General features: G+C 63.4%; 163 protein-coding genes, 2 rRNA genes, 1 other RNA gene and 2 pseudogenes (2 of these 168 cut by a window edge). 97 read left to right on the top strand and 71 right to left on the bottom strand.

The window, feature by feature from the left end; translation table 11 throughout:
* The 8 genes from M1D87_RS22595 to M1D87_RS22560 form a co-directional block, all read left to right on the top strand.
* Positions 1–1,749 (top strand): 23S ribosomal RNA (locus tag M1D87_RS22595) (it extends 1,143 nt beyond the left edge of the window).
* A gap of 131 nt (positions 1,750–1,880) precedes the next feature.
* Positions 1,881–1,996 (top strand): 5S ribosomal RNA (gene rrf, locus M1D87_RS22590).
* A gap of 303 nt (positions 1,997–2,299) precedes the next feature.
* Positions 2,300–5,782: an exodeoxyribonuclease V subunit gamma gene (gene recC, locus M1D87_RS22585; protein ID WP_421091592.1), complete on the top strand. Its 3,483-nt coding sequence runs from the start codon at positions 2,300–2,302 to the stop codon at positions 5,780–5,782.
* A complete protein-coding gene (gene recB / locus M1D87_RS22580; RefSeq protein ID WP_123085734.1) occupies positions 5,779–9,456 on the top strand; it encodes an exodeoxyribonuclease V subunit beta in 3,678 nt (1,225 codons plus the stop codon). The genes recC and recB overlap by 4 nt, the downstream gene beginning before the upstream one ends.
* On the top strand, positions 9,453–11,528 hold the full coding sequence (gene recD, locus M1D87_RS22575) for an exodeoxyribonuclease V subunit alpha (protein WP_123085735.1): 2,076 nt from the start codon (positions 9,453–9,455) through the stop codon (positions 11,526–11,528). The genes recB and recD overlap by 4 nt, the downstream gene beginning before the upstream one ends.
* Before the next feature lie 206 nt (positions 11,529–11,734).
* Positions 11,735–12,301 carry a YfiR family protein gene (locus M1D87_RS22570; RefSeq protein WP_123085736.1) on the top strand — a complete coding sequence of 189 codons (567 nt, stop codon included), beginning with the start codon at positions 11,735–11,737 and terminating at the stop codon, positions 12,299–12,301.
* Positions 12,298–13,569 carry a diguanylate cyclase domain-containing protein gene (locus M1D87_RS22565; protein WP_123085737.1) on the top strand — a complete coding sequence of 424 codons (1,272 nt, stop codon included), beginning with the start codon at positions 12,298–12,300 and terminating at the stop codon, positions 13,567–13,569. Before M1D87_RS22570 ends, M1D87_RS22565 begins: the two co-directional genes overlap by 4 nt.
* 4 nt (positions 13,570–13,573) lie before the next feature.
* Entirely contained in the window at positions 13,574–14,065 is a 492-nt protein-coding gene (locus M1D87_RS22560) for an OmpA family protein (protein ID WP_023661427.1), read from the top strand.
* Positions 14,066–14,343: 278 nt separating this feature from the next.
* Here the strand turns inward: M1D87_RS22560 and M1D87_RS22555 are convergent, their stop codons facing one another.
* Positions 14,344–15,294, bottom strand: coding sequence for a LysR family transcriptional regulator (locus M1D87_RS22555; RefSeq protein ID WP_039613063.1), 951 nt, complete (start codon positions 15,292–15,294; stop codon positions 14,344–14,346).
* A 132-nt stretch (positions 15,295–15,426) separates the two neighbouring features.
* Between M1D87_RS22555 and M1D87_RS22550 the strand changes: the two genes are divergently transcribed.
* Positions 15,427–16,953 (top strand): CoA-acylating methylmalonate-semialdehyde dehydrogenase, encoded by a 1,527-nt coding sequence (locus tag M1D87_RS22550; RefSeq protein WP_013974245.1) that lies wholly within the window; start codon positions 15,427–15,429, stop codon positions 16,951–16,953.
* Between the two features lie 10 nt (positions 16,954–16,963).
* Entirely contained in the window at positions 16,964–17,851 is an 888-nt protein-coding gene (gene mmsB, locus M1D87_RS22545) for a 3-hydroxyisobutyrate dehydrogenase (RefSeq protein ID WP_039613062.1), read from the top strand.
* Between the two features lie 227 nt (positions 17,852–18,078).
* On the opposite strand, the gene M1D87_RS22540 is transcribed toward mmsB, so the two are convergent.
* Positions 18,079–18,423 carry a cupin domain-containing protein gene (locus tag M1D87_RS22540; RefSeq protein WP_003258412.1) on the bottom strand — a complete coding sequence of 115 codons (345 nt, stop codon included), beginning with the start codon at positions 18,421–18,423 and terminating at the stop codon, positions 18,079–18,081.
* A 96-nt stretch (positions 18,424–18,519) separates the two neighbouring features.
* Positions 18,520–19,467, bottom strand: coding sequence for a CDF family Co(II)/Ni(II) efflux transporter DmeF (gene dmeF / locus M1D87_RS22535; RefSeq protein ID WP_123085738.1), 948 nt, complete (start codon positions 19,465–19,467; stop codon positions 18,520–18,522).
* Positions 19,468–19,537: 70 nt separating this feature from the next.
* Here dmeF and M1D87_RS22530 point away from each other — a divergent pair, with 70 nt between their 5' ends.
* The 3 genes and pseudogenes from M1D87_RS22530 (at position 19,538) to M1D87_RS22520 (ending at position 20,640) form a co-directional block, all read left to right on the top strand.
* The gene (locus tag M1D87_RS22530; RefSeq protein WP_003258414.1) at positions 19,538–19,813 is read left to right on the top strand and encodes a metal/formaldehyde-sensitive transcriptional repressor; all 276 of its coding nucleotides are present in this window, start codon (positions 19,538–19,540) and stop codon (positions 19,811–19,813) included.
* Between the two features lie 196 nt (positions 19,814–20,009).
* Positions 20,010–20,236, top strand: a pseudogene (locus M1D87_RS22525) (type II toxin-antitoxin system HicA family toxin).
* Positions 20,233–20,640 carry a type II toxin-antitoxin system HicB family antitoxin gene (locus tag M1D87_RS22520; RefSeq protein WP_003258416.1) on the top strand — a complete coding sequence of 136 codons (408 nt, stop codon included), beginning with the start codon at positions 20,233–20,235 and terminating at the stop codon, positions 20,638–20,640. Before M1D87_RS22525 ends, M1D87_RS22520 begins: the two are co-directional and overlap by 4 nt.
* An 18-nt stretch (positions 20,641–20,658) precedes the next feature.
* Here M1D87_RS22520 and M1D87_RS22515 read toward each other — a convergent pair whose 3' ends face one another.
* The 7 genes from M1D87_RS22515 to M1D87_RS22485 all read right to left on the bottom strand — a co-directional run bounded on the left by M1D87_RS22515 (position 20,659) and on the right by M1D87_RS22485 (position 27,539).
* Entirely contained in the window at positions 20,659–21,591 is a 933-nt protein-coding gene (locus M1D87_RS22515) for a phosphatidate cytidylyltransferase (protein ID WP_123085739.1), read from the bottom strand.
* A 1-nt stretch (position 21,592) separates the two neighbouring features.
* Positions 21,593–22,216 (bottom strand): lysophospholipid acyltransferase family protein, encoded by a 624-nt coding sequence (locus M1D87_RS22510; RefSeq protein WP_013974237.1) that lies wholly within the window; start codon positions 22,214–22,216, stop codon positions 21,593–21,595.
* Between the two features lie 10 nt (positions 22,217–22,226).
* Complete coding sequence (locus M1D87_RS22505; protein WP_123085740.1) at positions 22,227–22,658, bottom strand: hypothetical protein; 432 nt, start codon at positions 22,656–22,658, stop codon at positions 22,227–22,229.
* A complete protein-coding gene (locus M1D87_RS22500) occupies positions 22,655–23,986 on the bottom strand; it encodes a phosphatase PAP2/dual specificity phosphatase family protein (protein WP_123085741.1) in 1,332 nt (443 codons plus the stop codon). Before M1D87_RS22500 ends, M1D87_RS22505 begins: the two co-directional genes overlap by 4 nt.
* A complete protein-coding gene (locus M1D87_RS22495; protein ID WP_123085742.1) occupies positions 23,987–25,741 on the bottom strand; it encodes a bifunctional alpha/beta hydrolase/class I SAM-dependent methyltransferase in 1,755 nt (584 codons plus the stop codon).
* A gap of 30 nt (positions 25,742–25,771) precedes the next feature.
* Positions 25,772–26,377, bottom strand: a complete 606-nt coding sequence (locus tag M1D87_RS22490; RefSeq protein ID WP_123085743.1) for a CDP-alcohol phosphatidyltransferase family protein — start codon at positions 26,375–26,377, stop codon at positions 25,772–25,774.
* A 280-nt stretch (positions 26,378–26,657) separates the two neighbouring features.
* Positions 26,658–27,539, bottom strand: coding sequence for a LysR family transcriptional regulator (locus M1D87_RS22485; protein ID WP_039613055.1), 882 nt, complete (start codon positions 27,537–27,539; stop codon positions 26,658–26,660).
* Positions 27,540–27,616: 77 nt separating this feature from the next.
* Here M1D87_RS22485 and M1D87_RS22480 point away from each other — a divergent pair, with 77 nt between their 5' ends.
* Positions 27,617–28,381, top strand: coding sequence for a sulfite exporter TauE/SafE family protein (locus M1D87_RS22480; protein WP_123085744.1), 765 nt, complete (start codon positions 27,617–27,619; stop codon positions 28,379–28,381).
* Here M1D87_RS22480 and M1D87_RS22475 read toward each other — a convergent pair.
* A complete protein-coding gene (locus tag M1D87_RS22475; RefSeq protein ID WP_003258316.1) occupies positions 28,371–28,685 on the bottom strand; it encodes a putative quinol monooxygenase in 315 nt (104 codons plus the stop codon). The genes M1D87_RS22480 and M1D87_RS22475 overlap by 11 nt on opposite strands.
* Before the next feature lie 156 nt (positions 28,686–28,841).
* Between M1D87_RS22475 and M1D87_RS22470 the strand changes: the two genes are divergently transcribed.
* From M1D87_RS22470 to ggt, 3 genes are all read left to right on the top strand, one after another.
* Positions 28,842–29,432, top strand: coding sequence for an NADPH:quinone oxidoreductase MdaB (locus M1D87_RS22470; RefSeq protein ID WP_039613053.1), 591 nt, complete (start codon positions 28,842–28,844; stop codon positions 29,430–29,432).
* 182 nt (positions 29,433–29,614) lie between these two features.
* Positions 29,615–30,511 (top strand): LysR family transcriptional regulator, encoded by an 897-nt coding sequence (locus tag M1D87_RS22465; protein WP_421091591.1) that lies wholly within the window; start codon positions 29,615–29,617, stop codon positions 30,509–30,511.
* 117 nt (positions 30,512–30,628) lie between these two features.
* Positions 30,629–32,296, top strand: a complete 1,668-nt coding sequence (gene ggt, locus M1D87_RS22460) for a gamma-glutamyltransferase (protein ID WP_123085745.1) — start codon at positions 30,629–30,631, stop codon at positions 32,294–32,296.
* Between the two features lie 130 nt (positions 32,297–32,426).
* Here ggt and M1D87_RS22455 read toward each other — a convergent pair whose 3' ends face one another.
* The 3 genes and pseudogenes from M1D87_RS22455 to ypfJ form a co-directional block, all read right to left on the bottom strand.
* Positions 32,427–33,131, bottom strand: a complete 705-nt coding sequence (locus M1D87_RS22455; RefSeq protein WP_430456386.1) for a methyl-accepting chemotaxis protein — start codon at positions 33,129–33,131, stop codon at positions 32,427–32,429.
* A 198-nt stretch (positions 33,132–33,329) separates the two neighbouring features.
* Positions 33,330–34,211: pseudogene (locus tag M1D87_RS22450) on the bottom strand (methyl-accepting chemotaxis protein); the annotation flags it as partial.
* 382 nt (positions 34,212–34,593) lie between these two features.
* Positions 34,594–35,481, bottom strand: a complete 888-nt coding sequence (gene ypfJ, locus M1D87_RS22445) for a KPN_02809 family neutral zinc metallopeptidase (protein ID WP_015271806.1) — start codon at positions 35,479–35,481, stop codon at positions 34,594–34,596.
* 227 nt (positions 35,482–35,708) lie between these two features.
* On the opposite strand from ypfJ, the gene pcaH reads away from it, so the two are divergent.
* Both pcaH and pcaG read left to right on the top strand, forming a co-directional pair.
* Positions 35,709–36,428: a protocatechuate 3,4-dioxygenase subunit beta gene (pcaH, locus tag M1D87_RS22440; RefSeq protein ID WP_003251597.1), complete on the top strand. Its 720-nt coding sequence runs from the start codon at positions 35,709–35,711 to the stop codon at positions 36,426–36,428.
* A 10-nt stretch (positions 36,429–36,438) separates the two neighbouring features.
* The gene (pcaG, locus tag M1D87_RS22435; protein ID WP_015271805.1) at positions 36,439–37,044 is read left to right on the top strand and encodes a protocatechuate 3,4-dioxygenase subunit alpha; all 606 of its coding nucleotides are present in this window, start codon (positions 36,439–36,441) and stop codon (positions 37,042–37,044) included.
* 127 nt (positions 37,045–37,171) lie between these two features.
* Here the strand turns inward: pcaG and trmA are convergent, their stop codons facing one another.
* The 3 genes from trmA to M1D87_RS22420 form a co-directional block, all read right to left on the bottom strand.
* Positions 37,172–38,257 carry a tRNA (uridine(54)-C5)-methyltransferase TrmA gene (gene trmA, locus M1D87_RS22430; RefSeq protein WP_061552488.1) on the bottom strand — a complete coding sequence of 362 codons (1,086 nt, stop codon included), beginning with the start codon at positions 38,255–38,257 and terminating at the stop codon, positions 37,172–37,174.
* The gene (locus tag M1D87_RS22425) at positions 38,254–39,549 is read right to left on the bottom strand and encodes an NCS2 family permease (RefSeq protein WP_015271803.1); all 1,296 of its coding nucleotides are present in this window, start codon (positions 39,547–39,549) and stop codon (positions 38,254–38,256) included. Before M1D87_RS22425 ends, trmA begins: the two co-directional genes overlap by 4 nt.
* 280 nt (positions 39,550–39,829) lie before the next feature.
* The gene (locus tag M1D87_RS22420) at positions 39,830–41,050 is read right to left on the bottom strand and encodes an MFS transporter (protein WP_013974221.1); all 1,221 of its coding nucleotides are present in this window, start codon (positions 41,048–41,050) and stop codon (positions 39,830–39,832) included.
* A gap of 344 nt (positions 41,051–41,394) precedes the next feature.
* On the opposite strand from M1D87_RS22420, the gene M1D87_RS22415 reads away from it, so the two are divergent.
* The 3 genes from M1D87_RS22415 to M1D87_RS22405 are packed head-to-tail and all read left to right on the top strand — an operon-like array spanning position 41,395 to position 44,007.
* Entirely contained in the window at positions 41,395–42,831 is a 1,437-nt protein-coding gene (locus M1D87_RS22415) for a cytochrome ubiquinol oxidase subunit I (protein ID WP_123085750.1), read from the top strand.
* 3 nt (positions 42,832–42,834) lie between these two features.
* A complete protein-coding gene (gene cydB, locus M1D87_RS22410; protein ID WP_013974219.1) occupies positions 42,835–43,842 on the top strand; it encodes a cytochrome d ubiquinol oxidase subunit II in 1,008 nt (335 codons plus the stop codon).
* 9 nt (positions 43,843–43,851) lie between these two features.
* The gene (locus tag M1D87_RS22405) at positions 43,852–44,007 is read left to right on the top strand and encodes a DUF2474 domain-containing protein (protein WP_013974218.1); all 156 of its coding nucleotides are present in this window, start codon (positions 43,852–43,854) and stop codon (positions 44,005–44,007) included.
* Positions 44,008–44,138: 131 nt separating this feature from the next.
* Here the strand turns inward: M1D87_RS22405 and M1D87_RS22400 are convergent, their stop codons facing one another.
* Entirely contained in the window at positions 44,139–45,263 is a 1,125-nt protein-coding gene (locus M1D87_RS22400) for a methyltransferase (RefSeq protein WP_123085749.1), read from the bottom strand.
* Positions 45,264–45,359: 96 nt separating this feature from the next.
* Entirely contained in the window at positions 45,360–46,067 is a 708-nt protein-coding gene (locus tag M1D87_RS22395) for an autoinducer binding domain-containing protein (protein WP_039613046.1), read from the bottom strand.
* 211 nt (positions 46,068–46,278) lie between these two features.
* Here M1D87_RS22395 and M1D87_RS22390 point away from each other — a divergent pair, with 211 nt between their 5' ends.
* Positions 46,279–47,055, top strand: a complete 777-nt coding sequence (locus M1D87_RS22390) for a ferredoxin--NADP reductase (protein WP_023661108.1) — start codon at positions 46,279–46,281, stop codon at positions 47,053–47,055.
* Positions 47,056–47,089: 34 nt separating this feature from the next.
* Here M1D87_RS22390 and mscL read toward each other — a convergent pair whose 3' ends face one another.
* Entirely contained in the window at positions 47,090–47,509 is a 420-nt protein-coding gene (gene mscL, locus M1D87_RS22385; RefSeq protein WP_003258332.1) for a large-conductance mechanosensitive channel protein MscL, read from the bottom strand.
* Positions 47,510–47,685: 176 nt separating this feature from the next.
* On the opposite strand from mscL, the gene radA reads away from it, so the two are divergent.
* On the top strand, positions 47,686–49,056 hold the full coding sequence (gene radA, locus M1D87_RS22380; protein ID WP_003251626.1) for a DNA repair protein RadA: 1,371 nt from the start codon (positions 47,686–47,688) through the stop codon (positions 49,054–49,056).
* A gap of 176 nt (positions 49,057–49,232) precedes the next feature.
* Here the strand turns inward: radA and M1D87_RS22375 are convergent, their stop codons facing one another.
* Together M1D87_RS22375 and M1D87_RS22370 are read right to left on the bottom strand one after the other, a co-directional pair.
* Entirely contained in the window at positions 49,233–50,750 is a 1,518-nt protein-coding gene (locus M1D87_RS22375) for a nucleobase:cation symporter-2 family protein (protein WP_013974213.1), read from the bottom strand.
* 263 nt (positions 50,751–51,013) lie between these two features.
* Positions 51,014–51,376 (bottom strand): PilZ domain-containing protein, encoded by a 363-nt coding sequence (locus M1D87_RS22370; protein WP_003258337.1) that lies wholly within the window; start codon positions 51,374–51,376, stop codon positions 51,014–51,016.
* A gap of 178 nt (positions 51,377–51,554) precedes the next feature.
* Here M1D87_RS22370 and M1D87_RS22365 point away from each other — a divergent pair, with 178 nt between their 5' ends.
* The 3 genes from M1D87_RS22365 to yjiA all read left to right on the top strand — a co-directional run bounded on the left by M1D87_RS22365 (position 51,555) and on the right by yjiA (position 55,010).
* Positions 51,555–53,621 (top strand): carbon starvation CstA family protein, encoded by a 2,067-nt coding sequence (locus M1D87_RS22365; RefSeq protein WP_024087740.1) that lies wholly within the window; start codon positions 51,555–51,557, stop codon positions 53,619–53,621.
* A gap of 13 nt (positions 53,622–53,634) precedes the next feature.
* Positions 53,635–53,832 carry a YbdD/YjiX family protein gene (locus M1D87_RS22360; RefSeq protein ID WP_013974210.1) on the top strand — a complete coding sequence of 66 codons (198 nt, stop codon included), beginning with the start codon at positions 53,635–53,637 and terminating at the stop codon, positions 53,830–53,832.
* 200 nt (positions 53,833–54,032) lie between these two features.
* A complete protein-coding gene (gene yjiA / locus M1D87_RS22355) occupies positions 54,033–55,010 on the top strand; it encodes a GTPase (protein ID WP_015271793.1) in 978 nt (325 codons plus the stop codon).
* Here the strand turns inward: yjiA and M1D87_RS22350 are convergent.
* Positions 54,970–56,457: a methylenetetrahydrofolate reductase C-terminal domain-containing protein gene (locus tag M1D87_RS22350; RefSeq protein WP_047933793.1), complete on the bottom strand. Its 1,488-nt coding sequence runs from the start codon at positions 56,455–56,457 to the stop codon at positions 54,970–54,972. The genes yjiA and M1D87_RS22350 overlap by 41 nt on opposite strands.
* Before the next feature lie 315 nt (positions 56,458–56,772).
* Between M1D87_RS22350 and metE the strand changes: the two genes are divergently transcribed.
* The gene (gene metE, locus M1D87_RS22345; protein ID WP_232881451.1) at positions 56,773–59,064 is read left to right on the top strand and encodes a 5-methyltetrahydropteroyltriglutamate--homocysteine S-methyltransferase; all 2,292 of its coding nucleotides are present in this window, start codon (positions 56,773–56,775) and stop codon (positions 59,062–59,064) included.
* A 136-nt stretch (positions 59,065–59,200) separates the two neighbouring features.
* Here the strand turns inward: metE and M1D87_RS22340 are convergent, their stop codons facing one another.
* The gene (locus M1D87_RS22340; protein ID WP_003260713.1) at positions 59,201–60,379 is read right to left on the bottom strand and encodes an acetyl-CoA C-acetyltransferase; all 1,179 of its coding nucleotides are present in this window, start codon (positions 60,377–60,379) and stop codon (positions 59,201–59,203) included.
* Positions 60,380–60,555: 176 nt separating this feature from the next.
* Here M1D87_RS22340 and M1D87_RS22335 point away from each other — a divergent pair, with 176 nt between their 5' ends.
* Together M1D87_RS22335 and M1D87_RS22330 are read left to right on the top strand one after the other, a co-directional pair.
* Entirely contained in the window at positions 60,556–60,822 is a 267-nt protein-coding gene (locus M1D87_RS22335; RefSeq protein ID WP_003260712.1) for a PepSY domain-containing protein, read from the top strand.
* Positions 60,819–61,352: a cytochrome b/b6 domain-containing protein gene (locus M1D87_RS22330; RefSeq protein WP_023661197.1), complete on the top strand. Its 534-nt coding sequence runs from the start codon at positions 60,819–60,821 to the stop codon at positions 61,350–61,352. The genes M1D87_RS22335 and M1D87_RS22330 overlap by 4 nt, the downstream gene beginning before the upstream one ends.
* A gap of 115 nt (positions 61,353–61,467) precedes the next feature.
* Here M1D87_RS22330 and M1D87_RS22325 read toward each other — a convergent pair whose 3' ends face one another.
* The 4 genes from M1D87_RS22325 to M1D87_RS22310 are packed head-to-tail and all read right to left on the bottom strand — an operon-like array spanning position 61,468 to position 65,602.
* On the bottom strand, positions 61,468–62,577 hold the full coding sequence (locus M1D87_RS22325; RefSeq protein WP_123084208.1) for an agmatine deiminase family protein: 1,110 nt from the start codon (positions 62,575–62,577) through the stop codon (positions 61,468–61,470).
* Between the two features lie 3 nt (positions 62,578–62,580).
* Positions 62,581–63,666, bottom strand: a complete 1,086-nt coding sequence (locus M1D87_RS22320) for an extracellular solute-binding protein (protein WP_123084209.1) — start codon at positions 63,664–63,666, stop codon at positions 62,581–62,583.
* A gap of 2 nt (positions 63,667–63,668) precedes the next feature.
* On the bottom strand, positions 63,669–64,565 hold the full coding sequence (aguB, locus tag M1D87_RS22315) for an N-carbamoylputrescine amidase (protein WP_123084210.1): 897 nt from the start codon (positions 64,563–64,565) through the stop codon (positions 63,669–63,671).
* Positions 64,562–65,602, bottom strand: coding sequence for an agmatine deiminase family protein (locus M1D87_RS22310; protein WP_123084211.1), 1,041 nt, complete (start codon positions 65,600–65,602; stop codon positions 64,562–64,564). The genes aguB and M1D87_RS22310 overlap by 4 nt, the downstream gene beginning before the upstream one ends.
* Before the next feature lie 135 nt (positions 65,603–65,737).
* Here M1D87_RS22310 and M1D87_RS22305 point away from each other — a divergent pair, with 135 nt between their 5' ends.
* The 3 genes from M1D87_RS22305 (at position 65,738) to M1D87_RS22295 (ending at position 69,137) form a co-directional block, all read left to right on the top strand.
* Complete coding sequence (locus tag M1D87_RS22305; protein ID WP_075046364.1) at positions 65,738–66,598, top strand: LysR substrate-binding domain-containing protein; 861 nt, start codon at positions 65,738–65,740, stop codon at positions 66,596–66,598.
* 251 nt (positions 66,599–66,849) lie between these two features.
* On the top strand, positions 66,850–68,061 hold the full coding sequence (gene fabV, locus M1D87_RS22300; RefSeq protein ID WP_023661196.1) for an enoyl-ACP reductase FabV: 1,212 nt from the start codon (positions 66,850–66,852) through the stop codon (positions 68,059–68,061).
* Positions 68,062–68,228: 167 nt separating this feature from the next.
* Positions 68,229–69,137 (top strand): alpha/beta hydrolase family protein, encoded by a 909-nt coding sequence (locus M1D87_RS22295; RefSeq protein ID WP_123084212.1) that lies wholly within the window; start codon positions 68,229–68,231, stop codon positions 69,135–69,137.
* Positions 69,138–69,181: 44 nt separating this feature from the next.
* Here the strand turns inward: M1D87_RS22295 and M1D87_RS22290 are convergent, their stop codons facing one another.
* The 4 genes from M1D87_RS22290 to M1D87_RS22275 are packed head-to-tail and all read right to left on the bottom strand — an operon-like array spanning position 69,182 to position 71,153.
* Positions 69,182–69,523 carry a HopJ type III effector protein gene (locus M1D87_RS22290; protein ID WP_003260709.1) on the bottom strand — a complete coding sequence of 114 codons (342 nt, stop codon included), beginning with the start codon at positions 69,521–69,523 and terminating at the stop codon, positions 69,182–69,184.
* Positions 69,516–69,812 carry a DUF1244 domain-containing protein gene (locus M1D87_RS22285; RefSeq protein WP_003260708.1) on the bottom strand — a complete coding sequence of 99 codons (297 nt, stop codon included), beginning with the start codon at positions 69,810–69,812 and terminating at the stop codon, positions 69,516–69,518. The genes M1D87_RS22290 and M1D87_RS22285 overlap by 8 nt, the downstream gene beginning before the upstream one ends.
* Before the next feature lie 9 nt (positions 69,813–69,821).
* Complete coding sequence (gene folM, locus M1D87_RS22280; protein ID WP_052261039.1) at positions 69,822–70,559, bottom strand: dihydromonapterin reductase; 738 nt, start codon at positions 70,557–70,559, stop codon at positions 69,822–69,824.
* 33 nt (positions 70,560–70,592) lie between these two features.
* A complete protein-coding gene (locus M1D87_RS22275; RefSeq protein ID WP_015271784.1) occupies positions 70,593–71,153 on the bottom strand; it encodes a hypothetical protein in 561 nt (186 codons plus the stop codon).
* 219 nt (positions 71,154–71,372) lie between these two features.
* Here M1D87_RS22275 and M1D87_RS22270 point away from each other — a divergent pair, with 219 nt between their 5' ends.
* On the top strand, positions 71,373–72,305 hold the full coding sequence (locus M1D87_RS22270) for a MerR family transcriptional regulator (protein ID WP_123084214.1): 933 nt from the start codon (positions 71,373–71,375) through the stop codon (positions 72,303–72,305).
* Here the strand turns inward: M1D87_RS22270 and M1D87_RS22265 are convergent.
* Both M1D87_RS22265 and M1D87_RS22260 read right to left on the bottom strand, forming a co-directional pair.
* On the bottom strand, positions 72,290–72,907 hold the full coding sequence (locus M1D87_RS22265) for a hypothetical protein (protein ID WP_024087734.1): 618 nt from the start codon (positions 72,905–72,907) through the stop codon (positions 72,290–72,292). The two genes, M1D87_RS22270 and M1D87_RS22265, sit on opposite strands and share 16 nt — an antisense overlap.
* 56 nt (positions 72,908–72,963) lie before the next feature.
* On the bottom strand, positions 72,964–73,392 hold the full coding sequence (locus tag M1D87_RS22260; RefSeq protein ID WP_123084215.1) for a PAS domain S-box protein: 429 nt from the start codon (positions 73,390–73,392) through the stop codon (positions 72,964–72,966).
* Positions 73,393–73,520: 128 nt separating this feature from the next.
* Between M1D87_RS22260 and M1D87_RS22255 the strand changes: the two genes are divergently transcribed.
* A complete protein-coding gene (locus M1D87_RS22255; RefSeq protein ID WP_013974195.1) occupies positions 73,521–73,976 on the top strand; it encodes a flavodoxin in 456 nt (151 codons plus the stop codon).
* Positions 73,977–74,103: 127 nt separating this feature from the next.
* Here the strand turns inward: M1D87_RS22255 and M1D87_RS22250 are convergent, their stop codons facing one another.
* The gene (locus tag M1D87_RS22250) at positions 74,104–75,000 is read right to left on the bottom strand and encodes a LysR family transcriptional regulator (RefSeq protein WP_123084216.1); all 897 of its coding nucleotides are present in this window, start codon (positions 74,998–75,000) and stop codon (positions 74,104–74,106) included.
* A 96-nt stretch (positions 75,001–75,096) separates the two neighbouring features.
* Between M1D87_RS22250 and M1D87_RS22245 the strand changes: the two genes are divergently transcribed.
* The 4 genes from M1D87_RS22245 to M1D87_RS22230 all read left to right on the top strand — a co-directional run bounded on the left by M1D87_RS22245 (position 75,097) and on the right by M1D87_RS22230 (position 78,376).
* A complete protein-coding gene (locus tag M1D87_RS22245; protein WP_013974193.1) occupies positions 75,097–75,483 on the top strand; it encodes a CidA/LrgA family protein in 387 nt (128 codons plus the stop codon).
* On the top strand, positions 75,473–76,159 hold the full coding sequence (locus M1D87_RS22240; protein ID WP_123084217.1) for an LrgB family protein: 687 nt from the start codon (positions 75,473–75,475) through the stop codon (positions 76,157–76,159). The genes M1D87_RS22245 and M1D87_RS22240 overlap by 11 nt, the downstream gene beginning before the upstream one ends.
* A 176-nt stretch (positions 76,160–76,335) precedes the next feature.
* Positions 76,336–77,241 (top strand): alpha/beta fold hydrolase, encoded by a 906-nt coding sequence (locus M1D87_RS22235; RefSeq protein WP_061552475.1) that lies wholly within the window; start codon positions 76,336–76,338, stop codon positions 77,239–77,241.
* A 220-nt stretch (positions 77,242–77,461) separates the two neighbouring features.
* Positions 77,462–78,376, top strand: coding sequence for an SDR family oxidoreductase (locus tag M1D87_RS22230; protein WP_015271775.1), 915 nt, complete (start codon positions 77,462–77,464; stop codon positions 78,374–78,376).
* Between the two features lie 351 nt (positions 78,377–78,727).
* Here the strand turns inward: M1D87_RS22230 and M1D87_RS22225 are convergent, their stop codons facing one another.
* Positions 78,728–79,510 (bottom strand): IclR family transcriptional regulator, encoded by a 783-nt coding sequence (locus M1D87_RS22225; RefSeq protein ID WP_023661854.1) that lies wholly within the window; start codon positions 79,508–79,510, stop codon positions 78,728–78,730.
* Between the two features lie 174 nt (positions 79,511–79,684).
* Between M1D87_RS22225 and hmgA the strand changes: the two genes are divergently transcribed.
* From hmgA to maiA, 3 genes are read left to right on the top strand one after another with little or no spacing between them, the layout of a single operon-like run.
* On the top strand, positions 79,685–80,986 hold the full coding sequence (gene hmgA / locus M1D87_RS22220; protein WP_123084218.1) for a homogentisate 1,2-dioxygenase: 1,302 nt from the start codon (positions 79,685–79,687) through the stop codon (positions 80,984–80,986).
* Between the two features lie 3 nt (positions 80,987–80,989).
* On the top strand, positions 80,990–82,282 hold the full coding sequence (fahA, locus tag M1D87_RS22215) for a fumarylacetoacetase (protein WP_123084219.1): 1,293 nt from the start codon (positions 80,990–80,992) through the stop codon (positions 82,280–82,282).
* 12 nt (positions 82,283–82,294) lie between these two features.
* Positions 82,295–82,927 (top strand): maleylacetoacetate isomerase, encoded by a 633-nt coding sequence (gene maiA, locus M1D87_RS22210; protein WP_123084220.1) that lies wholly within the window; start codon positions 82,295–82,297, stop codon positions 82,925–82,927.
* Here maiA and M1D87_RS22205 read toward each other — a convergent pair.
* Positions 82,921–83,727, bottom strand: coding sequence for a SirB1 family protein (locus M1D87_RS22205; protein WP_013974185.1), 807 nt, complete (start codon positions 83,725–83,727; stop codon positions 82,921–82,923). The two genes, maiA and M1D87_RS22205, sit on opposite strands and share 7 nt — an antisense overlap.
* A gap of 124 nt (positions 83,728–83,851) precedes the next feature.
* Here M1D87_RS22205 and M1D87_RS22200 point away from each other — a divergent pair, with 124 nt between their 5' ends.
* A complete protein-coding gene (locus tag M1D87_RS22200) occupies positions 83,852–84,871 on the top strand; it encodes a Leu/Phe/Val dehydrogenase (protein WP_015271770.1) in 1,020 nt (339 codons plus the stop codon).
* Between the two features lie 239 nt (positions 84,872–85,110).
* Here the strand turns inward: M1D87_RS22200 and M1D87_RS22195 are convergent, their stop codons facing one another.
* A complete protein-coding gene (locus tag M1D87_RS22195) occupies positions 85,111–85,374 on the bottom strand; it encodes a YebG family protein (protein ID WP_003260692.1) in 264 nt (87 codons plus the stop codon).
* Between the two features lie 500 nt (positions 85,375–85,874).
* On the opposite strand from M1D87_RS22195, the gene M1D87_RS22190 reads away from it, so the two are divergent.
* Positions 85,875–86,345 carry a phosphate-starvation-inducible protein PsiE gene (locus M1D87_RS22190; protein WP_013974183.1) on the top strand — a complete coding sequence of 157 codons (471 nt, stop codon included), beginning with the start codon at positions 85,875–85,877 and terminating at the stop codon, positions 86,343–86,345.
* Between the two features lie 3 nt (positions 86,346–86,348).
* On the opposite strand, the gene M1D87_RS22185 is transcribed toward M1D87_RS22190, so the two are convergent.
* Both M1D87_RS22185 and M1D87_RS22180 read right to left on the bottom strand, forming a co-directional pair.
* Positions 86,349–86,639: a DUF3509 domain-containing protein gene (locus M1D87_RS22185; RefSeq protein ID WP_123084250.1), complete on the bottom strand. Its 291-nt coding sequence runs from the start codon at positions 86,637–86,639 to the stop codon at positions 86,349–86,351.
* Between the two features lie 121 nt (positions 86,640–86,760).
* Complete coding sequence (locus M1D87_RS22180) at positions 86,761–87,108, bottom strand: HPF/RaiA family ribosome-associated protein (protein WP_003260689.1); 348 nt, start codon at positions 87,106–87,108, stop codon at positions 86,761–86,763.
* Between the two features lie 232 nt (positions 87,109–87,340).
* Between M1D87_RS22180 and M1D87_RS22175 the strand changes: the two genes are divergently transcribed.
* The 6 genes from M1D87_RS22175 (at position 87,341) to M1D87_RS22150 (ending at position 93,715) form a co-directional block, all read left to right on the top strand.
* Positions 87,341–87,646 (top strand): DUF3649 domain-containing protein, encoded by a 306-nt coding sequence (locus M1D87_RS22175; protein ID WP_013974181.1) that lies wholly within the window; start codon positions 87,341–87,343, stop codon positions 87,644–87,646.
* On the top strand, positions 87,643–89,220 hold the full coding sequence (locus tag M1D87_RS22170; RefSeq protein WP_123084221.1) for a PepSY-associated TM helix domain-containing protein: 1,578 nt from the start codon (positions 87,643–87,645) through the stop codon (positions 89,218–89,220). Before M1D87_RS22175 ends, M1D87_RS22170 begins: the two co-directional genes overlap by 4 nt.
* On the top strand, positions 89,220–89,546 hold the full coding sequence (locus M1D87_RS22165; RefSeq protein ID WP_123084222.1) for a DUF3325 domain-containing protein: 327 nt from the start codon (positions 89,220–89,222) through the stop codon (positions 89,544–89,546). Before M1D87_RS22170 ends, M1D87_RS22165 begins: the two co-directional genes overlap by 1 nt.
* A gap of 22 nt (positions 89,547–89,568) precedes the next feature.
* Entirely contained in the window at positions 89,569–90,126 is a 558-nt protein-coding gene (locus M1D87_RS22160; RefSeq protein ID WP_015271766.1) for an RNA polymerase sigma factor, read from the top strand.
* Positions 90,123–91,106, top strand: a complete 984-nt coding sequence (locus tag M1D87_RS22155) for a FecR family protein (protein WP_123084223.1) — start codon at positions 90,123–90,125, stop codon at positions 91,104–91,106. The genes M1D87_RS22160 and M1D87_RS22155 overlap by 4 nt, the downstream gene beginning before the upstream one ends.
* Before the next feature lie 218 nt (positions 91,107–91,324).
* A complete protein-coding gene (locus M1D87_RS22150; protein ID WP_421091590.1) occupies positions 91,325–93,715 on the top strand; it encodes a TonB-dependent siderophore receptor in 2,391 nt (796 codons plus the stop codon).
* Between the two features lie 90 nt (positions 93,716–93,805).
* Here M1D87_RS22150 and M1D87_RS22145 read toward each other — a convergent pair whose 3' ends face one another.
* Complete coding sequence (locus tag M1D87_RS22145) at positions 93,806–94,681, bottom strand: helix-turn-helix transcriptional regulator (protein WP_123084225.1); 876 nt, start codon at positions 94,679–94,681, stop codon at positions 93,806–93,808.
* Between the two features lie 264 nt (positions 94,682–94,945).
* Here M1D87_RS22145 and M1D87_RS22140 point away from each other — a divergent pair, with 264 nt between their 5' ends.
* A complete protein-coding gene (locus M1D87_RS22140) occupies positions 94,946–95,848 on the top strand; it encodes a DMT family transporter (RefSeq protein ID WP_123084226.1) in 903 nt (300 codons plus the stop codon).
* Positions 95,849–95,981: 133 nt separating this feature from the next.
* Here the strand turns inward: M1D87_RS22140 and M1D87_RS22135 are convergent, their stop codons facing one another.
* Both M1D87_RS22135 and M1D87_RS22130 read right to left on the bottom strand, forming a co-directional pair.
* A complete protein-coding gene (locus tag M1D87_RS22135) occupies positions 95,982–96,956 on the bottom strand; it encodes a 2-hydroxyacid dehydrogenase (protein WP_123084227.1) in 975 nt (324 codons plus the stop codon).
* A 215-nt stretch (positions 96,957–97,171) separates the two neighbouring features.
* Positions 97,172–98,119 (bottom strand): LysR family transcriptional regulator, encoded by a 948-nt coding sequence (locus M1D87_RS22130; protein WP_013974172.1) that lies wholly within the window; start codon positions 98,117–98,119, stop codon positions 97,172–97,174.
* Positions 98,120–98,310: 191 nt separating this feature from the next.
* On the opposite strand from M1D87_RS22130, the gene M1D87_RS22125 reads away from it, so the two are divergent.
* The 4 genes from M1D87_RS22125 to M1D87_RS22110 are packed head-to-tail and all read left to right on the top strand — an operon-like array spanning position 98,311 to position 103,090.
* On the top strand, positions 98,311–99,840 hold the full coding sequence (locus tag M1D87_RS22125; RefSeq protein WP_039613028.1) for an efflux transporter outer membrane subunit: 1,530 nt from the start codon (positions 98,311–98,313) through the stop codon (positions 99,838–99,840).
* Positions 99,837–102,014: an FUSC family protein gene (locus M1D87_RS22120; RefSeq protein WP_123084228.1), complete on the top strand. Its 2,178-nt coding sequence runs from the start codon at positions 99,837–99,839 to the stop codon at positions 102,012–102,014. Before M1D87_RS22125 ends, M1D87_RS22120 begins: the two co-directional genes overlap by 4 nt.
* A gap of 4 nt (positions 102,015–102,018) precedes the next feature.
* Positions 102,019–102,219 (top strand): DUF1656 domain-containing protein, encoded by a 201-nt coding sequence (locus tag M1D87_RS22115; protein ID WP_003257154.1) that lies wholly within the window; start codon positions 102,019–102,021, stop codon positions 102,217–102,219.
* Positions 102,220–102,229: 10 nt separating this feature from the next.
* Positions 102,230–103,090, top strand: coding sequence for an efflux RND transporter periplasmic adaptor subunit (locus M1D87_RS22110; protein WP_013974168.1), 861 nt, complete (start codon positions 102,230–102,232; stop codon positions 103,088–103,090).
* Between the two features lie 103 nt (positions 103,091–103,193).
* On the opposite strand, the gene M1D87_RS22105 is transcribed toward M1D87_RS22110, so the two are convergent.
* The gene (locus tag M1D87_RS22105) at positions 103,194–103,643 is read right to left on the bottom strand and encodes a universal stress protein (RefSeq protein WP_123084229.1); all 450 of its coding nucleotides are present in this window, start codon (positions 103,641–103,643) and stop codon (positions 103,194–103,196) included.
* A gap of 271 nt (positions 103,644–103,914) precedes the next feature.
* On the opposite strand from M1D87_RS22105, the gene M1D87_RS22100 reads away from it, so the two are divergent.
* From M1D87_RS22100 to M1D87_RS22080, 5 genes are all read left to right on the top strand, one after another.
* Positions 103,915–104,823 (top strand): LysR family transcriptional regulator, encoded by a 909-nt coding sequence (locus M1D87_RS22100; RefSeq protein WP_024087722.1) that lies wholly within the window; start codon positions 103,915–103,917, stop codon positions 104,821–104,823.
* 218 nt (positions 104,824–105,041) lie between these two features.
* Positions 105,042–106,583, top strand: coding sequence for an MFS transporter (locus M1D87_RS22095; protein ID WP_421091589.1), 1,542 nt, complete (start codon positions 105,042–105,044; stop codon positions 106,581–106,583).
* Positions 106,584–106,611: 28 nt separating this feature from the next.
* Positions 106,612–107,673 (top strand): HlyD family secretion protein, encoded by a 1,062-nt coding sequence (locus tag M1D87_RS22090; protein WP_123084231.1) that lies wholly within the window; start codon positions 106,612–106,614, stop codon positions 107,671–107,673.
* The gene (locus M1D87_RS22085) at positions 107,670–109,121 is read left to right on the top strand and encodes an efflux transporter outer membrane subunit (RefSeq protein WP_123084232.1); all 1,452 of its coding nucleotides are present in this window, start codon (positions 107,670–107,672) and stop codon (positions 109,119–109,121) included. Before M1D87_RS22090 ends, M1D87_RS22085 begins: the two co-directional genes overlap by 4 nt.
* Positions 109,122–109,260: 139 nt before the next feature.
* Positions 109,261–110,055, top strand: a complete 795-nt coding sequence (locus M1D87_RS22080; RefSeq protein ID WP_085721086.1) for an SDR family NAD(P)-dependent oxidoreductase — start codon at positions 109,261–109,263, stop codon at positions 110,053–110,055.
* A gap of 130 nt (positions 110,056–110,185) precedes the next feature.
* Here M1D87_RS22080 and M1D87_RS22075 read toward each other — a convergent pair whose 3' ends face one another.
* The 15 genes from M1D87_RS22075 to yaaA all read right to left on the bottom strand — a co-directional run bounded on the left by M1D87_RS22075 (position 110,186) and on the right by yaaA (position 129,449).
* Complete coding sequence (locus tag M1D87_RS22075; RefSeq protein WP_025340589.1) at positions 110,186–110,998, bottom strand: SDR family oxidoreductase; 813 nt, start codon at positions 110,996–110,998, stop codon at positions 110,186–110,188.
* A gap of 149 nt (positions 110,999–111,147) precedes the next feature.
* Positions 111,148–111,612 carry a hypothetical protein gene (locus tag M1D87_RS22070; RefSeq protein WP_023660659.1) on the bottom strand — a complete coding sequence of 155 codons (465 nt, stop codon included), beginning with the start codon at positions 111,610–111,612 and terminating at the stop codon, positions 111,148–111,150.
* Positions 111,613–111,709: 97 nt separating this feature from the next.
* Complete coding sequence (locus M1D87_RS22065) at positions 111,710–113,164, bottom strand: mannose-1-phosphate guanylyltransferase/mannose-6-phosphate isomerase (RefSeq protein ID WP_123084233.1); 1,455 nt, start codon at positions 113,162–113,164, stop codon at positions 111,710–111,712.
* A 35-nt stretch (positions 113,165–113,199) separates the two neighbouring features.
* A complete protein-coding gene (locus M1D87_RS22060; protein ID WP_013974158.1) occupies positions 113,200–113,847 on the bottom strand; it encodes an alginate O-acetyltransferase AlgF in 648 nt (215 codons plus the stop codon).
* A 16-nt stretch (positions 113,848–113,863) separates the two neighbouring features.
* Positions 113,864–115,021: an alginate O-acetyltransferase gene (locus tag M1D87_RS22055; protein ID WP_123084234.1), complete on the bottom strand. Its 1,158-nt coding sequence runs from the start codon at positions 115,019–115,021 to the stop codon at positions 113,864–113,866.
* A gap of 10 nt (positions 115,022–115,031) precedes the next feature.
* Positions 115,032–116,489 carry an MBOAT family O-acyltransferase gene (locus M1D87_RS22050; protein WP_061552457.1) on the bottom strand — a complete coding sequence of 486 codons (1,458 nt, stop codon included), beginning with the start codon at positions 116,487–116,489 and terminating at the stop codon, positions 115,032–115,034.
* Positions 116,490–116,671: 182 nt separating this feature from the next.
* Positions 116,672–117,775, bottom strand: coding sequence for a mannuronate-specific alginate lyase (locus M1D87_RS22045; protein WP_061303675.1), 1,104 nt, complete (start codon positions 117,773–117,775; stop codon positions 116,672–116,674).
* A gap of 7 nt (positions 117,776–117,782) precedes the next feature.
* Entirely contained in the window at positions 117,783–119,225 is a 1,443-nt protein-coding gene (locus M1D87_RS22040) for an alginate O-acetyltransferase (protein WP_123084235.1), read from the bottom strand.
* A 13-nt stretch (positions 119,226–119,238) separates the two neighbouring features.
* Positions 119,239–120,798, bottom strand: coding sequence for a mannuronan 5-epimerase AlgG (gene algG, locus M1D87_RS22035; RefSeq protein WP_039613017.1), 1,560 nt, complete (start codon positions 120,796–120,798; stop codon positions 119,239–119,241).
* Positions 120,799–120,813: 15 nt separating this feature from the next.
* Positions 120,814–122,292, bottom strand: coding sequence for an alginate export family protein (locus tag M1D87_RS22030; RefSeq protein ID WP_003257139.1), 1,479 nt, complete (start codon positions 122,290–122,292; stop codon positions 120,814–120,816).
* Entirely contained in the window at positions 122,289–123,716 is a 1,428-nt protein-coding gene (algK, locus tag M1D87_RS22025; protein WP_123084236.1) for an alginate biosynthesis TPR repeat lipoprotein AlgK, read from the bottom strand. The genes M1D87_RS22030 and algK overlap by 4 nt, the downstream gene beginning before the upstream one ends.
* Before the next feature lie 12 nt (positions 123,717–123,728).
* On the bottom strand, positions 123,729–124,895 hold the full coding sequence (locus tag M1D87_RS22020) for an alginate biosynthesis protein Alg44 (RefSeq protein WP_013974151.1): 1,167 nt from the start codon (positions 124,893–124,895) through the stop codon (positions 123,729–123,731).
* Between the two features lie 36 nt (positions 124,896–124,931).
* Positions 124,932–126,413, bottom strand: a complete 1,482-nt coding sequence (locus tag M1D87_RS22015) for a glycosyltransferase family 2 protein (RefSeq protein WP_031324250.1) — start codon at positions 126,411–126,413, stop codon at positions 124,932–124,934.
* Positions 126,414–126,486: 73 nt separating this feature from the next.
* Entirely contained in the window at positions 126,487–127,803 is a 1,317-nt protein-coding gene (locus M1D87_RS22010) for a nucleotide sugar dehydrogenase (protein ID WP_003257136.1), read from the bottom strand.
* An 866-nt stretch (positions 127,804–128,669) separates the two neighbouring features.
* On the bottom strand, positions 128,670–129,449 hold the full coding sequence (yaaA, locus tag M1D87_RS22005; protein WP_061552453.1) for a peroxide stress protein YaaA: 780 nt from the start codon (positions 129,447–129,449) through the stop codon (positions 128,670–128,672).
* A 137-nt stretch (positions 129,450–129,586) separates the two neighbouring features.
* Between yaaA and M1D87_RS22000 the strand changes: the two genes are divergently transcribed.
* From M1D87_RS22000 to moaE, 5 genes are all read left to right on the top strand, one after another.
* Positions 129,587–130,714, top strand: coding sequence for a polysaccharide deacetylase family protein (locus M1D87_RS22000; RefSeq protein WP_123084238.1), 1,128 nt, complete (start codon positions 129,587–129,589; stop codon positions 130,712–130,714).
* 365 nt (positions 130,715–131,079) lie between these two features.
* Positions 131,080–132,474, top strand: coding sequence for a PhoH family protein (locus tag M1D87_RS21995; protein ID WP_013974146.1), 1,395 nt, complete (start codon positions 131,080–131,082; stop codon positions 132,472–132,474).
* Between the two features lie 116 nt (positions 132,475–132,590).
* Complete coding sequence (moaC, locus tag M1D87_RS21990; RefSeq protein WP_013974145.1) at positions 132,591–133,061, top strand: cyclic pyranopterin monophosphate synthase MoaC; 471 nt, start codon at positions 132,591–132,593, stop codon at positions 133,059–133,061.
* Entirely contained in the window at positions 133,061–133,306 is a 246-nt protein-coding gene (gene moaD / locus M1D87_RS21985; RefSeq protein WP_003251777.1) for a molybdopterin converting factor subunit 1, read from the top strand. Before moaC ends, moaD begins: the two co-directional genes overlap by 1 nt.
* Before the next feature lie 2 nt (positions 133,307–133,308).
* Positions 133,309–133,755, top strand: coding sequence for a molybdopterin synthase catalytic subunit MoaE (moaE, locus tag M1D87_RS21980; protein WP_013974144.1), 447 nt, complete (start codon positions 133,309–133,311; stop codon positions 133,753–133,755).
* A gap of 128 nt (positions 133,756–133,883) precedes the next feature.
* Here moaE and rhlB read toward each other — a convergent pair whose 3' ends face one another.
* Positions 133,884–135,347: an ATP-dependent RNA helicase RhlB gene (rhlB, locus tag M1D87_RS21975; RefSeq protein WP_123084239.1), complete on the bottom strand. Its 1,464-nt coding sequence runs from the start codon at positions 135,345–135,347 to the stop codon at positions 133,884–133,886.
* A gap of 101 nt (positions 135,348–135,448) precedes the next feature.
* Positions 135,449–136,105, bottom strand: coding sequence for an alpha/beta hydrolase (locus M1D87_RS21970; protein WP_123084240.1), 657 nt, complete (start codon positions 136,103–136,105; stop codon positions 135,449–135,451).
* 331 nt (positions 136,106–136,436) lie between these two features.
* On the opposite strand from M1D87_RS21970, the gene M1D87_RS21965 reads away from it, so the two are divergent.
* The 4 genes from M1D87_RS21965 (at position 136,437) to M1D87_RS21950 (ending at position 140,594) form a co-directional block, all read left to right on the top strand.
* Complete coding sequence (locus tag M1D87_RS21965; RefSeq protein ID WP_013974141.1) at positions 136,437–137,465, top strand: amino acid ABC transporter substrate-binding protein; 1,029 nt, start codon at positions 136,437–136,439, stop codon at positions 137,463–137,465.
* 67 nt (positions 137,466–137,532) lie between these two features.
* The gene (locus tag M1D87_RS21960) at positions 137,533–138,711 is read left to right on the top strand and encodes an amino acid ABC transporter permease (RefSeq protein ID WP_023661812.1); all 1,179 of its coding nucleotides are present in this window, start codon (positions 137,533–137,535) and stop codon (positions 138,709–138,711) included.
* A gap of 10 nt (positions 138,712–138,721) precedes the next feature.
* Positions 138,722–139,819, top strand: a complete 1,098-nt coding sequence (locus M1D87_RS21955) for an amino acid ABC transporter permease (protein ID WP_013974139.1) — start codon at positions 138,722–138,724, stop codon at positions 139,817–139,819.
* Between the two features lie 10 nt (positions 139,820–139,829).
* On the top strand, positions 139,830–140,594 hold the full coding sequence (locus tag M1D87_RS21950) for an amino acid ABC transporter ATP-binding protein (protein WP_003251792.1): 765 nt from the start codon (positions 139,830–139,832) through the stop codon (positions 140,592–140,594).
* Positions 140,595–140,727: 133 nt separating this feature from the next.
* Here the strand turns inward: M1D87_RS21950 and algW are convergent, their stop codons facing one another.
* Positions 140,728–141,888, bottom strand: coding sequence for a Do family serine endopeptidase AlgW (algW, locus tag M1D87_RS21945; protein WP_015271734.1), 1,161 nt, complete (start codon positions 141,886–141,888; stop codon positions 140,728–140,730).
* A gap of 167 nt (positions 141,889–142,055) precedes the next feature.
* Here algW and M1D87_RS21940 point away from each other — a divergent pair, with 167 nt between their 5' ends.
* The 4 genes from M1D87_RS21940 (at position 142,056) to M1D87_RS21925 (ending at position 146,564) form a co-directional block, all read left to right on the top strand.
* Positions 142,056–142,814, top strand: coding sequence for a Nif3-like dinuclear metal center hexameric protein (locus M1D87_RS21940; protein ID WP_123084242.1), 759 nt, complete (start codon positions 142,056–142,058; stop codon positions 142,812–142,814).
* A gap of 313 nt (positions 142,815–143,127) precedes the next feature.
* Positions 143,128–144,045 (top strand): sulfate adenylyltransferase subunit CysD, encoded by a 918-nt coding sequence (cysD, locus tag M1D87_RS21935; RefSeq protein ID WP_013974136.1) that lies wholly within the window; start codon positions 143,128–143,130, stop codon positions 144,043–144,045.
* 16 nt (positions 144,046–144,061) lie between these two features.
* Positions 144,062–145,963, top strand: coding sequence for a sulfate adenylyltransferase subunit CysN (gene cysN / locus M1D87_RS21930; protein WP_054573306.1), 1,902 nt, complete (start codon positions 144,062–144,064; stop codon positions 145,961–145,963).
* A 226-nt stretch (positions 145,964–146,189) separates the two neighbouring features.
* Entirely contained in the window at positions 146,190–146,564 is a 375-nt protein-coding gene (locus M1D87_RS21925) for a tail fiber domain-containing protein (RefSeq protein ID WP_061303686.1), read from the top strand.
* Between the two features lie 70 nt (positions 146,565–146,634).
* Here the strand turns inward: M1D87_RS21925 and M1D87_RS21920 are convergent, their stop codons facing one another.
* A complete protein-coding gene (locus M1D87_RS21920; protein ID WP_013974134.1) occupies positions 146,635–147,114 on the bottom strand; it encodes an Lrp/AsnC family transcriptional regulator in 480 nt (159 codons plus the stop codon).
* Between the two features lie 127 nt (positions 147,115–147,241).
* On the opposite strand from M1D87_RS21920, the gene M1D87_RS21915 reads away from it, so the two are divergent.
* Complete coding sequence (locus tag M1D87_RS21915) at positions 147,242–148,438, top strand: methionine gamma-lyase (RefSeq protein ID WP_123084244.1); 1,197 nt, start codon at positions 147,242–147,244, stop codon at positions 148,436–148,438.
* A gap of 162 nt (positions 148,439–148,600) precedes the next feature.
* On the opposite strand, the gene M1D87_RS21910 is transcribed toward M1D87_RS21915, so the two are convergent.
* Positions 148,601–149,035 (bottom strand): Z-ring associated ZapG family protein, encoded by a 435-nt coding sequence (locus tag M1D87_RS21910; RefSeq protein ID WP_003257164.1) that lies wholly within the window; start codon positions 149,033–149,035, stop codon positions 148,601–148,603.
* A gap of 135 nt (positions 149,036–149,170) precedes the next feature.
* Here M1D87_RS21910 and M1D87_RS21905 point away from each other — a divergent pair, with 135 nt between their 5' ends.
* From M1D87_RS21905 to zapE, 3 genes are all read left to right on the top strand, one after another.
* Positions 149,171–149,806, top strand: a complete 636-nt coding sequence (locus M1D87_RS21905) for an alpha/beta hydrolase (protein WP_123084245.1) — start codon at positions 149,171–149,173, stop codon at positions 149,804–149,806.
* A 25-nt stretch (positions 149,807–149,831) separates the two neighbouring features.
* The gene (locus M1D87_RS21900) at positions 149,832–151,181 is read left to right on the top strand and encodes a tryptophan--tRNA ligase (RefSeq protein ID WP_003257163.1); all 1,350 of its coding nucleotides are present in this window, start codon (positions 149,832–149,834) and stop codon (positions 151,179–151,181) included.
* Between the two features lie 164 nt (positions 151,182–151,345).
* Entirely contained in the window at positions 151,346–152,440 is a 1,095-nt protein-coding gene (gene zapE / locus M1D87_RS21895; protein WP_013974130.1) for a cell division protein ZapE, read from the top strand.
* Positions 152,441–152,557: 117 nt separating this feature from the next.
* On the opposite strand, the gene M1D87_RS21890 is transcribed toward zapE, so the two are convergent.
* Together M1D87_RS21890 and M1D87_RS21885 are read right to left on the bottom strand one after the other, a co-directional pair.
* Entirely contained in the window at positions 152,558–153,478 is a 921-nt protein-coding gene (locus tag M1D87_RS21890; RefSeq protein ID WP_169774643.1) for a GlxA family transcriptional regulator, read from the bottom strand.
* A 309-nt stretch (positions 153,479–153,787) separates the two neighbouring features.
* Positions 153,788–154,828 carry an NADP(H)-dependent aldo-keto reductase gene (locus M1D87_RS21885; RefSeq protein ID WP_123084246.1) on the bottom strand — a complete coding sequence of 347 codons (1,041 nt, stop codon included), beginning with the start codon at positions 154,826–154,828 and terminating at the stop codon, positions 153,788–153,790.
* A 257-nt stretch (positions 154,829–155,085) separates the two neighbouring features.
* Between M1D87_RS21885 and rplM the strand changes: the two genes are divergently transcribed.
* From rplM to M1D87_RS21850, 7 genes are all read left to right on the top strand, one after another.
* Positions 155,086–155,514: a 50S ribosomal protein L13 gene (gene rplM, locus M1D87_RS21880; protein WP_003260798.1), complete on the top strand. Its 429-nt coding sequence runs from the start codon at positions 155,086–155,088 to the stop codon at positions 155,512–155,514.
* A 14-nt stretch (positions 155,515–155,528) separates the two neighbouring features.
* A complete protein-coding gene (gene rpsI / locus M1D87_RS21875; RefSeq protein ID WP_003260797.1) occupies positions 155,529–155,921 on the top strand; it encodes a 30S ribosomal protein S9 in 393 nt (130 codons plus the stop codon).
* A 263-nt stretch (positions 155,922–156,184) separates the two neighbouring features.
* A complete protein-coding gene (petA, locus tag M1D87_RS21870; RefSeq protein ID WP_015271723.1) occupies positions 156,185–156,778 on the top strand; it encodes a ubiquinol-cytochrome c reductase iron-sulfur subunit in 594 nt (197 codons plus the stop codon).
* Complete coding sequence (locus M1D87_RS21865) at positions 156,778–157,989, top strand: cytochrome b (RefSeq protein WP_003260795.1); 1,212 nt, start codon at positions 156,778–156,780, stop codon at positions 157,987–157,989. The genes petA and M1D87_RS21865 overlap by 1 nt, the downstream gene beginning before the upstream one ends.
* Complete coding sequence (locus M1D87_RS21860) at positions 157,989–158,768, top strand: cytochrome c1 (RefSeq protein WP_013974125.1); 780 nt, start codon at positions 157,989–157,991, stop codon at positions 158,766–158,768. Before M1D87_RS21865 ends, M1D87_RS21860 begins: the two co-directional genes overlap by 1 nt.
* 117 nt (positions 158,769–158,885) lie before the next feature.
* Positions 158,886–159,509 (top strand): glutathione S-transferase N-terminal domain-containing protein, encoded by a 624-nt coding sequence (locus M1D87_RS21855; protein WP_015271722.1) that lies wholly within the window; start codon positions 158,886–158,888, stop codon positions 159,507–159,509.
* A 10-nt stretch (positions 159,510–159,519) separates the two neighbouring features.
* Positions 159,520–159,951, top strand: a complete 432-nt coding sequence (locus tag M1D87_RS21850; RefSeq protein WP_039613003.1) for a ClpXP protease specificity-enhancing factor — start codon at positions 159,520–159,522, stop codon at positions 159,949–159,951.
* A 51-nt stretch (positions 159,952–160,002) separates the two neighbouring features.
* On the opposite strand, the gene M1D87_RS21845 is transcribed toward M1D87_RS21850, so the two are convergent.
* From M1D87_RS21845 to M1D87_RS21825, 5 genes are all read right to left on the bottom strand, one after another.
* On the bottom strand, positions 160,003–160,221 hold the full coding sequence (locus tag M1D87_RS21845) for a YgdI/YgdR family lipoprotein (protein WP_003260792.1): 219 nt from the start codon (positions 160,219–160,221) through the stop codon (positions 160,003–160,005).
* Between the two features lie 143 nt (positions 160,222–160,364).
* On the bottom strand, positions 160,365–160,943 hold the full coding sequence (locus M1D87_RS21840) for a BON domain-containing protein (protein ID WP_015271720.1): 579 nt from the start codon (positions 160,941–160,943) through the stop codon (positions 160,365–160,367).
* On the bottom strand, positions 160,940–161,533 hold the full coding sequence (locus M1D87_RS21835) for a phosphoheptose isomerase (protein WP_012274070.1): 594 nt from the start codon (positions 161,531–161,533) through the stop codon (positions 160,940–160,942). The genes M1D87_RS21840 and M1D87_RS21835 overlap by 4 nt, the downstream gene beginning before the upstream one ends.
* Before the next feature lie 86 nt (positions 161,534–161,619).
* Entirely contained in the window at positions 161,620–161,991 is a 372-nt protein-coding gene (locus M1D87_RS21830; RefSeq protein ID WP_039613002.1) for a YraN family protein, read from the bottom strand.
* Entirely contained in the window at positions 161,991–163,808 is a 1,818-nt protein-coding gene (locus M1D87_RS21825) for a penicillin-binding protein activator (protein ID WP_123084247.1), read from the bottom strand. Before M1D87_RS21825 ends, M1D87_RS21830 begins: the two co-directional genes overlap by 1 nt.
* 267 nt (positions 163,809–164,075) lie before the next feature.
* Here M1D87_RS21825 and rsmI point away from each other — a divergent pair, with 267 nt between their 5' ends.
* From rsmI to murC, 13 genes are all read left to right on the top strand, one after another.
* Positions 164,076–164,870, top strand: a complete 795-nt coding sequence (gene rsmI, locus M1D87_RS21820) for a 16S rRNA (cytidine(1402)-2'-O)-methyltransferase (protein WP_232881267.1) — start codon at positions 164,076–164,078, stop codon at positions 164,868–164,870.
* A gap of 67 nt (positions 164,871–164,937) precedes the next feature.
* Positions 164,938–165,297: RNase P RNA component class A (gene rnpB, locus M1D87_RS21815), an RNA gene on the top strand.
* A gap of 308 nt (positions 165,298–165,605) precedes the next feature.
* Entirely contained in the window at positions 165,606–166,061 is a 456-nt protein-coding gene (mraZ, locus tag M1D87_RS21810; protein WP_004575120.1) for a division/cell wall cluster transcriptional repressor MraZ, read from the top strand.
* Positions 166,058–167,005, top strand: a complete 948-nt coding sequence (gene rsmH / locus M1D87_RS21805) for a 16S rRNA (cytosine(1402)-N(4))-methyltransferase RsmH (protein ID WP_013974118.1) — start codon at positions 166,058–166,060, stop codon at positions 167,003–167,005. Before mraZ ends, rsmH begins: the two co-directional genes overlap by 4 nt.
* Positions 167,002–167,295, top strand: coding sequence for a cell division protein FtsL (ftsL, locus tag M1D87_RS21800; RefSeq protein WP_003260787.1), 294 nt, complete (start codon positions 167,002–167,004; stop codon positions 167,293–167,295). The genes rsmH and ftsL overlap by 4 nt, the downstream gene beginning before the upstream one ends.
* The gene (locus tag M1D87_RS21795) at positions 167,295–169,037 is read left to right on the top strand and encodes a peptidoglycan D,D-transpeptidase FtsI family protein (protein WP_161551483.1); all 1,743 of its coding nucleotides are present in this window, start codon (positions 167,295–167,297) and stop codon (positions 169,035–169,037) included. Before ftsL ends, M1D87_RS21795 begins: the two co-directional genes overlap by 1 nt.
* Complete coding sequence (locus M1D87_RS21790; RefSeq protein WP_183596558.1) at positions 169,034–170,524, top strand: UDP-N-acetylmuramoyl-L-alanyl-D-glutamate--2,6-diaminopimelate ligase; 1,491 nt, start codon at positions 169,034–169,036, stop codon at positions 170,522–170,524. The genes M1D87_RS21795 and M1D87_RS21790 overlap by 4 nt, the downstream gene beginning before the upstream one ends.
* Positions 170,517–171,884, top strand: a complete 1,368-nt coding sequence (locus M1D87_RS21785) for a UDP-N-acetylmuramoyl-tripeptide--D-alanyl-D-alanine ligase (protein ID WP_123084248.1) — start codon at positions 170,517–170,519, stop codon at positions 171,882–171,884. Before M1D87_RS21790 ends, M1D87_RS21785 begins: the two co-directional genes overlap by 8 nt.
* A complete protein-coding gene (gene mraY / locus M1D87_RS21780; RefSeq protein ID WP_023661969.1) occupies positions 171,884–172,966 on the top strand; it encodes a phospho-N-acetylmuramoyl-pentapeptide-transferase in 1,083 nt (360 codons plus the stop codon). The genes M1D87_RS21785 and mraY overlap by 1 nt, the downstream gene beginning before the upstream one ends.
* A 6-nt stretch (positions 172,967–172,972) precedes the next feature.
* Positions 172,973–174,319, top strand: coding sequence for a UDP-N-acetylmuramoyl-L-alanine--D-glutamate ligase (murD, locus tag M1D87_RS21775; protein ID WP_039613069.1), 1,347 nt, complete (start codon positions 172,973–172,975; stop codon positions 174,317–174,319).
* The gene (gene ftsW / locus M1D87_RS21770; RefSeq protein WP_061552443.1) at positions 174,316–175,530 is read left to right on the top strand and encodes a putative lipid II flippase FtsW; all 1,215 of its coding nucleotides are present in this window, start codon (positions 174,316–174,318) and stop codon (positions 175,528–175,530) included. Before murD ends, ftsW begins: the two co-directional genes overlap by 4 nt.
* On the top strand, positions 175,520–176,599 hold the full coding sequence (gene murG, locus M1D87_RS21765; RefSeq protein WP_015271708.1) for an undecaprenyldiphospho-muramoylpentapeptide beta-N-acetylglucosaminyltransferase: 1,080 nt from the start codon (positions 175,520–175,522) through the stop codon (positions 176,597–176,599). The genes ftsW and murG overlap by 11 nt, the downstream gene beginning before the upstream one ends.
* Positions 176,592–176,741, top strand: the 5' portion of a protein-coding gene (murC, locus tag M1D87_RS21760) for a UDP-N-acetylmuramate--L-alanine ligase (protein WP_003260781.1). It continues 1,299 nt past the right edge of the window; 150 of the gene's 1,449 nt are visible here — the first part of the coding sequence; it begins with the start codon at positions 176,592–176,594; its stop codon lies beyond the right edge, outside the window. Before murG ends, murC begins: the two co-directional genes overlap by 8 nt.

Genomic DNA, 176,741 nt, shown 5'->3' with positions numbered 1-176,741 from the left:
CCGAAGCTACGGGTGTCATCTTTGATGACGCGGTAGAGGAGCGTTCTGTAAGCCTGTGAAGGTGAGTTGAGAAGCTTGCTGGAGGTATCAGAAGTGCGAATGCTGACATGAGTAACGACAATGCGAGTGAAAAACTCGCACGCCGAAAGACCAAGGTTTCCTGCGCAACGTTAATCGACGCAGGGTTAGTCGGTCCCTAAGGCGAGGCTGAAAAGCGTAGTCGATGGAAAACAGGTTAATATTCCTGTACTTCCAGTTATTGCGATGGAGGGACGGAGAAGGTTAGGCCAGCCTGGCGTTGGTTGTCCAGGTTTAAGGTGGTAGGCTGAAATCTTAGGCAAATCCGGGATTTCAAGGCCGAGAGCTGATGACGAGTTGCCTTCAGGCGACGAAGTGGTTGATACCATGCTTCCAAGAAAAGCTCCTAAGCTTCAGATAACTGGGAACCGTACCCCAAACCGACACAGGTGGTTAGGTAGAGAATACCAAGGCGCTTGAGAGAACTCGGGTGAAGGAACTAGGCAAAATGGCACCGTAACTTCGGGAGAAGGTGCGCCGGCGAGGGTGAAGGACTTGCTCCGTAAGCCCATGCCGGTCGAAGATACCAGGCCGCTGCGACTGTTTATTAAAAACACAGCACTCTGCAAACACGAAAGTGGACGTATAGGGTGTGACGCCTGCCCGGTGCCGGAAGGTTAATTGATGGGGTTAGCGCAAGCGAAGCTCTTGATCGAAGCCCCGGTAAACGGCGGCCGTAACTATAACGGTCCTAAGGTAGCGAAATTCCTTGTCGGGTAAGTTCCGACCTGCACGAATGGCGTAACGATGGCGGCGCTGTCTCCACCCGAGACTCAGTGAAATTGAAATCGCTGTGAAGATGCAGTGTATCCGCGGCTAGACGGAAAGACCCCGTGAACCTTTACTATAGCTTTGCACTGGACTTTGAATTTGCTTGTGTAGGATAGGTGGGAGGCTTTGAAGTGGGGACGCCAGTTCTCATGGAGCCATCCTTGAAATACCACCCTGGCAACTTTGAGGTTCTAACTCAGGTCCGTTATCCGGATCGAGGACAGTGTATGGTGGGTAGTTTGACTGGGGCGGTCTCCTCCCAAAGAGTAACGGAGGAGTACGAAGGTGCGCTCAGACCGGTCGGAAATCGGTCGTAGAGTATAAAGGCAAAAGCGCGCTTGACTGCGAGACAAACACGTCGAGCAGGTACGAAAGTAGGTCTTAGTGATCCGGTGGTTCTGTATGGAAGGGCCATCGCTCAACGGATAAAAGGTACTCCGGGGATAACAGGCTGATACCGCCCAAGAGTTCATATCGACGGCGGTGTTTGGCACCTCGATGTCGGCTCATCACATCCTGGGGCTGAAGCCGGTCCCAAGGGTATGGCTGTTCGCCATTTAAAGTGGTACGCGAGCTGGGTTTAGAACGTCGTGAGACAGTTCGGTCCCTATCTGCCGTGGACGTTTGAGATTTGAGAGGGGCTGCTCCTAGTACGAGAGGACCGGAGTGGACGAACCTCTGGTGTTCCGGTTGTCACGCCAGTGGCATTGCCGGGTAGCTATGTTCGGAAGAGATAACCGCTGAAAGCATCTAAGCGGGAAACTTGCCTCAAGATGAGATCTCACTGGGATCTTGAATCCCCTGAAGGGCCGTCGAAGACTACGACGTTGATAGGTTGGGTGTGTAAGCGCTGTGAGGCGTTGAGCTAACCAATACTAATTGCCCGTGAGGCTTGACCATATAACACCCAAGCAATTTGCTAGCGCAGATTGCGGTGGTGAAGACGAAACAACCGAAAGTTCGCAACATCACAAATATCGCATATCCGAATTCGCTGGGCTGTCCATCTGGACATTCTGGCAACAGAATTTCTTGACGACCATAGAGCATTGGAACCACCTGATCCCATCCCGAACTCAGCAGTGAAACGATGCATCGCCGATGGTAGTGTGGGGTTTCCCCATGTGAGAGTAGGTCATCGTCAAGATTCATTTCGCAAAACCCCTATCTGCACATGCAGGTAGGGGTTTTGTCTTTGTGGCGCAAAAATTCCCGGGCATACGCAGTCCCTGTGGGAGCGGGTTCACCCGCGAACACCGGCATAGCCGGTGCCATCCACCACGTCGCCCGCTTCGCGGCTAAAGCCGCTCCCACAGGGACGGCGCAAGGCCGCTAACAGGGTTCCACCGATGCCTTGTCAATCGGCTAATGGCACTGCGCCATACTCTCCGTATCGTACCTACGTGATATCGTGCCCCCTCAGCCCCCAGCGCCAGCCAGAGACCTCCCGATGCCCAACACCACCCACCTTCACCCAGGCTTCATGATCGTCCACGGCAACCGCCTCGACGACCTGCGCAGCTTGGTGGTGAGCTGGATGCGTCGCTATCCCTTGGCACCTCTGGAAAACGAAATCGCCCTGGTGCAGAGCAATGGCATCGCCCAATGGCTCAAACTGGCGCTTGCCGAAGACCCTCAGGACGATGACCAGGGCGGCTGCGGCATCGCCGCCGCCATCGACGTGCAACTACCAGGCAGCTTCATGTGGCAGCTGTACCGCAGCGTGCTGGGCCGTGACGAAATTCCCGAAGTCTCCCTGCTCGACAAGGCACCGCTGACCTGGCGTCTGATGCGTCTGCTCCCGGCTTTGATCGAACGTCCTCACTTCGAACCGCTGCGACGCTTCCTCACCGACGACAGCGACCTGCGCAAGCGCTATCAGCTCGCCGAGCGCCTGGCCGACCTGTTCGACCAGTATCAGGTCTACCGCGCCGACTGGCTCAAGGACTGGGCCGCTGGCGAGCACATCCTCAACACCGCCCGCGGTGAACGCAAGGCGCTGCCCCCGGGCAACCGCTGGCAGGCCGAGTTGTGGCGTGCATTGCTGGAGGATGTTGGTGAGCAGGGCATGGCGCAGAGCCGTGCCGGCGTACATCAACGCTTCATTGAACGGATCAACAGCCTGGAGCAGGCACCTGCCGGTCTGCCGGCCCGGGTGATCGTATTCGGTATCTCATCGCTGCCAGCCCAGGCCCTTGAGGCACTGGCCGGCCTGGCACGCTTCAGCCAGGTGCTACTGTGCGTGCACAACCCCTGCCGCTACCACTGGGCCGATATCGTTGCCGACAAGGACCTGCTGCGCCACCAGTACAAGCGCCAGCAACGCAAGCAGGGCATGCCCTTGCAACTGGACGACCAGTCGCTGCACCAGCATGCCCACCCTTTGCTGGCCGCCTGGGGCAAACAAGGCCGCGATTACATCAACCTGCTCGACAGCTACGATGACCCCAGCAGTTACCAGGGCGTGTTCAGCGACGGTCGCATCGACCTATTCAGTGAGGGCTCGCCCACCACGCTGCTCAACCAGTTGCAGGACGACATCCTTGAACTGCGTCCGCTCGCCGAAACTCGTGAGCAGTGGCATCCAGTCGACCCAGCGAAGGACCGCTCGATCCGCTTCCACATCGCCCATAGCCCGCAACGCGAAGTGGAGATCCTTCACGATCAGCTACTGGCCCGGTTCAGCGCAGACCCAACCCTGCGCCCGCGTGATGTGATCGTCATGCTGCCGGCCATCGATACCTACGCGCCGCATATTCGCGCCGTATTCGGCCAGTTGCAGCGCAATGATCCGCGCTACATCCCGTTCACCCTGACCGACCAGGGCCAACGTGGCCGCGAACCCTTGCTGATTGCCCTCGAACACCTGCTCAAGCTGCCGGACAGCCGCTTCGCGGTCAGCGAAGTACTCGACCTGCTGGATGTGCCGGCAGTCCGCGCCCGTTTCGGCATACGCGAAAACGACCTGCCCACGCTGCACCGCTGGATCGAGGGGGCTGGCATCCGCTGGGGCCTCAATGCCGAGCAGCGGGCCAGCCTGGGCTTGCCCGCTGGGCTGGAACAGAACAGCTGGCGGTTCGGCCTGCGCCGCATGCTGCTGGGTTATGCCGTCGGCGTGGGTGAGGCCTGTGACGGCATCGAACCCTACGATGAAATCGGTGGCCTGGATGCGGCGCTGATCGGCCCGCTGGTCGCCTTGCTCGACGCCCTCGAAGTAGCCAGCAAGGCCTTGTCCGAGCCTGCCACTGTCAGCCAGTGGGGGGAACGCCTGCATGCCTTGCTGCAAGTGTTTTTCCTGGCCGAGGGCGAGCGCGACGAGTTCCTGCTGATGCAGTTGCAGGATCTGCGTGATAGCTGGCTTGAGGTGTGCGAGGCCGTCGGCCTGCAAGACCCATTGCCGCTGACCGTAGTGCGCGAAGCCTGGCTGTCGGGCCTCGACCAGGGCAAGTTGTCCCAGCGCTTCCTCGCCGGCTCGGTGAACTTCTGTACCCTCATGCCGATGCGCGCCATCCCGTTCCGGGTGGTCTGCCTGCTGGGCATGAACGATGGCGATTATCCCCGCGCCCAGCAGCCGCTGGACTTCGACCTGATGGCCAGCGACTACCGCCCCGGTGACCGCTCGCGCCGTGAGGATGACCGCTACCTGCTGCTCGAAGCATTGTTGTCGGCCCGCGACCAGCTGTATGTCAGCTGGGTCGGGCGCAGCATTCGCGACAACAGCGAACGCCCGGCCTCGGTGCTCATCGGCCAGTTGCGCGATCACCTTGCAGCCGGCTGGCAGCTGGCAGGCGCGGAGCAGGGGCAGCCGGCAGAACCGGGCGAGCAACTGCTGCACGCACTGACCCAGGAGCACCCGCTGCAACCGTTCAGTTCACGCTACTTCCAGAAGGGCAGCCCGCTGTTCAGCTTTGCCCACGAATGGCAGGTGTTGCACCAGCAGGGCCAGGAGGACCAGCAGGCTGACCACGTCCTGCCGCCATACCATGACGAGGAGGCCTTGAGCCTGACCCAGCTGAATGACTTCCTGCGCCACCCGGTGCGGCATTTCTTCAGCCAGCGTCTGAAGGTGTACTTCGAAGCGCTGGAAGCACCGACCCCGGACGAGGAACCCTTCGTCCTCGATACCCTGCAACGATACGGCGCCAGTGAAAGCCTGTTGGGTGCAGCGTTGGCCGAGCCGGACAATGCCGAACAGGCCCTGCAGGCACAAGCCCGGCGCTTGCAGGCCTGTGGCGTGCTGCCACTGGCCGGCTTCGGCGAACTGCTTCAGCGCGAGCTGATCGAGCCCCTGCCAGACTTGCTGCAACGCCACCGCCAGCTATTGCAACGCTGGCCGCAGCTGGTCGAGGGGGCATTGCCCGTGCATTTCGAGCACGGCCCGCACCGCCTCGAAGGGTGGCTTGGGCGGGTATTCCAGGCAGATGACCAGAGCCTGCTCAGCATCACCACCGTACCCAACACTATCAGTGCCGGGCGTAACGCCCTCAAGTGGCACCGCCTGATCGCGCCCTGGGTCACGCACCTGGCGGCCTGCGCGGCGGGCTACCCCTATAACAGCGCGCTGGTGGCCAGCGACTTGACCCTGCTGCTTGAGCCACTGCCGCAAGCGCAGGCGGCGCAATTGCTGGGCGACCTGCTGGTAGCCCGTCAGGCGGCGATGAATGCGCCGTTGCCGGTCGCGGCCAAGACCGCGTTCGCCTGGCTGGCCCAGGACGATAGCGACAAAGCCCTGGCTGCTGCCGCCCGCGCCTACGAAGGCGATGAGCGCACCAGCTTCGGCGAGCGCAGTGAAAGCATCGCCCTGGCCCGGCAGTTCCGCGACTTTGCCGCACTCACCGCTGATGAAACCTTCGAAGGCTGGTGCGAAGCCTTGTACCGCCCATTGTTCAACGCCCCGTGGCAGACCCTGGGCAACCCGGAGAAAGGCGCATGACCCAGGACCGTCCCCTGGCACTGAGTTTCCCCCTGCATGGCAGCCAGCTGATCGAGGCCAGCGCCGGCACGGGCAAGACCTTCACCATTTCGGCGCTGTACCTGCGTCTGATCCTCGGTCACGGTGGCGAGCAGGGCTTCAACCGCGAGCTGCTACCACCGCAGATCCTCGTGGTGACCTTCACCGACGCCGCCACCAAAGAGCTGCGCGAACGTATCCGCGCCCGCCTGGCCGAAGCTGCGCGGTTCTTCCGTGGCGAGCTGGAGGCGGCCGACCCGCTGCTGCATCAGCTGCGTGACGATTACCCGGAAGAAACCTGGCCACGCTGTGCCGGGCGCCTGGAAATCGCCGTGCAGTGGATGGACGAGGCAGCGGTATCGACCATCCACGGCTGGTGCCAGCGCATGCTGCGCGAACATGCCTTCGACAGCGGCAGCCTGTTCACCCAGACCCTGGAAACAGACCACAGCGAACTGCTGGGTCAGGTCATGCGCGACTACTGGCGGCGCTTCTGCTACGGCATGCAAGGCGACGCGCTGGCCTGGGTGCGTGGCCACTGGGGCAGCCCCGACGCCTTGCTGCCGCGGATCCGCCCGCTGTTCGGTCGCGTGCGCGTCCAGCACGATGGGCCCGAGCCGGCGGCACTGATCCAGGCATCGCTGCAGCAGCGTGGCGAGCAGTTGGCCCGGCTCAAGGCGCCTTGGGCGCAATGGGCCGAGGAGTTGCGCCAGATCTGCCGTGATGCACTGGCCGCCAAACAGGTCGATGGCCGCAAGATGCAGGCCCGTTACTTCGAGCCCTGGTTCGACAAACTCTGCGCCTGGGCCGCAGACGAACAACTGGTGGAACTTGACCTGGGCACCGGCTTTACCCGCCTGACCCCAGCGGGCATGGCCGAAGCCTGGAAGGGCGAGCCACCCGAGCACCCGGCGCTCAATGCCATGCAGAGCTTGCAGCAACAGTTACAGGCCCTGGACAGCCCGGATGCCCCGTTGCTCGAGCATGCCGCCAACTGGGTAGCGGCACGCTTCGAAGTGGAGAAGCGTCGGCGCGCGGAAATGGGGTTCGACGACATGCTCCTGCGCCTGCAGCACGCCCTGGCCAGCGAGGCTGGCGAGCGCTTGGCCAGCCTGATCCGCGAACAGTTCCCGGTGGCGTTGATCGACGAGTTCCAGGACACCGACCCGGTGCAGTACGGCATCTTCGAGCGCATCTACCAGATCAGCGAAAATCGCGCCGAAACCGGCCTGTTCATGATCGGCGACCCCAAGCAGGCGATCTATGCCTTCCGTGGCGCCGACATCTACACCTACCTTGCTGCCCGCCGTGCCACCAGTGGTCGCCTGCACAGCCTGGACACCAACTACCGCTCCAGCAAGGCCATGGTCGCGGCGGTCAACCAGGTGTTCCTGCAGGCCGAGGCGCGTGAGGCAGGGCGTGGCGCATTCCTGTTCCGCGAGGCTGATGACAACCCGCTGCCGTTCATCGAGGTCCGCGCCAAAGGCCGTGGCGAGCAGCTGTTGATCGACGGTGAAGCCTGCGCAGCCCTGCAATGCTGGCATCTGGAAAGCGAAGAGCCGGTCTCCGGCAGCGTTTACCGGCAGCAGCTGGCAGCCAGTTGCGCCAGCCATATCGTCGCCTTGCTCAATGGCGGCCAGCAAGGCACGGCTGGTTTCCAGAATGCCGAGGGCGAACTACGCCCGTGCCTGCCATCGGACATCGCCATCCTGGTGCGCGATGGCCATGAAGCGCAGATGGTCCGCGCCGAGCTTGCCGCGCGCGAGGTGCGTAGTGTGTACCTGTCCGACAAGGACTCGGTATTCGCCGCCCAGGAAGCCCACGACCTGTTGGCCTGGCTAAAGGCCTGTGCCGAACCCGACTCTGAGCGCCTGCTCAAGGCCGCCCTGGCCAGCCTTACCCTCGACCTGTCGCTGGCTGCGCTGGACCGCCTGAACCAGGACGAGCGGGTCTGGGAAGGCTGGGTCATGCGTTTTCGTCGTTACCGCGACACCTGGCAGCGTCAGGGCGTGTTGCCGATGCTGCGGCACCTGCTGCATGACTTCCAGCTGCCGCGCACGCTGATCCGCCGCAGCGATGGCGAGCGGGTGCTGACCAACCTGCTGCACCTGGCCGAGCTGCTGCAACAGGCCGCCGGCGAATTGGACGGCGAACAGGCGCTGATCCGCCACCTGGCCGAGCACTTGGCCAATTCCGGCCAGGCTGGTGAAGAGCAGATCCTGCGCCTGGAGAGTGACGAGCAGTTGGTGAAAGTGGTGACCATCCACAAATCCAAGGGCCTGGAATACCCCTTGGTCTACCTGCCGTTCATCTGCACCAGCAAACCAGTGGACGGCAGCCGCCTGCCGCTGGCCTGGCATGATAGCCAGGGCAACGCCCATCTCACCCTCACACCAGACCAGGAACAGATCGACCGCGCCGACGACGAGCGCCTGGCCGAAGACCTGCGCCTGCTCTATGTGGCCCTGACCCGTGCCCAGCATGCCTGCTGGCTGGGTGTCGCCGACCTCAAGCGGGGCAACCAGAAGAGCTCGCAACTGCACCGCTCGGCGTTCGGCTATCTGCTGGGAGGCGGCCTCGCCCTGCCGGGCTCGCAACAACTGACAGACTGGTTGCAGGCCTTGGCTGCAACTTGCCCGCACATCAGCTGCCCGGGCCTACCGCCGGCAGATGAGCAGGTATATCGCATGCCGCACGCCGAGCATGAGCTGCTGCCTGCCCGCAAGCCGCGCCGCGCGGCGGGCGCCGAGCATTGGTGGATTGCCTCGTACAGTGCCCTGCGCGTCGGCGACCAGACCCTCGGTGCCGACAGCTCCCAGGCCCAGCAGTTACTGGATGATGAAGTGGTCGATACCCAGGTGCTGCGCGAGGTCCCGGCCGACAGTGGCGATATTCACCGCTTCCCGCGCGGGCCCAACCCCGGCACCTTCCTGCATGGCTTGCTGGAGTGGGTTGGCCGCGAGGGCTTCAGCCAGGTCAGCGGCAATGCACGGTTGATCGAGCGAACCGTTGGCCAGCGCTGCAACCGTCGTGACTGGACCGGCTGGATCCCCACCCTGACGCATTGGCTGCAGCGCCTGCTGGGCGAAGCGCTGCCGTTGCCGGGCAACGACCTCGGTGTGACGCTTGGGCAGCTGCGCCACTACCAGATCGAAATGGAGTTCTGGTTCGCCAGCCACCAGGTCGATGCCGAACAGCTCGACCGCCTGGTGGCACGCCACACCCACCCCGGCCTGGCACGCCCGGCGGCGCAGCCGACCGTGCTCAATGGCATGTTCAAAGGTTTCATCGACCTGGCTTTCGAGCTGGACGGGCGTTACTACGTAACTGACTACAAGTCCAACTGGCTGGGCCCGGACATTCAGGCCTACGATGCCCCGGCCATGGAAAAGGCCATCCTCGAACATCGCTACGACCTGCAGTACGTGCTGTACCTGCTGGCCCTGCATCGGCAGTTGCGCGCCCGCCTGCCTGACTACGACTACGACCGCCATGTCGGCGGCGCCCTGTTCATCTTCCTGCGAGGTGCCAGCAGCAGCGGCCACGGCGTTTACCACGCCAAGCCACCGCGTGAGCTGATCGAAAGCCTCGATGCGCTGTTCCGTGGTGAGCACCCGCCCGTGCAGCAGGACCTGTTTGCCGGAGCCGTGATATGAGCCGAAGCCTAGTCGACCTATTGCCCACCCCGCTGCACGCCGAGCACCTGCTTGCATTGGCGCCGCAGCATGACAGCGGTGATCTGCTGCAACTGCTCGACCGCTGGGTAGAGCGCGGCTGGCTGCGTGCCCTGGACCGAGCGTTCGTATCGTTCCTGGAGGAGCGAGCCCCCGGTAGCGACCCACTGCTGTTGCTGGCCGCCGCCCTGGCCAGCCACCAACTGGGCCACGGCCATGTCTGCCTGGACCTGCAGCAGACCCTGGCCGAGCCCGATTTCGCCCTGTCCTTGCCGCCTGAAGGCGACGCCTTGACCGGCCCCTTGCTGCTGCCTTCGCAGTTGCTCGCCAACCTCGACCTGCACGCCTGGCGCCAGCGCATTGCCGCCAGTCCGCTAGTGGCCGCCGGCGATACTTCGGGCCAGCAAGCGCGGCCTCTGGTGCTAAGCGGCGAGCGTTTGTACTTGCGCCGTTACTGGAGTTACGAGCGGCGCATCGACCATACACTTCGCCAGCGCCTGACCCAGTCCGAGGCGCCCCCGGCCGACTTGCGTGGCCGCCTGGCGCAGCTGTTTGACGGTGGTACGCCGGCTGGCCAGGTGGACTGGCAGAAACTCGCCTGCGCCCTTGCCACCCGCGCAGGCTTCAGCATCATCACCGGCGGCCCCGGCACGGGCAAGACAACCACCGTGGTACGCCTTTTGGCCTTGCTGCAGGCGCCGGCGGTGGAGCAGGGCAGGCCATTGCGCATTCGCCTGGCCGCGCCGACCGGCAAGGCGGCCGCGCGCCTGACCGAATCCATTGGCCAGCAGGTCGAGCGCCTGCAGGTCAGCGCCGAGGTGCGCGGGCAGATCCCCACCGAGGTCAGCACCGTGCACCGCCTGCTCGGCAGCCGGCCCGGTTCCCGGCACTTCCGCCACCATGCCGGCAACCCGCTGCCGTTGGACGTGCTGGTGGTCGACGAAGCGTCGATGATCGACCTGGAAATGATGGCCAACCTGCTCGATGCGCTGCCGCCACGGGCACGTCTGGTACTGCTGGGCGACAAGGACCAGCTGGCCTCGGTCGAAGCCGGTGCGGTACTGGGTGACCTGTGCCGGGATGCCGAGGAGGGCTGTTACTCGTCGGCGACCGAGGCATGGCTGGAGCAGATCGGTGGCGAGTCGCTGGCGGGCAGCGGCCTCAAGGCCGGCGATGAGCAACGCAACCCGTTGGCCCAGCAGGTGGTGATGCTGCGCTTCTCGCGGCGTTTTGGCGAAGGCAGCGGCATTGGCCAACTGGCCCGGCTGGTCAATCGCCAGGACTCCCACGCGGCCCGCAATCTGCTGGCCACGCCGCCGCCCGATGTGCATAGCCTGGCCCTGAAGCACGAACAGGACCGCGCCTTCGACCGCCTGCTGCTCGACGGCCTGAACCGCGGCAGCGACGGCCCGCAGGGTTATCGCAGCTACCTGCGTACCCTTGGCCGCTTCCGCCCGGCACTCGATACCGCCGTTGACGATCCCGCGTGGGAGCAATGGGCGGGCAAGGTGCTGCACAGCTTCGAAGACTTCCAGCTGCTGTGTGCGGTACGCCGCGGCGCCTGGGGTGTCGAAGGCCTCAACGAGCGGGTGGCACGGGTGCTGCACAATGCCGGGCTGATCGACAGCCAGCAGCCCTGGTACGAAGGGCGCCCGGTGCTGGTAACCCGCAACGATTACGGCCTGGGCCTGATGAACGGTGACATCGGCATCGCCCTGCGTCTGCCGGATGAGCGCGGCGAACCGTTGCTGCGCGTGGCCTTCCCGCGTAACGACGGCAGTGGGGGCGTGCGCTTCGTCCTGCCCAGCCGACTGAACGAAGTGGAAACGGTATTCGCCATGACCGTGCACAAGTCCCAAGGCTCGGAGTTCAGCCACACCGCGCTGGTGCTGCCGGATGCGCTCAACCCGGTGCTGACCAAGGAGCTGGTATACACCGGCATCACCCGCGCCAAGCATTGCTTCAGCCTGGTCGAGCCTCGCCAGGGTATTTTCGAAGAGGCGGTGGCGCGCAAAGTACGGCGTATTTCCGGGTTGATGCTGGAACAGGTCTAACCCTGTAGTGAGCCAATAGGAGATCCCCCTGTGGGAGCGGGCGTGCCCGCGAACACGGGCGCAGCCCGTGCCAGCCACCGTGGTGCCTGCTTCGCGGGCACGCCCGCTCCCACAGGGATCGCATTAGATCCGCGCCGTTCCTACAAGCATGCGGCCATGTGCTATCGTTGCGCCGATATCGGAAAGGGCCTTAAGAGATTTCCCACATGAACGTGGCCGCAAGGCGAGTGACGAGCTGTGTGCTTTCGCTATTGCTGGCCGCCCTGTTCCTTTCCGCAGGCCCGGCCCAGGCAGACTCCGCCATGACTGCCGCCCAGGTGCAGCAACGTGCCAAGGCGGTCACCCAAGTGGTGCTGGGCATCTTCAGCTACGCCCGCTGGCCCGTCGAACCTTCGCCCTTGCGCCTGTGCCTGGTCGGCCCGACCGAATACGCCGATGACCTGATCAAAGGCCATGTGCAGGAGTCTGGCCGACCGCTGCAGGTGCGGCGGCTGCTGGCAGACGATAGCCAGGTCGCCCAGGCCTGCGACGCCATCTACATTGGCAAACTCGACCAGGGCCAGCGCGACCGGCTGTTCGAGCGCGTCAGTGGCCACCCGGTGCTGAGCATCAGCGAGGCAGACGACCCGTGCACGGTCGGTAGCCTGTTCTGCTTGCGGGTCAGCGACCAGCAGGTAGCCTTTGAAGTCAACCTGGACTCGGTGGCACGCTCCGGCGTGCACATTCATCCCAGCGTGCTGCAATTGTCGCGGCGCCGGGCGGTGCAACCATGAAACCAACGCGCAAGCGCGGCGTGCGCCCGACCCTGCGCTCGGTGCTGGGCCGTGGGCACCTCAGCGTCGCCTTGCTCGCCGTGGGCCTGGCCGGCATATCCCTGACCCTGCTGGGCGTGCTCGCCCTGCGTGTCTACGCCAACGACAACCTGCACCTGATCGCCCGCTCGATCAGCTACACCGTGGAAGCGGCGGTGGTGTTTGACGACAGCGCTGCGGCCAATGAGTCGCTGGCGCTGATTGCCAGTACCGAGGAAGTGGCCGAAGCCAGGGTCTTCAACAACGAAGGCGAGCAGCTGGCGCATTGGCAGCGCAGTGATACCGGCGTGCTCGCGCGGCTGGAGGCACAGGTGGCCACCGCCTTGCTGGATGAGCCGATCAACCTGCCGATCACGCACCAGCAACAGCAGGTCGGGCGCATCGAGCTGGTTGGCCAGGGGCGAAGCCTGTTGCTGTTCTTGTTCAGCGGGCTGGCCGGCATCCTGTTCTGCACGGTGCTCAGCGCCCTGGCTGCCCAGTACCTGTCGCGGCGTCTGCTAAGCGATATCGTCCGCCCGCTGCGCGGCCTGGCCAGTGTTGCCCACGCCGCCCGCCGCGAGCGCAGTTTCGACCGGCGCGTGCCGGAGGCGCCGATTGCCGAGCTCAACGAACTGGGCAATGACTTCAACGCGCTGCTGGATGAGCTGGAGGTATGGCACAGCCACCTGCAGAACGAAAACCAGACCCTGGCCCACCAGGCCAGCCACGACAGCCTGACCGGCTTGCCCAACCGTGCCTTCTTCGAAGGGCGCCTGAGCCGCAGCGTGCGCAATGCCGAACGGCAGCAGGATCACCTGGCGCTGCTGTTCCTCGACAGTGACCACTTCAAGCAGATCAACGACACCCTCGGCCATGCGGTGGGCGACGAAGTGCTGATAAGCGTGGCCGACCGCGTTCGCGCCCAGCTTCGCGAGCACGACCTGGTAGCGCGCCTGGGTGGCGACGAGTTCGCCGTGCTGCTGACGCCTTTGCATTCGCGCCAGGACGCCGAGCACATTGCCGAGAAGATCGTTGCCAGCATGAAGTTGCCGGTACAGCTGGACAGTGGCCGCAGTATCGCCACCTCGTTGAGTGTCGGTATTGCCTATTACCCGGATGACGGCGCCGACCCCGTCAGTCTTCTGAATGCCGCCGATGCGGCGATGTACCAGGCCAAGCGCAAACGCCGTGGCCATTGGCAGGTGGCGCAGACGGAACGGTCCGCCAGCGAAATCAAGAACAGGAGTTGAACCCGTGATACAGGCTTTGCGTTTCCCCCTTTGGGCCTTGTTGCTCGCCGTGCTGGCGCTGACCGGCTGCCAGAGCGCTCCGCCCAAAGGCCTGTCCGCCGAGCAGATTGCCGTGCTCAAGCGTGAAGGCTTTACCCCGACCGACGAAGGCTGGGCCTACGATTTGTCCGGCAAGGTGCTGTTCGGCAGCGACCTGGACAGCCTCAACAGCCAGAGCCAGGCGATTGTCGAACGCATTGGCAAGGCGCTGCTCGGCGTTGGCATCCAGGGGGTGCGGGTGGATGGGCATGCCGACTCGTCCGGCAAGGCGGCATATAACCAGCAGCTGTCCGAGCGCCGCGCACAGAGCGTTGCCAAGGCGCTGGTCGGGGTAGGCATGCCGGCGCAGAACATCCAGTCCCGCGGGCTGGGCAGCAGCCAGCCGGTGGCGAACAACCGCACCAGCGCCGGGCGCACCGAGAACCGGCGGGTATCCATTGTGGTGGCTTCCTACTGACCACAGCCTACGTGCTATCAGATATCCCTGTGGAGCGGGTTCACCCGCGAACACCGGCGAAGCCGGTGCCATGCACCGAGTTGTCTGCTTCGCGGGTAAACCCGCTCCCACATTATCTGTGTTACCCCCGGGGTTTTAGCGCAGATGCACAAATTGCCGGGGCTGCTCTGCAGCCCTTTCGCGACACAAGGCCGCTCCCACAGGTACAGCGACAACCTCTAGATCAACGCTGCATCTGTGGGAGCTGGCTTGCCGGCGATGAGCTGCAACGCAGCCCCTTATTCCTGAGCAAACCGCATCTCCCGGGTCTCCCCCATCAACAACGGCGCATTCGCCTCGGTCACCCCCCGGATGTAGTCCCACAACAGCGTAATCCGCTTCAACTTCCTCAAATCCTCCCGGCAATACATCCAGAACTGCCGCGTCACCTCGATCTCCTCCGGCAACACCGTCACCAGCCGCGGGTCCTGCGCCGCCAGGAAGCACGGCAAGATCGCCAGCCCACGCCCCTGCAACGCTGCCGTGTACTGCGCAATCACGCTGGTACTGCGCAAATGCGCGCTGGCGCTGGGGATCAGGTTGGCCAGGTACAGCAGCTCCGAACTGAATGCCAGGTCGTCTACGTAGCTGATGAACGGGTGCCTGGCCAGGTCCGCGATCTGGTTGATCGGTGCATGGCGGTCCAGGTAGTCCTGGGTCGCGTACAGCCGCAAGCGGTAGTCGCACAGCTTGCAGCACACATAAGGCCCATGCTCCGGCCGCTCCAGGGCGATGACGATGTCCGCCTCGCGCTTGGACAGACTGATGAAGTGCGGCAGCGGCAGGATATCCACCGAAATCGCTGGGTAGGCATCGACGAAGTGGCTTAGCTGCGGGGTGACGAAGAAGCTGCCGAAGCCTTCGGTGCAGCCCATGCGCACATGCCCCGACAACGCCACGCCCGACCCGGATACCTGCTCGCAGGCCATGTGCAGCGTGCTCTCGATCGACTCGGCATAGCCCAGCAAGCGCTGGCCCTCGGCGGTGAGGACAAAGCCGTTGGTCCGGGATTTCTCGAACAGCAAGGTGCCCAGCGCCCCCTCCAGCGAGCTGATGCGCCGCGACACAGTGGTGTAGTCCACGCTCAGGCGTTTGGCGGCGCTGCTGGCCTTGCGCGTACGCGCCACTTCAAGGAAGAACTTCAGGTCGTCCCAGTTGAGCGCGCTCAGGGATGTAAGGTCTTTTTGCATGATGATCCGGTTTTTTTGTGCGTTCTTGTTGGATGTTTGCACATCTATACTCGAAACAAGCCTCAGGACGCCACCTCGCGTTTGCACGGCGCTGGCGATCTCGTCCCGACAATAATTCCAAGGAGAACGCAGATGAACGCACCGCAATCCCCTAACCAGACCAAAATCGAGCAGGTCAAGCTGCTGATCGACGGCCAATGGGTCGAGTCCAAGACCACCGAATGGCGCGACATCGTCAACCCGGCCACCCAAGAAGTGCTGGCGCGCGTACCGTTCGCCACCGTCGAAGAAGTCGACGCAGCCGTCGCCGCTGCCCACCGTGCCTTTCAGACCTGGCGTAACACGCCGATCGGCGCGCGCATGCGCATCATGCTCAAGCTGCAGGCGCTGATCCGCGAAAACACCAAACGCATCGCCCAAGTCCTCAGTGCCGAGCAGGGCAAGACCCTGGCCGACGCCGAAGGCGATATCTTCCGCGGCCTGGAAGTGGTCGAGCACGCCGCCTCCATCGGCACCCTGCAGATGGGCGAATTCGCCGAGAACGTTGCCGGCGGCGTCGATACCTACACCCTGCGCCAGCCGATCGGCGTATGCGCTGGCATCACCCCGTTCAACTTCCCGGCGATGATCCCGCTGTGGATGTTCCCCATGGCCATCGTCTGCGGCAACACCTTCGTGCTCAAGCCGTCCGAGCAGGACCCGCTGTCGACCATGCTGCTGGTCGAACTGGCGCTGGAAGCCGGCATACCGGCTGGCGTGCTCAACGTGGTGCACGGCGGCAAGCAAGTGGTGGATGCCATTTGCACCCACCAGGACATCAAGGCGATTTCCTTCGTCGGCTCCACTGAAGTGGGCACCCACGTGTACAACCTGGGCAGCCAGCACGGCAAGCGCGTGCAGTCGATGATGGGCGCCAAGAACCACGCGGTGGTGCTGCCTGATGCCAACCGCACGCAAACCGTCAACGCGCTGGTCGGTGCCGCCTTCGGTGCAGCAGGCCAGCGCTGCATGGCCACCTCGGTGGCTGTGTTGGTGGGCAAGGCCCGTGAATGGCTGCCGGATATCAAGGAAGCGGCCAGCAAGCTCAAGGTCAATGCCGGCTGCGAGCCAGGCACCGATGTCGGCCCTGTGGTCTCCAAACGCGCCAAGGAGCGTGTGCTGGGTCTGATCGAAAGTGGCATCAAGGAAGGCGCCAAGCTGGAACTCGACGGCCGTGACGTCACGGTACCGGGCTACGAGCAAGGCAACTTCATTGGCCCGACCCTGTTTTCGGGCGTGAAGACCGACATGCAGGTCTACACCCAGGAAATCTTCGGCCCAGTGCTGGTGACCCTGGAGGTCGATACCCTTGACGAGGCCATCGCCCTGGTCAACGCCAACCCGTTCGGTAACGGTACCGGCCTGTTTACCCAGAGTGGCGCGGCAGCGCGCAAATTCCAGAGCGAAATCGACGTCGGCCAGGTCGGCATCAACATCCCGATCCCGGTCCCGGTACCGTTCTTCAGCTTCACCGGCTCGCGTGGCTCCAAGCTCGGCGACCTCGGCCCGTACGGCAAGCAAGTGGTGCAGTTCTACACTCAGACCAAGACCGTCACCGCCCGCTGGTTCGATGATGACAGCGTCAACGACGGTGTGAACACCACCATCAGCCTGCGCTAAGGAGAGAGTCATGCGTATCGCATTCATTGGCCTGGGCAACATGGGCGCACCCATGGCCCGCAACCTGATCAAGGCCGGGCACCAACTGAACCTGTTCGACCTGAACAAGGCCGTGCTGGCCGAGCTGGCAGAACTGGGCGGGCAGATCAGCCCTTCGCCCAAGGACGCGGCGGCCAACAGCGAGCTGGTGATCACCATGCTGCCGGCTGCTGCCCATGTGCGCAGCGTGTACCTGAACGAAGACGGCGTGCTGGCCGGCATTCGCCCCGGCACGCCGACCGTGGATTGCAGCACCATCGACCCGCAGACTGCGCGTGATGTGTCCAAGGCCGCAGCGGCCAAGGGCGTGGACATGGGCGATGCGCCGGTGTCCGGTGGCACCGGCGGTGCGGCGGCAGGCACCCTGACCTTCATGGTCGGTGCCAGCGCCGAGCTGTTCGCCACCCTCAAGCCGGTACTGGAGCAGATGGGCCGCAACATCGTGCATTGCGGTGAAGTCGGCACCGGGCAGATCGCCAAGATCTGCAACAACCTGCTGCTGGGCATCTCGATGATCGGCGTGTCCGAGGCCATGGCCCTGGGCAACGCGCTGGGCATCGACACCAAGGTGCTGGCCGGCATCATCAACAGTTCGACCGGGCGTTGCTGGAGCTCGGACACCTACAACCCGTGGCCGGGCATCATCGAAACCGCGCCGGCATCGCGTGGCTATACCGGTGGCTTTGGCGCCGAGCTGATGCTCAAGGACCTGGGGCTGGCCACCGAGGCTGCACGCCAGGCGCATCAACCGGTGATCCTGGGGGCCGTGGCCCAGCAGCTGTATCAGGCCATGAGCCTGCGCGGCGAGGGTGGCAAGGACTTCTCGGCGATCGTCGAGGGTTACCGCAAGAAGGATTGACGAGCGAGGACTTCATCGCGGGCCAGGCGGCCTTCCCTCTGTAACTGCGCACCAGAGGGAAGGGCGTCTGATCCGCGATTTTTTTGCCCGAGTGCCAGGCCTGGATCAGTTTGTAGGAGCAGCCTTGTGCTGCGAAGAGGCCAGTCACGGCAACACAAGTGCTGAGCCGGGGCAGGCCTCTTCGCAGCACAAGGCTGCTCCTACAGGGCTATGTGTGGTTTGTGGAATCAGGCAAAGACAAAGTACTTGCGCACGGTCTCGACCACTTCCCAGGTGCCTTTCATCCCCGGTTCGATCACGAACACATCACCCGCTTTCAGGTGCTTCGGCTCTTCGCCTTCCGGGGTGATGATGCAGTAGCCATCGAGGAAATGGCAGAACTCCCACTTCTCGTAGTTGACCTCGAACTTGCCCGGAGTGCAGATCCAGGTGCCCATGATCTTGCTGCCGTCGGCCGAAAGGTAGGCGTTGAGGTTGACGGTGTGCGGATCGCCGCCGATGCGCTTCCACTTGGTGGCGTCCACGACCGGCGTCGGGCAGGTTTCGCGCAGGACGGTGATGAAATCGGACATGGCACAACTCCTGGTGACTGGCTGAATGACTCGTCACCATAGGGCCATCGGCCGAGCCGCAGTTGCCTGGGCTCGACGTCCAGCTGTCTGGTCGCGCTATGCCAGGCGGTTGACCTCGACGGTGATGTGCGCCAGTTCTTCGTGCACGCCCAGGGACTGGCGCACACTGTCGGCGCTGAGTTCGGCCCAGGCGGCCAGGCCGAGAATGCAGGCGTACTGGTCTTTGCCCACGCGCCACACGTGCAGGTCGGTGATGCTGGCCGGCACCGGCAGCTGCGCGACCACCGCGCGGATTTCTTCCACTACCGGCGCGTCCATCTCCGCATCCAGCAGCACCCGCCCGGTATCGCGCAGCAGCCCGCGGGCCCACAGCGCCACCAGCAGCGCACCGACCAGGCCCATGACCGGGTCGAGCCACCCGGCGCCCCAGTACTTGCCGGCCAGCAGGGCGACGATAGCCAGCACCGAGGTGGCGGCGTCGGCCATCACGTGCAGGTAGGCCGAGCGCAGGTTCAGGTCGTGGTGATGGTGGCCATGGCCATGGTCATGGTGATGGTGGTGGCCATGGTGGTGATGATCGTGATGGTGATGGTCGTCACGCAGCAGCCAGGCGCAGATCAGGTTGACGGCCAGGCCCACGGCGGCGATGAAGATCGCCTCGTCATAGTGGATCGGCCCCGGTGCCAGCAGGCGCTGCACCGACTGGAATGCCATCAGCCCGGCCACGCCCAGCAACAGCAGGGCGCTGGAGTAGCCGCCGAGAATCTCGATCTTCCAGGTGCCGAAGGCAAAGCGCCGGTCGCCGGCATAACGCCGCGCGGCGGCATAGGCCAGCAGCGACAGGCCCAGGGCCAGGGCGTGGGAGCTCATGTGCCAGCCGTCGGCCAGCAACGCCATGGAATTGAAGAACCAGCCCCCGGTAATTTCCGCCACCATCATCACCGCGGTCAGCCACACGGCCAGGCGCGTCTTGCGCTCGGCGCTCAGGTTGCTGGTATGGAACTGGTGGCTGTGCTGCCAGCGGTCTGAGGTTTGTGTCGCCATGGTTTATCATGCTCCCGGAACGTCGACAAATATACTATACCCCAGTATACCTAGCATGGTGTGAAACCCAATGGCACATACCCTGAAGAGCAAGAAGCAGCTGCTGACCCGGGTGCGCAAGATCAAAGGCCAGGCCGCCGCCCTGGAGACAGCGCTGGAGCAGGACAAGGACTGCCTGGCGATACTGCAGCAGATCGCCGCCGTGCGCGGTGCGGTGAACGGGCTGATGGCCGAAGTGATGGAAGGGCATATCCGCGAACACCTGGTGGCGGACGGGCTGAGTGCCGAGGAGCGGCAGGACGAGGCGGACAAGGTGGCGACGTTGCTGCGGTCGTACCTCAAGTAGCAGACCGGCGGCACCGATACCCTAGGGAGGTATTGGTACCCGATGGTACTTGCTGATTTCCGACGTGTCAGAAGGCATGTTCCTACTTTGCCATCCAATCTGTCCGCTGGTCGCGACACGTGTGCATAGTGTGTAGTGCGCTTTGTTCTGGTCAATTCGGTGTGTATGATACACATCGACTGCCGAGGAAGAATGAATGCGCAGTCGTGAAGTTATCCAGCTTATTGAAGCCGATGGCTGGTACCAGGTTGATGTGAAAGGTAGTCATTACCAGTTCAGGCATCCGACAAAAAGGGGCGAGTCACGGTTCCTCATCCCAAGAGTGAGCTCCCCAAGGGCACAGTACGCAGCATCTTGAAGCAGGCTGGCTTGATACAAGCCAACGGCACTGCCAGCACGAGCATCAACGGAGGTAGTCAATGAAATTCCCGGTCGTATTGCACAAAGACGCCGACTCGGACTACGGCGTGACCGTACCTGATGTGCCCGGTTGCTTCAGCGCCGGTGCCACTGTTGCAAAAGCACTGGAGAATGTTCAGGAAGCGCTGGCACTACATTTTGAAGGGTTGGTCGCAGATAACGAGGCATTGCCGCAGGCACAGGAAGTCGACGTCCATGTGGCAAACCCTGACTATGAAGGCGGGGTCTGGGCCGTTGTGGATTTTGATGTCACCCCGTACCTGGGTAAGGCGGTTCGCTTCAATGCAACGCTGCCGGAAAACCTGCTTCAACGAATCGACGAAAAAGTGAAGCGTGATCATCGCTATGCGTCCCGCTCCGGTTTTCTGGCTTCGGCTGCACTGCGAGAGTTGGCCCTTTCGCACTAATCGGTAGGCTCACTTTCGCTACGCCCACCAATACCGCACAAAGTGGAAGAACACCGGCGCGGCAAAGCACACCGAATCCATGCGGTCGAGCATGCCGCCGTGGCCTTCGATCATGTGCCCCCAGTCCTTCACCCCACGGTCGCGCTTGATCGCCGACATCACCAGCCCGCCGAAGAAGCCCATGGCGTTCACCGCCAACGCCATCAGCGCGGCCTGCCAGAAGCTGAACGGGGTGATCCAGCACAGCATGGCGCCGATCAGGGTGGCCAGCGCCACGCCGCCGGCCAGGCCTTCGACGGTCTTGGATGGTGACAGGTTGGGCGCTACCTTGTGCTTGCCGAACAGCTTGCCACACACGTACTGCAGCACGTCGCTGATCTGCACCACCAGGATCAGCCAAGCAATCAGCAGCAGGTTGCGGCCCTCGTAACCCGGGATGTCCAGGGTCATCAATGCCGGCACCGACGACACGCAGTACACCGCGATCATCAGCCCCCACTGCACCTTCGAGGCGCGCTCGAGAAAGCGCGTGGTGTCGCCGCCGAAGCTGGCCAGGATCGGCAGCAACAGGAACAGGTACACCGGGATGAAGATGCTGAACAACCCGTACCAGTCCATGGCGATCAGCACGTATTGCACCGGCAGCGCCACATAGAACGCCGCCACCAGTGCCGGGTAGTCGCTGCGCCGGGTCGGGGTGAGCGTCATGAACTCGCGCAAGGCATAGAACGATACGCCGTAGAACAGCACGATCACGCCATACTTGCCGAACAGGAAGGCAATGCCGATCACCAGTACCATCACCCACCAGGCGTTGATGCGGGCGTTGAGGTTGTCGATCACCGTGTGCGGTGCCGGGCCGGCGCGCCATTTGAGCAGGCGGCCGATCACGCTGGCGAGCAGCAGCAGGGCGCCGATGCCGGCAAACAGGGAAAGGGTGTTGTCGTCCATCTCAGGCATCCTTGGGGGCCAGGTTCAGCAAGGCCCGGCTGGCCCGCTCGAGAAAGGCTTGCTTGCTTTCATCCGCCTGCAGGTGCAGCGGCTCGCCAAAGCTCAATGTGCACAACAACGGCAATGGCAAGGCACGACCCTTGGGCATCACCCGGTTGAGGTTGGCGATCCATACCGGCACCAGTTCGACTTCGGGGTTGGCTGCTGCCAGGTGGTACAGCCCGCTCCTGAACGGCATCAGCGGCTCGTCGCCGAGATTGCGAGTGCCCTCCGGAAAGAAGATCAGCGAGTCGCCCTGGGCCACTGCTTCGAGGATCGGCTGCAACGGGCTGCCCTGGCCGGCGCTGTGTTGCCGGTTGATCAGCACACCGTTGAAGACCTTGCGGATAAGAAAATCGCGAATGCCCGGCTTGGCCCAGTAATCGGCACCGGCTACCGGACGGGTACGCTTGCGCAGCGGCTGCGGCAGCGAGGCCCACAGCAGCACGAAATCACCATGGCTGCTGTGGTTGGCGAAATACAGGCGCTGCACCGGCAGCGGCGTGCAGCCCAGCCACAGGGCGCGGGCACCGGTGATCAGGCGGGCGGCGGAAGTGATGAGGTAGGCGGTCAGGTTGGCGAGCATGGATCGGTAGTCATCCCTTCAAAGGCAGTGTCAGCAGGGTAGCCAAGGCCAGCGACAGCTGCAGGCCCAGGCACACTGCCTGGCGGCGTAACAGGGCCAGCGCGGCCCGGCTACGGGCAGGCCATGCTCGGGTGTCGGCGGCCTGCGGTTTGAGTTTCAGTTCGAACAGTGCGTGGTCCAGGGCCTGGGTGTCCGCCGCCAGGTCGCGGCTGGCGGCGAGGCGGGCGAACAATTGGGCATCGATGGCCACACGGATGGCCCAGTACTTGTGCAGCACGCCTAGTACCAGCAGCGCAATGCACAGCAGGCTGGCCAGCGGTTGCAATCGGGCACCCAGCAAGGGCGCCAAACCGTAGGCCAGGGCCAGCAGGGTGAGGCCGTCCGACAGGCGTTCCAGTTGTTTACCTCGGCCCAGCAGGCTGGCCACCACGTACAGCGTCATGGTTGTGTCCCTAGCTGTTGCAAGGCCTGGCGGTGTGCGCTGTGCAGCACCACGCCAGGGCGGGCCTTGCGGATCAGCGCTTCGGCCTGGCGAGCATCACTGCAGCGGCCCGTGAGCACCAGCCAGGCTGCCACGGCGCTGGCGCTGCGCGAATAGCCCAGGGCGCAGCAGACCAGCACCGGGCCTTGCGAGCGCAGGCGTTCGATGGTGACGGCGGCTTGGTGCAGCAATGGGCTTTCCGGGGCGATCAGGTCCAGGGTAGGAAAACATGCGTAGCCAACGGCGGACGCGGCCTGTGTAGGAGCGCTGTGCTGAACATGACACGGTAGCTCCGCGCACAAATCGACCACCGCAGCGAACTGCTCGCCGCGCCCTGGAATTCGCCCGAGGTATACGCCATCACATACTTCATCCGCCTGCGGATGCCGCCATGTCCACAGCCGCGAGTTGACCCACGCCCCCGCCAGATAAGGCGCCAGCAGCCAGTTGGCGGCATTCGACAAGCGACCATCGGCGCATTTCTGAAACCCGCCTGCACCGAGCACGGCATAGTTCAGCGCCACCAGGGCCAGCGACACGGCCGGCCAGGTCAACCATAGCCAGACACCGCCGAACGCAACGGCTGGCACCGCGCACAGCAGTCCACCCACGGTATAAAACAACGCCAAGCGCCAACGCTTGGCATCCCGCGCAAGCCGCACCTGCTGCCAGGGCAACTGCCCTCGATGTGGCCACAACCAGACGCAGGCAAACCCGGCCAATGCCCCCGTGGGAACGTCGACGAAATGGTGCTGCCAGGTGGTCAGCACCGACACCCCGATCAGTGCCATCCAGCCATGCATCAGCCAACGCCAGGGCTGGCGCTGCACGTGCCGGGCAAACATCGTCCAGATGATCACCAGCAGGGCAATATGCAGCGAAGGCGCCTGGTTGAACGGCTTGTCGAAGCCCATCAGCACATCGAACATCCAGCCGAACACCCCGCCCAGTTCCGGCCGCTCGAAGGTGAAGCGCAGCGGCCAGAGCAGGAAGCAGCTGACGCTGATCAGCTGCGCGGTGAGCAGCGCCAGCGCGTGCCGGTCCATTTCCTGGCGCGTGCGTGGCAGCAGGAAGGACAAACCGTAGAGCAGGTCGATCGACCAGTACGGGATGATCGTCCACGGCCACAACGGCATGCGGCTTTCCCAGCCGAACACCAGGCTGCCGACATCACTGCGCCCGGCGGTATGGTTGTTCGCCAGCCCGTAACTGAGGAAAAACAGCGGCCCCAGCAACAGGAGCCAGAACACGCCTCGGCGGATCAGCCGGGGCTCGCGTGATGGGCTCATTCAGCGCACCCGTTGTGCCAGGCTGACGCTGAAAATGCCCCATTCATCGATGCGCTGGGCCAGCTTGCGGAACCCCGCCGCCTCTACCAGTTGGTCCATTTCGGCCTGGCTGCGGCGGCGCATCACCCAGGCCTCGCCGCCGCGGTGGCTGGTGAGGGCGCGGGCGATCATTTCCAGTTGCGGGTGCCACGGCTGGCCGGTGTAGACCAAATAGCCGCCATCTTCCAGCGCATCCGCCAGGCCGGCCAGCGAGTTGCCTACCAACTGGTTGCTGGCGAACAGTTCGTACAGGCCGGAGACCACGGCCAGGGTCGGTGGTTGTTCCAGGGTGGCCAGGCTCTGGCGGTCGAAGGCATCGCCCTGGACGAAGCGGGCGATGTCGGCCAGGCCCTTTTCTGCAATCAATGCGCTGCCTTGCTGCACGTTCAGTTCGCTGTAGTCACGCAGCAGGATCGAATCCGGCAGCTGTTCGAGCTCCTGCAGGGCCTCGAGAATGTAGCGGCCATGGCCGGCGGCGATATCGACGATGTGCACCGGCCGCTGCTGTTCGCGCAGGCGGACGACGGCCAGGCGCAGCAGTTCCTCGACGTGCAGCTTGCGCTGGCGGATGCCGCGCCAGCCGATGGCGTCGAGGTAGTTCTGGTCGATCAGGCGGCCGAGCCTGCCTTTGCCGGTCGGCTGGTTGCGGTACACGTAGTCCAGGGTACTGCCCGAGTCGAAACCGGTATCGAAACCCAGTTTCACACCTTCGGACAGCCCCTTGCCCAGACGCAGCCCGGCACGGGTAGCACGCCAGTAAAGGTCGCTGGGCGAGTTGCGCGGCAGCGGTGCGGCCAGGCTTTCGGCTTCGGCGCAGCTGGCGCCGGTCTTGTCGGCATCGAGCAGTGACGGCAGGGCGGCGGGGCTGGCGAAGCAATGTTCGACAAACCGCTCGATGCGCCGCAAGGCATGGGCCCTGTCACGCTCGCCAAGGGTATCGTGGAAAAAGCCTGGCAGGATGTGCATTTCCTTGCGCGCACTGCCCAGGCGTTCGAAGAAGCGTTCCTGCGGTTGGCGTTCGACCACGAAGTCGGCACCGGACACCAGCAGCTGGGTTGGCAACTGAATGGCCTGGGCATCCGCCACCACCCGGTCGGCGGCTTCGTACAGGCCCAGCAGCATGGTTACCGAAATCGGCCGGCTGATCAGCGGGTCGGCCACGTACGACATGACCCGTTCGGGGTCGTGGGTGAGCAGGCGGGGCTTGACGTAGCTGTTTACGAAGAAGTTGCCGCGCAAGGCTTTCAGCAGTTTCAGGCCGGTGCGGGCGAACGGCACATACAGTTTGACCTTGAACGCTGGCGAGGCCAGCACCAGGCAGCGCACCTTGGGCGCGTAGTCGTGGGCCCAGGTGGCCACGAGCACGGCCCCTACGCTCTGCGCCAGCACCACCAGGTCCTGTTCGGCGATGCCATGGCTGGCCTGGATGTGCTCGATGAAGGTCTGCACATCGCGCACGCTGGTGGCGAAGCCCGGGCTGTCGCCACGCGCGCCCGGCGAATGGCCGTGGCCGCGGGCATCCCAGGCGAAGAAATCGTAGCCCGGCATGTCCAGCTCGTCGGCCAGGTGTGCCATGCGCCCGCCGTGTTCGTGGCCGCGATGGAACATCACCACGGCCCGGCGTGGCTGGTGTTGGTTACGGGTGGCAGGCCAGTGACGGTAGTGCAGCTCGACGCCGTCATGGGTGGAGAAGTGCAGCGCTTGCGCTTGGCGCATGGTCGACATCCTTTTGCGACGGCAGTGGGCTCAGCGGGTTTCGGCCAGCCCCTGGCGAACCCGGTTGTAGAGGGTATAGAGCGAGAGTGCGAGGATGACCAGCAACAAGCCGTTGAGCCAGGTGCCGTTCAGCAAGCCGAAGGCGACACCGGTACCCAGCACGCCGAAGGCGAACGCCCGGTCGCTCTTGCCCATGGGGCCATCGTAGCGCCGTGAGGCGCCGGCCAGCGGGCCCATGACACCGGCGTATTCGCTGAAGGTGGCGCTGAGCACCACGAGTACGACCAAGGTTGGCGATACCCCGGCCAGCAGGGCGAAGGGCAGGTACAGCGCGGCATCGGCGATCACGTCGCACAGTTCGTTGAGGTAGGCACCGAGGGTGGATTGCTGGCCGAACTCCCGGGCGAGCATGCCGTCGACGGCGTTGAATGCCATGCGCAGCAGCATCCAGACTGGCACCAGGATGAACAGCCAGGTGAGATGGGGCAGGGCAGCCAGCAGCAGGCCCAGCAGGATCGACAGCAGGGCGGCGGCGACAGTGACCTGGTTGGCGGTGACGCCGCGGTCGTAGAGGCGCTGGACAGCAGGGCGGAGCATGGCCTGGAAGTGCGGTTTGAGCTGGTAGATCGATGCCACTGGAAAGTCCTTTTCGGTGGGGCGTTATGGCGCCATTGTGTGTGAGCCTTCTTCGCGGGTAAACCCGCTCCCACAGGTATAGCGTTCATCCGAGAGCTACCACATATCCTGTGGGAGCGGGTTCACCCGCGAACACGGGCGAAGCCCGTGCCATCAATCGCGGTGCCTGCTTCGCTGGCTCGCCCGCTCCCCAGGTATAGCGTTCATCCGAGAGCTACCACATATCCTGTGGGAGCGGGTTCACCCGCGAACACGGGCGAGGCCCGTGCCATCCACTTCGTCAGCGGGTGAGGGTGGTTACCAACCCTGCGGCATACCCCGGCAATGCCGCAAAATCGCGTGCACACACCAGCAACCGGCGATTGGCCCATGGTTCCGTCATCGCCACCCAGTGCAACGGCAACACCCCTTGCCAGCGCTTCACCGCAGCCAGCGGCACAATCCCTACTCCGGCTCCGCCCGCAACCATGCGGATCACGCCATCGAACCCTTCGGCACGCACCCGAACCCGCATGCGCCGGCCCTCGCGCAGTGCCTGCTCTTCCAGGTACAACGCCAGTGCACTGCCGACACCCAGGCCGACATAGCCATGGGCCAGGCTATCGATGAAGCTCGGCGCTTCCTCGCTGGCCAGTGGATGGCGCTGCGGCGTTACAAGCACCAGTGGGTCTTCGCGAAACGGCCGGGTCTGCAGGTGCTCGCTGGGGGCGGCGGTTGAAACTATGCCCAGGTCCGCCATGCCCTGGGTAATCAACTGCACGATGCGCAGGCTCGGCAACTCCTGCACATCCACACTGACGCCTGGGTTTTCAGCCAGGTAGCCGGCCAGCAGCTCCGGCAGGTATTCCGTGAGTGCAGCCGTGTTGCACAGCAGGCGCACCTGGCCCTGCTGCCCTTGAACGTACTGGCCCAGGTCGAACTGCAGGCGCTCGACCTGCTGCGATATCAGCCGGGCATGCTGCAGCAGTGCCTGGCCGGCCAGAGTTGCTTGCACGCCACGGCGGTTGCGTTCCAGCAAAGGGATGCCCAGCGAAGCCTCCATGGCGCGGATCCGCGCACTGGCCGCTGCCAGCGAAAGATGGCTGCGGCTGGCACCGGCGGTGATGTTGCCGCACTCCAGGGTGTGCTGGAACAGCCTGAGGTCGATCAGGTCGAAATGCATGTGGCTCTGTCCTGGCAAGAGTCTGGCTGAGTATATGGCAGATTTTCAGCCCGGCCGAAGCACGCCATCATCGGCCCATGAATACCTTGCTCGCTTTCTACCAGAACATTGGTCCAGCGCTGTCGCTGCTGGTGGTACTGACCTTCCTGCTGGCCGGCGCGGTGAAGGGAGTGATCGGCCTCGGCCTGCCGACCATCGCCATGGGCTTGCTGGGCCTGGCTATGTCACCGGCGCAGGCTGCGGCATTGCTGATTGTGCCGTCGACCCTCACCAACCTCTGGCAGCTGGCCAGTGGGGGGCACCTGCGGAGGTTGCTGGCACGCCTGTGGCCGATGCTGGCGATGATCTTCGTCGGTACCTTGCTGGGCAGCGCCTGGCTGGGGATCAACAGCGCCCCTTGGGCCGCACATGCACTGGGCGCGGCCTTGATGATGTATGCGCTGTACGGGCTGGTCGGTCCGGGCCTGCGCCTGGCACCGGGGCGGGAGCCTTGGCTGGCGCCGCTTTGCGGGCTGGTCACGGGCGTGGTCACGGCGGCGACCGGGGTGTTCGTGATACCGGCTGTACCCTACCTGCAGAGCCTGGGTTTGAATCGGGATCAGATGGTCCAGGCCCTGGGCCTTTCGTTCACGGTTTCGACCCTGGCCCTGGCCGTTGGCCTGGCCGGGCAGCATGCCCTGGGTGGCCAGGCGCTGGGTGCTTCGCTGCTGATGCTGGCGCCGGCCTTCGTCGGCATGCTGGCCGGCCAGTGGCTGCGTCAGCGCATCAGTACGCCGCTGTTCAAACGGTGCTTCTTCATCGGCCTGGCCGCCCTCGGCGGCCATTTGCTGATCAGCGGTTAGCGCTTGATGCGCTGAGCATGTCGATCATCTGGATGTCGAAATCGCGTTCCAGGTAGTCCATGCGTTTTTCGAAGAACGCGGTCATGTGCGGCAGTGCCGAATGCACATCCAGCGCGGCCTTGTCGGCCCAGACCTCGAAGAACACGAACAGGCTCGGGTCCTGCTTGTCGCGCAGCATGTGGTACTCGATGCAGCCCGGCTCCTGGCGGCTTGGCTCGACGTAAGCGCGGAACAGGGTTTCGAACGCTTCAGCCATTTCCGGGCGGGTCTTGGCTTTGAGGATGAAGGCGTACTGCTCACTCATGGGTCGCTACTCGGTGATGGGAGGTGATGAGATTCTAAGGCAATAATGCATTATTGATTTGTGACTTCAGGTCAATTGTATTTTGCCGCTGCATTACTGTATCCCGCGCCCGCGAGCCCCTAACCTGCCGGCCTGAATTTTTTCCGCGAGGCCCGCATGAAGAAGATCCTTTTGCTCAACGGTGGTAAACAGTTCGCCCACTCCGACGGTCGTCTGAACACGACCTTGCACGAAGCGGCCATCGCTCACCTGGACCGGGCCGGTTTCGATGTACGCCAGACCTTCATCGACGGTGGCTATGATGCCCAGGAAGAGGTGGAGAAGTTCCTCTGGGCCGATGTGGTCATCTACCAGATGCCCGGCTGGTGGATGGGCGCGCCATGGACCGTTAAAAAGTACATCGACGAGGTGTTCACTGCCGGCCACGGTAGCTTGTATGCCAACGACGGCCGTACCCGTTCGGACCACTCGCAGAAGTACGGCAGTGGTGGCCTGGTGCACGGCAAGCAGTACATGCTTTCGCTGACCTGGAATGCACCGCAGCAGGCATTCGACGACCCTAGCGATTTCTTCGAGGGCAAGGGGGTGGACGCGGTGTACTTCCCATTCCACAAGGCCAACCAGTTCCTCGGCATGACCGGGTTGCCAACTTTCCTGGCGGTGGATGTGATGAAGCGGCCGGATGTGCCGGCTGCTTTGGCGGCCTATGAGGCGCATCTGGACAAGGTGTTCGGCAAGGCACAGTAAGGTTTTTCCTGTGCTGGGCTCTTCGCGGGTAAACCCGCTCCCACAGGTCCCCCACAGTCTTTGAGAACCGTGCAGCACTTGTGGGAGCGGGTTTACCCGCGAAGAGGCCAACACAGGCACCGCTGGACTTGGCCTCGACAAGCGGCTATCTATCCCGGCAGAGACCAACCACAGGCGCAGATGTGAAAACCCGATCCGAAGAACTCCAGGTATTCGTCACCGTCATCGACTGCGGCTCGATTTCCGCTGCTGCCGAGCAGATGGGCCAGACTCCGTCCGCCGTCAGCCGTACCCTGTCGCGCCTTGAGGGCAAGCTGGGTACCACGCTGGTCAACCGCACCACCCGGCGCATGGACCTGACCGAGGAGGGCCGCTTCTTCCTCGAGCGCGCGCGGTTGATCCTGGAACAGATGGACGACATGGAAGAGCGCCTGTCGATGAACCGCCAGACCCCCACCGGGCGCCTGCGCATCAACGCCGCCGCGCCGTTCATGCTGCATGCCATCCTGCCGTGGATCGGCGAGTTTCGCCGCCAATACCCTGGCATCGAACTGGAACTCAATACCGACGACCTGATCATCGACCTGCTGGAGCAGAGCACCGATGTGGCAATCCGCATCGGTGAACTGGCCGACTCCAGCCTGCACGCGCGCAGCCTGGGATGCAGCCCGGTACAGGTGCTGGCCAGCCCGGCCTACCTCGAGCAGCACGGCACGCCGCAGCGGGTCGAGGACCTGGCCAACCACTGCCTGCTTGGCTTCAGCCAGCCCGAATCGCTCAACCACTGGCCACTGCGCCATGCCCAGGGTGACCGCTGGAGCATCCGCCCGGCGCTGATCGCCTCCAGCGGCGAGACCTTGCGCCAACTGGCGCTGGCCGGCGAGGGCATCGTCAGCCTGTCGCACTTCATGACCCACGAGGACATCCGCACCGGGCGCCTGCAAGTGCTGCTGAGCGAAGCCAACAACGGCTACCGCCAGCCGATCCATGCGGTTTACTACCGCAACACCCAGCTGGCGTTGCGTATCCAGTGCTTCCTCGACTTCATCCAGCGCAAGTTGGCGATGTACGCCAGCTGAGTTGCCTGAACGCGACAGGTCCTGTCCACGGGCGGCGAAACTTCCTGCGATTGATTGCACAGTCGAAGCGCTTCGGCCTTACTGACTGCTCAACAAAAACAACACCAAGGAAGTGTCATGCGTATTGCTCCGTTCCAGTACCTGGCTCTCGCAGCCGCGATCCTGAGCTGTTCCTCGGTCCATGCCGCCAACCTTGAGGGCGGCGCGGTGGCCGCGCCCGATCAATATGGTGCACAGGTGGCCGCCGATATCCTCAAGAAAGGCGGCAACGCGGTGGATGCGGCAGTGGCCACGGCTTTCACCCTGGCGGTGACTTATCCCGAGGCTGGCAACATCGGCGGTGGCGGGTTCATGACCCTGTTCGTAGACGGCAAACCCTACTTCCTCGATTACCGCGAAGTCGCGCCCAAGGACGCCACGCGCAACATGTACCTGGACGAAAAGGGTGAGGTCATCGAGAACCTGAGCCTGGTCGGGGCACGTGCTGCTGGCGTTCCGGGCACGGTGATGGGGTTGTGGGAGGCGCATCAGAAGTTCGGCAAGCTGCCCTGGAGCGAACTGCTGACCCCGGCCATCGGCTATGCGAAAAACGGCTTCAAGGTTGCGGCCAAGCAGTACCAGTACCGCAACGACGCCCAGGGCATGTTCAAGACCGCGACCAATTTCAACGACTACTTCGGCAACATGAAGGTCGGCGAGCTGTTCAAGCAACCGGAAATGGCCCAGACCCTGGAGCGCATCGCCGACAAGGGCGTGAGCGAGTTCTACCAGGGCAAGACCGCCGACCTGCTGGTGGCGCAGATGCAGTCTGACAAGGGCCTGATCACCAAACAGGACCTCAAGGACTACAAGGCCGTATGGCGTGAGCCGATGGCCGTGAGCTGGCGTGGCAACGTGGTGTATACCGCGCCACCGCCAAGCTCCGGTGGTGTCGCCCTGGCCCAGCTGCTGGGTATCAAGGAAAACCGGGCGGCGGACTTCAAGGGGGTGGCGCACAACTCGGCGCAGTACATACACCTGTTGGCCGAGATCGAGAAGCGCGTGTTCGCCGACCGCGCCGACTACCTTGGCGACCCGGCCTTCACCAAAGTGCCGGTGGGTCAGCTGGTGGCCAAGGACTACCTGGCCAAGCGCGCCGCGCAGGTCAACCCGAAGGCCATTTCCGATACCGACAAGGTCAAGCCGGGCCTGGAACCTCACCAGACCACGCACTTCTCGATCGTCGACAAGCAGGGCAATGCGGTCAGCAACACCTACACCCTCAACCTCGACTACGGCAGTGGTGTGGTGGTGAAAGGCGCCGGCTTCCTGCTCAACGACGAGATGGACGATTTCAGCGCCAAGCCGGGGGCGGCGAACGCCTTTGGTGTGGTAGGTGGCGATGCCAATGCCATCGCCCCGGGCAAGCGCATGCTGTCGTCCATGAGCCCCAGCCTGATGACCCGCGATGGCAAGGTCGAGCTGGTCATCGGCACCCCGGGTGGCTCGCGGATCTTCACCTCGATCTTCCAGGTGATGAACAACCTGTACGACTACGGCATGCCACTGGACAAGGCGGTGGCGGCGCAACGCGTGCACCATCAGTTGCTGCCCAAGGACACCATCTACTTCGACAGCTATGCGCCGCTGACCGGGCAGGTGGCTGATGAACTGAAGAAGATGGGCTATGTGCTGGAGGACCAGGGCTGGGAGATGGGGGATATCCAGGCGATCCGGGTTGATGGGACGAAGCTGGAGACCGCTTCGGATCCGCGTGGGCGCGGGGTAGGGATGATCGTCAAGTAATACCTGTTCCATCGCTGGGAGGGCTTTGCCCTCCTTTCGCGACACAAGGCCGCTCCTACAGGAGATCGCGGTCCCTTGTAGGAGCGGCCTTGTGTCGCGATGGGCCGCAAAGCGGCCCCAGATTCCAGGATCAGACGCGGAACTGGCTGACCAACGTCTGCAACTGCCCACCCAACCGCGCCAACTCCACGCTGGACGCCGCCGTCTCGTCACTGGCCGCCGCCGTCTGCTCCGACACATCGCGCACATTCAGGATGCTGCGGCTGATCTCCTCCGCCACCGCACTCTGTTGTTCCGCCGCTGCGGCAATCTGCTGGTTCATAGACTGGATGCTCGACACGGTACTGGTGATGCTCTCCAGCGAAGCCCCGGCCTTGCGCGCCAGCTCGACGCTGCTGTCGGTCAGGGTGCGGCTGCCGTGCATGGCCGTAGCCACTTGCTGGGTACCATGCTGCAGGCTGGCGATCAGTTCTTCGATCTCTTCGGTGGATTTCTGCGTGCGCTGGGCCAGGCCGCGCACTTCATCGGCAACCACGGCAAAACCACGGCCAGCCTCGCCGGCACGCGCCGCCTCAATCGCAGCGTTAAGTGCAAGCAGGTTGGTCTGTTCGGCCACCGACTTGATCACGTCCATAACGCTGCCGATCTTCTGGCTTTCCTGCTGCAACAGGTTCATGGCTTCGGTGGAGCGGTGCATGTCCTCGGCCAGGCGTTCGATCTGGCCAATTGCTTCGCCTACCACGCGGTCGCCGGCACGGGCTTCGTCATCGGCACCGGTGGCAGCATGCGAGGCCTGCTCGGCATTGCGTGCCACTTCCTGAACGGTAGCGGCCATTTCGTGCATTGCGGTGGCCACCTGGTCGGTCTCGACCTTCTGGCTGTTGGCGCCGGCGCTGGTCTGCTCGGTCACTGCCGACAATTCCTCGGCAGCGCTGGCGATCTGGGTGACGCCATCGCGGATGCCGCTGATCAGCTCGCGCAAAGTGGTGCCCATGCGGGCGATGCCTTGTTGCAGCACGCCCAGTTCGTCGCGGCGGGTGACGCGCAGGTGTTGGGTGAGGTCGCCGCTGGCGATCTTTTCAACTGCCACCATGGTGTCGCGCAGTGGGCGGGTGATCTGCCGGGTGATCAGCACTGCCGCCAGCACGCCGACCAACAGCGCCAGCAGCGTGGCGATGGCCTGCAGGCTGCGGGCCTGGGTACTTTCCATGTCGCGGCGCTGCAACTGGATCTGGTACAGAGCGTCGCTGCGCTTGACGATGTCGGCACCCTGAACGGTCATCTCGGCGCGCGCAGTGGTGATGTTGGCGACCGCATCGCGGAATTGACGCACGGCTTCACGGTAGGCCAGCACCGAGCCTTCGAACTGTCGCAGGCGCGTGTCTTCGGCCGGCAGCTGGCGCTTGAGGTTGTCGATTTCGGCCAGGGCGGTGTCCAGCTGGCGCAGGGCTGCCTGCTCGTTGGCAGCGCTGTTTTCGGCAATGTAGCCGCGTACGTCGATGCGCACCTGCAGCAGTTGCTGGCGGGCCTTGCTGATCAGCTGGTACTGGGCCAGGCGCACGCTGTCGGCTTCGGGGCGCGCCATGACTTCCTGGCTGAGGGCGTCCATGGCCTGGTCGGCACGGCTGGCCGAGCCGTCCATGGCCGTGCGCGCGGTGCGGGTGGCATCGTAGCCCTGGCGCATCTTGTTCAGCGACACCTTGTAGGCGCTGATGGTCTCGCCCAGTTCACCCAGCAGCTTGATGTTTTCCGGGCTCTTGAAGGTGCTGGCCAGGTAGGCCTGTTGCTTGCTGAAGGCGTCAAGCTTGGTCTGGGTGTTGGCGGCGGCAGCATCGTCACCGTTGGCGATCATGTACTGCAGGCGCGCAATGCGCAGGTCGGTCAGGTCCTTGTTGAGCTGGCCGATATCGCCCATCCAGTTGCTGCGGTCAATCAGGCTGCCCAGGCTGGTCCAGCCGGTCAGGGCCAGCAGGCCGGTGAGGATCAGTACCAGGCCGAAGCCCAGGCCGAGTTTGAGGTTGACGCTGATGTTGGCGAACCAGCTGTTCATGCACGCTCTCCAGAAGTTGTTTTTCGCTCGCTTGATCTCCGATCGCCAGGCGTTGTTGTTCTGGATGCCCGCTGATTCGTGCAGGGGTTATCGGCAGTGATGGAGGAAGCTGAAACGCTTTTTCAGCAGATTTGTAACTGGCTTGATTGGGGCTGCCTTGCAGCCCTTCGCGGTGGATGGCACCGGCTTTGCCGATGTTCGCGGCTAAAGCCGCTCCTACAGGGATCGCTTCGGTTTTGGAAGCTATTCAAAGGTTACGCGCGCTGAAGGTATCGCAGCGGTTCACCTCACCCTCGGCAAACCCGGTCTTGAACCAGCGCACCCGTTGCGCTGAGGTGCCGTGGGTGAATGAGTCTGGTACCACGCGCCCGCGGCCTTGCTGCTGCAAGCGGTCATCGCCGATGGCATTGGCCGCGTTCAGGGCCTCTTCGACATCGCCCGGCTCCAGCCAGTTCAGGCGCTTCTGCGCCTGGTAGGCCCATACACCGGCCAGGCAGTCGGCCTGCAGTTCCTGACGCACCAGCAGGCCATTGTCGCCTTCCATGCGCTGGCCGCTGCGGCGCGCGGCATCGACCTTGGCCGACACGCCCAGCAGGGTCTGCACGTGATGGCCGATTTCGTGGGCGATCACGTAGGCCTGGGCAAAGTCGCCGGCGGCGGCGAAGCGGGTTTCCATTTCGCGGAAGAACGACATGTCCAGGTAGACCCGTTGGTCTGCCGGGCAGTAGAACGGCCCCACCGCCGCCGAGGCAAAGCCACAGGCCGAATTGACCTGGCCGCTGAACAGCACCAGCTTGGGGTCGCGGTACTGCTTGCCGCCCTCGGCGAACAGGGCTTTCCAGGTGTCTTCGGTGTCGCCCAGGATCGAGGCGACGAACTCGGCCTGCTGATCGTTGGCCGGCGGCGCCTTGCCGCCCGCGCTGCTCGGTGCCTGCTGTTGTTGTTGCTCCATCTGGCCGGCGAGCTGACCAAGAATCTGTAACGGGTCCTGGCCGGTGAGCCAGCCGATACCGACAATCAGCAGCACCGCACCAAGCCCCAGCCCCTTGCCGCCGCCGAAACGCATGCCGCCGCCACCACCTTCGCCTCGGGCATCGACCACATTGTCGCTGCGTCGGCCTTTTCGCCAATCCATGAATGCTCTCCGAAGCGTGAAACAAGAAGACAAAGATTAGTCCACGACAGCGGCGAGTGTCAGGCCAAGGTGCTTATGCATAACCAAATGGTTATGTTTGATGTGGCTGATTTCAATATTCATTGCGCGCTACCTGCCTGAAACTGCATGTGGGAGCGGGCTTGCCCGCGACAGGGTTTCAAATAATCCCCCCGCGCATTTCCATAATTCCAAGAGAGGAAACCGGCATGCCCGCCCAGGACAACAGCCGCTTCGTGATCCGTGATCGCAACTGGCACCCGAAAGCCCTTACGCCTGACTACAAGACGTCCATTGCCCGTTCGCCACGGCAGGCACTGGTCAGCATCCCGCAGTCGATCAGCGAAACCACCGGCCCGGACTTTTCCCACCTGGGTTTCGGCGCCCATGACCATGACCTGCTGCTGAACTTCAACAACGGCGGCTTGCCGATTGGCGAGCGCATCATCGTTGCCGGCCGTGTCGTCGACCAGTACGGCAAGCCTGTGCCGAACACCCTGGTGGAAATGTGGCAAGCCAACGCCGGCGGCCGCTACCGTCACAAGAACGACCGCTACCTGGCGCCGCTGGACCCGAACTTCGGTGGCGTCGGCCGCTGCCTGACCGACCGTGATGGCTACTACAGCTTCCGCACCATCAAGCCGGGCCCGTACCCATGGCGCAACGGCCCGAACGACTGGCGCCCGGCGCACATCCACTTCGCCATCAGCGGCCCGTCGATCGCCACCAAGCTGATTACCCAGCTGTACTTCGAGGGTGACCCGCTGATCCCGATGTGCCCGATCGTCAAGTCGATCGCCAACCCGCAAGCCGTGCAGCAGTTGATCGCCAAGCTCGACATGAGCAACGCCAACCCGATGGACTGCCTGGCCTACCGCTTCGACATCGTGCTGCGCGGCCAGCGCAAGACCCACTTCGAAAACTGCTGAGGACCCCGCCATGCCAATCGAACTGCTGCCGGAAACCCCTTCGCAGACTGCCGGCCCCTACGTACACATCGGCCTGGCCCTGGAAGCGGCCGGCAACCCGACCCGCGACCAGGAAATCTGGAACCGCCTGGCCAAGCCGGACGCGCCGGGCGAGCACATCCTGCTGATCGGCCAGGTGTATGACGGTAACGGTCACCTGGTGCGCGATTCGTTCCTGGAAGTGTGGCAAGCCGATGCCAACGGCGAATACCAGGATGCCTACAACCTGGAAAACGCCTTCAACAGCTTTGGCCGCACTGCCACCACCTTCGATGCAGGTGAATGGACCCTGCACACGGTCAAGCCGGGTGTGGTGAACAACGCTGCGGGCGTGCCGATGGCGCCGCACATCAACATCAGCCTGTTTGCCCGGGGGATCAACATCCACCTGCACACGCGGCTGTATTTCGATGACGAGGCCGAGGCCAATGCCAAGTGCCCGGTGCTCAACCTGATCGAGCAGCCGCAGCGGCGCGAGACCCTGGTGGCCAAGCGTTGCGAGGTGGACGGGAAGACGGCGTATCGCTTCGATATCCGTATTCAGGGGGAAGGGGAGACGGTGTTCTTCGACTTCTGAGTCGGACCTCGGGGGCCGCTTTGCGGCCCACCGCGACACAAGGCCGCTCCTACAGGGAATCGCGTTCCTCCTGTAGGAGCGGCCTTGTGTCGCGATGGGCTGCAAAGCAGCCCCGGCGATCTGAAGGTCAGCGCCGAACCAGCAAAACCCCACTCTCCATATGGTGGGTATACGGGAACTGGTCAAACAACGCACACCGCTCGATGCGGTGAGTGTCCTGCAACTGGGCAATGTTCGCCGCCAGCGTCTCCGGGTTGCACGAGATGTACAGGATCCGCTCGAAACGCCGGGTCAGCTCGCAGGTGTCCGGATCCATCCCCGCCCGTGGCGGGTCGACGAACACCGTACCGAACTCGTAGCTCTTGAGGTCGATGCCTTCCAGCCGGCGGAACGGCCGCACCTCATTCAGCGCCTGGGTCAGCTCTTCTGCCGACAGGCGCACCAGCCGCACGTTATCCACAGCGTTCTCGTCAAGGTTGCTCAGCGCGGCATTGACCGAGGTCTTGCTGATTTCGGTGGCCAGCACCTGGCGCACGCGGGTGGCCAGCGGCAGGGTGAAGTTGCCGTTGCCGCAGTACAGCTCCAGCAGGTCATCGTCGCGCTCGCCGATAGCCTCGAAGGCCCAGCTCAGCATCTTCTGGTTCACCGCGCCGTTGGGCTGGGTGAACGCGCCTTCCGGCTGGCGGTAGCTGAACACACGGCCAGCGACTTCGAGGTTTTCCACCGCGTAGTCACGGCCGATGACCAGGCGCTTGCCCTTGGAGCGGCCGATAATACTGACGCCCAGGTCTTCGGCCAGCTGCCGTGCGGCCGTTTCCCATGCTTCGTCCAGCGGGCGGTGGTAGCACAGGGTGACCATGGCATCGCCAGCCAGGGTGGTAAGGAACTCCACCTGGAACAGGCGGTTGCCCAATTCCTCGCTGGCCTGCCAGGCCGCCTTCAGGCGCGGCATCAGTGCATTGATGCGCTGGCTGGCGATAGGGAAGTCATCGATCAGGATCGCCTTGTGCTTCTCGCCCGGGGCGAACATGGCGTAGTGGCGCTGGCCATCCTCGCGCCACAGGCGGAATTCGGCGCGCAAGCGGTAATGCTCGCGCGGCGAGTCGAAAACAGCCGGCTCCGGCGCGCCGAACGGCGCCAGCAGCTCGCGCAGCCGGGCCACCTTGGCGTCCAGCTGGGTGGTGTAGGAGGAGGGGTCGAAAGCAGCACTCATGCGTTGAACCAGCCCAGCTTGATGACGAACAGGATGGAAAGGATCACCAGGGCCGGGTTCAGGTCGCGGTGGCGGCCGGAGATCAGCTTGACGGCGGTCCAGGAAATGAAGCCGAAGGCGATGCCGTTGGCGATCGAGTAGGTCAGCGGCATGGCCAGGGCGGTCACCACCACCGGTGCGGCTTCGGTGACGTCGTCCCAGTTTATTTCTGCCAGGCCCGAGGCCATCAGCACCGCGACGAACAGCAGCGCCGGGGCGGTGGCGAAGGCCGGCACGCTACCGGCCAGCGGGGCGAAGAACAGCGCCAGCAGGAACAGCACGGCGACCACGATGGCGGTCAGGCCGGTGCGGCCACCGGCGCTCACGCCCGCGGCGGATTCGATGTAGCTGGTAGTGGTCGAGGTGCCCAGCAGGGAACCGGCCATGGCGGCGGTACTGTCGGCGATCAGGGCACGGCCCATTTTCGGCATGTGGCCGTCCTTGCCCATCAGCCCGGCGCGCTTGGCCACACCGATCAGGGTGCCGGAGTTGTCGAACAAGTCGACGAACAGGAAGGCGAAGATCACGCTGACCAGGCCCACGTCCAGCGCGCCGGCGATGTCCAGCTGCAGGAAGGTCGGGGCCAGCGAAGGCGGCATGGAGACCACGCCGCCGAAGGGCGTCACGCCCATCAGGATCGAGGCGATGGTTACGGCGAGAATGCCGATCAGCACGGCGCCGCGCACTTTCAGCGACTCAAGGCCGACGATCAGGAAGAAGCCCAGGGTGGCGAGGATCGGTGCCGGCTGCTTGAGGTCGCCCAGGCCCACCAGGGTGGCTGGGTTATCGACGACGATGCCTGCGTTATGCAGGGCGATCAGCGCCAGGAACAGGCCGATACCCGCGGCAATGGCCGAACGCAGCGGCAGTGGGATGCTGTTCACGATCCATTCGCGGATGCGGAAGATCGACAGCAGGAAGAACATCACCGCCGACAGGAACACCGCACCCAGTGCCACCTGCCAGGTGTGGCCCATGTGCAGGACCACGGTGTAGGTGAAGAACGCGTTCAGGCCCATGCCCGGCGCCAGGGCGATCGGGTAGTTGGCGATCAGGCCCATGGTCACCGAGCCGATGGCCGCGGCCAGGCAGGTGGCGACGAAGATCGCGCCCTTGTCCATGCCGGTCTCGCCGAGGATGCTCGGGTTGACGAACAGGATGTAGGCCATGGCCAGGAAGGTGGTGACGCCCGCGAGAATCTCGGTGCGCACATTGGTGTTGTGTGCTTTTAGTTGAAACAGCCTTTCCAGCATGCCCGCTCCCCAAGGCGCCCCCGGCGCCATGAATATATCGACCCCATCAGCAAAGCACAGACCGTACCGGTTGCCGTGGTTTTGTGTGGGGCGGAAAAAAGCCGCGCATCATACCAGCATGCTCGGCGGGGGCCTATGGCCGTTGGGGAATGGTCATTTTTTCCCTGTGCCGGCCTCTTCGCGGGTGAACCCGCTCCCACAGGTACTCCACCAGGGCTGAAGGCGGCGCGGTCCTTGTGGGAGCGGGTTTACCCGCGAAAGGGCCGGTACAGGCTACAGATCAACCATTATGCAACCGGTCCCGCTTGGCCAGTGTCGGGAACAGCTTTATCCACACCCCGGTCACCACCAACGTACCCACCCCACCCAGCACCACAGCCGGCACTGTGCCAAACCAGTGCGCGGTCACCCCAGATTCGAACTCGCCGAGCTGATTCGAGGCACCAATGAACAAACCGTTCACCGCACTCACCCGCCCGCGCATTTCATCCGGCGTCTCCAACTGCACGAAAGCGCCGCGGATGACCATGCTGATCATGTCCGCCGCGCCCAGCACCACCAGTACTGCCAGCGAGAACCAGAACGAGGTCGACAGGCCGAAGGCAATGGTCGCCACGCCGAACACGCCCACTGCCGTGAACATGGTCCGCCCCACATTGCGCTCGAACGGGAAGCGCGCCAGCCACAGCGACATCAGCAACGCCCCCACCGCTGGCGCCGAGCGCAGCAGGCCGAGGCCCAGCGGGCCAGTGAGCAGGATGTCCTTGGCGAACACCGGCAGCAGCGCGGTGGCCCCACCCAGCAGTACGGCGAACAGGTCCAGCGAGATGGCGCCGAGGATGTCGGGCCGGCTGCGGATGAAGCGGATGCCGGCCAGCAACGATTCGATGCTGGCGCGCCCGCGCTGGGCCACCTGGCCGCGTGCCTGCAGGCTCAGGGTCAGCACGCAGGCGATGGCGTAAAGGGCCACGGTGGGGCCGTATACCCAGATGCTGCCGAAGGCATACAGGAAGCCGCCTACCGCCGGCGCCACGATGGTTGCCGATTGGGTGGCCGATGCCGAAGCCGCCACCGCGCGTGGGAAGAGCCCGGCTGGTACCACGTTGGGCAGCAGCGCCTGGGTCGCCGGCATTTCGAACGAACGCGTGGCACCGAGCAGGAAGGCAAGAGCGAAGATCAGCTCGCGGGTAACGTTGTCGGTGGCACTGCCCAGCGCCAATGCCAGGGCTATCAGTCCCTGCAGGCTCTGGCACAGCGCAGCGACCTTGCGCCGGTCATAGCGGTCGGCGACATGCCCGGTATGCAGCATGAACAGCACCCGTGGGGCGAACTCGACCAGGCCGACCAAGCCCAGGTCCAGCACATTGCCGGTCAGCTGGTAGAGGTGCCAGCCAATTGCCACGGTGAGCATCTGGAAGCCGCTGGCGGTGAACACGCGGGCCAGCCAGAAGGCCAGGAAAGGGCGGTGGTGACGCAACAACTGCGGTTCGGAATCGGACATCGGAAACCAGGGGCCTCGGCGCAGTAGAGGGGGGCGCAGCGTATCATCTGTTTGTAACAAACGGTTACTGTTTGCTGGGGTCGGCACTTTTTCATGCGGCGTGGAAGGGGGTGGGGCAACCGGTCACGCGGCAATCAACCACACGGCCCGGCGGGCCATTCAGGACTATGCTTCCTAGCAATCGTTGATCTGGGTCAATCGTTCCAGATGTAACGATCGGGCCCTTGGGCCGAAATCCCTGCGATCGAACAGAACAATTCCAACGCGCCGCACTCGACTACCGTGGGGGCAGTGGGCGACGGGGCCAGCGGCCCGGACGCCGGATTATCTGAAGAGGAAGCACCATGTTCGGAATAGAGGCCTTAGAGCTCGCCCGAATGCAGTTTGCCTTTACCGTGTCGTTCCATATCCTGTTCCCGGCCATCACCATTGGCCTGGCGAGCTACCTGGCAGTCCTCGAAGGCCTCTGGCTGCGGACCAACAACCAGGTCTACCGTGACCTCTATCACTTCTGGTCGAAAATCTTCGCCGTCAACTTCGGCATGGGGGTGGTCTCCGGCCTGGTCATGGCCTACCAGTTCGGTACCAACTGGAGTCGTTTCTCAGACTTCGCCGGCGCTATCACCGGCCCGCTGCTCACCTACGAGGTATTGACCGCGTTCTTCCTCGAGGCTGGCTTCCTGGGGGTCATGCTGTTTGGCTGGAACCGTGTCGGCCGTGGCCTGCACTTCTTCTCCACGGTGATGGTGGCGCTCGGCACCTTGGTCTCGACCTTCTGGATCCTCGCCTCCAACAGTTGGATGCAGACCCCGCAAGGTCACGAGATCATCGATGGCCGGGTTGTGCCGGTGGACTGGCTGGCAGTGGTATTCAACCCCTCGTTCCCCTACCGCCTGATGCACATGGCCACTGCCGCATTCGTTTCCACCGCGTTCTTCGTCGGTGCCTCGGCGGCCTGGCACCTGCTGCGCGGGCGTGACAACCCGGCCGTGCGCAAGATGCTGTCGATGGCCATGTGGATGGCGCTGATCGTCGCCCCGATCCAGGCGGTGATCGGTGACTTCCATGGCCTGAACACCCTCAAGCACCAGCCGGTGAAAATTGCCGCGATCGAAGGCCACTGGGAGAACGTGCCCGGCGAGCCGACCCCGCTGATCTTGTTCGGCATCCCCGACATGCAGGCCGAAACTACCCGCTTCAAGCTCGAGATCCCGGCACTCGGCAGCCTGATCCTGACCCACAGCCTGGACAAGCAGGTGCCGGCAATGAAGGAGTTTCCCCCCGAAGACCGGCCCAACTCGACCATCGTCTTCTGGTCGTTCCGGATCATGGTCGGGCTGGGTTTCCTGATGATCTTCGTCGGCCTGTGGAGCCTCTGGCTGCGCAAGCGCGGCACGCTCTACACCTCGCGGCCGTTCCTGTACATGGCCCTGTGGATGGGCCCTTCCGGGCTGATCGCGCTGCTGGCCGGCTGGTTCACCACCGAAATCGGCCGCCAGCCCTGGGTGGTGTATGGCCTGATGCGCACGGCAGACGGTGTGTCCAACCACAGTTACGCCCAGCTCGGCTTCACCTTGGTGGCCTTCGTGGTGGTGTACTTCGCCCTGTTCGGCACCGGCCTTGGCTACATGATGCGCCTGGTGCGCAAAGGGCCGCGGACCGGTGAGGGTGACGAGCACAACCCTGGTGGCCCTGGCACCAAACGCACGCCGGCGCGACCGCTGTCCGCCGCCGATGATGGCCGAGAGGCCAACTCCGCCAGCCTGAGCAAGGGGAACTGAGCCATGGGTATCGACCTTCCGCTGATCTGGGCCGTGATCATCATCTTCGGCGTCATGATGTACGTGGTGATGGATGGTTTCGACCTGGGGATCGGCATGCTCTTCCCGTTCGTCAAGGGCGAGCATGACCGTGATGTGATGATGAACACCGTCGCCCCCGTTTGGGACGGTAACGAGACCTGGCTGGTGCTGGGCGGTGCCGGGCTGTTCGGGGCGTTCCCGATGGCTTACTCGGTAGTGCTGGAGGCCCTGTACCTGCCATTGATCCTGATGCTGATCGGTCTGATCTTCCGCGGCGTGGCCTTCGAGTTCCGCTTCAAGGCCAAGGCCGACAAGCGCCACATCTGGGACAAGGCGTTCATCTGGGGCTCGTTGATCGCCACCTTCTTCCAGGGCGTGGCGCTGGGTGCGTTCCTCGAAGGTTTCAAGGTGGTCGACCGGCATTTCGCCGGTGGCACCCTTGACTGGCTGACCCCGTTCAGCCTGTTCTGCGGCCTGGGGCTGATCGTTGCCTATACCCTGCTGGGCTGCACCTGGCTGATCATGAAGACCGAAGGGTCGCTGCAGCAGAAGATGCACGACATTGCCCGGCCGCTGGCGCTGGTGCTGCTGGTGGTGATCGGCATCGTCAGCCTGTGGACACCGATCGCCTACCCGCAGATCGCCGAGCGCTGGTTCAGCATGCCTAACCTGGTCTGGTTCATGCCGGTGCCGATCCTGGTGCTGGTAACATTCTACGGGTTGCTCAAGGCGGTGGCGCGCAATGCGCACTACACGCCGTTTTTGCTGACGCTGGTGCTGATCTTCCTCGGCTACAGCGGCCTGGGCATCAGCCTGTGGCCGAACATCATCCCGCCGTCGATCTCGATCTGGGATGCCGCGGCGCCACCGCAGAGCCAGGGCTTCATGCTGGTGGGCACACTGTTCATCCTGCCGTTCATCCTCATGTATACCTTCTGGAGCTACTACGTGTTCCGCGGCAAGGTGACCCATGAAGACGGCTATCACTAGGAGGGCTGCATGATGACCGGCAAGCCTGGCTTGGAGGAGAAGAAACCCCTGTGGCAGCGGTTGGGCTGGCTGCTGCTGATCTGGGCGATGAGTGTGGCGGCCCTGGGCGTGGCGGCCTACGTGATGCGTTTGTTCATGGGGGCGGCGGGGCTGACCACCCATTGAACCAGTTGGGGCGCTTTGCGCCCCTTTCGCGACACAAGGCCGCTCCTACAGGGACCGCGATCATTCGGATTGTCGCGTCTCGCTGTAGGAGCGGCCTTGTGTCGCGATGGGCTGCAAAGCAGCCCCAATGCCTATTTACGAGCTTTAAGGATGACGAACTTGGGCGTTGCCGCCACCTGCTCCACCCCCCGGAACAACCGCGCCAGCTTGCTGTGATAGCCCAGGTGCCGGTTACCCACGATATACATCGCCCCACCCACCACCAACGCTTCACGCGCCTGCTGGAACATGCGCCAGGCGAGGAAATCGCCCACCACCTGCTGCTGGTGGAACGGCGGGTTGCACAGCACCACGTCCAGCGACTGCTTCTCTACCCCCGCCAACCCATCGGCTGCCTCGAACACCGCCGGGCGCTCGCCCAGCGCGGCCTGCCAGTTCTCCCGCGCCGATTGCACCGCCATGTACGACTCGTCGACCAGGGTGTATTGGGCATCCGGGTTGGCCAGGGCGCTGGCTATCGCCAGCACGCCGTTGCCGCAGCCCAGGTCCGCCACTCGCGCGCGGCCTAGTTCGCGGGGCAGGTGCGGCAGGAACGCCCGCGTGCCGATATCCAGCCCCTCCCGGCAAAACACGTTGGCGTGGTTGAGCAGCTCCAGCGCCGGCGCGTCGAGGCGGTAGCGGCTAGGGTAGGGCGAGCGGGCGACCGGCCGTTCGGCCACCGTCGCGGTCAGCAAACGGGCCTTTTTCTGCGCCAGCGAGGCCTGCACCGGGCCGATGTACTTCTCCATCAGGTCTCCGGCCGCCCGTGGCAGGTGTTTTATCATCGCCCCGGCAATCACCTGCGCACCGGGTGCCAGGTGGCCCTGCAGGCGGATCAGCTGTTCTTCGAGCAGGGCCAGGGTCTTGGGCACGCGCACCAGTACCCGGTCGAACGGGCCTTGCCAATGTTCGCTGGCCGGCACGAACGGCACGCTGTCGAACGGCAGGCCATTGCGTGCCAGGTTCTTTTCCAGGGCCAGGTGCGCCAGGTGCGAATCGCCACTGCTGACCACCTGCAGCTTGCCTGCCAGGCTGGCGGCCAGGGCGCCGAAGCTGTCATTGAGCACCAGCACCCGGCAGTTGGCCTCGGGTGCCTGCTCGTGCAGCTGCGCAAGCAGGTACTCGTCGGCGGCATCGAAAGCCTGCAGCGGGTCGTTGGCCTGTTCCGGCTGGCGGATCAGGTCGAGTTCGGCGTATGGGGTGGTCAACAGGGGCATGGCGTCTGGCTCGGGTATGAAACTGCCCGTTGCGGTTCGCCCCGGGCTTTGCCGGGCGATTCTACAGGGCTTTGCCCAAGGTCGCAGGTTTCGAGCTCAGAGCCAGCCACGCAGGGCGGCGATGGCGATGGCGCCGGCCTTGTTGGCGGCGTTGGTCTTGGTGATAACGCTACGAATATGGAAGTTCACCGTGCTTTGCGACAGTGAAAGGATGCAGGCAACGTCTGCGGCGGTCTTGCCGGCGGCGGACCATTTCAGCACTTCCAGCTCCCGCTCGCTCATTTTCGGCTGTGGCGGGCACAGTGCTTTGAGGTGATGTTCGCCAAGCACCGCATGCAGCGTATGGCACAGCCACTGCACATTGCCGGCCTTGCTGTAGAGTTCGACCGTATCGATGGCCCCGGCGGGCCTGGCCACACTGATCTGGCTTTCGTTGTGCCGCTGGTCGTGCAATGACTGTGTCCAACCATAGCGCAGACCGCTCCGGCAGGCCGCTTCACGAAACTGCGGAGCCTCGTGATACAGGTCATCAGTCCACAGCACCGGCATGGTCGAGCTGTGGCTCACATTGGCGGCCGCGTCCTGCTTGTAGAACTCATCGCGCTGGTAGCGCTCGATCCATTCGCGGGGGTAATTGCTGTACAGGAACAGGTGGGGTGTTTGCGTCGCGATCTGGATGCGAATGTTCAGTCCCAGGTACTCCATGTCCAGGTCCTGCGCCAGATGCACGGCGATGTCGAACAACTTCTTTGGACAGCGTTCGTCGATGAACAAATGAAGATGCTCGGGTTTCCAGTTAAGCATCTGAAATACTCCTTGCCTCAGGATCCAGTCCGTTTGGGTACCCGCATGATTGTAGGAAAGGACCTACCGATTCGCTGAGAATTTTTTGTTATAGCAGTCAGGATTTGCTGCGAGTAAGACAGGATCGTCGCAGATGAGGCCCTACAAAGCAGTGGTTTTTATCCGCGTCACTTTGCGCGACACTGTGCGCACGCCAAACCTGGAGCCCGATATGACCGCTAGCGCTGAAAAGTTCACCCGCCAGACCCTGCTCGATGTTCAGCCACTCACGCCGAACCTCTTCAGCCTGCGGGTTACGCGCGATGCGGGGTTCCGCTTCCGTTCCGGCCAGTTTGCCCGTCTTGGCGTGACCAAGGCCGATGGTAGTGTGGTGTGGCGCGCCTATTCCATGGTCAGCGCGCCCCATGACGAGCACCTCGATTTTTTCTCCATCGTGGTGCCAGGCGGGGAGTTCACCAGCGAACTGAGCCGGCTGGGGGCAGGCGATACCCTGCTGATCGATCGCCAGGCCTTCGGCTTCCTTACCCTCGACCGCTTCGTTGGTGGCCGTGACCTGTGGTTGCTGGCGACCGGTACTGGCATTGCGCCGTTCATGTCGATCCTGCAGGACTTCGAGGCCTGGGAGCGTTTCGACAACATCAAGCTTGTGTACTCGGTGCGCGAAGCGAAAGAGCTGGCCTATGTGGACGACATTGCCGGGCTGGAGCAGCGCGATTACCTGGCTGAATTCGCCGGCAAGTTGCAGTTCATTCCGGTGGTGACCCGTGAACAGCACCCAGGGGCGTTGAACCAGCGGATTACCACGCTGATCGAGAATGGCGAGCTTGAGAAGGCGGCGGGGCTGGAACTGTCGCCGGAACATTCGCGGGTGATGCTGTGTGGCAACCCGGAGATGATTGATGAGACGCGCAAGGTACTGAAGGCGCGCGACCTGCAATTGAGCCTGAGCAAGCGGCCGGGGCAGGTGGCGGTAGAGAATTACTGGTAAGGCTAATGGGGCCGCAAAGCGGCCCCCCGCAAATTCAAGGCAAGCGGTTCTGGTTCTGCGCCTTGAGCAGGTCGCGAATCTCGGTCAGCAAGGTCTCTTCTGCAGTCGGTACAGGCGGTGTAGTCGGCGCCACCGCCTCTTCACGCTTGAGCTGGTTGATCGCCTTGACTCCCATGAAGATGGCAAAGGCCACGATGACGAAGTCGATCACGGTCTGGATGAACTTGCCATACGCCAGCACCACCGCCGGAACGTCACCTTCGGCAGCCTTCAGGGTAATTGCCAGGTCGCTGAAGTCCACACCACCGATCAACAGGCCCAGTGGCGGCATGACCACGTCACCGACGAAAGACGAGACGATCTTGCCGAAGGCCGCGCCGATGATGATACCAACCGCCATGTCGACGACATTGCCTTTGACCGCGAAGGCCTTGAACTCACTGATCATGCCCATGTTTGGTTCCTTGTAACAAAAGGTGAGGTTTACGCAGTGTAAGCCACTTAAACGCTTCATGCGTTGTGTTCAGGGCCACAGACCGCTGTTAGAACGAATAGTTTTGTCGCATCCCGAGGCGTTCGAGGCACGTCCAGCTCGGCTATCATGGCGGTTTTTTCCAGGAGACCCCAGCCATGGCCAAGGCCAAGCGCTTGTATGGCTGCACCGAGTGCGGTGCGACCTTCCCCAAATGGGCCGGCCAGTGTGGCGAATGCGGGGCCTGGAACACCCTGGTCGAGACCATGATCGAAAGCGGTGGTGCCGCTGCGCCCAGTAGCGGCCGTGCTGGCTGGACCGGGCAGCAGGCGCAGATCAAGACCCTGGCCGAAGTCAGCGTCGAGGAGATCCCGCGCTTCACCACCAGCAGCACCGAACTGGACCGCGTGTTGGGCGGTGGCCTGGTGGATGGCTCGGTGGTGTTGATCGGTGGTGACCCCGGCATCGGCAAATCGACCATCCTGCTGCAGACCTTGTGCAACATTGCGGTGGGCATGCCGGCGCTGTATGTCACCGGCGAGGAGTCGCAGCAGCAGGTGGCCATGCGCTCCCGGCGCCTGGGCCTGCCCCAGGACCAGCTCAAGGTGATGACCGAAACCTGCATCGAGACCATCATCGCCACGGCCCGCGTCGAAAAACCGCGGGTCATGGTGATCGACTCGATCCAGACCATTTTCACCGAGCAGCTGCAATCGGCACCCGGCGGTGTGGCCCAGGTGCGCGAAAGTACGGCGTTGCTGGTGCGCTACGCCAAGCAGAGCGGCACGGCGATCTTCCTGGTCGGCCACGTGACCAAGGAAGGCTCGCTGGCCGGCCCGCGGGTACTCGAGCACATGGTCGATACCGTGTTGTATTTCGAGGGCGAGTCCGATGGCCGCCTGCGCCTGCTGCGGGCAGTCAAGAACCGCTTTGGCGCGGTCAACGAGCTGGGTGTGTTCGGCATGACCGACCGGGGCCTGAAGGAAGTGTCCAACCCCTCGGCGATCTTCCTCAACCGCACCCAGGAGGAAGTACCGGGCAGCGTGGTGATGGCCACCTGGGAAGGCACCCGGCCAATGCTGGTGGAGGTGCAGGCACTGGTCGACGACAGCCACCTGGCCAACCCGCGCCGCGTGACCTTGGGCCTTGACCAGAACCGCCTGGCCATGTTGCTGGCGGTGCTGCACCGCCACGGCGGTATTCCCACCCATGACCAGGACGTGTTCCTCAACGTGGTGGGCGGGGTGAAGGTGCTGGAAACCGCTTCTGACCTGGCGTTGCTGGCGGCGGTGATGTCCAGCCTGCGCAACCGGCCTCTGGCCCATGGCCTGCTGGTGTTTGGCGAGATCGGCCTGTCTGGCGAGGTACGGCCGGTGCCCAGTGGTCAGGAGCGTTTGAAGGAGGCCGCCAAGCATGGTTTCAAGCGGGCCATCGTGCCCAAGGGCAATGCGCCGAAAGAGGCTCCGGCCGGGTTGCAGGTGATTGCCGTTACCCGGCTGGAGCAGGCTCTGGATGCGCTGTTCGAATAGTTTGTCGCCTGTACCGGCCTCTTCGCGGGTAAACCCGCTCCTACAGGTACCGCATCAGCTTCAGGATTGCGCAAACCCTGTGGGAGCGGGTTTACCCGCGAAAGGGCCGGCACAGGCAAAACGAAAAAGGGGCCGACGATGCGCATCGGCCCCCCACCTCACCGCTCAGTCAGCGGTCAATGCTCGGCAACCGCACTGCGCCTGACCGTTTCATTGCCATGCTCGTCCAGTTCCAGCATCGGCACCTCATTACCCTCGGCATCGAACAGCTTGCCATCCTTGAAGTAGTCGCCATCACGCAGCGCTGAAATGTCCGAGTACTGGATGGTGCGCTCGTACGCGGCGGCAAACACCGACTGCTGGTCCGAGTTGCCGGCGGTGAAGTGGTTGAAGATCAGGTTCAGCAGGATGGCCATGATCGCCGCCGAGCTGATGCCCGAGTGGAAGATGGTCTCGAACCAGTTCGGGAAGTGGTGGTAGAAGGTCGGTGCGGCAATCGGGATCATGCCGAAGCCCAGCGAGGCAGCGACGATGATCAGGTTGACGTTGTTCTTGTAGCTGACCTTGGACAAGGTGCGGATACCGCTGGCTGCCACGGTGCCGAATAGCACGATGCCCGCGCCACCCAGTACCGGAGTAGGGACTGCGGCAATCACCCGGCCCATGATCGGCAGCAGGCCGAGCACCACCAGGATCAAGCCACCGGTGGCCACCACGTAGCGGCTCTTGACCCCGGTCACGGCTACCAGGCCGACGTTCTGGGCGAACGCGCTCTGGGTGAACGAGCCGAAGATTGGCGCCAGGATGCTCGATGCCATGTCGGCGCGCAGGCCATTGCCCAGGCGTTTGGAGTCGACCTTGGTGTCGATGATCTCACCCACGGCGAGGATGTCGGCCGAGGTTTCCACCAAGGTCACCATGATCACGATGCACATCGACAGGATCGCGGCGATGTGGAATTCCGGCATGCCGAAATGGAACGGCGTGGGGAAGGCGAACATCGGGCCCTCGGTCACTTTGCTGAAGTCGGCCATGCCCAGCGCCCAGGCGATCAGGGTGCCGACCACCATGGCCAGCAGGATCGACAGGCGCGAAATCGCCGCGCTGCCCAGCTTGCTCAGCAGCAGCACGATGGCGAAGGTCAGGGCCGCCAGGCCGATGTTGGCCACGCTGCCGAATTCCGGCGAGGCGCTGTTGCCACCCATCACCCAGCGAGCGGCCACGGGCATCAGGGTCAGGCCGATGGTGGTGATGACGATGCCGGTCACCAGCGGCGGGAAGAACTTGGTGATGCGCGAGAACACCGGGGTGATCAGAAAGCCGATCAGCGATGCTGCCATGACCGCACCGAGCACGCCCGGCAGGCCACCGCCGCCCTCGCTGCTGAGGATTGCACCCATGGTTGCCACACCGGCGAACGAAACACCCTGCACCAGCGGCAACTGGCAGCCGAAGAACGGCAGACCGAGGGTTTGCAGCAGGGTGGCCAGGCCACCGGCAAACAACGAAGCGGCGATCAGCATGCCGATTTCGGCACCGTTCAGGCCCGCGGCCTGCCCCAGGATCAGGGGTACCGCGACGATCCCCCCGTACATGGTCAGCACATGCTGCAGACCATAGGCCAGGTTGGCACCAAGGCCGAGGTTTTCATCCTCGGGGCGCTTGGCGGGAGACGTGCTAGGGGACGTAGTCATGGAGCAGGCTCTCTGTTTATTGTTGTGGTGCTACTGTAGACACTTCCTACAAATGATTGCCACAAGAATTGTATACAATATTTTGATCGGAGCGCGCACAAGAGCGCCCGCAAGGTGTGCGAGAGCTCAATGCAGAAGGCATACCAACTTGTCAGAGGCTGTGCTAGAGGGGTGTGTACAAAACGCTGCTACCCAGGCTTAAAGCTGTCTGGGTAGACAGGAAACAAAAGGAGGGGAAGCGATTAGCTAGCTAAGAGATTTCATTATTCGATCAGTTCGCGCAGTTCACGCATCATTTCGGTGCTGTCGGCCACGTTCAATTCCACAAGACGGTGCAGATGAGTCATCGACTCGACGTCGATGTACAGGCAGATGAAACCCAGGCGGTCTGGTTCCTCATGGCGCAGTTCAACCTGCATCTGCACGCGTGCATCGGGGCCCAGGTGAATGATGGCATCGAAGTCCTGGGTCAGGTCGGCATCCCAGTTGGCCGGGCGTTCGATCAGCAAACCTTTGAGTGAAAGGTCCAGCAGCTTGGCAGGCCAGCGTTGCACGCCCTGGCGCAGTTCGGTTGGGGCGTCGAAGTCGATGCGCTGGAAACGGCGGCGTTCGTCGTGATCGCTCATGGGGTAGATCCTCGCATAGGTCCTCAGGTGACATCCTGACTATAGTTAGAGTGGTATGTACATCAGGTACCGCAATCTGGCCGCAGAGGCTCTAGACCAAAGCAAGTGTGGCAATGCGCGATGACTCGCCCTAGACTCGATGGGCGGTCTTTTCCAATCCACCAGCTGGAAGCAAACCATGAACAACAATAATAGCCTGCTACGCCACATTCCGTGGCTGGCGCTGGCAGTCATAGGAGCCTGTGCGCTGGGCGTGGTTGCCCTGCGTCGCGGCGAGGCGATCAATGCCTTGTGGATCGTGGTCGCGGCAGTGGCCATCTACCTGGTCGCCTATCGTTACTACAGCCTGTTCATCGCCACCAAGGTGATGCAGCTCGACCCTCGCCGTGCCACCCCGGCGGTGCTCAACAACGACGGCCTGGACTACGTCCCGACCAACAAACACATCCTCTTCGGTCACCATTTCGCCGCCATCGCTGGCGCAGGCCCCTTGGTCGGCCCGGTACTCGCCGCGCAGATGGGCTACCTGCCCGGCACGCTGTGGCTGATCGCCGGCGTGGTGCTGGCCGGTGCGGTGCAGGACTTCATGGTCCTGTTCCTGTCCACCCGCCGCAACGGCCGCTCGCTGGGCGACATGGTGCGCGAGGAGATGGGCCGTATTCCAGGCACCATCGCGCTGTTCGGTTGCTTCCTGATCATGATCATCATCCTTGCGGTGCTGGCATTGATCGTGGTCAAGGCCCTGGCCGAAAGCCCTTGGGGCATGTTCACGGTGATGGCGACCATCCCGATCGCGATGTTCATGGGCATCTACATGCGCTACATCCGTCCGGGCCATATCGGTGAGATATCGGTCATCGGCGTGGTGCTGCTGCTGGCTTCGATCTGGCTGGGGGGCCAGATTGCCGCAGACCCGACCTGGGGCCCGGCGTTTACCTTTACCGGTGTGCAGATCACCTGGATGCTGGTGGGCTACGGTTTCGTCGCCGCGGTACTGCCTGTATGGCTGGTACTTGCGCCACGTGACTACCTTTCGACCTTCCTCAAGATCGGCACCATCGTCGGCCTGGCCATCGGTATCCTGATCATCGCGCCCGAGCTGAAGATGCCGGCGCTGACCCAGTTCACCGACGGCACTGGCCCGGTGTGGAAGGGCACCCTGTTCCCGTTCCTGTTCATCACCATTGCCTGTGGTGCGGTGTCCGGCTTCCACGCGTTGATCTCCTCGGGGACCACGCCGAAGCTGCTGGACAACGAAACCAACGCTCGCTACATCGGCTACGGCGGCATGCTGATGGAGTCGTTCGTTGCCATCATGGCCATGGTCGCCGCCTCGGTGATCGAACCAGGCGTGTACTTCGCCATGAACAGCCCGGCCGCAGTGGTCGGTGCCGATGTGGCGTCGGTGGCGCAGACGGTCAGCAGCTGGGGCTTCCTGATCACCCCTGAGCAACTCGAGGCCACTGCCCGCGACATTGGCGAGCACACCGTGCTGGCTCGTGCCGGTGGTGCGCCGACCCTGGCTGTGGGTATCGCGCAGATCCTGCACCAGGTGCTGCCGGGTGAAAACACCATGGCGTTCTGGTACCACTTCGCGATCCTGTTCGAGGCGCTGTTCATCCTCACCGCAGTGGACGCCGGCACCCGTGCCGGGCGCTTCATGCTGCAGGACCTGCTGGGCAGCTTCGTGCCGGCGCTCAAGCGCACCGAGTCGTGGACTGCCAACCTGATCGGTACTGCCGGCTGCGTGGCCCTGTGGGGCTACCTGCTGTACCAGGGCGTGATCGACCCGCTGGGTGGCATCAACACCCTGTGGCCGCTGTTCGGTATCTCCAACCAGATGCTGGCCGGTATCGCCCTGATGCTCGGCACCGTGGTGCTGATCAAGATGAAGCGTCAGCGCTACGTCTGGGTCACCCTGCTGCCGGCCGTATGGCTGCTGATCTGCACCACCACCGCCGGCCTGATCAAGCTGTTCGATCCGAACCCGGCAGTCGGCTTCCTGGCCCTGGCCAAGAAGTACAGCACCGCGCTGGACGCCGGCCAGGTACTGGCCCCGGCCAAGGACATCGGGCAGATGCAGCACGTGATCTTCAATGCCTACACCAACGCCGGCCTGACCGTGCTGTTCCTGGTGGTGGTGTTCAGCGTGCTGTTCTTCGCTGTCAAGGTCGGTTTCGCCGCCCTCGGCCGCAAGGAGCGCACCGACAAGGAAACCCCGTTCCAGGCCCTGCCTGACGCTTGAGAGGACTGCTGCGATGTTCAACGACCTGGGTCGACTGGGTAAATACCTGGGGCAGGCAGCCCGCCTGATGGTCGGCATGCCCGACTACGACAACTACGTCGAGCACATGCAGACCAAGCACCCGGACAAGCCGGTCATGACGTACGAGGAGTTCTTCCGCGAACGCCAGGAAGCGCGTTACGGCGGCAAGTCCGGGCCCAAGTGCTGCTAACGGACCGCGCTAGCCTGATCGGCTAGCGCGGTTTTTGTGGGAGCGGCCTTGTGTCGCGATAGGGCCGCAACGCGGCCCCACATTTTCAGCTTCGCCGCAGATATTGCCGGGGCCGCTTTGCGGCCCTATCGCGACACAAGGCCGCTCCCACAAGGGCTGCGGCACACCCTCCAAATTCCACTGCACAGGAGATGTTCTGCGTGCAGACGCCTATCCCCGTAACCGTACTCACTGGTTTCCTCGGTGCCGGCAAGACCACCTTGCTAAAGCACATGCTCAAGGCCGAGCATGGCCTGAAGATCGCCGTGATCGAAAACGAATTCAGCGAGGCCGGTATCGACAGCCAGCTGCTGGGCGACGAGCCGGTGCAGGTGATGACCCTGGCCAATGGCTGCGTGTGCTGCAGCATCCACGGCGACCTGACCCGTGCCTTGTACCTGCTGCTCGAACGCCTGGATGCCGGCGAGATCGCCTTCGACCGCCTGGTAATCGAATGCACCGGCCTGGCCGACCCGGCGCCGGTGGCCCAAACCTTCTTCATCGACGAAGAACTGCGTGAGCGCTACATCCTCGATGGCATCATCACCCTGGTCGATGCCGCCCACGCCGAGCTGCACCTGACCCAGACCATCGCCCAGGCCCAGGTCGGCTTTGCCGATCGCCTGCTGCTGAGCAAGACCGACCTGGTCGAGCCCGCTGCGGTCGAGGCCCTGCGCGAGCGCCTGGCCCGCATCAATGGCCGGGCGGCGATCCGCGTGGTCGAGCATGGTCGCATCGACCTGGCCGAGCTGCTGGATGTGCGTGGTTTCAACCTCAACCCCGATCTGGGCGCGAACCTCAAGCCAGCGCTACGCCCGCTGCTCAAGCCCGCTACCCCGGACCGGATCTCCACCTTGGTGCTGCGCACGGAAAGCGCGCTGGACATCGACCGCCTCAGCGACTTCATGAACGAACTGCTGGAAACCCACGGCAAGCAGCTGCTGCGCTACAAGGGCGTGCTGAACATTGCCGGTGAAGCGCGCAAGCTGGTGTTCCAGGGTGTGCTCAAGCTCTATGGCTTCGACTGGGACGCCGAGTGGGCCGAGGGTGAAACTCGCGAGAGCGTGATGGTGTTCATCGCTGACGAATTGCCCGAAGCTACGATTCGGGCTGGGTTCGAGGCGCTGGCTGCGGGCTGAGCTGACGCGGCGTCTGGGCCTGGAACCACTGCGGCCATGAGCTGCGGTGGCGTGTCTCGAGCTCGATGCACGGGATCAGGCGCTCGGTCAGCAGCGCCGTCTGCCGCACCGCCTTGGCGGTGCGGTACTTGACGCTGTGGATGCATTCGCGGTCGCCGAACTCGCAGCGGTTCAGCGCGGTGCCGCCGCAGGGGCCGTTGGCCAGGCCCTTGGGGCAGGTTTCCGGGCAGATGTACAGGGTGTCTTCCAGGCGGCAGCGGCCACAGGTATCGCAGCCTACCAGCGGGTGCTTCACCGCGTGTTCCACCTTGTGCAGCACCTGTGCGCCAAGGCGGGTAGCCCACATCGGTTGGCGTACGGCCCAGCCAAATGCCTTGCTCAGGCTATTGCGGCGGCTGAACAGCAGCGAATGCATGCCGTGCATCAGGTGATAGCGCGCTTTCTCCTTGAACGAGGCATCGACTCGTGACTCGCCCTGGCGCCAGCTGGCCTGCGGCGGATGGAAGCTGACTGCCGGCAGGCCGGGCATCTGCCAGCTGGCCTGCCAGGCCGGCGCCCATTGTTCCAGTGTGTGGATTTGCGCCTGCCAGTGCTCGATGCGTGCCTCCAGGGCCAGCAGTTGCTTGAGTTCATGAACCCCCGACAGATGCACGCCGGCGTAGCCCATCAGCTTCACGCCGATGATCTGCAAGGCCAGGCGGTCGACGCTGCGCGCCTGGGCAAAGGCCTTGGACTGCGCCGCTTCCGCTTCCAGCATGTCGCGCATGGACGGCGTGACGGTCACGCCAGCCACGTGCTCGAGCATCGTCGCACGCCCGTGGGTGAGGCTCATCAGGCAGGCCAGCATCGGCCTGGGCGTGGCCTGGCGGCTCATCCAGTGCATGGCTTCCTGGTGTTTTCCGGCATCGAAACCCAGTTGCAGGGTGAGAAAGTCGGCTCCCGCCGCCAGTTTTTTCTCGGCCTTGAAGTATTGGGCGCCGCCTTCTTCCTCGCAGTACTTGAACGGGTTGAGCGCCGCGCCAAGCAGCCAGTGCGGGCAGGCCTGGCGGGCGATCTGCAGGGCTGCGACCGATTCCAGGTAGCGTACCGGGCGCTGGCCGGGCTGGTGGCCGGGCAGGCGGTCGCCGGTAAGCAGCAACAGTTGGTCGAGGCCGGCGGCATCCATGCGTTGCAGTTGGGCGAGCAGGTGGTGGCGTTCGCGGTCCTTGCCGGAGAAGTGCGGCAGGGCGGGTACCGGGTTGCTGAACGAGGCGAGGGCGTCCAGTGGCGACATGTCCAGCGGGCTGCCGACGCGGTCGCCGATTGCCACGGTCATCGGCCAGCCGCACAGGTGCGCACGGGCCAGGATCGCGTCCATGGCGGCAAAGCGTTCTGTGGAAGGCTTGGGGACGAACTCCATGACGCAGACGAAGGTGTTTTCGCGCAGCGCGGTTTTCAGCAGGCTCATGGGGCCGGGTACCTGGTTTGGTCAGGCTGGCATTGTGCGGCAGAAGGCGGGTGCGGTCATGTCCGGATGCGCAGGGTGGTGCTCTGAATGAGACATCCGGGTTTGCCTGTGCCGGCCCTTTCGCGGCTAAAGCCGCTCCCACAGGGTGGCGCGGTACCTGTAGGAGCGGCTTTAGCCGCGAAAGGGCCAGTACAGGCAGTACAAATTCACAAACATGAGAAAATCTTGAGTTCATCTCAAATTTAATGAGTTTGTCTCAATATGCCGGCGCCGGGAAAATCCCCTCATTCATTTATGCATGCTGAGGGACAAGACATGGCACTGGCACACAACCTGGGCTTTCCACGTATCGGCCGCGACCGCGAGCTGAAAAAGGCCCAGGAAGCCTTCTGGAAGGGCGAACTCGACGAAGCCGGCCTGCGCGCCGTCGGCCGCGAGCTGCGTGCCCGCCACTGGCAGGTGCAGAAAGACGCCGGCATCGAACTGCTGCCGGTTGGCGACTTCGCCTGGTACGACCAGGTGCTCACCCACTCGCTGACCTTCGGCGTGATCCCGCAGCGCTTCCGCAGCCACGACGCTGCCAGGCCCACCCTGCAGACCCTGTTCGCCATGGCCCGTGGCGCTGTGGGTGACAGCTGCTGCGGCGGCGCGCACGCCCAGGAAATGACCAAGTGGTTCGACACCAACTACCACTACCTGGTCCCCGAATTCACCGCCGACCAGCAGTTCGCCCTGAGCTGGGAGCAACTGTTCGAAGAAGTGGCAGAAGCCCAGGCCCTGGGCCATGCGGTCAAACCGGTGGTAATCGGCCCGCTGACCTACCTGTGGCTGGGCAAGGCCAAAGGTGGCGATTTCGACAAGCTGGAGCTGCTCGACCGCCTGCTGCCGCTGTATGACCAGATCCTCAACCGCCTGGCTGCCCAAGGCGTGGAGTGGGTGCAGATCGATGAGCCGATCCTGGCCCTGGACCTGCCTCAGGACTGGAAGAATGCCTACGAGCGCGTCTACAACATCCTTCAGCGGGCGCCACTGAAGAAGCTGATCGCCACCTACTTCGGCGGCCTGGAAGACAACCTGGGCCTGGCCGCCAACCTTCCAGTCGATGGCCTGCACATCGACCTGGTGCGGGCGCCCGAGCAGTACCCGACCATCCTCGACCGCCTGCCGGCCTACAAGGTGCTGTCGCTGGGCCTGGTCAACGGCCGCAACGTCTGGCGCTGCGACCTGGAAAAGGCGCTGGAGGTACTGCGCCATGCCCATGAGCGCCTGGGTGAGCGGCTGTGGGTGGCGCCGTCCTGCTCGCTGCTGCACAGCCCGGTGGACCTGGACCGTGAAGACCAGCTCGATGCCGAACTGCACAGCTGGCTGGCCTTCGCCGTGCAGAAGTGCCAGGAAGTGGCGCTGCTGGCCAAGGCCATCAATGCCCCGCACGCCGCCGACGTGGCCGCCGCATTGGCCCAGAGCCAGGCCGTGCAGGCCAGCCGAGCCGCTTCGCCGCGTATTCACAAGCCTGGCGTGCAGGCCCGCCTGGCAGCCATCAAGCCCGCTGACAGCCAGCGAAAATCAGCCTTTGCCCAACGTATCGTCAAGCAACGTGCGGGGCTCGACCTGCCGGCGTTCCCGACCACCACCATCGGTTCGTTCCCGCAAACCTCGGCGATTCGCCTGGCACGCCAGGCCTACAGGCAGGGCAAGCTGACCGAGGCCGATTACGTCGACGCCATGCACAGCGAGATCCGCCATGCGGTGAAAATCCAGGAGGACCTGGGCCTGGATGTGCTGGTGCACGGCGAGGCCGAGCGCAACGACATGGTCGAGTACTTCGCCGAGCAGATCGATGGCTATGTATTCACCCGCTTCGGTTGGGTGCAGAGCTATGGTTCGCGATGTGTGAAGCCTGCGGTGATCGTTGGCGACCTGAGCCGGCCGAAGGCCATGACCGTGGAGTGGATCACTTATGCCCAAGGCCTGACCAGCAAGGTGATGAAGGGCATGCTGACCGGCCCGGTGACCATGCTGATGTGGTCGTTCCCGCGTGAAGACGTGAGCCGCGAAGTGCAGGCGCGCCAGCTGGCGCTGGCGATCCGCGACGAAGTGGTCGACCTGGAAGCGGCGGGTATCAGGATCGTGCAGATCGACGAAGCGGCGTTCCGTGAAGGCTTGCCGCTACGCCACGGCGCCTGGGCCCATTATCTGGAGTGGGCCACCGAGGCCTTCCGCCTGTGTGCTTCGGGGGTGCGTGACGAAACCCAGATTCACACCCACATGTGCTACAGCGAGTTCAACGACGTGATTGAGTCGATCGCGGCGATGGATGCCGACGTCATCACCATCGAGACCTCGCGGTCCGACATGGAGCTGCTGGCGGCTTTCGAACGGTTCGCCTACCCCAACGAGATCGGCCCGGGTGTGTATGACATTCACTCGCCACGGGTGCCGACCCGTGAGGAAATGGTCAAGCTGTTGCACAAGGCTGCCCAGCGTATCCCGGCCGAGCGCCTGTGGGTCAACCCGGATTGCGGGCTGAAGACCCGCGGCTGGCCGGAGACCGAGGCAGCGCTGGTGAACATGGTCGCAGCTGCCCGCGAGCTGCGTGCCACTGCCTGATTTTTCGCTGGCTGTACCGGCCCTTTCGCGGGTAAACCCGCTCCCACAGGGTCCCCACTGGATTCAGCTTCAGTGGGGTTCCTGTGGGAGCGGGTTTACCCGCGAAAGGGCCAGGCCTGTTCAATTCAATCTGTGATCACCGCTCGATTGCCAGGGCCACGCCTTGCCCGCCACCAATGCACAGGGTTGCCAGGCCTTTCCTGGCGTCCCGCTTGATCATCTCGTGCAGCAGGGTCACCAGCACCCGGCACCCGGACGCACCAATCGGGTGGCCAAGGGCAATCGCCCCGCCATTCACGTTGACCCGCGTGGCATCCCATTCCAGCGCCTTGCCCACGGCCAGCGCCTGCGCGGCAAAGGCTTCATTGGCTTCGATCAGGTCCAGCTCGGCCAGTTGCCAGCCGGCCTTGTCCAGGCAGCGCTGGGTGGCCGACACCGGGCCGATGCCCATGATCGCCGGATCTACACCGGCACTGGCGTAAGCCGCGATCCTGGCCAGCACCGGCAGGCCCAGGGCCTTTGCCTTGGCGGCGCTCATCAGCAGTACGGCGGCGGCACCGTCATTCAGGCTCGAGGCGTTGCCAGCGGTGACGCTGCCGTCCTTCTTGAACGCCGGGCGAAGTTTGCCCAGGGATTCAGCGGTGGTATCCGGGCGTGGCTGTTCGTCCCGCGCGAACACCTTGGGTTCTCCCTTCTTCTGCGGCAGCACGATCGGGGTGATTTCATCATCGAAGCGGCCGGCTTCCATCGCCGCCACCGCCTTGCGCTGCGACTCGGCGGCGAAGGCATCCTGCTGCTCACGGCTGAGGCCGTACTGGTCCACCAGGTTTTCGGCGGTGATACCCATGTGGTAGTCGTTGAAGGCATCCCACAGGCCGTCGCTGATCATGCTGTCGATCAGCTGGCCATGGCCCATGCGCTGGCCGGTGCGGGCTGAAGGCATCACATAAGGGGCAAGGCTCATGTTCTCCTGGCCGCCGGCGATGACCACCTCGGCGTCACCGCAGCGGATGGCCTGAGCGGCCAGGTGCAGTGCCTTCAGGCCCGAGCCGCAAACCTTGTTCAGGGTCATTGCCGGTACGCTGAAGGGCAGGCCGGCCTTGATCGCGGCCTGGCGTGCCGGGTTCTGCCCGGCACCGGCGGTAAGCACCTGGCCGAGGATGACTTCATCGACCTGCGCCGGGGCCAACCCGGTCTGTTCCAGCAGGCGCTTGATCACGGCGGCACCGAGGTCTACTGCAGGCACAGTGGCCAAGGCGCCCTGGAAGCTGCCGATGGCGGTACGGGTTGCGGCGACGATGACCACGTCGTTCATGTTGTTGTTCTCCGTGCGATGGGCGTAATGCCTCAAGCATCGGTGGCTTTGGCTCATTTGTTAAGTTTGTTTTTCTTTGCGATTGATGTGTAAAGCAAATGAATGAGCGCGAAGCGACCTGCGGAACTATGCTCAGGGATGCGCTATTACACTCATCTGGATGGGAGCACATGCCCATGCGTACATTGATCGCCATGACCCTCCTGATCGGCAGCAGCGCTGCATTCGCCGCCACCGAATGCACCACCGCTGACAAAAGCACCTGGCAGGATCAGGAAAAATTCCAGGCGCAGCTCAAGGAGCAGGGCTACAAGATCAACAAGTTCAAGGTCACCAAGGGTAACTGCTACGAGATCTACGGTTTCGACAAGGATGGCAAGAAGGTCGAGATCTACCATGACCCAGTGACGGGCAAGGCAGTCAAGACCGAGTACCACGATTGAACAGCGACGGCACGGTACAGCTGTGGGACCCCCTGCTGCGGCTCTGCCACTGGTCGATCGCCGTGGTGTTCTTCGCCAACTACTTCTTCAACGAAGAGGGTGAAGACTGGCACCAGTGGCTGGGCTACTACGCACTAGCCGTTGTGGTGGTGCGTGTGGTCTGGGGCTTTGTCGGGCCACGCAGCGCGCGCTGGGCCGATTTCTGGCCATCCCCGGCAAGCCTGGTCGGACATGCCCGTGCGCTGCTGCATGGGGGGCTTGACCATCATATGGGGCATTCGCCGATTGGCGCCCTGGTGATGGTGCTGATGCTGACTTGCATCGCCGGCCTGGGCCTTACCGGGTGGGCGTCGCAGGAGGTGGACGCACTGTTTGGTGTCGACTGGCCGATGGACCTGCACAGCTGGCTGGCCAACGCGCTGCTGGTGCTGGTTTGCGTCCATGTGCTGGCGGCCATCTACGAGAGCGTGCGCATGCGGGAAAACCTGCCGTGGTCGATGATCACGGGGCGCCGTCGGCACCGCGATTGACTGTGGCGGCCCCTTCGCGGGCTTGCCCGCTCCCACAGGAACTGCACAGATCTTGAGTCTTGTGGAGTGCCTGTGGGCGGGCAAGCCCGCGAAGAGGCCAGCACAGGCAACTCTGCTACACAGCCGGGCACTGATGGGTTACACAGTGAATCCCCCCGCCCCCCGCTGCAATGGCATCGATATCCAACTGCACGATATCCCGCCCCGGATACAACGCCGCCAGCAGCCCCCGCGCTTTCTCGTCCGCCGCCCCATCGCCAAACTGTGGCGCAATGATCGCGCCATTGATCACGAAGTAGTTGATGTACCCAGCGGCAAAGTCGTCATTACCTTTGCTGAACCTGTTGCGCCGCCCGTGCAGCGGCGGCGACACGACATGCACCTGCAACCTGCGGCCATCGGCATCGGTGGCCCGCTTGAGGATATCCAGGTGCTTGCGCGTCACGGCGTAGTCATACGAGTCCGGGTCGTTATCCAGGTTGGCAATCACCACCCCCGGCCTGACGAAGCGGGCATAGAAGTCCACATGCCCGTCGGTGATGTCCTGGCCGGCGATGCCCGGTAGCCAGATGATCTTGCTCAGCCCCAGCCTTTCCTTGAGCTCCGCCTCGATCTCGGCCTTGCTCCAGCCTTTGTTACGGTTGGCGTTGACCCAGCTGCTCTCGGTCATGATGCCCGTGCCGTGGCCGTCCACCTCTATGGCGCCGCCTTCACCCACCAGGTCGCTGCGCTGGTAGCGGGCACCGGCCAGCGTGGTCACGTGTCTGGCCAGTTGGGCATCGTTGCGGTGACGTTGCTTGTTGCCCCAGCCATTGAAGTTGAAGTCCACCGCCGCCAGAGCTCCGTCATCATCGACGACGAAGTTGGCGCCGATGTCGCGCATCCAGATGTCGTCCAGCTCGCACTCGACGAAACTTGTGCGCTGGCTGGCACAGTGCTGCTCGGCCGCCTCGCGCTCGCTGGCCCGGCAGAACACCGTCACTGGCTGATAGCGCGCGATGGCCTGGGCGATGCGACCGAGGGCGGCCTGCACATCGGCGGTGAAGTCCTCCCAGATCGCATCCTGGGCGCCAAAGGCGATGAATGCGCGTTGCTGCGGCTCGCCTTCGTCCGGCATGAACCAGCGCCCCGGTTCTTCGGCGCGGGCCAGGCCCAGCGGCAGGCCGAGGCTGGCACCGAGGCCGGCGGCCAGCGATAGTTGCAGGAAGGTTCTACGGCTTGGCATGGCTCAGTCCTGTGCAGTCTTGAAGCGGGTCCACACGCGCATGCGTGCACGCATGTCGGCCTGTGGGATATCGCGGCCCGGGATCAGCCGGGCATAGGTGGCTTGGTCGAGGTAGATATCGGGGTTGTCGCGCATGCGCGGATCCACTGCCTGGCGTGCCTTGGCGCTGGCGGTAGGGTAACCGGTGAAGTTGCTGATGGCCGCCATGTTCGCCGGGCGCATGACGAAATTGATGAAACGATAGGCGTATTCCGGGTGCTTGGCATCGGCCGGGATGGCCATGGTATCCATCCACACCGTGGTGCCTTGGCGCGGCACGCGGTACTGGAAGTCGAGATGCTTGCCCGCGGCTTCGGCGGTACGCTGCGCCTGGATCACGTCGCCACTGTAGCCCAGTGACAGGCACAGGTTCTCGTTGACCAGTTCGGTCACTGGTTGCGACTGGAACTTGCGCACGTACGGGCGAATCGCCTTGAGCAGTTCGCTGGCTGCGGCCAGGTCCTCGCGCTTGGCACTGCGTGGCTCGCGGCCCAGGTAGTTGAGGACCACTGCCAGCACTTCGTCGGGTGAATCGATGACTGAAATACCGCAGTCGGCGAATTTAGCTGCCAGCGCCGGCTTGAACAGCAGGTCGAGGTTGTCCAGCGGTGCATCGGGCATGCGCTGGCGGACTTTGTCGGCATTCATCGTCAGGCCGATGGTGCCCCAGGTGTAGGGCACGGTCGCCTGGCTGGCCTTGGGGTACCGGGCGTGCAGCTGACGCAGCCCGGGCTCGATGTCGTCCAGGGCCTGCAGGCGGCTGTGGTCCAGTGGCTGTAGGCTGCCGGCGTGCATCAGGCGCTCGGCGACGGTATCACCGGGGAAGACCAGGTCGTAGCCACTGCGCCCGGACATCAGCTTGGCCTCGAGCACTTCGCTGCCATCCATCACGTCGTAGATCACCTGGATGCCGGTTTCGGCCGTGAACTGCTTGAGGGTGTCCTCGGCAAAATAGTCGGCCCAGTTGTACAGGCGCAGCACGGGCTGCTCGGCCTGAGCCTGGCAGGCGCAGACGGCCAGCGCCAAGGCGGCCAGAACGTGGCGTTTCATGCTCATGCCCTCAGGGTGTGTGGGTGAGTGCCGTCCAGGGTCAGCAGCGGTGTGTACATCTCCGGGCGGCGATCGCGGTAGATGCCCCAGCTCAGGCGGTCTTCCCGCATGCCGGCCAGATCCAGGTCGTGCAGCCAGATGCCACTGCTGTCGCGGTCGGCTTCGGTGAGCATGGCGCCCTTGTGGTCGCAGATGAACGACGAGCCATAGAAGCGCATGGCCAACGATGCGTCGCTGGCTGCGACTTCTTCGCCCACGCGATTGGCCGCCACCACCGGCAACAGGTTGGCGGCGGCGTGGCCGCGCATGGCTACCTGCCAGTGGTCGCGCGAGTCCAGTTCGGCACAGCCGGGCTCGGAGCCGATGGCGGTGGGGAACAGCAGCACTTCGGCGCCCATCAGTGCCAGGCAGCGGGCGGTCTCGGGGAACCACTGGTCCCAGCAGATGCCGATGCCCAGGCGGCCGAAGGCGGTGTCCCAAACCTTGAAGCCGGTATCGCCGGGGCTGAAGTATTCCTTCTCCTGGTAGCCGATGGCGTTGGGGATGTGGGTCTTGCGGTAGACGCCAAGCAGGCGGCCATCGGCATCGGCCACGGTTAACGAGTTGAAGAAGGCATTGCCGGCGCGCTCGTACCAGCTCAGCGGCAGCACCACGCCCAGCTCGCCGGCCAGTGCGGCGAAGCGCTGCAGGATCGGGCTGGCAGGGTAGGGCTGGGCGAGTGCCTGATGCTGGTGGTCCTGTTCGATGCAGAAGTACGGGGTGGCGAACAGCTCCTGCAGCAGGATCACCTGGGCCCCCTTGGCGGCAGCCTGGCGAACCAGTTGTTCGGCGCGCTCGAGGTTGCCAGGCAGGTCCCAGCTGCACGGCATCTGGGTGGTGGCGATGCGCAGCAGGCTCATGGCTGCACCTCGGGTTGTTGTTGGGTGATGCAATGAATGCCGCCACCGCCATGGGCGATGTGGTCGATGCGCACCGGTACGATCTCCCGGCCCGGGAACGCGTGGGCCAGTTGCGAGGCGGCTTCCTGGTCGGCGGCGATGCCATAGGCCGGCATGATGATCGCGCCGTTGGCGATGTAGAAGTTGGTGTACGAGGCGCAGAATACCTCGGCGTCCTGGTCGACGGCGGCGCTGGCTTCGTACAGGTCGAGCAGCTCGAAGTGCCGGCCTTGCGCGTCGGTGGCCAGTTCCAGGGCGCGGCGGTTTTCCCGCACGACTTCGGCGTACACCGAATGCTGGTCATGGGTGGCATCGACCAGCAGCACGCCGGGGCGGGCGAAGGCGCATATACCGTCGACGTGGCCGTCGGTCATGTCGCCGGTGATGTATTGTGGGTCGCCCGGTAGCCAGATGGTCTTGCGGATGCCCAGGTAGCGGGCGAAGCAGGCCTCGAACTCAGCCTTGCTCACGCCAGGGTTGCGGTTGGGGTTGAGCAGCACCGACTCGGTGGTGATCAAGGTGCCTTCGCCGTCCACATGAATCGCCCCGCCTTCGTTGCACAGCGCCGTGCTGAAACCGTCCAGGCCCAGGTGGTCGAGGATGCGCCGGCTGAGGCTGCGGTCCTGGCCGTGCTGCGACTTGCCACCCCAGGCGTTGAAGCGCCAGCTCAGGCCGGCCAGGCCATGCTGTGGGTGGCAGACGAAGCTTGGGCCGCTGTCCCGGCACCAGCTGTCGTCCACGGCCATTTCGACCAGTTCGATATTGGCGCCGCAGAGGGCACGTGCGCTTTGCCAGGCCGAAGGGTCGACCGCCATCTTCACCGGCTCGAAACGGGCGATGGCTGCCGCGACCCGGGCGTAGTCCTGCTGTACGTCGGCCAGGCGCACGTGCCAGCCGCTTTCCCACAGGGCCTGGTTGTGTGGCCAGACCATCCAGGTGGCAGTGTGGCGGGCCCATTCGGCGGGCATGCGCCAGCCGCTGTCGAGGGACAGGTGCATAGAGAACTCCGGTCAATTAAGGATTTTTATCAACGAAGCCCGCCGTCGCGGGTGTTGATGTCCATGCTATGGCTAGGTTTGGCCTGCGACAAACGATAGATTTAGCGCACATCTGATCAGCAGGGCTTATCAATCATGCTCAAACACTGGCCACCCCTGAATGCCCTGCGCGGCTTCGAAGCCGCTGCGCGGCTGGGCAGCTTCCACAAGGCCGCTGAAGCGCTGAACCTGACCCAGTCGGCCATCAGCCAGCAGATTCGCAGCCTGGAAACCTACCTGGAGCAGCCGCTGTTCCACCGCAGTGGCCGCAGCGTGAGCCTGACCGACGCCGGGCACGACCTGCTCAGCACAACACAGTCGCTGCTGCAGCACCTGGCGGTGGGCATTCGCCGGCTCGACCAGTACCGCAAGCCCAATCAACTGGTGGTCAACACCAGCCCGGCCTTTGCCAGGCACTGGCTGCTGCCGCGGCTGGCCGACTTTCACCAGCGCTGCCCGGATGTCGACTTGTGGCTGTTCACCAGTTTCGAAGTGCCGGACATGGCGACCGAGACCATTGACCTGGCCATCCGCGATGACCTCAGTGCCCAGGCTGAGTGCAGCTTCAACGTGCTGCACCAGGACCAGCTGTACCCGGCCTGCCACCCGGCGTTGCTGCAAACGCCGATGTCGCGGCGCACCACCTTGCATGGCGAGCGCGAAATGGACTGGAGCCACTGGCAGCTGGAGGGTGGCGAGGATGTGGGGCAGCAGGGCAAGGGGCTGAACTTTTCCGACCCCGGGCTGCTGCTGGATGCGGCGAGCGAGGGGTTGGGGGTGGCCCTGGTCAGCCAGTTGCTGGCGCGGCGGGCGGTGGAGGAGGGGCGTTTGCAGGCTTTGTCGGCGCAGCGCGTGCGTGGGCCGGCGTGGGCGTGCCTGGTGCATCGGGATAGCCAGGATGATCCGCTGGCCCGGCAGTTCCTGGAATGGCTGAAAGAGGCTCTCTTGTCAGATTGATGTTGCCTGCACAGGCCCTATCGCCGGCAAGCCAGGTCCCACAGGTCCCTCACAGGGCTCAAGTTTTGCGCCGTCTTTGTGGAAGCTGGCTTGCCGCCGATAGGGCCGGTACAGGTAATCCACCGTTTTGCATCCCCAAGATCACCCCGTAATATGTGTCGGATAACCTGCGGGGGTAGTCTCACCCTCTGATCAACCGGAATCGCCCATGGCGGCGCTTCCCCCGGCATAAACCTGACGAGGTACAGACATTGGCCATCATTCATCCTAAGGTCCGCGGTTTCATCTGCACCACGACTCACCCGAAGGGCTGCGAGCTCAACGTCCGTGACCAGATCGAAGCCACCCGCAAGCTGGGCGTGCGCGAGGATGGCCCGAAGAAGGTCCTGGTCATCGGTGCTTCCAGCGGCTACGGCCTGGCAGCCCGCATCACCGCGGCGTTCGGCTTCAAGGCCGACACCCTGGGCGTGTTCTTCGAAAAACCAGGCACCGAGACCAAGGCCGGCACCGCTGGCTGGTACAACGCTGCAGCCTTCGACAAGTTCGCCAAGGCCGAGGGCCTGTACAGCAAGTCGATCAATGGTGACGCCTTCTCCGACGAAGCTCGTGCCAAGGTCATCGAGCTGATCAAGAACGAAATGGGCGGCAAGGTCGACCTGGTCATCTACTCGCTGGCCTCGCCAGTGCGCAAGCTGCCGCAGACCGGTGAACTGGTGCGTTCGGCCCTGAAGCCGATCGGCCAGCCGTACAAGTCGACCGCCATCGACACCAACAAGGACACCATCATCGAGGCCAGCATCGAGCCGGCTACCGAGCAGGAAATCGCCGACACCGTCACCGTCATGGGTGGCCAGGACTGGCAGTTGTGGATCGACGCCCTGGCTGGTGCCAACGTGCTGGCCGAAGGCGCCCGCACCGTGGCCTTCAGCTACATCGGCAGCGACATCACCTGGCCGATCTACTGGCACGGTGCGCTGGGCCAGGCCAAGCAGGACCTGGACGAAACCGCCCTGCGCCTGGACAAGAAGCTGGCCGATGAAGTGAAGGGCGGCGCCAACGTGGCGGTGCTGAAGTCGGTGGTTACCCAGGCCAGCTCGGCCATCCCGGTGATGCCGCTGTACCTGTCGATGGTGTTCAAGATCATGCAGGAGAAGGGTGTTCACGAAGGCACCCAGGACCAGCTGGACCGCATGTACCGCGACCGCATGTACCGTGCCGACGGCGCGCCGGCCGAGGTCGACGAGAAGGGCCGCCTGCGCCTGGACGACTGGGAACTGCGTGATGACGTGCAGGACGCTTGCAAGGCGCTGTGGCCACAGGTGACCACCGAGAACCTGTTCGAGCTGACCGACTATGCCGGTTACAAGAAGCAGTTCCTCAACCTGTTCGGCTTCGAGCGCGCTGACGTCAACTACGACGAAGACGTGGCTACCGATGTGAAGTTCGACTGCATCGAGCTGTAATCGCTGTCGGCCTGTACCGGCCCTTTCGCGGGTAAACCCGCTGCCACAGGGATCACTTCTAACTTGAGGGGAATGGAGTACCTGTAGGAGCGGGTTTACCCGCGAAGAGGCCGGTACAGGCTATAAAATCTTTGCTAGCTTTGGCGCACAACGACAGGGAATGTGCCATGAGCAGCCTCACCCAACCCGCCACTGCCTTTCGCCATACCGCAGCCGACGGCTACAGCCTCGGCGGTTTTCGCTGGCGCCACGCCCGACCTGACCGCCAGCGCCCGCTGGTGATCATCAATGCTGCCACCTCGGTACGCTGCCGTTACTACTCGCGTTTCGCCGACCACCTGTTTGCCCAGGGGTGCGATGTGCTGACCTACGATTACCGTGGCATTGGCGAATCCCGCCCGACCTCGCTGCGTGGCTTTCAGGCATCCTGGAGCGACTGGGGCCGGCTGGATTTCGAAGCCATGCTGGTGCATGCAGCAGAACATTTCCCCGGTCAGCCGGTGGACGTGGTGGGGCACAGTTTTGGCGGGTGCGCAGTGGGGCTGGCACCGTCGGCGAGCAAGGTTCGCCGGGTGGTGATGGTTGGCGCGCAATTCGCCTACTGGCGTGATTATGCGGCTGACCAGCGTTGGCAGCTGTTCTGCAAGTGGCATGTGGTAATGCCGCTGCTCACCCGCGTGTTCGGTTACTTTCCCGGCAAGCGTCTGGGTTGGCTGGAGGACACGCCATCCGGCGTGGTGCACGATTGGACCACCCGTACCCCGCGCTATGAGCACCGACCCAGCGGGCGTGCACTGGAGGCACTACCGTTCGCCCAGGTGCGGGCGGCGACGCTGGCCATCAGCCTGACCGATGATCCCTTTGGTACCGTGGCGGCGACCGAGCGTTTGCTGGGTTATCTGCAGGGCGCCGAGCGCCAGCACCTGCGTATTGCGCCTGTGGATATCTCGGTCGATGAAATTGGCCATTTCGCGTTCTTCCATGACCGCTTTCGCGAAAGTTTGTGGCCGGTGGCCTTGCAGTGGTTGCAGCAGGGTGGGTTGGCGGGTGAGGTCCCAGGAAGGATCATGGGTTGATGCTGTCTGCGCCGGCGAAAGGGCCGCGGAGCGGCCCCAAAATCTCAAGCCTTGCGCGCAAGCGGCAGCTCGGCGAACTTGACGCCCGCCAGCCCATGCTTGATCAGCGCACGGATATTGCCATGGTCGCTGCCCTCGGGCGTGGCCACCACGTCACGGTAGTGCTCGCCAAAGGCCAGCAGCGCTTCCTGGTCGCTCAGCCCTTCCAGCAGCGCCAGGCCCAGGGTCTTGCACGAACCTTCGTTCTGCCCGGCCGCATTTGCCACGCCGCCATTGTCGAAGGCCTGTGGCTGGTAGCTGTAGTTGTCGGCAATGAACGCCAGGGTGTCGGCAAACACGTGTTGGCCGCTGGCCAGGCTGGCGCGCAGGGTGTTCAGGTCAGTCACGGGGTTTTCCTTTTTCGAACGCCGCTTGTTGGTCGGCGCTGGCTTCTTTCTGGTATTGGGCTTTCCACTCGGCGTAAGGCATGCCGTACACCGCTTCGCGGGCATCATCCAGGCTCAGGTCGAGCTGGCGCTCGTCAGCCGCGGCCTTGTACCACTTGGACAGGCAGTTGCGGCAGAAACCGGACAGGTTCATCAGGTCGATGTTCTGCACGTCGGTGCGCTTCTGCAGGTGTTCGACCAGGCGCCGGAACGCGGCGGCCTCGAGTTCGAGCTGTTGCTGTGGGGTCATGGGCTTCTCTCAGGTCATGCGGTTCTTCAGGTGGCGGCCACCGTTGATGACCACCTGGCTGCCGGTGCTGTACTGGCTGGCGAGCAGGTACCTGACCGTCTCGATCAGCGGGCCGGCGCCGGGTTCGAACTCCAGCAGGGCCTTCTTCAGGGTCTGCTGGCGGTAGGTTTCGTCACCCCCTTCCTTGAGGATCAGCAGCCCGGGCAGGATACCGTTCACACGCACCTTGGGCGCATATTTTTCGGCGAAAGACAGCACCATGTTCTGCAACGCGGCCTTGGTCGCGGCGTAGCCGATGTGGCTTTTGCTGCCGCGCGAAGAGGTTTCGTCGCAAATGTGGATGATGTCGGCCTTTTCCACCTTGGCCAGCAGGTCGCCCAAGGCCAGGTTGAGGTGGTAGGGCGCTTCGACGTGAAGGCGGAACATGGTCTCGAGGTTGTCGAGGCCATCGTCGAGCCACAACGAGGCGTTGTGGATGATCGCGCGCAGGCCGTCGTAATGGTTGTGCAAGTAGTCGATCAGGGCCTGACGATCGGCCAGCTGGCACAGGTCGGCCTGGAACTGCACGATGTTCGGGTGGGCCGCCTGTGGCTGGATGCTGCGGCTGGCACTGACCACCGTATGGCCGGCCTGCGCCAGTTCAAGGGCCAGGGCCAGCCCGACGCGCTGGCTGGCTCCGGTAACGAGAATGGGGCTGTTCATGTTCGGGGCGGTCAACTTGTCTGTCCTTTGGTTGCCGCCCAGCATACCCGAACTGTCTACCGCGTGTACGGCCTGGCCTCAGCGGCTGCGCAGGGCGCCGGCAGGGGCGGGGGACGCATGCAGCCAGCCGGCCAGCAAACGGGTGGACAGGGGGATGAACAGGTAGACCATCACCGGCGTCAGGCCCAGGGTGCTGAGCAGTACCCGTGGTACCAGGTCCAGCGCAGCGAGCCAGTGGCCGAACACCAGGTTGAACACCAGCGAGACCGGGAAGAAGGCCAGCCAGATGGCCACAGCCTGCTTCCAACGTGGTGGTTTTTGCACCATGTTGGTGCCAAACCAGTCGTCGATGCCGCTCACGCGCGCTTCCTTGGGGCGTTCGAAGAGGCCGTTGCCGCGTTGCAACCAGGCCCGACGCGAGGCGGAATGTTCCCAGGCATGCAGAGTCGGCTCGTCGCTGAAACGGAAGATGATCTGGAATTCGTCGCTGTCGCGGGGGGGCGCGAGGATGCCCGAGCCAAGGTAGCCGGGGAAGTCGGTGGCTAGCTGCTCGCCTTCATGCAACCAGGCCAGCAGGTCCTGGTAGCGGCCATGGGCGGCGCGGCGCGACACCATCAAGGTGACGGGTGGGGTAGACATCGTGTATCTCCTGGCAACGGGGCTGGCGGGTAGCCGGCCCCTTTGGCTGAGTGGCCCGGGGTGGTGGGCGACACAGGCATGCATGCAAGAATCGGGCGCGGATTATCGCCCATCTGCGATCTTCGGCAACTGTAAGCCGGCAAACGGTTGCGCCCCAGCGTCTGGTATTGCCGTAGTAGACTAGGTGTTCAACTTGGACACACAGGGAACCCCGTGCAGATGAACGAACAGGGACTGAATCCGGTAATCGATGCGGGCCTCGCGCAGGACCTGTTTCCGATCCGTGAGGTTTCCCGCCTGACCGGCGTCAATGCCGTGACCTTGCGCGCCTGGGAGCGCCGCCACGGTCTGATCCAGCCAACCCGCACCGAAAGCGGCCACCGCCTGTATTCCCAGGCCGACATCGATGACATCCGCCGCATCCTTGGCTGGCTGGAGCGCGGCGTGGCGGTAAGCAAGGTTGCCAGCATCCTCGCGCGCGACCATGCCCGTGCCGGGCAGGCAGGTGGCGTGACGGGCGCCTGGGGGCGCTGGCAGCAGCAGATTCGCCAGGCGTTACAACGTTTTGACCTTGTCGGCCTGGACCGCCTGTTCGACGAGGTATTTGCCGCCTGCACCCTGGACCAGGTATTCAGTGAAGTGTTCATGCCGGTGTGGCATGACCTGGCGGCCGGTCAGGGCGGCTACGGGCAGGCCAGCGAGTGGCTGTTCCTCGATCAGTTCCTGCGTGGCCGGGTGTATACCCGCTTGCAACTCGCCCGTGCGCCGCGCAGCCGCATGGTGCTGCTGGCGCCATTGCCGGGGCAGTGCCACGAGTTGGATTTGCTGGTGACCAGCCTGACCTTGGGCAGCGATGAAGTTGGCGTGACGCCACTGGCGAGCGGGCAGCCGCTGGCAGAACTGGCGCTGGTCTGCGAACGCCTGAAACCGGATGCCCTGGTGCTGTTTTCCCATCAGCCGCCCACGGCGGAGCTCACACGGCGGCTGACGCGCCTGGTGGCAGGGCTGGAATGCCCGTTGTTACTGGCGGGTGAAGCGGCGGAACTGGCACAGGACAGCCTGGCTGGCAGCCCGATCGCTTGCCTGGGTGCGCAGGGTAGCGTGATGCGCCAGCGTTTGCGGCAGTTTCTGGCCGGTCAGTTCGATACCTGAGTGTGTAGCTCGGGGTGGGCCCGGCGATGGGCCTGGAGGATGTAGTCGCGCAGGCGTTCGATCTCTTCGGCCGGGCTTTGGCTGAGGTCGTAGGCTGCCAGGTCCGGGCCGATGCGCCGGCCCAGCACGCCATGCAGTTCGATGGGGGGGATGCCATCAGGGGCGAAGCGCAATTCGAAGTGGGCTGGTGCCGCTGGCAGGCCACGGACTTCCAGCAATGTACCCTTGAACGAGATCTCGCGAACCCACAGGCCAGTTTCCTGCCCATGGGCATCGAGCAGTGCGCTCGGCTTCTCCATCGACAGGCGCCAGGGGCGCAGCATGGGGCCGTCCTCGTAGATTTCCGGTGAGCCCAGTTGCAGGTGCAGGGCGTGGAACTCGTCTTCCACCAGTTGCAGCGGGAAGCTGATTTGCTGGTTGTTGAACTGGGCCTGCAGGGTTACCTGCTCGTTGGCCACCAAGCGGGTGAGCAAGCTCTGGATGCGGTGGTCGCCATTGACCAGCAGGCTCGACATGGGGTCGGCCAGGTTCAACTGCGGCGAATGCTGCATGTTCTGTATGAAATCCAGCTCGTCCTGGGTCAGGAGCGCTTCTGCTTGCATGATCGAACTCGATGGCGATTTCTTCAACGGGATTGACCGTGCGTGGCGAACTTGGTTCAGGTGCGTTCGTCGGGTTTCTGACGAACGCGCAGTTTTGCCAGTTCCCGCTCCAGTTCGACCTGGCGAGTGACGTCTTTCTGAATGCCGATGAAGTAAGTGCGCTGTTCGGCATCGTGCCTTACCGGGGTGATCGACAGTTCGTTCCAGAAAGGGCTGCCATCCTTGCGGTAGTTGCGCAGCACTTCGCGGCACGGGCGGCCTTCGGCCAGGGCCTTGCGGATGCGGGCGCGGCCAAGCTGGTCGCGGTCGTCGGCCTGCAGGAAGCGGCAATCCTGATAGAGGATTTCGTCACGGCTGTAGCCGGTCAGGCGTTCGAAGGCCGCGTTCACGTAGATGAGGATGGTGTCGTCGCCTTCCTGTTCGGCGACCACGATGCCGTCGTTGGACGCATCGACCATGGATTGCAGTAGTTGCGCATTGATCATGTTCGGGCCATTGAGTGAACAAAGGTGCGAAGCAGGGTTGAGGATGGTGACTTTGGTAGAGGCGGCCTTTTGCCAGCGCCGGATGCTAGTATCCTACGTTTTCACTCAGTTTCGGAATCCTCTACCCGATGAAAGTCGCCATTATTTCCGGATCGGTCTACGGCACCGCCGAAGAAGTCGCCCGTCACGCTGAATCGCTGCTCAAGGCTGCTGGCCTGGAGGCCTGGCATGCGGCGCGCGCCACCTTGCAGGACCTTGAAGGTTTCGCCCCCGACGCCTTGCTGGCCGTGACCTCGACCACTGGCATGGGCGAACTGCCGGACAACCTCATGCCGTTGTATTGCAGCATTCGCGATACCCTGCCTGCGGCCTGGCGTGGCCTGCCGGGTGCGGTGATTGCGCTGGGTGACAGCAGTTATGGCGATACCTATTGCGGTGGTGGCGAGCAGATGCGCGAACTGTTTGCCGAACTGGGCGTGCGCGAAGTGCAGCCGATGCTGCGCCTGGATGCCAGCGAGACGGTGACTCCGGAGGCGGATGCAGAGCCTTGGTTGGCTGAGTTGGTGAGTACACTTAAAGCCTGACGGGTATTTTTCGCCTGTACCGGCCTCTTCGCGGGTGAACCCGCTCCCACAGGTACTGCACAGATTTCAGAGGCTGTGGTGTTCCTGTGAGAGCGGGTTTACCCGCGAAGAGGCCGGCAAGGGCAACTCATCCCTTGCTGCCGAGCACCGGCCACTCGCTCACCAGTGCCAACCACGCCTGCGCCGCCCGTGACAGATACGCCTCGCGCCGCCAGATGAACGCGATATCCCAACGCAAATCCGCCGGCGAGCGCAGCGGCAAGCGCACCACACCGGGGCGCTCCAGCGCTTTCGCCACCACACGGGGCAGCAGCACCACGCCCTGGCCCGCTGCCGCCAGCGCCGCAAGGAAGTCCGCCTGGCCACTGCGCCCGCCTTCCTTGGGGGTAAAGCCCTGCTGCTGGCACGCCTTCAGCAGCCGGTCATTGAGCACGAAGCTGCGTTGGTAAAGCAGGAACGGCGTATCGGCCAGCTGCCGCAGATCTACCACTTCCTGGCCTGCCAGCTCGTGCCCGGCAGGCAACAGTGCATCCATTGGCTCGTTGCAGAACGGCTGGTAGTCGAACGCCTCGTCACTGGGCGTCAGGCTGCCCCCCAGTTCCAGTTCGCCACTCCTGACCGCCTGTTCGATGCTGCGACTGCCACCTTCGAGCAAGTGGATCGCAATGTTCGGGTGACGCCGCCGATATTCGGCGAACAACCCGGCGAACAGCGCGTCGCTGCCCAGCATCGGCAGGCCCAGCCGCAGTTCGCCGCGGCCCATCTGGCTGAGGTCGTCCAGTTCGCCGAGCAATGCCTGACGCTGGCGCAACAAGGCTTCGCCGCGCTCCAGGACGATGCGCCCGGCAGCGGTCAGGTGCAACTGCGAGGCCTGGCGCTCCAGCAGCGGCTGGCCCACATCTTGCTCCAGCTGGGCCACCTGTTTGCTCACCGCCGACTGGCTGATGTGCAGGGTTTGCGCCGCCTGGGTAAAACCGCCGCGGTGGACCACTTCGATAAAGCTGCGCAGCTGTTTGAATTCCATGATCACAATTCCATTCTGGAATGGTGTTCAGTCTAACAATTCGCTTCTGGCCTAGGCAGCCAAATCTTAAAATGAGGGCCTGTAGAGGAACCCCCCATGAAACCCGCGTTGTTGAAAAAAGCCCTGCGCCTGCTCGTCGAGCTGGCGATCCTCTGTGCACTGTTCCTGCTCGGTGGCCAGCTTGCCACTTGGTTGGGCTGGCCGATTCCTGGCGGCGTGATGGGCCTGGCATTGCTGCTGTTGCTGTTTGCCTCAGGTGTGCTCAAGCCAGCCATGCTGCAACTGGGCGCAGGCTGGCTGATGGCTGAGATGCTGCTGTTCTTCATTCCGGCGCTGATGAGCCTGCTCGATTACGGCGCCCTGATCCGTGACGAGGGCTGGCGCATCCTGCTGGTGATCGCCGTGAGCACCCTGATGGTAATGGTGGTGACCGCGTTGACCGTGGAACTGGTGTGCCGCTGGAGGTTGCGCCATGAGCCTTGAACCCATGCCGCTGTTCTGGCTGGCCCTGACCTTGCTGGCGTACCTGGGCAGCCGCTGGTTGTACCGGCGCAGCGGGCGCTACCTGCTGTCGCCGCTGATCCTGGTGCCGGTACTGTTGCTGGCGGTGGCCGTGCCGCTGCACACCGCCTATGCCGAGTACGCCCGCAACACCCACTGGCTGATGAGTGTGCTTGGCCCGGTGACCGTAGCATTCGCGGTGCCGATCTGGCAGCAACGGGCCATGCTGGCGCGCCACTGGCCGGCACTGATGGTGGGCATGGTCGCCGGCAGCAGCGCTTCGATCGCCAGTTCCTGGGGGTTGGCTCATATGTTGGCGCTGGACAGCGCGACCAGCCTGTCGCTGGTGCCGCGTTCGATCACCACGCCCTTTGCCATGCCATTGGCCCATGACCTGGGTGGCGTACCGGAGCTCACGGCGGTGTTCGTGATGTTCACCGGCGTACTGGGCGCCATGTTCGGCGGCGTACTGCTGCGCTGGTTGCCATTGCGCACACCACTGGCGCGGGGCGCGCTGTTCGGCGTGGGCGCCCATGGTGCCGGTGTCAGCCGGGCACAGGAGGTAGGCCGCGAGGAGGGCTCGGTGGCCGGCCTGGTCATGGTCCTGACCGGGCTGTTGAACCTGTTCGCGGCACCGCTGCTGGCTGTGCTCCTCTGACCGTTCGTGCCACTGACTCGCCAAGTCATCAAGCTGGCTGGCAACGCAAGTTCCAGCCGATGGGCTGCTGGCTAGACTCAGCCTCGACATAGAGAGCACATGTAAGTGCCGAGGTGACATGCAATGACCGCAGCCTTGCTCTATTCCACCAACACCACTTCACCGGGACCGTTCTGATGCCCATGGCCGAAATTCCATTGTGCGTCTGGCGTACCCGGGGACAGAGTTTCAGCTTCCGGGGCCAGAGCATCCGCTACTGGACCGCAGGGCAAGGAGAGCCCCTGCTTCTGTTGCACGGTTTCCCCACCGCCAGCTGGGATTGGCACTACCTTTGGGGGCCTTTGGCCCAGCGCTTCCGGGTTATCGCCTGTGACATGCTCGGCTTTGGCGATTCGGCCAAACCGGTCGATCACGTGTATAGCCTGATGGAGCAGGCCGACCTGCAGCAGGCTTTGCTCGCCGAGCTGAAGGTCGACCAGCCGGTGCATCTGCTGGCCCATGACTACGGCGGCAGTGTGGCCCAGGAAATGCTGGCGCGGCATCATGAACAGCGCGCCAGCATTGCCAGCTGCGTGTTCCTGAACAGCGGGCTGTTCCCCGAAAGCTGCCGCATGCTGCTGGTACAGAAGCTGTTGCTCAGCCGCCTGGGCTGGCTGGTAGGGCGCTCGTTCGGTCGCGACGACCTGGTGCGCAACGTGACCCAGGTCTACGGCCCTTGCACCCACCCCAGTGAAAGTGCGCTGGATGACTTCTGGAGCCTGATAGCCGCCAACCGTGGCACGCGCATCCTGCACAAGCTGGTGGGTTACATGCCAGAGCGCAGGTTGCACCGGGACCGCTGGGTTGGCGCGATGCAGCACGAAGGCGTGCCGCTGCGTTTCATCAATGGCGTGGTCGACCCGCTTTCCGGCGCACATATGGTGGAGCGCTACCGGCAACTGGTGCCGGAGCCGGACACCGTGCAGTTGCAGGGCATCGGCCATTACCCGCATACCGAAGCGCCGGTGCAGGTGCTGCGCCATTACCTGGCCTTTCGAGAACAACCGCTGAGCTGTTTCCAGCAGAAAGTGGCGTGGTCCTGACAGGTCCTCATCGCCGGCAAGCCGGTTCCCACAGGTACAGCGCAGGCCTGGAGGCCGGCGCGGTTGGTGTGGGAGCGGGCTTGCCGGCGATGGGCCGCACAGCGGCCCCATAACCATCGTGCTGCGTTATTGCCAGGCATTCAGCCTGCGTGAGCTTGATTGTCCACCCGCTGCTGGCGGCGGACACTCGGCCTACCTGAACCTGCCTGGAGCCATGAGCATGAGCGAGCCTGTCTGTCTGCAAGATCGCGTGGTGATAGTCACCGGAGCCGGGGGCGGCCTGGGCCGTGCCCATGCGCTGCTGTTCGCTGCCCGTGGTGCGCGGGTGGTGGTCAACGACCTCGGCGGCTCCACCCACGGTGAAGGTGCCAGCGCCTCCGCCGCCGACCGGGTAGTAGAGGAGATCCGCGCTGCCGGGGGCAGTGCCATTGCCAACCATGATTCGGTCAGCCACGGCGCGCGTATTGTCGAGCAGGCCCTGGACAGCTTCGGTCGGGTCGATGTGCTGGTGAACAATGCCGGCATCCTGCGTGACAAGACCTTCCACAAGATGGAAGACAGCGACTGGGAGCAGGTGTATCAGGTGCATGTCGAGGGGGCTTACAAGGTCACCCGCGCCGCCTGGCCGCACCTGCGCGAGCAGAACTGGGGGCGGGTGATCTTCACCGCTTCCACATCCGGCATCTACGGCAACTTCGGCCAGGCCAACTACGGCATGGCCAAGCTGGGCCTGTATGGGCTGACACGTACCCTGGCGATCGAAGGGCGCAAGCATGGCATCCTGGTCAACGCCATCGCCCCCACGGGTGGCACCCGCATGACCGAAGGGTTGATCCCGCCCCAGGTGTTCGAGCGGCTCAAACCTGAGCTGGTCAGCCCGCTGGTTGTGTACCTGGGCAGCGAGCAGTGCCAGGGCAGTGGCGAGTTGTTCGAAGTGGGTGGCGGTTGGGTGGGCAAGGTGCGTTGGGAGCGCAGCCTGGGGGTAGGCTTCGATCCGCGTGAAGGCTTTACTCCGGAGCAGGTGGCCGAGAACTGGGCACGGATTGGCGACTTCGACGGGGCAGTGCACCCACAGGACAGCTTGCAGGCGTTGCAGCAGATGATGGCCAACTTGCAGAAGTATCCGCTGGGCTGAAACTTGTATGCCTGTGCTGACCTCTTCGCGGGTAAACCCGCTCCCACAGGTACACCACAAGCCCCTGGGGTAGTGATATCTCTGTGGGAGCGGGTTTACCCGCGAAGAGGCCAGCACAGGCGGAGAAATTTTCAGGGCAAATAAAAAAGGCCGCTGCAAGCCGCAGCGGCCAATCGAGACGTCAGATCAAGGAGCTTCAAAATCTACGTCGGTGAACCTCGCAGGCCTGAAAGGCGGGGGGGAGAGCCCTTCATGCCGGCCAGTGAGGTAAGAATAAGCGCCTGATCCTGCAGGAAAAATAGCCGCTTATGACATTCACCTTTACGTATCGGGCAATAGTGCCGAAGGCGCTCAGTTGGCGGGCGAATAGCCCATGCGCCAGCTGGTTTCCCGTGCTGCTGCCAGCAACCGTTGCGCCGCCGGACCATGCTCGTCGGCATGGAAGATCGAGGTCGGCCCGACCACCGTCATCACCGCGGCGATCTGCCCCATGGCATTGAACACCGGGGCCGACAGCGCATCCACGCCCGGCATCAACAGCCCGTGCACATGGTGCAGGCCACGTTCACGAATGCCCGCCAGTACTGCCTGGTAGTCGGCGGCGCTGTGCTGCAGGGCGGCCAGTTCCCGGTCACGCAACTCCACGGTCTCGCGCTCGGGAAGATAGGCGGCGAACACCAGCCCGGTGGACGAAGTGAGCAGCGGCAGTACCGAGCCGATCTGCGTTACCACGGTGACCGCGCGTACTGCCGGCTCGATGCTGACCACTGTCGCGCCCTGGTTGCCCCACACGGCAACGAAGCAGCTCTCGTTCAGTTCATCGCGCAGTTGAGACAACGGCAGCGCGGCAATCTTAAGCACATCGATACTGCCCAGCGCCGCCAGCCCCACCCGCAGTGCCTCGCGCCCCAGGCCGTAATGGTTGGTGGCCGCATCCTGTTCGGCAAAACCGCTGGCGATCAACGCCTGCAGGTAACGGTGCACCTTGCTCGCCGGCATCTGCACATGTTCCGCGAGGCGTGACAGGGAGGTGGACGGGGAGAGCTCGGCGAGGGCCTTGAGGATGTCGGTGCCGACCTCCGCCGAGCGGACTTTCTGCTTGCCGTTGTCGGCGGGGGAGCTGGCTTTGGCCATGGACATCTTCTTCCGGATTCGTCGAGTCGCGCCTTTATAGCTTGACGCATTGCCCGTAGCAAATTACGTTATTCGTAATCTGATTACGATAAAAACAATGCAGACGCGCTGCCACCCCGCCCCGGGCCAGCAGCCAGCTGCCAGCAACGGCTCGGCCAGAGCCCGGAGGCATCGATGAATCACGATACGTCACCCGACCTTCACTACCTCAGCGGCTTCGGCAACGAGTTTGCCAGCGAAGCGCTGCCAGGGGCCTTGCCGGTCGGGCAGAACTCGCCGCAGAAGGCGCCCTATGGGCTGTATGCCGAGCTGCTCTCGGGCACGGCGTTCACCATGACCCGCAGCGAGCTGCGCCGCACCTGGCTGTATCGTATTCGTCCGTCTGCCTTGCACCCGCGTTTCGAACGCCTGGCGCGTCAGCCGCTGACCGGCCCGCTGGGGCCCATCACTCCCAACCGCCTGCGCTGGAACCCCCAGCCGATCCCCGTCGAACCGACCGATTTCATCGAGGGCTGGCTGCCCATGGTGGCCAACGCCGCTGCGGAAAAACCGGCCGGCGTGAGCATCTACATCTACCGCGCCAACCGGTCGATGGAGCGGGTGTTCTTCAACGCCGACGGTGAACTGCTGCTGGTGCCGCAACAGGGCCGCCTGCGCATTGCCACCGAACTGGGGGTGATGGAAGTCGAGCCGCTGGAAATCGCGGTCATCCCGCGTGGCATGAAGTTCCGCGTCGAACTGCTCGACGGCGAGGCCCGCGGCTACATCGCCGAAAACCACGGCGCGCCGCTGCGCATCCCGGACCTGGGCCCGATTGGCAGCAACGGCCTGGCCAACCCGCGCGACTTCCTCACCCCGGTGGCGCACTACGAAGAGGCCGATGGCCCGGTGCAGCTGGTGCAGAAGTTCCTGGGCGAACATTGGGCCTGCGAACTGCAGCACTCGCCACTGGACGTGGTCGCCTGGCACGGCAGCAACGTGCCGTACAAGTACGACCTGCGTCGCTTCAACACCATCGGCACGGTCAGCTTCGACCACCCGGACCCGTCGATCTTCACTGTGCTGACCTCGCCGACCAGCGTGCATGGCATGGCCAACATGGACTTCGTGATCTTCCCGCCACGCTGGATGGTGGCCGAGAACACCTTCCGTCCACCATGGTTCCACCGCAACCTGATGAACGAGTTCATGGGCCTGATCAATGGTGCCTACGACGCCAAGGCCGAGGGCTTCCTGCCGGGTGGCGCCTCGCTGCACGGGGTTATGAGCGCCCATGGCCCCGACGCCGAAACCTGCGAAAAGGCTATTGCTGCCGACCTGGCACCGCACAAGATCGACAACACCATGGCCTTCATGTTCGAGACCAGCCAGGTGCTGCGCCCGAGCCTGCAAGCCCTTGAATGCCCGCAGTTGCAGGCCGACTACGATAGTTGCTGGGCCACCTTGCCGAGCACCTTCAACCCGAACCGGAGATAACCCATGAATCAGACCGCCATTGCCCGTAGCTGGGTCGAGCACGCCAACGGGCACAGCGACTTCCCGCTGCAGAACCTGCCGTTGGGCATCTTCAGCCGGCCGGGTGAAGCCAAGCGCTGTGGCGTGGCCATCGGCGACGCGATCCTCGACCTGGAGGCGGTGCTGGCCGCCGGCCTGTTCGATGGTGCCGCCAAGGCCGCTGTCGAGGCCACCCGTGGTGGGGTCTTGAACGCATTCTTCGCCCTCGGCCGCAATGCCCGCGTTGCCCTGCGCGAGCGCCTGCTGGTGCTGCTGGGCGAGCACAGCGAACACCAGGCGGCGCTGCAGGCCGCCCTGTACCCGGCAAGCGCCTGCCAGCTGCATGTACCGGCGCAGATCGGTGACTACACCGACTTCTACGTGGGCATCGAGCACGCCAAGAACGTGGGCAAGCTGTTCCGCCCCGACAACCCGCTGCTGCCCAACTACAAGTACGTGCCGATCGGTTATCACGGCCGCGCCTCGACCATCCGCCCATCCGGCACCGATGTGCGCCGGCCCAAGGGCCAGACTCTGCCGGCCGGGCACACCGAGCCAAGCTTCGGCCCCTGCGCGCGCCTGGACTACGAGCTGGAGCTGGGTATCTGGATCGGCCAGGGCAACGACATTGGCCAGGCGATCCCGGTAGGCGATGCCGCCGAGCACGTGGCTGGCCTGTGCCTGCTCAACGACTGGTCGGCGCGCGATATCCAGGCCTGGGAATACCAGCCGCTGGGGCCGTTCCTGTCCAAGAGCTTCATCACCACCATCTCGCCTTGGGTAGTTACCGCCGAAGCGCTTGAGCCGTTCCGCTGTGCCCAGCCGTCACGCCCGGAAGGCGACCCGCAGCCACTGTCGTACCTGCTGGACAAGCGCGACCAGGCCGCTGGTGCATTCGATATCGAGCTCGAGGTACTGCTGCTGACCGAGCGCATGCGCGAGCAGGGCCTCGCCCCGCACCGCCTGACCCTGAGCAACACCCGCAGCATGTACTGGACCGTGGCGCAGCTGGTCGCGCACCACAGCGTCAACGGCTGCCAGCTGCAACCGGGCGACCTGTTCGGTTCGGGCACGCTGTCGGGCGCCACGCCAGGTTCGTTCGGCAGCCTGCTGGAGATCACCGAAGGCGGCAAGCACCCGGTGGAACTGGCCAGTGGCGAGGTGCGCAAGTTCCTCGAAGACGGCGACGAGATCATCCTGCGTGCCCGCTGCGTGCGTGATGGCGTGGCCAGCATCGGTTTCGGCGAATGCCGCGGCAAGGTCGTCGCGGCCAACTGAGGAGGCAGGGGCATGGAGCTGTACACCTATTACCGTTCCACCTCGTCCTACCGGGTACGCATTGCTTTGGCACTGAAGGGGCTGGGTTACCAGTCCCTTCCGGTCAACCTGCTGCAGGGCGAACAGCGCGGCGCGGGTTATGTCGCGGTCAACCCGCAGGGGCGCGTTCCGGCGTTGCGTACCGATGGCGGTGAGCTGCTGGTGCAGTCGCCGGCGATCATCGAGTACCTGGAAGAGGTTTATCCACAACCTGCGCTGTTACCGGCCACGGCCGAGGCGCGTGCCAAGGTGCGGGGCGTGGCGGCGATCATCGGCTGCGACATCCACCCGCTGCACAACGTCAGCGTGCTCAACCGACTGCGCCAGGCCGGCCAGGACGAAAGCCAGGTCAACCAGTGGATTGGTCACTGGATCAGCCAAGGGTTGGCGGCAGTTGAGCAACTGATAGGCGATCATGGCTTCTGCTTCGGCGATGAGCCGGGCCTGGCGGATGTCTATCTGATCCCGCAGTTGTACGCGGCCGAACGTTTCAACATCGACCTCGACAGCTTCCCGCGCATCCTGCGGGTTGCCGCCCTGGCGGCGGGGCACCCGGCGTTTGCCCAGGCCCACCCAGCGCAGCAGCCGGACAGCCCGGCTCAGTGAATGGAACGGTTCGCCGCCGGAAGCTTGCCGATACGTTCGGAAAGCTTCAGGCGCTGGACCGGGTCCTCTGTCAGCAATAACGCATGCTCCAGATCAAAGCGCTCGGCCTGCGGGCAATCCAGATGCTGGTATAGCGAAGCGCGAGTCACATAGTCGCTGACCTGCACCGGGCCCAGTTGCATGACCCGCTCTGCATCGATCAGTGCCGCCAGGTGGTTGTCGTTGCTTATATGCAACTGGCGCAGGTTGCGTGACAGGCGTTGCAGCATCTGCAGCGGGCTGGCACTGCGCATGTGCTCGGCAGTCAGCGCTACATGCGGGCCGAACTGGCGAGCCAGCAGCTCACGGCAGTCGTTGGGGTAGAGACGCCGGCCGCCACAGGGGTCAAGCAGGTGATCGGCACCCGGCACGCGCAGCAGGAAATGGCCAGGGAAGCCTACGCCCTCAAGGGGTATGGACAGACGCCGGGCTAGTTCCAGGGCGAGGATGGCAAGTGTCAGTGGTTGGCCACGGCGGCGTTGCAGCACCTTGTCCATCATCGCGGCATGCGGGCGCAGCGGGTGATATTCATCCTGCTGGAAGCCCAGGGCATTGAGTTGGCGCAGCAGTGGCTGTGCCAGTTCGCACAGCGGCAGCATCGGCAGATTGGTGCTTATTTCACGCTGCAGGTCATGCAGCTTGGCAAGGCTGGCCGCGGGCTCGACGCTTCGGTCGTGCTCGGCAGCAATCCATAATGCGGCTTCCAGCAGGGCGACGGGCTCGCGTTCCAGGCAGGCCAGGCAGGCTTGACGTGGCTTCATGGGGCTTCTCCACACACGCTTGAGTATTAGCCGTGGCGCGCGGTTTCGTCCAGTGGTCCGGCGGCGCTACCAGCCCAAGGGCCGTGCCTATACTGGAAAGAGCACCTCGTAGGGGAGCCTGTCGATGTTCGCGCTGATGCAAAGCACCCGTACCCAGTCGCTGCACTTGTTCACCGATCCGCCTACCGGCCTGAAGGCTGTGGTGGTGATCCACAGCGAGCAGTTGGGCCCCGCCATGGGCGGTTGCCGCTACCTGCCTTATGCCGATGATGAAAGCGCCATGACAGACGCCATTCGCCTTGCCCAGGGTATGAGCTACAAGGCGGCGCTGGCTGGCCTGCCATTGGGGGGCGGCAAGGCGGTGATCATGCGCAACCCGCATGTGGAAAACCGTGCCGCGCTGTTCGAGGCCTTCGGCCGCTTCATCGACACCTTGCAAGGGCGCTTCATCATCGCCGTGGACAGCGGCACCTCGACCCTGGACATGGACTGCATTGCCCAGAGCACACCGCATGTGACCAGCACCACGGCCTCGGGTGATCCCTCACCGCATGCGGCGATGGGGGTTTTTGCCGGCATTCGTGCCACCACTTCGTTCCGCCTTGGCAGTGATGACCTGCAAGGGCTTCGGGTTGCGGTGCAAGGGCTGGGCAATGTCGGTTATGCGCTGGCGGAGCAACTGCATGCGGCAGGGGCGGACCTGCTGGTGAGCGATCTGGACCCTGGACGAGTGCGGCTGGCGGTGGAGCAGTTCAATGCCCATCCGGTGACCAACGATGCGTTGATCAGTACCCCTTGCGACATCTTTGCCCCTTGCGGTGTGGGGCCGGTGTTGAACGGGCAGAGCGTGATGCAGTTGCGTTGTGCGGCCGTGGCGGGGGCGGCGAACAACCAGCTGACCACCTTGCAGGTAGCCGACCAGTTGGAGTCGCGCGGGATACTGTATGCGCCCGATTACGTGATCAATGCCGGTGGGTTGATCTACGTGGCACTTACCCATCGTGGCGAAGACCTGGGCACCATCACCGCGCACCTGGCGCGGATACCTTCACGGCTGACCGAAGTGTTTGGCCATGCGCAGGCAGAGAAGCGCTCGCCGGCGCGGGTGGCGCAGATGCTGGCGGAGCGGTTGCTCTACGGCTGATGTAATTTGTGTTCTTGCACTGGCCCTCTCGCCGGCAAGCCAGCGCCCACCCCTGGCGCGCCGACTTGTAGGAGCAGCCTTGCGCTGCGAAGAGGCCATTACTGCCGAAGAATATCTGTTGCTCAACTACCCTCTTCGCAGCACAAGGCTGCTCCTACAGGGTAATGAGGTGACCTGAGCAATGGAGCAAGCCATGTACCCCCCGTGGAGCTTGCTGGCGATGAGGCCAGTGCAGGCAATTACTCGGCCGCTGGCGCTTCGAGCAACTCGGCCAGCGCATCCGGCTGGCTCTTGAACGCCCGGGCGAATACATCGCGGTTCTTGGCCATGTAGATACCGGCTTCCTCGACTTGTTTCTCGCTCAGCGAGGGCACTGCCTTGTGCAGTACTTCGGCCAGGCGCTCGGCCAGTTCGAGCATCTTGTCGTGACGGTCTGCTTCGGCCTTATCCATGAACAAGCGCTCCGGGTCGCGGCTGCTGCGGTACACCACTTCGACGGCCATTCATCACCTCTATGCCTTTTGCTGGTTGCGTTTCGATTTACTGTATCTATATACAGTAATGGCAATGTTGATTGCTTCGCAAGCAGAAATTGTAGCGTGGTGCAGAGGGCTTACTGCTTCATGCCCAACTCAGCATCATCCATCAGCGCCTTGGCCATCCGGGCCCTTTCGCGGGTGAACCCGCTCCCACAGGTACGGCATCTACCTCAAGGCCTGTGGAGATCCTGTGAGAGCGGGTTTACCCGCGAAGAGGCCAGCCCAGACAACGCAACACTCAAATCTCAGTGCAAAGTCCGAGGCCCAGCGGGCATCTGCACCTGAACCAGTGCCGACTCAAGCAAAGCCCGCAACGTCTCCAGCTCATGCAACTTGCCACGCCTCAAGGTGCCTTGCGGCAATCGGTCGCCTTCCAAGGCAGGGGCCTGGCCCTTTAACTGCATGGCACAAGCGTCACACCGGTGACGCATCATCCTTCAAGACGTATCGGGGAATGGAACATCGTGAACATCAAATGGGCAGAAAAGCTGCGAAAGGGTCTGCACGGCTCGGCCGACTCGCTGGGAAACCTGTGCGTCGAGGCATTCCATTACCTGGCGCTTTTCGGCATTGGCGCGATCACGGCCTATGCGGCGGTGATGACGTTCCTCGACATGCTCGGCAAGGGCGGGGTCAGTGTCGATGACATCCTGCTGCTGTTCATCTACCTGGAGCTGGGGGCGATGGTCGGTATCTACTTCAAGACCAACCACATGCCGATCCGCTTCCTGCTGTACGTGGCCATCACCGCGCTGACCCGCCTGCTGATCGGCGACGTCTCGCACCACAAGGCGCCGGACGTAGGGCTGTTGTACCTGTGCGGTGGCATCCTGTTGCTGGCGTTCGCGATCCTGGTGGTGCGCTACGCCTCGTACCGCTACCCCTCGACCAAGGTACTGGATGCCAGCGGCAAGGAAGTGGAGGAGGGCAAGTAGCCCTCAGTTGGCGATGAAATGGCGCGGCTCGTGGCGGGCGTCACGGGTCAGCGCGGCCAGCACCTGAAGGGGGTTCTGGTTGTGCTCGATGGCCAGGCCCAGGCGGATGCTGTCGATCACCCGCTGCAGGCGTATCGGGTCATTGCGCTGGGCCTGGGTGATGAGGCGCTTGGCGACCACGCCAGCGTCGTCGGACAGGGTCAGCATGATGCTGCCGTCGAGGTTTGCAATGCTCAGGTTGACCCGGTATTCGGGGGCGAATGCAGCACTGATTCGTTCGAATGGGTTGTTCATGGTCATGCTTCTGCGCTGAATGAATGCAGAAGTTGACCGGGGAAATTACCTGTTGGTTCAGCGCCATCGATCGATACAAACGAAAACGCCCGGCATCAGGCCGGGCGTCTTGAGTTGCCGATCAGGCGTCTGGGTCACTCAGTTCCAGGGCGCCGCGCTTGCTGCGCAGTTTGCCGTAGAAGTGTTCCAGCGCGTGGTTGAGCTTGGTGGCGGCACCATCGACCGCCTGGTCCAGCGAAGTGGCGGTGTGGGTCACGGAAATCGGTTGATGGCCTTTGGGGCGAGCCTCCATCTGGCAGCGTTTGTCATGCGGTCCGGGCTTGGCGCCGTTCTCGTCGCGCAGGTGAACCTCGATGCGGGTGAGGTCGTCTTCGTAACGTTCCAGCGAGTTCTGCAGTGTGCTGCGGACCCACTGGTCGAGCCGGGCGTTGCCTTCGAAATGGTTGCTGCTGTTGACCTGGATTTGCATGATTCAATCCTTATTCAGCTTGCTCGCATGGAGACGCGCCTAGGCCTCTGAGACCCTTGGTATTTCTGCGTCTCTTGACTCTAAGGTCAGGCAACGGCGAAACGAATTCAAGCCCTTTTTGAAAATAAATTTCTTGTTGCATTCAAGGCAGCAGGCGGCTCATCGCATGGCCTTTGCTTATGAGAATTGAAATCATTATTATTGCAGCCCCGAAAACGCCCGGACCATCGCCATGACGCGCAAAACCGCCGGTCTCTCGCTCAGCTATCGCCTGGCCGTGACGTCACGCAGCCTTGCCGCGCTGCTGGGTGGCTACCTGCTGGCGTCCGTGGCCAGCGTCTGCATTTCACTGGTAGCGCCGCTGCCACGGGTCGATGCCACGCTCACCGGCCTGCTGCTGTCATTCGTTTTCTACTTGCTGGCGTTCATCTGGTGCTTTGCCTGCCGCAGCGCTTTGCGCGCCTGGCTGGGCGTACTGGCGCCAAGCGTGCTGCTGGGGGTGATCAGCGGGTTGGCTTACTGGATGAAAACCCCATGAAAGAAGGCTTCCGCCAGGCCATGGCCTGGCTGCACACCTGGACCGGCCTGATCTTCGGCTGGCTTTTGTTCGCCATCTTCCTCACTGGCACGCTGTCGTATTTCAAGGAAGAAATCACGCACTGGACGCAACCAGAAGTACGAAGCCATGCGCTGGACCCGAGCCATAGCCTGGAGGTGGCCCAGCGTTATCTGCAGGACAATGCAGGGCATTCGGGCACCTGGCTGATTCGTATGCCCAACGCACGCGAGGCCGCCTTGAGCGTGGGTTATCGCGACCCAAATGGCGGGCCACGCGGTTTCGTCACCAAGACCCTTGATACCCAGACCGGGCAGCCGGTGGCGGCACGCGACAGTCGCGGTGGCGAGTTCTTCTACCGCTTCCACTTCCAGTTGCAGATGCCACACCCTTTCGGCCGATGGCTATCGACGTTGTGCGCCTTCATCATGCTGTTGGGGCTGGTCACCGGCATCATCACCCATAAGAAAATCTTCAAGGAGTTCTTCACTTTCCGCCCAGGCAAGGGCCAGCGCTCCTGGCTGGACGGGCACAACGCCATTGGCGTGCTGGTGCTGCCGTTCCACCTGATGATCAGCTACAGCAGCCTGGTGCTGTTCATGTACATGGTGATGCCGGCAGGCATCATGGCCAGCTACGGCAATGACACCGGCAAGTACTTCAACGACCTGTTCGGCCGTAACGATGCGCCCAAGGCGGCCCATGTGGCCGCGCCGCTGGTACCGTTGCCGAGCCTGTACGCCAAGGTGCAGGACCTGCAACCGGGCGCGCGTATCGGCCGTATCCAGGTGGAAAATGCCGGCGACAGCAATGCCCGCGTTACCTTCACGCAATCGGCTGCCGACCACGTGGCTTACCGGCGTAGCGCCAACTGGACCTTCGACGGCGCCAGCGGTGTGCTGTTGAGCCAGGGCAAGCCGGAGAGCGGGGCAATGATGACCGCCTTCAGCTTTGCCGGCCTGCACATGGGCAATTTCGCCGGGCCCTGGCTGCGCTGGCTGTACTTCTTCTTTGGCGTGGCCGGTACCGCGGTAATCGGCACCGGGCTGGTGATGTGGCTGGGCAAGCGTCAGCTCAAGCATGCCAGGAGCGAACGCCTGCCGGGCGAACTGCGCCTGGTCGAGGTGCTCAATATCGCCAGCATGAGCGGCCTGTTGCTGGCCGTGGCGGGCTTCTTCTGGGCCAACCGCCTGATCCCGATGGGCGTCGAAGGCCGGGCCGACTGGGAGGTCAACGCCTTCTTCACCGTCTGGGGCCTGTCGCTGGTGCATGCGGTGTTGCGCAGTGGGCGACGGGCATGGGGCGAGCAACTGGCACTGGGCGCGCTGGCCTTCGCCTTGCTGCCACTGCTTAACGGCCTGACCACCGGCCAGGGCCTGAACCATTCGCTACATGCGGGTGACTGGGCCATGGCTGGTTTCGACCTGACAGCGCTGTGCACCGGCCTGTTCCTGGCCTGGTTGGCCGGCAAGATGTTGCACAGCCCGAAGGCTGTGGCCATGCGGGCCCCTCGTGCGGCAAGGAAGCCAAGCACTGAGACGGCGGAGGCGAGCTGATGCTGGGTAATGCACTGATCGCTTACGCCGGCTTCGTTGCCCTGTGCCTGGCCATGGAGAAGCACTTCGTCGACCTGCTCGGGCGCAAGCCGCGCCCCGGGCAGTTGCGCCTGTTGCGCTGTGCCGGTTGGCTGTTGCTGGTGCTTTCGCTGGTGCTCAGCGTGCACCTGCGGGGCTGGGCCCATGGCTTGGTGGAATGGACCGCAGTGATGATGGCCGGGGTGACCCTGTGGGTGTTCGGCCTGCCATACCAGCCCCGCCTGTTGCTGGGCCTGGCCGCCGCCAGCGTGGTGCTGGGGCCGTTGCTGGCCGTGTTCGTCGAGTGACCAGGTGAGCGAGCCGGGCGACATGATCGAGGCGGATGCCGAAAGCGGCGGTGGGCGTGCGCGCTTCGTCCAGGTGTTCCAGGCCCAGCGGGCACGCATGGAGGCCCTGGTGAGCCGTCGGGTCGGCTGCCGGGCGACGGCATCGGACCTGGTTCAGGAGCTGTTCCTGCGCTTCTGGCGTCGCCCTGAGGTCAAGGTCGAGGCGCTGGATACCTACCTGCTGCGTTGCGCCGGGAACCTCGCCATCGACCACCTGCGCAGCGAAGGCAGCCGCGAGCGCGCAGCCGAAGCTGTGTTGCCGCTGGATGAAGCGGCCATGGCCCAGGCCCCGGAACAGGCCGTGGAGGTCGATCACGACTTGCAGCGCATCGACGCTGCCTTGCGCGCCTTGCCCGAGCGCACCCGGCAGATCTTCCTGCTCAACCGTATCCACGGCTGCAAGTACGGCGAGATCGCCAAGGCCATGCAACTGTCCCAGAGTGCTGTGGAAAAGCATATGATGCGCGCCCTCGAAGCGTGCAAGGCGAGTGTTGCCGAGCCCGCGTCCACCCCACGCCGGCCAGGGAGTGCCCGTCGATGAGCCGTTTACCGCCGATCACCGAGGCGCAGTCCCGGGCTGCACTTCAATGGCTCAGCCGCATCAACGAGCAGCCTGCGCAAGCCGAGGGCGCGGCGTTCAAGCGCTGGCTGCTGGCCGAACCTGGGCACCGTGAGGCCTACGCCCAGGCCCAGGCGCTGTGGCAGAACAGCGCCGCCCCGGCGGCGCGCCTGGCCGCTGAAGAACAGGCAAGCCTGCAACGTTACCTGGATGCGATTGCCACGCCACCGGCCAGGCACCCCTGGCGGCAGCGGGCCGCGGCGCTGGCGGTGGCTGCGTGCCTGGTACTGGCCGTGGGCGTTGCCGGTGGTTGGCACCCGGCCCTGTGGCTGCAGGACCTGCAGGCCGACTACAGCAGTGCTGGTCAAGTTCGCCAGGTGACCTTGGCCGACCAGTCGCAGGTGACGCTGGATGCGGGGAGCGCGATTGCAGTCGATTTTGTGCAGGGCGAGCGTCGCGTGCGGTTGTTGCATGGCGCGGCGTTTTTCCAGGTCACGCATACCGGCACGCCGTTCGTAGTGGAAGCTGCCGGTGGCGAGGTGCGCGTGCTTGGCACCCAGTTCGAAGTGCGCGAGCAGGACGAGGGAGCCCAGGTCACTGTGAGCAGCGGGCGGGTGGCGGTGAGCCCGGCGCCGGGCGCAGCAGCGCGTGAACTGACGGCCAACCAGCAGGTGGCCTATGCTGCCGGCCAAGTCGGCGACACCCTGGCAGTGGATAGTGACAACCGCCTGGCCTGGCGCCAGGGCTGGCTGAATTACTACCAGGTGCCGCTGGCGCAGGTGGTCGAAGACCTGGGGCGCTATTACCCGGGGCGCATCCTGTTGCTCGATGATGAGTTGGGGCAGCGCAAGGTCAGTGGCAGTTTCCCCGTGGCCGAGCCGTTGCTGGCGCTGGATTCGCTGGGCAAGGTGATGGGCTTTTCGCGGCAGACTTTGCTGGGGCGGTTGACCCTGATCCGGTAGTCGCCTGTGCGGGCCTCTTCGCGGGTGAACCCGCTCCCACAGGAAGGGCGCAAGTTTCAAATCCTGTGCAGTACCTGTGGGAGCGGGTTCACCCGCGAAGAGGCCCGCACAGGCAAAAAAATTTTCAGATAGCGGGTGAGGTAACAGGACGTGGCATCCGTGTAATGAGTGGAAGTGCGATTCATTCGCAGTCATATCCCTCTCACAGGTCAGCGTCCATGAAGTTCACCCCGCGTTGCGTCCCTCTCTGGCTCGGCCTTTCCGCGCTCCCGGCATTCGCTGTCGCCCCCCTGGCCTGTGCCGCCGAGCAGCAGCAGGCGTATACCTTCGCGCAGCCGGCGCAACCCCTTGCCCAGGCACTCAGCGCCTTCAGCCGCACCACCGGCCAGAGCGTGGTCTACACCCTGGAACTGCCAGGTGTGCAGGCGCCGGCATTGAACGGCAGGTTCAGCGCCGAACAGGCCCTGCAACAGCTGCTGGGCACTACCGGGCTGGCCTGGCGCCGCGTCGATTCGCGCACCCTCACCCTCGAAGCGGTGGACACTTCCGGCGCCCTCAACCTGCAGGCCATCACCGTGACCTCGCAACTGGACGACTACAGCTATCAGCCCCCCGCTACCGCCTCGATCATGCGCGGGCAGGGCCCGAGCCAGGACATCCCCCAGGCCATCAATGTGGTACCGGCCCAAGTCATCCGTGACCAGGCCCCACGCAACCTTGATGACGCTCTGGCCAATGTCAGCGGCATCACCCAGGGCAACAATTTCGGTGGCACCTCCGATACCGTGATGAAGCGCGGCTTCGGCGACAACCGCGACGGCTCGATCATGCGCGATGGCATGCCCATCGTGCAGGGCCGCAGCCTCAACGCCAGCACCGAGCGGGTCGAAGTGCTCAAGGGCCCGGCCTCGCTGCTGTACGGCATCCAGGACCCGGGCGGGGTCATCAACGTGGTCAGCAAGCGCCCGCAACTCGAGCAGTACAACGCCCTGACCGTGCGCGGTTCTACCTACGGCAGCGGCAAGAACGGCAGCGGTGGCGGGTTCGACAGTACCGGCGCACTGGGCGACAGCAACTTCGCCTATCGGCTGATCGTCGACCACGAAGATGAGGACTACTGGCGCAACTACGGCGTGCACCGTGAGTCGCTGGTAGCGCCATCGCTGGCCTGGCTGGGCGAGGATACCCAGGTGGTGCTGGCCTACGAGCATCGCGAGTTTCTCTACCCCTTCGACCGTGGCACGGCGTTCGGCAACAACGGCCACCCGCTGGACATCCCAGCCACGCGGCGCCTGGACGAGCCCTTCAACGACATGGAAGGGCGCTCCGACCTTTACCGTCTGGAAGTCGACCACCAGCTGGCCGATGACTGGAAGCTGCACTTCGGCTACAGCTTCAACCGCGAAACCTATGATGCCAGCCAGGTGCGGGTGACCGGCGTGAATGAAAAAAGTGGCACGCTGTCGCGCAGCATCGACGGCACCCACAACGCCATGAGCCGTGACCAGTTCGCCACCTTGAGCCTGGCCGGTAATGTGCAACTGGCCGGGATGCAGAACGACCTGCTGTTCGGCATCGATCACGAGGACCGCAAGATTTTCCGCGGTGACATGATCCGGCAGACCGCCCAATCCACCTTCAGCTATATGAACCCGGTCTACGGGCAGGAAGTGGAGGGCACCACTGTCAAAGCCAGTGACAGCGACCAGACCGACAAGCTGCGCACCGACGCGTTGTTCGTGCAGGACGCGCTGCACCTGGATGATCACTGGATCCTGGTGGCTGGTGCGCGCTTCCAGCAGTTCGACCAGTACGCTGGCCGTGGCCGCCCTTTCAAGGCCAACACCGACATCAATGGCCAGGCGTGGGGGCCGCATGCAGGTATCGTCTACAAGGTCGATGACCAACTGTCGTTTTATGGCAGCTATAGCGAGTCGTTCAAGCCCAACTCGACTATCGCGCCGCTGGTCGGCAATGTAGTGCTCGACTCGTCGGTGGCGCCGGAGGAGGGCAAATCGTGGGAACTGGGCGCCAAGCTCGACATGCCGGGCCGCCTGACAGGCACTCTGGCGTTGTTCGATATCACCAAGCGCAACGTACTGGTTTCCAACTTTGATACCAGTACTCGTGAAACGGTGTACAGCAATGCCGGGGAGGTCGGTTCACGGGGCGTTGAGCTGGACCTGACTGGCCAGCTGAGTGAGCGATGGAGCCTGATTGGCAGCTATGCCTACACCGATGCCAAGGTGACCAAGGACCCGGCCCTGCAGGGCAACCGCCTGCAGAACGTGGCCCGGCACAGTGGTTCGCTGTCGGCGGTGTATGACTATGGCAGCCTGTTCGGTGGCGACCGCTTGCGTCTCGGTGCCGGTGCAAGGTATGTCGGCGAGCGCGCGGGTAACTCGACCAACACCTTCGACCTGCCGTCCTATACCGTGGCCGATGCCTTTGCCAGCTACGAGACCAGGCTCGACGAGCACAAGGTGCTGCTGCAGCTGAACGTGAAGAACCTGTTCGACAAGGTTTACTACAGCTCGGCGGTGAACCAGTACTTTGTGGCCATTGGTGATGCGCGGCAGGTGAGCTTGTCCAGTACCTTCGAGTTCTAGGCCAGCCTGAACCGGCCTCTTCGCGGCTAAAGCCGCTCCCACAGGTACTGCACTGCCCTTGAGGGTGGCGCGATCCCTGTGGGAGCGGCTTTAGCCGCGAATGGCCGTACGGTATTCGCCTGGCGTTGCACCGACCGCCTGGCGGAACCGGTTGCTGAAATGGCTGGCACTGGCAAACCCGCACAACAGGGCAATCTCCCCCAGCGGCATCACCCCCAGCCGCAACAGCTGGCAGGCCCGATGCAGCCGTCGAGCCAGCAGGTACTGGTGCGGCGGCAGCCCGAAACTGGCGCGGAACATACGGGCAAAGTGGTATTCAGACAGGTTGCAGCGCAAGGCCAGTTCACCCAGGGTAATGGGCTGGTCCAGGTGCGCTTCGATGTAGTCGACCAGTTGCCGGCGCAGGCTCGGTGCCAGCCCGCCTTTCAGGCGCAGGCCCTGGCGCAGCCCGACCTGGTTGAGCAGCGCATGGTCGACGATCTCGTGCGCCAGGCTACTGGCCAGCAAGCGTTCGCCAGGTTCATCCCAGTCCAGGGTTATCAGCTGGCGAAAGCGCTTGGCTTGCTGCGGGTCGTCGAGAAAGGTCGCTTCCCGCAGTTGCAGCTCACGCGGTTCACGGTCGAGCAGGCGCACGCAGCCCAGGGCGAATTGCGTTTCGCTGACATACAGGTGCGCCAGGCGTATCGCGCCATTGACCACCCAGTTCGATTCCTGCCCGGCCGGCATCACGCACAGCTTGTCGGGCGCCCCTTTGTCGCCGGGGCGCTGGCGGCGAAAGGTGCCGGTGCCGTCGGCGATGTAGCACGACAGGGTGTGATGGCTCGGTGCCTGGTAGTCGCGGGCATCGTCGCGGTTGCTCCACAACGCCGCCGCCAGCCCGTCGCCCAGGTGCGCGCTCAGCTCCAGCCGGGCGTGGGGCGAGGCGTGCATGGCGTTGAACACTTGCAACTGGGTGAGTGGCGTCATGGGCGGTTCCTCTTGCCAGCCATCCTACTGCGCCTTGGCCAGGCTTACAGCTACCCGCGGGACAAATGCGCAAGTTTGTGCAAGCGCGTGGGTGTTCGACAGGAGAACACTGAAATGCCTCGGCAAGGGCTGCGCCCTCGATTCGCGGGTGAACCCGCTCCTACAGGGACCGCGCCAGCCTCGAGAGCAGCGCGGTCCTTGTGGGAGCGGCTTTAGCCGCGAAGCGCCGGGCACCGATCTTGAAAGGCCCAAGGAACCGTCGCCATGAACCTGTCACTCTACCTGCTAACCGTCCTGATCTGGGGCACCACCTGGATCGCCCTGAAACTCCAACTGGGTGTGGTCGCCATTCCGGTCTCGATCGTCTACCGCTTCGCCCTGGCCGGGCTGATCCTGTTCGCCTTCCTGCTGCTCACCCGCCGCCTGCAGCCAATGAACCGGCGTGGCCACCAGATCTGTCTGGCCCAGGGCCTGTGCCTGTTCTGCGTCAACTTCATCTGCTTCCTCAGCGCCAGCCAGTGGATTGCCAGCGGCCTGATCGCCGTGGTGTTCTCCACGGCCACCCTGTGGAATGCGCTCAACGCGCGGATCTTCTTCGGCCAGAAGATCGCCAGCAACGTGCTCGGCGGCGGCGCCCTGGGGCTACTTGGCCTGGGCCTGCTGTTCTGGCCCGAGCTGTCCCACCACGCGGCCAGCCGCGAAACCCTGTACGGCCTTGGCCTGGCCCTGCTCGGCACGCTGTGCTTCTCGGCCGGCAACATGCTGTCGAGCATGCAGCAGAAGGCCGGGCTCAAACCCATGACCACCAACGCCTGGGGCATGGTCTACGGGGCCGCGATGCTGGCGGTGTTCTGCGTGGTCAGCGGCGTGCCGTTCAGCATGGAGTGGAACGTGCGCTACATCGGCTCGTTGCTGTACCTGGTGGTGCCGGGCTCGGTGATCGCCTTTACCGCCTACTTGACCCTGGTCGGGCGCATGGGGCCGGAGCGGGCAGCGTACTGCACGGTGCTGTTCCCGTTGGTGGCGTTGAACGTGTCGGCGGTGGCCGAGGGGTATCAGTGGACAGCGCCGGCCTTGTTGGGGCTGGTGGCGGTGATGGCGGGGAATGTGCTGGTGTTTCGCAAGCCCAAGGCTAGGGTGGCTGAGGGTGTTGTGGTGGCCAAATAGGTGATGGGTTGCCTGCACTGGCCCTATCGCCGGCAAGCCAGCTCCCACAGGTACTGCACAAGGCTCAGGCCTGTGGGTTACCTGTGGGAGCTGGCTTGCCGGCGATAGAGCCGGTGCAGGCAGTAGAGGCCAATCAGCCCTTCCACACCTGCGGATTTACCAGATCCCGCGGCCGCTCACCCAGCAGCGCCGCACGCAGGTTGTCGATTGCCCGGTTGGCCATGGCCTCGCGGGTTTCGGCAGTGGCCGAGCCAACGTGTGGCAAGGTCAGGGCATTGGGCAGCTTGAACAGCGGCGAGTCGCTCAGCGGCTCTTTTTCGTACACATCCAGGCCCGCACCGCGAATGGTGCCGTTCTGCAGTGCCTCGATCAGCGCCGCCTCGTCCACCACCGGCCCGCGGGCGATGTTGATCAGGAACGCGCTCGGCTTCATCTGTTGCAACTCACGCGCACCGATCAACTTGCGGGTGGCATCGGACAACGGCACAACGATGCAGACGAAGTCGGCTTCGGCCAGCAGTTGCTCCAGGCTGCGGAACTGCGCGCCCAGCTCTTGCTCCAGCGCGGTCTTGCGGCTGTTGCCGGAATAGATGACCGGCATGTTGAAACCGAACCGGCCGCGACGGGCAATGGCAGCACCGATGTTGCCCATGCCGACGATACCCAGGGTCTTGCCGTGCACATCGCTGCCGAAGTGGGCCGGGCCTACGGTAGCTTGCCAGTTGCCGGCCTTGGTCCAGGCATCCAGCTCGGCGGTGCGGCGGGCGCAGCCCATGATCAGCGAGAAGCCCAGGTCGGCGGTGCTTTCGGTCAGCACGTCTGGGGTGTTGGTCAGGGCGATGCCGCGTTCGTTGAAGTAGTCCAGGTCGTAGTTGTCGTAACCGACCGACACGCTGGATACCACCTCCAGCCTGGCCGCCCCTTCGAGTTGCGCCCGGCCGAGCTTGCGGCCAACGCCGATCAGGCCATGGGCCTCGGGCAGGGCTTCATTGAACTGGGCATTGATGTCGCCGAGCTTGGGGGTCGGCACGATCACGTTGAAGTCTTGCTGCAGGCGTTCGGCCATGGCCGGGGTGATACGGCTGAAGGCCAGGACGGTCTTTTTCATCGGCAACTTCTTCTCTGCAAGGCTAGGGAAATACCGGGCAGTTGACCGCGATGCGGTCATTCGCAGCACAAGGCTGCTCCTACAAGGACAGGCGCTGGGCCTTCTGTAGGAGCAGCCTTGTGCTGCGAATGGAGGGCGGAGCCCTCCCAGGGGCCTGGCGCTGGAAACAATGGTTAGCAACCTACCATTGTCCGCCCCCGCAATGCAGCAGCTTTTTAGTTGGCAATCATCACCTGATGGGTTTTCAGGTCTGCCTCATGGGCTGCCAGAATCTCCGGCAGCGAGTTGCGCAGGTACTCCACCCAGGTCTTGATCTTGGCATCCAGGTACTGCCGCGACGGGTAGATGGCGTACAGGTTCAGCTCCTGCAGCCGGTACTCGGGCAGCACCCGTACCAGGCTGCCATCGCGCAGGCCGTCGATGGCCGAATAGATTGGCAGCACGCCCACGCCCATGCCGCTGCGGATGGCGGTCTTCATGGCATCGGCAGTATTGACCATGAACGGCGAGCTGGTGATGTTGACCATCTCCTGGCCTTCCGGCCCGTCGAACAGCCATTTCTCCAACGGGATCACCGGGCTGACCATGCGCAGGCAGGCGTGCTTGAGTAGGTCGGCAGGCTTGTGCGCAACGCCGTGGCGGGCGATGTAGGCGGGCGAGGCGCAGACGATGCTGTAGGTAATGCCCAGGCGCTGGGACACGAACCCCGAGTCGGGCAGTTCGGTGGCCAGCACGATGGACACGTCATAGCCCTCGTCGAGCAGGTCGGGCACGCGGTTGGCCATGGTCAGGTCGAAGGTCACGTCCGGGTGCGATTCGCGGTAGCGGGCGATGGCGTCGACCACGAAGTGCTGACCGACCCCGGTCATCGAGTGCACCTTCAACTGCCCGGCCGGGCGGGCATGGGCGTCGCTGGCCTCGGCTTCGGCTTCTTCGACATAGGTAAGAATCTGTTCGCAACGCATCAGGTAGCGCTTGCCGGCTTCGGTCAGCGCAATGCGGCGGGTTGTACGGTTGAGCAGCCTTGTTTGCAGATGGGCTTCCAGGTTGGATACCGCCCGCGACACGTTCGCGGTGGTTGTATCCAGTTGCCCGGCGGCAGCGGTAAAGCTGCCGAGTTGGGCTACGCAACTGAAAGCACGCATGTTTTGCAGGGTGTCCATGGGTCACTCTCGATGTAGAGGACAAAATTGTGTCACGAAGTAACGTAAAAGAGATGAAAAGTTGCCTTCGACCAAAGGCGGATTATCGCTGTTTTGGTAACAAAGATTCGCAGGAATCCACGCTTATCGCCAGTGCTGGAGCCCCCTAGAATTGCCCGGCCCCTTCACCTCTTCCTCGGGAAATCGCAGCTGTGCCGCGTCGCATCATCAGAACGCTCAATGCGTTCAGTGCCTGTGCCCTTGCCCTCACCTTGAGCGGCTGTATCGGAACCTGGGGCATTGCCCCGCAAAGCAAGACGCTGCAAGCCAATACCCTGACCACCGACGCGGCCATACGCGAAGCCGCGACCGACGCCCACTGGCCCGACCAGCAGTGGTGGCACGCCTATGGCGACCCACAGCTGGACCGCTGGGTTGCCCTGGCCGTGGCCGGCAGCCCGAGCTTGGCCATGGCTGCTGCGCGGGTACGCGAAGCCAAGGCCATGGCCGGCGTGGTCGAATCGGCGGAAAAGCTCCAGGCCAACGGCCAGGCCACGCTCAAGCGCCACAACTGGCCTGAAGACCAGTTCTATGGCCCGGGCGCGCTATCCGGCGCCAATACCTGGGACAACAACGCCGCCATTGGCTTCAGCTATGCACTCGACCTGTGGGGCCGCGAACGCAACGCCAGCGAGCAGGCCGTGGACCAGGCGCACATGAGCGTGGCCGAAGCCCGCCAGGCGCAGCTGGAGCTGCAGAACAACGTGGTGCGCGCCTACATCCAGCTGAGCCTGCACTTCGCCCAGCGCGATATCGTCAAGGCTGAGCTGGAACAGCAGGAGCAGATCCTGGCCCTGGCCAAGCGCCGCCTGGATGCCGGCATCGGCACTCACTTCGAAGTCAGCCAGGCCGAAGCGCCGTTGCCGGAAACCCACCGCCAGCTCGACAGCCTGGACGAAGAAATTGCCCTGGCCCGCAACCAGCTGGCCGCCCTGGCCGGCAAGGGCCCTGGGGAGGGCGCGCAGTTGCAGCGCCCGAGCCTGGCCCTGGCCGCGCCGCTGAAGCTGCCGTCGAACCTGCCGGCCGAACTGGTCGGCCAGCGCCCCGACGTGGTCGCCAGCCGTTGGCAGGTGGCCGCCCAGGCGCGGGGCATCGATGTCGCCCACGCCGGCTTCTTCCCCAACGTCGACCTGGTCGGCAGCCTTGGCTTCATGGCAACCGGTGGTGGCCCGCTGGAATTCCTCACCGGGCGCAAGTTCAACTACAACGTCGGCCCGGCCATCAGCCTGCCGATCTTCGACGGTGGCCGCCTGCGCTCGCAGCTGGGCGTGGCCTCGGCGGGCTATGACGTGGCCGTGGCGCGCTACAACCAGACCGTGGTCGGTGCGCTGAAGAACATCTCCGACCAGCTGATTCGCCGTGAGTCGATGAAGGAGCAGTCGCACTTCGCCGCCGAGTCGGTCGCGGCCGCGCAGAAAACCTACGACATCGCCATGGTCGCCTTCCAGCGTGGCCTTACCGACTACCTCAACGTGCTCAACGCCCAGACCTTGCTGTTCCGCCAGCAGCAGGTGCAACAGCAGGTGCAGGCTGCCCGCCTGATTGCCCATGCCGAGCTGGTCACCGCCCTGGGCGGTGGCTTGCAGGCTGGTCAGGATGTGCCGAAAGAGGAGCGCCAGGCCGCACCGAAAACCCCGGCCACCCTGGCCATTCTCGACAAGAAGCCGGATAACGCCGAATGAGCACTTCCAGTTTGCCCGTGCGCTGGCTGCAGAGCCTGGAATGGCGCCGGGGCTTCTTTGCCTGGGCGCGCACCGACGGGGTGACCTGGGTGTACATCTTCAAGGTGCTGGCCGCTGCGTTCATCACCCTGTGGCTGGCCATGCGCCTGGAGTTGCCACAACCGCGCACGGCGATGATCACCGTGTTCATCGTCATGCAGCCGCAAAGCGGGCATGTGTTCGCCAAGAGCTTCTACCGGGTGCTCGGCACCCTGGCCGGCTCGGCGATGATGGTGGCGCTGATCGCCATATTCCCGCAGAACACCGAGCTGTTCCTGCCCAGCCTGGCCCTGTGGGTAGGCCTGTGCTCGGCCGGTGCCATGCGCTACCGCACGTTCCGCGCCTATGGCTTCGTGCTGGCCGGTTACACCGCGGCGATGATCGGCCTGCCGGTGCTGGAACACCCTGACCAGGCGTTCATGGCGGCGGTATGGCGGGTGCTGGAAATCGCCCTGGGCATTCTGGTGTCGACCTTCGTCAGCGCCGCGATCCTGCCGCAGTCGGCCAGTGCCGCCATGCGCAACGCCCTGTACCAGCGCTTTGGCGTTTTCGCGGGAGTGGTGGTCGAGGCCCTGCGCGGCGAAAGCCAGCGGGACCGCTTCGAGAGCAGCAACGTGCGCTTCGTCGCTGAAGCAGTGGGCCTCGAGAGCCTGCGCAACGTCACCGCCTTCGAAGACCCGCACATGCGCCGGCGCTCTGGTCGCCTGGTGCGCATGAACAGCGAGTTCATGGCCATCACCACGCGCTTCAATGCCCTGCACCGATTGCTGGAACGCCTTCGCGCCCGCGGCCCGCTGCAGATCGTCGGCGCCATCGAGCCAGGCCTGAACACCCTGGTGGAGCTGTTGCAGCCTTACGTGGGCCGGGCGCTGACCGACGCCGATGCGCTGCGCCTGACCCTGGAGCTGGCCGCCTACAAGGAAGGCTTGCAGGCACAGGTGCGCGGCTTGCGCGCCGAGTACCTGGCAACCGAGCCGAGCGAGTCCGACCTGCTCGACTTCCATACTGCCTTCGAGCTGCTCTACCGCTTCGTCGACGAGATGTACAGTTATGCCGAAACCCATGCCTCGCTGGCAGCGCACCGGCACGAACGCGAGCAGTGGGATGAGCCCTACGTGGCGCAGACCAGCTGGCTGGTATCGTTGGCCGCCGGTGTGCGCGCCTCGGCGGTGCTGTTGTTGCTGGGCAGCTACTGGCTGTTCAGCGACTGGCCCAGCGGCGCCATGATGACCCTGATCGCCACCGTCACCGTGGGCCTGTCGGCGGCCTCGCCGAACCCCAAGCGCATGTCGTTCCAGATGGCCTGCGGCACGGCGATTGGTGCCTTCGTCGGCTTCTTCGAAACCTTCTTCGTGTTCCCCTGGATCGACGGTTTCCCACTGCTTTGCATGGTCCTGGCGCCGGTGTTCGTGCTGGGCGCGTTCCTTTCGTCTCGGCCGGCGTATGCCGGCTACGGCATCGGCCTGCTGGTGTTCTTCGCCATCGGCTCGGTGCCGAACAACCTCACCGTGTATGACCCGTACACCTTCATCAACGACTACATCGGCATGGTCATCGGCATGTTCGTCTGTGCCGCTGCCGGGGCGATCATCCTGCCGCCCAACAGCCGCTGGCTGTGGAGCCGCCTGGAGCAGGAACTGCGCGAGCAGGTGCTGTTCGCCATCAGCGGGCGCCTGCGCGGCCTGGGTTCAGCCTTCGAAAGCCGCACCCGTGACCTGCTGCACCAGGCCTATGGCCTGGCAGCCGGCAAGCCGCAGGTACAGAGCCAGTTGATGGGCTGGATGTTCACCGTGCTGGAAATCGGCCATGCCATCATCGAGCTGCGCAAGGAGCAGGCCCGCGCGCCGGTGCACCCGGCCTACGCCGAGTCGCAGCCCTGGCGCCAGGCGATCCGCGTGATGGGCCGTGCCCTGGCCCGGCTGTTCCTGCAGCCCAGCGCCAGCAACCACGAACGCGCGCTGGTGGCGGTGGACCACGCCATCGCCCGCGTGCAGGCCACCGACGAGCCCTTCGCCCGCCACTTCGACACTTCGGTGCTGCGCCGCGCGCAAAGCTACCTGCACTTCATCCGATCTTCCCTGCTCGACCCACAGTCGCCGTTGGCACCGGCGAAAGGACTGCACGATGCTCCGTGAAACCATGCCCCGTGAAATCGCCTTCCATGGCGTGTACATGCCCACCATGACCTTGATGTTCCTGTTCGCCCTGGGCCTGGCCTGGGGCCTGGACCGGTACATCGCCAGCCATGATGGCTACCGCTTCTTCTGGCACCCGGCGCTGCTGCGCCTGAGCCTGTTCGTCTGCCTGTTCGGCGCCCTGGCGCTGTCGCTCTACTGGTGAGAATCCTTCGATGAAAAAGTTCTTCAGCCTGATCGCCACCCTGTTGGTGCTTGCCGCTGCCGTGGTGATCGGTCGCCAGTTGTGGCTGCATTACATGACCACGCCTTGGACTCGCGACGGCCGTGTGCGTGCCGACATCATCAACGTCGCTGCCGACGTGCCTGGCTATGTGGTGGACGTGCCGGTCAAGGACAACCAGCGGGTGAAGAAGGGCGACCTGCTGATCCAGATCGACCCTGAGCACTACCAGCTGGCGGTCGATCAGGCCAAGGCGCAGGTTGCATCGCGCAAGGCCACCTGGGAGATGCGCAAGGTCAACGCCAAGCGCCGTGCCGACATGGACAACCTGGTGATCTCCAAGGAAAACCGCGACGACGCCAGCAACATCGCCAACTCCGCCCAGGCGGACTACCAGCAGGCACTTGCCGAGCTGGCTGCCGCCGAACTGAACCTCAAGCGCACCCATATCGTGGCCACGGTGGACGGCTACGTGACCAACCTGAATATCCACAAGGGTGACTATGCGCGTACCGGTGAAGCGGTGATGGCGGTGGTCGACGAGAACTCGTTCTGGGTATACGGGTTCTTCGAGGAGACCAAGCTGCCGCATGTGAAGGTGGGTGACCAGGCCGAGCTGCAGATGATGAGCGGCGAGCGCATCAAGGGCCACGTGGAGAGCATCGCCCGCGGCATCTACGACCGCGACAACCCACAAAGCCGCGAGTTGATCGCCGATGTGAACCCGACCTTCAACTGGGTGCGGCTGGCGCAGCGGGTGCCGGTGCGCATTCATATCGATGAAGTGCCGGACGGGTTTTTGCTGGCGGCGGGGACGACTTGTACGGTGGTGGTGAAGCCGAGCGAGGGCTGAGCCGGGGTGAGGTGGTGCAGCTACTGGCCTCTTCGCGGGCTTGCCCGCTCCCACAAGTGGCGCGCTGCTCTTGGGGCTGGCGCAAATCCTGTGGGAGCGGCGCTTAGCTCGCTGCCCCTACCAATACTGGTACCCTCACCCGATCAATCACCTTCGCGCTGATCGACGGGTCCAGCATCCGCCCCAGCCGCGACAGGTGTCGGTGGCCCATGATGATCAGTTCACAATTCAGTTCCTGCGCCTTGGCCACGATCGCCTCGACCGGCTGCCCGGCCACCATGCAGCCCCGGCTGGCGAAGCCGGCTTGCTGCAACTCGCGCACCGCCTCGGCCACGGCCTGGTCGGCCTGGTGCTGCTCTTCGCAGGCGGCGGGGTATTCTTCCAGTTCTTCTGCGGTGTAAGGCGCGGGTTGGTCGTGGACGGCGAAGGTCGAGTCGATGGCCAGCAGCACGTGCAGTTCGTGGTCGTCGGGGCGGCAGTAGCGGCGGGCGAGGGTGAGCAGGGCTGTGGATGCAGGGGAGGCGTCGATGGCGATCAGGACGGGGCTGGGCATGTGGAATCCTTGTTTCAGGCTGGCTAAGGGGTTGTCTGTTCTGGCCTCTTCGCGGGTAAACCCGCTCCCACAGGTGCGCCACGGTATTCAAAGCCTGTGCAGTCACTGTGGGAGCGGGTTCACCCGCGAAGAGGCCGAACCTGCCATTCCTCATTCTTGGCTCAATCCACCCTCAGGATAAATGCCCCACCACGCATGAGCGCATTGCGTCTGGTGCAATCCAGCAACCTGCTACCATCGCCATTCCCCACAGCTGTAACGGAAAACGGCCATGCAACTCCCGGACATGAACCTGCTCGTCGCCCTCGATGCCCTGCTCGACGAAGGTAGCGTGGTCGGCGCGGCGCAGCGCATGAACCTCAGCCCGGCGGCGATGAGCCGGACCCTGGGGCGTATCCGCGATGCGTTGGGTGACCCGATCCTGGTGCGCGCCGGTCGCGGCTTGGTGCCGACGCCGCGGGCGCTGGCCCTGCGCGAGCAGGTGGCGGCGTTGGTGGAGCAGGCCGGCGAGGTGTTCCGCAGTGGCGACGAGGTCGACCTGCCCAAGCTTGACCGGGCCTTCAACATCCGCACCAACGACCTGTTCATCGCCCTGTACGGTGCCCAGTTGCTGCGGCGCATGCACGAACAGGCACCTCGCACGGTGCTGCGCTTCGTGCCGGAAAGCCCTGGCGGCGATGACGACAGCGTGCTGCGCGACGGGCGTACCGACCTGATCATCAGCTCGACCGTGGATCTGGGGCCGGAGATCAAGGTACAGAGCCTGTTCCAGACCTACTATGTGGGCCTGGCGCGGCGCGACCACCCGATCTTCGAGCAGCCGATCACGGCGCACAGTTTTGCCAGTTATCCACAGATCAGCGTGTCCCGCCGTGGACGGGCCAATGGGCCGATCGATGTGGAGCTGGCCAACTTCAAGGTGCAGCGGCGGGTGGCGCTGATTACCCCGAGTTTTCACTCGGCGCTTTTCTCGCTGCCGGATTCCGACCTGATCCTGCCGATGCCGGCCAACATCCTCAACAGCGTGCACAAGCTAGGGTTGCCGCTGCGCTCGTTCGAGATCCCGGTGCCGCTAGAGCGGGTCAACGTGCTGCAGGCATGGCACCCACGGTTTCACAATGACCCCGCGCATCGGTGGTTGCGGCAGACCCTGAAGGCTTGCTGCAGTGTCGACCCTTGAGTGATGTTCTGCCTGGGCCGGCCTTTTCGCGGGTACAACACACCTCTCAAAGCTCGTGATGTCCCTGTGGGAGCGGGTTCACCCGCGAAGCAGGCGACTGGGTTTTGAAGTGGATTGCGCCTGACGCAACATAAACCTACCGATAAGTCAGTTTTCGTCAGCATTCGACCTTCTTAGACTTGCTCCAGTCGCAAATTTGTTGCTGGAGATGTCTGCCCATGAGTTCCCTGTCCGCCCCGTCTGCCGTGATTGCCACCGCCCCCGCGCCGGCCGCGCCTGCGCAGACTGCGTTCGGCCTGCAGGTAGTGGTCGGGCTGTTCGGTGTGCTGCTGGCCGTGTTGTGCGCGGGCCTCAACGAGTCGGTAACCAAGATCTCCCTGGCCGATATCCGTGGGGCCATGGGCATCGGTGCCGACGAAGGCGCCTGGCTGCTGGCGGTCTACAGCGCCGCCTCGGTTTCGGCCATGGCCTTCGCGCCATGGCTGGCCACCACGTTCTCGCTGCGGCGCTTCACCATGAGCGCCATCGGCCTGTTCGCCGTGCTCGGCCTGCTGCAACCGTTCGCCCCCAACCTGCACAGCCTGATGCTGCTGCGTGTGCTCCAGGGCTTTGCCTCTGGCGCCTTGCCGCCGATGTTGATGAGCGTGGCCCTGCGCTTCCTGCCACCGGGCATCAAGGTCTATGGCCTGGCCTGCTATGCCCTCACCGCCACCTTCGGCCCCAACCTCGGCACGCCGCTGGCAGGGCTGTGGACCGAATACGTCGGTTGGCAGTGGGCGTTCTGGCAGATCATCCTGCCCTCGCTGCTGGCCATGTTCTGCGTCGGTTGGGGCCTGCCGCAGGACCCGCTGCGCCTGGAGCGCTTCAAGCAGTTCGACTGGCGCGGCGTGCTGCTCGGCCTGCCCGCCATCAGCTGCATCGTGCTGGGCCTGTCGCTGGGTGACCGCTGGGGCTGGTTCGATTCGCCGCTGATCTGCTGGCTGCTCGGCGGTGGCCTGCTGTTGCTGGTGCTGTTCATGTACAACGAATGGTCCGAGCCGTTGCCATTCTTCCAGTTGCGCATGCTGTCGCGGCGCAACCTGAGTTTCGCTCTGGTGACCCTGGCCGGTGTGCTGATCGTGCTCTCGGGCGTTGGCAGCATTCCGTCGGCCTATCTGGCGCAGATTCAGGGCTACCGCCCGGCGCAGACCAGCCCGCTGATGATGCTGGTGGCCATGCCGCAGCTGGTCGCCCTGCCGTTGACGGCGGCGCTGTGCAATATCCGCGCAGTGGACTGCCGCTGGGTGCTGGGGATCGGCCTGGCGATGCTGGCGGTGTCCTGTGTCGGCAGCAGCCTGCTGACCAGCGAGTGGATCCGAGGCGATTTCTACCCGTTCTACCTGCTGCAGGTGTTCGGCCAGCCAATGGCAGTGCTGCCGCTGCTGATGCTGTCCACCAACGGCATGACCCCGCAGGAAGGCCCGTTCGCCTCCAGCTGGTTCAACACCGTCAAGGGCCTGGCCGCGGTGATCGCCGGTGGCCTGCTGGACGCCCTTGGCACCCTGCGCCGGCACTTCCATTCCAACCACCTAGTGGACAGCCTGGGCAACGCCCCGCTGGTCGACGGTAACGCAGCCGGCCTGGCCAGGCGCATCCACGACCAGGCGCTGGTGCTGACCTCCGCCGACCTCTACCTGGTCATGGCCTGCATTGCCGTGGCCCTGATCTGCCTGATTCCTTTCGTGCCTACCCGGGTCTATCCGCCGCGCGCGGTGGCCTGAACCCTGGATGAAGTCGAGAACCACTTAAATGACCAACAACCGCAAAACCCTGTTCATCGGCTCGGTGCTTGCCGTGGCCGTCCTGGCTGCCATCGTCGGCCCGTGGATGTTTGGCAGCGACCACCGCCAGAGCACCAATGACGCGTATGTTGTCGCCGACTACACCGTAGTCGCGCCCAAGATCGCCGGCTTCATCAAGGACGTGCTGGTGGAGGACAACCAGCAGGTCAAGGCCGGCCAGTTGCTGGCGACCATCGATGCCCGTGACTACCAGGCCGCGCTGGATGCCGCGCAGGCGCAGTTGCTGGTGGCCCAGGCGCAAAGCGCCGATGCCCGTGCCACGCTCGAGCGCCAGGCGTCGCTGATTGCCCAGGCTGAGGCTGCAGTGAAAGCGGCCCAGGCCGAAGCTGCGTTCGCCGACCATGAGGTCAACCGCTACAGCCGCCTGGCCGAGCAAGGTGCCGGCACCGTGCAGAACGCCCAGCAGGCACGCAGCGGGGTCGACCAGGCCCGTGCGCGCCTGGCCAATGCCCAGGCGGCACTGGTCGCGGCGCGCAAGCAGGTGGATATCCTTACCGCGCAGGTGGCCAGTGCCGACGGCCAGCTTAAGCGGGCCGACGCAGGGCTGGAAAAGGCCCAGCTCGATCTGTCCTACACCCGCATCACCGCACCGGTGGACGGCATGGTCGGCGAGCGTGCCTTGCGTGTCGGTGCCTACGTCAACCCGGGCGCCCGCCTGCTGTCGGTGGTGCCGTTGCAGCAGGCCTACGTGGTCGGCAACTTCCAGGAAACCCAGCTGACCCACGTACAGCCTGGCCAGGCCGTGAGCATCAGCGTCGACACCTTTGCCGGTGAGAAGCTGCAAGGCCATGTGGAAAGCATCGCCCCGGCCACCGGCGTGACCTTCGCCGCGGTCAAGCCGGACAACGCTACCGGCAACTTCACCAAGGTGGTGCAGCGCATCCCGGTGAAGATCGTTTTCGATGACGGCCAGCCGCTGCTTGCCCGCCTGCGCGTGGGCATGTCGGTGGAAGCGACCATCGACACCCGTGGTGACAAGCTGGACGGCAAAGAGGTAAGTGCACGATGAAAGCGGCATTACGCTTGAGCCCGTTGCTGCTGGCCGTATTGATGGCTGGCTGCACCTTGGGCCCTGACTTCCAGCGCCCTGACAGCCAGGCCCCGCAACAGTGGGCGCCGCTGCAAGGCGAGGCGGCGGCCAGCCAGCCGCAGGCCGAACCGCTGGAACTGCGCTGGTGGGAGAGCTTCCACGACGCCCGCCTGAGTGCCTTGATCCAACGCGTTGCCGAGCGCAATCTCGACCTGCAGATGGCCAGCGCCCGCCTGCTGCAAAGCCGCGCCCTGCGCAGCACCGTAGCTGCCGACGAAGTACCGTCAGTGGACGTGAACGCCGGCTACAGCCGCTCGCGCAACAGTGCCGAAGGCCTGAGTGACCCGTCCGGCAAGGCGGGCAAGGAAGCCTTCAACCTCTGGCAGGGCGACCTGGTGGCCGGTTGGGAGCTGGACCTGTGGGGCCGTGTGCGGCGCCAGGTCGAGGCTGCCGATGCCGCGGTCGAAGTGGCCGAGAACGACCGCCGCGGCGTGCTGCTGGCATTGCTTTCGGAAACCGCCGGCAACTATATCCAGCTGCGCGCTGTGCAGCACACCATCGATGTGACCCGCGACAACCTCAAGGTCGCCCAGCACAGCCTGAAGTTGTCCGAAAACCGCCAGGCCGAAGGTGTCGCCACGCGCCTGGACGTGGCTCAGGCCAGTGCCCAGGTCGCCTCGATCGAGTCGCGCCTGCCTAGCCTGGAAGCGCGGCGCGACGACTTGATCAACGCCCTCAGCCTGCTTGCCGCCGAACCACCGCGCAGCCTGCAGGCCGAGTTGCTGCAGGGCGGCGAACTGCCTGCGCCACAGCAGAAGTTCGCCATTGGCCTGCCGTCCGAACTGGCCGAACGCCGCCCGGACATTCGCCAGGCCGAGGCTCGTTTGCATGCTGCCACCGCCAGCATTGGCGTGGCCAAGGCCGACTTCTACCCCAGCATCCGGCTGTCGGGCAGTGTCGGGTTCCAGGCCATGCAGCTGTCCGATTTCGGCGCCTGGGATTCACGCCGCTTCGCCTTCGGGCCGCAGCTGTCGCTGCCGATCTTCGAGGGTGGCCGGCTCAAGGGCACCTTGGAGCTGCGCGAGGCGCAGCAGCAGGAAGCGGCGCTGAACTACCGCAAGGTGGTGCTGGGTGCCTGGCATGAAATCGACGATGTGCTACGCCTGTACAACGCCAGCCAGCTGCGCCGCGACCACTTGGCCGAGGCGGTGCGGCAGAACCGCATCGCCCTGGAAACTGCCCAGCGCCAGTATGTGGAAGGGGCGGTGGACTTTCTCAATGTGCTGACGGTGCAGGGGGCTTTGCTGGCAAGCGAGGAGCAGTGGATCGACAGTTCTGCGGCGGTGTCGCAGGCGCTGGTGGGGCTGTACAAGGCCCTGGGTGGTGGCTGGCAGGCGTTTGATGAGCAGCCTGTGAAGAAAGTGTGATTATTTGGGGCCGCTTTGCGGCCCATCGCGACACAAGGCCGCTCCTACATGCGGACGCGATCTCCTGTAGGAGCGGCCTTGTGTCGCGATGGGCTGCAAAGCAGCCCCGGCAATTGTCCTGATTACCGAGGAGGCACAGATGCACATTTCCCTGAACGGCAAGCGCGCCATCGTCAGCGGCTCCACCGCCGGCATCGGCCTGGCCATCGCCATCGGCCTGGCCGAGGCGGGGGCCGAAGTGGTCCTCAACGGTCGCACCCAGGCCCGGGTCGACGAAGCCCTCAAAGTTGTGCGCGAGCGCCTGCCGCAGTCGCGCATCATCGGCATCGCTGCCGACCTGGGCACCCAGGCCGGTGCGCAGACGCTTTTCAAGCAGGTGCCGCACACCGACATCCTGGTCAACAACCTGGGCATCTTCGAGCCCAAGCCGTTCTTCGAGATCGAGGATGAGGACTGGCAGCGTTTCTTCGACGTCAATGTGCTCAGTGCCGTTCGCCTGTCGCGCCACTATGCCCCGGGCATGGCCGAGCGCAAATGGGGGCGAGTGGTGTTCCTGTCCAGTGAGTCTGCACTGCAGATCCCGACCGAGATGGTTCATTACGGCATGACCAAGACCGCATTGCTGGCGGTGTCGCGCGGGCTGGCCGAGACCCTGGCTGGCACTGGGGTGACGGTGAACTCGGTGTTGCCGGGGCCTACGCGTTCGGAAGGCGTGGGCGATTTCTTTGCCAGGCTGGCCGAGGAGCAGGGGGTGTCGACTGAAGAGCTGGAAGCCAACTTCCTGGCCGAGCACCGGCCGACCTCGCTGATCAAGCGGCTGGCGACGGTGGAGGAGGTGGCGAACATGGTGGTGTACCTGGCGTCGATGCAGGCCAGTGCCACTACCGGGGCTGCCTTGCGGGTGGATGGCGGGGTGCTGCGTTCCATTGCCTGATCTGTATTGCCTGTGCTGGCCTCTTCGCGGGTAAACCCGCTCCCACAGGTATCGCACAGGGCTCAAATTCTGTGGGGTACCTGTGGGAGCGGGTTTACCCGCGAAGAGGCCAGCACAGACAACCAATCAATCAGAGCGGGCGCAGCAGGCCAAACCGCTTGCGCAACGCCCAATCCAGCACCCGCCGCGGCAGTAACCGGGCCATCAATGGCAACGCCGTACTGCCGTTCCCCAACCGCACCACCGCCGGCACCGGCGACTTCCCGACCGCTGCCAACACGCCCTGGGCAAACACCGCCGCCGAGGTGGGCTTGTCCTGCGAAGCCCGCGCCCGTGCCTGCACATGCTCGCGCAACGGCCACCACGCCGAATCCGCCGCCAGCACCTGCTCGGCCTGGCGCTGGGCATTGCTGGCGAACTGCGAGGCAATCGCCCCTGGCTGCACTTCCATAACCTGCACACCAAAAGGCGCCAGTTCCAGGCGCAAGGCATCGCTCAGGGCATGCACGGCGGCTTTCGAGGCGCAGTAGGCGCCGGCGAATGGCGTGACCAGCACGCCTGATACGCTGCCGATGTTCACCACCAGGCCCCGTGAGCGGCGTAGCTGGGGGAACAATGCGCGGGTAACGCCGACCACGGCGAATACATTGGTTTCGAACTGCTGGCGCAGGGCATCCACACCACCATCGAGCAGCGGGCCCATGGCGCCGTAGCCGGCGTTGTTGATCAAGATATCGAGGTTTACCAGTTCCTCGGCCAGGCGGGCCAGCGCCTCGCTGTCGTTCACATCAAGTTGCCGGGCGGTGAAGCCGGCGGCGTTCAGTTGCTCGACATCCTCAGGTTTGCGGGCGGTAGCCCAGACATGGTGGCCGGCATCGCGGAAGGCGTCGGCCAAGGCGCGGCCGATGCCGCTGGAACAACCGGTGATCAGGACGGTGGGCATGGTTGGGGCCTGTTGTCAGTGAGGATTGGTTTTTCCTGTGCCGGCCTCTTCGCGGGTAAACCCGCTCCCAGGTACCCCACAGAATTTGAGACCTGTGTAGTCCGTGTGGGAGCGGGTTTACCCGCGAAGAGGCCGGCACAGGCGATACATTAGTTGGCAAACGTACCTTGCAGATGCTCTGCACGAAACTCCAGGGTCTGCGGCCGGTACCCGGAGCGCAGTGGCGGCAGCGGCAGGCAGTCTTTCCACTCGGCCCCTGGCTGAAGCTCACCCGGCCCACGGTAGCGCGGGGCGTTGTAGGTGTTCTCCGCCAGGTTCACGGTATCGCCCGGTGCATACGCCGCCACCCGCCAGCGCAACTCGGTCAGCGGCACGTCGTTACCGTTCTTCATGCGCACCTGCAGGGCGCGGTCGGCGGGGCAGTGTTCGGGGGCGTAGGTCAGGCGCAGGTCCAGGCGGGCCAATTGCGAGGTTTCGCGGGTGTCCTGCCAGACGACGAACAGGGCCACCAGGCCCAGGCCACAAACGGCTGCCATCGAGATCGGCAGGGCCTTGGCCGGGTAGCGCAACAGCAGCACCAGCCAGGTGAGGATGAGGAAGGCACCGATGATCATGGGACGTGCAGACCTTGATTGCGCGGGGTCTGACCATCCTAGCCCGAAATGGAGAGTGGCTCAAAAAGCGGGGCCGCAAAGCGGCCCCAGGGTTGCATTACTGCGCGATGGTCTTCACCGAAACACCCCGTTCGATCGGAGTGGAGGTACGCCCGTAAACATCCTCGAAGCGCTCGATGTCATCCTCGCCGAGGTAGCTGCCGGACTGCACTTCGATAATCTCCAGCGGGATCTTGCCCGGGTTGCGCAGGCGGTGCACCGATGCGATCGGGATGTAGGTCGACTGGTTCTCGGTCAGCAGGAACACGTTCTCGTCACAGGTCACCTCGGCGGTGCCGGATACCACGATCCAGTGCTCGGCTCGGTGGTGGTGCATCTGCAGCGACAGGCTGGCGCCCGGCTTGACGGTGATGTGCTTGACCTGGAAGCGGCCGCCCATGTCCACCGAGTCGTACGAGCCCCACGGGCGATACACTTCCAGGTGGTTCTGGGTTTCGCTGCGGCCCTGCTCGTCGAGGGTCTTGACCATCTGCTTGACGCCCTGGACCTTGTCCTTGTGGGCAATCATCATGGCGTCCTTGGTCTCGACCACCACGATGTTCTCCAGGCCGATCACCGACACCAGCTTGCCGTTGCCGTGGATCATGCAGTTGTGGCTGTCCTGCACCACCACATCGCCCTTGGTGACGTTGCCGTTGTCGTCCTTCTCGTGCACTTCCCACAGCGACGACCAGCAGCCCACGTCGCTCCAGCCAGCCGACATCGGCACCACGCAGGCGCGCTGGGTCTTCTCCATCACCGCGTAGTCGATGGAGTTGTCCGGGCAGCAGGCGAAGGTGGCTTCGTCGATGCTCAGCACATCACTGTCTTCCTGGCTGCGCTCCAGGGCCAGCACGCAGGTGTCGTAGATGTCGCCGTCGTGCTTTTTCAGCTCTTCGAGGAAGCGGCTGGCACGGAACAGGAACATGCCGCTGTTCCAGAAGTAGCCGCCGGCCTGGACGAACTCGGCGGCGCGTTTTTCGTCGGGCTTCTCGACGAACTGCGCCACGCGCGCCACGCCTTCAGGCAGCAGGGCATCCTGGCTGGAACGGATGTAGCCGTAGCCGGTTTCCGGCTTGGTCGCCGGCACGCCGAACAGCACCATCTCGCCACGCTCGGCGGCCACGGTGGCCAGGGCCAGGGCGCGTTGCAGGGCCTTCTGGTCATCGATCACGTGGTCGGCGGGCAGCACCAGCATCAGCTCGTCGCGGCCTTCGTTGACCAGTTTCATGGCAGCCATGGCCACGGCCGGCGCGGTATTGCGGCCGAACGGTTCCATCAGGATGCCTTGGGTTTCCAGCTTCAGCGCGGCCAGTTGCTCCTGGACGATGAACTTGTGGTCCTTGTTACAGACCACGATCGGCGTGTCCATGCCTTCGAACACCAGGCGCTCGAGGGTTTGCTGGAACAGTGTGTGTTCACCGGTCAGGGCCAGGAACTGCTTGGGGAACTGCTTTCGCGACAGAGGCCACAGACGGGAACCGCTACCACCAGAAAGAATTACCGGGATCATCATGTTTCTCCAATAGTCGTTGAGAGGCAGGGGAATCAGTTGCTAGCCACGGGGCGAGTTACCCACACCGGCGACAAGGCGTTGCCGGAACCCGTTACGTACAGCACTGCGGCTTCGCCGCGCTCCAGGGCGACGGGTTTGACGTCACCCACTTTCTTGTCTCCTTGGAACAGCGCCAGGTTGACCTTGACCGGGTTGATTTCGCGTTCGCCGCGGCCGTTGGCGGCCACCGGCTTGACCACTTCGGTCTTGCCGTCGGCGGTCTTCAGGGTCAGTTGCTGGTCACTCAGGTTCTGCACGCGAACCAGGGCTTTCTGCTTGTTCTTGAACGGCGGCTCTTCGATCAGCTGCGGGTTGCCGCTGGCGCTGTTGACCAGGGTGTAGTACTTGTCCGCAGCCAGCTTGACCGGCACGCTCTTGCCACCGACCTGAGCGGTGTAGTCACCCCCTGGCAGGAAGCTGAAGTCACTGCTGCCCTGTGCACCAACCTGTTTGATCTGGGTGTTGCCGACCGAAGCTGCCGCCGGTGCGCTGGAAGCGTTGTAAAGGCGCACGAAGGTCGAGCCTTTCGGCGCGCTCGGGCCATACAGCGCGGCGTCGGCTCCGGCGAAGGCCTGCATGGAGGCCAGGGACAGGCCGGCAGCGAGGGTGAGGGCTTTGGCAATGGAAGTCTTGGTAGTCATATGTATGTTCCTCTGATTAGTGGTTAGTCCGGGTGGACGACAAAGCCAGGTTTTCTTCGGATTTACGGGTGTTCTTCAGCTGGGCGATCCACTGTGGATCGAAGCTGCTGAGGTCGTTCTTCATTGGCAGATAACGTTCGGGGAATTCCCACACCACCACTTGGGGTGCGGCGTTCTTGAAGGCATCGCTTTGCAGGTACTTGAGCATCGGCAGCAGCGGGCCATGGCCGTCTTCGGCGTAGTTGGCCACATCGCTGCGCAGGGCCTGCTGCAGCGCGCCGAGGAAGTTCCAGTGCGGGTTGGCGCTGTAGCTGGTGCCCACCAGCGCAACCGGGATCTGCGTGTCGGCGAACAGTGCGTCACCGGCTTCACCTTCGGCCTCGACCGGGCGAGTGGTGCGTTGCTGCAGGTTGTCCGGGGCCGGCAGAAGGTTGCTGAACAGCGGGTCCAGTGGCAGGAAGTTGGTCAGGTCGCCCTTGTATGGCGCGGTGCCGCCGGCTTCGGTGATGAACGCCTGCGGGTCGCCGTTGAGCAGGCTCTGGCGGCTGACCGCTTCGGCCAGTGCCTGCGCAGCCACTTCGGCGCCCATCGGCGTCCAGTGGGTGTCGGTGCGCAGGAAAACCTGGCCGCGCGCCTTGGCCTGCTCCATGGGTGCCATCAGGTCCGGGGCGAACACGTTGGCCTGGCGTGCCTGGGCATGGAACTGGTTGTACAGATCGTCATGCAGACTGGTCGGCAGTTCGTTGCCCAGGTATTCGGCGTACACCCGCGCCTTGGCTGGCACGATCGCCAATACAAGCTGGCTGCCGTGCTGCTGCAGGGTGTCGCGCACGCCACGGATCAGCGCCAGGTTTTCCTGCATCAGCTGCTCGGCACCGGCGGTGGGCTTGAACTCTTCGTCACTGAACAGCCACTGGTCGCGGCCCAGCACCACGCCAGGGCGGCCTTCGTTGAACAGCTTGAAGTCCATCGCCGCCCACAGGTTGGTGCCCAGGCGCTTGATCGGGAACTGCTCGTCGTAGTGGGTCTCGGCGGCCTTGGCCAGCTTGCCGTTGAGCAGGGTCATCTGCTCGGTACGCTGGAAGCTTTGCAGGCCACCGGTGGACCAGACGCCCATGCCCACCAGCAGGCCGAGGAACGACAGCGAATAGGTAATGCGTAATGTCCGGGTCATGTCATCAACCTCAGAACTGGAAGTAAAGGAACGGCGAGTAGCTCTGCGCCGAAAGCTTGAGGATCGAGGCTACGAACAGCAGCAGCACCAGGGCGCGGGTCATCACCCGGGTCCAGTCCAGGCCGATCGAACCGTCGCTGTTGACCTGCACCGGGGTGGCCTTGGGCGTTGGCCGGGCGTTGCGGTAGAAGTCGCGCAGGCCGAAGAACGCCAGGGTGATGTAGGCGACCACCAGGGTGGCTACCTGCAGGCCGGTGAGCTGGGCACGGTTGAGTTCCGACAGCTGCCAGTCGCCGAAGCTGAACATGGCGCCGTACATGCGACCGGCCACTTCCAGGTTCTCGGCACGGAAGATCACCCAGCCGACCACCACCAGCAGGAAGGTGAATGCCCACTTCACCGGGTTGAAACGCTGGGGGTTGGTGTCGATGCCCAGCGCGCGCTCGATGGCCAGCCACATCCCGTGCCAGGCGCCCCAGATGATGTAGGTGAAGTTGGCGCCATGCCACAGGCCACCCAGCAGCATGGTCAGGAACAGGTTGCGGTAGGTGTTGAAGGTGCCTTTGCGGTTACCGCCCAGGGTGATGTACAGGTAGTCGCGTAGCCAGGTCGACAGGCTGATGTGCCAGCGCCGCCAGAACTCGGTGATCGACTGGCTGATGTACGGCTGCTTGAAGTTCTCCATGAAGCGGAAGCCCATCATCAGGCCCAGGCCGATGGCCATGTCGCTGTAGCCGCTGAAGTCGAAGTACAACTGCGCGGTGTAGGCCAGGGCGCCGAGCCAGGCATCCCCGGTGGTCGGGTTCTGCAGGGCGAAGCAGTGGTCGGCCACTACCGCCAGGGTGTCGGCGATGAACACTTTCTTGATGAAGCCCTGCATGAAGCGGGTGCAGCCTTCGGAGAACTTGTCCAGGGTGTGGGTGCGGTTGTTGAACTGGTCGACCAGGTCCTTGAAGCGCAGCACGGGGCCGGCGATCAGGTGCGGGAAGATCGCCACGAACGCCGCGAAGTCGATCAGGTTGCGGGTGGCCGGGGTGTCGCCGCGGTACACGTCGATGATGTAGCTGATCGACTCGAAGATGTAGAACGAGATACCGATCGGCAGCAGCACGTGGGTGAGGATGAACGGCTCCAGGCCGAACGAGGAGATGATCGCGTTGAGGCTGTCGACGCCGAAGTTGGCGTACTTGAAGTAGCCGAGAATCGCCAGGTCCACACCGACGCCGAGCAGCAGCCAGCGCTGCGCGGGCTTGGTGCGCACACCGGCGGCGCCGACTTTCAGGCCGATCCAGTAGTTCCACAGGGTCACGCCGGCGAACAGGGCGAGGAAGTCGACCCGCCACCAGGCGTAGAAGATGTAGCTGGCGATCAGCAGCAGCAGGTTGCGATAGCGTTGCCCGCTCAAGTAGTACAGGCCGAGGAAGATCGGCAAGAACAGGAACAGGAACACGTTGGACGAGAAGACCATCCCGGTTCTCCTTTTTGTTCACAGCATCCGGGGCAAAGCGCCCCCCAAACCCCCCACATGTTCGTGGCGGGCTACCTAGATTCCTGTGGGAGCGGGTTTACCCGCGAAGAGGCCGGCACAGGCACCGCACATGGCAGGTCTGGCCTTTTCGCGGGTAAACCCGCTCCCACAGGGGTTTTACGTTACTTTTTCGATTCCGCGCTCGGGTCATAGACCCGGGTCAGGTCGCCGCCCAGCCGGAAGCTGTTGAACGGCTGCATACCGCGCTTGCGCTGCAGGGTGTCGCCACTGCACGCATACAGGCTGCAATAGGGCTCCATCCACGAGTACTTGCTGTCGATCTTCAGGTCTTTCATGTCCTGTTTCTCGCCATTGCGGGCCTTGAACGCGCTGGGGTCCTTCGACCCGTTCAGCACCCGCTGCGCCAGGCGCTGCAGGGCGTTGTTGTTCTCGCCGCGCACGTCCACGCCATTGACCTGGGCGAAGCTGGCGATCATCGTCAACGGCGGCAGGGCGTAGTTGTGGTAGGCCAGGGCGCGTTGCTTGCGCTTCAGTTCGTTGGGCAGGAAGCCCTGCTCGTCTACCTGGTTGGCGCCAACCCTGTATTCCTTCACGGCCCAGTCGAACAGGTCGCGACGGTCGGTGGCCACGGCGGTGGCCATTACCGCCCAGGCAGCCCAGTAGCTGTGGTTGTTGATCTTCTCCAGTGGCAGGTCGCTCCAGTCGCGCACGGTCTGCTCGGCCAGGCGGGCGAACCATTTTTCGATCAGCTCGGCCTCGGCCTGGTGCGCGGCCAACGGCTGCGAATTGGAGAACTTCAGGCGCAGCCACGAACCACTCATGCTGCCCAGCGCCCATTTGCGCATAGACTTGCCGGTGTGGTTGTAGTCGGTGGACATCAGCGCATCGGCGCGGGCCCAGCTGCCCAGCCAGGCCAGGGTGCAGTCGAGTTGCGCCGGGCGGCCGTCACGCATGTACTGGCCGATCATCTTGCTCACGCCTTTCTCAAGGGTGGTGATGTCTTCGGTGGACTTGCGAAAGGCCTTTTCCGAGGCGGCGTTGAGTGTTGCCCGCGCCTTGTCCGAGCCTTCGTACTTGCTGCGGAACTGCAGGGCACCGGTATACGGTTTGGGGGCAGCTTCGCAGCGGAAGTTGCCGTCGCCGGTCTTGAGCTTTTCGATCCCCTCGTAGTAACCCTGGGGCGGTACCAGCGCGGCGTGCGCGGCACCGCCGCACAACGCCAGGGCAAGCAGGGCGGGGCGGGAAATTCGCTTGAACGGGATCATGGTCGCCTCACTGGCCGGCCTGCGCGGTCTGCGCAGGCACGGCGAAGTTGTTGCGTTTGCAGAGCTTGGCTTCGACCTTCTGGGTACCGCTTTCCGGCCCCTGCACCTCGAACGCCAGCAGGCTCTGGCTGGCCCAGTCCTCGTCTTCGCGCATCTGGAAGACGAAGCGGCCGTCGGTGTCGGAGGTTTCCGGTTTTTCCAGCTTGATGTCCTCGTGGCGGCCGTTGAGGTACCAGAGGGTCGCCTGCAGCACCTTCACCGACGGGTCTTCGAACTTGATGTCCATCTGCATGTTGCGGTTGATCAGGTCTTTGATCACGCCGCCCTTGCCATTGACCATCAGCTCGTTCTTGCCGGGCTTGAGGGTGGCGCTGGCGCTCATCAGGGCCGGGCGGTCATCGCAGCCGTCGTCGAGCAGGCCAAGGATTTGCCGCCAGATGGTTTCCTGGTCCAGGCGATACAGCGGGGAGAATTCCCAGATCAGGATCTTCGGCGGGTTCTTCTGGAACTCCTCGCTGCCCAGGTACTGGATCATCGAACCTTCCAGGCCACCACCAGGGAAGGCCACGTTGAGCACGTCGGCGCCAATGTACTGCTCGAGGAAGCCGGAGAAGTTGTAGTTCTTGCCACTGTGGCTGGTGCCGACCAGGGTGATCTGCGCGTTGCCGCCGTCACCGAACAGCTCGTCGCCGCCACCGGTGGAACCTTTCGGCTCGGTGGCGAACTGGTCCATGTACTGGACGGCATAGCTGGTGCCGCACAGCTGGCCGGCCACGTTATGCAGGGTGCCGGTCTTGCCCATGCGCCCGGACTTTTTCGTTTCGAATTCCTTGCGCGGGATGCCTTCGAAGGCCGGCATCTTGTGCACGGTATCGGCCACGATCCTGGCCGCGCGCTCGGCGCCATAAGGCGTCCAGTGCTGGTCGCCACGGAAGTAGAAGTCCTTGCCCTGGTCGGCAGCGGCCAGCTGTTCGTTGGTCAGCGGCGACAGGTCGGGCACGTTGTAGCCCATGCTGGCAAAGCGCTTGAGCATGGCCTGGTAGTTGCCCAGGGCCTTCTGGTAGTCGAAGGCCGCCTTTTCCGCCGGGTTGAGCATGTTGCGGTTCACCAGGCCACGGGTCGGCTGGTACACCACCACCAGTTCCACGCCGCGCTTCTTGAATGCGTCGTGCACTTGCTGCAGGCGCTTGTAGCCTGCCGGGGTGGTATTGAACTCGGTGCGCAGGTCTTCGCGGGTACGGAACAGCCAGTCGCCCTGGGCCTGCACCAGCGTGGTGAAGTTCTGCTGGTAACGGGTGGTGTAGCGGCTTGGGTCATGCGCTTCAGGGCACAGTTGGCAGCAAGGCTCGGCGCTGAAGGTGGGGGCCTTGACGTCTTCGGCGCGCACGCCCTGGCTGATCGCCAGAAGGGCGGCGGACAGGCCCAGCAGTTTCATCAGATGTGGAGTCATGGTCTGGGCTTCCTTAATCGATCATTTCGGTCTGGCGTTCGACCGGGTCGATCAGCACAGCCTTTTGCTGGCGTACCAGCAGGTCGAGGATTTCGTCCTGGCGTTCGCCGAGGATGCCGTTGAGGCTGATGCCGTTGGCCTTGCGCGGGGCGAGCATGGATACCTTGTAAAGCTCGACCGACAGCGGCGAGTCGATCGACAGCGGGCCCGAGCCGTTGGCCGCCAGTTCGCCACCGACCAGGATCAGCGACACCTTGGTGTCGAACGGGTCGAGGGCGATGTCGCGGTCGGTGTTGGACAGGTCCTTGATGTGGCCGTACACGCCGACCAGGCCGTTGGCCATTGCGACGTTTTCGTACAGGCGGATGTTCACGCTGTTACGCACACGGATGCCGTGGCGGCGGTTGTTGATCAGCTTGTTGCCCCAGATCAGGTTGTCGCCACTTTCGTACAGGGTGATGCCGTCGGTGTGGTTGCGGTAGATCTCGTTGTAGGCAATCAGGTTGTTGACGCTGTTACGGTCGATCACCACGCCCGAGAGCTTGTTGTCGAAGCTCTTGTTGTTGATGATCCAGCTGTCGTTGACCTCACGCGAGACGATGATGCCGTGCTTTTTCTTGGTGCCGTACACCGTGTTGCCGGCGATGATCAGCCGGTGCGAGCGGTCGTGCGGGTCGATGCCGTAGACGATGTTGTCGCGGTAGGTGCTGTCCTTGACCACGAAGTCCTGGGTTTCGTAGCAGTAGAAGCCGTACCACATGTCGCTGAACTCGGAGCCGATGATCCAGCCGGTGGGTTCCGGGCGGCCCATGCGCTTGGCCATGTTCGGCGTGTACTGCGAGATGCTCACGCCGTACGACTTGGACTTGGCGTAGCCGAAGCTGGCCATCTTGGTGTTGACGATGTAGGTCTCGGTGCCGCCCCATGACAGCAGGAACGGGCGGAATTCCTTGGGCGAACGGAAGGTCGCCGGGCCGTTTTCCTTTTCCCGCCAGCCGGTCACCTGGGTGTCGGTGACGAACAGCTTGCCGTCGTTGACCAGGAACGAACCGCCTTCCTGGGACAGGCGCAGTTGCTTGACCTTGCCGTCGATCTCGAGGATGCCCTTCTGCCCGACCACGATCGGCAGGCGCGCCAGGTACACACCCGGCTCGACTTCGCTGAGGTACTGCTTGGGTACCTTCTTGCTCAGCTCGACCAGGTCGACATGGCCGTCATCGACGAAGATCGCCTGTGGAATGCCATGCTGGCGCTGGACCCACTCGGCCGCCTTGTTGTCGCCGCCAACGAATTCCTTGAGGGTGTCCTCCTGGAACATGCGGCGCAGGCTGACCTTGCCTTTGTGGCGACGGTCGATTTTCTTCTGCACCGCCTCGGCGGTGTAGCCGGTCAGGTCAGGCAGCTTCGGCGGGTCCATGTGCAGCGGCTCGACCGGTGCACTGGAGACCGTGTAGGTCTTGGCCTGCTGCAGTTCCTTGGCGATCACCTGGGGCTCTGCGGCAGCGACCAGGCCACTGGCCAGCAGCAGGGCGCTGGCCAGGAGGCTGTGACGTAAGTGCGGGTGAAGGTTCATCAGGGTCTCCCGGCCTCAGAAGCGCCAGATCACGTCGACGAAGGCGCGGTGCATGTACGAGTCCGCTTCCTTGCCGTAGGCGTCACCCGGCTTGAACACACCGGCGCGCAGGCGCACCAGGGCAGATGGCTCGTCGATGGCCTGGCTCATCGAAGCCGGCAGCAGGCCTTGCTTGAAGTACTTGGTCACGACCACGTCCATTTCCTGGCCAAGGTCTTTTTCGCCATCGACCAGCGGGCGGTTCACACCGTTGTCGTTGACCACCGCATTGATGCCGCTGGAACCGATGTTCTGGTTGCCATCGACACGCCAGAACTTGTGGTAGATGAAGCTGGCGTCGTAGTCGTCGCGCAGCTGCCAGGAGGCGAACAGGGTGGCCGCCTGCAGGTTGCCAAGCTCGCCACGGAAGGCTTCACCGAAGCGGTGCACGCGCGAACGGGTGCCGGTGTAGTTGGAGCGGTTGCTCTCGAGGCCGGTCTGCTCGTAGTTGCTCGAACCGTCGTCGCCACCGCCGCCGCTGCCACGGGCATAGGCCGCACCGACTTGCCATTGCGGGTCGAGGCGCAGGCGGATGCCGAGGTCGGTGGCCCAGGCGTTGACGTCACCGCTCTGCTTGCCGGTGGCCACGGTTTCGTCACCGACGACCTGGCTGCTGAGGGTGTCGCGGTCACCGGTCAGCCAGGTGACGCTGCCCCAGTAGTTGACGGTGTGGTCGTTGCGCCAGTTGTAGGCGTCGCTGTTCGCTTCCAGGCCCAGCCAGGTGAGGTCGCCGGTGCGGGTCTTGTCCAGCGCATCGACGGTTTCGCCCGGGTTCTTCAGGCTGCCGCCGTCGTGGGTGTGGTGGGCGCGAACGCCGACCCAGTGGCCAGGGGTCCACTGCGTGGCGACGTTGCCGTAGAGGTGTGTGCGGTCCTTGTCTTCCGGGGCGAGCTCGGTGAGGTCGGTGCGGTATTCGCTGAAGCGCTGGGCCACGCCCAGGTCTGCCTTGAGCAGGGTGGTGTCGAAGGTCCAGTTCAGCGCCTCGATATTGGTGTCACGCCACATGCCATCGTCGCTGCGCAGGCGCTGGCGGCCGAAACGCAGCTGCTCGCCGGGGTAGGCGGTCAGGCCGCTGTAGCCGACCCAGAATTCGCGCATGGCCAGGTAGCTCTTGTCCTGTTCACGGCCGTCGGCGGCGGTGTCGGTGGTGGTGCCGTCGTCGTTCTGGCGCAGGGTGTCGGTTTCGATGGTGTCGGTGGCGGTGACTGCCTGGCCCATGGCATAGGCGCTCCAGTTGCCACGCTCGCCATATACCCAGGGGCGCAGATCAAGACCGAGGCCGTTGACGTCGCCGCCGGAGCGGGTGCCCAGGTCACGGTCGTCTTCCGACTGGCCGGTGATCTTCACATCCAGGCCGAAGTTTTTTTCAGCGGTCATTTCCGCCAGGGTCGGGCAGGACCACAGCAGGGCGAAGCTCAGGCCGATGCCAGCTTTCACGAAGGGATTGAGCGTCATAGCGAGTCCTCACCGGTTACTTCTTTTTCGTCGTCTTGCAGGGCTTCGATGGCCAGGGTGCTGTTGGCGCCCTGGCTCATGCTGCCGCGCGCCTGCTTTTCTTGTGCCAGCAGTTGCTGGGCCTGGCTGCGCTGGTCAGGGGTAAGTTGCTGGTCGAGCTGCTGCAGCAGTTCAGCGGATTGCGGCGACGGGTTGGCCTGGGCGAGCTGGGCGAATACCCAGGCGTTGCCCGGCTGCGGGCGAATGCCGTGGCCTTCGCTGAACAGCTGGGCCAAGGCGTAGTCGGCGCTGTTCTGTCCGCCACGGGCGGCGGCCAGCAGGTGGTCGACGGCCTTCTGCGGCTCGACATTGCCCAGGTAGCCGCGGCGGTACAGCTGGCCCAGGTAGTAATGGGCGCTGACTTCGCCGGCGTCGGCGGCAGCCTGCAGGTGTTCTTCGGCTTTGGCCGCGTCCGCAGGCACGGTCTTGCCTTCGTAGTACAGGCGGCCCAGCAACAGTTCGGCGCGTGGCTGTTCGGCTTCGCGGCCCTTGTCGATGTAGGCCATCAGCTGGTCGGTATCGCCCAGCTCGGGGAAGTCGTACACCAGTTGCGCCAGGCTGACCCAGGACGCCGGGTTGGCCGGGGCCACCTGTTCGAGCAGGTCCTTGGCGGTTTTTTCGTCGGTCTGGCCGAGGCTGCGGTCAGCCAGTACCCGGGCAACGCTGTCGACCCGGGTGGCCGGCACTGCGCCACGGGCGTAGGCAGCCTTGAGCTGGCCGAGCAGGGCAGCCTGCTGGTCGGCCTGGCCACGTTTCTGGTACACGGTGGCCAGCTCGACGTAGCAGATGTCGGTGGTATTCAGGGCGGCCTTGCAGATTTTCTCCACTTCGCCCAGGTGCTGGTCGTAGGTGCCCTGGGTGCGGTACAGCAGCACCTGGGCCAGGCCCGCTTCCGGGTTACCGGCGGCGCGCCACTGGTCGATCTGCTGCTGCGCGTTGACCTTGGGGAAGCTCTGCGGGTAGGTCAGGTAGAGCATCGCCAGCGGGATCAGGGTGTTGCTTTCGCCCTGCTTGGCGGCTTGCTTGAGAAGGGTTTCGGCTTCTTCGCGCTCGGCCTGGGTGCTGTCGGGCTTGGCCACCAGCAGGCGGCCAAGGCGCGCCTGGGCACGCGGCGAGATGGCGGCCGCGGCGCGGTAGGTGGCCTCGGCTTCCTTGATTTTCGCCGGGTCGCGGGTGGCGACCTTGATGTCGGCCAGGCCCACTTGCGCTTCGCTGTAGCCCAGGTCGGCCAGCGCCTTGTAGTTGCGCTCGGCCAGTGCCGTGTCACCGCGCTTCATGGCTTCGTTGGCCAGGCGCTGGTCGGGCAGGCCTGCACAGCCGGCCAGGGTGATGGCTGCAGCCAGGGCACACAGGCCCAGGCTGGCGCTTTTCTTGTGGGGAATCATGTTGTGGTCCTCTTACAGCCCACGGGCCATGGCTTTGTCGATCAGCCAGTTCAGCGATGGGCCACGGTCGCTGTTGACCGAAGCCGGGCGACCGGCGAGTTCGGCGGGCAGTGCGCTGTCAGGCTTGATCTGCACGCGGATGTCGGCGGCCAGGTCTTCGCTGTTGAGGCTGGCGCTGCTGACGATCTGGCCGGTACGCACTTCGTCTTCGCCGGCTACCTGGAAGTTGACGCGGGTGCCTGGCTTGACCTCGTCGAACTGGCGGTAGGTGAAGCGCGCCTCGACCATCGGGTTGGTGGTGCGCGGGATCAGCTGGAAGATCGGCTGGCCCTTGGCGGCGTACTGGCCGTTGTCCACCAGCTGGCGGGCAACCACGCAATCACACGGGCTGGTGAGGGTGCCGGACAGCTGCTTGCCGAACAGTTCCTCGATCTTCGCCGGCTCCAGCTGTGCGTCTTCCAGGTTGCCCTTGAGCATGTCCAACATGCTGGTGGTGAAACTGGCCAGTGGCGCGCCCTTGGCGATCTGCCCACCGCTTTCGACCAGGCTGTTCACGGTGCCGTCGCGCGGCATGGTGACGTTGGTGGTGGGCACTGCGACCACGCCGGCTTCGGCATGGCTGACGAAGTACATGCCGTACAGCGACTTGGCGATGAAGCCGAAGGCGGCGACACCGACCACGAACACGCCGAGGGTGACGGTGACCGCCTTGAGACGGCCGAACGCGCTCAGGCCGGCACCGCCGTCCTTCTGCTTGCGCGCCTTGGTGAAGTTGTCGCGCTGCAGGGTGCTGAGCACATCGCCGGCAGTGATCAGCTCACCCGACAGGTGCGAGGTGATGATGTGGCGCAGCGTGGCGATGTCGCGGAGCTCGAGGTTCTGGAACTGCGCGCCGGTACGGCCACTGCCCGGATTGTAGGAGCGCACCTGGAACTCGATGTCCATCGACAGGCCGAGGTTGTCGACCGTGAACTGCAGCCGCCCGCGGAGCACGTCGCCAACCGACAGTTGTTGCTTGGTGTGGAAACTCAGGCCACCGGCGGAGAGGTCGTCGACCTTCACATCGTGGGCCTGGCGCTGAGGGTCGAGGAACCGCAGCTTGGCGGGGATGCGTACCCGGGCATGCTGGCGCTGGGCTTCGGACTCATGCACGACGTTGACGTTCACGGCGGTATTCATGTGGTTTGTTCCTGTTAGTTCCGATCCGGGTTGGGCTCACACGACCATGAACAGCACAGCAACGAAGATGCTGGCAGCCGAGAAGGTCATGGTCCGCGAGGACCAGGTGTTGAACCATTGTTGAAAGCTGGCGAGGTCACGCTTGAGGGCAGTGGGCTGACGCGTCCAGGACTGCTTGTCGAGGCGGAAGAACACGTAGATCTTCATCAGCGCGCCGATGATCTGGTTGTAATAGAGAATCAGCGGGTAGGCCGGGCCTACGTTGTGGCCGGAGCACAGCAGCATTATGGTGAGGATCAGGCGGGTGATGCCGATCCACAGCAGATACACCAGCAGGAAGCCCAGGCCGAACTTGAGGCTGGCGATCACCGCCACGGTCAGGCCCAGCAGGCTGGTCCACATCGACACGCGCTGGTCGAACAGCACGATGCTGGTGAACAGCCCCAGGCGGCGCAGGCCCAGGCCAAGCGCGCGGGAGTTCTGCCGCAGGTTGTTGCCGTACCAGCGGTACATCAGCTTGCGGCTGGCCTTGAGGAAGCTCTTCTCCGGCGGGTGCTCGACCGTGTTGATGGCGGCGTCCGGCACGTAGAAGGTGTCGTAGCCCAGGCGCATCAGGCTGAACCAGCTGGACTTGTCGTCACCGGTGAGGAACTTGAAGCGGCCCAGGCGCCAGTGCATCAGCGAGTCGCTTTCGACGTCGGCGATGAATTCGGGGTTGGTCACCACGCTGGCGCGGAACATCGACATGCGTCCAGTCATGGTCAGCACGCGCTTGGACAAGGCCATCGAGCACATGTTGATGTGGCGCTGGGCGAAGCGCAGCTTGTGCCACTCGCTCATGATGTAGCCGCCACGCACTTCGCAGAACTCGTTGGTGGTCAGGCCGCCGACGTTGGGGAACAGCTTGAACCACGGCACGGTCTTGCGTACCACGCCATCGCCCAGCACGGTGTCACCGTCGATTACTGCCACCACGGCGTTCTCGTCCGGCAGCATGCGCGAGATCGCACGGAAACCGTAGGCCAGGCCGTCACGCTTGCCGGTACCGGCGATGCGCACGATGTCCAGCTTCACGTGGGCTGGCGGGTTGTATTTGGCCCACAGGCTTTTCACCAGCAGTTCGTCCGACATCTCCACCAGCGAACAGACCACGGTGGTGGGGAAGCCACAGTTGATCGCCTCGCGGATCACCGAGCTGTACACCTGGGCGGTGGTGAGTGCTTCGATGCGGAAGCTGGTCACCATCAGGTACACGTGAGACGGGTCGGCGTCCTTGCCCATTTTCTGAACCTTGCGGCGCAGGTACGGGTATACGCCGTAGAGGAAGATCATGCCGCGGATGAAATGGGTGGCGCCCATGGAATAGCGCCAGATGCCGACTGCGCCGACCAGGAAGATGAAGTGCTTCGACTGCGAGTCGAAGATATCGGCTGGCAGGGCCAGGGCGATCAGCATGAGCAGACTCACGTAGAGCAGCCAACCGGCGCACTGCAACAGCACTGTCTGGATCCTTTGCATGTTCAGCATCCGTCGAGAATTCGGGAAAAGGTGGGCAGCGGGGGTGGGGAGGCCCCCGCTGCCCGGCCAGCACTTACCAGCAGATGCCTTCGGTACGGCTGGTGGCGCAGGTCGGTTTGCTCATGAAGCCGACCAGGTCGATCACGTGCTTGCCGGCCGGCGCTTGCTGGGCCAGTGCACGGAACTGCTCGTCACGGTTGCCCAGGACGATGATGTCGGCGTTGTCGATCACCTTCTGGAAGTCGGCGTTGAGCAGCGACGACACGTGTGGGATCTTCGACTCGATGTAGTCCTTGTTGGCGCCGTGTACGCGGGCGTACTGGACGTTCTCGTCGTAGATATCCAGCTGGTAGCCCTTGCCGATCAGGCGTTCGGCCAGTTCCACCAGCGGGCTTTCACGAAGGTCGTCGGTGCCGGCCTTGAAGCTCAGACCGAGCAGGGCGACCTTGCGCTTGTCGTGGGCTTCGATCAGCTCGAAGGCGTTCTGCACCTGCGATTCGTTGCTGCGCATCAGCGAGTCGAGCAGCGGTGCGCGTACATCGAGGCTGGCGGCGCGATAGGTGAGGGCGCGCACATCCTTGGGCAGGCACGAGCCGCCGAAGGCGAAGCCAGGGCGCATGTAGTACTGGGACAGGTTCAGCACTTTGTCCTGGCAGACCACGTCCATCACGTCACGGCCATCCACGCCTACGGCCTTGGCGATGTTGCCGATCTCGTTGGCGAAGGTGACCTTGGTGGCGTGCCACACGTTGCAGGTGTACTTGATCATCTCGGCCACTTCGATCGGCTTGCGGATGATCGGTGCGTCGAGCTCTTCGTACAGGGCCTGCAAGATGTCGCCGCTGGCGCTGTCCAGTTCGCCGATGACGGTCATCGGTGGCTGGTCGTAGTCCTTGATCGCGGTGCTTTCACGCAGGAATTCCGGGTTGACCGCAACGCCGAAGTCGACGCCGGCTTTCTTGCCCGAGCAGTCTTCGAGGATCGGGATCACCACGTTCTTCACGGTGCCCGGCAGCACGGTGCTGCGTACCACGATGGTGTGGCGGCGCTCGCTGTCACGCAGCACGTAGCCGATTTCGCGGCACACCGATTCGATGTACTCAAGGCCCAGGTCGCCGTTCTTCTTGCTTGGGGTACCCACGCAGATCATCGATACGTCGCTGGCACGGATGGCTTCGGCGAAATCGGTAGTACCGCGCAGGCGGCCGTTGGCGATGCCCTGTTGCAGCAGTGCTTCCAGGCCAGGTTCGACGATGGGCGACTTGCCCTGATTGATCAGGTCGATCTTGGTGCTGGACACGTCCACACCGATCACTTCATGGCCTCGCGCCGTCAGGCAGCCTGCACAGACCGCACCTACATAACCCAAACCAAAGATGCTGATACGCATCGCTATCACCTCATGTGTTTATCACGTCGGCACCTCCGGAGAGAGCCGGACTGGGTTGATTAACAACAGTTTTCGGGCGCACGGATCCATGGCGAAATGCACACTTCGCCGAGCGCAGGCAAAATAAATCCGGAGCGCAAAAAGTTATGCACTCAAATGTGGCAGTAAAAAGCCATTAATTAAAAAACGTGCCCTGGAATGCAGCCGTCTTTATTGCAAGGCGCTACGTGGCGCTTTGCTGTGCTTGTTTTTTCAAGTGGAAAAATCCTTTGAAATCAACCACTAGGACGAATTGAAAGGGACGCGTCTCTCCTGCATGGACAGGGTTTTCGGGGATTCCCGTCATACCTGTCGAAGTTGTTGGGGCGGGTAGTGGATACCTGCCGTTGTCATCTGTAAGTCATCTCTCACAGCCCGAGGGCAGGAAAATCGTTACGGCACTATGAGCGATTCGTCGTAGCAGAAGTTCCGGGGTGGGTTCGGCGCGGATGAAAGATTTCTAAATATTTTTTCAGTGGCGGACAATTTCAATCTGATAGCACTCGGGGGTTTTGCCCCGATATATAAAGGGCGAAACTGTTGCGAGATATTTTTATGCCAGCATCGAAAAATATTTTGAAAAATTCGTCAAAAAAGCTACGAACGGTCTTATGGCGCTTGGCTATAAGTTGCGGTGTGTCGTTTTTTTGGCGTCGGATTTGTGGCGTGATGGCGATATGAAGCGTGCCCTGTTGCGGGGCAGGGGAGGTGTGTAATGGCTGCTGGCCTCTTCGCGGCTAAAGCCGCTCCCACAGGTTTTGCACTGATCTTGAGTTCAGTGAAGTACATGTGGGAGCGGCTTTAGCCGCGAAGGGGGCGTGACAGGATCACTCGGAAGGATGATCGCGCAGAAACACCAGGTGGTCCGGCTTCGACTGTTCGGCACTGTAGTAGTACCCCTGCACATCGAACTGCTTGAGCTGCTCCGGGTCGCTGATGCGCTGCTGGATCACGAAGCGGCTCATCATGCCGCGGGCTTTCTTGGCGTAGAAGCTGATGATCTTGTATTGGCCGTTCTTCAGGTCCTTGAAGTCGACGTTGATCACCCGGGCCTTGAGCGCACTGCGTTTCACCGCGCTGAAATACTCGTTGCTGGCCAGGTTCAACAGCACGTCATCGCCCTGTTCGGCCAAGGCCTGGTTCAGCCATTCGCTGATGCGTGTGCCCCAGAAAGCGTACAGGTCCTTACCCCGGGCGTTGGCCAGCTTGGTGCCCATTTCCAGGCGGTAAGGTTGCATCAGGTCGAGCGGGCGCAGCAGGCCATACAGGCCCGAAAGCATGCGCAAGTGCTGCTGGGCGTAGCTGAAATCGTCCTCGCCCAGGCTTTCGGCGTCGAGGCCGGTATACACGTCACCCTTGAACGCCAGCAGCGCTTGCTTGGCATTGGCCGGGGTGAAGTCCGGGGTCCAGCTGCCGAAGCGCGCGGCATTCAGGCCGGCGAGCTTGTCGGACAGGTGCATCAGTTCGCTGATCTGCGCTGGCGACAGGTCGCGCAGCTGCTGGATCAGCTCCTGGGAGTCGTCCAGGTACTGTGGCAGGGTGAAACGCTCGGTCACCGGCGGGGTGTCGTAGTCGAGGGTCTTGGCGGGTGAAATCACCGTCAGCATCGGGTCGGCTCCTGGCATCGTTGGCCGGGAATTCTACGGGCTGGACGGTGCAAGTCCAAACTATGGCGACGATAGTCACAGACCATGGCCGGTGCAGAGGCTATAGTGCGCGTTTCGCCGTTGCGGAGCCTTCAACCGTGCGTATTGCCTTTGCCTTGCTGGCCGCTCTGCTGAGCCTGGCCGTGCAAGCCGCCCCGTCAACCCAGGTAAGCCTGGACCGCAGCCTGTGGCCCGAAAAACTGGACAGCCCGGCGTTGTTCGATGTGGCCTCGCGAGCCGAGATCCTCTCGTTCGCCCAGGTGCTGCACGAAAGCGAACTGCTGGACGACGCGGCGCTGGCGGCACGCTTGGGGCTACGGCAGGTCAACCTGCAGAAGGTGCGCCTGGTGCGGGCGCGCATGTGGCAGCGGTTGTGGGAAGGTTATCAACAGGCGCAGCGCAGTTGCGAGCAGGATGCGTCGTTCTGCTATCCGGTTACGTCGATGGCGGAGTTGCGCACGCAGGCAGCGACGTTCGCTGCCGATGTCGGCACGTTCTACACGGGCTGGATCGAGCCGAGCCACCAGTTCCATGTGCGCTACCTGGACGAGCAACTGCGCAAGGCTGCGTTGCTGCCGCAGACCAGCAGCGAGGTGGAACCGCTGTCCTCGCGCGAGCGCAATGGGGATGAGCTGAACGATCGCATGTTCCTGCTGACTTTCGTCGGTGGCCCCGGGTCGAAGGGCGGCAGTACCGACCTGCTGGCTGATTACCTGCGCCGGCAAAAGCTTGAAGGCACGTTCTTCGTGCTCGGCAACCGCCTGCAGCAACGCCGCGACGCCGTTGCGGCAGATGCCTTGCGCCAGCTCTATCGTGGGCATTGCGTGGGGATTCAGGGTTGGGAGTACCGCTCCCATGCGCAGTGGACAGACTGGCAGGATTCATTGCGGCGCAGCCAGGCTCGGGTGCAGGCCGACTTGCCGGAGCAGTATGTACCGTTGTTTCGGCCGCCCTACGGGCAGCGCCGGGCCGATGGCGAGGCGTTCATGGCCAGCCAGCAGTTGCAAGTGTCGTTGTGGGACATTGATGCCCAGGATGATGGCGCACTGAGCGCCGAGGCCTCTGCCCAGCGGGTGCTGACCTTGATGCTGCTGTGGCGCAAGGGCGTGATCCAGTTCCATGACAGCCTGCCCAGGGCGCAGCCGGCGGTGGAGTGGTTGTTGCGCAATACGGCGCAGAGCGGGATTGGTTGGGAAGATTGCCAGGGATATGCCAACCGGGGGTGAGAGGGGGCTGCTGCGCAGCCCATCGCCGGCAAGCCAGCTCCAACAGGTACCGTGCATGGCTTGCTGGCGATAGCCACTGCAATGGCAGCCTGATTTTTGACTGTAGTCCTCACGCGCCCCCTCGCCAACCCCTGTTCGTCATTTGGAAAAATAAACTTCACCTAAGCGTAAAAAGACTTTTTTTAGTCATCATTTTTGCGGTATGAAGAAACCAGACAGCCGATTCCTGCAGCACAGGTGGCGTCATCCAGGCCCACCTAGCCAGGTTCGCTTCCCGCCCGTAACAACGCGGATACGGGGACAGCGGCAGTCACTCTGCGGCGTAACAGACCACGCCGTGTGGCTTCGACATAAGGTGACCGAGTATGGATGACCAAGGACGCAACCCTTCCTCCAGCAAGCCTATCCTGTATGTGCTCGATACCAACGTCCTGATTCACGACCCCAACGCGTTACTGAACTTCGAGGAGCACCATGTCGCCATCCCGATGACGGTGCTGGAGGAACTCGACAAGCTCAAGACCGGCAAACAGACCATCGCCGCCGAATGCCGCCAGGCCATTCGCCTGATCGACCAGACCCTTGGTGACGCCTCGCCCAGCGATGTCGAGCAGGGCGTGCCGATCCAGCGTGGCAAGAGCGGGCCCAAGGGCTTCCTGTCCATCCTGATGACTCCGCGCAACGAGCCGAACAAGCTGCTGCCGGAAAACCTCAACGACAACATCATCATCAACCAGTTGCTCGAAGTACGGGCCCGGCGCACCGACCTGGACGTTGTGCTGGTCACCAAAGACATCAACATGCGCCTGAAGGCACGTGCCTGTGGCATCGCGGCCGAGGACTACAGCACCGACCAACTGGTCGATGACGTGTCCTTGCTGTCCAAGGGCTACCATTCGGTCACCGGCTCGTTCTGGGACCGGGTGAGCAAGGTCGATACCCGCCAGGAGCGCGGCCGCACCTGGCACCGCGTGCAATTGATCGACAACCTGCCGGCGGTTCACGTCAACGAGTTCATCATCGATGAACAGGGCTTCGTAGGCTGGATCAAGGGTATCCGCAACGACGAACTGCTGTTGCTGGACCTGCACCAGGAACCGCTGCTGCACCAGGAAGCCTGGGGCTTGAAACCGCGGGACATCCACCAGAGCCTGGCGTTGTTCGCCCTGCTTGACCCGGATATCCACCTGGTCAACCTGACCGGCGCCGCCGGTTCCGGCAAGACCATCCTGGCCCTGGCCGCAGCCATCGAACAGACCATGGTAAGCAAGCGCTACCGGCGCATCATCGCCACCCGCAGTGTGCAGGGGCTGGACCAGGAGATCGGCTTCCTGCCGGGCACCGAGGCCGAGAAGATGGAACCTTGGCTGGGCGCCATCACCGACAACCTCGAAGCCTTGCACATGGATGACGAAAGCACCCATGGCAGCGTCGAGTACATCCTCGAGCGCGTGCCGTTGCAGTTCAAGTCACTGAACTACATCCGTGGCCGTAGCTTCCAGCAGAGCCTGATCCTGATCGACGAGTGCCAGAACCTGACGCCGCACCAGATGAAAACCATCATCACCCGTGCCGGCTCCGGGTCCAAGGTGGTCTGCCTGGGCAACCTGGCGCAGATCGATACCCCCTACCTGTCCGCGACCAGCTCTGGCCTGACCTACCTGACCGAGCGCTTCAAGGACTTCCCCCATGGCGTGCACATCACCCTGCAGGGCGTGCCACGCTCGGTGCTGGCCGAGTATGCCGAGTCGCATTTGTAACCCTCTCCGCCGGGCGGTTCGCCGCCCGGCTTTTTCGCGGGCACGGTTGACGCACCCCTCTGCTCAAACCTGACTCACAGGTTTACACTGCGAGTTCCCTTCACAGGAGCAGAGCAGTGCTGACACATCTTGATTCCCAGGGGCGGGCCAACATGGTCGACGTCACTGAAAAGGCCGTGACCGAGCGTGAGGCCACCGCCGAGGCGCGGGTGCGCATGTTGCCGCAGACCTTGCAGATGATCGTCGACGGTGAACACCCCAAGGGCGACGTGTTCGCCGTGGCGCGCATTGCCGGGATCCAGGCGGCGAAGAAGACCAGCGAACTGATCCCGCTGTGCCACCCGCTGATGCTGACCAGCGTCAAGGTCGAGCTGAGTGCCGAGGGGCAGGACGCCGTGCGTATCGTCGCCCGCTGCAAGCTGGCCGGGCAGACCGGCGTGGAGATGGAGGCGCTGACCGCCGCCAGCGTGGCTGCGCTGACGATCTATGACATGTGCAAGGCTGTGGATAAAGGTATGGTCATCGAGCAGGTGCGCCTGCTGGAAAAACTCGGCGGCAAGAGTGGCCACTACAAGGTGGAGGCGTGATGAAGGTCAAGGTGATGTACTTCGCCCGTTACCGCGAATTGTTGGGCGTGGATGCCGAGCGGGTGGAGGGTGCGTTCAAGGTGCTCGACGATGTGCGCCAGGCCTTGGTGGCCAAGGGCGGGCAGTATGAAGTGCTGGCCGAGCAGAACCTGATGTGTGCGCGCAACGAAGAACTGTGCAAGCTCGATGAGCCGCTGGAAGAGGGCGATGAAGTGGCGTTCTTCCCGCCGGTGACCGGAGGCTGAACATGGCTGTGCGAGTCCAGGAAGGTGCGTTCGACCCGGGAGCCGAGACCAATGCCATGCACGCGGCCAATGTCGGTGTGGGCGCGGTGGTCGGTTTTGTCGGCTACGTGCGGGATTTCAACGATGGCCGCGAGGTGGCGGGGATGTTCCTCGAGCACTATCCGGGCATGACCGAAAAGGCCTTGGCCAAGATCGTGGTGGAGGCAGAGCAGCGCTGGCCGTTGCTCAAGGTGGAGGTGCTGCACCGCATCGGTGCGCTCGAGCCGGGTGAGCCGATCGTGTTCGTCGGCGTGGCCAGTGCCCATCGGCAGGCGGCGTTCGATGCCTGCAACTTCATCATGGACTATCTGAAGACGCGGGCGCCGTTCTGGAAGAAGGAAAATACCCAGGAAGGGGCACGATGGGTGGAAGGGAAACAGAGTGATCAGGATGCGGCGGAGCGCTGGTAGATCCTTGTTTGATGGCCGGGGCGAAGCCCCGGTTCGCGGGTGAACCCGCTCCCACAGGTGCATCACAGGTTTTGAAAGCTGTGCAGTACCTGTGGGAGCGGGTTTACCCGCGAAGAGGCCGGCACAGGTCAATGATGCTTGCGCGGCACCGGCTTCAGCAGCTCATCCGGCGGCATTTCACACTTGATCTTGCGCCCCAGCAGCTCTTCGATTGCTGGCAGCTGGTACGAGTCATCCTCACCGGCAAAGCTGATCGACACACCACTGGTGCCAGCACGGCCTGTCCGGCCAATGCGGTGCACGTAGTCGTCCGGGTCTTCCGGCAGGGTGAAGTTGATCACGTGGCTGATGCCATCGATGTGAATGCCACGCCCCGCTACGTCGGTGGCCACCAGCACAGTGATGCGCCCTTCGCGGAAGTTCTCCAGGGTACGGATACGCTTGTGCTGCGGCACGTCTCCCGACAACTGCGCGGCATTGATGCCGTCGCGCACCAGTTTTTCCTCGATGCGCCGCACTTCGTCCTTGCGGTTGGCGAACACCATCACCCGTTCCCACTTGTTCTGGGTCACCAGGTTGTACAGCAGCTTGTACTTGTCGCTGCCGGCCACCGCATAGACGTGCTGCTCCACCGTTTCGCTGGCAACGTTCTCCGGCTCGATCTCGACGATGGCCGGGTTGGTGGTCCACTGCTTGGCCAGGTTCATCACGTCGTCGGTGAAGGTGGCGGAGAACAGCAGGGTCTGGCGCTCGCTTTTCGGCGGCGTCTGGCGAATGATCTGGCGCACCTGGGGGATGAAGCCCATGTCGAGCATGCGGTCGGCTTCGTCCAGCACCATCACTTCGACCATGTCCAGGTGCACCTCACCGCGCTGGTTGAAGTCCAGCAGGCGCCCCGGAGTGGCCACCAGGATGTCGCAATGGCGCGCTTCCAGGGCCTTGAGCTGCTTGTCGAAGTCCATTCCGCCGACGAAGCTCATCACGTTCAGGCCGGTGTACTTGGTCAGGGCGATGGCGTCCTTGGCGATCTGTACCACCAGCTCACGGGTGGGCGCGATGATCAGCGCACGTGGCTCGCCCATGTAGCGTTCCTTCGGCGGCGGCGTCTGCTGCAGCTGGGAAATGATCGAGATCAGGAACGCCGCAGTCTTGCCGGTACCGGTCTGGGCCCGGCCGATGGCGTCCTGACCGCGCAGGGTGTAACCCAGCACCTGTGCCTGGATAGGCGTGCAGTACGGGAAGCCCAGGTCGTGGATGGCATGCATCAGTTCGTTGGACAGCTTGAAGTCGTGGAAGCGGGTCTTGCCTTCCTGTGGCTCGACCACGAAGTCTTCCGGTTTCCACAGGCTGGCCTGCGGCTTGGGCTTGCGCTCGCGACGCGGTTTGTCCTTGGCCGGCTTGTCGGCGGCTGGCGTAACGGCGGCAGGCTGTTCGGCCTGGGGAGTGGGGGTGGCGCGTGGTGCGGCCGGTTTTTCCGCAGGCCGGGCCTCGCTGGCGGATGCGGGCGCAGGGGGCGTCACGCTGGCAGCAGGAGCGACGGCCTGTGGCGCGGCGTCTCCCTTGCCGAAAATTTTCTTGAGTGCCTTGAGCACGATCGTCTCATCAACTGGTTAAGGAATGTACGCCGGGCAGTGTAATGCAAGATTCAGGCTCGGCGTAGTGGAATAGCCTTACAACTACAGACAGCCCTGGCTTATTGCAATTGCTTGCTCAGCCAGTCGTGGATGTCGCTCAACTCTTCCACCACCACTTCGTGTTCCATCGGGTATTCGTGCCAGCGGGCGGCAACGCCCCAGGTATTGAGGTACTCGAAGGCGGTGCGGCCCATGGAAGGGATCACCACCGGGTCGTGCACACCATGCAGGCACAGGGCCGGGGTGCGTTGCTGGCAGGCGCTCAACTGATGCTGGTCCTTGAAGGTGGGGGCGTAGGTGGACAAGGCGATCACGCCACCCAGCGCTTCTTGCCACTTTATATAGGCAGTGTGCAGCACCACCGCGCCCCCCTGGGAGAAGCCAGCCAGGAAAATCCGCGACAGGCTGATGCCTTTGGCCTGCTCGGCCTTGATCAGGCTAATGACCTGTTCGGCCGATTCCTCCAGCTGCGCCTCGTCGATGGCGCGGGCCGGGGTCATGGCCTTGATGTCGTACCAGCTGGGCATGGCGTAGCCGCCGTTGATGGTTACCGGGCGGGTGGGAGCCTGGGGCATGACGAAACGGGTGCTGAGCAGGCGTTCCTGCATGAATTCGGCCACTGGTAGGAAGTCGTAACGGTCGGCACCCAGGCCGTGCAACCAGATCACACAGGCGTCTGCGGTTTTCTGCGGTTCGAGAATCAGTGGGTTGGTCATGACTGCTCCGAAAGTGTGCGGGTCTTGTTATGGCGTGCGTGAAAAGAAGGCGCTGGAAATGATTGTCGGAAAAAGAATGTCGCAACGATACAACTTTCCCTACTTGACGAGCGCTTAAACGCTACAGCCGCAAATTTTGGTACGCGCTTTGCAATTCACCCAATGATGCAAAGGGCAGGCCGTGACGGTAACACCCTTTGCACGCGAAGGCTGTCACAGAACAGTCCATTGCGCCATTGACCCAATAACAAGCCAATACGGGTCGGATACGCCTCAAAAGGGTGCGGTGCAATTCCGGCTCGATACAACAAGAGCGATTTGGAGGTTGTGAATGAAGATGTTGAAAACCACCCTGGCAGTCCTGACCGCTGCCGCCGCGCTGGGCGCCGTGAGCAACGCCCAGGCCGGCGCCACCCTGGATGCGGTAAAGAAGAAGGGCTTCGTCCAGTGTGGCGTGAGCGACGGTCTTCCAGGCTTCTCGGTACCTGATGCGCAGGGCAAGATCGTTGGTATCGACGCCGACGTGTGCCGCGCCGTAGCCGCCGCTGTATTCGGCGACGCGACCAAGGTCAAGTTCAGCCAGCTCAACGCCAAGGAACGTTTCACCGCCCTGCAGTCGGGCGAAGTCGACGTGCTGTCGCGCAACACCACCTGGACCAGCTCGCGTGATGCCGGCATGGGCCTGGTATTCGCCGGTGTTACCTACTACGACGGCGTTGGCTTCCTGGCCAACAAAAAGCTGGGTGTATCCAGCGCCAAGGAACTCGATGGCGCGACCATCTGCATCCAGGCCGGTACCACCACCGAGCTGAACGTGTCGGACTACTTCCGCGCCAATGGCCTGAAGTACACCCCGATCACCTTCGACACCTCGGATGAAAGTGCCAAGTCGCTGGAATCGGGCCGTTGCGACGTGCTGACCTCCGACAAGTCGCAGTTGTTCGCCCAGCGCTCCAAGCTGGCCGCGCCGACCGAGTACGTGGTACTGCCGGAAACCATCTCCAAGGAACCGCTGGGCCCGGTGGTGCGTAAAGGCGACGAAGAATGGTTCAGCATCGTCAAGTGGACCCTGTTCGCCATGCTCAACGCCGAAGAGGCGGGCATCACCTCGAAGAATGTCGAGGCCGAAGCCAAAAGCACCAAGAACCCGGACGTCGCCCGCCTGCTGGGCGCGGATGGCGAGTACGGCAAGGACCTCAAGCTGCCCAAGGACTGGGTAGTGCAAATCGTGAAGCAAGTCGGTAACTACGGCGAAGTGTTCGAGAAGAACCTGGGCCAGAGCACCGACCTGAAGATCGACCGTGGCATGAACGCCCTGTGGAACAACGGCGGCATCCAGTACGCGCCACCTGTGCGCTGATGGCTGCACCCTGCGGCGGCATCCCGCCGCCGCAGGCTGTTCGGAACCCTACTTTCCGGGGCACTTCATGCAAAATCGAATCGGCGCACAAAAGGGTTTATCCCTGAGCGATCCACGTGTGCGCGCGTGGCTGTTCCAGATTCTCACGATAGTCTTCGTGGTCGGTCTGGGCTGGTATCTGTTCCACAACACGCAAGCCAACCTGCAACACCGGGGTATCACCTCGGGCTTCGACTTTCTCGACCGCAGTGCCGGCTTCGGCATCGCCCAGCACCTGATCCCCTACGTGGAATCAGACAGCTATGCGCGGGTGTTCGTCATCGGCCTGCTCAACACCTTGCTGGTGACGTTCATCGGCGTGGTGCTGGCGACCATCCTTGGCTTCATCATCGGTGTGGCGCGGTTGTCGCCGAACTGGATGATCAACAAGCTGGCGACCGTGTATGTGGAAACCTTCCGCAACATCCCGCCGTTGTTGCAGATCCTGTTCTGGTACTTCGCCGTGTTCCTGACCCTGCCGGGACCGCGGGGCAGCATCAATATCGACGACACCTTCTTCATCAGCAACCGGGGCCTGAACATGCCCGGCGCGTCCATGGCCGAAGGCTTCTGGCCGTTCGTCGTGGCCCTGGTCCTGGCGCTGCTGGCCATCGTGGTGATGGTGCGTTATGCCAACAAGCGCTTCGACGAGACGGGCGAGCCATTCCACAAGTTCTGGGTGGGGCTGGCGCTGTTCATCGCCATCCCAGGCGTTTGCGCACTGCTGTTCGGCAGCCCGGTGCACTGGGAAGTGCCGCAATTGAAAGGATTCAACTTCGTCGGTGGCTGGGTACTGATTCCCGAGCTGCTGGCGCTGACCCTGGCGTTGACCATCTACACCGCTGCGTTCATCGCCGAGATCGTGCGCTCCGGTATCCGTTCGGTCAGCCATGGCCAGACCGAGGCCGCGCGCTCGCTGGGCCTGCGCGAGGGGCCGACCCTGCGCAAGGTGATCATCCCCCAGGCACTGCGGGTGATCATTCCGCCGCTGACCAGCCAGTACCTGAACCTGGCGAAGAACTCGTCGCTGGCGGCCGGTATCGGCTACCCGGAGATGGTCTCGCTGTTCGCCGGTACCGTGCTCAACCAGACCGGCCAGGCCATCGAGGTGATCGCCATCACCATGAGTGTCTATCTCGCCATCAGCATCAGCATTTCGCTGCTGATGAACTGGTACAACAAGCGCATTGCGCTGATCGAGCGGTGAGGATACGCCAGTGAATGCCCATGTTTTCAAACCCGACATGCCGCCACCGGTGAAAACCGTCGGCGTGCTCGCATGGATGCGTGCCAATCTGTTCTCCAGCTGGCTCAATACGCTGCTGACCCTGTTTGCCATCTACCTGGTTTGGCTGATCGTGCCGCCGCTGCTGCAGTGGGCGTTGCTTGATGCCAACTGGGTCGGCACCACCCGCGCCGACTGCACCAAGGAGGGCGCCTGCTGGGTGTTCGTGCAGCAGCGTTTCGGCCAGTTCATGTACGGCTACTACCCGGCCGAGTTGCGCTGGCGCGTGGACCTGACCGTGTGGCTTGCCGTGCTTGGCGCCGCCCCGCTGTTCATCAAACGCTTCCCACGCAAGGCCTTCTACGGCCTTGGCTTCCTGGTGGTGTACCCGCTGCTTGCCTACACCCTGCTGCACGGGGGCATGCTGGGCCTGGAAAGCGTACCTACCAGCCAGTGGGGCGGGCTGATGCTGACCCTGGTGATTGCCACCGTGGGCATTGTCGGCGCATTGCCGCTGGGAATCCTGCTGGCCCTGGGGCGGCGCTCGAAAATGCCTGCGGTGAAGGTGGTGTGCGTGACCTTCATCGAGTTCTGGCGCGGCGTGCCGCTGATCACCGTGCTGTTCATGTCATCGGTGATGCTGCCGTTGTTCCTGCCTGAGGGCATGAGCTTCGACAAGCTGCTGCGGGCGATGATCGGCGTGATCCTGTTCCAGTCGGCGTATATCGCCGAGGTGGTGCGTGGCGGCCTCCAGGCCATCCCCAAGGGCCAGTACGAAGCTGCCGCGGCCATGGGCCTTGGCTACTGGCGGGCGATGGGGCTGGTGATTCTGCCGCAGGCGCTCAAGCTGGTGATCCCCGGCATCGTCAACACCTTCATTGCCCTGTTCAAGGACACCAGCCTGGTGATCATCATCGGCCTGTTCGACCTGCTGAACAGCGTCAAGCAAGCTGCTGCCGACCCGGCCTGGCTGGGCATGGCTACCGAGGGCTATGTGTTCGCCGCCCTGGTTTTCTGGATTTTCTGTTTCGGTATGTCCCGCTACTCCATGCATCTGGAGCGCAAGCTGGACACTGGCCACAAGCGTTAGGAGTTTCGAAATGAGTGAAGCGATCAAGCAGCCTGCCGGCCCCGAAGGCATCATCCAGATGCAGGGCGTGAACAAGTGGTACGGCCAGTTCCATGTGCTCAAGGACATCAACCTGAACGTGCGCCAGGGCGAGCGCATCGTGCTGTGCGGGCCGTCCGGCTCTGGCAAGTCCACCACCATCCGTTGCCTCAACCGCCTTGAAGAGCACCAGCAGGGGCGCATCGTGGTCGATGGTGTGGAGCTGACCAACGACCTCAAGCAGATCGAGGCCATCCGCCGCGAAGTGGGCATGGTGTTCCAGCACTTCAACCTGTTCCCGCACCTGAGCATCCTGGAGAACTGCACCCTGGCGCCGATGTGGGTGCGCAAGATGCCGCGGCGCAAGGCCGAGGAAATCGCCATGCACTACCTGGAGCGGGTGCGTATTCCGGAGCAGGCGCACAAGTACCCGGGGCAGTTGTCCGGTGGTCAGCAGCAGCGTGTGGCGATTGCCCGCGCGTTGTGCATGAAACCGAAGATCATGCTGTTCGATGAACCGACCTCGGCGCTGGACCCGGAAATGGTCAAGGAAGTGCTCGATACCATGGTGGGCCTGGCCGAGGATGGCATGACCATGCTCTGCGTGACCCACGAGATGGGCTTTGCCCGGACCGTGGCGAACCGGGTGATCTTCATGGACAAGGGCGAGATCGTCGAGCAGGCAGCGCCGGATGACTTCTTCGACCGGCCACGCAGTGACCGGACCAAGTTGTTCCTGAGCCAGATCCTGCATTGATGTAGCCGGGGGCCGCTTTGCGGCCCATGCGCAGCACAAGGCTGCTCCTACAAGGGAAATGCGATCTCCTGTAGGAGCAGCCTTGTGCTGCGAATGGGCTGCGAAGCAGCCCCCCAGAGACCAGATCGAAGCCTTACTTCTCTTCCTTGGCGACTGCCGGCGCCGGTGGCGGCCGCAGGCCCACCTCGGCGATCAGCTTCAACTGCTGCCCATTGCGCATCACCTCGATGGTGATCTTCTCGTTGGGCTTGATCCGCGCCACCTGGTTCATCGACTTGCGCCCGTCACCGGCCGGCTCGCCGTTGATGCTCAGGATCACGTCACCCAGCTGCAGCCCGGCCTTTGCCGCCGGCCCTTCGCGGAAGATGCCCGCCACCACGATGCCCGGGCGGTCCTTCATGCCGAACGATTCGGCCAGTTCCTGGCTCAGTGGCTGTACTTCGATGCCCAGCCAGCCACGGATCACCTGGCCGTGCTCGATGATCGACTTCATCACCTCCAGTGCCAGTTTCACCGGGATGGCGAAGCCGATACCTTGCGAACCCCCGGACTTGGAGAAGATCGCCGTGTTGATGCCGATCAGGTTGCCGTTGGCATCCACAAGCGCACCGCCGGAATTACCCGGGTTGATCGCCGCGTCGGTCTGGATGAAATCTTCGTAGTTGTTCAGGCCCAGCTGGTTGCGGCCAGTGGCGCTGATGATGCCCATGGTCACGGTCTGGCCGACCCCGAACGGGTTGCCGATGGCCAGCGACACGTCGCCGATGTGAATGTTGTCGGAGCGGCCGATGGTGATCGCCGGCAGGCTCTTCAGGTCGATTTTCAGCACCGCCAGGTCGGTTTCCGGGTCGCTGCCGATGACCCGGGCCAATGTCTCGCGGCCATCCTTCAGGGCCACGACGATCTGGTCGGCGCCGCTGGTGACGTGGTTATTGGTCAGCAGGTAACCCTCGGGGCTCATGATCACCGCCGAGCCCAGGCTCGACTCCCAGCGGCGCTGCTTGGGCAGGTTGTCGCCGAAGAAACGGCGGAACTGCGGGTCCTCGAACAGCGGGTGGGCGCTCTTGTTCACCACCTTGGTGGTGTACAGGTTGACCACCGCCGGGGCGGCCAGGGTTACCGCGTCGGCATAGGATACCGGGCCCTGCATGATCCGCGTGGTCTGCGGTGCCTGTTGCAGGTTGACGTCCTGGCTGGGCAGGCCGACCCACTCCGGGAAGCGCTGGATGATCAGCATGGCGATCAGTACGCCGGTAAGCAGGGGCCAGCCAAAATAACGCAAAGCCTTGAACATGAATGAATCCTGGAAAGAGCCGGGGATGGTGACCGTGCGGTGGGCATGAGCGCGCGCGATCATACACCGGTTCCCCCAGTGCCGGCGACGGCCCATAATGGCCGGCATTATACGGGCGTTGCATGGGCGTTGTGCCCGAGAAAAACGCAGATTTCGAGGAGATTTTCATGGCCGTCGCTCTGAACACCCTGGTCGAGGAAGCCGAGCGTTACCTGGGCAGCGCGAAGATCCAGGATTATTGCCCCAACGGCCTGCAGGTCGAAGGCCGGCCGCAGGTCAGCCGCATCGTCAGCGGCGTTACCGCCAGCCAGGCGTTGCTGGATGCGGCAGTCGAAGCCGAGGCCGACCTTGTGCTGGTGCACCATGGCTACTTCTGGAAGGGAGAGAACCCCTGCGTCACCGGCATCCGGCAGCGCCGGCTGAAGACCCTGTTGAACAACGACATCAGCCTGCTCGCGTTCCACCTGCCGTTGGACGTGCACCCGGACGTGGGCAACAACGTGCAGCTGGCGCGGCAGCTGGACATCACCGTCGAAGGGCCGCTGGACCCGGAGAACCCCAAGGTGGTCGGCCTGGTCGGCTCGCTGGCCGAGCCGATGACCGCGCTCGATTTCGCCCGGCGGGTGCGGGAGGTGCTGGGGCGTGAGCCTCTGCTGATCGAAGGTGAGCAGATGATCCGGCGGGTCGGCTGGTGCACCGGAGGCGGGCAGGGCTACATCGACACGGCGATCGCGGCCGGGGTGGACCTGTACCTGACCGGCGAGGCGTCGGAGCAGACCTACCATAGTGCCCGCGAGAATGGCGTCAGCTTCATTGCCGCCGGGCACCATGCCACCGAGCGGTATGGGGTGCAGGCGCTGGGTGATTACCTGGCGCGGCGCTTTGCCGTGGAGCACCTGTTCATCGATTGCCCGAACCCGATCTGACATCGGCGTCGCCTTCTTCGCGGATACAGTGTTGATGGCGCGGTCCCTGTAGGAGCAGCCTTGTGCTGCGAAGAGGCCAGTGAGGCAAAAGAGCTTTTTGGGCAGTAACGGCCTCTTCGCAGCACAAGGCTGCTTCTACAGACCCTGTGCCTGTCCAGAGACCAATACCGGGCCTGCCAGCCCAAACCCCCAGTCATATCGTTAGACTTTTTCGATCTAGCCAGCCTCCTAAATAGAAGCAGCCGCTGTGATAAAGTGGCTCGCTCGAACACGGCCCGCAGGCCGTCCATAAGATCGTTTTTCGTGAGTAGCCATGGTCGACAAACTGACGCACTTGAAACAGCTGGAGGCGGAGAGCATCCACATCATCCGCGAGGTGGCCGCCGAGTTCGACAACCCGGTGATGCTGTACTCGATCGGCAAGGATTCCGCCGTGATGCTGCACCTGGCGCGCAAGGCCTTTTTCCCAGGCAAGTTGCCGTTCCCGGTGATGCACGTCGACACGCAGTGGAAATTCCAGGAGATGTACAGCTTCCGCGACAAGATGGTCGAGGAAATGGGCCTGGAGCTGATCACCCACGTCAACCCCGAGGGTGTGGCGCAGGGTATCAACCCGTTCACCCATGGCAGCTCCAAGCACACCGACATCATGAAGACCCAGGGCCTGAAGCAGGCGCTGGACAAGCATGGTTTCGATGCCGCCTTCGGTGGTGCGCGCCGCGACGAAGAGAAGTCGCGGGCCAAGGAGCGCGTTTACTCGTTCCGTGACAGCAAGCACCGCTGGGACCCGAAGAACCAGCGCCCGGAACTGTGGAACGTGTACAACGGCAAGGTCAACAAGGGCGAGTCGATCCGCGTCTTCCCGCTGTCGAACTGGACCGAGCTGGACATCTGGCAGTACATCTACCTCGAAGGCATCCCGATCGTGCCGCTGTACTTCGCCGCCGAGCGCGAAGTCATCGAGAAGAACGGCACCCTGATCATGATCGACGACGAGCGCATCCTCGAACATCTCACCGATGAAGAGAAAGCGCGCATCGTCAAGAAAAAGGTGCGTTTCCGTACCCTTGGCTGCTACCCGCTCACGGGCGCTGTCGAGTCGGAAGCCGAGACGCTCACCGACATCATTCAGGAAATGCTCCTGACGCGCACTTCCGAGCGCCAGGGCCGAGTCATCGACCACGATGGCGCCGGTTCCATGGAAGACAAGAAACGTCAGGGCTACTTCTAATTTTCAGGGTTACTCCATGTCGCACCAATCCGATTTGATCAGCGAAGACATCCTCGCTTATCTGGCTCAGCACGAGCGCAAAGAACTGCTGCGTTTTCTCACCTGCGGCAACGTGGATGACGGCAAGAGCACCCTGATCGGGCGCTTGCTGCATGACTCGAAGATGATCTACGAGGACCACCTCGAGGCCATCACTCGCGATTCGAAAAAGGTCGGCACCACCGGCGAGGAAGTCGACCTGGCGTTGCTGGTCGACGGTCTGCAGGCCGAGCGCGAGCAGGGCATCACCATCGATGTCGCCTACCGCTATTTCTCCACCGCCAAGCGCAAGTTCATCATTGCCGACACCCCGGGCCACGAGCAGTACACCCGCAACATGGCCACCGGCGCGTCCACCTGCGACCTGGCGATCATTCTGGTCGATGCCCGCTACGGCGTGCAGACCCAGACCCGCCGCCACAGCTACATTGCCTCGCTGCTGGGCATCAAGCACATCGTCGTCGCGGTCAACAAGATGGACCTCAAAGGCTTCGACCAGGGCGTGTTCGAGTCGATCAAGGCCGACTACCTGAAGTTCGCTGAAGCCATCAACCTGGTACCGAGCAGCCTGCACTTCGTGCCGATGTCGGCGCTCAAGGGCGACAACGTGGTCAACCACAGCGAGCGTTCGCCGTGGTACGCCGGCCCGACGTTGATGGAAATCCTCGAAACCGTCGAAGTGTCGGCCGACCGCAACTTCACCGACCTGCGCTTCCCGGTGCAGTACGTCAACCGCCCGAACCTGAACTTCCGCGGTTTCGCGGGCACCATCGCCAGCGGCGTGGTGCACAAGGGCGATGAAATCGTCGTGCTGCCGTCGGGCAAGAGCAGCCGCGTCAAGTCCATCGTCACCTACGAAGGCGAGCTGGAAAACGCAGGCCCCGGCCAGGCCGTGACCCTGACCATGGAAGACGAGATCGACATCTCCCGTGGCGACCTGCTGGTGCATGCCGACAACGTTCCGCCGGTCACCGACCAGTTCGACGCCATGCTGGTGTGGATGGCCGAGGAGCCGATGCTCCCGGGCAAGAAATACGACATCAAGCGCGCCACCAGCTACGTGCCGGGCTCGATTGCCAGCATCACCCACAAGGTCGATGTGAACACCCTGGAGCAGGGCGCTGCCAGCGCGCTGCAACTGAACGAGATCGGCCGCGTCAAGGTGTCCCTGGACGCCTCGATTGCCCTGGACGGTTACGAAAGCAACCGCACCACCGGTGCGTTCATCGTCATCGACCGGCTGACCAACGGCACGGTCGGCGCCGGCATGATCATCGCCCCGCCAGTCCTGCCGCACGGCAGCACCGGCCATCATGGCAAGCTGTGCCATGTGGCCACCGAAGAGCGCGCCCTGCGCTTCGGCCAGCAGCCTGCCACCGTGCTGTTCAGTGGCCTGTCCGGCGCTGGCAAGAGCACCCTGGCCTACGCCGTGGAGCGCAAGCTGTTCGACATGGGCCGTGCAGTGTACGTGCTCGACGGCCAGAACCTGCGTCATGACCTGAACAAGGGCTTGCCGCAGGACCGTGCCGGCCGCACCGAGAACTGGCGCCGCGCCGCCCATGTGGCGCGCCAGTTCAACGAAGCCGGTCTGCTGACTCTGGCCGCGTTCGTGGCCCCGGATGCAGAAGGCCGCGAACAGGCCAAGGCATTGATCGGCAAGGAGCGCCTGGTGACCGTTTACGTCCAGGCCTCGCCGCTGGCCTGCCGTGAGCGTGACCCGCAAGGCTTGTACGCTGCTGGTGGCGACAACATCCCGGGCGAAAGCTTCCCGTACGATGTGCCGCTGGATGCCGACCTTGTGATCGATACCCAGGCCACGAGCGTGGATGAGGGCGTGAAGCAGGTGCTGGACGTGCTGCGTCAGCGTGGCGCGATCTAAGCGCTAGCCTGCAAGGAAAACCCCGCCTCGGCGGGGTTTTTTATTGAGCATCTTGCCATGCGTGCAGACCCTGATAGATGGCGTACCTTGTACGGTTTGACCGCTCTCTGCGCTTCATCCTACAAGCTGCGCCGCCTTTTCCTGCTGTGCCGGGCGAAAAAACCGACTTTTGGGTAGGAGGCCCTCCGTTCACTCTGGGTGCTCTAACAACTAAGGAGGCCTAGCGGTGAAATTTCCTCAATATTTTGCGGCATGTACGCTGGTATTGGCTGCTGGATTATCGGGTACGGCACACGCCGATCTTGGGGCCAAATGTTGCCCATTCAGCGATGTTCGGTTGAAGACCGATATCACCGAACTGTTGGGCTCCACCGATACCCTGCTGAAGATTCATGGGGTGCGGATGAAGTGGAAAGAGTCCGGCAGGGATGACCTTGCTGTGCTCGCCCAGGAGGTGCAGAAGGTGTACCCGGAGTTGGTGCATGAAAAAGACGGGGTGCTGACCGTTGATTACGAAAAGCTGGTGGTGCCTTTGATAGAGTCTGTTCGTGAATTGGATCGCCGCATCACGGCTTTGGAAAATCCTGCTGTCTCGCGCTAGTGGAGGAAAAACGACTGTGCGGCTAGCGCCAGGGCTTGCCCCAGCTCGTTGAAGCCCTGCCATGGCGGGGCTAAATATGCTTTTCGGACACGGGTATCACCCGCCGTTCCTTCACTGCCTTGTAGGAAAAACTCGAGTAAATCTCCTTCACCCCCGGCAACCGTTGCAGCACTTCCCGGGTGAACTCGCCAAACGACTCCAGATCCCGCGCCAGGATCTCCAGCAAGAAGTCGTAGCGCCCGGAGATGTTGTGGCAGGCGACAATCTCGGGAATTTCCATCAGCCGCTGTTCGAATGCCAGTGCCATGTCCTTGGTGTGCGAGTCCATCATGATGCTGACGAACGCGGTGACGCCAAACCCCAGTGACTTGGGCGAGAGGATGGCCTGGTAGCCGGTGATGTAGCCGTTGTCCTCCAGCAACTTGACCCGCCGCCAGCATGGCGAGGTGGTCAACGCTACCTGGTCGGCAAGTTCGGCAACGGTGAGGCGGGCGTTGTCCTGCAGGGCAGCGAGCAGGGCGCGGTCGGTGCGGTCGAGGCGTGAAGGCATATTTTACCCTCCTGGTCCGGTAATTATTATTTTTGTTCCAACAAGCACGCGTATGCGTGGGCCATTTTGGAAAAAATCGGGCAGCTCGGTGGCATAAGCTTATAGCAAACCACAAGAGGCTGTTGCCATGCGCGACTCCCATAACAACACCGGTTTTTCCACGCGGGCCATTCACCATGGCTACGATCCGCTTTCCCACGGTGGCGCCCTGGTGCCGCCGGTGTACCAGACCGCTACTTATGCCTTCCCCACAGTCGAATACGGTGCTGCTTGCTTCGCCGGGGAGGAGCCGGGGCATTTCTACAGCCGCATTTCCAACCCTACCTTGGCCCTGCTGGAACAGCGCATGGCCTCGCTGGAGGGTGGCGAGGCAGGGCTGGCATTGGCGTCGGGCATGGGGGCCATCACCTCGACGATCTGGACCCTGTTGCGCCCTGGTGATGAGCTGATCGTCGGGCGAACTTTGTACGGCTGCACTTTTGCTTTCCTGCACCATGGCATTGGCGAATTCGGGGTGAAGATCCGCCATGTCGACCTGAACGACGCCAAGGCCCTGAAAGCGGCGATCAACAGTAAAACACGAATGATCTACTTCGAAACGCCGGCCAACCCCAACATGCAGCTGGTGGATATCGCCGCGGTGGCCGAGGCGGTGCGCGGGCATGATGTGCACGTGGTGGTCGACAACACCTACTGCACGCCCTACCTGCAGCGGCCGCTGGAGCTGGGGGCGGACCTGGTGGTGCATTCGGCGACCAAGTACCTTAGTGGCCACGGTGATATCACTGCCGGGCTGGTGGTGGGGCGCAAGGCGCTGGTTGACCGCATTCGCCTGGAAGGGCTGAAGGACATGACCGGGGCGGTGCTGTCACCCCACGATGCGGCGCTGCTGATGCGCGGTATCAAGACCTTGGCCCTGCGCATGGACCGCCATTGCGCAAATGCCCAGCAGGTGGCCGAAGTTTTGGCGCGGCAGCCGCAGGTGGAGCTGATTCACTACCCGGGTTTGCCGTCGTTTGCACAGTACGAGCTGGCGCAGCGGCAGATGCGTTTGCCGGGCGGGATGATCGCCTTCGAGTTAAAGGGGGGTATCGAGGCCGGGCGCAGGTTCATGAATGCCTTGCAACTGTTTGCGCGGGCGGTGAGCCTGGGCGATGCCGAGTCGCTGGCGCAGCATCCGGCGAGCATGACGCACTCAAGCTATACCGCGAAGGAGCGGGCCCATCACGGGATATCGGAGGGGCTGGTGCGCCTGTCGGTGGGGCTGGAAGATGTGGAGGACCTGCTGGCGGATGTCGAGCAGGCATTGCAGGCCTGCAGCTAGGTTGCCTGGGCCGACCTCTTCGCGGGTAAACCCGCTCCTACAGGTAAGGCGCAGTATTTGAAACCTGCGCCGCCCCTGTGGGAGCGGGTTCACCCGCGAAGAGGCCAGTGAATCCAGCCCATGAAAAAGGCCTCTTGCGAGGCCTTTGTCATTTTCTGCAGATCAGCGCTTGAGCCCGTAGCTCTCGTCGAGCATGCCCGGCGAGTTCGGTGCTTTCGGCGCGTAGTCGCGTGGCACTTCGGCATCCTTCGGCGGGGTCAAACGGTCGCGTGGGCCTTGCGCTGCCTCGGAGTGCAGGGCTGCCAGCAAGCGTTGGCGAGTGACGTCGTCCAGAGCCAGGCTGTTGGCGCCTTCGGCCAGGTGGTCCTGCACGTCCTGATAGCTTTGGGTCAGTTTCTTGACCAGCACGGCAGTGCTGTTGAAATGAGTAACCACTTCGTTCTGATAGCTGTCGAAGCGCTTCTGGATATCATCCAGTTGACGCTGGGTGCTGCTCGGCGCGGCATTGGGCAGCAGGCGAGCGACGACGAACCCAACCACCACACCGATGACCAGGGCCAGGGTCGGCAACAACCAAACAAGGAGCGAGAGTTCCACGAGTCCTTCCTCTATAAACGGCTTTGCTTTACGTTAACGGCTCAGACCTGCGCTGTATACCGCGAGCGATCGCAAATCAGAACAGAATTCCTCATCTAGACGAATCGACCCCTTCCGAGGTCACGGAGTAGTGCCTTGCTTGTCCGCGAAACCCCCTTGTTCATCGATGGCCCCAGCGGCCAGCTGGAAGCCTTGTACCTGGACGTGGCCAATGCACGTGGCGTGGTGCTGATCTGCCACCCCAACCCGGTCCAGGGCGGCACCATGCTCAACAAGGTGGTCTCGACCTTGCAACGCACCGCCCGTGACGCCGGCTACGTGACCTTGCGGTTCAACTACCGTGGCGTCGGGCAGAGCGCAGGCACCCATGACATGGGCGCTGGCGAGGTGGCCGATGCCGAAGCCGCTGCGGCCTGGCTGCGCGAAAAGCATCTGGGCCTGCCGCTGGTGCTGATGGGCTTCTCGTTCGGTGGTTTTGTCGCCACCAGCCTGGCCGGCCGCCTGGAGGCCACTGGAGTAGAGCTGCAGCAGCTGTTCATGATCGCCCCTGCGGTCATGCGCCTGACGGCGGATTTCCCGCTGCCGCAGCGCTGCCCGATCACCGTGGTGCAGCCTGACGCCGACGAAGTCGTCGCGCCGCAGCTGGTTTACGAATGGTCCGACAGCCTGTCGCGCCCCCATGAGCTGCTGAAAGTGGCAGAATGCGGACACTTCTTCCATGGCAAGCTGACCGATCTGAAGGATCTGCTGCTGCCGCGCCTTTCGAACTGAGCCAAGCCTGAATAAGCGAACACCCATGACCACGCGCATTCTCACCGGTATCACCACCACCGGCACTCCGCACCTGGGCAACTACGCCGGCGCCATCCGCCCGGCGATCCGTGCCAGCCAGCAGCCCGGTGTCGACTCGTTCTACTTCCTGGCCGACTACCACGCCCTGATCAAGTGCGACGACCCGCTGCGTATCCAGCGTTCGCGTCTGGAAATTGCCGCCACCTGGCTGGCCGGCGGTCTCGATCCGGACAAGGTGACCTTCTACCGCCAGTCCGATATCCCGGAAATCCCCGAGCTGACCTGGCTGCTGACCTGCGTCAGCGCCAAGGGCCTGCTCAACCGTGCACACGCCTACAAGGCCTCGGTGGACAAGAACCTGGAAAATGGCGAGGACCCGGATGCCGGCGTGACCATGGGCCTGTACAGCTACCCGGTGCTGATGGCTGCGGACATCCTGATGTTCAACGCCAACAAGGTGCCGGTCGGTCGTGACCAGATCCAGCACGTGGAAATGGCCCGCGACATCGGTCAGCGCTTCAACCACCTGTTCGGCCAGGGCAAGGACTTCTTCGCCCTGCCGGAAGCGGTGATCGAGGAGAGCGTGGCGACCCTGCCGGGCCTGGACGGGCGCAAGATGTCCAAGAGCTACGACAACACCATCCCGCTATTCACCAGCGCCAAGGAGATGAAAGACGCCATCTCGCGCATCGTCACCGACTCGCGTGCGCCTGGCGAGGCGAAAGACCCGGACAACGCTCACCTGTTCACCCTGTTCCAGGCCTTCTCGACGCCGGCGCAGTGTGCCGAGTTCCGTGAAGAGCTGCTGCAGGGCCTGGGCTGGGGCGAGGCCAAGCAGCGGCTGTTCCAGCTGCTGGACGGCCAGCTGGCCGAGAAGCGCGAGTACTACCACCAGCTGATCGCCCGTCCGGCGGACCTGGAAGACATCCTGCTGGCCGGCGCTGCCAAGGCTCGCAAGATCGCCACGCCATTCCTCGAGCAGCTGCGCGAGGCCGTTGGCCTGCGTTCGTTCCGTAGCAGCGTGCAGGCCAGCACCGAAGTGAAGAAGAAGGCCGCCAAGAGTGCGCGTTTCGTCAGCTTCCGCGATGAAGACGGCAGCTTCCGCTTCCGCCTGCTTGCCGCTGATGGCGAGCAACTGCTGCTGTCGCGCAGCTTCGCCGACGGCAAGAGCGCCGGCGCCGTGAGCAAGCAGCTGCAGCAAGGTGGCGAGGCGGATGTACGCGTCGAAGGCCTGGGTTTCGGTCTGTGGCTGAACGGTGAACAGGTTGCCGAGGGGCCGCAGTTCGACAGCGCCGAAGCCCGTGATTCGGCCATCGAAAGCCTGCGTGCAGCGCTTGCGCCACAACCGGACTGAGGCATTTCGCCTGTAGGAGCGGGTTTACCCGCGAACACCGGCAAAGCCGGTGCCATCCAGCACTTAGTTGGTCTGGATGAGGCATATTGACGCAAGTCTGATTGCCATTAAGCGGGCCTGTCGCTACAGTGACGGCCCGTTTTTTGTTGCCTCGCTAACGAATCATGACGCCCCTAGAACGATATCAAGCAGATCTGAAACGTCCCGACTTCTTCCATGACGCGGCGCAGGAAACTGCGGTGCGTCACCTGCAGCGCCTGTACGATGACCTGGTACACGCGCAGAACAACAAGCCGGGCGTGTTCGGCAAGCTGTTCGGCAAAAAGGAGCAGACCCCGGTCAAGGGCCTGTACTTCTGGGGTGGGGTAGGGCGCGGCAAGACTTACCTGGTCGATACCTTCTTCGAGGCACTGCCGTTCAAGCAGAAGATGCGCACGCACTTCCACCGCTTCATGAAGCGTGTGCACGAGGAAATGAAAACCCTCAAGGGCGAGAAGAACCCGCTGACCATCATTGCCAAGCGCTTCAGCGAAGAAGCCAAGGTCATCTGTTTCGACGAATTCTTCGTGTCGGACATTACCGACGCGATGATTCTCGGCACCCTGATGGAAGAGTTGTTCAAGAACGGCGTATCGCTGGTGGCTACCTCCAACATCGTGCCGGACGGCCTGTACAAGGACGGCCTGCAGCGCGCGCGTTTCCTGCCGGCCATCGCCATGATCAAGCAGTACACCGAGGTGGTGAACGTCGACAGCGGGGTCGACTACCGCCTGCGTCACCTGGAGCAGGCCGAGCTTTACCATTACCCGCTCGATGAAGCGGCTCACCAGAGCCTGCGCGCAAGCTTCAAGGCACTGACCCCCGAGTGCACCCAGGCGGTCCAGAACGACGTGCTGATGATCGAGAATCGCCCGATCAATGCCCTGCTTACCTGTGACGACGTGGCCTGGTTCGACTTCCGCGCCCTGTGCGACGGCCCCCGCAGCCAGAACGACTACATCGAACTGGGCAAGATCTTCCATGCCGTGCTGTTGAGCAACGTGGAGCAGATGGGAGTCACCACCGACGACATCGCCCGCCGCTTCATCAACATGGTGGACGAGTTCTACGACCGCAACGTCAAACTGATCATCTCGGCCGAGGTGGAGCTGAAGGACCTGTATACCGGTGGGCGCTTGGCCTTCGAGTTCCAGCGTACCCTGAGTCGCTTGCTGGAGATGCAGTCGCACGAGTTTCTGGCGCGGGCGCACAAGCCTTGAAATTACCGGGGCCGCTTTGCGGCCCTTTCGCGACACAAGGCTGCTCCTACAGGATTACGCGATTCCCTGTAGGAGCGGCCTTGTGTCGCGATGGGCTGCAGAGCAGCCCCATTGGCCTCAAGCCTCTTGCATGAACTGTTGCCGATACTGGTTCGGCGACAACTCGGTATGCTGGCGGAACAGCCGCGCAAAGAAACTGGCATCGTCATAGCCCACCTCATAACTGATGGTCTTGATGCTCTTGCGCGTGCTCGACAACAAGCCCTTGGCCGTCTCGATCCTCAACCGTTGCAGGTAGTGCAGCGGCTTGTCACCCGTAGCGCTCTGGAAACGCCGCATGAAATTGCGAATGCTCATGCCGTGGTTGCGAGCCACGTCCTCGAAGCGGAACTTGTCGGCGAAGTGCTCTTCCAGCCAGTGCTGTATCTGCAGGATGATCAGGTCCTGGTGCAGCTTCTGCCCGCCAAAGCCCATGCGTCCCGGGGTGTAGTTGCGCTGCACTTCGTAGAGGATGTCGCGGGACACGGCGCGGGCCACGTTGGCGCCGCAGAAGCGTTCGATCAGATAGATGTACAGGTCGCAGGCTGAAGTGGTCCCGCCGGCGCAATAGAGGTTGTCTGCATCGGTCAGGTGCTTGTCCTGGTTCAGCCGGATCTTCGGGAAGCGTTCGGCAAAGCTGTTGAAGAAGCGCCAGTAGGTGGTCGCTTCCTTGCCATCGAGCAGGCCGGACTCGGCCAGCCAGAATACGCCACTGGCCTCGGCGCACAGCACCGAGCCGCGGGCATGCTGTTCACGCAGCCAAGGCAGTACCTGTGGATAACGTTGCAGCAGGTTGTCGAAGTCATCCCAGAAGGCCGGGAGGATGATCACGTCGGCGTCGTCAAGGCCGCCTTCGACCGGCAACTGCACATTGCTGAAGCTGTCCACGGGCTGGCCGTCCGGGCTCACCAGGCGAATCTCGAACATGGGCTGCAGGCCCAGGCCCAGTTGCTTGCTGTAGCGCAAGCTGGCGAGGTGGAAGAAATCCTTGGCCTGCATCAAGGTCGAAGCGAACACCTTGTCAATGGCCAGGATGCTGACGCGCCGCAGCGACGCGGAGGGTTGGGTAAACATCATTGTCATTGTTCTTATAGGGTAGAGTGGTCAATCACCGGCTGGATCGTCTTATTTTTTGGCGATTGTGTCTAGCCTGTGCAGCAGAGGGGCAGAGCCAACCGGTAGGAGCAGCCTTGTGCTGCGAAGAGGCCATTGCTGCCACAGGCAACCTTCAGCCATACAGGCCTCTTCGCAGCACAAGGCTGCTCCTACAGGTGTCCCACAGGCCTCGAAGTGGGCACAGGGTCCGGCTCAAGGCGCCGGGTTCGGTTGCTCCTGGTGAATCGCCTCGATTGCCGCCAGCAGTTCATCACTCAGGCTCAGCGCGAGGCTGGCAAGGTTGCTGTCCAGCTGATCGAGGCTGGTCGCGCCAATGATATTGCTGGTCACGAACGGCTGCCGGGTAACGAACGCCAGGGCCATCTGCGCCGGGTCCAGGCCGTGCTCGCGGGCCAGCTGCACATAGCGGCTGCAGGCCGCCACGGTCTGTGGGTTGGAATAACGGGCAAAGCGGCTGAACAGGGTCAGGCGTGCGTTTTCCGGGCGTGCGCCGTTCTCGTATTTGCCGGAGAGCATGCCGAACGCCAGCGGCGAATAGGCCAGCAGGCCGCATTGCTCGCGGATGGCCACTTCCGCAAGGCCCACCTCGAAGCTGCGGTTGAGCAGGTTGTAAGGGTTCTGGATCGATACCGCTCGCGGCCAGCCGCGGCTTTCAGCCAGTTGCAGGAACTTCATGGTGCCCCACGGCGTTTCGTTGGACAGGCCGATGTGGCGGATCTTGCCCGCGCGTACCTGCTCGTCGAGCACTTCGAGGGTTTCTTCCAGCGGGGTGAAGTGGTCCTGTGGCAAATGCTGGTAGCCCAGCTTGCCAAAGAAGTTGGTGCTGCGCTCGGGCCAGTGCAGCTGGTACAGGTCGATGCGGTCGGTCTGCAGGCGCTTGAGACTCTCGTCCAGCGCCGCGACGATATGCTGGCGGTTGTGCTTGAGCTGGCCGTCGCGAATGTGGCTGATGCCGTTGCCGGGGCCGGCGACCTTGCTGGCCAGCACCCAGTCGTCGCGATCGCCATTGTCACGGAACCAGTTGCCGATGATGCGCTCGGTGGCGGCGTAGGTTTCGGGGCGGGGCGGCACCGGGTACATTTCGGCGGTGTCGATGAAGTTGACCCCGGCGGCCTTGGCCCGGGCAATCTGCTCGAAGGCCTCGGCCTGACTGTTCTGTTCGCCCCAGGTCATGGTTCCAAGGCACAGGGCGCTGACATTGAGGTCGGTACGGCCAAGCTGGCGGTATTCCATCGGATAGACACTCCTTGGCAAAGAAGCCCATCAAAGCAGGTTGAAATTTTTCGCGCAATCTGGATAATTCGGCACCTCTCCGTGTGGCGGAAGTGATGCACCGCCACGCAGGAAGAACCCCGTCGAACATTGGCGTGCCTGACCCGAGCCCCCAAAAGCGTCAGCGTTCGGCTGCGCGCTTGCCCTTGGCAAGCTGTGCACTATCCAGTAAGATTCGCCGTCTATTTTTCGCTGGGCGGCCTCTGAGGCTTTAGAGAATGAAAACTTTTACTGCTAAACCGGAAACAGTAAAGCGCGAGTGGTTCGTAGTCGACGCCGCTGGCCAGACCCTGGGTCGTCTGGCTACCGAAATCGCTAGCCGTCTGCGTGGCAAACACAAGCCAGAATACACCCCTCACGTTGACACCGGCGACTACATCGTCGTTATCAACGCCGAGCAGGTTCGTGTGACTGGTGCCAAGTCTTCCGACAAGATGTACTACTCCCACTCCGGTTTCCCGGGCGGTATCAAGGAAATCAACTTCGAGAAGTTGATCGCCAAGGCCCCTGAGCGTGTTATCGAAACTGCGGTCAAAGGCATGCTGCCGAAGAACCCGCTGGGTCGCGACATGTACCGCAAGCTGAAAGTGTACGCGGGTGCTGCTCACCCACACACTGCTCAGCAGCCTCAAGAACTGAAGATCTAACGGGATAGTTCATTATGTCGGCGACTCAAAACTACGGCACTGGCCGTCGCAAGACCGCAACCGCTCGCGTATTCCTGCGTCCGGGTACTGGTAACATTTCCATCAACAACCGTTCTCTGGACGTGTTCTTCGGTCGCGAAACCGCTCGCATGGTTGTTCGTCAGCCGCTCGAGCTGACCGAAACCGTTGAGAAGTTCGACATCTACGTCACCGTTTCCGGTGGTGGTGTCAGCGGTCAAGCCGGTGCGATCCGTCACGGTATCACCCGCGCTCTGATGGAATACGACGAAACCCTGCGTGGCGCTCTGCGTCGTGCTGGCTACGTCACCCGCGACGCTCGTGAAGTCGAGCGTAAGAAAGTGGGTCTGCGTAAAGCGCGTAAGCGTCCTCAGTACTCCAAGCGTTAATACCGCTTCGGCAGTCGAAAAAAGCCCGGTTCTTTGGAACCGGGCTTTTTTTATGTCTTGAACTAACCTGTCAGCATGTCCGTGACGACTTGCCGCATAGACGCAGATCAAGCAAAGCGAGGGTTGTAGCCCGTTCCCCGGGTAATCACCTTGTCAGTGTGTGGATTTGTTTCTTACCATGGCGGCCAATTTTTAGTGCCACAGACATTACCTAAGTACAGGCCAGGTCCAACTGGTCAAGCAAGCTGATGGGAGAGGACTGAATGAGCAATGACGGCGTCAACGCAGGCCGGCGCCGCTTCCTCGTAGCCGCGACATCCGTAGTCGGGGCGGCGGGGGCAGTGGGGGCTGCGGTACCGTTCGTGGGGTCATGGTTTCCCAGTGCCAAGGCGAAAGCCGCGGGTGCACCGGTGAAGGTCAATATCGCCAAGGTCGAGGCCGGGCAGCAGATGGTGGCCGAGTGGCGCGGCCAGCCAGTGTTCATCGTGCGGCGAACGGACGAGATCCTCGGTAACCTGAAAAAGGTCGTAGGTGATCTGGCTGACCCCGAGTCCAAGGCCTCGGTGCAGCCCACCTACGTCGATCCGCAGGTTCGTTCGATCAAGCCGGAAATCCTCATCCTTGTTGGCCTGTGCACACACCTGGGCTGCTCGCCCACCTTCCGCCCGGAAGTCGCACCCGCTGACCTTGGCCCGAAATGGGTCGGTGGCTATTTCTGCCCATGCCACGGTTCCCACTACGACCTGGCCGGCCGTGTCTACAAGTCGCAGCCGGCGCCACTCAACCTGCCCGTGCCACCGCACTCTTACGAGTCGGACGAGATCGTCGTCATCGGCGTTGACCAGGAGAACGCATGATGAGCAAGTTCATGGACTGGATTGATGCTCGCTTCCCCGCGACCAAGATGTGGGAAGACCACCTGAGCAAGTATTACGCACCCAAGAACTTCAACTTCCTGTACTTCTTCGGCTCGCTGGCGTTGCTGGTGCTGGTCAACCAGATCGTCACCGGTGTGTGGCTGACCATGAGCTTCACACCCTCGGCAGAAGAGGCGTTCGCCTCGGTCGAGTACATCATGCGGGATGTGGAATACGGCTGGATCCTGCGCTACCTGCACTCCACAGGTGCATCGGCGTTCTTCATCGTCGTCTACCTGCACATGTTCCGCGGCCTGCTCTACGGTTCCTACCAGAAGCCGCGTGAACTGGTGTGGCTGTTCGGCATGCTGATCTACCTGGCGCTGATGGCCGAAGCCTTCATGGGCTACCTGCTGCCGTGGGGCCAGATGTCGTACTGGGGTGCCCAGGTGATCATCTCGCTGTTCGGTGCCATTCCGGTGATCGGTGGCGACCTCACCCAGTGGATCCGTGGTGACTACCTGATCTCGGGTATCACTCTGAACCGCTTCTTCGCCCTGCACGTGGTTGCCTTGCCGATCGTGATTCTCGGCCTGGTGGTCCTGCACATCCTCGCCCTTCACGAAGTGGGTTCGAACAACCCCGATGGCGTCGACATCAAGAAGAAAAAGGACGAAAACGGTATCCCGCTGGACGGTATCCCGTTCCACCCGTACTACACCGTCAAGGATATTGTCGGCGTGGTGGTGTTCCTGTTCGTGTTCTGCGCCGTGGTGTTCTTCTTCCCGGAAATGGGCGGTTACTTCCTGGAGAAACCTAACTTCGAGCAGGCGAACGCCTTCAAGACCCCCGAGCACATTGCGCCTGTGTGGTACTTCACGCCGTTCTACGCGATCCTGCGTGCGGTGCCTGACAAGCTGATGGGCGTCATTGCCATGGGTGCGGCCATTGCCGTGTTGTTCGTCTTGCCCTGGCTCGACCGCAGCCCGGTCCGCTCCATGCGCTACAAGGGCTGGATCAGCAAGCTCTTCCTGCTGGTGTTCTGCGTGGCCTTCGTCATCCTCGGCATACTGGGCGTGCTGGCGCCGACACCTGGGCGTACCTTGCTGTCGCAGGTGTGCACGGTGTTGTACTTCGCCTACTTCCTGCTGATGCCGTTCTACACAAGGCTCGAGAAGACCAAACCGGTTCCGGAAAGGGTGACTGGCTGATGAAAAAGTTGATTGCAGTATTTTTGCTGGCAGTGATGCCTGCCTTTTCCTTCGCGGCCGAAACGGGCCTGGAGCTGGACAAGGTCGACATCGACCTGAGCGACAAGGCCGCCATGCAGGACGGTGCGCGTACCTTTGCCAACTATTGCATGGGTTGCCACAGTGCGAAGTTCCAGCGTTACGAGCGGGTTGCCGATGACCTGGGCATCCCCCACGAGCTGATGCTCGAGAAGCTGGTGTTCACCGGTGCCAAGATCGGTGACCACATGCAGATCGGCATGAAGCCCAGTGACGCCAAGACCTGGTTCGGCGCCGCACCGCCCGACCTGACACTGGTGGCCCGAGTGCGTGGTACCGACTGGTTGTACACCTACCTGCGCAGCTTCTATGAGGACCCGTCGCGGCCTTATGGGGTGAACAACAAGGTGTTCCCGAACGTCGGCATGCCTAACGTGCTGGTCGGCTTGCAGGGTAACCAGGTGGTTGGCTGCAAGCAGGTGCAGACCGTGACCGATGGCAAGAAGCAATTCGACCCACTGACTGGTAGCCCGCTGACCCATGAAGCCTGCGACCAGCTGACCATTACGCCGAATTCCGGTACCCTGACGACCGAGCAGTTCGACGAGAAGGTCAAGAACCTGGTGACCTTCCTGGCCTATTCGGCCAACCCGGTCAAACTGGAAAGCCAGCGCATCGGTACCTACGTGTTGCTGTACCTGGCTTTCTTCTTCGTATTCGCCTATTTGCTCAAGCGTGAATACTGGAAGGACGTGCACTGATCACGCAGTAGTTTCTGGTTGTTGAACGCGCCCGTGGTGGCCTGGCAGATCTGCCAGGTCCCCACGGGCGCGTTTTCATTTACAGTTTTACAAGCATCCCGTACGAGGAGGCGCTACATGGGCGCAACCAACAGGTTAGCCTGCTATTCCGACCCCGCTGATCACTATTCTCATCGGGTACGCCTCGTGCTGGCCGAGAAGGGCATCAGCGTGCAGGTCATCGATGTCGATCCCGGTCGACTGCCGCCCAAGCTGGTCGAGGTGAATCCTTACGGCAGCGTGCCGACCCTGGTCGACCGTGACCTGGCGCTGTATGAATCGACCGTGGTGATGGAGTATCTCGAGGAGCGTTATCCACATCCGCCGCTAATGCCGGTGTACCCGGTTGCGCGGGGGAACAGTCGCTTGCTGATGCACCGCATCCAGCGTGACTGGTGCTCCCTGGCCGATACCGTGCTCGATCCGCGCAGTAGCGAGGCTGCCCGAACCGAAGCGCGCAAGGCATTGCGTGAGAGCCTGACCGGCGTCTCGCCGTTGTTCGGCGAGTACGCCTGCTTCATGAGTGAGGAGCAAAGCCTGGTCGATTGTTGTCTACTGCCCATCCTCTGGCGTCTGCCGGTGTTGGGTATCGAGTTGCCGCGGCAAGCCAAGCCGCTGCTGGATTACATGGAGCGGCAGTTCGCCCGCGAGCCTTTCCAGGCGAGCCTGTCCTCTGTAGAACGTGAAATGCGCAAGCTTTAAGGAGCCGTTGATGAACTCCAGTCGCCCCTATCTGGTTCGAGCACTGTACGAGTGGATCGTCGACAACGATTGCACGCCCCATATGCTGGTCAATGCCGAATTCCCGAAGGTCCAGGTGCCGGACGGTTTCGCCAGTGATGGCCAGATCGTCTTGAACATCTCGCCAAGTGCCGTGCGCAGCCTGCACATGGACAACGACGCGGTCAGCTTCGAGGGCCGCTTCGGCGGCGTGGCTCACTCGCTGTACGTGCCGGTTGGCGCCATCCTGGGTATTTACGCCCGCGAGAATGGCCAGGGTATGGTCTTCGAGCTGGAGTCGTCCATGATGGATGACGATGAGCAGGAAGATGATGATGTGCAGCCGGATGACGATGGCCCGCCAGAGGGTGGTGGCCAGCCGCCACGCCCGACTGGTCGACCAAGTCTGAAAGTGGTCAAGTAATAAAAAAGGCGATCCAACCGGATCGCCTTTTTTTAATTACGCCAGCCCTGCTTACAAGTCGCTGATGGTACGTACCTGGTCCTTGTTGATGCGGGTACGCTTGCCGTCGAGTTGCTGGAACTCATAGAAGCCGGCGTCACGGTCGAACTTCGGTACGTCGACGGCCTGGATTTCACGGCCATCGTTGAGGGTGATCAGGCTTGGTGTAGAGCAGCCGGCCAGGGTGGCGAAAGTGCCGAACAGCAGGGCAGGCAGCAGAAGCTTTTTCATGCGGTGTTTCCTGGATTTCTGAAAAGACAAGGTGTTGTGCTTGCCTGTACTGGCCTCTTCGCGGGCTTGCCCGCTCCCACAGGGGTTAGCGTATCCCTGTGGGAGCGGGCAAGCCCGCGAAGAGGCCAGCACAGGCTGATGAATCAGTCGATGTACTCGAACAGCTTGACGATCTTCTGCACGCCCGAAACGCCCTGTACCACGGCAGTGGCCGAGTTGGCCTCCTGTTGGGTCACCAGGCCAAGCAGGTAAACGATGCCATTCTCGGTAATCACCTTGATGCGCGAGCTGGGCACGGCATTGTCGGTCAGCATCTGGGTCTTGATCTTGGTGGTCAGCCAGGCGTCGTTGTTGCGCGCCAGGATGGAGGAGGGTTGCATCACCTGCAGCTCGTTGTGCACTTTCTTGACGCGCTGTACCTGGCTGGCAGTCTGCTCGGCGAGGCTCTTGAGGTCGGCGCGCGGTGTCTGGCCGGCCAGCAGGACGATGCCGTTGTAGCTGCTGACAACGATGTGCGAACCTTTGTCCAGGTCAGGGCTGGCCTTGGCGATGTTGACCGAAGCCTTGGTTTCGATCAGCGAGTCGTCGATCTTGCTGCCGATGGTGCGCGTTCCGCGATCGTCCTCGATCGGCGAATTGCGGGTAGAGGTCAGTACCGAGCTGCAACCAGTGACGCTCAGGCACAGGGTCAGGGCCATAAGGCCGAGGCGCATAGGGGTCATTCTTCACTCCCGAACAGTTGGCTGTCGATCAGATCACACAGGCAGTGGATCGCCAGCAGGTGGACTTCCTGGATACGCGCGGTAACCGTCGAAGGTACGCGGATTTCCACGTCTTCAGGCAGCAGCAGCGAAGCCATGCCGCCGCCATCGCGACCAGTCAATGCTACGACAATCATTTCGCGGTCATGTGCGGCCTGGATCGCCTGGATCACGTTGGCCGAGTTGCCGCTGGTGGAGATCGCCAGCAGAACGTCACCGGGCTGGCCCAGCGCGCGGATCTGCTTGGAAAAGACTTCGTTGTAGCTGTAGTCGTTGGCGATCGAGGTCAAGGTCGAGCTGTCGGTGGTCAGCGCGATGGCCGGCAGGCTCGGGCGTTCGCGCTCAAAGCGGTTGAGCAGCTCGGAGGAAAAGTGCTGGGCATCGCCGGCCGAGCCGCCGTTGCCACAGGCGAGCATCTTGCCCTCGTTGAGCAGCGCGTTGACCATGACCAGGCTGGCCTGCTCGATGTGCGGTGCCAGGATGTCCATTGCCTGTTGCTTGGTATCGATGCTGGCCTGGAATAGCCGGCGAATTCGGGATTGCATGTCCATCTGGTGACCTTAAGTGGGGCGGTGGCCTTTGCTACGCGCAACAACGACCAGCCCGCGAAACATAGAGCAAAAAAATCGGAATGGGTTCAGCATTCGAAGGCGTTTTTCAGCCATTGAAGCGGTCTGCCTGCATGGTGGCTGCCCTGTAGGGCGACTACGTCGAAGCGGCAGGGGTGGTTGCCCCAGTGGGGCTCCTTCTGCAGGAACAGGCTGGCGGCGAGCACCAACCGTTTCTGCTTGCGCCCGTCGATACTGCCGAGGGCGCCACCGAAGCCCGCGTGCAACCGGTAGCGGACTTCGACGAATACTACTGTATCGGCGTCGAGCATGACCAGATCAAGCTCACCGCCTTTGCATCGCCAGTTGCGCGCCAGCAGTTGCAGGCCCTGCCCTTGAAGATATTCAAGGGCCTGGCTTTCCGCTGCCTGCCCGGCGCTGGTGGGCGACGCTGCTGCCATCAGCGAGGAGTGTCAGGCAGGCGCTGGACCTGGCCACCGACGAACTCGGCCCAAGGTAGCTGGCGCTCGACACGCTGGTTGGCGTTCATGCTCAGGCTGCCCGAAAGGCCCAGTACGCGGTTGTCCGGTAGCGCTTTCAGCTGGCCCAGGCGCGGCGCCAGGCTGTAGGCGTCGACGCCCATGGCATACAGGCGGCCCAGGCTGCCTGCCGCTTGCGGCCATTGCTGCACGACCTGCTGGCGCAGGCTGTTGCTGGTATCGAGCAGCCACGGGGTTTCGCAGAAGCGGATACCGTTCATGTCGTTGTACTGGTTGACGTCACCACTGGCGCTATACAGGTTCGAAGTGGCGTAGACCGGCACGTCACCGGCGTACTGGAAGTTCAGGGTCGGCTTGATCTGCTGGGCCTGTTGCGGGGTCGAGGCGAGGAAGATGAAGTCGATGTCCTGGCGGCGCGACGGCTGCGCGGCGATGCTGCCACCTACCGTGCTCTGCAGGCTCTTGGCGCGGCCTTCGCTCTGGCGCAACTGGAACAGGTCGGCAATCTGCTGGGCCAATGCGACCGGCTGGGCGATGCGTTCGGCGGCGAGCAGAGTGCCACCGTTGCCTTCCCAGTCCTGGCGGAAGGCGGCAAGCACACGATCGCCCCATTCGCCGCTCGGCACCAGGGCAACTGCGCGGACCATGCCATCGGCGCGGGCGCGACGGGCCACTTCACGGGCTTCGTCTTCGGCAGCGAGGCCGAACTGGAACAGCTGCGGTGGAGCCTTCTGGCCGGCGTCGGCGTAGTTCAGGGCCAGGGTGGTGATCGGCAGTTGTGGCTTGGCAGCCAGTTGCTTGACCAGCGGTTTTTCCAGCGGGCCGATGACCAGCTGTACGCCTGCGGCCTGGGCCTGGCGATAGAAGTCGTCGAGCGAGCCGATGCGCGAGCTGTCGAATACCTGCACGGCTGGCGCCTGCTGGCCGGCTTGCTGGGCCTGGAAGTGTGCAGCCATGAAACCGTCACGCAGGGCGCGGGCAACACCGGCAAGCGGGCCTTCCTGAGGCAGCAGCAGGGCAATCTTGGTCAGCGGTTGGCTGGCCAGCTCCTTGAGCTTGGTCAGAGCCAGCGGCAGTTGCTGGGCGGCCGGGTGGTCCGGGTGCTGTTTGACCCAGGCGTCGATCGCCGCTTGCTGCTGTTCCAGGGTACCGGCGCTTTTTACCGCGAAGGCCAGGCTGGTCCAGCCGGCAAGGGTCTGGTCGTTGCCTGGCTGCTGCAGTTGCTCTGCCGGCAGCGAGGCGACCAGTGCCCAGATGGCGTCATTGTTGGCGCTGGCGGCCTGACCGCTGAGCAGCGGGCCCAGCAGCACGCGCTGTTGCGCGGCGGCGAGGGCCTGGCCATCGGCTTCGAGGGCGGCCGCGTGCACGCTGTAGGTGCGCGCTTGCTGTTCTTCCGGCAGTTCGGCGACGCGCTGCAGGCTGGGGTGGGCCAGGGCGGCCAGGGCAGCCTTGGGCTGGTTGCGGCTCATGGCCAGCTCGGCACCGAGGGTGCTGGCGAACACTTGCTGGGCCGGCTTGAGTGTGTCCAGCGGCACCTGCTCGAGGATGCGTGCGGCGCGTGGGAAGTCCTTCTGCCTGTAGGCCAGGTCGGCTGCGCTCAGGCGCAGCAGCGCGGCGTCTTCCGCGGACTTGCTGGAAGCAGCCTTTTCGAGCAGTTGCTCGATGCTGGCGTCCGGGGTGCGTGGCAGTTCGCCCAGGCTGGATGAGGGCGAGCTGGCGCAGGCTGCCAGCAAGGCAGCAAGGCAGAGGGCTGTGAACAGCCGCAGGCAAGCGATCATGTAAAGGTCCTGTTACTCGATCAAGGTGGCCGGCAATTGTACCCAAGCGCTGGCCGGGGCGCGATGTTGCCGTGTCGATCCTTCACTATAGGAGGCCTGCCATCGGTCGTCGGCGAAGTTCTTTGCGCCCTGTTGCAGGCGCTCGGGCTACAATGGCGCCTTTGATCCGAACGACAGGTGTGCGCAGTGACTGATGTGGCAGGGGCTTCGAAATCCACGGTGGGGACGCTGTATGTGGTCGCAACCCCTATCGGCAACCTCGACGACATGAGTGCCCGGGCGCTGAAGGTGCTGGCGGACGTGGCCCTGATCGCGGCGGAAGATACCCGTCATTCGGTCCGTCTGCTGCAGCACTTCGGCATCGACACGCCGCTGGCGGCCTGCCATGAACACAACGAGCGTGACGAGGGCGGGCGTTTTCTCACCAAGCTGCTGGCAGGCGAGAATGTGGCGTTGGTTTCCGATGCCGGCACGCCGCTGATTTCCGATCCGGGGTACCACCTGGTGCGCCAGGCGCGTGCTGCGGGGGTAAATGTGGTCCCGGTGCCGGGCGCCTGCGCTCTGATCGCCGCGCTGTCGGCAGCCGGCCTGCCGTCGGACCGTTTCATCTTCGAAGGCTTCCTGCCGGCCAAGGCGGCGGGACGGCGGGCGCGCCTGGAGCAGGTAAAGGAAGAACCGCGCACGCTGATCTTCTACGAGGCCCCGCACCGTATCCTGGAATGCCTTGAAGACATGGAAGCGGTATTCGGTGGCGAGCGCCCGGCGCTGTTGGCGCGTGAGCTGACCAAGACCTTCGAGACCCTCAAGGGCCTGCCCCTGGCCGAGCTTCGCGCCTTCGTTGCTGGTGACAGCAACCAGCAGCGCGGTGAGTGCGTGGTACTGGTTGGTGGCTGGAGTGCGCCGGAGGGCGAACAGGCGATCAGTGCCGAAGCGCAACGGGTGCTCGACCTGCTGCTGGCCGAGCTGCCACTCAAGCGGGCGGCGGCGCTGGCTGCGGAAATTACCGGGGTGCGCAAGAACCTGCTGTATCAACTTGCACTGGAAAAGCAGAAAACCGAATAGTGGCATATTGATATAAATGCCGGTATTGCTTGTTCTTGGGCGCGCGTGCCGTTAATCTTGGCGGTGGAGAGTCGATCGGACAGTCGCTGCCTGCTTTTGTTCCGCAACAGCAGGGGGAGGAAAGTCCGGGCTCCATAGGGCAGAGTGCCAGGTAACGCCTGGGAGGCGCGAGCCTACGGAAAGTGCCACAGAAAATAACCGCCTAAGCACTTCGGTGCCGGTAAGGGTGAAAAGGTGCGGTAAGAGCGCACCGCACGGCTGGCAACAGTTCGTGGCTAGGTAAACCCCACTCGGAGCAAGACCAAATAGGGTTCCATTAGGCGTGGCCCGCGTCGGAACCGGGTAGGTTGCTAGAGGCGTCCAGTGATGGCCGTCGTAGAGGAATGACTGTCCTCGACAAAACCCGGCTTACAGATCGACTCTCCACCTTTCCCTCCCTGCTTTATTCGATAGCAGATGCCCTCTGGTAATACCGAAAAAATCTTACTCTTAATAAATCACTTTAACTTCGAACTCCATTCGCCTGCGTGGGTTTGATTTTTCTCGTGTTTTTTTCTGCTCGGTAGTCCTTCCGCATTCCTTTATTGCGCTAAATCTCGGTCCTGTAAGGCTTTTCCTTCCGAACGTGCCTTGACGGTGCTGCGGGCGGATTCCTATAGTGTGCGCAAGTGGCAGAAAGTGGGATGAAGTGGGTTTTCTGGCACAAAAAAGCTAACATTGTGGGGAATCGCAGCCGTGTTCCGCGGAGCCAACGCCGTCAGCCTCGATGCCAAGGGCCGTCTCGCCATGCCGAGCCGGTACCGTGACGAGCTCGATTCGCGTTGCAATGGTCAGCTGATCGTGACCATCGACGCCGTTGACCCCTGCTTGTGTGTTTATCCCCTCGATGAGTGGGAACAGATAGAAGCCAAGTTGCGTGCCTTGCCATCGTTGCGTGAGGAAAACCGCCGCCTTCAGCGTTTGCTGATCGGTAACGCGGTTGACCTGGAGCTCGATGGCAGTGGGCGTTTCCTGGTACCGCCCCGTCTGCGTGAGTACGCCAAGCTCGACAAGAAGGCGATGCTGGTAGGGCAACTGAACAAATTCCAGCTGTGGGATGAAGATGCCTGGAACGCGGTTTCGGCAGCAGACCTTGCAGCTATTCAACAACCGGGCGCCATGCCCGACGAATTGCGTGACCTGATCCTGTGACCATAGATAGCGGCTTCAACCACATTACCGTCCTGCTCGACGAAGCTGTCGAGGCATTGGCCCTGCGCGCCGACGGTTGCTATCTGGACGGCACCTTTGGCCGTGGCGGGCACAGCCGGCTGATTCTCAGCAAGCTCGGGCCGCAAGGGCGGCTGCTGGGTTTCGACAAAGATCCACAGGCGATTGCCACGGGGCAAGCGCTGGCGGCCGAAGACGGCCGCTTTGTCATTGTGCAGCGCAGCTTTGCCGAGCTGGGCGCGGAAGTGGCCGAGCGTGGCCTGGATGGCAAGGTCAGCGGCGTATTGCTGGACCTGGGCGTTTCCTCGCCGCAGCTGGATGACCCCGAGCGGGGCTTCAGCTTCCTCAATGATGGCCCTCTGGACATGCGCATGAACCCGGACCAGGGCATCAGCGCCGCCGAGTTCATCGCCACTGCACCTGAAGAAGAAATAGCCCGTGTGTTCAAGGAGTACGGCGAAGAGCGTTTCGCCAAGCGCATGGCTCGCGCCGTGGTGCAGCGCCGCGAACAGCAACCGTTCACCCGCACCGGCGACCTCGCCGAGGTGCTGAAGGTGGCCAACCCGGCCTGGGAGAAGGGCAAGAACCCGGCGACCCGCGCCTTCCAGGGCCTGCGCATTCACGTCAACAACGAACTGGGTGATCTCGAGGCAGGCCTGGAGGCCGCGATCGATGCGCTGGAAGTGGGCGGCCGCCTGGCAGTGATCAGCTTCCATTCGCTGGAAGACCGCATCGTCAAGCTGTTCATGCGCAAGCTGGCCAAGGGCGAGGCTGACAACCTGCCGCGCAACCTGCCGGTACAGCACAAGGTCTTCGAGCCGAAAATCAAGCTCATCGGCAAGGCTCAGTTCGCTTCCGACGCCGAGCTCAAGGCCAACCCGCGGGCGCGCAGCGCCGTTATGCGGGTGGCGGAGAAGCTGCGGTGAGCAGGCTGTTTGCCAAACCTTTGCCAGGCGGAAGCTTCCTGATGCTTCTGCTGTTCGTTGCCGTGCTGGTTTCGGCCATCGCCGTGTCCTACAGCGCGCACTGGAACCGTCAGTTGCTCAACACGCTGTACGGCGAATTGAACGAACGTGACAAGGCCCAGGCCGAATGGGGCCGGCTGATTCTCGAACAAAGCACCTGGACCGCCGCCAGTCGCATCGAGAACCTGGCTTCCGAGCAACTGAAGATGCGCGTACCTTCGGCTGACGAAGTGCGGATGGTGGCGCCATGATGAAGCTCGAAGGCGCACTCTACCCCTGGCGCTTCCGCGTGGTGATCGGCTTGCTGGCGCTGATGGTCGGTGCCATCTGCTGGCGCATCATCGACCTGCAGGTAGTCGACCGTGACTTCCTCAAGGGGCAGGGCGATGCGCGCAGCCTGCGTCACATCCCTATCCCGGCTCACCGCGGCCTGATCACCGACCGTAACGGTGAACCGTTGGCGGTCAGTACCCCGGTCACCACCCTGTGGGCCAACCCCAAGGAAATGCAGGCGTCCAAGGACCGCTGGCCGCAGCTGGCAGCAGCACTGGGGCAGAACCCGCAGCAGCTGACCGAGCGCCTGACCCAGCAGGCCAGCAAAGAGTTCATCTACCTGGTCCGCGGCCTGACCCCGGAGCAGGGCCAACATGTGCTCGACCTGAAAGTGCCGGGCGTGTATGGCCTGGAAGAATTCCGCCGCTTCTACCCGGCCGGTGATGTCACCGCGCACATGGTCGGCTTCACCGACCTTGACGACCACGGTCGCGAAGGGGTGGAGCTGGCCTATGACGAATGGCTGGCTGGCGTACCCGGCAAGCGGCAGGTGATCAAGGACCGGCGCGGCCGGCTGATCAAGGACATCCAGGTAACCAAGAACGCCAAGGCCGGGAAGACCTTGGCGTTGTCGATAGACCTGCGCCTGCAGTACCTGGCCACCCGCGAGCTGCGCAACGCCATTGCCGAACAGGATGCCAAGGCGGGCAGCCTGGTGATCATGGACGTCAAGACCGGTGAGGTCCTGGCCATGGTCAACCAGCCGACCTACAACCCCAACAACCGCCGCAGCATGTTCCCGGCCGCCATGCGTAACCGCGCGATCATCGACGTGTTCGAGCCGGGCTCCACGGTCAAGCCGATCTCCATGAGTGCGGCACTGGAAAGTGGCCGCTGGAAGCCGACCGACAAGGTCGAGGTGTACCCGGGCAGCCTGCAAATTGGTCGCTACACCATCAAGGACGTGTCCAGGAGCGAAGGCCCGATCCTCGACCTGACCGGTATCCTGATCAACTCCAGTAACGTCGGCATGAGCAAGATCGCCTTCGACATCGGCGGCGAGGCCATCTACCGGGTCATGTCCCAGGTCGGTCTGGGCCAGTACACCGGCCTTGGCTTCCCCGGCGAGCGCGTCGGCAACCTGCCCAACCATCGCGAGTGGCGCAAGGCCGAGACTGCGACCCTGTCCTATGGCTATGGCGTGTCGGTGACCGCCCTGCAGCTGGTGCATGCATACGCGGCGCTGGCCAACGACGGCAAGATGGTGCCGCTGTCGATCCTCAAGGTCGACAAGGCCCCGGAAGCGGTGCAGGCCATTCCGAAGGAAACCGCCGAAACCATTCAGGGCATGCTGCAACAGGTGATCGAAGCACCGCGCGGTGTGTTCCGCGCCCAGGTGCCGTTCTACCACGTGGCCGGCAAGTCAGGTACCGCCCGTAAGGCCACCGTCGGCTCCAAGGGCTACACCGAAAACGCCTACCGCTCGCTGTTCGCCGGCTTCGGGCCGATGAGCGACCCGCGCTACGCCATCGTCGTGGTGATCGATGAGCCTGGCAAGGGCGGTTACTTCGGTGGTCTGGTTTCGGCACCGGTATTCAGCAAGGTCATGTCCGGCACTCTGCGCCTGATGAACGTTCCGCCAGACAACCTGCCTCCACCGGCGCCCGTAGAACAATCGCAAGTCAATGCTGCTGCAACCGCCAAGGGAGGGCGTGGATGATGACAATGCCATTGAGCAAGCTTTTCGCTCACGCCAGCCGTGACCCGTTGATCCGTGAACTGACGCTGGACAGCCGCAATGTGCGCCCGGGTGATCTGTTCCTGGCTGTTCCGGGCGCCAAGGTCGATGGCCGCGAGCATATCGCCGATGCTCTGGCGCGTGGCGCTGCCGCCGTAGCCTATGAAGAGCAGGGCACGAGCGTCCTGCCAATCACCGATGTGCCGCTCATCCCGGTCAAGGGCCTGATCGCCCAGCTTTCGGATATCGCAGGTCGCTTCTATGGCGAACCGAGCCGCCAGCTGAACCTGGTGGGCGTTACCGGTACCAACGGCAAGACCAGCGTCACCCAGCTGGTGGCCCAGGCGCTGGACTTGCTTGGCCAGCGTTGTGGCCTGATCGGCACCTTGGGTACCGGCTTCTATGGTGAGCTGCAGAGTGGCCGCCTGACCACGCCCGACCCGATCGCCGTACAGTCGACCCTCAATGACCTCAAGAAAGGTGGCGCCAAAGCCGTGGCCATGGAGGTTTCCTCCCACGCGCTGGAGCAGGGCCGGGTCGCCGCTCTGGAATTCGACATCGCGGTCATGACCAACCTGTCCCGCGACCACCTGGACTACCACGGCAGCATGGAGGCCTATGAGGCCGCCAAGGCCAAGCTGTTCGCCTGGCCGAGCCTGCGTTGCCAGGTGGTCAACCTGGATGACGATTTCGGCCGTCGCCTGGCCGCCGATTTTGCCCGCCGCCCGAGTGTCGACCATATCGAGACCCGGTTGCTCAGCTACAGCCTGGAGAACCCGGAGGCCTCGCTGTTCTGCCGCGAAGCCGTGTTCAATGACGATGGCGTGCGCGCCACCCTGGTCACCGCCCAGGGCGAACGTACCCTGCGCAGCCAGTTGCTGGGCCGCTTCAACCTGAGCAACATGCTCGCCGCCGTGGCGACTCTGTTGGCGCTGGACTACGCGCTGGACGAAATCCTCAAGGTTACCCCGCAGCTGCAGGGGCCGATCGGCCGCATGCAGCGCCTGGGTGGGGGCGACAAGCCGTTGGTGGTGGTCGACTATGCGCACACCCCGGACGCCCTGGAGAAAGTGCTCGAAGCCCTGCGCCCGCATGCGCACGGCAAGCTGCTGTGCCTGTTCGGCTGCGGCGGCGACCGAGACCGCGGCAAGCGCCCGCTGATGGCTGAAGTGGCCGAGCGCCTGGCCGACCGCGTGCTGGTAACCGACGACAACCCGCGTACTGAGGACCCGCTGCGCATCTTTGACGACATCCGCCCGGGTTTCGCCAAGCCTGCCGAGGTCGAGTTCGTTGCCGGTCGTGGCGAAGCCATAGCGCACCTGATTGCCACCGCCGTTGCCGACGATGTGATCGTGCTGGCCGGCAAGGGGCACGAGGATTACCAGGAGATCAATGGCGAGCGTCATGATTTCTCCGATTTGACCGAGGCCGAAAAGGCACTTGCAGGCTGGGAGGCTCCACATGCTTAAGCCGATGTCACTCAGCCAGCTGACCAAAGCGCTGGGTGGTCAACAAGTCGGTGCCGACGCCTCCTTCACCGGCGTCAGCATCGACAGCCGCAGTGTTGGCGCCGGGCAACTGTTCGTCGCCCTGGCCGGCCCGCGCTTCGATGGCCACGACTACCTGGCCGATGTGAAGGCCAAGGGCGCTGTCGCGGCCCTGGTCGAGCGTGAAGTGGCCGATGTCGACCTGCCGCAGTTGCTGGTCGCCGATTGCCGCCTGGCCCTCGGCCAGCTTGGCGCGCTGAACCGTGCTGCCTTCGACAAGCCGGTGGTGGCCATCACCGGTTCCAGCGGCAAGACCACGGTCAAGGAGATGCTCGCCAGCATCCTGCGCACCCGTGGCCTGGTGCACGCCACCCGCGGCAACCTGAACAACGACCTCGGCGCGCCGCTGACCCTGCTGGAGATCGCCCCCGAGCACAGCGCCGCGGTGATCGAGCTGGGCGCCTCGCGCATTGGCGAGATCCGCTACACCGTCGGCCTGACCCGGCCCCAGGTGGTCATCATCAACAACGCCGGCACCGCCCACGTTGGCGAGTTCGGCGGCCCGGAAAAGATCGTCGAAGCCAAGGGCGAGATTCTCGAAGGCCTGGACGAGGGCGGTATCGCCATCCTCAACCTGGACGACAAGGCCTTTGATATATGGAAGGCACGTGCCGGCGCGCACAAGGTCTTCAGCTTTGCCCGCAACAATCCAATGGCCGACTTCCATGCCTCTGACATCGGCCGCGATGCCCGTGGTTGCCCGTCGTTCAAGCTCCATGGCGCTGGCGACACGGTAGACGTGCAACTCAATGTGCTCGGTGAGCACAACGTCAGCAATGCCCTGGCTGCCGCTGCGGCTGCCCATGCCGTTGGTCTGAGCCTGAGCGGCATCGCCGCAGGCCTGGCTGCCGTGCAACCGGTCAAGGGCCGTACCGTGGCGCAGATTGCGCCGAACGGCGTGCGGGTGATCGACGACAGTTACAACGCAAATCCCACCTCCATGTGCGCGGCCATTGATATACTCGCCGGCTTTTCCGGGCGCACCGTCTTGGTGCTTGGGGATATCGGCGAACTGGGGCAATGGGCGGAAGAAGGCCACCGTCAGGTGGGTGACTACGCGCGTGGCAAGGTCGACGCCCTGTACGCAGTGGGTTCCAACATGACACACGCGGTCAAGGCGTTCGGAGCCAATGGCCGCCATTTCGCTACTCAAGCTGAGCTGATCGACGCGGTTGGCGCCGAGAATGCCAGCGACACCACTATCTTGATCAAGGGCTCGCGCAGCGCTGCGATGGAAAACGTCGTGGCGGCATTGTGCGGTGCCAGCGGGGAGAAACATTAATGCTGCTGCTGTTGGCCGAGTATCTGCAACAGTTCCACAAAGGCTTCGCGGTCTTCCAGTACCTGTCCCTGCGCGGGATTCTGGGTGTGCTGACCGCGTTGTCCCTGGCGCTGTGGCTGGGGCCGTGGATGATCCGTACCCTGCAAATCCGCCAGATCGGCCAGGCCGTGCGTAACGACGGCCCGCAATCGCACTTGTCCAAGTCCGGCACCCCGACCATGGGTGGGGCGCTGATCCTGTCCGCCATCGCCGTCAGCACGCTGCTGTGGGCCGACCTGACCAACCGCTATGTGTGGGTGGTGCTGATCGTTACCCTGGCATTCGGTGCCATCGGCTGGGTCGATGACTACCGCAAGGTGATCGAAAAGAACTCGCGTGGCCTGCCGAGCCGCTGGAAGTACTTCTGGCAGTCGGTGTTCGGCCTGGCTGCAGCCATCTTCCTGTACAAGACCGCGCCGACCAGCGTCGAAACCACGCTGATCCTGCCGTTCATCAAGGATGTCACCATTCCGCTGGGCATCGGCTTCGTCGTGCTGACCTACTTCGTCATTGTCGGTTCGAGCAACGCGGTCAACCTCACTGACGGCCTCGACGGCCTGGCGATCATGCCGACGGTGATGGTCGGCGGCGCCCTGGGCATCTTCTGTTACCTGTCGGGCAACGTTAAGTTCGCCGAATACCTGCTGATCCCCTATGTGCCGGGCTCGGGCGAGCTGATCGTGTTCTGCGGCGCGCTGATCGGTGCCGGCCTGGGCTTCCTGTGGTTCAACACCTACCCGGCGCAGGTATTCATGGGTGACGTCGGCGCGCTGGCGCTGGGCGCCGCGCTGGGCACCATCGCCGTGATCGTCCGCCAGGAAATCGTGCTGTTCATCATGGGCGGCGTGTTCGTCATGGAAACCCTGTCGGTGGTGATCCAGGTTGCCTCCTTCAAGCTGACCGGCAAGCGCGTGTTCCGCATGGCGCCGATCCACCACCACTTTGAACTCAAGGGCTGGCCAGAGCCACGGGTGATCGTCCGCTTCTGGATCATCACCGTGATCCTGGTGCTGATCGGCCTTGCAACCCTGAAACTGAGGTAGATGAGCGTGTCCTTGATCGCTTCCGACCAATTCCGCATCGTTGTCGGCCTCGGCAAGAGCGGCATGTCCCTGGTTCGCTTCCTGGCGAGCCGGGGCATTGCCTTTGCGGTCGCCGACACCCGCGAGCAACCGCCGGAACTGGACACCCTGCGCCGTGATTACCCGCAGGTGGAAGTGCGCTGTGGTGAACTGGACGTGGACTTCCTGTGCCGCGCCAACGAGCTGTACGTCAGCCCCGGCCTGGCCCTGGCCACCCCGGCCCTGCAGCAGGCGGCCGCGCGTGGGGTGAAGTTGTCCGGTGACATCGAACTGTTCGCCCGCCACGCCAAGGCCCCGATCATTGCCATCAGCGGCTCCAACGCCAAGAGCACCGTCACCACCCTGGTGGGCGAAATGGCCGCCAAGGCAGGCAAGCGCGTGGCGGTGGGCGGCAACCTCGGTACCCCGGCGCTGGACCTGCTGGCCGATGACGTCGAGCTGTACGTGCTAGAACTGTCCAGCTTCCAGCTGGAAACCACCGACCAGCTCAACGCCGAAGTGGCCACCGTGCTGAACATCAGCGAAGACCACATGGACCGCTACAGCGGCCTGCCGGCCTACCACCTGGCCAAGCACCGGATCTTCCGTGGTGCCCGCCAGGTCGTGGTCAACCGCCAGGATGCCCTGTCCCGGCCGCTGCCGGTGGAAGGCCGCCCATGCTGGACCTTCGGTCTCAACCAACCGGATTTCAAGGCCTTCGGCCTGCGTGAAGTGGACGGCGAAAAATACCTGGCGTTCGAGTTCCAGGCGCTGATGCCGGCACGTGAGCTGAAGATTCGTGGCGCCCACAATCAGAGCAACGCCCTGGCGGCTCTGGCTCTGGGGCACGCTGCCGGCCTGCCGTTCGAACCGATGCTCGAGGCGCTGCGCGAGTTCGGCGGCCTGGCCCACCGTTGCCAGTGGGTGCGCGAGCGCAACGGCGTTAACTGGTACGACGATTCCAAGGCCACCAACGTCGGTGCTGCCCTGGCCGCGATCGAAGGCCTGGGTGCCGACATCGAAGGCAAGCTGGTGCTGATCGCCGGTGGCGATGGCAAGGGCGCCGACTTCGCCGCGTTGCGCGAGCCGGTCAAGCGCTTCTGCCGTGCCGTGGTACTGCTTGGCCGTGATGCCGAGCGCCTGGCCGAAGCCCTGGGTGACGGCGTGCAACTGGTCCGCGTCAAGACCCTCGACGACGCCGTGCAGCAATGCGCCGAACTGGCCCAGGCGGGTGATGCCGTGCTGCTGTCGCCGGCGTGCGCCAGCCTCGACATGTTCAAGAACTTCGAAGAACGCGGGCGCCTGTTCGCCCAGGCAGCGGGAGGCCTTGCATGATCTTTGGCATCCTCAAGCCCTATCCGTCGCCGCTGATCAGCGGCCGTGGCATCGACCTGGACTTCGCGATGCTCGCCGGCTGCCTGGCTTTGCTGGGCCTGGGCCTGGTGATGATCACCTCGGCGTCCTCGGAAGTGGCTGCGGTGCAGTCTGGCAACCCGCTTTACCACATGTTCCGCCACTTGGTGTACGTGTTCCTTGGGCTGGTCGCCTGTGGCGCCACCATGATGGTGCCGATCGCCACCTGGCAGCGTATGGGCTTCCTGATGCTGCTGGGGGCCTTCGGCCTGCTGGTGCTGGTGCTGGTGCCGGGTATCGGCCGCGAAGTGAACGGTTCCATGCGCTGGATCGGCTTCAGCTTCTTCAACGTGCAGCCTTCGGAAATAGCCAAGGTGTTCGTGGTCATCTACCTGGCCGGCTACCTGGTGCGCCGGCAGACCGAGGTACGCGAAACCTGGATGGGCTTCTTCAAGCCATTCATCGTGCTGCTGCCCATGGCTGCCCTGCTGCTGATGGAGCCGGACTTCGGTGCCACCGTGGTGATGATGGGCGCGGCGGCGGCCATGCTGTTCCTCGGCGGGGTGGGGCTGTTCCGCTTCAGCCTGATGGTGGTATTGGCGGTGGTTGCGGTGTTCGTCCTGGTACAGGCGCAGCCTTACCGTATGGCTCGCCTGATTACCTTTACCGACCCGTGGTCCGACCAGTTCGGCTCGGGCTACCAGCTGACCCAGGCGCTGATTGCCTTCGGCCGTGGCGAGTGGTTCGGCGTTGGTCTGGGCAACAGCGTGCAGAAGCAGTTCTACCTGCCTGAAGCGCACACCGACTTCGTGTTCTCGGTACTGGCCGAAGAACTTGGCGTGGTCGGCTCGCTGCTGACTATAGCGCTGTTCGTATTCGTGACTGTGCGTGCCCTGTATATCGGCCTGTGGGCTGAAAAAGCCAAACAGTTCTTTGCCGCTTATGTTGCGTTCGGCCTGGCCTTCCTGTGGATCGGCCAGTTCCTGATCAACATCGGTGTGAACGTCGGCCTGCTGCCGACCAAGGGCCTGACCCTGCCGTTCCTCAGCTACGGGGGCAGCTCGCTGGTGATCTGCTGTGCCTGCGTGGGTCTGTTGCTGCGTATCGAGTGGGAAAGCCGTACGCACCTGGGCAGTGAGGAGCACGAATTCAGTGAAAGCGATTTTGCCGAGGAGACCAATCATGGCCGCTGACGGCAGGAACGTACTGATCATGGCGGGCGGCACCGGGGGCCACGTGTTCCCGGCCCTGGCCTGCGCCCGTGAATTCCAGGCGCGCGGTTACAGCGTGCACTGGCTGGGCACCCCGCGTGGCATCGAGAACGAACTGGTGCCCCAGGCCGGCCTGCCGTTGCATCTGATCCAGGTCAGCGGCCTTCGCGGCAAGGGCAAGCTGTCGTTGCTCAAGGCGCCGTTCACCCTGGTCAAGGCCGTGCTGCAGGCGCGGCGTATCGTGCGTGAGCTCAAGCCGGTATGCGTGGTCGGCTTCGGTGGCTATGTGACCGGCCCAGGCGGCGTGGCCGCACGCCTGTGCGGCGTACCGCTGGTGATCCACGAGCAGAACGCTCGCGCCGGTACTACCAACCGCCTGCTGCTGCCGCTGGCTGCGCGTGTTTGCGAAGCCTTCCCGGCCACCTTCGCCGCCAGCGACAAACTGCGCACCACCGGCAACCCGGTGCGCCCGGAGCTGTTCATGGACGCCCTGCGCGCGCCGCTGGCCGAGCGCCGTGCGCGCCTGCTGGTGATGGGCGGCAGCCTGGGGGCGGAACCATTGAACAAATTGTTGCCTAAGGCCCTGTCCGAAGTGCCCCCCGCGCTGCGGCCAGAGGTGTTCCACCAGGCCGGCAAGCAACACGCGCCGGCCACCGCCGAGCGTTATCGCGAGGCGGGCGTCGAGGCTCAGGTAGAGCCCTTCATCAAGGACATGGCCCAAGCCTATGGCTGGGCCGACATTGTGGTGTGCCGGGCCGGCGCCTTGACCGTCAGTGAGCTGGCGGCAGCGGGCCTGCCTTCGATGCTGGTGCCATTGCCCCATGCGATCGACGACCACCAGACCCACAACGCCCAATATCTGGCCCGGGAAGGCGCTGCCTTCCTGATGCCACAAGCGACAACTGGCGCAGCGCAGCTCGCTGAACGCCTGAACGAGGTGCTGATGCAACCCGAGAAACTCAACGTCATGGCAGGCACCGCACGGCGCCTGGCCAAACCTGCCGCAACCAGCACCGTGGTCGATATCTGCCTGGAGGTGGCCCATGGTTGAAAGCCAGAAAGCCATGCCCCAGCCAAAGATGGGCCGTATCCGCCGTATCCACTTCGTCGGTATCGGCGGCGTGGGCATGTGCGGCATTGCCGAAGTGTTGCTGAACCTGGGCTATGAAGTGTCCGGTTCCGACCTGAAGGCT

Source organism: Pseudomonas sp. SA233, from assembly GCF_054792385.1.
Note: the sequence above shows the minus strand (reverse complement) of the source record. Positions and strands in the feature narration are given on the sequence as shown.

What these genes read in the sequence shown, in the direction of transcription:
- M1D87_RS21885 (WP_123084246.1), bottom strand. Translation starts at nt 154,828, where the DNA reads ATGGAATACCGCCAGCTTGGCCGTACCGACCTCAATGTCAGCGCCCTG.
- M1D87_RS21965 (WP_013974141.1), top strand. Translation starts at nt 136,437, where the DNA reads ATGAAGATGTTGAAAACCACCCTGGCAGTCCTGACCGCTGCCGCCGCG.
- M1D87_RS22225 (WP_023661854.1), bottom strand. Translation starts at nt 79,510, where the DNA reads ATGGCCAAAGCCAGCTCCCCCGCCGACAACGGCAAGCAGAAAGTCCGC.
- M1D87_RS22285 (WP_003260708.1), bottom strand. Translation starts at nt 69,812, where the DNA reads ATGACCCCACAGCAACAGCTCGAACTCGAGGCCGCCGCGTTCCGGCGC.
- pcaG (WP_015271805.1), top strand. Translation starts at nt 36,439, where the DNA reads ATGCCAATCGAACTGCTGCCGGAAACCCCTTCGCAGACTGCCGGCCCC.
- M1D87_RS22105 (WP_123084229.1), bottom strand. Translation starts at nt 103,643, where the DNA reads ATGCCCAGCCCCGTCCTGATCGCCATCGACGCCTCCCCTGCATCCACA.
- M1D87_RS22135 (WP_123084227.1), bottom strand. Translation starts at nt 96,956, where the DNA reads ATGAAAAAGACCGTCCTGGCCTTCAGCCGTATCACCCCGGCCATGGCC.
- M1D87_RS22495 (WP_123085742.1), bottom strand. Translation starts at nt 25,741, where the DNA reads ATGCGCCAAGCGCAAGCGCTGCACTTCTCCACCCATGACGGCGTCGAG.
- M1D87_RS21790 (WP_183596558.1), top strand. Translation starts at nt 169,034, where the DNA reads ATGATGACAATGCCATTGAGCAAGCTTTTCGCTCACGCCAGCCGTGAC.
- rplM (WP_003260798.1), top strand. Translation starts at nt 155,086, where the DNA reads ATGAAAACTTTTACTGCTAAACCGGAAACAGTAAAGCGCGAGTGGTTC.
- M1D87_RS21970 (WP_123084240.1), bottom strand. Translation starts at nt 136,105, where the DNA reads ATGACCAACCCACTGATTCTCGAACCGCAGAAAACCGCAGACGCCTGT.
- M1D87_RS21860 (WP_013974125.1), top strand. Translation starts at nt 157,989, where the DNA reads ATGAAAAAGTTGATTGCAGTATTTTTGCTGGCAGTGATGCCTGCCTTT.
- M1D87_RS21960 (WP_023661812.1), top strand. Translation starts at nt 137,533, where the DNA reads ATGCAAAATCGAATCGGCGCACAAAAGGGTTTATCCCTGAGCGATCCA.
- algK (WP_123084236.1), bottom strand. Translation starts at nt 123,716, where the DNA reads ATGATTCCCCACAAGAAAAGCGCCAGCCTGGGCCTGTGTGCCCTGGCT.
- M1D87_RS22045 (WP_061303675.1), bottom strand. Translation starts at nt 117,775, where the DNA reads ATGATCCCGTTCAAGCGAATTTCCCGCCCCGCCCTGCTTGCCCTGGCG.
- M1D87_RS22170 (WP_123084221.1), top strand. Translation starts at nt 87,643, where the DNA reads ATGAAAGAAGGCTTCCGCCAGGCCATGGCCTGGCTGCACACCTGGACC.
- M1D87_RS22550 (WP_013974245.1), top strand. Translation starts at nt 15,427, where the DNA reads ATGAACGCACCGCAATCCCCTAACCAGACCAAAATCGAGCAGGTCAAG.
- M1D87_RS22020 (WP_013974151.1), bottom strand. Translation starts at nt 124,895, where the DNA reads ATGAATACCGCCGTGAACGTCAACGTCGTGCATGAGTCCGAAGCCCAG.
- M1D87_RS22240 (WP_123084217.1), top strand. Translation starts at nt 75,473, where the DNA reads ATGAGCCTTGAACCCATGCCGCTGTTCTGGCTGGCCCTGACCTTGCTG.
- M1D87_RS22145 (WP_123084225.1), bottom strand. Translation starts at nt 94,681, where the DNA reads ATGACGCCACTCACCCAGTTGCAAGTGTTCAACGCCATGCACGCCTCG.
- algW (WP_015271734.1), bottom strand. Translation starts at nt 141,888, where the DNA reads ATGTTCAAGGCTTTGCGTTATTTTGGCTGGCCCCTGCTTACCGGCGTA.
- M1D87_RS22340 (WP_003260713.1), bottom strand. Translation starts at nt 60,379, where the DNA reads ATGAACGACGTGGTCATCGTCGCCGCAACCCGTACCGCCATCGGCAGC.
- M1D87_RS21890 (WP_169774643.1), bottom strand. Translation starts at nt 153,478, where the DNA reads ATGCAGGCCAAGGATTTCTTCCACCTCGCCAGCTTGCGCTACAGCAAG.
- M1D87_RS22075 (WP_025340589.1), bottom strand. Translation starts at nt 110,998, where the DNA reads ATGCCCACCGTCCTGATCACCGGTTGTTCCAGCGGCATCGGCCGCGCC.
- mmsB (WP_039613062.1), top strand. Translation starts at nt 16,964, where the DNA reads ATGCGTATCGCATTCATTGGCCTGGGCAACATGGGCGCACCCATGGCC.
- M1D87_RS21865 (WP_003260795.1), top strand. Translation starts at nt 156,778, where the DNA reads ATGAGCAAGTTCATGGACTGGATTGATGCTCGCTTCCCCGCGACCAAG.
- rsmI (WP_232881267.1), top strand. Translation starts at nt 164,076, where the DNA reads ATGAGTGCCCGGGCGCTGAAGGTGCTGGCGGACGTGGCCCTGATCGCG.
- M1D87_RS22515 (WP_123085739.1), bottom strand. Translation starts at nt 21,591, where the DNA reads ATGGACGACAACACCCTTTCCCTGTTTGCCGGCATCGGCGCCCTGCTG.
- M1D87_RS22365 (WP_024087740.1), top strand. Translation starts at nt 51,555, where the DNA reads ATGAACAACAATAATAGCCTGCTACGCCACATTCCGTGGCTGGCGCTG.
- M1D87_RS22230 (WP_015271775.1), top strand. Translation starts at nt 77,462, where the DNA reads ATGAGCGAGCCTGTCTGTCTGCAAGATCGCGTGGTGATAGTCACCGGA.
- cysD (WP_013974136.1), top strand. Translation starts at nt 143,128, where the DNA reads ATGGTCGACAAACTGACGCACTTGAAACAGCTGGAGGCGGAGAGCATC.
- M1D87_RS22540 (WP_003258412.1), bottom strand. Translation starts at nt 18,423, where the DNA reads ATGTCCGATTTCATCACCGTCCTGCGCGAAACCTGCCCGACGCCGGTC.
- M1D87_RS21795 (WP_161551483.1), top strand. Translation starts at nt 167,295, where the DNA reads ATGAAGCTCGAAGGCGCACTCTACCCCTGGCGCTTCCGCGTGGTGATC.
- M1D87_RS22470 (WP_039613053.1), top strand. Translation starts at nt 28,842, where the DNA reads ATGAAGAAGATCCTTTTGCTCAACGGTGGTAAACAGTTCGCCCACTCC.
- M1D87_RS21855 (WP_015271722.1), top strand. Translation starts at nt 158,886, where the DNA reads ATGGGCGCAACCAACAGGTTAGCCTGCTATTCCGACCCCGCTGATCAC.
- M1D87_RS22150 (WP_421091590.1), top strand. Translation starts at nt 91,325, where the DNA reads ATGAAGTTCACCCCGCGTTGCGTCCCTCTCTGGCTCGGCCTTTCCGCG.
- M1D87_RS22320 (WP_123084209.1), bottom strand. Translation starts at nt 63,666, where the DNA reads ATGAAACGCCACGTTCTGGCCGCCTTGGCGCTGGCCGTCTGCGCCTGC.
- M1D87_RS22565 (WP_123085737.1), top strand. Translation starts at nt 12,298, where the DNA reads ATGAAACCAACGCGCAAGCGCGGCGTGCGCCCGACCCTGCGCTCGGTG.
- M1D87_RS22375 (WP_013974213.1), bottom strand. Translation starts at nt 50,750, where the DNA reads ATGACTACGTCCCCTAGCACGTCTCCCGCCAAGCGCCCCGAGGATGAA.
- M1D87_RS22335 (WP_003260712.1), top strand. Translation starts at nt 60,556, where the DNA reads ATGCGTACATTGATCGCCATGACCCTCCTGATCGGCAGCAGCGCTGCA.
- M1D87_RS21825 (WP_123084247.1), bottom strand. Translation starts at nt 163,808, where the DNA reads ATGATCGCTTGCCTGCGGCTGTTCACAGCCCTCTGCCTTGCTGCCTTG.
- M1D87_RS22195 (WP_003260692.1), bottom strand. Translation starts at nt 85,374, where the DNA reads ATGGCCGTCGAAGTGGTGTACCGCAGCAGCCGCGACCCGGAGCGCTTG.
- M1D87_RS21950 (WP_003251792.1), top strand. Translation starts at nt 139,830, where the DNA reads ATGAGTGAAGCGATCAAGCAGCCTGCCGGCCCCGAAGGCATCATCCAG.
- M1D87_RS22165 (WP_123084222.1), top strand. Translation starts at nt 89,220, where the DNA reads ATGCTGGGTAATGCACTGATCGCTTACGCCGGCTTCGTTGCCCTGTGC.
- M1D87_RS22265 (WP_024087734.1), bottom strand. Translation starts at nt 72,907, where the DNA reads ATGCAAGCAGAAGCGCTCCTGACCCAGGACGAGCTGGATTTCATACAG.
- M1D87_RS22510 (WP_013974237.1), bottom strand. Translation starts at nt 22,216, where the DNA reads ATGCTCGCCAACCTGACCGCCTACCTCATCACTTCCGCCGCCCGCCTG.
- M1D87_RS22400 (WP_123085749.1), bottom strand. Translation starts at nt 45,263, where the DNA reads ATGCCCCTGTTGACCACCCCATACGCCGAACTCGACCTGATCCGCCAG.
- hmgA (WP_123084218.1), top strand. Translation starts at nt 79,685, where the DNA reads ATGAATCACGATACGTCACCCGACCTTCACTACCTCAGCGGCTTCGGC.
- M1D87_RS22325 (WP_123084208.1), bottom strand. Translation starts at nt 62,577, where the DNA reads ATGCCAAGCCGTAGAACCTTCCTGCAACTATCGCTGGCCGCCGGCCTC.
- M1D87_RS22185 (WP_123084250.1), bottom strand. Translation starts at nt 86,639, where the DNA reads ATGAACAACCCATTCGAACGAATCAGTGCTGCATTCGCCCCCGAATAC.
- M1D87_RS22055 (WP_123084234.1), bottom strand. Translation starts at nt 115,021, where the DNA reads ATGACCCGGACATTACGCATTACCTATTCGCTGTCGTTCCTCGGCCTG.
- M1D87_RS22040 (WP_123084235.1), bottom strand. Translation starts at nt 119,225, where the DNA reads ATGACTCCACATCTGATGAAACTGCTGGGCCTGTCCGCCGCCCTTCTG.
- aguB (WP_123084210.1), bottom strand. Translation starts at nt 64,565, where the DNA reads ATGAGCCTGCTGCGCATCGCCACCACCCAGATGCCGTGCAGCTGGGAC.
- M1D87_RS22110 (WP_013974168.1), top strand. Translation starts at nt 102,230, where the DNA reads ATGAAAAAGTTCTTCAGCCTGATCGCCACCCTGTTGGTGCTTGCCGCT.
- moaE (WP_013974144.1), top strand. Translation starts at nt 133,309, where the DNA reads ATGGCTGTGCGAGTCCAGGAAGGTGCGTTCGACCCGGGAGCCGAGACC.
- yaaA (WP_061552453.1), bottom strand. Translation starts at nt 129,449, where the DNA reads ATGCTGACGGTGATTTCACCCGCCAAGACCCTCGACTACGACACCCCG.
- M1D87_RS22425 (WP_015271803.1), bottom strand. Translation starts at nt 39,549, where the DNA reads ATGCTGGAAAGGCTGTTTCAACTAAAAGCACACAACACCAATGTGCGC.
- M1D87_RS22120 (WP_123084228.1), top strand. Translation starts at nt 99,837, where the DNA reads ATGAGCACTTCCAGTTTGCCCGTGCGCTGGCTGCAGAGCCTGGAATGG.
- cysN (WP_054573306.1), top strand. Translation starts at nt 144,062, where the DNA reads ATGTCGCACCAATCCGATTTGATCAGCGAAGACATCCTCGCTTATCTG.
- pcaH (WP_003251597.1), top strand. Translation starts at nt 35,709, where the DNA reads ATGCCCGCCCAGGACAACAGCCGCTTCGTGATCCGTGATCGCAACTGG.
- M1D87_RS22030 (WP_003257139.1), bottom strand. Translation starts at nt 122,292, where the DNA reads ATGACGCTCAATCCCTTCGTGAAAGCTGGCATCGGCCTGAGCTTCGCC.
- ypfJ (WP_015271806.1), bottom strand. Translation starts at nt 35,481, where the DNA reads ATGGATTGGCGAAAAGGCCGACGCAGCGACAATGTGGTCGATGCCCGA.
- M1D87_RS22260 (WP_123084215.1), bottom strand. Translation starts at nt 73,392, where the DNA reads ATGATCAATGCGCAACTACTGCAATCCATGGTCGATGCGTCCAACGAC.
- M1D87_RS22235 (WP_061552475.1), top strand. Translation starts at nt 76,336, where the DNA reads ATGCCCATGGCCGAAATTCCATTGTGCGTCTGGCGTACCCGGGGACAG.
- M1D87_RS22130 (WP_013974172.1), bottom strand. Translation starts at nt 98,119, where the DNA reads ATGGACACCCTGCAAAACATGCGTGCTTTCAGTTGCGTAGCCCAACTC.
- recD (WP_123085735.1), top strand. Translation starts at nt 9,453, where the DNA reads ATGAGCCGAAGCCTAGTCGACCTATTGCCCACCCCGCTGCACGCCGAG.
- M1D87_RS21900 (WP_003257163.1), top strand. Translation starts at nt 149,832, where the DNA reads ATGACCACGCGCATTCTCACCGGTATCACCACCACCGGCACTCCGCAC.
- ggt (WP_123085745.1), top strand. Translation starts at nt 30,629, where the DNA reads ATGCGTATTGCTCCGTTCCAGTACCTGGCTCTCGCAGCCGCGATCCTG.
- M1D87_RS22570 (WP_123085736.1), top strand. Translation starts at nt 11,735, where the DNA reads ATGAACGTGGCCGCAAGGCGAGTGACGAGCTGTGTGCTTTCGCTATTG.
- zapE (WP_013974130.1), top strand. Translation starts at nt 151,346, where the DNA reads ATGACGCCCCTAGAACGATATCAAGCAGATCTGAAACGTCCCGACTTC.
- algG (WP_039613017.1), bottom strand. Translation starts at nt 120,798, where the DNA reads ATGAACCTTCACCCGCACTTACGTCACAGCCTCCTGGCCAGCGCCCTG.
- moaD (WP_003251777.1), top strand. Translation starts at nt 133,061, where the DNA reads ATGAAGGTCAAGGTGATGTACTTCGCCCGTTACCGCGAATTGTTGGGC.
- trmA (WP_061552488.1), bottom strand. Translation starts at nt 38,257, where the DNA reads ATGAGTGCTGCTTTCGACCCCTCCTCCTACACCACCCAGCTGGACGCC.
- M1D87_RS22250 (WP_123084216.1), bottom strand. Translation starts at nt 75,000, where the DNA reads ATGGAATTCAAACAGCTGCGCAGCTTTATCGAAGTGGTCCACCGCGGC.
- M1D87_RS21845 (WP_003260792.1), bottom strand. Translation starts at nt 160,221, where the DNA reads ATGAAAAAGCTTCTGCTGCCTGCCCTGCTGTTCGGCACTTTCGCCACC.
- M1D87_RS22295 (WP_123084212.1), top strand. Translation starts at nt 68,229, where the DNA reads ATGAGCAGCCTCACCCAACCCGCCACTGCCTTTCGCCATACCGCAGCC.
- M1D87_RS22390 (WP_023661108.1), top strand. Translation starts at nt 46,279, where the DNA reads ATGACCGCTAGCGCTGAAAAGTTCACCCGCCAGACCCTGCTCGATGTT.
- M1D87_RS22115 (WP_003257154.1), top strand. Translation starts at nt 102,019, where the DNA reads ATGCCCCGTGAAATCGCCTTCCATGGCGTGTACATGCCCACCATGACC.
- M1D87_RS22480 (WP_123085744.1), top strand. Translation starts at nt 27,617, where the DNA reads ATGAATACCTTGCTCGCTTTCTACCAGAACATTGGTCCAGCGCTGTCG.
- M1D87_RS21920 (WP_013974134.1), bottom strand. Translation starts at nt 147,114, where the DNA reads ATGCCTTCACGCCTCGACCGCACCGACCGCGCCCTGCTCGCTGCCCTG.
- M1D87_RS22520 (WP_003258416.1), top strand. Translation starts at nt 20,233, where the DNA reads ATGAAATTCCCGGTCGTATTGCACAAAGACGCCGACTCGGACTACGGC.
- M1D87_RS22140 (WP_123084226.1), top strand. Translation starts at nt 94,946, where the DNA reads ATGAACCTGTCACTCTACCTGCTAACCGTCCTGATCTGGGGCACCACC.
- M1D87_RS22270 (WP_123084214.1), top strand. Translation starts at nt 71,373, where the DNA reads ATGAACGAACAGGGACTGAATCCGGTAATCGATGCGGGCCTCGCGCAG.
- M1D87_RS22350 (WP_047933793.1), bottom strand. Translation starts at nt 56,457, where the DNA reads ATGAGCCTGCTGAAAACCGCGCTGCGCGAAAACACCTTCGTCTGCGTC.
- radA (WP_003251626.1), top strand. Translation starts at nt 47,686, where the DNA reads ATGGCCAAGGCCAAGCGCTTGTATGGCTGCACCGAGTGCGGTGCGACC.
- M1D87_RS22200 (WP_015271770.1), top strand. Translation starts at nt 83,852, where the DNA reads ATGTTCGCGCTGATGCAAAGCACCCGTACCCAGTCGCTGCACTTGTTC.
- M1D87_RS22555 (WP_039613063.1), bottom strand. Translation starts at nt 15,294, where the DNA reads ATGCAAAAAGACCTTACATCCCTGAGCGCGCTCAACTGGGACGACCTG.
- M1D87_RS22455 (WP_430456386.1), bottom strand. Translation starts at nt 33,131, where the DNA reads ATGGCCGCTACCGTTCAGGAAGTGGCACGCAATGCCGAGCAGGCCTCG.
- M1D87_RS22015 (WP_031324250.1), bottom strand. Translation starts at nt 126,413, where the DNA reads ATGCAAAGGATCCAGACAGTGCTGTTGCAGTGCGCCGGTTGGCTGCTC.
- M1D87_RS22175 (WP_013974181.1), top strand. Translation starts at nt 87,341, where the DNA reads ATGACGCGCAAAACCGCCGGTCTCTCGCTCAGCTATCGCCTGGCCGTG.
- M1D87_RS22415 (WP_123085750.1), top strand. Translation starts at nt 41,395, where the DNA reads ATGTTCGGAATAGAGGCCTTAGAGCTCGCCCGAATGCAGTTTGCCTTT.
- M1D87_RS22090 (WP_123084231.1), top strand. Translation starts at nt 106,612, where the DNA reads ATGACCAACAACCGCAAAACCCTGTTCATCGGCTCGGTGCTTGCCGTG.
- M1D87_RS22310 (WP_123084211.1), bottom strand. Translation starts at nt 65,602, where the DNA reads ATGCACCTGTCCCTCGACAGCGGCTGGCGCATGCCCGCCGAATGGGCC.
- murG (WP_015271708.1), top strand. Translation starts at nt 175,520, where the DNA reads ATGGCCGCTGACGGCAGGAACGTACTGATCATGGCGGGCGGCACCGGG.
- folM (WP_052261039.1), bottom strand. Translation starts at nt 70,559, where the DNA reads ATGCTGGGCGGCAACCAAAGGACAGACAAGTTGACCGCCCCGAACATG.
- recB (WP_123085734.1), top strand. Translation starts at nt 5,779, where the DNA reads ATGACCCAGGACCGTCCCCTGGCACTGAGTTTCCCCCTGCATGGCAGC.
- M1D87_RS22530 (WP_003258414.1), top strand. Translation starts at nt 19,538, where the DNA reads ATGGCACATACCCTGAAGAGCAAGAAGCAGCTGCTGACCCGGGTGCGC.
- M1D87_RS22095 (WP_421091589.1), top strand. Translation starts at nt 105,042, where the DNA reads ATGAGTTCCCTGTCCGCCCCGTCTGCCGTGATTGCCACCGCCCCCGCG.
- M1D87_RS21830 (WP_039613002.1), bottom strand. Translation starts at nt 161,991, where the DNA reads ATGGCAGCAGCGTCGCCCACCAGCGCCGGGCAGGCAGCGGAAAGCCAG.
- M1D87_RS21915 (WP_123084244.1), top strand. Translation starts at nt 147,242, where the DNA reads ATGCGCGACTCCCATAACAACACCGGTTTTTCCACGCGGGCCATTCAC.
- M1D87_RS22500 (WP_123085741.1), bottom strand. Translation starts at nt 23,986, where the DNA reads ATGAGCCCATCACGCGAGCCCCGGCTGATCCGCCGAGGCGTGTTCTGG.
- M1D87_RS22370 (WP_003258337.1), bottom strand. Translation starts at nt 51,376, where the DNA reads ATGAGCGATCACGACGAACGCCGCCGTTTCCAGCGCATCGACTTCGAC.
- M1D87_RS22420 (WP_013974221.1), bottom strand. Translation starts at nt 41,050, where the DNA reads ATGTCCGATTCCGAACCGCAGTTGTTGCGTCACCACCGCCCTTTCCTG.
- petA (WP_015271723.1), top strand. Translation starts at nt 156,185, where the DNA reads ATGAGCAATGACGGCGTCAACGCAGGCCGGCGCCGCTTCCTCGTAGCC.
- ftsW (WP_061552443.1), top strand. Translation starts at nt 174,316, where the DNA reads ATGATCTTTGGCATCCTCAAGCCCTATCCGTCGCCGCTGATCAGCGGC.
- M1D87_RS22060 (WP_013974158.1), bottom strand. Translation starts at nt 113,847, where the DNA reads ATGACTACCAAGACTTCCATTGCCAAAGCCCTCACCCTCGCTGCCGGC.
- M1D87_RS22255 (WP_013974195.1), top strand. Translation starts at nt 73,521, where the DNA reads ATGAAAGTCGCCATTATTTCCGGATCGGTCTACGGCACCGCCGAAGAA.
- mscL (WP_003258332.1), bottom strand. Translation starts at nt 47,509, where the DNA reads ATGGGCATGATCAGTGAGTTCAAGGCCTTCGCGGTCAAAGGCAATGTC.
- M1D87_RS22475 (WP_003258316.1), bottom strand. Translation starts at nt 28,685, where the DNA reads ATGAGTGAGCAGTACGCCTTCATCCTCAAAGCCAAGACCCGCCCGGAA.
- recC (WP_421091592.1), top strand. Translation starts at nt 2,300, where the DNA reads ATGCCCAACACCACCCACCTTCACCCAGGCTTCATGATCGTCCACGGC.
- M1D87_RS22010 (WP_003257136.1), bottom strand. Translation starts at nt 127,803, where the DNA reads ATGCGTATCAGCATCTTTGGTTTGGGTTATGTAGGTGCGGTCTGTGCA.
- M1D87_RS21995 (WP_013974146.1), top strand. Translation starts at nt 131,080, where the DNA reads ATGGATGACCAAGGACGCAACCCTTCCTCCAGCAAGCCTATCCTGTAT.
- M1D87_RS22405 (WP_013974218.1), top strand. Translation starts at nt 43,852, where the DNA reads ATGATGACCGGCAAGCCTGGCTTGGAGGAGAAGAAACCCCTGTGGCAG.
- M1D87_RS22100 (WP_024087722.1), top strand. Translation starts at nt 103,915, where the DNA reads ATGCAACTCCCGGACATGAACCTGCTCGTCGCCCTCGATGCCCTGCTC.
- metE (WP_232881451.1), top strand. Translation starts at nt 56,773, where the DNA reads ATGGCACTGGCACACAACCTGGGCTTTCCACGTATCGGCCGCGACCGC.
- M1D87_RS22245 (WP_013974193.1), top strand. Translation starts at nt 75,097, where the DNA reads ATGAAACCCGCGTTGTTGAAAAAAGCCCTGCGCCTGCTCGTCGAGCTG.
- maiA (WP_123084220.1), top strand. Translation starts at nt 82,295, where the DNA reads ATGGAGCTGTACACCTATTACCGTTCCACCTCGTCCTACCGGGTACGC.
- M1D87_RS22180 (WP_003260689.1), bottom strand. Translation starts at nt 87,108, where the DNA reads ATGCAAATCCAGGTCAACAGCAGCAACCATTTCGAAGGCAACGCCCGG.
- cydB (WP_013974219.1), top strand. Translation starts at nt 42,835, where the DNA reads ATGGGTATCGACCTTCCGCTGATCTGGGCCGTGATCATCATCTTCGGC.
- M1D87_RS22080 (WP_085721086.1), top strand. Translation starts at nt 109,261, where the DNA reads ATGCACATTTCCCTGAACGGCAAGCGCGCCATCGTCAGCGGCTCCACC.
- M1D87_RS21835 (WP_012274070.1), bottom strand. Translation starts at nt 161,533, where the DNA reads ATGGACATGCAATCCCGAATTCGCCGGCTATTCCAGGCCAGCATCGAT.
- M1D87_RS22505 (WP_123085740.1), bottom strand. Translation starts at nt 22,658, where the DNA reads ATGACGCTGTACGTGGTGGCCAGCCTGCTGGGCCGAGGTAAACAACTG.
- M1D87_RS22050 (WP_061552457.1), bottom strand. Translation starts at nt 116,489, where the DNA reads ATGGTCTTCTCGTCCAACGTGTTCCTGTTCCTGTTCTTGCCGATCTTC.
- M1D87_RS22155 (WP_123084223.1), top strand. Translation starts at nt 90,123, where the DNA reads ATGAGCCGTTTACCGCCGATCACCGAGGCGCAGTCCCGGGCTGCACTT.
- M1D87_RS22360 (WP_013974210.1), top strand. Translation starts at nt 53,635, where the DNA reads ATGTTCAACGACCTGGGTCGACTGGGTAAATACCTGGGGCAGGCAGCC.
- M1D87_RS21940 (WP_123084242.1), top strand. Translation starts at nt 142,056, where the DNA reads ATGGCCGTCGCTCTGAACACCCTGGTCGAGGAAGCCGAGCGTTACCTG.
- mraY (WP_023661969.1), top strand. Translation starts at nt 171,884, where the DNA reads ATGCTGCTGCTGTTGGCCGAGTATCTGCAACAGTTCCACAAAGGCTTC.
- M1D87_RS22160 (WP_015271766.1), top strand. Translation starts at nt 89,569, where the DNA reads ATGATCGAGGCGGATGCCGAAAGCGGCGGTGGGCGTGCGCGCTTCGTC.
- M1D87_RS22085 (WP_123084232.1), top strand. Translation starts at nt 107,670, where the DNA reads ATGAAAGCGGCATTACGCTTGAGCCCGTTGCTGCTGGCCGTATTGATG.
- fahA (WP_123084219.1), top strand. Translation starts at nt 80,990, where the DNA reads ATGAATCAGACCGCCATTGCCCGTAGCTGGGTCGAGCACGCCAACGGG.
- M1D87_RS22485 (WP_039613055.1), bottom strand. Translation starts at nt 27,539, where the DNA reads ATGCATTTCGACCTGATCGACCTCAGGCTGTTCCAGCACACCCTGGAG.
- rpsI (WP_003260797.1), top strand. Translation starts at nt 155,529, where the DNA reads ATGTCGGCGACTCAAAACTACGGCACTGGCCGTCGCAAGACCGCAACC.
- M1D87_RS21785 (WP_123084248.1), top strand. Translation starts at nt 170,517, where the DNA reads ATGCTTAAGCCGATGTCACTCAGCCAGCTGACCAAAGCGCTGGGTGGT.
- M1D87_RS22070 (WP_023660659.1), bottom strand. Translation starts at nt 111,612, where the DNA reads ATGATCATCGGTGCCTTCCTCATCCTCACCTGGCTGGTGCTGCTGTTG.
- dmeF (WP_123085738.1), bottom strand. Translation starts at nt 19,467, where the DNA reads ATGGCGACACAAACCTCAGACCGCTGGCAGCACAGCCACCAGTTCCAT.
- M1D87_RS21840 (WP_015271720.1), bottom strand. Translation starts at nt 160,943, where the DNA reads ATGACCCCTATGCGCCTCGGCCTTATGGCCCTGACCCTGTGCCTGAGC.
- M1D87_RS22275 (WP_015271784.1), bottom strand. Translation starts at nt 71,153, where the DNA reads ATGTCTACCCCACCCGTCACCTTGATGGTGTCGCGCCGCGCCGCCCAT.
- M1D87_RS22205 (WP_013974185.1), bottom strand. Translation starts at nt 83,727, where the DNA reads ATGAAGCCACGTCAAGCCTGCCTGGCCTGCCTGGAACGCGAGCCCGTC.
- M1D87_RS22065 (WP_123084233.1), bottom strand. Translation starts at nt 113,164, where the DNA reads ATGATCCCGGTAATTCTTTCTGGTGGTAGCGGTTCCCGTCTGTGGCCT.
- M1D87_RS21850 (WP_039613003.1), top strand. Translation starts at nt 159,520, where the DNA reads ATGAACTCCAGTCGCCCCTATCTGGTTCGAGCACTGTACGAGTGGATC.
- M1D87_RS22305 (WP_075046364.1), top strand. Translation starts at nt 65,738, where the DNA reads ATGCTCAAACACTGGCCACCCCTGAATGCCCTGCGCGGCTTCGAAGCC.
- M1D87_RS22395 (WP_039613046.1), bottom strand. Translation starts at nt 46,067, where the DNA reads ATGCTTAACTGGAAACCCGAGCATCTTCATTTGTTCATCGACGAACGC.